Annotated in this window: 198 protein-coding genes, 6 tRNA genes and 5 pseudogenes; 108 read left to right on the top strand and 101 right to left on the bottom strand. The window is 67.6% G+C overall.

What is annotated here, in order from left to right; genetic code table 11:
- The coding region (locus GXW71_RS07325) for an NAD(P)/FAD-dependent oxidoreductase (protein WP_211851750.1) at window positions 1-329 on the top strand (329 nt) is incomplete at its 5' end.
- Window positions 330-345: 16 nt separating this feature from the next.
- Here the strand turns inward: GXW71_RS07325 and GXW71_RS07320 are convergent.
- From GXW71_RS07320 to GXW71_RS07310, 3 genes are all read right to left on the bottom strand, one after another.
- A complete protein-coding gene (locus GXW71_RS07320) occupies window positions 346-1,437 on the bottom strand; it encodes a DUF1513 domain-containing protein (RefSeq protein WP_211851749.1) in 1,092 nt (363 codons plus the stop codon).
- A complete protein-coding gene (locus GXW71_RS07315; RefSeq protein WP_211851748.1) occupies window positions 1,437-2,480 on the bottom strand; it encodes an imelysin family protein in 1,044 nt (347 codons plus the stop codon). The genes GXW71_RS07320 and GXW71_RS07315 overlap by 1 nt, the downstream gene beginning before the upstream one ends.
- A 141-nt stretch (window positions 2,481-2,621) precedes the next feature.
- Window positions 2,622-4,025 (bottom strand): MmgE/PrpD family protein, encoded by a 1,404-nt coding sequence (locus GXW71_RS07310; protein WP_211851747.1) that lies wholly within the window; start codon window positions 4,023-4,025, stop codon window positions 2,622-2,624.
- A 97-nt stretch (window positions 4,026-4,122) separates the two neighbouring features.
- Between GXW71_RS07310 and GXW71_RS07305 the strand changes: the two genes are divergently transcribed.
- The 36 genes from GXW71_RS07305 to GXW71_RS07130 all read left to right on the top strand — a co-directional run bounded on the left by GXW71_RS07305 (window position 4,123) and on the right by GXW71_RS07130 (window position 41,125).
- Window positions 4,123-5,160, top strand: coding sequence for a lytic murein transglycosylase (locus GXW71_RS07305; protein ID WP_211851746.1), 1,038 nt, complete (start codon window positions 4,123-4,125; stop codon window positions 5,158-5,160).
- Window positions 5,157-6,095, top strand: coding sequence for a septal ring lytic transglycosylase RlpA family protein (locus GXW71_RS07300; protein ID WP_211851745.1), 939 nt, complete (start codon window positions 5,157-5,159; stop codon window positions 6,093-6,095). Before GXW71_RS07305 ends, GXW71_RS07300 begins: the two co-directional genes overlap by 4 nt.
- A gap of 38 nt (window positions 6,096-6,133) precedes the next feature.
- Entirely contained in the window at window positions 6,134-7,369 is a 1,236-nt protein-coding gene (locus GXW71_RS07295; protein WP_246526358.1) for a D-alanyl-D-alanine carboxypeptidase family protein, read from the top strand.
- A complete protein-coding gene (gene tmk, locus GXW71_RS07290; protein WP_367615877.1) occupies window positions 7,362-8,006 on the top strand; it encodes a dTMP kinase in 645 nt (214 codons plus the stop codon). The genes GXW71_RS07295 and tmk overlap by 8 nt, the downstream gene beginning before the upstream one ends.
- Window positions 8,003-9,016 carry a DNA polymerase III subunit delta' gene (locus GXW71_RS07285; protein WP_211851743.1) on the top strand — a complete coding sequence of 338 codons (1,014 nt, stop codon included), beginning with the start codon at window positions 8,003-8,005 and terminating at the stop codon, window positions 9,014-9,016. The genes tmk and GXW71_RS07285 overlap by 4 nt, the downstream gene beginning before the upstream one ends.
- Before the next feature lie 10 nt (window positions 9,017-9,026).
- Window positions 9,027-10,556 carry a methionine--tRNA ligase gene (gene metG / locus GXW71_RS07280; RefSeq protein ID WP_211851742.1) on the top strand — a complete coding sequence of 510 codons (1,530 nt, stop codon included), beginning with the start codon at window positions 9,027-9,029 and terminating at the stop codon, window positions 10,554-10,556.
- Window positions 10,557-10,560: 4 nt separating this feature from the next.
- The gene (locus GXW71_RS07275; RefSeq protein WP_211851741.1) at window positions 10,561-11,334 is read left to right on the top strand and encodes a TatD family hydrolase; all 774 of its coding nucleotides are present in this window, start codon (window positions 10,561-10,563) and stop codon (window positions 11,332-11,334) included.
- 12 nt (window positions 11,335-11,346) lie between these two features.
- A complete protein-coding gene (locus GXW71_RS07270) occupies window positions 11,347-12,153 on the top strand; it encodes an MBL fold metallo-hydrolase (RefSeq protein ID WP_211851767.1) in 807 nt (268 codons plus the stop codon).
- Between the two features lie 121 nt (window positions 12,154-12,274).
- Window positions 12,275-12,919: an ATP-dependent Clp endopeptidase proteolytic subunit ClpP gene (gene clpP / locus GXW71_RS07265; RefSeq protein ID WP_211851740.1), complete on the top strand. Its 645-nt coding sequence runs from the start codon at window positions 12,275-12,277 to the stop codon at window positions 12,917-12,919.
- Between the two features lie 111 nt (window positions 12,920-13,030).
- Window positions 13,031-14,287: an ATP-dependent Clp protease ATP-binding subunit ClpX gene (gene clpX / locus GXW71_RS07260; RefSeq protein WP_211851739.1), complete on the top strand. Its 1,257-nt coding sequence runs from the start codon at window positions 13,031-13,033 to the stop codon at window positions 14,285-14,287.
- A 159-nt stretch (window positions 14,288-14,446) separates the two neighbouring features.
- Window positions 14,447-16,864 (top strand): endopeptidase La, encoded by a 2,418-nt coding sequence (lon, locus tag GXW71_RS07255; RefSeq protein ID WP_211851738.1) that lies wholly within the window; start codon window positions 14,447-14,449, stop codon window positions 16,862-16,864.
- A gap of 178 nt (window positions 16,865-17,042) precedes the next feature.
- Window positions 17,043-17,315, top strand: a complete 273-nt coding sequence (locus GXW71_RS07250; protein ID WP_211851769.1) for an HU family DNA-binding protein — start codon at window positions 17,043-17,045, stop codon at window positions 17,313-17,315.
- Between the two features lie 103 nt (window positions 17,316-17,418).
- Window positions 17,419-17,490: transfer RNA gene (locus GXW71_RS07245), tRNA-Val, on the top strand.
- Window positions 17,491-17,569: 79 nt separating this feature from the next.
- Window positions 17,570-17,646: transfer RNA gene (locus tag GXW71_RS07240), tRNA-Asp, on the top strand.
- Window positions 17,647-17,881: 235 nt separating this feature from the next.
- Window positions 17,882-18,250, top strand: coding sequence for an NADH-quinone oxidoreductase subunit A (locus tag GXW71_RS07235; protein WP_211851737.1), 369 nt, complete (start codon window positions 17,882-17,884; stop codon window positions 18,248-18,250).
- 31 nt (window positions 18,251-18,281) lie between these two features.
- Complete coding sequence (locus tag GXW71_RS07230) at window positions 18,282-18,836, top strand: NuoB/complex I 20 kDa subunit family protein (RefSeq protein WP_211851736.1); 555 nt, start codon at window positions 18,282-18,284, stop codon at window positions 18,834-18,836.
- Window positions 18,829-19,503, top strand: coding sequence for an NADH-quinone oxidoreductase subunit C (locus GXW71_RS07225; protein WP_367615878.1), 675 nt, complete (start codon window positions 18,829-18,831; stop codon window positions 19,501-19,503). The genes GXW71_RS07230 and GXW71_RS07225 overlap by 8 nt, the downstream gene beginning before the upstream one ends.
- A complete protein-coding gene (locus GXW71_RS07220) occupies window positions 19,500-20,765 on the top strand; it encodes an NADH-quinone oxidoreductase subunit D (RefSeq protein ID WP_211851735.1) in 1,266 nt (421 codons plus the stop codon). The genes GXW71_RS07225 and GXW71_RS07220 overlap by 4 nt, the downstream gene beginning before the upstream one ends.
- Window positions 20,762-21,379, top strand: coding sequence for a complex I 24 kDa subunit family protein (locus GXW71_RS07215; RefSeq protein WP_211851734.1), 618 nt, complete (start codon window positions 20,762-20,764; stop codon window positions 21,377-21,379). The genes GXW71_RS07220 and GXW71_RS07215 overlap by 4 nt, the downstream gene beginning before the upstream one ends.
- 4 nt (window positions 21,380-21,383) lie before the next feature.
- On the top strand, window positions 21,384-22,685 hold the full coding sequence (nuoF, locus tag GXW71_RS07210; RefSeq protein WP_211851733.1) for an NADH-quinone oxidoreductase subunit NuoF: 1,302 nt from the start codon (window positions 21,384-21,386) through the stop codon (window positions 22,683-22,685).
- A gap of 5 nt (window positions 22,686-22,690) precedes the next feature.
- Window positions 22,691-24,745 carry an NADH-quinone oxidoreductase subunit NuoG gene (gene nuoG, locus GXW71_RS07205; protein ID WP_211851732.1) on the top strand — a complete coding sequence of 685 codons (2,055 nt, stop codon included), beginning with the start codon at window positions 22,691-22,693 and terminating at the stop codon, window positions 24,743-24,745.
- Window positions 24,746-24,750: 5 nt separating this feature from the next.
- Window positions 24,751-25,761: an NADH-quinone oxidoreductase subunit NuoH gene (gene nuoH / locus GXW71_RS07200; RefSeq protein ID WP_211851731.1), complete on the top strand. Its 1,011-nt coding sequence runs from the start codon at window positions 24,751-24,753 to the stop codon at window positions 25,759-25,761.
- An 82-nt stretch (window positions 25,762-25,843) separates the two neighbouring features.
- Complete coding sequence (nuoI, locus tag GXW71_RS07195; protein ID WP_211851730.1) at window positions 25,844-26,326, top strand: NADH-quinone oxidoreductase subunit NuoI; 483 nt, start codon at window positions 25,844-25,846, stop codon at window positions 26,324-26,326.
- A gap of 7 nt (window positions 26,327-26,333) precedes the next feature.
- On the top strand, window positions 26,334-27,029 hold the full coding sequence (locus GXW71_RS07190; RefSeq protein ID WP_211851729.1) for an NADH-quinone oxidoreductase subunit J: 696 nt from the start codon (window positions 26,334-26,336) through the stop codon (window positions 27,027-27,029).
- A complete protein-coding gene (nuoK, locus tag GXW71_RS07185) occupies window positions 27,013-27,339 on the top strand; it encodes an NADH-quinone oxidoreductase subunit NuoK (RefSeq protein ID WP_456315904.1) in 327 nt (108 codons plus the stop codon). The genes GXW71_RS07190 and nuoK overlap by 17 nt, the downstream gene beginning before the upstream one ends.
- Before the next feature lie 5 nt (window positions 27,340-27,344).
- Window positions 27,345-29,261, top strand: coding sequence for an NADH-quinone oxidoreductase subunit L (gene nuoL / locus GXW71_RS07180; protein ID WP_211851728.1), 1,917 nt, complete (start codon window positions 27,345-27,347; stop codon window positions 29,259-29,261).
- Entirely contained in the window at window positions 29,258-30,769 is a 1,512-nt protein-coding gene (locus tag GXW71_RS07175; RefSeq protein WP_211851727.1) for an NADH-quinone oxidoreductase subunit M, read from the top strand. Before nuoL ends, GXW71_RS07175 begins: the two co-directional genes overlap by 4 nt.
- A 5-nt stretch (window positions 30,770-30,774) precedes the next feature.
- Window positions 30,775-32,196, top strand: coding sequence for an NADH-quinone oxidoreductase subunit NuoN (nuoN, locus tag GXW71_RS07170; RefSeq protein ID WP_211851726.1), 1,422 nt, complete (start codon window positions 30,775-30,777; stop codon window positions 32,194-32,196).
- Window positions 32,193-32,960, top strand: a complete 768-nt coding sequence (locus tag GXW71_RS07165; protein WP_367617263.1) for a biotin--[acetyl-CoA-carboxylase] ligase — start codon at window positions 32,193-32,195, stop codon at window positions 32,958-32,960. Before nuoN ends, GXW71_RS07165 begins: the two co-directional genes overlap by 4 nt.
- A 15-nt stretch (window positions 32,961-32,975) precedes the next feature.
- Window positions 32,976-33,773 carry a type III pantothenate kinase gene (locus GXW71_RS07160; protein WP_211851725.1) on the top strand — a complete coding sequence of 266 codons (798 nt, stop codon included), beginning with the start codon at window positions 32,976-32,978 and terminating at the stop codon, window positions 33,771-33,773.
- A 38-nt stretch (window positions 33,774-33,811) separates the two neighbouring features.
- On the top strand, window positions 33,812-35,476 hold the full coding sequence (locus tag GXW71_RS07155) for a ribonuclease J (protein ID WP_211851724.1): 1,665 nt from the start codon (window positions 33,812-33,814) through the stop codon (window positions 35,474-35,476).
- 54 nt (window positions 35,477-35,530) lie between these two features.
- A complete protein-coding gene (locus GXW71_RS07150) occupies window positions 35,531-35,794 on the top strand; it encodes a DUF1467 family protein (protein WP_211851723.1) in 264 nt (87 codons plus the stop codon).
- 663 nt (window positions 35,795-36,457) lie between these two features.
- The gene (proS, locus tag GXW71_RS07145; protein WP_211851722.1) at window positions 36,458-37,768 is read left to right on the top strand and encodes a proline--tRNA ligase; all 1,311 of its coding nucleotides are present in this window, start codon (window positions 36,458-36,460) and stop codon (window positions 37,766-37,768) included.
- Window positions 37,769-37,940: 172 nt separating this feature from the next.
- Window positions 37,941-39,191, top strand: coding sequence for a lipoprotein-releasing ABC transporter permease subunit (locus GXW71_RS07140; protein WP_211851721.1), 1,251 nt, complete (start codon window positions 37,941-37,943; stop codon window positions 39,189-39,191).
- Complete coding sequence (locus tag GXW71_RS07135) at window positions 39,184-40,449, top strand: lipoprotein-releasing ABC transporter permease subunit (protein ID WP_211851720.1); 1,266 nt, start codon at window positions 39,184-39,186, stop codon at window positions 40,447-40,449. Before GXW71_RS07140 ends, GXW71_RS07135 begins: the two co-directional genes overlap by 8 nt.
- A complete protein-coding gene (locus GXW71_RS07130; protein WP_211851719.1) occupies window positions 40,442-41,125 on the top strand; it encodes an ABC transporter ATP-binding protein in 684 nt (227 codons plus the stop codon). Before GXW71_RS07135 ends, GXW71_RS07130 begins: the two co-directional genes overlap by 8 nt.
- Window positions 41,126-41,341: 216 nt before the next feature.
- Here GXW71_RS07130 and GXW71_RS07125 read toward each other — a convergent pair whose 3' ends face one another.
- Window positions 41,342-41,923, bottom strand: a complete 582-nt coding sequence (locus tag GXW71_RS07125) for a HupE/UreJ family protein (protein WP_211851718.1) — start codon at window positions 41,921-41,923, stop codon at window positions 41,342-41,344.
- Window positions 41,924-42,066: 143 nt separating this feature from the next.
- Here GXW71_RS07125 and dnaE point away from each other — a divergent pair, with 143 nt between their 5' ends.
- The 3 genes from dnaE (at window position 42,067) to GXW71_RS07110 (ending at window position 47,440) form a co-directional block, all read left to right on the top strand.
- The gene (gene dnaE, locus GXW71_RS07120; RefSeq protein ID WP_211851717.1) at window positions 42,067-45,525 is read left to right on the top strand and encodes a DNA polymerase III subunit alpha; all 3,459 of its coding nucleotides are present in this window, start codon (window positions 42,067-42,069) and stop codon (window positions 45,523-45,525) included.
- A gap of 182 nt (window positions 45,526-45,707) precedes the next feature.
- Window positions 45,708-46,517 (top strand): nucleoside triphosphate pyrophosphohydrolase, encoded by an 810-nt coding sequence (gene mazG / locus GXW71_RS07115; protein WP_211851716.1) that lies wholly within the window; start codon window positions 45,708-45,710, stop codon window positions 46,515-46,517.
- Window positions 46,514-47,440 carry a hypothetical protein gene (locus GXW71_RS07110; protein WP_211851715.1) on the top strand — a complete coding sequence of 309 codons (927 nt, stop codon included), beginning with the start codon at window positions 46,514-46,516 and terminating at the stop codon, window positions 47,438-47,440. Before mazG ends, GXW71_RS07110 begins: the two co-directional genes overlap by 4 nt.
- Before the next feature lie 67 nt (window positions 47,441-47,507).
- On the opposite strand, the gene GXW71_RS07105 is transcribed toward GXW71_RS07110, so the two are convergent.
- From GXW71_RS07105 to dusB, 13 genes are all read right to left on the bottom strand, one after another.
- Window positions 47,508-48,440, bottom strand: coding sequence for a pirin family protein (locus GXW71_RS07105; RefSeq protein WP_211851714.1), 933 nt, complete (start codon window positions 48,438-48,440; stop codon window positions 47,508-47,510).
- A 31-nt stretch (window positions 48,441-48,471) separates the two neighbouring features.
- The gene (greB, locus tag GXW71_RS07100; protein WP_456315983.1) at window positions 48,472-48,960 is read right to left on the bottom strand and encodes a transcription elongation factor GreB; all 489 of its coding nucleotides are present in this window, start codon (window positions 48,958-48,960) and stop codon (window positions 48,472-48,474) included.
- A gap of 37 nt (window positions 48,961-48,997) precedes the next feature.
- A complete protein-coding gene (locus GXW71_RS07095; RefSeq protein ID WP_211851713.1) occupies window positions 48,998-49,819 on the bottom strand; it encodes an inositol monophosphatase family protein in 822 nt (273 codons plus the stop codon).
- On the bottom strand, window positions 49,816-51,150 hold the full coding sequence (hflX, locus tag GXW71_RS07090; protein WP_211851712.1) for a GTPase HflX: 1,335 nt from the start codon (window positions 51,148-51,150) through the stop codon (window positions 49,816-49,818). The genes GXW71_RS07095 and hflX overlap by 4 nt, the downstream gene beginning before the upstream one ends.
- Before the next feature lie 118 nt (window positions 51,151-51,268).
- Window positions 51,269-51,583 (bottom strand): RNA chaperone Hfq, encoded by a 315-nt coding sequence (gene hfq / locus GXW71_RS07085; protein WP_211851711.1) that lies wholly within the window; start codon window positions 51,581-51,583, stop codon window positions 51,269-51,271.
- A 136-nt stretch (window positions 51,584-51,719) separates the two neighbouring features.
- A complete protein-coding gene (locus GXW71_RS07080; protein WP_211851710.1) occupies window positions 51,720-52,373 on the bottom strand; it encodes an HAD family hydrolase in 654 nt (217 codons plus the stop codon).
- Window positions 52,370-53,170 (bottom strand): nucleotidyltransferase domain-containing protein, encoded by an 801-nt coding sequence (locus GXW71_RS07075; RefSeq protein WP_211851709.1) that lies wholly within the window; start codon window positions 53,168-53,170, stop codon window positions 52,370-52,372. The genes GXW71_RS07080 and GXW71_RS07075 overlap by 4 nt, the downstream gene beginning before the upstream one ends.
- On the bottom strand, window positions 53,167-54,039 hold the full coding sequence (locus tag GXW71_RS07070; protein WP_211851708.1) for a D-amino-acid transaminase: 873 nt from the start codon (window positions 54,037-54,039) through the stop codon (window positions 53,167-53,169). Before GXW71_RS07070 ends, GXW71_RS07075 begins: the two co-directional genes overlap by 4 nt.
- Window positions 54,040-54,175: 136 nt before the next feature.
- Window positions 54,176-55,576: a nitrogen assimilation response regulator NtrX gene (ntrX, locus tag GXW71_RS07065; protein WP_211851707.1), complete on the bottom strand. Its 1,401-nt coding sequence runs from the start codon at window positions 55,574-55,576 to the stop codon at window positions 54,176-54,178.
- Window positions 55,566-57,917 (bottom strand): sensor histidine kinase NtrY-like, encoded by a 2,352-nt coding sequence (locus tag GXW71_RS07060; protein WP_211851706.1) that lies wholly within the window; start codon window positions 57,915-57,917, stop codon window positions 55,566-55,568. Before GXW71_RS07060 ends, ntrX begins: the two co-directional genes overlap by 11 nt.
- On the bottom strand, window positions 57,917-59,368 hold the full coding sequence (gene ntrC / locus GXW71_RS07055; RefSeq protein WP_211851705.1) for a nitrogen regulation protein NR(I): 1,452 nt from the start codon (window positions 59,366-59,368) through the stop codon (window positions 57,917-57,919). The genes GXW71_RS07060 and ntrC overlap by 1 nt, the downstream gene beginning before the upstream one ends.
- Complete coding sequence (locus GXW71_RS07050) at window positions 59,365-60,525, bottom strand: two-component system sensor histidine kinase NtrB (RefSeq protein ID WP_211851704.1); 1,161 nt, start codon at window positions 60,523-60,525, stop codon at window positions 59,365-59,367. Before GXW71_RS07050 ends, ntrC begins: the two co-directional genes overlap by 4 nt.
- A complete protein-coding gene (gene dusB / locus GXW71_RS07045; RefSeq protein WP_246526356.1) occupies window positions 60,522-61,601 on the bottom strand; it encodes a tRNA dihydrouridine synthase DusB in 1,080 nt (359 codons plus the stop codon). The genes GXW71_RS07050 and dusB overlap by 4 nt, the downstream gene beginning before the upstream one ends.
- Window positions 61,602-61,821: 220 nt before the next feature.
- Here dusB and GXW71_RS07040 point away from each other — a divergent pair, with 220 nt between their 5' ends.
- Window positions 61,822-62,967: a bifunctional 2-C-methyl-D-erythritol 4-phosphate cytidylyltransferase/2-C-methyl-D-erythritol 2,4-cyclodiphosphate synthase gene (locus GXW71_RS07040; protein WP_211851702.1), complete on the top strand. Its 1,146-nt coding sequence runs from the start codon at window positions 61,822-61,824 to the stop codon at window positions 62,965-62,967.
- Between the two features lie 43 nt (window positions 62,968-63,010).
- On the opposite strand, the gene GXW71_RS07035 is transcribed toward GXW71_RS07040, so the two are convergent.
- Window positions 63,011-64,183, bottom strand: a complete 1,173-nt coding sequence (locus GXW71_RS07035) for an acetyl-CoA acetyltransferase (RefSeq protein ID WP_211851701.1) — start codon at window positions 64,181-64,183, stop codon at window positions 63,011-63,013.
- 74 nt (window positions 64,184-64,257) lie between these two features.
- On the opposite strand from GXW71_RS07035, the gene GXW71_RS07030 reads away from it, so the two are divergent.
- The 8 genes from GXW71_RS07030 (at window position 64,258) to GXW71_RS06995 (ending at window position 74,253) form a co-directional block, all read left to right on the top strand.
- Complete coding sequence (locus GXW71_RS07030) at window positions 64,258-65,487, top strand: FAD-dependent oxidoreductase (RefSeq protein ID WP_211851700.1); 1,230 nt, start codon at window positions 64,258-64,260, stop codon at window positions 65,485-65,487.
- Window positions 65,488-65,564: 77 nt separating this feature from the next.
- Window positions 65,565-67,214, top strand: a complete 1,650-nt coding sequence (locus GXW71_RS07025; RefSeq protein ID WP_367617262.1) for an SDR family oxidoreductase — start codon at window positions 65,565-65,567, stop codon at window positions 67,212-67,214.
- A gap of 90 nt (window positions 67,215-67,304) precedes the next feature.
- Entirely contained in the window at window positions 67,305-68,540 is a 1,236-nt protein-coding gene (locus GXW71_RS07020; RefSeq protein ID WP_211851698.1) for a hypothetical protein, read from the top strand.
- Window positions 68,541-68,675: 135 nt separating this feature from the next.
- Window positions 68,676-69,866: a hypothetical protein gene (locus GXW71_RS07015; RefSeq protein ID WP_211851697.1), complete on the top strand. Its 1,191-nt coding sequence runs from the start codon at window positions 68,676-68,678 to the stop codon at window positions 69,864-69,866.
- The gene (locus GXW71_RS07010; protein WP_211851696.1) at window positions 69,859-70,794 is read left to right on the top strand and encodes a DUF6384 family protein; all 936 of its coding nucleotides are present in this window, start codon (window positions 69,859-69,861) and stop codon (window positions 70,792-70,794) included. The genes GXW71_RS07015 and GXW71_RS07010 overlap by 8 nt, the downstream gene beginning before the upstream one ends.
- Window positions 70,788-72,329, top strand: a complete 1,542-nt coding sequence (locus tag GXW71_RS07005; RefSeq protein WP_211851695.1) for a hypothetical protein — start codon at window positions 70,788-70,790, stop codon at window positions 72,327-72,329. Before GXW71_RS07010 ends, GXW71_RS07005 begins: the two co-directional genes overlap by 7 nt.
- A gap of 323 nt (window positions 72,330-72,652) precedes the next feature.
- Complete coding sequence (locus tag GXW71_RS07000; RefSeq protein WP_211851694.1) at window positions 72,653-73,543, top strand: arginase family protein; 891 nt, start codon at window positions 72,653-72,655, stop codon at window positions 73,541-73,543.
- Between the two features lie 146 nt (window positions 73,544-73,689).
- Entirely contained in the window at window positions 73,690-74,253 is a 564-nt protein-coding gene (locus tag GXW71_RS06995; protein ID WP_211851693.1) for a putative glycolipid-binding domain-containing protein, read from the top strand.
- A gap of 103 nt (window positions 74,254-74,356) precedes the next feature.
- Here the strand turns inward: GXW71_RS06995 and GXW71_RS06990 are convergent, their stop codons facing one another.
- From GXW71_RS06990 to GXW71_RS06965, 6 genes are all read right to left on the bottom strand, one after another.
- Window positions 74,357-75,853: a hypothetical protein gene (locus tag GXW71_RS06990; RefSeq protein WP_211851692.1), complete on the bottom strand. Its 1,497-nt coding sequence runs from the start codon at window positions 75,851-75,853 to the stop codon at window positions 74,357-74,359.
- Window positions 75,854-75,868: 15 nt separating this feature from the next.
- Window positions 75,869-75,945, bottom strand: a tRNA-Arg gene (locus GXW71_RS06985).
- Window positions 75,946-75,990: 45 nt separating this feature from the next.
- Window positions 75,991-76,308: an ETC complex I subunit gene (locus tag GXW71_RS06980; protein WP_211851691.1), complete on the bottom strand. Its 318-nt coding sequence runs from the start codon at window positions 76,306-76,308 to the stop codon at window positions 75,991-75,993.
- 22 nt (window positions 76,309-76,330) lie between these two features.
- A tRNA-Pro gene (locus GXW71_RS06975) sits at window positions 76,331-76,404 on the bottom strand.
- 43 nt (window positions 76,405-76,447) lie between these two features.
- Window positions 76,448-76,921: a DUF192 domain-containing protein gene (locus tag GXW71_RS06970; RefSeq protein ID WP_211851690.1), complete on the bottom strand. Its 474-nt coding sequence runs from the start codon at window positions 76,919-76,921 to the stop codon at window positions 76,448-76,450.
- A gap of 38 nt (window positions 76,922-76,959) precedes the next feature.
- Window positions 76,960-78,099: an acetoin utilization protein AcuC gene (locus GXW71_RS06965; RefSeq protein WP_211851689.1), complete on the bottom strand. Its 1,140-nt coding sequence runs from the start codon at window positions 78,097-78,099 to the stop codon at window positions 76,960-76,962.
- Window positions 78,100-78,246: 147 nt separating this feature from the next.
- Between GXW71_RS06965 and GXW71_RS06960 the strand changes: the two genes are divergently transcribed.
- Together GXW71_RS06960 and GXW71_RS06955 are read left to right on the top strand one after the other, a co-directional pair.
- Window positions 78,247-79,236 (top strand): cyclase family protein, encoded by a 990-nt coding sequence (locus GXW71_RS06960; RefSeq protein WP_211851688.1) that lies wholly within the window; start codon window positions 78,247-78,249, stop codon window positions 79,234-79,236.
- A 90-nt stretch (window positions 79,237-79,326) separates the two neighbouring features.
- Entirely contained in the window at window positions 79,327-79,470 is a 144-nt protein-coding gene (locus GXW71_RS06955) for a hypothetical protein (protein WP_211851687.1), read from the top strand.
- Window positions 79,471-79,598: 128 nt separating this feature from the next.
- Here the strand turns inward: GXW71_RS06955 and prpB are convergent, their stop codons facing one another.
- Both prpB and GXW71_RS06945 read right to left on the bottom strand, forming a co-directional pair.
- Window positions 79,599-80,522, bottom strand: a complete 924-nt coding sequence (gene prpB, locus GXW71_RS06950) for a methylisocitrate lyase (RefSeq protein WP_211851686.1) — start codon at window positions 80,520-80,522, stop codon at window positions 79,599-79,601.
- Between the two features lie 51 nt (window positions 80,523-80,573).
- Window positions 80,574-81,950 carry a sodium:proton antiporter gene (locus GXW71_RS06945; RefSeq protein ID WP_211851685.1) on the bottom strand — a complete coding sequence of 459 codons (1,377 nt, stop codon included), beginning with the start codon at window positions 81,948-81,950 and terminating at the stop codon, window positions 80,574-80,576.
- Window positions 81,951-82,088: 138 nt separating this feature from the next.
- On the opposite strand from GXW71_RS06945, the gene GXW71_RS06940 reads away from it, so the two are divergent.
- The 6 genes from GXW71_RS06940 to GXW71_RS06915 are packed head-to-tail and all read left to right on the top strand — an operon-like array spanning window position 82,089 to window position 87,647.
- Window positions 82,089-82,847 carry an SRPBCC family protein gene (locus GXW71_RS06940; RefSeq protein ID WP_211851684.1) on the top strand — a complete coding sequence of 253 codons (759 nt, stop codon included), beginning with the start codon at window positions 82,089-82,091 and terminating at the stop codon, window positions 82,845-82,847.
- Window positions 82,844-83,731: an AAA family ATPase gene (locus tag GXW71_RS06935; protein ID WP_211851683.1), complete on the top strand. Its 888-nt coding sequence runs from the start codon at window positions 82,844-82,846 to the stop codon at window positions 83,729-83,731. Before GXW71_RS06940 ends, GXW71_RS06935 begins: the two co-directional genes overlap by 4 nt.
- A gap of 19 nt (window positions 83,732-83,750) precedes the next feature.
- Window positions 83,751-84,974 (top strand): vWA domain-containing protein, encoded by a 1,224-nt coding sequence (locus tag GXW71_RS06930; RefSeq protein WP_246526355.1) that lies wholly within the window; start codon window positions 83,751-83,753, stop codon window positions 84,972-84,974.
- The gene (locus tag GXW71_RS06925) at window positions 84,971-85,291 is read left to right on the top strand and encodes an XdhC family protein (protein WP_211851682.1); all 321 of its coding nucleotides are present in this window, start codon (window positions 84,971-84,973) and stop codon (window positions 85,289-85,291) included. Before GXW71_RS06930 ends, GXW71_RS06925 begins: the two co-directional genes overlap by 4 nt.
- Entirely contained in the window at window positions 85,288-85,998 is a 711-nt protein-coding gene (locus GXW71_RS06920) for an XdhC family protein (protein ID WP_211851681.1), read from the top strand. The genes GXW71_RS06925 and GXW71_RS06920 overlap by 4 nt, the downstream gene beginning before the upstream one ends.
- A complete protein-coding gene (locus tag GXW71_RS06915) occupies window positions 85,995-87,647 on the top strand; it encodes an NTP transferase domain-containing protein (RefSeq protein ID WP_211851680.1) in 1,653 nt (550 codons plus the stop codon). The genes GXW71_RS06920 and GXW71_RS06915 overlap by 4 nt, the downstream gene beginning before the upstream one ends.
- A gap of 136 nt (window positions 87,648-87,783) precedes the next feature.
- Here GXW71_RS06915 and GXW71_RS06910 read toward each other — a convergent pair whose 3' ends face one another.
- The gene (locus GXW71_RS06910; protein ID WP_211851679.1) at window positions 87,784-89,067 is read right to left on the bottom strand and encodes an amidase; all 1,284 of its coding nucleotides are present in this window, start codon (window positions 89,065-89,067) and stop codon (window positions 87,784-87,786) included.
- A gap of 268 nt (window positions 89,068-89,335) precedes the next feature.
- On the opposite strand from GXW71_RS06910, the gene GXW71_RS06905 reads away from it, so the two are divergent.
- The 7 genes from GXW71_RS06905 (at window position 89,336) to GXW71_RS06875 (ending at window position 95,182) form a co-directional block, all read left to right on the top strand.
- The gene (locus GXW71_RS06905; RefSeq protein WP_211851678.1) at window positions 89,336-89,989 is read left to right on the top strand and encodes a hypothetical protein; all 654 of its coding nucleotides are present in this window, start codon (window positions 89,336-89,338) and stop codon (window positions 89,987-89,989) included.
- On the top strand, window positions 89,986-90,480 hold the full coding sequence (locus tag GXW71_RS06900; RefSeq protein ID WP_367617261.1) for a hypothetical protein: 495 nt from the start codon (window positions 89,986-89,988) through the stop codon (window positions 90,478-90,480). Before GXW71_RS06905 ends, GXW71_RS06900 begins: the two co-directional genes overlap by 4 nt.
- 1 nt (window position 90,481) lies before the next feature.
- On the top strand, window positions 90,482-90,838 hold the full coding sequence (locus GXW71_RS06895) for a hypothetical protein (RefSeq protein WP_211851677.1): 357 nt from the start codon (window positions 90,482-90,484) through the stop codon (window positions 90,836-90,838).
- 115 nt (window positions 90,839-90,953) lie between these two features.
- Complete coding sequence (locus GXW71_RS06890) at window positions 90,954-92,186, top strand: MFS transporter (protein WP_211851676.1); 1,233 nt, start codon at window positions 90,954-90,956, stop codon at window positions 92,184-92,186.
- Window positions 92,187-92,376: 190 nt separating this feature from the next.
- Window positions 92,377-93,354 carry a Gfo/Idh/MocA family protein gene (locus GXW71_RS06885; RefSeq protein WP_211851675.1) on the top strand — a complete coding sequence of 326 codons (978 nt, stop codon included), beginning with the start codon at window positions 92,377-92,379 and terminating at the stop codon, window positions 93,352-93,354.
- 96 nt (window positions 93,355-93,450) lie between these two features.
- Window positions 93,451-93,801 carry a RidA family protein gene (locus GXW71_RS06880; protein ID WP_211851674.1) on the top strand — a complete coding sequence of 117 codons (351 nt, stop codon included), beginning with the start codon at window positions 93,451-93,453 and terminating at the stop codon, window positions 93,799-93,801.
- 508 nt (window positions 93,802-94,309) lie between these two features.
- Entirely contained in the window at window positions 94,310-95,182 is an 873-nt protein-coding gene (locus GXW71_RS06875; RefSeq protein ID WP_211851673.1) for a CHAP domain-containing protein, read from the top strand.
- A 78-nt stretch (window positions 95,183-95,260) separates the two neighbouring features.
- Here the strand turns inward: GXW71_RS06875 and GXW71_RS06870 are convergent, their stop codons facing one another.
- Both GXW71_RS06870 and GXW71_RS06865 read right to left on the bottom strand, forming a co-directional pair.
- Window positions 95,261-95,839 (bottom strand): cysteine dioxygenase family protein, encoded by a 579-nt coding sequence (locus GXW71_RS06870; protein ID WP_211851672.1) that lies wholly within the window; start codon window positions 95,837-95,839, stop codon window positions 95,261-95,263.
- 109 nt (window positions 95,840-95,948) lie between these two features.
- The gene (locus GXW71_RS06865; RefSeq protein WP_211851671.1) at window positions 95,949-97,010 is read right to left on the bottom strand and encodes an alcohol dehydrogenase; all 1,062 of its coding nucleotides are present in this window, start codon (window positions 97,008-97,010) and stop codon (window positions 95,949-95,951) included.
- A 180-nt stretch (window positions 97,011-97,190) separates the two neighbouring features.
- On the opposite strand from GXW71_RS06865, the gene GXW71_RS06860 reads away from it, so the two are divergent.
- Entirely contained in the window at window positions 97,191-97,832 is a 642-nt protein-coding gene (locus tag GXW71_RS06860; RefSeq protein WP_211851670.1) for a YidB family protein, read from the top strand.
- A gap of 48 nt (window positions 97,833-97,880) precedes the next feature.
- On the opposite strand, the gene GXW71_RS06855 is transcribed toward GXW71_RS06860, so the two are convergent.
- The 4 genes from GXW71_RS06855 to GXW71_RS06840 form a co-directional block, all read right to left on the bottom strand.
- A complete protein-coding gene (locus GXW71_RS06855; RefSeq protein WP_246526354.1) occupies window positions 97,881-99,197 on the bottom strand; it encodes an NtaA/DmoA family FMN-dependent monooxygenase in 1,317 nt (438 codons plus the stop codon).
- A gap of 69 nt (window positions 99,198-99,266) precedes the next feature.
- Window positions 99,267-100,895, bottom strand: a complete 1,629-nt coding sequence (locus GXW71_RS06850; RefSeq protein ID WP_211851669.1) for a GMC family oxidoreductase — start codon at window positions 100,893-100,895, stop codon at window positions 99,267-99,269.
- Between the two features lie 164 nt (window positions 100,896-101,059).
- Window positions 101,060-102,025, bottom strand: coding sequence for a tripartite tricarboxylate transporter substrate binding protein (locus tag GXW71_RS06845; RefSeq protein ID WP_211851668.1), 966 nt, complete (start codon window positions 102,023-102,025; stop codon window positions 101,060-101,062).
- A gap of 4 nt (window positions 102,026-102,029) precedes the next feature.
- Window positions 102,030-102,998, bottom strand: coding sequence for a tripartite tricarboxylate transporter substrate binding protein (locus GXW71_RS06840; RefSeq protein ID WP_211851667.1), 969 nt, complete (start codon window positions 102,996-102,998; stop codon window positions 102,030-102,032).
- Window positions 102,999-103,280: 282 nt separating this feature from the next.
- On the opposite strand from GXW71_RS06840, the gene GXW71_RS06835 reads away from it, so the two are divergent.
- The gene (locus tag GXW71_RS06835) at window positions 103,281-108,494 is read left to right on the top strand and encodes a matrixin family metalloprotease (protein WP_211851666.1); all 5,214 of its coding nucleotides are present in this window, start codon (window positions 103,281-103,283) and stop codon (window positions 108,492-108,494) included.
- Between the two features lie 168 nt (window positions 108,495-108,662).
- Here the strand turns inward: GXW71_RS06835 and GXW71_RS06830 are convergent, their stop codons facing one another.
- The 7 genes from GXW71_RS06830 to GXW71_RS06805 all read right to left on the bottom strand — a co-directional run bounded on the left by GXW71_RS06830 (window position 108,663) and on the right by GXW71_RS06805 (window position 114,693).
- Complete coding sequence (locus GXW71_RS06830; RefSeq protein ID WP_211851665.1) at window positions 108,663-109,733, bottom strand: toxic anion resistance protein; 1,071 nt, start codon at window positions 109,731-109,733, stop codon at window positions 108,663-108,665.
- Window positions 109,730-110,506, bottom strand: coding sequence for a hypothetical protein (locus tag GXW71_RS06825; protein WP_211851664.1), 777 nt, complete (start codon window positions 110,504-110,506; stop codon window positions 109,730-109,732). The genes GXW71_RS06830 and GXW71_RS06825 overlap by 4 nt, the downstream gene beginning before the upstream one ends.
- A gap of 5 nt (window positions 110,507-110,511) precedes the next feature.
- The gene (locus GXW71_RS35135) at window positions 110,512-110,634 is read right to left on the bottom strand and encodes a hypothetical protein (protein ID WP_281417301.1); all 123 of its coding nucleotides are present in this window, start codon (window positions 110,632-110,634) and stop codon (window positions 110,512-110,514) included.
- Window positions 110,635-110,720: 86 nt separating this feature from the next.
- Window positions 110,721-111,275: a GNAT family N-acetyltransferase gene (locus GXW71_RS06820; RefSeq protein ID WP_211851663.1), complete on the bottom strand. Its 555-nt coding sequence runs from the start codon at window positions 111,273-111,275 to the stop codon at window positions 110,721-110,723.
- Complete coding sequence (locus tag GXW71_RS06815) at window positions 111,272-111,853, bottom strand: helix-turn-helix domain-containing protein (RefSeq protein WP_211851662.1); 582 nt, start codon at window positions 111,851-111,853, stop codon at window positions 111,272-111,274. The genes GXW71_RS06820 and GXW71_RS06815 overlap by 4 nt, the downstream gene beginning before the upstream one ends.
- Before the next feature lie 110 nt (window positions 111,854-111,963).
- On the bottom strand, window positions 111,964-113,541 hold the full coding sequence (locus GXW71_RS06810; protein WP_211851661.1) for a DHA2 family efflux MFS transporter permease subunit: 1,578 nt from the start codon (window positions 113,539-113,541) through the stop codon (window positions 111,964-111,966).
- A 12-nt stretch (window positions 113,542-113,553) separates the two neighbouring features.
- Window positions 113,554-114,693 carry an HlyD family secretion protein gene (locus GXW71_RS06805; protein ID WP_211851660.1) on the bottom strand — a complete coding sequence of 380 codons (1,140 nt, stop codon included), beginning with the start codon at window positions 114,691-114,693 and terminating at the stop codon, window positions 113,554-113,556.
- 129 nt (window positions 114,694-114,822) lie between these two features.
- Between GXW71_RS06805 and GXW71_RS06800 the strand changes: the two genes are divergently transcribed.
- Complete coding sequence (locus tag GXW71_RS06800; protein WP_211851659.1) at window positions 114,823-115,479, top strand: TetR/AcrR family transcriptional regulator; 657 nt, start codon at window positions 114,823-114,825, stop codon at window positions 115,477-115,479.
- A 10-nt stretch (window positions 115,480-115,489) separates the two neighbouring features.
- On the opposite strand, the gene GXW71_RS06795 is transcribed toward GXW71_RS06800, so the two are convergent.
- From GXW71_RS06795 to GXW71_RS06710, 19 genes and pseudogenes are all read right to left on the bottom strand, one after another.
- Entirely contained in the window at window positions 115,490-116,188 is a 699-nt protein-coding gene (locus tag GXW71_RS06795; RefSeq protein ID WP_211851658.1) for a metallophosphoesterase, read from the bottom strand.
- Window positions 116,185-117,060, bottom strand: a complete 876-nt coding sequence (locus GXW71_RS06790) for an ABC transporter permease (protein ID WP_367615867.1) — start codon at window positions 117,058-117,060, stop codon at window positions 116,185-116,187. Before GXW71_RS06790 ends, GXW71_RS06795 begins: the two co-directional genes overlap by 4 nt.
- Window positions 117,061-117,128: 68 nt before the next feature.
- Window positions 117,129-118,076 (bottom strand): ABC transporter permease, encoded by a 948-nt coding sequence (locus GXW71_RS06785; RefSeq protein WP_211851656.1) that lies wholly within the window; start codon window positions 118,074-118,076, stop codon window positions 117,129-117,131.
- An 11-nt stretch (window positions 118,077-118,087) separates the two neighbouring features.
- Window positions 118,088-119,593, bottom strand: coding sequence for an ABC transporter substrate-binding protein (locus GXW71_RS06780; RefSeq protein WP_211851655.1), 1,506 nt, complete (start codon window positions 119,591-119,593; stop codon window positions 118,088-118,090).
- Complete coding sequence (locus GXW71_RS06775) at window positions 119,590-120,642, bottom strand: ABC transporter ATP-binding protein (RefSeq protein WP_211851654.1); 1,053 nt, start codon at window positions 120,640-120,642, stop codon at window positions 119,590-119,592. The genes GXW71_RS06780 and GXW71_RS06775 overlap by 4 nt, the downstream gene beginning before the upstream one ends.
- A complete protein-coding gene (locus GXW71_RS06770) occupies window positions 120,639-121,625 on the bottom strand; it encodes an ABC transporter ATP-binding protein (RefSeq protein WP_211851653.1) in 987 nt (328 codons plus the stop codon). Before GXW71_RS06770 ends, GXW71_RS06775 begins: the two co-directional genes overlap by 4 nt.
- A 125-nt stretch (window positions 121,626-121,750) precedes the next feature.
- A complete protein-coding gene (locus GXW71_RS06765) occupies window positions 121,751-122,749 on the bottom strand; it encodes a branched-chain amino acid ABC transporter permease (RefSeq protein ID WP_211851652.1) in 999 nt (332 codons plus the stop codon).
- 3 nt (window positions 122,750-122,752) lie between these two features.
- Entirely contained in the window at window positions 122,753-123,637 is an 885-nt protein-coding gene (locus GXW71_RS06760; protein WP_211851651.1) for a branched-chain amino acid ABC transporter permease, read from the bottom strand.
- Window positions 123,638-123,671: 34 nt separating this feature from the next.
- Window positions 123,672-124,904: an ABC transporter substrate-binding protein gene (locus tag GXW71_RS06755; RefSeq protein ID WP_211851650.1), complete on the bottom strand. Its 1,233-nt coding sequence runs from the start codon at window positions 124,902-124,904 to the stop codon at window positions 123,672-123,674.
- An 84-nt stretch (window positions 124,905-124,988) separates the two neighbouring features.
- Window positions 124,989-126,224, bottom strand: a complete 1,236-nt coding sequence (locus GXW71_RS06750) for an ABC transporter substrate-binding protein (protein ID WP_211851649.1) — start codon at window positions 126,222-126,224, stop codon at window positions 124,989-124,991.
- 33 nt (window positions 126,225-126,257) lie between these two features.
- Window positions 126,258-127,493 carry an ABC transporter substrate-binding protein gene (locus tag GXW71_RS06745; protein ID WP_211851648.1) on the bottom strand — a complete coding sequence of 412 codons (1,236 nt, stop codon included), beginning with the start codon at window positions 127,491-127,493 and terminating at the stop codon, window positions 126,258-126,260.
- Between the two features lie 29 nt (window positions 127,494-127,522).
- Window positions 127,523-128,263: an ABC transporter ATP-binding protein gene (locus GXW71_RS06740; protein ID WP_408901990.1), complete on the bottom strand. Its 741-nt coding sequence runs from the start codon at window positions 128,261-128,263 to the stop codon at window positions 127,523-127,525.
- Entirely contained in the window at window positions 128,256-129,032 is a 777-nt protein-coding gene (locus tag GXW71_RS06735) for an ABC transporter ATP-binding protein (protein WP_211851647.1), read from the bottom strand. Before GXW71_RS06735 ends, GXW71_RS06740 begins: the two co-directional genes overlap by 8 nt.
- Window positions 129,033-129,232: 200 nt before the next feature.
- A pseudogene (tig, locus tag GXW71_RS34715) lies at window positions 129,233-130,021 on the bottom strand (trigger factor); the annotation flags it as partial.
- A gap of 585 nt (window positions 130,022-130,606) precedes the next feature.
- Window positions 130,607-131,023: pseudogene (locus GXW71_RS34710) on the bottom strand (trigger factor); the annotation flags it as partial.
- Window positions 131,024-131,077: 54 nt separating this feature from the next.
- Window positions 131,078-131,162 (bottom strand) — tRNA-Leu (locus tag GXW71_RS06725).
- Window positions 131,163-131,332: 170 nt separating this feature from the next.
- Window positions 131,333-132,235, bottom strand: a complete 903-nt coding sequence (locus tag GXW71_RS06720) for a sigma-70 family RNA polymerase sigma factor (protein ID WP_367617260.1) — start codon at window positions 132,233-132,235, stop codon at window positions 131,333-131,335.
- Window positions 132,225-132,683: a carboxymuconolactone decarboxylase family protein gene (locus GXW71_RS06715; RefSeq protein ID WP_211851646.1), complete on the bottom strand. Its 459-nt coding sequence runs from the start codon at window positions 132,681-132,683 to the stop codon at window positions 132,225-132,227. The genes GXW71_RS06720 and GXW71_RS06715 overlap by 11 nt, the downstream gene beginning before the upstream one ends.
- A 90-nt stretch (window positions 132,684-132,773) precedes the next feature.
- Window positions 132,774-135,161, bottom strand: a complete 2,388-nt coding sequence (locus GXW71_RS06710) for a transketolase (RefSeq protein WP_456315982.1) — start codon at window positions 135,159-135,161, stop codon at window positions 132,774-132,776.
- Between the two features lie 237 nt (window positions 135,162-135,398).
- Between GXW71_RS06710 and GXW71_RS06705 the strand changes: the two genes are divergently transcribed.
- On the top strand, window positions 135,399-135,842 hold the full coding sequence (locus GXW71_RS06705; RefSeq protein WP_211851645.1) for a cupin domain-containing protein: 444 nt from the start codon (window positions 135,399-135,401) through the stop codon (window positions 135,840-135,842).
- A gap of 145 nt (window positions 135,843-135,987) precedes the next feature.
- On the opposite strand, the gene GXW71_RS06700 is transcribed toward GXW71_RS06705, so the two are convergent.
- Window positions 135,988-136,644: a glutathione S-transferase gene (locus tag GXW71_RS06700; RefSeq protein ID WP_211851644.1), complete on the bottom strand. Its 657-nt coding sequence runs from the start codon at window positions 136,642-136,644 to the stop codon at window positions 135,988-135,990.
- 95 nt (window positions 136,645-136,739) lie between these two features.
- Between GXW71_RS06700 and GXW71_RS06695 the strand changes: the two genes are divergently transcribed.
- On the top strand, window positions 136,740-137,957 hold the full coding sequence (locus tag GXW71_RS06695) for a polyhydroxyalkanoate depolymerase (protein WP_211851643.1): 1,218 nt from the start codon (window positions 136,740-136,742) through the stop codon (window positions 137,955-137,957).
- On the opposite strand, the gene GXW71_RS06690 is transcribed toward GXW71_RS06695, so the two are convergent.
- The gene (locus GXW71_RS06690) at window positions 137,954-139,255 is read right to left on the bottom strand and encodes a hemolysin family protein (RefSeq protein WP_211851642.1); all 1,302 of its coding nucleotides are present in this window, start codon (window positions 139,253-139,255) and stop codon (window positions 137,954-137,956) included. The two genes, GXW71_RS06695 and GXW71_RS06690, sit on opposite strands and share 4 nt — an antisense overlap.
- Window positions 139,256-139,572: 317 nt before the next feature.
- Between GXW71_RS06690 and GXW71_RS06685 the strand changes: the two genes are divergently transcribed.
- The 4 genes from GXW71_RS06685 (at window position 139,573) to GXW71_RS06670 (ending at window position 144,437) form a co-directional block, all read left to right on the top strand.
- Entirely contained in the window at window positions 139,573-142,293 is a 2,721-nt protein-coding gene (locus GXW71_RS06685; RefSeq protein ID WP_211851641.1) for a glycosyltransferase, read from the top strand.
- 116 nt (window positions 142,294-142,409) lie between these two features.
- Complete coding sequence (locus tag GXW71_RS06680) at window positions 142,410-142,703, top strand: hypothetical protein (protein ID WP_211851640.1); 294 nt, start codon at window positions 142,410-142,412, stop codon at window positions 142,701-142,703.
- A gap of 67 nt (window positions 142,704-142,770) precedes the next feature.
- Complete coding sequence (locus GXW71_RS06675) at window positions 142,771-143,421, top strand: bifunctional 4-hydroxy-2-oxoglutarate aldolase/2-dehydro-3-deoxy-phosphogluconate aldolase (RefSeq protein ID WP_211851639.1); 651 nt, start codon at window positions 142,771-142,773, stop codon at window positions 143,419-143,421.
- 59 nt (window positions 143,422-143,480) lie between these two features.
- Window positions 143,481-144,437 (top strand): sugar kinase, encoded by a 957-nt coding sequence (locus tag GXW71_RS06670; protein ID WP_211851638.1) that lies wholly within the window; start codon window positions 143,481-143,483, stop codon window positions 144,435-144,437.
- Window positions 144,438-144,460: 23 nt separating this feature from the next.
- Here the strand turns inward: GXW71_RS06670 and GXW71_RS06665 are convergent, their stop codons facing one another.
- A complete protein-coding gene (locus GXW71_RS06665) occupies window positions 144,461-145,162 on the bottom strand; it encodes a glutathione S-transferase (protein WP_246526352.1) in 702 nt (233 codons plus the stop codon).
- Window positions 145,163-145,272: 110 nt separating this feature from the next.
- Between GXW71_RS06665 and GXW71_RS06660 the strand changes: the two genes are divergently transcribed.
- The 4 genes from GXW71_RS06660 (at window position 145,273) to GXW71_RS06645 (ending at window position 149,732) form a co-directional block, all read left to right on the top strand.
- Window positions 145,273-145,836, top strand: coding sequence for a TetR/AcrR family transcriptional regulator (locus GXW71_RS06660; protein WP_211851637.1), 564 nt, complete (start codon window positions 145,273-145,275; stop codon window positions 145,834-145,836).
- A 139-nt stretch (window positions 145,837-145,975) separates the two neighbouring features.
- Window positions 145,976-146,482: a 2Fe-2S iron-sulfur cluster-binding protein gene (locus GXW71_RS06655; protein WP_211851636.1), complete on the top strand. Its 507-nt coding sequence runs from the start codon at window positions 145,976-145,978 to the stop codon at window positions 146,480-146,482.
- On the top strand, window positions 146,482-147,468 hold the full coding sequence (locus GXW71_RS06650; protein WP_211851635.1) for an FAD binding domain-containing protein: 987 nt from the start codon (window positions 146,482-146,484) through the stop codon (window positions 147,466-147,468). The genes GXW71_RS06655 and GXW71_RS06650 overlap by 1 nt, the downstream gene beginning before the upstream one ends.
- Window positions 147,465-149,732, top strand: a complete 2,268-nt coding sequence (locus tag GXW71_RS06645; protein ID WP_211851634.1) for a xanthine dehydrogenase family protein molybdopterin-binding subunit — start codon at window positions 147,465-147,467, stop codon at window positions 149,730-149,732. Before GXW71_RS06650 ends, GXW71_RS06645 begins: the two co-directional genes overlap by 4 nt.
- Window positions 149,733-149,815: 83 nt before the next feature.
- Here the strand turns inward: GXW71_RS06645 and GXW71_RS06640 are convergent, their stop codons facing one another.
- Window positions 149,816-150,424 (bottom strand): carbonic anhydrase, encoded by a 609-nt coding sequence (locus GXW71_RS06640; RefSeq protein WP_211851633.1) that lies wholly within the window; start codon window positions 150,422-150,424, stop codon window positions 149,816-149,818.
- Window positions 150,425-150,704: 280 nt separating this feature from the next.
- On the opposite strand from GXW71_RS06640, the gene GXW71_RS06635 reads away from it, so the two are divergent.
- Genes GXW71_RS06635 through GXW71_RS06620 form a run of 4 tightly spaced genes read left to right on the top strand, consistent with a single transcriptional unit; the run spans window position 150,705 to window position 154,746 of the window.
- Window positions 150,705-151,685 (top strand): ABC transporter substrate-binding protein, encoded by a 981-nt coding sequence (locus tag GXW71_RS06635; RefSeq protein WP_211851632.1) that lies wholly within the window; start codon window positions 150,705-150,707, stop codon window positions 151,683-151,685.
- Complete coding sequence (locus tag GXW71_RS06630) at window positions 151,682-152,455, top strand: ABC transporter ATP-binding protein (RefSeq protein ID WP_211851631.1); 774 nt, start codon at window positions 151,682-151,684, stop codon at window positions 152,453-152,455. Before GXW71_RS06635 ends, GXW71_RS06630 begins: the two co-directional genes overlap by 4 nt.
- Complete coding sequence (locus GXW71_RS06625) at window positions 152,455-153,219, top strand: ABC transporter permease (protein WP_246526351.1); 765 nt, start codon at window positions 152,455-152,457, stop codon at window positions 153,217-153,219. Before GXW71_RS06630 ends, GXW71_RS06625 begins: the two co-directional genes overlap by 1 nt.
- 18 nt (window positions 153,220-153,237) lie before the next feature.
- Window positions 153,238-154,746, top strand: coding sequence for an amidohydrolase family protein (locus tag GXW71_RS06620; protein ID WP_211851630.1), 1,509 nt, complete (start codon window positions 153,238-153,240; stop codon window positions 154,744-154,746).
- On the opposite strand, the gene GXW71_RS06615 is transcribed toward GXW71_RS06620, so the two are convergent.
- The 3 genes from GXW71_RS06615 to GXW71_RS06605 form a co-directional block, all read right to left on the bottom strand.
- Window positions 154,722-155,444 (bottom strand): aspartate/glutamate racemase family protein, encoded by a 723-nt coding sequence (locus GXW71_RS06615; protein ID WP_367617259.1) that lies wholly within the window; start codon window positions 155,442-155,444, stop codon window positions 154,722-154,724. The genes GXW71_RS06620 and GXW71_RS06615 overlap by 25 nt on opposite strands.
- Before the next feature lie 9 nt (window positions 155,445-155,453).
- Window positions 155,454-156,473, bottom strand: a complete 1,020-nt coding sequence (locus GXW71_RS06610) for a lipid A deacylase LpxR family protein (RefSeq protein WP_211851629.1) — start codon at window positions 156,471-156,473, stop codon at window positions 155,454-155,456.
- Window positions 156,474-156,635: 162 nt separating this feature from the next.
- Window positions 156,636-157,454, bottom strand: coding sequence for an AraC family transcriptional regulator (locus GXW71_RS06605; RefSeq protein ID WP_367617258.1), 819 nt, complete (start codon window positions 157,452-157,454; stop codon window positions 156,636-156,638).
- Window positions 157,455-157,527: 73 nt separating this feature from the next.
- Between GXW71_RS06605 and GXW71_RS06600 the strand changes: the two genes are divergently transcribed.
- Window positions 157,528-157,974, top strand: coding sequence for a DUF2000 family protein (locus GXW71_RS06600; RefSeq protein WP_246526350.1), 447 nt, complete (start codon window positions 157,528-157,530; stop codon window positions 157,972-157,974).
- A gap of 49 nt (window positions 157,975-158,023) precedes the next feature.
- Here the strand turns inward: GXW71_RS06600 and GXW71_RS06595 are convergent, their stop codons facing one another.
- Window positions 158,024-159,673: an isovaleryl-CoA dehydrogenase gene (locus GXW71_RS06595; RefSeq protein ID WP_246526349.1), complete on the bottom strand. Its 1,650-nt coding sequence runs from the start codon at window positions 159,671-159,673 to the stop codon at window positions 158,024-158,026.
- Window positions 159,674-159,825: 152 nt separating this feature from the next.
- Here GXW71_RS06595 and GXW71_RS06590 point away from each other — a divergent pair, with 152 nt between their 5' ends.
- A complete protein-coding gene (locus GXW71_RS06590; RefSeq protein WP_211851626.1) occupies window positions 159,826-160,461 on the top strand; it encodes a DUF2239 family protein in 636 nt (211 codons plus the stop codon).
- Between the two features lie 20 nt (window positions 160,462-160,481).
- Here GXW71_RS06590 and GXW71_RS06585 read toward each other — a convergent pair whose 3' ends face one another.
- Together GXW71_RS06585 and GXW71_RS06580 are read right to left on the bottom strand one after the other, a co-directional pair.
- Complete coding sequence (locus GXW71_RS06585) at window positions 160,482-160,895, bottom strand: CopD family protein (protein ID WP_211851625.1); 414 nt, start codon at window positions 160,893-160,895, stop codon at window positions 160,482-160,484.
- Entirely contained in the window at window positions 160,892-161,269 is a 378-nt protein-coding gene (locus GXW71_RS06580) for a DUF3817 domain-containing protein (RefSeq protein ID WP_211851624.1), read from the bottom strand. The genes GXW71_RS06585 and GXW71_RS06580 overlap by 4 nt, the downstream gene beginning before the upstream one ends.
- Before the next feature lie 148 nt (window positions 161,270-161,417).
- On the opposite strand from GXW71_RS06580, the gene GXW71_RS06575 reads away from it, so the two are divergent.
- Complete coding sequence (locus GXW71_RS06575; RefSeq protein WP_211851623.1) at window positions 161,418-162,356, top strand: GlxA family transcriptional regulator; 939 nt, start codon at window positions 161,418-161,420, stop codon at window positions 162,354-162,356.
- A gap of 16 nt (window positions 162,357-162,372) precedes the next feature.
- Here the strand turns inward: GXW71_RS06575 and GXW71_RS06570 are convergent, their stop codons facing one another.
- The 3 genes from GXW71_RS06570 to GXW71_RS06560 all read right to left on the bottom strand — a co-directional run bounded on the left by GXW71_RS06570 (window position 162,373) and on the right by GXW71_RS06560 (window position 165,102).
- Entirely contained in the window at window positions 162,373-163,278 is a 906-nt protein-coding gene (locus GXW71_RS06570) for an alpha/beta fold hydrolase (protein ID WP_211851622.1), read from the bottom strand.
- A gap of 59 nt (window positions 163,279-163,337) precedes the next feature.
- A complete protein-coding gene (locus tag GXW71_RS06565) occupies window positions 163,338-164,186 on the bottom strand; it encodes a class I SAM-dependent methyltransferase (protein ID WP_211851621.1) in 849 nt (282 codons plus the stop codon).
- Window positions 164,187-164,277: 91 nt separating this feature from the next.
- Entirely contained in the window at window positions 164,278-165,102 is an 825-nt protein-coding gene (locus tag GXW71_RS06560; RefSeq protein ID WP_211851620.1) for a helix-turn-helix transcriptional regulator, read from the bottom strand.
- Between the two features lie 92 nt (window positions 165,103-165,194).
- Here GXW71_RS06560 and GXW71_RS06555 point away from each other — a divergent pair, with 92 nt between their 5' ends.
- The 7 genes from GXW71_RS06555 (at window position 165,195) to GXW71_RS06525 (ending at window position 170,350) form a co-directional block, all read left to right on the top strand.
- Entirely contained in the window at window positions 165,195-166,088 is an 894-nt protein-coding gene (locus GXW71_RS06555) for an SDR family oxidoreductase (protein ID WP_211851619.1), read from the top strand.
- Between the two features lie 178 nt (window positions 166,089-166,266).
- Complete coding sequence (locus tag GXW71_RS06550; protein ID WP_211851618.1) at window positions 166,267-166,497, top strand: hypothetical protein; 231 nt, start codon at window positions 166,267-166,269, stop codon at window positions 166,495-166,497.
- A gap of 73 nt (window positions 166,498-166,570) precedes the next feature.
- Window positions 166,571-167,713 carry a fatty acid desaturase family protein gene (locus GXW71_RS06545; protein ID WP_246526348.1) on the top strand — a complete coding sequence of 381 codons (1,143 nt, stop codon included), beginning with the start codon at window positions 166,571-166,573 and terminating at the stop codon, window positions 167,711-167,713.
- Window positions 167,714-167,927: 214 nt separating this feature from the next.
- On the top strand, window positions 167,928-168,239 hold the full coding sequence (locus GXW71_RS06540) for a hypothetical protein (RefSeq protein ID WP_211851617.1): 312 nt from the start codon (window positions 167,928-167,930) through the stop codon (window positions 168,237-168,239).
- Between the two features lie 522 nt (window positions 168,240-168,761).
- Complete coding sequence (locus GXW71_RS06535; protein ID WP_211851616.1) at window positions 168,762-169,364, top strand: hypothetical protein; 603 nt, start codon at window positions 168,762-168,764, stop codon at window positions 169,362-169,364.
- Window positions 169,361-169,696 (top strand): DUF3768 domain-containing protein, encoded by a 336-nt coding sequence (locus GXW71_RS06530; protein WP_211851615.1) that lies wholly within the window; start codon window positions 169,361-169,363, stop codon window positions 169,694-169,696. Before GXW71_RS06535 ends, GXW71_RS06530 begins: the two co-directional genes overlap by 4 nt.
- Window positions 169,697-169,774: 78 nt before the next feature.
- Window positions 169,775-170,350 (top strand): tyrosine-type recombinase/integrase, encoded by a 576-nt coding sequence (locus tag GXW71_RS06525; protein ID WP_211851614.1) that lies wholly within the window; start codon window positions 169,775-169,777, stop codon window positions 170,348-170,350.
- Between the two features lie 829 nt (window positions 170,351-171,179).
- On the opposite strand, the gene GXW71_RS06515 is transcribed toward GXW71_RS06525, so the two are convergent.
- The 12 genes and pseudogenes from GXW71_RS06515 to GXW71_RS06460 form a co-directional block, all read right to left on the bottom strand.
- Window positions 171,180-172,388 (bottom strand): MFS transporter, encoded by a 1,209-nt coding sequence (locus GXW71_RS06515; protein WP_211851612.1) that lies wholly within the window; start codon window positions 172,386-172,388, stop codon window positions 171,180-171,182.
- A 175-nt stretch (window positions 172,389-172,563) separates the two neighbouring features.
- Window positions 172,564-173,199, bottom strand: a complete 636-nt coding sequence (locus tag GXW71_RS06510) for an HD domain-containing protein (protein WP_211851611.1) — start codon at window positions 173,197-173,199, stop codon at window positions 172,564-172,566.
- Between the two features lie 181 nt (window positions 173,200-173,380).
- Window positions 173,381-174,658, bottom strand: a complete 1,278-nt coding sequence (locus tag GXW71_RS06505; RefSeq protein ID WP_211851610.1) for a condensation domain-containing protein — start codon at window positions 174,656-174,658, stop codon at window positions 173,381-173,383.
- Between the two features lie 261 nt (window positions 174,659-174,919).
- On the bottom strand, window positions 174,920-175,798 hold the full coding sequence (locus GXW71_RS06500) for a Gfo/Idh/MocA family oxidoreductase (RefSeq protein WP_211851609.1): 879 nt from the start codon (window positions 175,796-175,798) through the stop codon (window positions 174,920-174,922).
- Between the two features lie 184 nt (window positions 175,799-175,982).
- Entirely contained in the window at window positions 175,983-177,047 is a 1,065-nt protein-coding gene (locus tag GXW71_RS06495; RefSeq protein WP_211851608.1) for an SPL family radical SAM protein, read from the bottom strand.
- A 32-nt stretch (window positions 177,048-177,079) separates the two neighbouring features.
- Entirely contained in the window at window positions 177,080-178,447 is a 1,368-nt protein-coding gene (locus tag GXW71_RS06490; protein WP_211851607.1) for a bis-aminopropyl spermidine synthase family protein, read from the bottom strand.
- 9 nt (window positions 178,448-178,456) lie between these two features.
- A complete protein-coding gene (gene speD / locus GXW71_RS06485; protein ID WP_211851606.1) occupies window positions 178,457-178,927 on the bottom strand; it encodes an adenosylmethionine decarboxylase in 471 nt (156 codons plus the stop codon).
- Window positions 178,917-179,972, bottom strand: a complete 1,056-nt coding sequence (gene truD / locus GXW71_RS06480; RefSeq protein ID WP_211851605.1) for a tRNA pseudouridine(13) synthase TruD — start codon at window positions 179,970-179,972, stop codon at window positions 178,917-178,919. Before truD ends, speD begins: the two co-directional genes overlap by 11 nt.
- Before the next feature lie 31 nt (window positions 179,973-180,003).
- Complete coding sequence (locus tag GXW71_RS06475; protein ID WP_211851604.1) at window positions 180,004-180,786, bottom strand: hypothetical protein; 783 nt, start codon at window positions 180,784-180,786, stop codon at window positions 180,004-180,006.
- Window positions 180,787-181,499: 713 nt separating this feature from the next.
- A pseudogene (locus tag GXW71_RS06470) lies at window positions 181,500-182,254 on the bottom strand (IS5 family transposase).
- A gap of 157 nt (window positions 182,255-182,411) precedes the next feature.
- Window positions 182,412-182,516, bottom strand: a complete 105-nt coding sequence (locus tag GXW71_RS34705) for a hypothetical protein (RefSeq protein ID WP_246526347.1) — start codon at window positions 182,514-182,516, stop codon at window positions 182,412-182,414.
- A gap of 200 nt (window positions 182,517-182,716) precedes the next feature.
- On the bottom strand, window positions 182,717-184,972 hold the full coding sequence (locus GXW71_RS06460; protein ID WP_211851603.1) for an AAA family ATPase: 2,256 nt from the start codon (window positions 184,970-184,972) through the stop codon (window positions 182,717-182,719).
- A 322-nt stretch (window positions 184,973-185,294) separates the two neighbouring features.
- On the opposite strand from GXW71_RS06460, the gene GXW71_RS06455 reads away from it, so the two are divergent.
- Window positions 185,295-185,645: an H-NS histone family protein gene (locus tag GXW71_RS06455; RefSeq protein ID WP_211851602.1), complete on the top strand. Its 351-nt coding sequence runs from the start codon at window positions 185,295-185,297 to the stop codon at window positions 185,643-185,645.
- Window positions 185,646-186,300: 655 nt separating this feature from the next.
- On the opposite strand, the gene GXW71_RS06450 is transcribed toward GXW71_RS06455, so the two are convergent.
- The 3 genes from GXW71_RS06450 to GXW71_RS06440 all read right to left on the bottom strand — a co-directional run bounded on the left by GXW71_RS06450 (window position 186,301) and on the right by GXW71_RS06440 (window position 190,757).
- Window positions 186,301-188,928 carry an AAA family ATPase gene (locus tag GXW71_RS06450; protein WP_211851601.1) on the bottom strand — a complete coding sequence of 876 codons (2,628 nt, stop codon included), beginning with the start codon at window positions 188,926-188,928 and terminating at the stop codon, window positions 186,301-186,303.
- Entirely contained in the window at window positions 188,925-190,052 is a 1,128-nt protein-coding gene (locus GXW71_RS06445) for a metallophosphoesterase family protein (protein WP_211851600.1), read from the bottom strand. The genes GXW71_RS06450 and GXW71_RS06445 overlap by 4 nt, the downstream gene beginning before the upstream one ends.
- A 180-nt stretch (window positions 190,053-190,232) precedes the next feature.
- Window positions 190,233-190,757 (bottom strand): SHOCT domain-containing protein, encoded by a 525-nt coding sequence (locus tag GXW71_RS06440; protein WP_211851599.1) that lies wholly within the window; start codon window positions 190,755-190,757, stop codon window positions 190,233-190,235.
- A gap of 832 nt (window positions 190,758-191,589) precedes the next feature.
- Between GXW71_RS06440 and GXW71_RS06435 the strand changes: the two genes are divergently transcribed.
- From GXW71_RS06435 to GXW71_RS06425, 3 genes are read left to right on the top strand one after another with little or no spacing between them, the layout of a single operon-like run.
- Window positions 191,590-191,880: a hypothetical protein gene (locus GXW71_RS06435; RefSeq protein ID WP_211851598.1), complete on the top strand. Its 291-nt coding sequence runs from the start codon at window positions 191,590-191,592 to the stop codon at window positions 191,878-191,880.
- Entirely contained in the window at window positions 191,877-192,110 is a 234-nt protein-coding gene (locus tag GXW71_RS06430) for a helix-turn-helix domain-containing protein (RefSeq protein WP_211851597.1), read from the top strand. Before GXW71_RS06435 ends, GXW71_RS06430 begins: the two co-directional genes overlap by 4 nt.
- Window positions 192,111-192,151: 41 nt before the next feature.
- Window positions 192,152-192,355 (top strand): hypothetical protein, encoded by a 204-nt coding sequence (locus GXW71_RS06425; RefSeq protein ID WP_211851596.1) that lies wholly within the window; start codon window positions 192,152-192,154, stop codon window positions 192,353-192,355.
- A 29-nt stretch (window positions 192,356-192,384) separates the two neighbouring features.
- Here GXW71_RS06425 and GXW71_RS35130 read toward each other — a convergent pair whose 3' ends face one another.
- Window positions 192,385-192,519, bottom strand: coding sequence for a hypothetical protein (locus GXW71_RS35130; protein WP_281417295.1), 135 nt, complete (start codon window positions 192,517-192,519; stop codon window positions 192,385-192,387).
- Between the two features lie 1,324 nt (window positions 192,520-193,843).
- Between GXW71_RS35130 and GXW71_RS06420 the strand changes: the two genes are divergently transcribed.
- From GXW71_RS06420 to arr, 5 genes are all read left to right on the top strand, one after another.
- Complete coding sequence (locus GXW71_RS06420; RefSeq protein WP_211851595.1) at window positions 193,844-194,467, top strand: hypothetical protein; 624 nt, start codon at window positions 193,844-193,846, stop codon at window positions 194,465-194,467.
- Window positions 194,468-194,500: 33 nt separating this feature from the next.
- Complete coding sequence (locus tag GXW71_RS06415) at window positions 194,501-194,938, top strand: MucR family transcriptional regulator (RefSeq protein WP_211851594.1); 438 nt, start codon at window positions 194,501-194,503, stop codon at window positions 194,936-194,938.
- 28 nt (window positions 194,939-194,966) lie between these two features.
- Entirely contained in the window at window positions 194,967-195,668 is a 702-nt protein-coding gene (locus GXW71_RS06410) for a hypothetical protein (protein ID WP_211851593.1), read from the top strand.
- Window positions 195,668-195,928, top strand: a complete 261-nt coding sequence (locus tag GXW71_RS06405; protein ID WP_211851592.1) for a hypothetical protein — start codon at window positions 195,668-195,670, stop codon at window positions 195,926-195,928. Before GXW71_RS06410 ends, GXW71_RS06405 begins: the two co-directional genes overlap by 1 nt.
- A 112-nt stretch (window positions 195,929-196,040) precedes the next feature.
- Window positions 196,041-196,454, top strand: a complete 414-nt coding sequence (gene arr, locus GXW71_RS06400) for an NAD(+)--rifampin ADP-ribosyltransferase (protein WP_211851591.1) — start codon at window positions 196,041-196,043, stop codon at window positions 196,452-196,454.
- Window positions 196,455-196,718: 264 nt separating this feature from the next.
- Here arr and ligD read toward each other — a convergent pair whose 3' ends face one another.
- Window positions 196,719-197,798 carry a non-homologous end-joining DNA ligase gene (ligD, locus tag GXW71_RS06395; RefSeq protein ID WP_211851590.1) on the bottom strand — a complete coding sequence of 360 codons (1,080 nt, stop codon included), beginning with the start codon at window positions 197,796-197,798 and terminating at the stop codon, window positions 196,719-196,721.
- A gap of 82 nt (window positions 197,799-197,880) precedes the next feature.
- On the opposite strand from ligD, the gene GXW71_RS06390 reads away from it, so the two are divergent.
- The 4 genes from GXW71_RS06390 (at window position 197,881) to GXW71_RS06375 (ending at window position 203,169) form a co-directional block, all read left to right on the top strand.
- Window positions 197,881-198,165: a hypothetical protein gene (locus GXW71_RS06390; protein ID WP_211851589.1), complete on the top strand. Its 285-nt coding sequence runs from the start codon at window positions 197,881-197,883 to the stop codon at window positions 198,163-198,165.
- A 415-nt stretch (window positions 198,166-198,580) separates the two neighbouring features.
- Window positions 198,581-198,742, top strand: coding sequence for a hypothetical protein (locus GXW71_RS06385; protein ID WP_211851588.1), 162 nt, complete (start codon window positions 198,581-198,583; stop codon window positions 198,740-198,742).
- A gap of 79 nt (window positions 198,743-198,821) precedes the next feature.
- A complete protein-coding gene (locus GXW71_RS06380; protein ID WP_211851587.1) occupies window positions 198,822-199,559 on the top strand; it encodes an SOS response-associated peptidase family protein in 738 nt (245 codons plus the stop codon).
- 298 nt (window positions 199,560-199,857) lie between these two features.
- A complete protein-coding gene (locus GXW71_RS06375; protein ID WP_211851586.1) occupies window positions 199,858-203,169 on the top strand; it encodes an error-prone DNA polymerase in 3,312 nt (1,103 codons plus the stop codon).
- Between the two features lie 817 nt (window positions 203,170-203,986).
- Here GXW71_RS06375 and GXW71_RS06370 read toward each other — a convergent pair.
- Complete coding sequence (locus GXW71_RS06370) at window positions 203,987-204,550, bottom strand: hypothetical protein (protein WP_211851585.1); 564 nt, start codon at window positions 204,548-204,550, stop codon at window positions 203,987-203,989.
- 272 nt (window positions 204,551-204,822) lie between these two features.
- Between GXW71_RS06370 and GXW71_RS06365 the strand changes: the two genes are divergently transcribed.
- Together GXW71_RS06365 and GXW71_RS06360 are read left to right on the top strand one after the other, a co-directional pair.
- Window positions 204,823-205,575: a PDDEXK family nuclease gene (locus GXW71_RS06365; RefSeq protein WP_211851584.1), complete on the top strand. Its 753-nt coding sequence runs from the start codon at window positions 204,823-204,825 to the stop codon at window positions 205,573-205,575.
- A gap of 215 nt (window positions 205,576-205,790) precedes the next feature.
- Window positions 205,791-206,077: pseudogene (locus GXW71_RS06360) on the top strand (transposase domain-containing protein); the annotation flags it as partial.
- Window positions 206,078-206,471: 394 nt separating this feature from the next.
- Here the strand turns inward: GXW71_RS06360 and GXW71_RS06355 are convergent.
- The 8 genes and pseudogenes from GXW71_RS06355 to GXW71_RS06320 form a co-directional block, all read right to left on the bottom strand.
- Window positions 206,472-209,015 (bottom strand): hypothetical protein, encoded by a 2,544-nt coding sequence (locus GXW71_RS06355; RefSeq protein ID WP_211851582.1) that lies wholly within the window; start codon window positions 209,013-209,015, stop codon window positions 206,472-206,474.
- 833 nt (window positions 209,016-209,848) lie between these two features.
- On the bottom strand, window positions 209,849-213,724 hold the full coding sequence (locus GXW71_RS06350) for an autotransporter outer membrane beta-barrel domain-containing protein (RefSeq protein WP_211851581.1): 3,876 nt from the start codon (window positions 213,722-213,724) through the stop codon (window positions 209,849-209,851).
- Window positions 213,725-214,146: 422 nt separating this feature from the next.
- Window positions 214,147-214,352, bottom strand: a pseudogene (locus tag GXW71_RS06345) (transposase domain-containing protein); the annotation flags it as partial.
- Window positions 214,353-214,678: 326 nt separating this feature from the next.
- Window positions 214,679-216,421: a DUF927 domain-containing protein gene (locus GXW71_RS06340; RefSeq protein WP_211851579.1), complete on the bottom strand. Its 1,743-nt coding sequence runs from the start codon at window positions 216,419-216,421 to the stop codon at window positions 214,679-214,681.
- Between the two features lie 252 nt (window positions 216,422-216,673).
- The gene (locus GXW71_RS06335) at window positions 216,674-217,234 is read right to left on the bottom strand and encodes a hypothetical protein (protein WP_211851578.1); all 561 of its coding nucleotides are present in this window, start codon (window positions 217,232-217,234) and stop codon (window positions 216,674-216,676) included.
- Between the two features lie 985 nt (window positions 217,235-218,219).
- Window positions 218,220-219,212 (bottom strand): hypothetical protein, encoded by a 993-nt coding sequence (locus GXW71_RS06330; RefSeq protein WP_211851577.1) that lies wholly within the window; start codon window positions 219,210-219,212, stop codon window positions 218,220-218,222.
- Window positions 219,213-219,249: 37 nt separating this feature from the next.
- Window positions 219,250-220,470 carry a tyrosine-type recombinase/integrase gene (locus tag GXW71_RS06325; protein WP_211851576.1) on the bottom strand — a complete coding sequence of 407 codons (1,221 nt, stop codon included), beginning with the start codon at window positions 220,468-220,470 and terminating at the stop codon, window positions 219,250-219,252.
- Window positions 220,471-220,641: 171 nt separating this feature from the next.
- Window positions 220,642-220,731: transfer RNA gene (locus GXW71_RS06320), tRNA-Ser, on the bottom strand.
- Window positions 220,732-221,015: 284 nt separating this feature from the next.
- On the opposite strand from GXW71_RS06320, the gene GXW71_RS06315 reads away from it, so the two are divergent.
- Window positions 221,016-221,282 carry a DUF3253 domain-containing protein gene (locus tag GXW71_RS06315; protein WP_211851575.1) on the top strand — a complete coding sequence of 89 codons (267 nt, stop codon included), beginning with the start codon at window positions 221,016-221,018 and terminating at the stop codon, window positions 221,280-221,282.
- 38 nt (window positions 221,283-221,320) lie between these two features.
- Window positions 221,321-223,054 carry an ABC transporter ATP-binding protein/permease gene (locus GXW71_RS06310; RefSeq protein ID WP_211851574.1) on the top strand — a complete coding sequence of 578 codons (1,734 nt, stop codon included), beginning with the start codon at window positions 221,321-221,323 and terminating at the stop codon, window positions 223,052-223,054.
- Window positions 223,055-223,060: 6 nt separating this feature from the next.
- Here the strand turns inward: GXW71_RS06310 and GXW71_RS06305 are convergent, their stop codons facing one another.
- From GXW71_RS06305 to GXW71_RS06295, 3 genes are all read right to left on the bottom strand, one after another.
- Window positions 223,061-224,038: a DUF2332 domain-containing protein gene (locus GXW71_RS06305; protein ID WP_211851573.1), complete on the bottom strand. Its 978-nt coding sequence runs from the start codon at window positions 224,036-224,038 to the stop codon at window positions 223,061-223,063.
- 17 nt (window positions 224,039-224,055) lie between these two features.
- Window positions 224,056-226,197, bottom strand: a complete 2,142-nt coding sequence (gene recQ, locus GXW71_RS06300; protein WP_211851572.1) for a DNA helicase RecQ — start codon at window positions 226,195-226,197, stop codon at window positions 224,056-224,058.
- Window positions 226,198-226,228: 31 nt separating this feature from the next.
- On the bottom strand, window positions 226,229-227,007 hold a 779-nt coding region (locus GXW71_RS06295; RefSeq protein ID WP_211851571.1), incomplete at its 5' end, for an ATP-binding cassette domain-containing protein.

Here is a 227,007-nt window from a genome sequence, read left to right as displayed (position 1 = left end):
AGCTGCTGCCGCAGCGCCTGGCCGCGGCGCTGGCCGAGGCGCATCTGCCGCCGCGCATCATGGCCGAGCAGCCCGACCGCGCGCTGCGGGCGCTGGCGGAGCGGCTCGCGCGCTGGCGCCTGACGCCTTCGGGGACGGAGGGCTATGCCAAGGCCGAGGTCACGCTCGGCGGCATCGACACCGATGCGCTGTCGCAGCGGGACATGCAGGCCAAGGCGGTGCCCGGCCTCTTCGTGGTGGGGGAGGCGGTGGACGTCACCGGCTGGCTCGGCGGCTACAATTTCCAATGGGCCTGGTCGAGCGGCTTCGTGGCGGGCCAGGCGCTCTGACCGCGCCGCCGCCGGGCTACAAGACGACCGGCGCCAGATGATTGTCCCAGCGCAGCCGCCGGACCCAGTCGCCCGGCAGCGGCGCCGCCGGCCCATCCGGCCGCAGCAGCACCGCCTGGCCGAGGCCGGAGGTGGCGACGAAGCCGCCGCCCGGCGCTGCCGCCAACCCGCAGCCATCGGGCAGCGCGAAACGCGCCGCGACCGCGCCGGTGGCGGCGTCCAGCAGTGCCACCTGGCCGCCGCGCGGGCTGCTCATCGCGACCAGCCTGCCGTCGAGGCTCGCCGCCGCGCTGCCGGTGTAGTGGTCCATGCCGCGCCACACGGTGATGTCGTCATCCAGAGTGGCGATGCCGCTGCCACGCTGCACGGCAGCCAGCGGCGGCTCCTCGTCGCGCGGCCCTTCGTGCTGCATGGCAACGAAGACGGCACCGTCGCCGGCCACTGCCAGATGCCGCAGCGAGAGCAGCTTGAGCTCCTCTTCCAGTTTCCAGCCGGTCAGGCGCTGCCCGCTCGCCGCATCGATCCGCACCAGGGAGCTGTCGATGGCATCGAGGTCGAAGCGCGCGCGTGGCAGGCTGGGATCCGCGCGGATGCCGCCATTGGCGACGACCAGCGTCCTGCCATCGGCCAGCAGGCGGATGTCATGCGGATCGGCGCCATGGGTTGGGAACTCGCCGATGCGCGTGAAACCACGCCCCGGCGCATAGACGCCGACCACGCCCTCGCCGGCCGCATCGAGCTCGGTCGCGTAGAGCAGACGCCCATCGGCGGCGAAGGCGCCGTGGCCGCAGAACCAACGCCCGGCCGCGCGCGGCAGGTTGCGCAGCGGCCGCCCGGCGCCGAGGTCGATCTCCTGGGCGAAGGTGCCGGGGCGGCGGCCGAAGACCACCGCAGTGCCGCCATCCGGCGCGACCGCGGCGCCATGGCCGCGTCCCGGGATCGGCAGGTCGAAATGCGCCGCACCATCGAGGCCGAAGCCCGCGACGCGGAAGCCGCCCTCCGCATTCGCCGCCGCCGAGACGAAGCCTGCCTCCCGCGCCAGGCCACGCCGCGTGATCAGCGCCGCCGCGCCGAGGCCGAGTGCCGTCCGCCGTCCGATGCTGCCCATCAGTCGCCGTCCATCGAATTGAAGCCAACCGGCAACCCGAGCGCGGGGGCGCCGCGTTCCGCCAGCAGCCGGCGCAGCGCGCCGAGGGCGCGGATGGTGTCCTCGACGGCGCTGCGTCCATCCGCCCTGGCGACCGACGCTTCCAGATCCGGCGCGATGCGCTGCGCCGCCGCCCGGGCATCGGCGAAGCCCTGATCCACCGCGCGCGCCAGGGCAGCGTCGTTGGCGCCGAGCATGCCCGCGAAGGCGACGCGGTGGAGCGACGCCAGAGCATCGATGGAAGCGCGGGCGAGGGCCAGCGACTGGCCGCTGCGCCAAGCTTCGGAGAGGCGCGGCCGCGCCTCCCGCTGCGAGGGGCCGAGGGCGCGGGCCAGCAGCCGATCGCCCACGAAGTCGAGCCCGCCATGCAGGCTCTTGAACAGCAGCAGCAGGGCATCCTCGGGATCGCCGCCGGCGCCGAAGGGATCCGCGGCCCAGCCGGTCGCGAGATCGGCCGCGATGGTCGCGATGTTGCGCGCGATCGCGGCCAGCAGCGCGCGGCGATAGGTCTCGGCCGGCTGCAGCAGCGGCGCTTCACCTTCCGCGAAGAGCAGGCGCTCGGCGGTCGGCAGGCCCTGCACCGGGATGCGCCCGCGCCCGGCGGCGATCGCCTCCAGCGCATCCGAGGAGGCTTCGCGCAACAGGGCCGTGAGGTCGCGCCCGGTGGCATTGCGGGGATCGGGGAAGAAGGAGAGGCGGAAGCCACGATCGAAGGCGTCCATCGGCCCGAAGCGCAGATGGCGCACGCCCTGGAAGGCGATGTTCGCCGCGATCCAGGCCTCGCGCCCTGCCGCTGCCGCGGCCGGGGAGGGAACATCGCGCAGCGCCGTGGCAGCGTCCAGGAAGCGCGTCGCGGCCTCGGCGAAGGCGCGGTGCGGCGCCAGCAGCGCCGCCTTGGCGGCATCCACTACGCGCTGCCGCGCTGGCCGGTCGCCGCGCTGCGCAAGGACGGGCCGGGCCAGGAGAAGCGGCAGGGCCGCGAGGATCAGGCGTCGCGTCGGCATGGATTCCCTCGAAGGGCGGCCAGGGGCCGCTCTGTGCGTGGAATCAGCCGCGCGGACCCGGACCGGTCCTATCGCCTCCTCCAGCCGGGGGCATAGAGAAACGTCGCCGGCGGATCTGGCAAGCCCTGGCCTTTACCGGCCTCAGTTGCCGGCGAGCCTGGCTGCCATCAGCGGCGCGCCGAGGCGCATCAGCCCGTTCACATCGGGCGCGCGGTCGAGCGAGAGCACGGCATCCGCGAGCTGGCGCGTGCGCTCCGCGCCCAGCACCGCGTCGCAAAGCGCCGCGAACTTGCTGCGCAGCTCCGCCTCGGTCAGGAAATTGGCCGGTTCGCCCTTCGGCACCACGACCTTGCGCGAAAAACTCTGCCCACGCGCGCGGATCGTGACCTTGCCCGACATGTTGGCGGGGAACTCGGCCTCGATCTCCGGATCCTGTTCGCAGACCACCTTCAGCATCATGGCGCGGATATCGGCGTCGTTCAGCCAAGCATAGCTGTCCCAGCCGAAATGCCCGCGCACCAGCGCGCAGGAGACGACGAAGGGGCCGCTGAACTGGCCGTCCACCACGTTCTGCGGGTTCTGCTTGTATTCCAGTGGCCGTCCGACCAACAGCATGCCCTTGTCGGGCAGCCCCATGGTGACGGCCTCGATCTCCTCCGGCGCGAGCCCGTGCTCGGCGCGCAGCATCAGCGCAGCATCGACGCTGGCATGGCCATAGCGGCAGGAAGGATAAGGCTTCACCGCGGTGTTCATCAGCTCCCACTCGGTGCCGAGATTTTGCAGCGCGCGCGCCGGCACCGGGTTCGGGGCATAGGCCGAGAGGAAGCCCGCCTTGCCCTCCAGCGCCTCGGCGGCGCCGCGGAAGCCCTCGCGCGCGAGCTGCGCGGCGACCAGCCCCGCCATCGCCGCCCACCCGACCTGGAAGCGCTTGGTCCAGGCGCCGTTCTTCAGGAATTGCAGGCTGCCGGCCGACTGGCTGAGCGCGATGCCGAGCGCATCCTCGATCTGCGCGGCGGTGAGGCCGAAGACGCGACCGGCGGCGGCCGCCGCGCCGAAGGCGCCGCAGGTCGCGGTCGGGTGGTAGCCGCGGTCGTAATGGTCGCCCGCCGGCAGCGCGACGGCGAGCCGGCAGGTCACCTCATAGCCGGCGACGATCGCCGCCAGGACCGTCTTGCCGTCGGCACCCGCCATCTCGGCCGCCGCGAGCGCCGCCGGGATCACCGGGGCGCCCGGATGCAGGCTGCCGGCGGCGTGGGTGTCGTCGAAATCGAGGCTATGGGCCAGCGCGCCGTTCAGCAGCGCCGCACCCGCCGGCGTGTAACGCGTCGCGTCGCCGAACACGGCGGCACCGCCGGCGGCGAGGCCGAGCGCCCGGACCGTGGCCAGCAGCGGCGCCGTGCTCTCGGCATCGTGACGCCCGCGCACGATGTTGCCGATCAGGTCGAGGACCAGGAAGCGGGTGCGGGTCCGGATTGCTTCTGGCAGCGCATCGTGCTCGATGGCGGCGCTGAAGGCGGCAAGGTCCCGGGTGACGGCGGCGGCCATGATGTTCCCTCCTGATCTGGCCACAGTCTTACGGTTCAAGGTCATTGTCGCCAAGTCCGGGTTGCCCGGTGGCGGCGCGCATGGCAGGGGGAGCCGCATGGGAACGCGACGCCATTTCATCATCGCCACGGGTGCCGCACTCGGTGGCTGCGCCACCAGCAACGGCGGGCAGACAGCGACGCCGACCGCGCCGCCGGCGGCGCCGGAGCCCACCGAACTCAGCGGGCCGCAGCCGGCTATTCCCTTCGACCGCTTCCTCGATCAGTTGCGCGCCGATGCGCGGCGCGGCGGCGTCCGCCAGACGACGCTGGACCGGGCGCTCGCCAATCTCCGGCCCAATGACCGGGTCGTCGCCCTCGACCGGCGCCAGGCGGAGACCGTCCTGAGCTGGGAGGAATACCGCGACCGCATCGTCTCCCCCACCCGCATCCAGGCCGGTCAGCGCCATTACGCCGAGAATCGCGATCTGCTGGCGCGCATCGGCGCCCGCTTCCGTGTCTCGCCGCGCGTGGTCGTCGCGATCTGGGGGATGGAGACGAATTACGGCGGCAACACCGGCGGCTTCGGCGTGATCGACGCGCTGGCGACGCTCGCCTGGGAGGGCCGCCGCGCCAGCTATTTCCGGGGCGAGCTGCTGTCGGCGCTGCGCATCCTCGATGCCGGCCACATCACGCCGGAGCGCATGCGCGGAAGCTGGGCGGGCGCCATGGGCCAGCCGCAGTTCATGCCGAGCAATTTCGAGCGCCTGGCGGTCGATTTCGACGGCGATGGCCGGCGCGACATCTGGGACAGCCGCGCCGACGCCCTGGCGTCGATCGCCAATTACTTCGCCCATCACGGCTGGCGGGAGAACGAGGCCTGGGGCCTTGCCGCGCAGCCACCGGCCGGCTTCGACGCGGAGCGGGCCGACACCAGCCAGCGCCGCAGCCTCCGCGACTGGTCGCGGGCCGGCTGGCGGCGGGCCGATGGCGGCGCCCTGCCGCAGACCGAGACCGAGGCGGGCATCGTGGTGCCGAACCGCAGCACCTCGGGCGTCGTCTATCTCGGGCAGCACAATTTCCGGGTGATCCGGCGCTACAACCCGCCGGTGAACTACGCGCTGGCGGTGGCGCTGCTTTCGGAGCGAGTTGCGTGAGCGCGTCCGATGACCGGAGGGTGAAGCCCGAAGGTCTGAATCGGCCGCGCCGCAACAGGCGCCTCGGCGCCGCGCTGCTGCTGGCGCCGCTGCTGCTGGCCGGCTGCTTCGGGCCGACCCCGCAGCCACGGTATCTGGTGGGCCAGCCTTATCGCCTCGGCGGCGTCTGGTCCTACCCGGCCGAGAACTTCGCCCTGGCCGAGACCGGCATCGCCCAGGCCCTCCGCGACACCAGCTCCCGGCTGACCGCCAATGGCGAGCGCTGGGAGGCCGGGCGCCCGATGGCGGCGCATCGCACCCTGCAGCTCCCCGCCGTCATCCGGGTGACCAACCTGGAGAATGGGCGGGAGATGCTGCTTCGGGTGAACGACCGCGGACCGGAGCGGATGGGGCGTATCCTCGGCCTGTCGCCCCGCGCGGCGGAGCTGCTGGGCGTGCCGGCGGGCGGCACCGCGCAGATCCGGATCGCGGTCGATAGCGAGTTCTCGCGCCGCCTCGCCAACCGCGTCGCCGGCCGGCAGGTGGAGGCGGTGCCCGTGGAAGCCGCGCCGCGCGCCGCCGTTTCCTCGGAAAGCCTGGCGCCGCCACCGGGGGCCCGCACCACCGGGCAGGACGTCGCGGTGCGCGCCGAGGGGCCGGCAGCCGAGGCCGCCGTGGCCTTGCCGGATGTCAGCATCCCCGATGCCGTCGCTCGGGGCGCCGCCCAGCCCGGGCTGTTGGTGATCGAAGCCGGCACCTTCTCGCTCCGCGGCGCCGCCGAGCAGCAGCGGGCACGGCTCGCGGCGCTCGGCGCTGAGATCGAGAGCCGCGGGCGCGGCACCGCGCAGACCTTCCGGGTGCGGATCGGCCCACTCCAGAGCCTCGGGCAGGCCGATCGGACGCTTGAGCGGGCGCTGGCTTCGGGCGTATCGGAAGCCGCGATCCGCGTGGAGTGAGGCGCAGGCGAGTCGCCGGGCGCCTTCAGGGGAGTTCCATGACCCGCTTCGTAATGCCGTCTGCCGTTTCCCGCCGCAACCTGCTGCTGGCCGGGGCGGGCGGGGTCGGCCTGCTGCCCGGCGCCGCCACTGCCCAACGCGCCGCGCCGCCACAGCGCCGCCCCGCGCCAGCGGCCGTGCCCTCCGGCAGCCCGGCGCAGACCCCGCTCGGCCCTTTCGACACCATCGCCCGCCAGGCGATCCTGGTCGATGCCGATACCGGCGCGGTGCTGCTCGAGAAGAATGCCGACGAGCGGATGCCGCCATCCTCCATGTCGAAGCTGATGACGGCCTATGTGGTCTTCGATCAGTTGAAGCAGGGCCGGCTGCAACTCACCCAGGAAATGCCGGTCAGCGAGCGCGCCTGGCGGATGGGCGGGTCGAAGATGTTCGTCCAGCTCGGCAGCATGATCCCGGTCGAGGCGCTGATCCGCGGCATGATCGTGCAATCCGGCAATGACGCCTGCGTCGTGCTGGCGGAAGGCATCGCCGGCTCCGAGCAGCAATTCGCGGAGCTGCTGAACACCACCGCGCGCCGCATCGGCCTCAGCAACTCCACTTTCCGGAATTCGACCGGCTGGCCCGATCCCGAGCACCGGATGACGGCGCGCGACCTCAGCATCCTGGCGCGGCGCATCATCACCGATTTTCCGGAGTACTACCGCTACTATAACGAGCGCAGCTTCACCTGGAACGGCATCAGCCAGGACAACCGCAACCCGCTGCTGGCGCGCGTCGCCGGCGCGGACGGGCTGAAGACCGGGCACACCGAGGAGGCTGGCTATGGCCTCACCGGCAGCGTCAGGCGCGGCGACCGGCGGTTGGTCCTGGTGTTCAACGGGGTGCCGTCGATGCGTGCCCGCTCGGAAGAGAGCGAGCGGCTGATGGAGTGGGCCTTCCGCGAGTTCGAGAATGTGGTGCTGTTCCGCGCCTCCGAGACCATCGAGGAGGTGCCGGTATGGCTCGGCGACCGGGCATCGGTGCCGCTGGTCGGCGGGCGGGACGTGGTGCTGTCGCTGCCGCGGGTCTGGCGCAACCGGCTGCAGGTGAAGCTGCGCTACGAGGCGCCGCTGCCGGCGCCGGTCGCCCGCGGCCAGGAGATCGGGCACATGGAAGTCGGCGGCCAGGGCGTGCCGGCAATGACGGTGCCGCTGATCGCCGGCGCGGATGTCGCGCGGCTCGGGCTGCTGCCGCGCATCCCGGCGGTCATTGGGCGCTGGGTGTTCGGTGCCTGACGCCGTCCGAGCCCCTCTGCCGCGCGGGCGCTTCATCACGCTCGAGGGCGGCGAGGGCGCGGGCAAGACCACCCAGGTTCGGCGCCTCGCGGCGGCACTGACCGAAGCCGGTCTGCCGGTGCTGCGTACGCGGGAGCCGGGCGGAGCACCCGGGGCGGAGCGCATCCGCAGCCTGCTGCTCAGCGGCGGCAACTGGGATCCGGTCGCCGAGGCGATGCTGCATTTCGCGGCCCGGCGCGAGCATCTGGCCCGCACCATCCAGCCGGCGCTGGCCGCCGGCATCACGGTCATCTCCGACCGCTTCGCGGACTCCACCCTGGCCTATCAGGGCGCCGGGCAGGGCCTGCCGCGCCCGGTCTGGGAGCAACTCTCGGCGGTGGCGCTGGAGGGCTTCGCGCCCGACCTGACGCTGATCCTGGACCTGCCGCCGGAGACCGGCATGGCGCGCGCCGCCGGCCGTGGCGAGCCGGACCGCTATGAGCGCCTCGGCCTCGGCTTCCATCAGCGCGTGCGCGAGGCCTTCCTGGCCATCGCCGCCGCCGAGCCCGCGCGTTGCCATGTGGTGAACGCGGCGCGCGGCGCGGATGCGGTGTTCGCCGATCTCCGCGCCATCGTCTTCGCGCGGCCCGCGCCGTGAGCCTGCCGCCGGAACCGCGCGCCAACCCGGCGCTGGTCGGGCAGGACGAAGCCGCCGCGGCACTCGACGCCGCTGCGCGCGCCGGGCGGCTACACCATGCTTGGCTGATCGCGGGGCCGGAGGGCGTGGGCAAGGCGACGCTCGCCTATCGCTTCGCGCGCTTCCTCCTCGCCGGCCGGCCACGCGCGCCGGAGGGTAAGGCACCGCTCTTCGTGCCCCCCGACAGCGCCGTGTTCCGCCGCATCGCCGCCGGCGCCCATGCCGACCTGCTGACCATCGAGCCGGGGACGTTGCAAGGCGACCGCAAGCGCAGCGATGTCATCAATGTGGAGGCGGCGCGGCTGATCCCGGGCTTCATGGCGCTCACCGCCGCCGAGGGCGGCTGGCGCGTGGTGGTGCTGGACGGGGCCGAGTTGATGAACCCCGCCGCCGCGAACGCCATCCTGAAGGTGCTGGAGGAGCCGCCGCCCCGCGCCGTGCTGCTGCTGGTGTCCTCGGCGCCGGGGCGGCTGCTGCCGACCATCCGCAGCCGCTGCCGCCGGCTCGATCTGCCGCCGCCGAACGATGCGGCGCTGCTGCCGCTGCTCGGCGCCTGGCTGCCGGGCATGGAGGCCGCGGAACGCGTCGCCCTGGCGCGGCTGGCGGGCAACGCGCCGGGCCGCGCGCTGCGGCTGGCGGAGGGCGGCGGCCTCGCGGTGCACGCGATGGTCGAGGAGGTGCTGGCGGCGCCGGAGGCGAAACGGGCGATGGCCACGGCCGACAAGCTGGCCGCCGATCGCCAGGGGACCTCCTTCGCGCTGTTCTTCACCCTGCTGCGACGGGCGATCGCGGAGGCGACGGCGCGGGCAGGGCGGGGGGAGGCGGCGCCGGGCTGGGTTGCGGCGCGTCCGCTTGCCGACTGGGCGGGGCTATGGGATAGGCTCGGCCGCCTCGCGGATGAGACGGAGCGGCTCAATCTGGACCGCAAGCAGGCAGCGCTGACCGCGCTTTCCTGGCTCGCCGCGGACTGAGCAGGACCTGATGACCCGCGCGCCGATCTACCTCACCACGCCGATCTACTACGTCAACGACAAGCCGCATGTCGGCCATGCCTATACCTCGCTCGCGACCGATATGACGGCGCGGTTCAAGCGTCTGGACGGGCATGAGGTCCACTTCCTGACCGGCACTGACGAGCATGGCCAGAAGGTCGAGAAGGCAGCGCGCGACGCCGGCGAGGATCCGCAGGCCTTCACCGACCGGGTCAGCACCTCCTTCCGCGAACTCGCGCGCGTGATGGGCTTCTCCAACGACGACTTCATCCGCACGACGGAGGACCGGCACAAGCGCGCCTGCACCGCGCTCTGGGAACGGCTGGTCGCGAAGGGCGAGATCTATCTCGGCCATTACGAGGGCTGGTACGCGGTGCGCGACGAGGCCTTCTACGGCCCGGACGAGCTCACCGAGCGCGACGGGGTGAAATACGCGCCCTCCGGCGCGCCGGTCGAATGGGTGCGGGAGCCGTCCTACTTCTTCCGCCTCGGCGCCTGGGGGGAGCGGCTGCTGTCGTTCTACGAGGCGAACCCGGATTTCATCGCGCCGCCGTCGCGCCGCAACGAGGTGCTGAGCTTCGTGAAGTCGGGGCTGCAGGACCTTTCGATCAGCCGCACCAGCTTCACCTGGGGCGTGAAGGTGCCGGGCGACCCCGCCCATGTCATGTATGTGTGGCTGGATGCGCTGACCAACTACATCACCGCGCTCGGCTACCCCGACGAGGGCGCGCCGCTCTGGCATTTCTGGCCGGCCGATGTGCATTTCGTCGGCAAGGACATCCTGCGCTTCCATGCCATCTACTGGCCTGCCTTCCTGATGGCCGCCGACCTGCCGCCGCCGAAGCGCGTCTTCGCGCATGGCTGGTGGACGATCGAGGGACAGAAGATGTCGAAGTCGCTCGGCAATGCCATCGACCCGGTCGCGCTGATCGAGGAGTTCGGCCTCGATCCGCTGCGCTATTTCCTGTTGCGCGAGGTGCCCTTCGGCAATGACGGCGACTTCGCGCGCGCGGCGCTGATCGCGCGGCTGAACGGGGAGCTGGCCGACCAGCTCGGCAACCTCGCCCAGCGGACGCTGACCTTGATGCAGCGCAACTGCGATGCGGTGCTGCCGGAGCCGGGCGCGCCCGGCGACGCCGAGGCGGCGCTGGTGGCGGCCGGGCAAGGACTGGTCGCGCAGGTGCGGTCGCTGATCGACGAGCAGAAATTCGATCAGGCGATCGCCGCGATCTTCGCCCTGGTGCGGGAGGCGAATGGCTACGTCACCCAGACCCAGCCCTGGGCACTGAAGAAGACCGACCCGGCGCGCGGCGTCGCGGTGCTGCGGCACCTGCACGACGCGCTGCGGCTGGCCGCGACCCTGCTGCAGCCCGTCATGCCCGAGACCATGGCGAAGCTGCTCTACCAGCTCGGCGTGCCGGCGGAGGCCCGCGCGATCGCGGCACTCGCGGTGCCGCTGCCCGGTGGGCTGCCGCTGCCGGCGCCGGCACCCCTCTTCGCGAAGATCCAGGCGGGCTGAGCCGATGCTCGTCGACAGCCATTGCCACCTCGACTACTTCACCGAGGCTGAGATCGAAGACGTGGTCGGCCGGGCCCGGGATGCAGGCGTCGGGCTGCTGGTGACCATCGGCACCCGCTTTCACCAGGCCGCGACGGTGAAGGCGCTGGCCGAGCGCTTCCCCGACGTCTGGGGCACCGTCGGCGTCCATCCGCACAATGCAGCCGACGGCGAGATGCCGACGGTCGAGCAGCTCGTGGCGCTCGCCGATCATCCGCGGGTTATCGGCATCGGCGAATCCGGCCTCGACTATTTCTACGACAAGGCGCCGCGCGACGTGCAGCAGGAGGGGTTCCGCCGGCACATCCGGGCCGCTCGGATCGCCGGGCTGCCGCTCGCGATCCATGCCCGGCAGGCCGATGACGACATCGCCGACATCCTGGAGCGGGAGCGGGCGGAGGGCGGGCCGTTCGACTTCCTGCTGCATTGCTTCTCCTCCGGCCGGCGGCTGGCTGAGCGGGCGGTGGCGATCGGGGGCTATGTCTCGCTCTCCGGCATCCTGACCTTTCCGAAAAGCCAGGAGATTCGCGACATCGTGGCCGATCTGCCGGCCGATCGGCTGCTGGTCGAAACCGACAGCCCCTACCTCGCGCCCGTGCCCTTCCGGGGCAAGCGCTGCGAGCCCGGCATGGTCGCCCATACCGCCCGCGTGCTGGCCGAGGTCCGGGGCCTTTCCATCGCCGAGACCGAGGCGCTGACCACCGCCAATTTCCGGCGCCTCTTTCCCAAGGCGGGCTGAGAGCCCATGCCGCTGCGCGTCACCCTGCTCGGCTGCGGCTCCTCGGCCGGGGTGCCGCAGATCGGTGGTGCGGACGGGCAGGGGGCCTGGGGCGCCTGCGACCCGACCGACCCGCGCAACCGCCGCACCCGCAGCGCCATCCTGGTCGAGGCGCCGGATGGCGAGCGCCTGCTGGTGGATGCCGGGCCCGACCTGCGCAACCAGTTGCTGGCCGCGGGCGTCGGCGGCGTCGATGCGCTGATCTTCACCCATGATCATGCCGACCACATCATGGGCGTGGACGAGCTCAGGATCGTCAACCGCAACATCGGCCGCGGCCTCGCGGCGCATGCCCTGCCGGCGACGCTGGATGCGTTGCAGAGGCGGTTCGATTACGCCTTCCTGCCCGCGACGCCGCCGGCCTTCTTCCGGCCCGCCCTGACGCCGGCGCCGGTCCGCCCCGGGCAGAGCGCGATCCTGGCCGGGATGCGGGTCGGCTTCCTGTCCCAGGACCACGCGGTGATGGAGACGCTCGGCCTGCGCATCGGCCGATTCGCCTATTCGACCGACCTGGTTCGCATGCCGGAGGCGACGCTGGCCGCCCTGCACGGGCTTGACACCTGGGTGGTCGCCTGCTTCCAGCGCGAGCCGCACCGGGTGCATGCGAATCTGGGGCAGGTGCTGGACTGGGTGGCCGAACTCCGGCCGCGGCGGACGGTGCTGACCCATATGGGCCCGGACATGGACTTCGCCTGGCTGGAACGGACCCTTCCCCCTGGAATCGAGCCCGGCCGGGATGGGATGGTGATCGAAGTGCCCGACGAAGAGGCTCTCGGTTAACGGGGTGTCGACGGGGGACTTTCCCCGCCCCGGCGCATGCACCACATTGCAGTGAGGCTCGGGGGGCCGGCGCAGCGCGTCCGGCGCGCGAAGCTCCTCTGCCGCAAGAAAGGATTTGACTATGCGGGACCGTGATCCGCTCGAAGTCTACAACAACACTCTCGTCCCCATGGTCGTCGAGCAGACGGCACGCGGCGAACGGGCCTTCGACATCTATTCGCGCCTTCTGAAGGAACGTATCATCTTCCTGACCGGGCCGGTCTTCGACCAGGTCTCGGCCCTGATCTGCGCGCAGTTGTTGTTCCTGGAGAGCGAGAACCCGAACAAGGACATCGCTTTCTATATCAATTCTCCGGGCGGCGTGGTGACTGCCGGCCTCGCGATGTATGACACCATGCAATACATCCGCGCCCCGGTCTCCACGGTCTGTATCGGCCAGGCTGCCTCCATGGGCTCCCTGCTGCTGACCGCCGGCGAGAAGGGCAAGCGCTATGGCCTGCCGAACAGCCGGATCATGGTCCATCAGCCTTCCGGCGGCGCCCAGGGCCAGGCGACGGACATCGAGATCCAGGCGCGCGAGATCCTGAAGGTGCGCGAGCGCCTGAACGAGATCTACCGGAAGCATACCGGCCAGACCCTGGAGGCGATCCAGGCCAAGCTGGAACGCGACAGCTACATGTCGTCCGAGGAGGCCCGCGATTGGGGCCTGATCGACCAAGTGGTGGAGCAGCGGCCGCTGCCGGCGGGCGATGGTGCCAAAGGGTGACACCGGGGGCGGCACGAAAGGCCGCGCCAGCCTTTATCTTCCCCCCCGGACGGCCGGGGGGCTACAGTCCGATGACGCCCCCGAGACTCTGAGAGGGGGCCGGGAGTGCCCATGACCAAATCCGGCGATTCGAAGAACACGCTCTACTGCTCGTTCTGCGGCAAGTCCCAGCACGAGGTCCGGAAGCTCATCGCCGGCCCGACCGTCTTCATCTGCGACGAATGCGTCGAACTCTGCATGGACATCATCCGTGAGGAGCACAAGACGCAGCTGGTGAAGACCCGGGACGGGGTCCCGACGCCGAAGGAGATCTGCAAGGTCCTCGATGATTACGTCATCGGACAGGACCATGCCAAGAAGGTCCTCTCGGTCGCGGTCCACAATCACTACAAACGCCTGGCGCATGGCGCCAAGGGCGGCGATGTGGAGATCGCGAAGTCCAACATCATGCTGATCGGGCCGACCGGCTCGGGCAAGACCCTGCTCGCGCAGACGCTGGCCCGAATCCTCGACGTGCCCTTCACCATGGCGGATGCGACCACGCTGACCGAGGCCGGCTATGTCGGCGAGGATGTGGAGAACATCATCCTCAAGCTGCTGCAATCCGCCGACTACAACGTGGAGCGGGCGCAGCGCGGCATCGTCTATATCGACGAGGTCGACAAGATCAGCCGCAAGTCCGACAACCCCTCGATCACCCGCGACGTGAGCGGCGAGGGCGTGCAGCAGGCGCTCCTGAAGATCATGGAGGGCACCGTCGCCTCGGTGCCGCCGCAGGGTGGGCGCAAGCACCCGCAGCAGGAATTCCTCCAGGTCGACACCTCGAACATCCTGTTCATCGTGGGTGGCGCCTTCTCGGGGCTCGAGAAGATCATCGGGGCGCGCGGCAAGGGCTCGGGCATCGGCTTCGGGGCCGAGGTCCGCGACCCGGACGAGCGCCGCACCGGCCAGATCCTGCGCGAGGTGGAGCCAGAGGATCTGCTGAAATTCGGCCTGATTCCGGAATTCATCGGCCGCCTGCCGGTGCTGGCGACGCTCGACGACCTCGACGAGAAGACCCTGGTCGAGATCCTCTCCAAGCCGAAGAACGCCCTGGTCAAGCAGTACCAGCGCCTGTTCGAGATGGAGGGGGCGAAGCTCACCTTCACCGAGGATGCGCTGCGCTCCGTCGCCACCCGCGCCATCCAGCGCAAGACCGGCGCGCGGGGCCTGCGTTCGATCATGGAGACCATCCTGCTCACCACCATGTTCGACCTTCCCGGCCTCGAGGATGTCGACGAGGTCGTGGTCAACAAGGAGGTGGCGGAAGGGCGCGGCAGTCCGCTCTTCATCTATGGTGAACGGGCGGCGGAGCAATCTAGCGCCTGATCAAGCCCAACCCGGCCCGGCCCAACGGCCGGGCCTTGCTGCGGGTCCCGCGCGGGGCCATCTGTCTCTTCTCCCGCGGCCCTGGCCCGCGCCGCTCCAAACCGGTGATACAACCCACCGGGGGCGGACCGGGTGCCGATCGTCCGATGTGAGGTCCCCATGGCGGATAAGCCTTCCGACACCCTGAAGGGTGAACTCCTTCCCGTCCTGCCGTTGCGGGACATCGTCGTCTTTCCCCACATGATCGTGCCGCTCTTCGTCGGCCGCGAAAAATCGGTCCGTGCGCTCGAAGCCGTGATGAAGGAGGACAAGCAGATCCTCCTGGTCGCGCAGAAGAACGCCGCCCAGGACGATCCCGGCCCCGACGATCTCTATGAAGTCGGCACCATCTCCACCGTGCTGCAGCTCCTGAAGCTGCCGGACGGCACCGTGAAGGTGCTGGTCGAAGGCGGCCGCCGCGCGCGCATCGCCGGCTACCGCGAGACCCAGACCCATTTCGAGGCCTTCGCCGAGGCGGTCGCCGACAGCCCCGTCGAGGGGCGGGAGGCCGAGGCGCTGGCCCGCAGCGTGGTCGGGCAGTTCGAGCAATATGTGAAGCTCAACAAGAAGATCGCGCCGGAGGTGCTGGTCTCGATCAACCAGATCGAAGACCCGAACAAGCTCGCCGACACGGTCGCGAGCCACCTCAGCCTCAAGATCAGCGAGAAGCAGGAACTCCTCGAGACGGTCGGCGTCGTCGGCCGGCTGGAGCGCGTCTTTGCCCATATGGAGGGCGAGATCGGCGTGCTGCAGGTCGAGAAGCGCATCCGGAACCGCGTGAAGCGGCAGATGGAGAAGACCCAGCGCGAGTACTACCTGAACGAGCAGCTCAAGGCGATCCAGAAGGAGCTGGGCGAGGGCGAGGACGGTAAGGACGAAACCGCCGAGCTCGAGGCCAAGATCAAGGCCACCAAGCTGTCCAAGGATGCGCGCGAGAAGGCACTGGCGGAGCTGAAGAAGCTGCGCAGCATGTCGCCGATGAGCGCCGAGGCGACGGTCGTCCGCAACTACCTCGACTGGATGCTCTCGATCCCCTGGAAGAAGCGCAGCAAGGTCAAGAACGACATCGTCGAGGCCGAGCGCGTGCTCGATGCCGACCACTACGGCCTCGAGAAGGTCAAGGAGCGGATCATCGAGTATCTGGCGGTGCAGAGCCGCAGCCCGAAGATCCGCGGGCCCATCCTCTGCCTGGTCGGCCCGCCCGGCGTCGGCAAGACCTCGCTCGGCAAGTCGATCGCCAAGGCGACGGGACGCAACTTCGTCCGCATGTCGTTGGGCGGCGTGCGCGACGAGGCGGAGGTGCGCGGCCACCGGCGCACCTATATCGGCTCCATGCCCGGCAAGGTTATCCAGGGCATGAAGAAGGCGAAGACGTCCAACCCGCTCTTCCTGCTCGACGAGATCGACAAGCTCGGCGCCGACTGGCGCGGCGACCCGTCGTCTGCGCTGCTGGAGGTGCTGGACCCCGAGCAGAACGCGACCTTCGCGGACCACTACCTGGAGGTGGATTACGACCTCTCGGACGTGATGTTCGTGACCACCGCGAACTCGCTCCGCATGCCGCAGCCGCTGCTGGACCGCATGGAGATCATCCGCATCCCCGGCTACACCGAGGATGAGAAGGTGCAGATCGCCAAGCGCCACCTGCTCAAGAAGCAGTCGGAGGCGAATGGGCTGAAGGAGGGCGAGTGGAGCCTCTCCGACGAGGCGCTGCTCGACCTGGTGCGCTACTACACGCGCGAAGCCGGCGTGCGCAGCCTGGAGCGTGAGATTGCGGGCCTGGCGCGCAAGGCCGTGAAGGAGATCGTCTCCAAAAAGGCGCGGAAGGTCGCGATCACCCGCAAGAACCTCGAGAAGTTCGCCGGCGTGCGGAAGTTCCGCTACGGCGAGGCGGAAGCCGAGGACATGGTGGGGGTGGTCACGGGCCTTGCCTGGACCGAGGTTGGTGGCGAGATCCTGACCATCGAATCCGTGCTGCTGCCGGGCAAGGGCAACGTGAAGACCACCGGCAAGCTCGGCGATGTGATGCAGGAAAGCGTCTCCGCGGCGCTGTCCTATGTCCGCAGCCGGAGTGCCACATTCGGCATCCGCCCGACGGTGTTCGAGAAGCGCGACATCCACGTGCACGTGCCGGAGGGCGCCACGCCCAAGGACGGGCCTTCGGCGGGTGTCGCGATGGCGACCAGCATCGTCTCGGTGCTGACCGGCATCCCCGTGCGCAAGGACATCGCCATGACCGGCGAGATCACGCTGCGCGGCCGCGTGCTGCCGATCGGCGGCCTCAAGGAGAAGCTGCTGGCGGCGCTCCGCGCCGGGATCACCACGGTCTTCATCCCGAAGGACAACGAGAAGGACCTGGCCGACATCCCGGACAACGTCACCAAGGCGTTGACGATCATCGCTGTCAGCCATGCCGATGAGGTCATCGGCAAGGCATTGGCGAAGAAACCTGAGGCCATTGCCTGGGAAGAGCCGGCCGAGGAGGCGCCCGCGGCCCGCGGTGCCGAGGACCCCGGCGGCGCCGTGCGCCCGCACTGACGCCACTTCCCGGCAGGCGTGTACAAGCCCGGCGCGGTTCCCGCGCCGGGCTTCGCTTATCCGCGACTGTGGCTCTCCCGCGATTGACGGCCGCGAATCGGCCCGCCTAGAGTCCCGGCCATCGTCAGGGAAGCGCGTGTCGGGACCCTGCCATCGGCGGGGCAGGGGAGCTTCGATCGTGAACAAGCAGGATCTCATCGCGGCCGTGGCCGAAGCAGGCGATCTGCCGAAGGCGAAAGCCGGCGAGCTGATCGACGTCGTCTTCGACGCCATCACCGCAGCGCTGAAGCAGAAGCAGGAGGTGCGCCTCGTCGGCTTCGGCAGCTTCGCCATCTCGAAGCGCAAGGGGGGCACCGGCCGCAATCCGCGCACCGGCGAGGAAATCGCGGTGCCGGAGACCACCACGGTGCGCTTCAAGGCCGGCAAGGGCCTCAAGGAAGCGGTGGGCTAGGGCCCTCGCTCGGGCAGGGCTGCGTGCCCGCCCAGGTCCGCGAAGCGCAGGCGGGGCATTGTCCGAAGGCGCAAACGGACGGACAACGAGGCTTCCCGCAGGGGGGCGCTTAGCTCAGCGGTAGAGCGCCTGTCTTACACACAGGATGTCGGCGGTTCGAACCCGTCAGCGCCCATTTCCTGTCGGCTCGATTTCCCGGCTGCCACGTGCTTGACACCGGAGGGCCCCGGCCGTATTCCGCCGCCACGCCGCAAGCGGGTGTAGCTCAGTTGGTTAGAGCGCCGGCCTGTCACGCCGGAGGTCGCGGGTTCGAGCCCCGTCACTCGCGCCACGCGACGCAGCGGATGCCGAACGGCGCCGGCCCCTCAGGGGCCGGCGCCGTTCGGCGTTTCAGGCCGCCGACATGACCATTTCGCCACGTGCAAAGCCTTGGATTCCATGCACGGCCCCTATGGCGAAGCGCGCGGGGCGAGGCTATGGTCCGCGCCATGCTGCGCTGCGGTCCCGCCGCCGCGCGGCAAGGCGTGGCCGGATGCTGGCTGCGCATCTAGAAGGCCGAACACAGCATGACGCAGCCGCTCCTTGCCGAGTACTTCCCGATCCTCGTCTTCCTCGGAATCGCTGCCGGCATCGCCATCGCCATGGTCGGCGGTTCCGTTCTGGCAGCGAAGCAGAAGCCGGATGCGGAGAAGCTCTCCACCTACGAATGCGGCTTCGAGCCCTTCGACGACACCCGCCGCCGCTTCGACGTGCGGTTCTACCTGGTGGCGATCCTCTTCATCATCTTCGACCTGGAGGTCGCCTTCCTCTTCCCCTGGGCGGTGGCGCTCGGGGATATCGGCTGGCTCGGCTTCGGCTCGATGATGGGCTTCCTCGGGGTGCTCACCGTCGGTTTCATCTACGAGTGGCGCAAAGGCGCCCTCGACTGGGAATGAGCGGCGCCCAATTGCCCGCAGGAGACACCCGATGAGCGGTTCCACCGACATCGCCTGGAACAAGGACCACCTGCCGCCGGGACCGGCGCAGGACGCGGTCGTGAAGGGCATCACCGGCGAGATCGAGGACAAGGGCTTCATCGTCGCCAATATCGACAAGGTGGTGAACTGGGCGCGCACCGGCAGCCTCTGGCCGATGACCTTCGGCCTCGCCTGCTGCGCCGTGCCGATGATCCATGCCTATATGGCGCGCTACGACCTCGACCGCTTCGGCGCGATCCCGCGCGGCTCGCCCCGGCAGTCGGACGTGATGATCGTGGCCGGCACGCTGACCAACAAGATGGCCCCCGCGCTGCGCAAGGTCTACGACCAGATGGCCGAGCCGCGCTGGGTCATCTCCATGGGTTCCTGCGCCAATGGCGGCGGCTATTACCACTACAGCTACAGCGTGGTGCGCGGCTGCGACCGGATCGTGCCGGTCGATGTCTATGTGCCGGGCTGCCCGCCGACCGCGGAGGCGCTGGTCTACGGCATTCTGCAGCTCCAGAAGAAGATCCGCCGTACCGGGAGCATCCTCCGTGGCTGACCCGACGACCGAAACCCCCGCGGCGGCGCCCAATCCGTTGCTGGTGCTCGGCGAGGAGATCGCGAAGGCCGCCGGCGCGGCCGTCTCCTCCGTCACCCTCGCGTGCGGCGGCGCGGAGCTGGTGCTGCGCGTGGCGCGCGCGCAATGGGCATCGCTGCACGCGATGCTGCGCGACGATCCGCGCTTCGCCTTCGAGCAGCTCATGGACATCTGCGGCGTCGACTGGCCGGAGCAGCCGGAGCGATTCGAGGTGGTGAGCAACCTGCTCAGCCTGTCGCTGAACCGGCGCGTCCGGGTCATCACCACGACCGATGGCGATCAGCCGGTGCCCTCGCTCTCCGGCCTTTGGCCGGTCGCCGTCTGGTACGAGCGCGAGTGCTGGGACATGTACGGCGTCGTCTTCGCCGGCCTCGCCGACATGCGCCGCATCCTGACGGATTACGGCTTCGAAGGGCATCCGCTGCGCAAGGACTTCCCGCTCACGGGCCATGTCGAGCTGCGCTACGACGAGAACCGCAAGCAGGTGGTCTACGAACCCGTCCAGCTCGCCCAGGACTTCCGCAACTTCGACTTCCTGAGCCCCTGGGAGGCGATGACCGCGCTTCCGGGCGACGAGAAAGTGCACCTGACGCGCGAGGATCGCGCCAAGATCGAGGGTCCGCGATGAGCGTCGCCTCTTCCGAACTGGCGAAGCGCGCCGCCGCCGGCGTCTCGCCCTTCACCGCCGCCGAGGAACCGACGCAGCTCAAGAGCGGCGAGGAGGCGACGCACACCATCAATTTCGGCCCCCAGCATCCGGCCGCCCATGGCGTGCTGCGCCTGATCCTGGAGCTGAAGGGGGAGTTGGTGGAGCGGGCCGATCCGCATATCGGCCTCCTGCATCGCGGCACCGAAAAGCTGATCGAATACAAAACCTATATCCAGGCGCTGCCCTACATGGACCGCCTGGACTACGTCTCGCCGATGTCGATGGAGCACAGCTTCGCGCTGGCGACGGAGCGCCTGCTCGGCATCGAGGGCGAGGTGCCGGAGCGCGCCAAATGGCTCCGCACTCTGTTCGCGGAACTGACGCGGATCCTGAACCACCTGCTGAACTGCACGACCTACGCGCTGGACGTCGGTGCCATCACGCCCTCGCTCTGGGGCTTCGAGCAGCGCGAGAAGCTGCTGGAGTTCTACGAGGCCGCGGGCGGCAGCCATTACCACGTCAATTACTTCCGCCCCGGCGGCGTCGCCAAGGACATCCCGCCCGAGGTGATCGACCGGATCGGCGCCTGGGCGCAGCAGTTCCCGGCCTTCCTCGACGATCTCGAAGGGCTGCTGAACGAGAACCGCATCTTCAAGCAGCGCACCGTCGATATCGGCGTGATGACCGCGGAGCAGGCGATCGCCTGGGGCTTCTCCGGCCCCTGCCTGCGCGCGTCCGGCTGCGCCTGGGACCTGCGCAAGGCGCAGCCCTACGACATGTACGACCGGGTCGAGTTCGACGTGCCGGTGGGTCGGCAGGGCGACTGCTACGACCGGTACCTGGTGCGCATGCTGGAGATGCGGCAGTCGCTGCGCATCATCGACCAGTGCCTGGCCGCGATGAAGCCGGGCCCGGTCAAGGTGCCGGACAGCAAGATCGTGCCGCCGAGCCGGGGCGACATGAAGCGCTCGATGGAGAGCCTGATCCATCACTTCAAGCTCTACACCGAAGGCTATCACGTGCCGGCGGGTGCGACCTACACGGCGACCGAGGCGCCGAAGGGCGAGTTCGGCCTGTACATGGTCTCCGACGGCACCAACCGGCCCTATCGCTGCAAGATCCGCGCGCCGGGCTATGCGCATCTCCAGGCGATGGAGGTGCTGTCCAAGGGCCATATGCTGGCTGATGCGGTGGCCGTCATCGGCTCGCTCGACATCGTCTTCGGGGAGATCGACCGGTGAGCCATCCGGAGCCCGACCACTTCGCCTTCGATGCGGACAGCAATGCGCAGATCGAGAAGATCGTCGCGCGCTATCCGGAAGGGAAGCAGGCGAGCGCGGTGATCCCGCTGCTCTACATCGCACAGAAGCAGATGGGCCGCGCGACGGGCAGCGCCTGGGTGCCGCGGGTTGCGATGGATGCGGTGGCCGAGCGGCTGTCGATGCCGCCGATCCGCGTCTATGAGGTCGCGACCTTCTACTTCATGTTCAATACCAAGCCGATCGGGCGCTTCCACCTGCAGGTCTGCGGCACCACGCCCTGCTGGCTGCGCGGCTCCGACGACGTGCTGCGCGCCTGCAAGGATGCCGGACACCTGAAAGGCTATGGCGATACCAGCCAGGATGGCCTGTTCACGCTGAGCGAGGTCGAATGCCTCGGTGCCTGCGTGAACGCGCCGATCCTGGCGGTCGACGATGATTTCTACGAAGACCTCGACTACGACCGTACCGTCGCGCTGATCGAGGCGCTGCGCCGCGGCGAACGTCCGCAGCCGGGCAGCACCATCGGGCGCCAGACCAGCGCGCCGGAGGGCGGGCCGCTTGTGCTCCACGACGTTCCGGCGGCAGGGGAATAGGACCATGGCGCTCGCCGACAAGGACCGCATCTTCACGAACCTCTACGGCGCGCAGCCGTGGAACCTGGAAGCGGCGCGCAGGCGCGGCAACTGGGACGGCACCGCGGCGATCATCGCCAAGGGGCGCGACTGGATCGTCGAGGAGATGAAGAATTCAGGGCTGCGCGGCCGCGGCGGCGCCGGCTTCCCGACCGGCATGAAGTGGTCCTTCATGCCGAAGCAGAGCGACGGCCGCCCCTCCTACCTCGTCGTCAATTGCGACGAGTCGGAGCCCGGCACCTGCAAGGACCGCGACATCGCGCGCCATGATCCGCACACGCTGATCGAAGGCTGCCTGCTCGCCTCCTTCGCCATGGGCGCGCATGCCGCCTACATCTACATCCGTGGCGAATTCTACAACGAGAGCGTCACCCTGCAGGCCGCGATCGACGAGGCCTACGACGCGGGACTGCTCGGCAAGAACGCGGCGGGCTCGGGCTGGGATTTCGACCTCTACCTGCACCGCGGCGCCGGCGCCTATATCTGCGGCGAGGAGACGGCGCTGATCGAGAGCCTCGAGGGCAAGAAGGGCATGCCGCGGCTGAAGCCGCCATTCCCGGCGGCCGTCGGCCTCTATGGCTGCCCGACCACGGTGAACAATGTCGAGACCATCGCCGTGGTGCCGACCATCCTCAGGCGCGGCGCCACCTGGTTCGCCTCCTTCGGGCGGCCGAAGAATTCCGGCACCAAGCTCTTCTGCATCCAGGGCCATGTGAACAAGCCCTGCAATGTCGAGGAGGAGATGAGCATCCCGATGCGGGAGCTCATCGAGCGTCACGCCGGCGGCGTGCGCGGTGGCTGGGACAACCTGCTCTGCGTGATCCCGGGCGGGTCCTCGACGCCGCTGCTGCCGAAGTCGATATGCGACGACGTGCTGATGGATTTCGACGCGCTGCGCGAGCACAAATCGGGTCTTGGCACCGCCGCCGTGATCGTGATGGACAAGTCCACTGACCTCATCAAGGCGATCGCGCGTCTCGCCGCCTTCTACAAGCATGAGAGCTGCGGCCAGTGCACGCCGTGCCGTGAGGGCATGGGCTGGCAGAAGCGCCTGATGGACCGGATGGTGGAGGGCAGGGCGGAGATCGAGGAGATCGACCTTCTCGAAAACGTCACGCGCCGCATCGAAGGCCATACCATCTGCGCGCTGGCCGATGGCGGCGTCTGGCCGGTGCAGGGGCTGATCCGTCACTTCCGCCCGTTGATGGAAGAACGGATCGCGCAGTACAAGGCGCGGCACACGACGATGCCGATGGCGGCGGAGTAGGGGCGATGGCCAAGGTCACAGTCGACGGCATCGAGGTCGAAGTCCCCAACGGCGCCACGGTGCTGCAGGCGTGCGAAGCGGCGGGGAAGGAAATTCCCCGCTTTTGCTATCACGAGCGCCTGTCGATCGCCGGCAATTGCCGCATGTGCTTGGTCGAGGTGGAGCGCGCGCCGAAGCCCGTCGCCTCCTGCGCCTATCCGGTCGCGGACGGCATGAAGGTCTTCACCGACACGCCCGTGGTGCGCAACGCGCGCCGCGGGGTGATGGAATTCCTGCTGATCAACCATCCGCTGGATTGCCCGATCTGCGACCAGGGCGGTGAATGCGACCTGCAGGACCAGGCCATGGGCTATGGCATGGACCATTCGCGCTATCGCGAAGAGAAGCGCGTGGTGAAGGACAAGTATGTCGGGCCACTGATCAAGACGATCATGACCCGCTGCATCCAGTGCACCCGCTGCGTGCGCTTCGCGGCCGAGGTCGCGGGCACGCCGGAGCTCGGCGGCACCAATCGCGGCGAGAACATGGAGATCGGTACCTATGTCGAGAAGGCTCTGACCAGCGAGCTCTCCGGCAATCTGATCGACATCTGCCCGGTGGGTGCGCTGACCAGCCGACCCTACGCTTTCGTCTCCCGCCCCTGGGAGCTGCGCAAGACCGACAGCATCGACGTCCAGGACGCGGTCGGCACCGCAATTCGCGTCGACAGCCGCGGCCCCGAGGTGATGCGCATCCTGCCGCGCGTGAACGAGGCCGTGAACGAGGAATGGATGGCCGATCGCGGCCGCTTCTCCTTCGACGGCCTCAAGCGCAAGCGTCTCGACCGCCCCTGGGTGCGGCGCGACGGCAAGCTGGCGCCGGCGACCTGGGCGGAAGCCTTCGCGGCCATCGCCAAGAAGCTGGAGGGACTCCCTGGGGACCGTATCGGCGCCATCGCCGGCGACCTGGTGGATGCCGAGAGCGTGCTGGCGCTGAAGGACCTCATGGCCGCCTATGGCAGCGCCAATCTCGACTGCCGGCAGGATGGCGCCGCGATCGACGCGTCGCGCGGCGACTGGTTCCGCTTCAATTCCGGCATCGCCGGCATCGACGAGGCGGATGCGCTTCTGATCATCGGCAGCGATGTGCGGCGCGAGGCCCCGGTGCTGAACGCACGCATCCGCAAGCGCTGGAGCCTTGGCAAACTCAAGGTCGGCGTGGTCGGACCGAAGACCGACTTCACCTATCCGGTAAAGGTCCTGGGCGAAGGGCCGGAGACGCTGACCGCGCTTCTCGCCGGCCAGGGCTTCGCCGAGGTGCTGAAGGACGCGCAGCGGCCGATGGTGATCCTCGGGCGCGGCGCCATTGCGCGGCCGGACGGCGCCGCGGTGCTGGCGACCGCCTGGCAGATCGCCGAGGCGGTCGGCGCGCTGAAGCCCGACTGGCACGGCTTCAACATGCTGCACCATTTCGGCGGCCAGGTCGGGGCGCTGGAGCTCGGCTTCGTGCCGGGGCAGGGCGGCAAGGCGCTCGGCGCCATGATGGGCGGCAATATCGACGCGCTCTGGCTGCTCGGCGCCGACGGCTTCGACCCGGCGCGGATCGGGGCCGAGACCTTCGTCATCTACCAGGGCCACCATGGCGACCGTGCCGCGGCGCGGGCCGACGTGATCCTGCCGGGTGCCGCCTATACCGAGAAAGACGCCACCTACGTGAACACCGAAGGCCGCGCGCAGCAGGCCTTCCTCGCGATCCATCCGCCCGGTGAGGCGCGGGAGGATTGGCGTATCCTCCGCGCCTACAGCGAGGGCGTCGGCAAGACGCTGCCCTATGACAGCCTGGCGCAGCTCCGCGCGCGCCTCGCTCAGGCGGCGCCCTGCTTCGCGACGCTGGATGCGATCCCGGCTTCCGGCTGCACGGACATGACGGCGCCGGCGAGCAATGTCGCCCTCGGCAGCGCGCCCTTCGTCGCGGCGCTGCCGAGCTATCACCTGGCGGACACCATCGCCCGCGCCTCCGAAGTGATGGCGGAATGCGCCAGCATCTATGGCGGCGCGGCACCCCGGCTGGCGGCGGAGTAAGCGGGATGGACGGCTTTCTCTCCTCTCCGATCGGGATCCTGGTCATCACCGTGGCCCAGGCGCTGGCGCTGCTGGTGCCGCTGCTCATCATGGTGGCCTATCTCACCTATGGCGAGCGCAAGGTCCTGGCGGCCATGCAGCTCCGCAAGGGGCCGAACGTGGTCGGGCCCTTCGGCCTGCTGCAGCCCTTCGCCGACGCGCTGAAGATGCTGATGAAGGAGACGGTGATCCCCTCCGGCGCCAGCCGCGCCCTCTTCGTGCTGGCGCCGATGCTCACCTTCGGTCTCGCGATGATCGCCTGGGCGGTGATCCCCGTGAATGACGGCTGGGCGATCGCCAACATCAATGTCGGCGTCCTCTACCTCTTCGCGATCAGCTCGCTCGGCGTCTATGGCGTGATCATCGCCGGCTGGGCGTCGAATTCGAAATACGCCTTCCTCGGCGCCATGCGCAGCGCAGCCCAGATGGTGAGCTACGAGGTCTCGATCGGCTTCGTCATCGTGACCGTGCTGCTCTGCGTGGGCTCGCTGAACCTGACCGAGGTGGTGCGGGCGCAGCAGAACGTCTGGTTCTTCATCCCGCTCTTCCCGATGTTCGTCATCTTCTTCATCTCGGCGCTGGCCGAGACGAACCGGGCGCCCTTCGACCTGCCGGAGGGTGAGAGCGAGCTGGTGGCGGGCTTCTTCGTCGAATACAGCAGCCTGTCCTTCGGGCTGTTCTTCCTCGGCGAATACGCGAACATGATCCTGATGTCGGCGCTGACCACCATCCTGTTCCTGGGTGGCTGGTACCCGCCGATGCATGTGGAGCCGCTGACCTGGATCCCCGGCCCGATCTGGTTCATCGCGAAGATCTGCCTCTGCCTCTTCGTCTTCATCTGGGTGCGCGCGACCTTCCCGCGCTACCGCTACGACCAGCTCATGCGCCTCGGCTGGAAGGTCTTCCTGCCCTTCAGCCTGTTCTGGCTGGTACTGACCGCGGCGGTGCTGAAGCTGACCGGCTGGCTGCCGGCATGAATCAGGCCCCCAAACGCGTCATTCGCGACCTCGGGCCGGCCGGCAAGCCGGCCCGCTGGCATGATACCAAGGGAGTTCCGTGATGCTCGACCGCGTCGCGCGCGCGATGCTGCTGCAGGAGCTGGTCTCCGGCATGGGCCTCACGCTGAAATACTTCTTCAAGCCCAAGGTGACGCTGAACTACCCCTACGAGCGCGGCAACCTCTCGCCCCGCTTCAAGGGCGAGCATGCGCTGCGCCGCTATCCGAACGGGGAGGAGCGCTGCATCGCCTGCAAGCTGTGCGAGGCGGTGTGCCCGGCCCAGGCCATCACCATCGAGGCCGAGCCGCGCGAGGACGGCAGCCGCCGCACCACGCGCTACGACATCGACATGACGAAGTGCATCTATTGCGGCCTCTGCGAGGAGGCCTGCCCGGTCGATGCCATCGTCGAAGGCCCGAACCTCGAATTCGCGGCCGAGACGCGCGAGGAGCTGATCTACCACAAGGAGAAGCTGCTCGATAACGGCGACCGCTGGGAGCCGATGCTGGCCGAGCGCCTCCGCCTCGATGCACCTTATCGGTGAGCCCGCGATGATCGCCTCCCTTGCCTTCTATGCCTTCGCCGCCGTCCTGATCGCCTCCGCGGTCATGGTGGTGAGCAGCCGCAACCCCGTGCACAGCGTGCTGTTCCTGATCCTCGCCTTCTTCAACGCCGCGGCGTTGATGCTGATCGCAGGGGCGGAGTTCCTGGCGATGATCCTGGTCATCGTCTATGTCGGCGCCGTCGCGGTGCTGTTCCTCTTCGTCGTGATGATGCTCGACATCGACTTCTCGCAGCTCCGCGAAGGCTTCCAGCGTTACGCGCCGATCGGCGCGGTGATCGGCGGCATCCTGTTCCTGGAGCTGATCTTCGTCCTCAGCACCTGGCGCTTCGCGCCGGATGCGGCCGATCTCAGGCTCAACCCGAACCCGGGTGGCGGCGTCTCCAACACGGCGGCGCTGGGGCGCATCCTCTATACGGACTACCTCTATCTCTTCCAGCTCGCCGGGCTGGTGCTGCTGGTCGCCATGATCGGCGCCATCGTGCTGACGCTCCGCGATCGCGTGGGTACGCGCCGGCAGAACATCGCGGCCCAGGTGGCGCGCAGCGGCAGCGTCGGGCTGGTCAAGGTGCCGACCGGCGCGGGTCTCCGCGAGCTCGGCATCCTGCGCCCGCCCGAGCCGGAGGCGCCCAAGGCGCTGCCGGAGCCGGCGGATCACGGGCACGGCCATGGGGGGCATCACTGAGATGGCGATCGGCCTCGGGCACTACCTCACGGTCGGTGCCATCCTCTTCGTGCTCGGCGTCTTCGGCATCTTCCTGAACCGGAAGAACGTGATCGTCATCCTGATGTCGGTCGAGCTGCTGCTGCTGGCCGTGAACATCAACCTGGTGGGCTTCAGCTCAGTGCTGAATGATCTGACAGGTCAGGTCTTCGCGATGTTCATCCTGACCGTCGCCGCCGCCGAGGCCGCGATCGGGCTGGCCATCGTCGTCGTCTACTTCCGCAACCGCGGCAGCATCGAGGTGGAGGACATCTCCACCTTGCGGGGTTAGAGCGCATGTTCGTCGGAGCCGTCTTCTTCCCCCTGCTGGGCTCGATCATCGCCGGCTTCTTCGGCCGCCTGATCGGCGACCGGGCCGCGCAATGGGTCACCGTGGGCTTCATGGCGCTGGCCGCGCTCTGCGGCGTGCTCGCCTTCGTGCAGGTGGCGCTCGGCCATGCGCCGACGGTGGTGGAGCTGCTGACCTTCGTCGATGTCGGCGGTTTCGAGGTGAGCTGGGCGCTGCGCTACGACACGCTGAGCGTCGTCATGGTCGCGATGGTCACCTTCATCTCGACCCTGATCCACCTCTACAGCGTCGGCTACATGTCGCATGACGCGACGATCCCGCGCTTCTTCAGCTACCTCTCGCTCTTTACCTTCATGATGCTGATGCTGGTGACGGCGGACAACCTGGTGCAGCTCTTCTTCGGCTGGGAAGGCGTCGGCCTCGCGAGCTACCTGCTGATCGGCTACTGGTACGAGAAGGAAAGCGCCAACCGCGCCGCGATGAAGGCCTTCATCGTGAACCGCGTCGGCGACCTCTTCTTCATGCTCGGCCTGGCGCTGACCTTCTGGACCTTCGGCACGGTCGAGTTCGCGGGCATCTTCTCGACCGTCGACCAGCACCTGACCGACACCTTCCTCGGCATGCGTTCGCTCGAGGTGATCGGTGTGCTGCTGTTCCTCGGCGCCTGCGGCAAGTCGGCGCAGCTCGGCCTGCACACCTGGCTGCCGGACGCGATGGAAGGCCCGACGCCGGTCTCCGCGCTGATCCATGCGGCGACCATGGTGACCGCCGGCGTCTTCCTGGTCGCGCGCATGTCGCCGATCTTCGAGCAGGCGCCGGTGGCGCTCGGCGTCGTCACCGTGGTCGGCGCCTCGACCGCGCTGTTTGCCGCGACGATCGGCTGCGTGCAGAACGACATCAAGCGCATCATCGCCTATTCGACCTGCTCGCAGCTCGGCTACATGTTCTTCGCGGCGGGCGTCGGCGCCTATCAGGGCGCGATCTTCCACCTCTTCACCCATGCCTTCTTCAAGGCGCTGCTGTTCCTGGGCGCCGGCTCCGTCATCCACGCGATGTCGGACGAGCAGGACATCCGGAAGATGGGCGGCATCTGGAAGAAGATCCCGATCACCTATGCGGTGATGTGGGTGGGCTCCCTGGCGCTGGCGGGCGTACCCCTCTTCGCGGGCTACTTCTCCAAGGACTTCGTGCTGGAGGCTGCCTTCGCCGCGCATAGCGCCACCGGCATGTATGCCTTCGCCTGCGGCATCATCGCTGCCTTCCTGACCGCCTTCTATTCCTGGCGGCTGATCATCCTGACCTTCCATGGCGCGCCGCGTGCCGACCACCACACCATGGAGCATGTGCACGAGAGCCCCTGGGTGATGCTGGTGCCGCTGCTGCTGCTGGCGGTGGGCGCTGTTGTCACCGGCTACATCTTCGCGCCGATGTTCATCGGCCATCACTGGGAAGAGTTCTGGAACGGCGCCATCGTCAACGGCGCGGGCAACGAGATCATGCATCACGTGCATGAGGTGCCGGCATGGGTGCCGCTGGCGCCGACCGTCGTCGGCCTGGTCGGCATCGCGCTGGCCTATGCGATCTACATGGGCGCGCCCGCGCTGCCGGCGAAGCTCGCGACGCAGTTCCGCGGCGTCTACCTGTTCCTCCTGAACAAATGGTACTTCGACGAGCTCTATGACCGCATCTTCGTGCGGCCGGCGCGCAAGCTCGCCTACATCCTCTGGAAGGTAGGCGATGCGCGGATCATCGACGGCATGCCGAACGGCGCGGCGTCGCTGGTGGTGGACGGCGCGCGCGGCGCGGTGCGGCTGCAGACCGGGCGCGTCGCCAACTACGCCTTCGCGATGATCATCGGACTTGTCGCCTTCGTCTCGATCTTCCTCTTCGGAGCCGTCCGATGAACGCCGCCGGCTTCCCGCTGCTCTCGCTCATCACCTTCCTGCCGCTCGCCGGCGTGCTGGTGATCCTCTCCGTGCGTGGGGAGGAGGCGGTGGTGGCGTCCAATGCGCGCTGGACCGCGCTCTGGACCAGCCTGATCACCTTCGCGCTGTCGCTGATCCTCTGGTTCCGCTTCGACCGGGACACCGCCGACTTCCAGTTCGTCGAGCACCTGTCCTGGCTGCCGGAATTCGGCGTGAACTACGCCATGGGCGTGGACGGCATCTCGGTGCTGTTCGTGCTGCTTTCCACCTTGCTCACGCCGCTCTGCATCCTCGCCTCCTGGGAGGCGATCGGGACGCGCGTGCGGGAATACATGATCGCCTTCCTCATCCTCGAGACGATGATGGTCGGCATGTTCTGCGCCCTCGACTTCGTCCTCTTCTACGTGTTCTTCGAGGGCGTGCTGATCCCGATGTTCCTGATCATCGGGGTCTGGGGTGGGGCGCGGCGGGTCTACGCCGCCTTCAAGTTCTTCCTCTATACGCTGCTCGGCTCCGTACTGATGCTGCTAGCGATCCTGCTGCTCTGGTACCGTGCCGGCACCACCGACATCCTGGCGTTGATGGGCACGCCGATCCCGCCGGCGATCCAGACCTGGGTGTTCCTCGCCTTCTTCGCCTCCTTCGCGGTGAAGGTGCCGATGTGGCCGGTGCATACCTGGCTGCCGGACGCGCACGTCGAAGCCCCGACCGCGGGCTCCGTCATCCTGGCCGGCGTGCTGCTGAAGATGGGGGCCTACGGCTTCCTGCGCTTCTCGCTGCCGCTGCTGCCGGATGCCTCCGCCGCCTTCGCGCCCTTCATCTTCGCGCTCTCGGTGGTGGCGGTCGTCTACACCTCCCTCGTCGCCCTGGCGCAGGAGGACATGAAGAAGCTGATCGCCTATTCCTCGGTCGCCCATATGGGCATCGTCACGATCGGCATCTTCACCTTCAACGCACAGGGCCTCTCCGGCGCGCTCTTCACCATGCTCGCGCATGGCGTGGTCTCCGGCGCGCTCTTCCTCTGCGTGGGCGTGCTCTACGACCGGGTGCACAGCCGTGAGATCGCGCGCTACGGCGGCGTCGCCAAGATCATGCCGGGTTATGCCGTGGTGTTCATGCTGTTCAGCATGGCCTCTGTCGGGCTGCCCGGCCTTGCGAACTTCCCGGGCGAGCTGCTGGTCATCGTCGGCGCCTGGCGGGCGAACCCCTGGGTCGCCCTCGGCGGCGCTCTCGGCATGATCCTGGGAGCCGCCTACATGCTCTACCTCTACCGGCGCGTCATCTTCGGGCGCATCGGACGCGACGACCTGAAGGTGCTGCTCGACCTGTCGCCACGCGAATACGCGATCTTCGCGCCGCTGGTCCTGCTGACTGTCTGGATGGGCATCCACCCGCAGAGCTTCCTCTCTTTCTTCGAGGCCTCGGTCGCGCAGCTCGTGGCGCGGCACGAAGCCGCCCTCGGCGCCGCGCGCCTGGCCGGGATGTGAGCCCCATGAACTGGACCCTCGCGCTGCCCGAACTGGTGCTCGCCATCGCCGGCCTCTGCTTGCTGGTCGCCGGCGTGGTGCCGAAGCGCCCGATGCACTTCGCCATCACCTTGGGCGCGCTCGGCAGCTTCCTGCTCGCGGCCGTGCTGGTGATGGGGCAGGGGGAGGGCGTGACCTTCGGCGGGCTCTATGTCGCCGATGCCTTCGCACGCTTTGCCAAGCTGCTGGTGCTGGCCGGCGCCGGGCTCGGGCTGATCCTGGCGCTCGACTTCAACGAGAAGTCGGGCATCGCGCGCTTCGAGTTCCCGGTGCTGCTGGTCTTCGCGACCGTCGGCATGATGGTCATGGTCTCGGCCAACGACCTGATGGCCCTCTATGTCGGGCTGGAGCTGATGTCACTCAGCCTCTACGTCGTCGCCGCCTTCGACCGCGACAATGAGCGGTCGTCCGAGGCGGGCCTCAAATACTTCGTGCTCGGCGCGTTGGCCTCCGGCCTGCTGCTCTATGGCGCCTCGCTGGTCTACGGCTTCGCCGGCACCACGAATTTTGACCGCATTGCCGATGCGCTCTCCTCGCCGGCCGGCGGTTCCCTGGGCCTCGTCGTCGGCGTCGTCTTCGTGGTGGCTGGGCTCGCCTTCAAGGTCTCGGCGGTGCCCTTCCACATGTGGACGCCCGACGTCTACGAAGGCGCGCCGACACCGGTGACCGCCTTCTTCGCCGCCGCCCCCAAGGTCGCCGCCATCGCGCTGCTGACCCGCGTGCTCGCCGGCCCCTTCGGCGACCTCGCGGCGCAGTGGCAGCAGGTGATCCTGCTGATCTCGGCACTCTCGATGATCCTCGGCGCCTTCGCCGCGATCGGGCAGAGCAATGTGAAGCGGCTGATGGCCTATTCCTCGATCGCCAATGTCGGCTACGCGTTGATGGGCCTCGCGGTCGCGACCGATGCCGGGCTGCGCGGGCTGCTGCTCTACATGGCGGTCTATATCGCGATGACGCTCGGCAGCTTCTCGGTGCTGGTCGCCATGCGCCGCGACGGACGCGCGGTGGAGCGCATCGATGATCTGGCAGGCCTCGGCCGCACCGATCCGGTGATGGCCTTCTGGATGGCGGTCTTCATGTTTTCGATGGCCGGCATCCCGCCGCTCGCGGGCTTCTTCTCGAAGCTCTACGTCTTCCTGCCGGCGGTGCAGGCGGGCTACTGGGCGCTGGCGGTGATCGGCGTGCTGACCAGCGTGGTCGGCGCCTACTATTATCTGCGCATCGTGAAGGTGATGTACTTCGATGCGCCGGCCGGCGCCTTCGACCCACGCCCCGCCGGGCTCTCGGTGGTGCTGACGGTGACCGGGCTCTTCACCATGCTGTTCATCCTGTTCCCGGCGCCGCTGATCGCGGCGGCGCAGGCCGCCATCACCTCGATCCTGGGGTGAGCGCGCAGAATGGCCGGCAGGGTGGTGGCCCCGAGCTCCTGAACCTGCCGGCCGGCTTCAGGCTCGAGATCCACGAAAGCCTGCCGAGCACCTCCGACCTGCTGCTGCAGCGCGCCCGGGCCGGGGAGCCCGAGGGCCTCGCCATCATGGCGCGCCGGCAGACGGCCGGCCGCGGCACCTCCGCACGCCGCTGGGAGAGCCCGGCGGGCAACCTCTATCTCAGCCTGCTGCTGCGCCCCGATGGCCCGATCCGGGAGGCGCCGCAATGGGCGCTCCTGGCCGCCGTGGCGTTGGCCGAGACCTTGGCGCCGCTGCTCCCCGACCCTCAGGCGCTGCGGCTGAAATGGCCGAACGACGCGCTGCTGCAGGGTGCCAAGCTCGCGGGCATCCTGGCCGAGGCCGCGGCCGATGTGGAGGGCGGGGTCGCCTGGCTGGTGCTCGGGATCGGTGTGAACCTCGCCCATGCGCCGCTGCTGCCGGACCGGCCGACCGCGGCGCTTCCGCCGCCCGCCCCGGTGCCGGAGCATGTCGCGGCGTCGCTCCTGCAGGCGATTGCCCGCTGGCGGGCGATCCATGCGCGGGATGGCCTGGCCCCGGTCCGCGCCGCCTGGACCGCGCTCGGCCCGGCGCCGGGCACGCCGCTGACGGTGCGCCAGGGGCAGGGGCTGCTGACGGGACGCTTCGCTGGGCTCGGGGAGGATGGCAGTCTGCTGCTGGCGACCGATGGCGGCCTCCGGACCATCGTCGCGGGCGAGATCGCCTGAAGGGAAACTGGCGCCATGCTGCTGGCGGTGGATGCGGGTAATACCAACGTCGTCTTCGCGGTGCATGACGGCATCGAGTGGCGCGGCCGCTGGCGCATCGCGACGCGCGCGGACCGGACTTCGGACGAATACGCCGTCTGGTTGCTGACGCTCTTCCAGCACACCGGGCTGAAAGCGACCGACATCACCCGATGCGCCATCGGCACCGTGGTGCCGGCCGCGCTCTACAACCTCCGCCGCCTGTCGCGCGAATGGTTCGACTGCGAGCCGCTGATCGCCCGCGCGCCCCTCGACTGGGGATTCCAGATCAAGGTGGATCAGCCGGAGGAGGTCGGCGCCGACCGCCTGCTCAATTCGCTCGCCGCCCATACCAAGTATCGCGGGCCGCTGGTGGTCATAGATTTCGGAACAGCAACGACATTCGATGTGGTGGACGGCGACGGCGCCTATCTCGGCGGCGTCATCGCCCCTGGCATCAACCTCTCGATCGAGGCGCTGCACCGCGCCGCCGCCAGGCTGCCGCGCATCGGCATCGGCCGACCGCAGGCGGTGATCGGGCGATCCACGGTCCCGGCCATGCAATCCGGCATCTACTGGGGCTATATCGGCATGATCGAGGGGATCGTTGCCCGCATCCGGGCCGAATACGATGCCCCGATGAAGGTGGTGGCGACCGGCGGGCTGGCGCCGCTCTTCGCTGAAGGCACGAATGTGATCGAGCTCAGCGACCCCGATATCACGCTGGAGGGGCTTCGCCTGTTGGCGGAACGCAACCGTGCCCCCATCCTGTCACGTGGCGTGAATCGCGACTGACAGGGGCGCACGCGCCCGAAACCGCGTAAGACAGGTGCATGCCTCCCTACGACATCGGCTCCGGCCAGAACGATCTGGCCTTCATTCCCCTCGGCGGTACCGGCGAGATCGGCCTCAACCTCAACGTCTATCGCTGCGACGGTGCCTTGCTCGCGATCGACTGCGGCATCGGCTTCGGCGGCCCGGCGCTGCCGGAGGTCGACGTCATGGTGCCCGACGCCGGCTGGCTCGCCGACCACCGACGGGACCTCGCGGGGCTCGTCATCACCCACGCGCATGAGGACCATATCGGCGCGGTCGCGCATCTCTGGCGCCAGCTCCGCTGCCCGGTCTATGCTAGCCCCTTCGCCGCCGCCGTGCTGCGCCGGAAGCTGGCCGAGGCGGGGTTGCTGGCCGAGGTGCCGCTCCACATCGTGCCGCTCGGCGGCCGCCTGACGCTTGGGCCCTTCGATCTGGAATTCCTGCCGGTCACCCATTCGGTGCCGGAGGCGCAGGCGGTGGCGATCCGCACCCATTACGGCCTGGTGCTGCATACCGGCGACTGGAAGCTGGACCCCGACCCGTTGATCGGCAAGCCCACGGACGAGGAGGCCTTCCGCCGCCTCGGCGACGAGGGCGTGCTGGCCATGGTCTGCGATTCGACCAATGCGATGGTTGAGGGCCATTCGGGCAGCGAAGGCGAGGTGCGGCGCAACCTGACGGCCATCATCCGCGGCCTGAAGGGGCGCATCGCGGTGACCTGCTTCGCGACCAACATCGCCCGCGTCGCCTCCATCGCCAAGGCGGCCGGGGCAGCGGGTCGGCAGGTCGCGCTGTTCGGCCGCTCGCTCCGCAATGCCGAGGCCGCGGCGCGCGAGGTCGGCTACCTCACCGACATCCCGCCCTTCCTGCCGGAGGAAGAGGCAGGCTACCTGCCCGACGATTCGCTGCTGATCATCTGCACCGGTTCCCAGGGGGAGGAGCGCAGCGCGATCGCCAAGATCGCCGCCGACACCCATCCGCAGATGGCGCTCGGGGAAGGGGATACGGTGATCTTCTCCTCCCGCCGCATCCCGGGGAACGAGAAGGCGATCCAGATCGTGCAGGATGGCCTGGTGCGGCGCGGCTGCCGGGTGATGACGGACGAGGATCACATGGTCCATGTCTCCGGCCATCCGGCCCGCGACGAGCTGAAGCGGCTCTATGGGCTGGTGCGGCCGCGCTACGCGGTGCCGGTGCATGGCGAGTGGCGGCATCTGTCGGAGCATGCGGCGCTGGCCCGCGCCTGCGGCGCCCATCCCGTGATCGTCGAGGACGGCGACGTGCTGCGCCTCGCACCCGGCAACCGGCCCGATGTGGTGGGCGGCGTCCCGGTCGGGCGGCTCGCGATCGACGGCGACCGGCTGCTGCCGTTGGATGGCGGCGTGCTCGGGGCACGACGGAAGATGCTGTTCAATGGCGTGGTGGTGGCGTCGCTTGCCGTCGATGCCGCGGGACGCGTGCTGGGCGAACCCAAGGTCTCGGCGCCGGGCCTCTTCGAGCAGGGCGACGCGGAACCCGGGCAACTCGCCGATGAGCTCGCCCGCAGCGTCGCCGAGCTGCCCGCCGCGCTGAAGCGCGAGGACGATACGCTGCGCGAGGCCGTACGTGGCGCGCTGCGCAAGGCGGTCGGCCGGCGGCTGCGCAAGCGCCCGGCGGTCGAGGTGCATCTGCTGCGCGTCTGATCGGGTCAGTCCGGGGGCTTTGCAACGTCCCCGGACAGGTGCACATGCCGGCGCATGACCTGGTTCACCGGCTTCGTCGTCTTTGCCCTGACCTGGTGGACGGTGCTCTTCGCCGTGCTGCCGATCGGCACCCGCCCGGATCCGGACGCCGATCCGGCCGCCGGCGGCTGGCGCGGCACGCCGGAGAAGCCGCATCTCCTGCGCAAGCTGATCGCGACGACCGTGATTTCAGTGCTGGTGTGGCTGGCCATCTGGTGGCTGGTGGAAAGCGACTGGATCAGCTTCCGCACCGGCTGGCTGGCGATGCCTGATCGTTGACGCCCGAGGCGTTTTGCTGCACCGCACAGAGGGCCGCACAAAATTTAGGCGGCTAACAGGGCGTTTACCCTGCGCCGCCTTCGTTGCGAGCATATCCGGTCTGGATGCCGAATTTTCACCCTATTGGGTTGGCTGTTTGTCGTTGAGCCGGATGCCGACCCGCGCCACCCTTTGCTTCAGGAAGAGGTTGTTCCTCTTTCTGCCGTGTGACTGGCGTTTCCTCCCTAAACTTGGGCCGCGATCCCTTGGGGTCGTGGCCCTTTTTTTGTCTAGCGATATCCGTTTCCAAAGCCAAGGTTTTTTGCCGGGCGAACGCGAATTTTTGTCTGATAGTTGCGGCTGTTTGCATACAAACATAAGATTATTGCGCCGCAGCAGAGCCGCCCTTGGTCCCCGATCTGCGAACAGATTCACGCCTCCGGGCGATTCCGCCCTTCGGCGATCTGCTCGCCTGCGTTCGCCGAGCAGATTCACGCCTCCGGGCGATTCCGCCCTTCGGCGATCTGCTCCCCTGCGTTCGCCGAGCAGATTCACGCCTCCGGGCGATTCCGCCCTCCGGCGATCTGTTCCCTGCGTTCGCCGAGCAGATTCACGCCTCCGGGCGATTCCGCCCTTCGGCGATCTGCTCTAAGGTCCGCGCCCGCTTCCCGCTCAAGGATTACCATGCGTCTCTCCCGCGCCTTCCTGCCGACATTGAAAGAGACGCCCGCCGAGGCGCAGATCGCGTCGCACCGGTTGATGCTGCGCGCCGGTCTGGTCCGCCAGACCAGCGCCGGCATCTACGCCTGGTTGCCGGCAGGGCTCCGGGTGCTGCGCAAGGTCGAGCAGATCGTGCGGGAGGAGCAGGATCGCGCCGGTGCCCAGGAAATCCTGATGCCGACCATCCAGCCGGCCGAACTCTGGCGCGAATCCGGCCGCTACGACGACTACGGCAAGGAGATGCTGCGCATCAAAGACCGGCATGAGCGCGACATGCTCTACGGCCCGACCAACGAGGAGATGGTCACCGACATCTTCAAGGGCTTCGCGAAGAGCTACCGCGACCTGCCGCGCAACCTCTACCACATCCAGTGGAAGTTCCGGGACGAGGTGCGGCCGCGTTTCGGCGTGATGCGCGGGCGCGAATTCCTGATGAAGGACGCCTATTCCTTCGACCTGACCAAGGAAGGCGCCGAGCACAGCTATCGCCAGATGTTCGTGGCCTATCTCCGCACCTTCGCCCGCATGGGGTTGAAAGCCATCCCGATGCGCGCCGACACCGGCCCGATCGGCGGCAATCTCAGCCACGAGTTCATCATCCTGGCCGAGACCGGCGAATCGCAGGTCTTCGTCAGCCAGGACCTGCTCGACTACGACGTGCTGGCCGACACACCCGACTACCTGGGCGACCTTTCGCCGATCGTGAACTTCTGGACCAGCCACTACGCCGCCACCGAGGAGATGCACGACGAAGCCGCCTGGGCGCAGGTGCCCGAAGCGAAGCGCGTCTCCGCCCGCGGCATCGAGGTCGGGCACATCTTCTTCTTCGGCACCAAGTACAGCGCGCCCTTGGGCCTCTCCGTCCAGGGCCCGGACGGCAAGCCGGTGGCGCCGGAGATGGGCAGCTACGGCATCGGCATCTCCCGCCTGGTCGGCGCCATCATCGAGGCGAGCCATGACGAGGCCGGCATCATCTGGCCGGACGCCGTCGCCCCCTTCAGCGCCGCCATCCTGAACCTGAAGCCGGGCGACGCCGGCTGCGACGCGCTCTGTGAGCAGCTCTATGCCGCGCTGTCGCCGGAAGCGGTCTATGACGACCGTGAGGAGCGGGCAGGGGTGAAGTTCAACGACGCCGACCTCTCCGGCCATCCTTGGCAGGCCGTGGTCGGGCCGCGCGGTGCCGCCGCCGGCCGCGTCGAGCTGAAGCGTCGCGCCACCGGCGAGCGCGCGGAACTCTCCCTCGAGGACGCGGTCGCGCGCATCAAGGGCGCTTGAGAGCCTGTCTCGGAATGGCGCGGCGGCGATCTGACGGTCCTTTTCCGCCCCTGCCGCGCCGGCTTCCTCGCCGATGCAACCAGCATCGGCTACGTCACCCGACACGGCAGGAACGAAAAATGCCTCGCCAGTTCACCGCTGTGCCATTCCGAGACAGGCTCTGATCCCCGCGATGTTCTCCCCCTTCGAGCGCGCCGTTGCGTTTCGCTATCTGCGCGCCCGCAAGGGCGAGCGCTTCATATCGGTCACCGCGCTCTTTTCCCTCATCGGCATCACCCTCGGCGTCGCGACGCTCATCATCGTCACCTCGGTGATGAATGGCTTCCGGCAGGATCTGATGGCCCGCATCATCGGGCTGAACGGCCACCTCACGGTACAGCCGGAGCGCGGTCGCGTGATCGAGGGGTATGAGGCGGTGCTGGCGCGCATCGGCGGCATCGCAGGGATCGTGCAGGCCGCACCGGCGGTGGATGGACAGGTGCTGGTCACGGGGCCAGGCGGTGCAGCCGGGGCGCAGCTCCGCGGCATCCCGCCGGAGGCGCTGCGTGCCCGAGCGGTGATCCGGGACAGGCTGCGCGACGGCGATCTCGAGGCCATGGAAGAAGAGGATACGGCCGTGGTCGGCGCCCGCCTGGCCGCGCGGCTCCGCCTGATGCCGGACGACAGCCTGACCTTGGTGCTGCCCCAGGCACGCGGCGGGGATTTCTCCGCCGCGCCGCGCCAGCGAAACCTGCGCGTGGTCGCGACCTTCGACATCGGCATGCCGGAATATGACGGGCGGACCATCTTCGTGCCGCTCGCCACCGCGCAATCGCTCTTCGGTCTCGGCGACGCGGTGAACCAGATCGAGATCCTGCTCGAAGACCCATCCCGCGTCGCGCCTGTCGCCGCGGAACTGCGCGCCGCCCTGGCAGGGCAGGGCCTCCGCGTGACCGACTGGCAGGCTTCCAACAGCGCCATCTACGCAGCGGTACTGATCGAGCGGCAGGTGATGTTCCTGATCCTCACCCTGATCGTGGTGGTGGCGACCTTCAACATCGTCTCCTCCCTCACCATGCTGGTGAAGGACAAGGGGAAGGACATCGCCATCCTGCGGACCATGGGTGCGAAACGCGGAGCGATCCTGCGCATCTTCATCCTCTGCGGTGCGAGCATCGGCTGCGGCGGCACGCTGGCGGGCTTCGCCCTCGGCCTTGGCATCGCAGCGAATTTCGACGCGCTGCGCCCCGGCGTCGTCTGGCTGGAACGCGCCGGCCTCTCCGGCGCCGGCCTGCAATTCCTGATGACTCTCCCTTCGGTGGTCGACACGCGGGATGTCGCGATCATCGTCGCGACCGGCTTCGGCCTGTCGCTGCTCGCGACCCTCTATCCAAGCTGGCGCGCCGCGCGGATCGATCCGGCCGAGGCGCTGCGCCATGGCTAGGACCGGCTATTTTTCGGCCTTCGAGCGTATGGTCGCGGCGCGCTACCTGCGCGCGCCGCGCGGCGAAGGCGCGGTCTCGCTCATCGCCGGCTTCTCGCTGCTCGGCATCGCACTCGGCGTCGGAACGCTGATTGTCGTGCTCGCTGTCATGGGCGGCTTCCGGCAAGAGCTCCTGGGGCGCATCCTGGCAGTGAACGGGCATCTCGGCGTGGCGTCGGCGGATGAGTCACTGCGGGATTATGCCGCAGTCGCCGAGCGCATCCGCGCGCTGCCCGAAGTCGCTCAGGCCACGCCCATACTGGAAGGCCAAGTGCTGCTGACGACCGATGCCGGCGCCTCCGCCGGCGGACTGCTGCGCGGCATCGCACCGGCGGACCTGCGCGCCCGCGCCATCATCGCCGGCAATATCCGCGCCGGAAGCCTGGCGGATTTCGAGGGCGAGGACGCCATCGTCATCGGCACCGTGCTGGCGCAGCGTCTCGATGTCGGGGTGGGCGACCGGATCACCGTCATATCCCCGGAAGGGCGGACGACGGTTTTCGGAACAGTGCCACGGCTCAAGCCCTATCGCGTCGCCGCGATCTTCGAGGTCGGGATGCAGGACTACGATGGCGGCTTCCTCTTCCTGCCGCTGCCGGCCGCGCAGCTCTTCCTGCAGCGGCCCGGCATGGTGAACCAGATCGAGGTCCATCTGCGCGACCCGGATGGCGCCCGCGCGGGCGCGGCGGCGATCCGTCAGGCTTTCGCCGGGCACCAACTCTCCATCGTGGATTGGCAGGCCGCCAATACCGGCTTCTTCCAGATCGTCGAAGTGCAGCGGAACGTGATGTTCCTGATCCTGGCGCTGATCATCCTGGTCGCGGCCTTCAACATCATCTCCTCCCTCATCATGCTGGTGAAGGACAAGGGGAAGGACATCGCCATCCTGCGGACCATGGGCGTGGGAAGCGGGGCGATCCTGCGCATCTTCCTGCTCTGCGGCGCCGCCGTGGGGGGCTTCGGCACGCTGGCCGGGCTCGGCCTCGGCCTCGCCATCTGCACCAATCTCGAAACCATCCGCCAGGCGCTGATGCGGGCGACCGGCACCACCATCTTCGATCCGCAGATCTACTTCCTCACGCGCATCCCGGCCGTGGTGGACCCATGGGACGTCGCGCAGGTGGTCGGGCTGGGGCTCGGGCTGTCGCTGCTCGCAACCCTCTATCCGAGCTGGCGCGCAGCGAGGACCGACCCGGTGGAAGCACTCCGCAATGAATGACCTGCCGCTTCGCCTCGCCGGCGTCGAGCGCCGCTACCGCAGCGGCGCCGGGGAGCTGCCCGTGCTGCGCGGCGCCGACCTGACGCTGGCCGCGGGGGAGATCGTGGCGCTCGTGGCGCCGTCCGGCACCGGCAAATCGACGCTGCTGCATCTTGCCGGTCTGCTGGAACGCCCGGACGGCGGCGAGGTCTTCGTCGATGGCAAGGCGGCCGGCACGCTGTCCGACGATGCCCGCACGGCGATCCGCCGCTCCACCATCGGCTTCGTCTATCAGTTCCACCACCTGCTGCCGGAATTCACGGCCGAGGAGAACATCGTCCTGCCGCAGATGGCCGCCGGCACGCCGCGCCACACGGCCAGGACACGGGCACGCGAACTCCTCGCCGCCTTCGGCCTGAGCGGGCGCGAGGGCCACCCCCCCGGCAAGCTCTCCGGCGGCGAGCAGCAGCGCGTCGCCATTGCCCGCGCCCTTGCCAACCGTCCCCGCATCCTCCTCGCCGACGAACCCACCGGCAACCTCGACGTCGGCACCAGCGCCCGCGTCTTCGGCGAACTCATGGAAGCCGTGCGCGGCCAAGGCGTCGCCGCCCTGGTTGCCACCCACAATCCCGACCTGGCCCAGCAGATGGACCGCATCGTGACGCTGGAGGCGGGAGTGGTGGTGCCGGTCGGGTGAGGGTGCGCCCTGGGGAAGGCTCCGCCTTCCCCAGCCCCCATCCGCCAGGAGCCTGGAGGCTCCTGGACCTGCTTCACTTGGCGCCCTGATTGCCAAGGGGGCTGCCCCGAAGTGGGCGGCCCCCTTGGCAATCAGGGCGCTAAAATGATCGGGCTGCAGGGGCCCTAGGCTCCTGCCGGGTGGGTCCGGGAGGGCAGAGCCCTCCCGTGATGCGCCTCACCCCATCAACATCACCACTCCCACCGCCGCGGCCACGGCGCCGCCGGCGCGGCAGAGGGTCAGGCCGGTGCCGTTGCGCATCGCGAGCCCGACGACGAAGCCGGCGGCATGCAGCAGCGCGGTGCCGAGCAGCATGCCAAGCGAGAAGCTGATGGGCGAGGCGGCGTCGGGCAGTTCCAGCCCGTGCGCCATGCCGTGGCAGAAGCCGAAAGCGGCGGTGGCGCCGATCGCCGCCAGCGTCGGGATCGGCATGGCGAGGGCGAGGGCCAGGCCGGCGGCGGCGACCGAGAGAGCGATGCCGTATTCGATGCCGGGCAGGGTGGTGCCTTCGAAGCCGGCGAGGGCGCCGAGAGCCATGGCGGTCATGAAGGCTGCAGGCATGCGCCAGGCGGTGGCGAGGCCGATGCGGGCGGCGATCAGGCCCACCGCGACCATGGCCAGCAGATGGTCGAGCCCACCGAAGGGATGCAGCAGGCCGCTGGTGAAGCTGTCCGTGCCGTGGCCGGGATGCGCCGCGGCCGGCAGGACAAGAGCGACGGCCAGGGTCAGGCCGAGGGCGGCGGGGCGCAGCAGGCGCATGGTGCGGATCCTCTGGGAATGCGTCGCGCAAGCTTCGGCCATGGGCGCAGGTGCAGCAAGCCCGCGCGTGCCAGAGCAGATCGCCGGAGGGCGGAAGCACCCGGAGGCGTGAATCTGCTCGCAAGGCGCTATAGGTTTGGCCCATGGCCGACTCGTTCATCCACCTGCACGCCCACTCCGCCTATTCCTTGAGCGAGGGCGCCATCAAGGCGGAGAAGCTGCCAGCGCTGGCACTGGCGGCGGGCATGCCGGCGGTGGCGCTGACCGACACCGCCAACCTGTTCGGCGCGCTCGAATTCGCGCAGGCCTGCACGGGGAAGGGGGTGCAGCCGATCATGGGCTGCCAGTTGGCACTCGCCCGTGTCAGCACCGACCCCGAGCGGCCGGATGCACATCAGCTGAACCCCGACCCGCTGGTGGCGCTGGCGCTGGATGCGGCGGGACTCGACAACCTCCAGCGGCTGTCTTCCAAGGGCTTCCTGCGCGACGACGCCTCCGGACGGGCGAGCATCACGCTGGAGCTGCTGGCCGAGCATGCGCAAGGCTTGTTCCTGCTGACCGGCGGCACCACCGGCCCGGTTGCGCGGCTGCTGGCGGAAGGACGGCGCGACGCGGCGGAGCGGTTGCTGGCGCAGCTCGCGGAAGCCTTCCCGGACCGAATCGCGGTGGAGCTGCACCGCCACGGGCTGCCGATCGAGCGCCTGGTGGAACCCGGCCTGCTGGCGCTGGCGGATGCGGCGCGGCTGCCGATCGTCGCCGCCAATGACGTCTACTTTGCCGAGGCCAAGATGCATGAGGCGCATGACGCGCTGCTCTGCATCGCCGAAAGCCGCACCATGGCGGAGCAGGAGCGCCGGCGTGTGACGCCGGAGCATTGGTTCAAGCCGGCAGAGGCGATGCGCGCGCTGTTCCACGACCTGCCGGAGGCCTGCGACAACACGCTGGCCATCGCCCGCATGTCGGCGGTGATGACCGAGGCGAAGAAGCCCGCGCTGCCGATCTGCCCCAAGGTCTCGCCCGGCAAGACCGAGGCGGAAACGGTCCGCGCCATGGCCGCCGAGGGGCTGGAGCGGCGGCTTGAGGCGCTCGGCGAAGCCGGGCTGTCCGCACCGCGCGAGACCTATCTGACGCGCCTCGACTATGAGCTCGGCGTCATCGAGGCGATGGGCTTCTCCGGCTACTTCCTGATCGTCGCCGACTTCATCCAATGGGCGAAGGCGCAGACGCCGCCGATCCCGGTGGGACCCGGCCGCGGCTCCGGCGCCGGTTCGGTCGCGGCCTGGGCGCTGGCGATCACCGATCTCGACCCGCTCCGCTTCGGGCTGCTGTTCGAGCGCTTCCTGAACCCCGAGCGGGTGTCGATGCCCGACTTCGATATCGATTTCTGCCAGGACCGGCGCGACGAGGTGATCCGCTACGTGGTGCGCGAATATGGCGACGACCGCGTGGCGCAGATCATCACCTTCGGCAAGCTGCAGGCGAAGGCGGCGGTGCGCGATGTCGGGCGCGTGCTCGGCATGCCCTATGGGCAGGTCGACAAGATCGCCTCGATCATTCCCTTCAATCCGGCCAAGCCCGTCACCCTGCAGCAGGCGATCGATGGCGAGCCGAAGCTGCAGGATATGCGCGACAATGACGAGCAGGTGGCGCGCCTGCTCGATATCGCGCTGCAGATCGAAGGCCTCTACCGCAACGCCTCCACCCATGCCGCCGGCGTGGTGATCGGGCGGGAGCCGCTGATCGGCATCTGCCCGCTCTACCGCGACCCGCGCTCCGAGATGCTCATCACCCAGTTCTCGATGAAGCATGTCGAGCAGGCCTCGCTGGTGAAGTTCGACTTCCTGGGCCTCAAGACGCTGACGGTGATCGAGCGGGCGGTCGATATCCTGAAGGGGCAGGGGATCGCGATCGACATCAGCGCGATTCCGCTCGACGACGCCAAGACCTTCGAGATGCTGCGCAAGGGCGACGCCGCCGGGGTGTTCCAGTTCGAAGGCCAGGGGATGCGCGACTGCCTTCGGCAGATGCGCGTCGACCGCTTCGAGGACCTGATCGCGGCAGTGGCGCTCTATCGCCCGGGCCCGATGGCGAACATCCCCGCCTATTGCCAGCGCAAGGCCGGCGAGGCCTGGGACAGCCCGCATCCGGCGATCCATCACATCCTCTCCGAGACCTACGGCATCATGGTCTACCAGGAGCAGGTGATGCAGATCGCGCAGGACCTGGCGGGCTATTCGCTCGGCGCCGCCGATCTGCTGCGCCGGGCGATGGGCAAGAAGATCCGCTCCGAGATGCAGGTGCAGCGGGAGATCTTCACCAAGGGCGCGACCGAGCGCGGGGTCGAGGCAGCCAAGGCCGGCGAGATCTTCGACCTGATGGAGCGCTTCGCCGACTACGGCTTCAACAAGTCCCACGCCGCCGCCTATGCGCTGGTCAGCTACCAGACCGCCTGGCTGAAGGCAAACCATACGGTGGCCTTCCTGGCCGCCTCGATGTCGCTCGACTTCTCCAACACCGACAAGCTGGCGGGCCATATGCAGGAGGCGGCGCGGCTCGGCATTCCCGTGCTGCCGCCGGACGTGAACCGCAGTGCGCACGACTTCATCGTCGAGCACCGGGAGGAGGATGGGAAGCCCGCCATCCGCTTCGCGCTCGCCGCGGTGAAGCGCGTGGGCGAGGCGGCGATGCGGGAGCTGGTGGCCGAACGTGCGAAGGGCGGCCGCTTCTCGTCGCTCTCGGACTTCGCCGGCCGGGTCGATCCGCGGCTCCTCAACAAGATGCAGATCGAGAACCTGGCCAAGGCCGGGGCCTTCGACACGCTGATGCCGAACCGGGCGCAGCTCGTCGCCGGGGCCGAGGTGGTGCTGCGGCGGGCGCAATCAGCGGCCGAGGAGCGCGAGAGTGGCCAGATCGGCCTTTTTGGCGCGGAATCGCAACGATCGGAACCGCTGCGGTTCCCGCCGACACAGGAATGGCCCTTGCTCGAGAAGCTCTCCTTCGAGGCCGAGGCGGTCGGCTTCCACCTCTCGGCGCATCCGCTCGACACCTACAAGGCGGCGCTGAAGCGGCTGGGCGTCGTCGGCTCGGCGATGATCGCGGATCGGGCGCGCTCAGGCGCAAGCAGGCTGAAGCTCGCCGGTACGGTGGTGAACAGCAAGGAGCGCACGACCAAGACCGGCAGCCGCATGGCCTGGGTGCGGCTCTCCGACGCCCAGGGGTCCTATGAGGTGACCTGCTTCTCGGAAGTGCTGAACCGGTCGCGGGAGCTGCTGGCCGAGGGCAATGCCGTGCTGGTGACCGCAGAGGCGCGGATGGAGGGCGAGGCGCTGCGCCTGACCGCCCAGGAGGTCGAAGGGCTGGAGAAGGCCGCGAGCGGCGTCGCCCAGGGCATCCGGCTCTGGCTCGACCAGACCGAGGCCGTCGACCACATCCGCGTGCTGCTGGACCGCGAGGGCCGCGGCAAGGGGCGCGTCGTGCTGGTGTCGGTGACCGGGCCGGGGCAGGAGGTCGAGATGGTCTTGCCCGGCGGCTTCAATGTCGGCCCGCGGCTGCTCCAGGCGATGAAGGTGCTGCCGGGGATCACCGGCGTGGAAGAGCTCTGAACTCGCCCACAGGCTTATCCACTTCAGTTTTTCTTTCCATAATATATCTTATGCGGCAACTACGCGCTGTGGACAAGCCTGTGGGCGGCGTGTTCCCTGCCGTCATTCCAAAGCCTTTCAAAGGCTTGGCCCTGTGTCTTGGCGCCCGGACGGCCTCCGGCGCCCAACCCTGAGAAGCATCGATGCCCCAATCTCCGGATCCGGCCGCCGCCCTTCAGCGCCTGCTCACCGTCATGGCCCGCCTGCGGTCGCCGGATGGCGGCTGCCCCTGGGACTTGATCCAGAACTTCGCGACCATCGCGCCCTACACCATCGAGGAAGCCTACGAGGTCGAGGACGCGATCCACCGCGACGATCGCCCAGCACTGCTGGATGAGCTCGGCGACCTGCTGTTCCAGGTCGTCTATCACGCGCAAATGGCTGAAGAATCAGGACATTTCGGCTTCTCTGATATAGCGGAAAAAATTACTAGGAAAATGATCCTCCGACACCCCCACGTCTTCGGGGAGACTGAATCAAGAACATCGGAGGAACAGACGCATGCCTGGGAGGCGCAGAAGGCCGTCGAGCGCGCCGCCCGCGCCGAGACCGGAACGCTGGCTGGCATCCCGCAGGGCCTCCCTGCCCTGACCCGCGCCGCGAAGCTGACGCGCCGCGCCGCCCGCGTCGGCTTCGATTGGCCGGAGGCCGCCGGCATCCTGGACAAGCTGGAGGAGGAAGCCGCTGAGTTGCGCGCCGAGCTCCCGGCCGCCGACCCGGCCCGCCTGGCGGACGAGGTCGGCGACCTGCTCTTCGTGCTCGCGAACCTCGCCCGGAAGCTCGACCTGGACCCGGAGACCTGCCTGCGTGGCGCCAACCGGAAGTTCGAGCGCCGCTTCGGCGCCGTCGAGGCGGCGCTCGCCGCCGAAGGCCTCGCGCCGGCCGATACGACGCTGGAAGTGATGGAAGCCCATTGGCAGGAAGTGAAGAAAGCGGAACGATCGGGCCCATGACCCGCATCCTCCTGCTTGCCGCCCTTCTCCTGGCGACCCCTGCCCTCTGCCAGGTCCTGCACGACGCCGGCCGGGCCGGCCGCATCGAGCAATATCGGCCGCAGAGCGGGGAAGACGACCGCGCGGCGCTCCGTCTGCGCCGCACCGGGCAGGTCGTCTGGCAGGCCCGCTCGCGCGGTTTCGAGGCCATGCCGGCGCTGCGCGGCGAGCCGCGGATCCACGCCTTCTCCGGCTGGTCGGGCGGTGCCTATTGCTGCTGGACGCTGGAAACCTTCATCCACACGCCACGCGGCATCGTGCATGCCGGCAGCATCGCCCTCGGCAAGCGCTCACCCGAACGCATCCGCCTGCAGCGGGATGGCGAGACGGTGATCCGCGTCGCCGATGCGGCGCATGACTTCTGGGATTACGTCGGCAGTCTCGGCGCCGATATTGGACCGCCGGTGCCCTATGTGCTGGACCGGCAACGCATGGCGCCGGACGCCGCCGCCATGCGCCAGACGCCCGATGCCGCCATCGGCCCGGGCTGCGCACCACTCTGGAACCCCGCGTCTTTCCCGCAAGAACCTCCCGCGACGCCCGGCTACGCCAGCCTGGCCGAAGCGGTCGCGAGCTTGCGTGCCGCTGACTGGTCACGCTTCGAGCCCGGACGGCCGCACCCGGCAACCGAGGCCGCGCGCCTCGCGCTCTGCCTCATCTATGCCGGGCAGGTCGCGGCCGTACCGCAGATCCTGGCGGGTTTTCCGGACGCCAAGGCGGCGCTCCGCAGCGCGACCGAGCGCCAGATCGCGGCCCGCATCGCCTGCTCTCCGCTGGCGCCGACCCTGCGGCGCCTGAACCCGGAAAACGCCCTGATCCTGGCGCCCTGCCAGCCCCGAAACCCCGACCAGACCGCAGTCTCAGCGGCGCTGGAGCGAGGCTGAGAGGTAGTTATGTCGCCCTCAAGCGCGTCGTGCCGAAGGCACGCGTGAAGTACGCGTGCCGTTGATATCAGCCCGCCTTCACCTTGATCTCCGGCAGCGGGATGAACTCCTTCTCATCGCCGGGCACCAGGCCGAAGCGCCCGGCCTTCCAGTCATCCTTGGCCTGCTGAATCCGGTCCCGGCTGGAAGAGACGAAGTTCCAGAACATGTAGCGCGGCCCGTCCATCGTGGCGCCGCCGAGCAGCAGCAGCCGCGCACCCTCGGGCCCCGCGGTCAGGGCCAGCGCGTCGCCGGCGCGGAAGACCAGCATGCGGCCAGCCTCGAACGCCGTCCCGGCGACGCTGACGCTGCCGGCCACCACATAGGCCGCCCGTTCCTCATGCTCCTCCGGCATCGGCACCCGACCACCCGGCATCAGCGTGACATCGGCGTAGAAGCAAGGCGAGGATACCGCGACCGGCGCCTTCAGCCCCCAGCCATCGCCCGCGATCAGTCGCAACGTCATGCCGCCATCCTCGGCGAAGGGCAGCGCCGATGCCGGATGATGCGTGAAGCTCGGCGCCGTCTCTTCGGCATGCTTCGGCAACGCGACCCAGCTCTGGATGCCAAAGAGCGGCTGCCGGCGATCGCGCCTGGTCTCGTCGCTGCGCTCGGAATGGGCGATGCCGCTTCCCGCGGTCATCCAGTTGAGCGCCCCGGGCGTGATCGCCTGGCGGCTGCCGAGCGTGTCCCGGTGCAGCACCTCGCCCTCGAAGAGATAGGTGACGGTAGAGAGGCCAATATGCGGATGCGGGCGCACATCCAGGCCCTGCCCGGTCAGGAACTCGCCCGGCCCCATCTGGTCGAAGAAGATGAAGGGCCCGACCATCTGCCGCTCCTTGGCCGGCAGGGCGCGGCGCACCTCGAAATTCCCGACATCATGGGCGCGCGGGATGATGACCAGGTCGATGCCGGGCGGCGGCGGCGGGCATGCGGGGTCTTCGGCGTCGAGGCGGCTCATGGCTGGGTGCTCCTGGCAGGCGGTCGCCGCATCATGCCCCGGGATAGGCGATGGCGACGACCTCGATCTCCTCCGCGCCAGCCGGGGTGCGCAGCTTCACCAGATCGCCCACGCGTTTGCCGAGCAGCGCCCGCGCGACCGGTGCCACCCAGGAGATGCTGCCGCGATCGGGATCGGCCTCATCCACGCCGACGATGGTGATGGTGACTTCGCTGTCGTCCCCCCGCGCATAGGTCACGGTGGCGCCGAAGAAGACCTGATCCCGCCGGGTCTGCGCCGTGGGGTCGACCACCTGCACCCGCTCCAGCCGCTTGGTGATGAAGCGCACGCGGCGGTCGATCTCGCGCAGGCGCCGCTTGCCATACTGGTAGTCGGCATTCTCCGATCGATCACCGAGGGAAGCCGCCCAGGACACCACCTCGACCACCTTCGGCCGCTCCTCGGTCCAGAGCCGCTTCATCTCCGCCTGCAGCGCGGTGGCGCCGGCAGGCGTCATGTAGAAGGGCGTGCCGGGCGGCAGGCCGGGCGGGCCCTCCTCCCCGTCATCTTCGTCCGCGTTAGCCAAGCAGCGCGGCCCTCGCTTCGGTCCAGCTCGCTTCGTCCGGGGCTGCGATCAGCCCGCCGGTATGCACGCGCGGCGAATAGGGGGCGCCGTCGAAGCGCGCCGAGAAGCCGCCGGCCTCGCGGTGGATGATGACGCCGGGCGCGTGATCCCAGGGCATCATCTTGTTGTAGAGCAGCAGATGCGCACCGCCGGAGGCGACCAGCCGGTATTCATGCGCCGAGCAGCGATAGCCGAGCCCCGCCGCCAGCTTCGGCATGTTGGCGCCGACCGTGCTGCGCAACGGCTCGGTCAGGTACCCCCAGGAAATGGCGCCGACCATTTGCCCGACCGGCCGGGGCGGCGCCACCTGCAGCGCCCGCTTCGCACCCGCAGGCGTTTGCATCCAGGCGCCCTGCCCGGCCAGTGCAATGGCGCAGTCATCGGCGAAGGGCTCGAAGATCCAGCCGCCGACCACCTCGCCCTTCACGATCGCCGCGGCCATGCAGCCGAACAGCGGCACGCCCGCCGCGAAGTTGGAGGTGCCGTCCACCGGATCGACCACGAAGGCGAGCCCATCCTCGACCAGCCTCTCCAGCACCGCCGGATCCTCGGCCACCCCCTCCTCGCCGACCACGAGGCAGCCGGGGAAGAGGCGCGCCAAGCCTTCGCGGATCACCCGCTCGGCGCTCTCATCGGCGTCGGTGACCAGATCGAGCGGGCCCGATTTGGTGCGGATCGCGCCAGGCGCGAGATTGCGGAAGCGGGGCAGGACCTCAGCCCTGACAGCGTCGCGCAGCAATGCCGCGACGCGGCTGGCATCCTGTGGGTCGATCATCCTGCCTCGGAAAGTTGCTCGAATCGCGCGCGATTGGCCGGCGAGAGGCGAACCGTCAGCCGTATGGCATCGTCGGCATCGCGTCGGTCCAGCACCTCGCCATGTTCGTAGAGCCAGGCGATGCGGGCGCCGTCGGCGGGCGCCAGCGCCGTCTCTAAGGTCACCATCCCCGCGGAGAGCTTGGCATCCAGCGTCGTGCGGAGGTCATCCAACCCCTCCCCGGTCAGCGCCGAGACGGCGATGGCGCCATGGGTCGCGGCGCGGCGCGCGGCCTCGCTGGCTTCGGTATCGCCGCCGAGCAGATCTTCCTTGTTCAGCACCTCGACCACGCGCTCGGCCCAGGCGGCGTCGATGCTCGGGTCGTCACCCGCTGCCATCGCAGTTAACACCCCGAGGACGTCGGCACGCTGCGCGGCGCTGTCCGGATGCGCGATGTCGCGGACATGCAGGATGATGTCGGCTGCCGCCACCTCCTCCAGCGTCGCACGGAAGGCCTCGACGAGCTGCGTCGGCAGGTCGGAGATGAAGCCGACGGTGTCGGAGAGGATCGCGACGCGCCCGGATGGCAGCCGGATCGCCCGCATGGTCGGGTCGAGCGTCGCGAAAAGCTGGTCCTGCGCGTAGACGCCGGCGCCGGTCAGCGCGTTGAACAGCGTGGATTTGCCGGCATTGGTGTAGCCGACCAGGGCGATCACCGGATAGGGCACCTTGGCGCGGGCGCTGCGGTGCAGGCCGCGGGTGCGGCGCACCTGCTGCAACTCCTTCTTCAGCTTCACGATGCGCTCGCCGATCAGGCGGCGGTCGATCTCGATCTGCGATTCGCCGGGGCCGCCGAGAAAGCCGAAGCCGCCGCGCTGCCGTTCGAGGTGGGTCCAGGACCGCACCAGCCGCGTGCGCTGGTACTCCAGATGCGCGAGCTCGACCTGCAGCGTGCCTTCACGGGTGCGCGCGCGCTCCCCGAAGATCTCCAGGATCAACCCGGTGCGGTCGATGACCTTGCAGCCCCAGGCCCGCTCCAGGTTGCGCTGCTGCACCGGGCTGAGCGCGGCATCCACCACCGTGACGGTGATCGCGTGCTGCTCGATGACGGTCTTCACCATCGCGACCTGCCCCTCACCCATCAGGGTCGAAGGCCGGCGCTCGCGCAATGGATGCACCGCGGCGTGCAGGATCGTGAGCCCGATCGAGGCCGCGAGGCCGACCGCTTCCGCAAGCTTCGCCTCCGCCGCGCGGGCGAGGTTGACCTCGGCGCCGCGCACGGTGCGCTCATAGGGAAGAATCACGGCCGCCCTCGTGGGGCCGGGTTCCCGGTTGTCGTTACTGGCCGTCATGCCGGCAATCTGCCCGCAGGCGCAGGAGACGCATAGTCCCCCGCGAAAGCGGCTGACCGCCGGGCGGAAGCGCGTGGCGCGCCGATCTGCCCGCCAGGCAACCGCTCTGAAGCCCGGCTCAGTCGCTGGTCGCCGGAGCGGCTTCGCGCGCCAGGGTCAGCCGGCTTTCCGAGGAAGGGGCCGCCGCGCCGGTGGTCGCCGGCGTGCCGTCGAAGAGTTGAATCGGTGCACCCGGCATCACCGTGCTGATCGCGTGCTTGTAAACGAGCTGGGTGTGCCCGTCCCGGCGCAGCAGCACCGAGAAGTTGTCAAACCAGGTGATGATCCCCTGCAGCTTCACGCCGTTCACCAGGAAGATGGTGACGGGCGTCTTGCTCTTGCGAACATGGTTCAGGAACACGTCCTGCACATTCTGGGACTTTTCGGCGGCCATAGGCTCGGTCCTTCTTTTTGTCTTGTCGACCGCCTCTTTCGGGCAGCCGAACGCCAGACGGGCGCCCCGTGGCGCCACACACGGCGGTACCATCCTTCAGGCGGCGGCTGGAGGCAAGGCTCTATGCTGCACCTGCTCAGTCGTGATCGTCGATCAGCCACGCCGCCAGCGCATGGCCGTCCGGGAAGGCCGCGTCGGGCGCGGCCGCGGCGATGCCGCCATCATGCGCCGCATCCCCCAGAAGCACCGCCGCGAAGCCGGCGCGGCGGGCCGCCTGCATGTCGAGCGCGGTATCGCCGACATACCAGACGCGGCCATCCGCCGGCACCCCGCAGGGACCGAGCGCCATGCGCATCGGCGCCGGGTCGGGCTTGTCCGCCGCGGCGTCGCCGGCGCCGACCAGCGCCCGGAAATGCTCCGCCCAGCCGAGATGCACCGCCTCCGCCCGCAGCAGCGGCCCCTGCTTGTTGGAGACGACCGCCACCGGCACCAGGCGCGCCGCCGCCGCGACCAGGGCGGCCGCGCCGGGCATCGGCCGCAGCACCTCCAGATGCCGGGCCCGCACGCCGGCGTAGAAGATGTCGCGCGCCCTCTTCCAATCCGGACCGAAGATCTCCGGAAAGCTTTCGCGGAGACTGCGGCGGACCCGCGCCTTCACCTCCTCCTCCGTCCAGACCGGCAGGCCGAAGGCGGTGAAGGCGGCTGCCAGGCCCTCGGCGATGGCCGCCCAGCCATCGACCAGGGTATTGTCCCAGTCAAAGAGGATCGCGGTCGGACGCGGCAGGCTCATGCCAGCACCGCATCGGCGTGGGCAGTGGCGCGGCGATAGAGCGCCAGCGCCGCCGCAGCAGCGCCGGGCGCGTCGCGCGGCTCGTCCGGCATGGCGGCCGCGGCCTCGATCTCGTCGGCGACCAGCGCGTCGAGCCGCGCCAGCCGCGCACCCTCACCGAGTTCGGCCGCTTCCGCCTTGCGCACCAGCAGCCCATCGAGATCGGCGCGCGCCGCGGCATCCAGCGTGACTTCGGCGAGCAGTGCCGGCATGTCCATCGGCGGCTCCCCCTCCGGATGTTCGCGCAACCAGCGCAGCGCCAGCGCGGGGCGCACCACATAGAGGTATTTCTTGAGGTTCACCACGGCCCTGCCATCGAGATAACGGCTGCTGATCTGCCGGATCACTGCCCTGTAGTGATGCCGCGCCGCAGCCCGCGCCGGCAGCGCATCGGCCAGCGCGCGGAACTCCGCCAACATCGCGGAATCGGCACAATAGAGGATCGGCGAGCGCAGCCATTCGCGCAGCGCCGCATTGCCGTTCAGCAGCAGGTTCAGCGCCTTGCGTGCATCCCAGCCGGCCAGGTCGATATCGCCCGGCAGGCTGCGCTCCAGCGTGTCGCGTCCGGGCGTCAGCGTGATGTGCCACGCAGTGGGGCGCGCATAGACGAAGCGCACATCCCAGTCGCTGTCCGGGCTCGGGAAGCCCCAGGCGCGGCTTCCACTCTCGACCGCGAAGAGGATCGCGACCTGCTCCTCACGGATGATGGCATCGAGTGCCGCGCCTATCGCCGCGCGCGCCGCCGCCGACACCCTCATGCCGCGTTGGGAAGGCCGCCTTTGACATGGCGCGCGAAGATGTCGAAGAGGCGCCGCACCACCGGTCCGACCTTGCCGTCATTCACCGGGGCGCCATCGACCGCGACGATCGGCTTCACGAAGGAGGTCGCGGAGGTGATGAACGCCTCCTTCGCATCCGTCACCTCCGACAGCGAGAACTCCCGCTCCTCGAAGGCGATGCCTTCCGCCGCCAGCTCTGCGAGCAGGGCGGCCCGCGTGCAGCCGGGCAGGATCTGGTGGCCGAGCTGGCGGGTGATGACGGTGCCCTTGGCGTCGACGATCCAGAAGCTCGTCGCGGCGCCCTCGGTCACCATCCCGGTCACCTCGTCATAGAGCACGGCCTCGATCGCGCCCTTCTCCCGCGCGGCCTGGCGGGCGAGGCAGTTGGGCAGCAGGTTCACGCTCTTGATGTCGCGCCGCGCCCAACGCAGGTCCGGCGCCGTGATGACCGTGCCGGTCCAGCGATCGACATCGGTCGGATAGGGCGGGATGCGCTTGATGGTGACGACCAGCGCCGGCGGGACCGGGATCTTCGGGAAGGCGTGGTCGCGCGGCGCGACGCCGCGGGTCACCTGCATGTAGAGCAGGCCTTCGGTCAGCCGGTTCCGATGCGCCACTTCCCGCAGCACCATGCGCAGCGCCGCCAGCGACATCGGCATCGGCAACTGGATCTCCCGCAGCGAGCGCTCGAGCCGCTGAAGATGCCGATCCTCGTCGATATAGCGGCCGCCATGCAGGTGGACCACCTCATAGATGCCGTCGCCGAACTGGTAGCCGCGATCCTCGATGTTCACCGCCGCCTCGCTCTGCGGCAGGTAGCGTCCATTCACATAGGCGATGCGCGACATCGGGGTGGCGGTCCTTGTTTAGAGGAGCATCCGATTCAGACCTGCGGGCCCTTCGGCCCTTCGGTCATCGGACGCTCAGGTCAGAGGAGCATTCGATTCAGACCTCCGCGCCTCCGGCCCTTCGGTCATCGGATGCTCAGGAAGTGGCAGCGCGGTCCTCGGCCTGCACGCCGAGGAACTTCAGCTTGCGATGGAGCGCACTGCGCTCCATGCCGACGAAATTCGCGGTGCGGCTGATATTGCCGCCGAAGCGCAGGAGCTGCGCTTCCAGATACTGCCGCTCGAACAGCTCGCGCGCCTCGCGCAACGGCAAGGTCATGATCTCGCTGCTGCGGTCGAGCTTGAGCACCGCCGGCGCGGCGGCGCCGACCTGGGGCGGCAGCATGTCGGCGCGGATAGAGTCACCCGCGCCGCCCGGCGCCATGATCAGCAGCCAATCGATCAGGTTGCGCAGCTCGCGCACATTGCCGGGCCATTCATAGGCCTGCATGGCGGCCAGCGCATCCTCCGCCACCTCCCGCGCCGGCATGCCGGAGGTCTCGGCGGAGCGGGCGACGAAATGACGCGCGAGGGTCGGCACATCCTCCCGCCGCTCGCGCAGCGCCGGCACCTTCAGCGGCACGACGGCAAGGCGGTAGAAGAGATCCTCGCGGAACCGTCCGGCGGCGATTTCGGTCTGCAGGTCGCGGTTGCTGGTGGCGATAACGCGCACATCCACCTTCACGCGGGTGGCACCGCCGATGCGCTCGAAGCCCTGCTCCTGCAGGGCCCGCACGATCTTGCCCTGGGTCTCGATCGGCATGTCGGCCACTTCGTCGAGCAATAGCGTGCCGTTATGCGCACGTTCCAGCACGCCGGCGCGGCGCGGTTGCGCGGCGGGATCCGTGCCGGCCTCGACGCCGAAAAGCTCCTCCTCGAAGCGAGCCGGATTCAGCGTCGCGCAATTGAGGGCGACGAAGGGTCCTTCGGCGCGGCGGGAACGGGCATGGATCATCCGTGCCGCGACTTCCTTGCCGGCGCCGGCAGGGCCGCTGATCAGCACGCGGCTGCCGGTCGGCGCCACCTTCTCGATCGCGCCGCGCAATTGCACCATGGCCTGGCTGATGCCGACGAGCTCGGTCTCGGCGCCGGCGCGCAGCCGCAGCTCCGAATTCTCCCGCTTCAGCCGCGCGGCTTCCAGCGCGCGGGAGGCAATGAGCAGCAGGCGGTCCGACTTGAAGGGCTTCTCGATGAAATCGTAGGCGCCGTTCTGGATCGCCTGCACCGCCGTTTCGATATTGCCGTGGCCGGAGATCATCACCACCGGTAGGTCACGATCCTCGCGCAGCAGCGCCTCCAGAATGCCGAGACCATCGAGGCGGGAATTCTGCAGCCAGACATCGAGGATCACGAGCGCCGGCCGCCGCGCCCGGAAGGCCGCGAGCGCGGTGTCCGAGTTCTGCGCCTGGCGCGTCTCGTAGCCCTCGTCCGTCAGGATGCCCTCGATGAGGGCGCGGATGTCGGGCTCGTCGTCGACGATCAGGATCTCATGCGCCATGCGCGAGTCTCGTCCCCTCCATCGTCTGCGCCTCGCCCTCGGCCGCGTCGGCCGGACGTAGCGGCAGGATCAGCACGGCCCTCGTCCCACGCTCCTCGCCACGGTCCTCGAGCGCCAGCCGTCCCCCATGGTCCTCCATGATCTTCTTCACGATGGCAAGGCCAAGACCCGTGCCCTTCGCCTTGTGGGTGACATACGGTTCCGTGAGCCGGTCTCGCTCCTCACCCTGCGGCAGGCCCGGTCCATCATCCTCGACCGCGATTCGCACCCAGCCGGCGTCCGGTTCGACGGTGAGGGTGATATGGCCCTGCACCCCTTCCCCGCCCGCGGCCTCCTGGCCCTGGATCGCATCCGCCGCGTTCTGCAGCAGGTTGGTCAGCGCCTGCCCGATCAGCCGCCGGTCGCAGGCGACGACGACGCGCGCCTCTGGCAGCCGAGTCGCATAGACGATGCCGGCATGGGCATTCTGCTGCAGCACCAGGGCGTCGCGGATGACCTGGTCGAGATTCTCCGGCCGCATCACCGGCTGCGGCATGCGCGCGAAGGCGCTGAACTCGTCCACCATGCGTCCGATATCGCCGACCTGGCGCACGATGGTGTCGGTGCAGGCCCGGAAGGTGTCCGGATCGGAGGTGATCTCCTTCAGGTATTTGCGCTTCAGCCGCTCCGCCGAAAGCTGGATTGGGGTCAGCGGATTCTTGATCTCATGGGCGATCCGGCGCGCCACATCGGCCCAGGCGGCCTTGCGCTGGGCAGAGAGAAGTTCGGTGATGTCATCGAATGTCACCACATGGCCCGCGACACGCCCGGCCTGCATCTCGGCGCCGAGCTGCGCCAACAGGGTCCGGCGCTTCGATGGCGGTCCGATGCGAAGCTCCGCCGTGTGCGGCCGCTCCGGCTGCGCCCGCGCCGCATCCAGCAGCGCCGCGAATTCCGGCACCACGTCCTGGAGCGGCCTGCCGATCGCGGCATCCAGATCGACGCCGAGCAGGCCGGAGGCGGAGCGGTTCGGCAGGTTGATCCGCCCTTCGGCATCGAGGCCGATCACCCCCGCCGAAACGCCGGACAATACCGTCTCGGTGAAGCGCCGCCGCTCGTCGATCTGGCGATAGGCCTCCATCAGCTCGCCGCGCTGGGCGGCGAGCTGGCTGGTCATGCGGTTGAAGGCGCGGCTGAGGCTGGCGACCTCGTCATCCGCGCGCCCTTCCTCGACCCGGGTGGTCAGGTCGCCGCTGCGCACCCGCTCCGCTGCCTGGATGAGGCGCGAGATCGGGCGCGCCAACTGATTGGCGAAGACGAGGCCGATCAGCACCGCCGCCAGCAGCAGCAGTAGGCTGGCGATCGCGAAGATCATCAGGAAGCTGATCTGCAGCCCCGACCGGTTGCGCTCCAGCGCCTCATAGCGGGCGACCGCGGTCTCAGTGCGTTCCATATGCGCGATCACCGCCGGATCCAGCGGCCGGCTGATCAACAGCATGTAGCCCCGCCCGATATCGAGCTGGACCAGGGCGCGCGCCCTGCCTTCCTGCTCGGTCGGCAGCAGCACGACACCGCCGCCGCGCGCGATCTCGATCGCCCAGGCCGGCGGCTGGTCGAACGGCAGCGCGCCCTGCTGTTCGGCGCGCGCAATCACCTGGCCATGCGTCGGCTCGAAGACATAGGCGTCGGTCAGGCGGCGGAGCTGGGTATGGATCGCGAGCTGCCGCGCGAAGGCGAGGCCATCCTCTTCCCTGGCGGAGCTGAGGTCATCCATCACGCCGTCCCGCATCAGATAGATGCGGGCGGCCCGGTTGAGGTCGGCCGCCATCTGCAGCGCATCACCCCGGATATTGCCGCGATGCTCCTCCAGATAGGCGCGGGACGCCGCCAGCGACGCTTCGAGCGCGGTGCGGACCGTGTCGCTGAACCAGGCCTGGATGCCATAGTTGAAGAACGCGGCCGCGAAGCCGGTGACCAGCATCGCTGGCACCACCGCGACGAGGCCGAACAGCGCCACCAGCCGGACATGCAGACGCGAGCCGGCCGAGCCGCGCCGCCGGTCCAGCCACATCCGCACCAGCCGCGCGATGAGGGAGGCGGCAAGGAGCAGCACGAAGGCGAGGTTGATGAGGACGAGCCCCGCCACCTGCCCAGGCCGCGCCGGCCCGAACGGCGTGCCGCCCGAAAGCTGCGCGAAGGTCAGCACGCCGAGCACCAAGGCGCCGACCGCGAGGCCGAGCGTGACGGCACGGCCCAGCAACAGGTCGGCAAGCCGCCGCGGCCAGCGCTGGTCTCCCTCGCCGCGTGGCGCGGGCGGTTCCGGCGCCGGCCGCGCCGCGGCCTGCGCGCGGTCCGCCGTCATCAGGGCAGGCCGCGCACCACGGGCAGTTCGAGCTCGCGGATCTTCTTGCGCAGCGTGTTGCGGTTCAGCCCTAGCATGGAAGCGGCCTTGATCTGGTTCCCGCGTGTCGCGGCCAGCGCCAAACGTAGCAGGGGCCGCTCAACCTCCGCCAGCACCCGCTCATAGAGGTCCCGGACCGGCATCCCGTCGCGATGCGCGGCCATGAAGCCGGAAAGATGCCGCTCCACCGCCTGCTCCAGGCTGGTGCCCTGGCCGCCCGCCTCCGCCTCGGTCGCAGGCGCCGCCTCCGCGAGTTCGGCCGTCACCGCGTCGGCGCCGATCACTTCCTGGGGATAGAGCGCGGCGAGGCGCCGCATCAGATTCTCCAGCTCGCGCGCATTGCCGGGCCAGGGATGCAGCTTCAGCCGCTCCAGCGCCTCCGGCGCCAATTGCTTGGACGGCAGGCCGGAGGCCCGGGCCCGATCCAGGAAGTGGCGCGCCAGCAGAGGGATGTCCTCGACCCGCTCGCGCAGCGGCGGCAGCCGGATCGGCACGACATTCAGGCGGTAGAACAGATCCTCGCGGAACAACCCTTGTCGGATGAGCTGGCGCAGGTCGCGATGGGTGGCGGCGACGATCCGCACATTGGCCTTGATCGGCTGACGGCCGCCCACCGTCGTGAACTCACCCTCCTGCAGCACCCGCAACAGGCGGGTCTGCGCCTCGGGCGGCATGTCGCCGATCTCGTCGAGGAAGAGCGTGCCGCCGGCCGCCTGCTCGAAGCGGCCGACGCCACGGTTGAGCGCGCCGGTGAAGGCGCCGCGCTCATGGCCGAAGAGCTCGCTCTCGATCAGCTCGCGCGGGATCGCCGCCATGTTGATGGCGACGAAAGGCCCGGTACGGCGGCGGCCGTAGTCGTGCAATGCGCGGGCGATCAGCTCCTTGCCGGTGCCGCTCTCGCCGGTGACCATAACCGTGAGGTCGGTGGTCGTGAGGCGGGCCACGGTGCGGTAGATCTCCTGCATCGCGGTCGAGCGGCCGACCAGCGGCAGCCTTTCGCCCTCGGCCGCCGCGCCCTCGCCCTCCTCGGCCGACGCCGTCGCCGGTGCGGCCAGCGCGCGTTCGCAGACGGCGAGCAGCTCCTTCAGGTCGAAGGGCTTGGGCAGGTATTCAAAGGCGCCGCGCTGGGTCGCCTTGATCGCCGTGGCGAAGGTCGATTGCGCGCTCATCACCACGACGCGCAGCTCCGGCCGAATCCGCTTGATCCGTGGCACGAGATCGAGCCCGTTCTCATCGGGCATCACGACATCGGTGATGACGAGGTCGCCCTCTCCGTCCTCGACCCAGCGCCAGAGCGTCGCCGCCGAGGAGGTGGCGCGGACCTGGTAGCCGGAACGCCCGAGCGCCTGGCTCAGCACGGTTCGGATGGCCCGGTCGTCATCGGCGATCAGGATGGTGCGGGGCTCGGTCATTGGGCGGCTCCGGCATCGGCGCCAGGCGGCGGCGCGGCGAGGGACATGCGAAAGACGGTGCGGCCGGGCCGGCTGTCGCATTCGATCAGCCCCCCCTGATCGGCGACCAGCTTGGCGACCAGCGCGAGGCCGAGCCCCTGCCCGCCCCGCTTCGTGGTCACGAAAGGCTCGAACAGCGTGGGGCGCACGCTCTCCTCGATCCCTGGCCCGTTGTCGCGGACCGCGACTTCCAAAGGCAGATGCACACGCTCCTGAGAGCCGGGCACGGCGATGCGGACGCCGTGGCGATAGGCGGTTGTCAACACGAGTTCCCCGTTCGTCGGATCCACCGCTTCCGCGGCGTTCTTCACGAGGTTCAGCAAGATCTGCACCAACTGGTCCCGGTTGCCCCAGACCATGGGCAGCGAGGGGTCGTATTCCTCGACGATGCGCAGATGCGCGCCGAAGCCGGTCGCCGCGATGCGCTTCACGTGGTCCAGCACCTGATGGATGTTCACCGCCGCCTTCTCGATCGGCCGGTCGGAGAACATGTCGAAGCGGTCGACCAGGCCGCGGATGCGATCGGCCTCATCCTGGATAAGCTGGCAGAGTTCCCGGTCCGGCTCCGAGGCTGCCTGCTCCAGAAGCTGCGCCGCGCCGCGGATGCCGGAGAGCGGGTTCTTCACCTCATGGGCCAGCATCGCCGCCATCGCCGAGGCGCCGCGGGCCGCGCCACGGAAATTGAGCTGGCGGTCGAGCATCTGGGCGGTCGAGCCATCCTCCAGCATCAGCACCACGCTGCCCGCCATCTCCGGCACCGGCGCCGCATGCGCGGTGACGCCGCGGCGATGCAGGCGCGGGCTCTCCAGCGTGAGATCATGGTCGGAGACCCGGGCGTCGAAGCGGCGCACCTGGTCGAGCAGCGAGAAGAGCCGGTTGTCGGGCGGCAGCATCTCGGCGAGCGACATGCCGGAGAGCGAGGAGAAGGACAGGCCGAAGAACTGCTCCGCGGCATTGTTGGCGCTGCGCACCCGGTTCTCGGCATCGAGCACCACGGTCGCGACCGGCAGCGCCGCGAGGATGGAGCCGGTATCGGGGACCGGCGATGGCGGCGTGGCGCGGGAGGGCAGGAAACGCGCGGCGAAACGGGGCTTGCGGGTCGTGGCGCTGCCGCTCATGCCGCGAGCCGCCCGGCGTCCTGGAAGGCGGTGCGCGCCGCGGCAATGCCATGCTCGATCAGCGGGTCGTAGAAGGCGTGGATCAGCGCCTCCACCGCCTCGGCATCCGGCACCTGGTTGACCTGCACGCGGAACTCCGCCGATCCCGGCAAGCCTTTGGAATACCAGGCAACATGCTTGCGCGCGAGGCGCACGCCGGTGTCGCGGCCATGATGCTCCATGATGTCCCGGTAGTGTGCGAGCAGCACTGTCTTCTGGGTGGCGAGGTCGGGCTCCTCCGGCAGCACGCCGGTCGCGAGGTATTCCGCGACCAGGCGCGGCAGCCAGGGGCGGCCATAGGCGCCGCGTCCGATCATCACCCCGTCGGCGCCGGACAGCCGCAGGGCCTCCGCCGCATCCGCCGCCGTCAGGATGTCGCCATTGGCGATCACCGGCAGCGAAACCGCTTCCTTCACCTGGCGGATGAAGGCCCAGTCGGCGGTGCCGGTATAGAATTGCTGCCGGGTCCGGCCATGCACCGTGACCATGCGGATGCCCGATTCCTCGGCGATCCGCGCCAGGCGCGGGGCGTTCAGGCTGGCGTGGTCCCAGCCCATGCGCATCTTCAGCGTCACCGGAACGTCGACCGCCCGGACCGTCGCCTCCAGGATGCGGGCAGCGGCGATCTCGTCACGCATCAGGGCCGAGCCGGCGCTCTGCCCGACCGCGACCTTCTTCACCGGGCAGCCGAAATTGATGTCGACGACCGCGGCGCCACGGTCCGCGACCAGCTTCGCCGCCTCCCCCATCGTGACGGGGTCGCAGCCGGCGAGCTGCACCGAAGCGGGGCCGCCGAAGCCATCCACCTCCGCCATCTTCAAGGTCTGGCGGTTCTCCCGCACCATGGCCTGGGAGGCGATCATCTCGCTGACCACCATCGGCGTGCCGAGACGCCGGGCAAGCCTCCGGAAAGGCAAGTCGGTGACACCCGACATCGGCGCCAGGATCACCGGCGTCTCGATCCGCGCGGCCCCCAGGCTGATGGGCTTCAGAACGGGAACCGCCGCGCAGTCGCGCGGCTGGATTTCGGTGTTCATGCTCATGATTTGTGCAGGATAGGTCGTTTATGACGCTTCGCCTAGGGGCAGCGCAGCAAATTGCAGCCAAATAGTGCAACGGCCTCACGCCTCGCCAGCGCGGCCCCCTCCACGGGACGGATTTCGCTTCGCGTTGCTCCGCGTCAACCGGTCCTGCCCGCGAGCAGATTCACGCCTCCGGGCGATTCCGCCCTCCGGCGATCTGCTCTAGAAGCCGTGCATGCACGTCATAGCTCTGCTGATGGCCGCCGGCCGGGGCAGCCGGTTCGGTGCCGGCACCCCCAAGCAATACCTCCCGCTCGCCGGCCGCGCCGTCCTGCGCCGCGCCGCCGAGGCGCTGCTCGCAGAGCCCGGCGTCGATGCCATCCTGCCGGTCTGCGCGCCCGGCGAAGCCGCGACGGTCGCTGCCCTGCTCGACGGGCTGCCGGTGCTGCCCCCGGTCGCCGGCGGCCGCACCCGCCAGGACAGCGTGCGCGCCGGGCTGGAAGCACTGGCCGGGGCGTCACCCGACATCGTGCTGGTCCACGACGCGGCGCGCCCCATGGTGCCGCGCGGCACTGTCGCGGCGCTGCTGGCCGCACTCGAGACCCATCCCGGCGCCATTCCCGCCCAGCCGGTCACTGATACGCTGAAGCGGGCCGAGGACGGCATGATCCGGGCGACCGTCGCCCGTGCCGGCCTGTTCCGCGCCCAGACCCCGCAGGGCTTCCGCTTCGCCCCACTCTTGGCCGCCCACCGCGCCGCGGCCGCCGAAGTCACCGACGACGCCGCGTTGCTGGAGGCGGCCGGTCTTGCCGTCGCGCTGGTTCCTGGATCGGAGAGCAATGTGAAGATCACCCACCCCGAGGATCTGATACGGGTCGAAGCGGCGCTCGGCGCCGCGCTGCTGCCGCGCATGGGCACCGGCTTCGACGTGCATCGCCTGGTCGAGGGGCGGCCGCTGATCCTCTGCGGCGTCACCATCCCCTTCCCGCTCGGCCTTTCCGGGCATTCCGACGCCGATGTCGGCATCCACGCCCTCTGCGATGCCATCTACGGCGCGCTGGCGGAAGGCGATATCGGCCGCCATTTCCCGCCTTCGGAGGCCACCTGGAAGGATGCCGACAGCGCCCGCTTCCTGCGCCACGCCGCGGCGCGCATCGCGGCGCGCGGCGGCCGGCTGGCGCATGCCGATGTGACCCTGATCTGCGAGCGCCCGAAGATCGCGCCGCATGCCGAGGCGATGCGCGCCCGCCTCGCCGAGTTGCTCGACGCGCCGATCGGCCGGGTCTCCGTGAAGGCGACCACGACGGAGCGCCTCGGCTTCACCGGCCGCGGCGAGGGCATCGCCGCCCAGGCGGCGGCGACGCTGCTACTGCCAGACTGAAGCGCCTGGCCAACATCAGCCTTTGGCCTTCCCGAAGCCTGCCTCAGAATCCGCCTTCGAGGATCGAGACGTAATTGGCCACTGCCGCGCCGCCCATGTTGAAGACCCCGGCCAGGTCCGCGCGCGGCAGTTGCATCGCCCCGGCATTGCCGGTGAGCTGCATGGCCGCCAGCACATGCATCGACACCCCGGTGGCGCCGATCGGGTGGCCCTTCGCCTTGAGTCCGCCGGAGCGGTTCACCGGCAGCCGGCCATCGGGCGCAGTCCAGCCTTCCAGCGCCGCGCGCGCGCCCTGCCCTTCCGGCGTCAGGCCCATCGCCTCGTATTCGATGAGCTCGGCGACGGTGAAGCAGTCATGCGTCTCGACGAAAGACAGGTCGGCGAGGCTGCTGCCCGCCTCGGCATGGGCGCGGCGCCAGGCCTCGCGCGCGCCCTCGAAGCGGATGATATCGCGGCCGGCGATCGGCAGCAGGTCGTTCACCTGCACCGCGGCGCGGAAGCGCACCGACTTCGCCATGGCGCGCGCCGTCTCCTCGTCGGTGATCACCAGCGCCGCGGCACCGTCGGAGACCAGGCTGCAATCGGTGCGCTTCAGCGGCCCCGCCACGAAGGGGTTCTTCTCGCTCTCGGCGCGGCAGAAGGCATAGCCCAGATCCTTGCGCATCTGCGCCCAGGGGTTGTCGACGCCGTTCCTGTGGTTCTTGGCCGCGATCGCCGCCAGCGCATCGGACTGGTCGCCATGGCGCTGGAAATAGGCCTCCGCGATGCGGCCGAAGACGCCGGCGAAGCCGCCCTGGATCTCCCCCTCCGTCCTGTTGTGGCTGGCGGTCAGCAGGATCTCGCCGACCCGCTGGCCGGAGACCGCGGTCATCTTCTCGGCGCCCACCACCAGCGCGAAGCGCCCGCGCCCGGCGCGGATGAAATCGCGCGCGCCATGGATCGCCGCCGAGCCAGTTGCACAGGCATTCTCGAAGCGGGTGATCGGGCGGAAGCGCATCTCCGGCACGTGCTGCAGCACGAGGGAGGATGGGAAGCCCTGGGGCGTGAAGCCTTCGCCATAGACGCCGACGAAACCGGCATCGACCTCCTCCGGCGTGATGCCGGCATCCTCGATCGCGGCGCGGGCGACGCGGCCGATCAGGGTCTCGATGTCCGGCGCGTCCTCAAGCTTGCCGAAGGGGCTGTGCGCCCAACCGATGATGCAGGCCTCGGTCATCGCGTCATTCTCCGTTTCGTTTCCCTCACGTCCATTCTAGGCCGCGCGCGCAGTCCCGGATATAGCACCGGACCATGGAACGGCGCCTCGACATCGCGGTGATCGGGGCGGGTGTCGCGGGCCTCGCGGCCGGCATGCGCCTGGCCCGCACCCGGCACCGCGTGACACTGTTCGAGCGCTTCCCGGAAAGCCGCCCGGTCGGCTCCGGCCTGATGCTGCAGCCGACCGGCCTCGCGGCCCTCGCGCGGCTCGGGCTCCGCGCCGAGATCGAGGCGCTCGGCGCCCGGATCGACCGGCTGCACGGGGTCACCGATCGCGGCGCCCAGGTCTTCGACCTCGGCTATGACGGGCTGGCGCCCGGGCTGCATGCGGTCGCCGTGCACCGCGCGGCGTTGCACGGGGTGCTGTGGCGCGGCTTCGCCGCCTCGGGCGCCGGGCTCGAGACCGGCCGCAGCATCGCCGGCATCGAGACGCTGGCCGATGGCCGGGCCGCGCTGCGCGACACGGAAGGCCTGATGACGCCGGGCTTCGACCTGGTGCTCGACGCCACCGGCGCCACCTCCGGCCTGCGCGCGGGCGCCTGCGACCGGCAAGCGCGCCCTTTCGCCTATGGCGCGGTCTGGGCGAGCGTGCCGGATATCGGGCTCGCGCCGGGCATGCTCGCGCAGCGCTATGTCGCGGCGCGGGTGATGCTGGGCTGGCTGCCGGTCGGCAGCGCCGTGCCCGGCGGCCCACCGCTTGCCGCCTTCTTCTGGAGCCTGAAGCCGGACGGCCACGCCGCCTGGGCCGCCGGCTTCGAGCCCTGGCGGGAAGCCGTGACGCGGCTTTGGCCCGAGATGGCGCCCGTGGTCGGCGCCATGCCGGGGCCGGAGGCGCTGGTGCTGGCGCGCTACATGCATTTCACGGCGCGCCGCCCGTTCCGCGGCCCGTTGGCGTTGCTCGGCGATGCCGCGCACGCGACCTCCCCGCAGCTCGGCCAGGGTGCCAACAGCACGCTGCTCGACGCCATGGCGCTGAGCGATGCGCTGGAGGAGGCGCCGGACATCGCGGCGGCGCTGACCGCCTATGCGGCGGCGCGGCGCGCGCATGTGCGCTTCTACCAGATGGCCAGCGCCCTCATGACGCCCTTCTTCCAGAGCGATTCCGGCATGCTGTCGGTGCTCCGGGACCTGGTCTTCGACCGGCTGAAGATCCTGCCGCCGCTGCGGCGGGAGATGGTGCGGACCCTGGCGGGGCTGAAGACCGGCCTCTTCTCCAGCGCCACGCCGGAGCGGCTCGCCGATCCCTTCGGTCGCGGCGGATGATACCCGGCGGAGGAACGGAGCCGGGTATCGGCGCGCGGGGTTGGTGTGGCGCCTGCGCGCCCAAAACGATTCAGGCCGTGCTGCTGGTGGGCGCCACCGGCGCTTTCGGCGCGCGCCTGGCGGCGCTGCTGGTCGGACATGGCTTCACCGTCCTGGCTGCGGCGCGCGACGCAGGCCGGCTGGCGGCGCTGGCGGCACGGCTCGGACCGCGCTGCATCGCCATGCCGGCGGAGCGCGATGGCCTGGATGCCGCGGCGTTGCTGGCACTCAGGGCATCGCATCCCGGCCTCTTCGCGCTGGTCGACGCCTCCGGTCCGTTCCAGGGCGCCGGATATGCGCTGCCGCGCGCCGCCATCGCTGCCGGGCTGCATGCGATCGACCTCGCGGATGCGCGGGACTATGTGGCCGGGATCGGCGCGCTCGATGCCGAGGCGAAGGCCGCTGGTGTCGCGGTGCTGGCGGGCGCCAGCTCCTCCCCCGCGCTCACCCAGGCGGTGGTCGACCTCCTGAACCCGGAAGGCCTGCCGGTCGTCACGGCGGAGGCCGCGATCAGCCCCGGCAACCGCGCCCCGCGCGGGCAGGCGGTGATGGTAGCGATCCTCTCCTATGCCGGCCGGCCGGTCAGGGTCTTCCGCGGCGGGCGCTGGGGCGAAGCGCCGGGCTGGGGCCTGCCCGAGACCCTGCGCTGGCCGGGGCTTGGCCGCCGGCGGCTGGCGCTGGTCGAGACGCCGGATCTCGACTTGCTGGTGGCGCGCTGCCGGCCGCGCGATGCGGCGCTCTTCAAGGCCGGGCTGGAGCTCGCGCTGCTGCACCAGGGCCTCGCTGTGCTGAGCCTTCTCGTGCGTGCCCGCCTGCTGCGCTCGCTCGCGCCCCTGACGTCGACACTGCACTGGATCGCCGAACGCTTCACGGCTCTCGGCAGCGACCGCGGCGGCATGCGGGTGCGGTTGCTACTTGAAGCCCCGGACGGCGCCTTGCTGCGGCGCGAATGGCGGCTGCTCGCCGAGGCCGGGGACGGGCCGAGCGTCCCGGTGCTGCCGGCGCTCGCCGCCCTGCGCCTGCTGGCGAGCGGCGGCTTGGCATTCCGGGGCGCTGCCGCCTGCGCCGGGCTGCTGCCCTATGCCGCGATCGCCGAGGGGTTTGCCCATCTCGCGATCACCACGGCGCGAGAGGAGCAGGCGCTGCCCTCCCCCCTGTTCCAGCGCCTGCTCGGCGCGCGTGCGGGGCTGCTGCCAGCACCGGTCCGCGCCGCGCATGCGGTGCCCGGCTTCCTGGCGCTGGAAGGCATCGGTGAAGCGGAAGGCGCCGCCACCCTGCCCGGCCGGCTGCTGGCCTGGCTGTTCCGCCTGCCGCGCGCCGGCCACGCCCTGCCGCTCCGCGTCGAGATGCGCATGACCGAGAATGGTGGCGAGGCATGGCACCGCATCTGGCCGGGCGTGACGATGCGCTCGGTGCTGGGTGCCGCCGATCCCGCTGATAGCACGCTCGACGAGGTCTTCGGCCCCTTCCGCGCCCGCTTGCACTGCGATGTCGATGCCCATGGCCTGACGCTGACCGTGGTGGGCGGGCGCTTCCTCGGCCTGCCGATCCCGCGCGCCCTGCTGCCGCGCAGCGTCGCGACCGAGGCGGTCGACGCCGAGGGGCGCTTCACCTTCGACGTGCCGATCGCGCTGCCGCTGATCGGGCGGCTGGCGCATTACCGCGGCTGGCTGCGACCGCTGCCGTGATCCGCCGCGCGCGGACGTGATGCACCGAGCGGTGGACTGCCGCCGCCATCCGCCGATCATTCCGGACGAGAACCACTGGCCGAGGCAGGCATGGCCGTCCGCAGGATCCATCGCGTTCTTCTTCTCCTCGCCGCAGCCGCGGCGACGCCGGTCCTGGCCCAGTCCGGGGCCAAGCCGCCGCCGGCGCCGCCAGCCCCCGCGGTTGCCGCCGCGCCATCCGGCCTGCGCGCCGTGAGCATCGCGCAGCTCTCCGCCCGCGCCCTCCTGGCCCGGGAGGCGGCGATGGGCCAAGCCACCGACCGCACGGCGCGCCGCGCCGGCGAGACCGCCGCGACCCAGGCGCTGGCGACGCTCGGCACCATCGTCGCCCGCGGCCGGGTCGAAGCGCGCGGCCGGGTGCGGGAATGGCGGGGCGACGAGCAGTCGGTCATGGCACTTCGCTGCCGCCGCTTCGCCGAGCGGGGCGGCCAGGACGCGCTGCAGGCGATGGAAGGCCAGGAGGTGGTGCTCGCCGGCACGGTGCTGGAGGTCTCGGACCGCCTCATCGCCATGAGCGACTGCCGCCTGCTGCCCGCGGCCACCGCCCTGCCGCCACTCGCTGCCCTGACGGAGGCCCGCGGCCTGGAGCCGCGGCCGCTCACCGCCGCCGAGGCCAATGCCGGGCCGGGACGCGGCATCGCGCCCGCCGATGTCGAGCGCGTGCTCTATACCGCCCGCTTCCAGACCATGCCGGATGGCCTCGGCAACATCTACACGGACCGGGACGAGCGTGTGCACGTGCTGCTGCGCGACGGCAGCGCCTATCGCCACAGCTGGTCCTTCCCGTTCAGCGACCTCGACCTCGGGCTGTCCCGCCGGCGGGAACCGGGACGGTGGCTGCGCTGGCACCGGGATGGCGAGGCAGTGCTGCTGGAGGATGCGGAGGGGCGGCACGTCGACCTGAACCGGGCGCGGCAACTGCTGCCCCTGACGCCCGGCACCCGATTCGATCACCACTACTACCTGCTGAACGTCGGCATGGGCGGCTTCCGGCGGGACCGCGCCTATACCTTCCGGTCGGACGGCACGGTGACGCTGAGCGCCTCGAACCTGGTGGCCGCCAATCTCGGTCCCAATGGCTACATCGCGGCGACCCGGCCGGGGACGCAGAGTACCGCCCGCTATGCCTTCGACGGCTACGTGCTGAGCCTGACCACCGCCGAGGGCAATGCCGAGCGCCGCTTCGTCGCGCAATTCGAAGCGCCGCAGAATGGCCTGCCGCCGGGCGATCTCGTCATCGGCGGCGAGGTCTATTGGACCCGGGATGAGGACCGCCGCCGCAAGTGAGTCCGACTGGTCCGCGCCCCGTGCCGTGACGGCATCTCCGCCCTGCTCACGATCACGTCGCACTCGCAATGACCGGCTGACACCCGCTGCCGCCCTGCGCTATGACAGCCGCCCCAGCGCCGGGAGAGCGAGGACATGAGTGAAATCGTAGCCGCCGTGCAGCCGATGAAGTACCTCGACAAGGCCCTCGGCGCGCTGCGCGACCTTGGGTTGCCCTTGCCGGAGGCCTCCGCCGAGGAAAGCCCCATCACCGGCCTGCTCTCCAAGATCACCGAGATCGACGCCGATCGCGTGACGCTCATCGCCCGCGTGCTCAACCAGGCCACCACCTTCAACGAGGTGGTGCGCGAACAGATCCGCGCCATGGAGATCGGCGAGCGCTACGAGACGATCACCAAGGCGTTCAACTCGATCCGCGACGATGCGCGCAGCATGGTCGCGCAGGTGGAGGACGGGAAGATCTCCACCATGGAGCGGCTGTCCAACGTCTGGCAGAAGGCGACGCGCGGCGACATCGCGACGCGCTTCGACAAGATCCGCGACACCTATATCGAGGTCTCCAAGGACACCAAGGAGAACATCGACCGCGAGCACGCCATCCTGGAAGCCTATCGCGACTTCCGCGGCGCGCTGAAGCAGGCGGAGGTGATGGCGCTCGAGGTGCTGAAGACCGCCGAAGGCCGGATCAGCGCCGCCAAGGCCAGGACGGAAGAGGCCGTGAAGGCGGCCGAGGCCGGCGCGAGCCTGGAGCCTGCCGAGCGCGCCAGGCTCGAGCTCGCCCGCGACGAGGCGCTCCGCGCCCTGCAATTGGAGGACGGCCGGTACCAGATCAGCAAGGACCTCGCCGACAACCTGACGGTTTCCTACAACACCTCCGAGGTCATCATGGCCCGGCTGGTGCAGACCACGACGGCGAAGGAGCGAGTCTATCAGCAGTCGGTCTCCTTCTTCTCGACGAACGAAGCGGTGCTGACCGCGCTGACTGCGTCCTTCGCCGGCCTGCACGGGCTGCACGAGAGCACGCGCACGCTGGAGAGCATGAAGGAAGGCGTGAACCAGTCGCTCGACGTGCTGGCCGAGATCGGCGGCAAGGTGCAGGAGGCGGCGCTGCGCGCGGGCTACGGCCCCACCATCCAGGCGGAATCGGTCAAGAAGCTGGTGGAGAGCGTGGTGAACTACCAGGAGCGCTCGCGCGAGATCATCGAGGAGATGCGCGTCGCCGCCACCAACAACAGCGACGAGATCCGCCGCTCGGTCGAGGAGGCGAAGCAGCGCATGGCGCGCCTGCAGCAGCGCGCCGCCACGGTTGCCGCCACGAATGCCTGACGCTCCCGCGGGCGCGCCCGCGCTGAACGAGACCATGCTGGCGATGGACGTGGTGGATACGATCCGCCATGCCGATCGCCTGGTCGAGCGTGAGCTCGCAGGCGACCAGCGCCAGGCCAGGCTGCGCGAGCGCCTGCGCGAGATCTACAGGAGCCAGGGCATCGACGTGCCGGACCGCGTGCTCGACCAGGGCATCGCGGCGCTGGAGGAGAAGCGCTTCGCCTATATGCGCAGCGGCGAGGGCTGGCGCCGCCGCCTGGCGACCCTCTGGGCCACCCGTGCGCGCTGGCGGCGCCCGGTCCTGGCGGCGCTGGGCGTGACCATCCTGTTCTGGGGTGCCTGGCACGTCACGGTCACCATGCCGCGCCAGCGCGAGGCCGCGGCGGTGACCCGCGAATTGACGGAGGAACTGCCCCGCGCGCTGCGCGCCGAGCATGACCGCGTCCTGGCCGGCACGCAGGAAGCGGCGCCGCGCGCCGATGCCGCGCGTCTGCTGGCAGAGGGCGAGGCCGCCGCGCGCGCCGGCAACCTGGCGGAAGCCCGCGCCAGGCGGACAGCACTCGCCGACCTCGCTGTCCGCCTCTCCACCGCCTACAGCGTGCGGATCGTCAACCGGCCGCGCGAGCCTTCCGCCATCTGGCGCGTGCCGGCCGCCAATCCGCGTGCGCGCAACTACTATCTGATCGTCGAAGCGGTGGACCGCGACGGCCGCACGGTCACCGTGCCCGTCACCAGTGAGGAGGACGGCAGCACCGCGCGCGTGTCGCGCTGGGGGCTGCGCGTGCCGGAAGCGGAATTTGAGCGGGTGCGCCGCGACAAGCTCGCCGACGGTATCCTGGACCAGCCCGTCATCGGCCAGAAACGGGCCGGCACGCTGGAGACGGCGTGGACGGTGCAGACCGCCGGAGGGGCGATCCTGTCATGGTGAGCGGCGTCGCCGTGTTGCAGGAGACCGATGCGCGCCTGGCCGAGGCGCAGCGCGAGGCCTCGGCCGCCCGGGCGGAGACAGACCAGCTCGCCGCACGGTGGGAGGGGCTGCGGCAGGAGGAAGCGGCGGCGCTCCGCGAGCTCGCCCGGCTCCACCTTGCGGAGATCAAGGACGGGACGACGGCGATCGACCGGCTGGATGCGGCGACGGCCCAGGTCCGCGACGGCCTGCGTCAGCGGGCCGCGGGGCTTGAACAGGCGCAGCAGGCCGTGGTCGCCGCCCGCGCGGCATTGACTGCCGCCGAGGCGCGCCGCGACGCCGAGGCGGAGAAGCGTCTCGCCGCAGAGCGGGAGCAGGCCGCCGCGCTGCGCGCCGCCGAGGCCAAGGCGGGCGAGGATGAGGAGTATCGCCACCTCACCGCCATCGCCGCGGATGCGGAGCGCGTCGCGCAGCATGCGGAGCAGAAGGCGTCCTTCGCCCAACGCGACCTGGAGGAGAAGGGCAGGCCCTATCGCGACGATCCGCTCTTCGCCTATCTCTGGGACCGCGGCTTCGGCACCGGGCGCTATCGCGCCTCTCCGCTGGTGCGCTGCATCGATAGCTGGGTGGCGCGGCTGGCGCGGTACGAGCCCGCGCGGCTGTCCTATGCTCTGCTCTCCGAACTGCCCGGGCATCTTGAGGCGCATGCGCGGCAGATGCGGGAAGCAGCGGATGCGGCGGTGCGGGCGATGGTGGACCGGCGCCGCGCCCTTGCCGGCCTGCCGGCGCCCGGTGATGGACCCAGCGCCACCGCCATGCAGGCACTGGAGGATGCGGTGACCGCCGCGCACACGGCGCTGGCGGAGGCGGAAGCGAAGCGCGGTGCGCTGGCCGCCGGAGAGGACGATGCCTCCCGCGCCGCGATGCGCCAGCTCGAGGCTGCGATCGGCGCGCAGCCGCTGCGCGCGCTGCGCGAGCTGGCGGCGCGCACGCCGACGCAGGAGGATGACGCCATCGTCGCGCGGCTGGAGGTCACGGCGACCGAACGCGCGCGGGTCGAGCGCGCGCTGCAGGACGCGCGGTCGCAGGCTGATTCGGCGCAGCGGCGGCTGGCCGACATCCAGTCCCTGCGGCACGACATGCAAGGCCGGGGCGTCGAGCACAGCGACTGGGGCTTTCAGACCGCTGCGCTGATTGGCGTCCTGGTGAGTGAGGTGCTGCGTGGCGGACTGTCCCGCGACGGCTTCTGGGACCGCATGGAGCGGCAACGTACCCCGGGCAACGACCCGTGGGGGCGCGGCGGCCTGCCAAGCCCCTGGAACAGGCCGCAGCCGGGCCCCTGGGGCCAGGCGCCGGATCCTTGGGGAAGTCACTCCTCCGGCCCCTGGGGCGCCGACACCGGATCGGTCTGGGGCCGCCCCTCCAAACCGCCTTCGAGCGGTGGCGGCGTCAAGGATGACAACGACTGGGGCGGCGGCGGCCGGAGCGATCCGGGCGGCTTCCGGACTGGCGACAGCGACTCCAGCGGCGGCTTCCGCACCGGCGGGTCGGTTTGAGCCCGCCACTGGGCCCGTGAAGCCTGCTATGCCCTGACGCCGGAGGCGGTGGACGCCGTGGCGCAGGGGTGGCGCGTGGTGATTATGCTGCCTTCCTTCACGCCGCGTCTGGCGACCCACACCGATGCGGAAGGCCGCGCCGAACGTCGCTTCGTCGCCCAGTTCGAAGCACCGCAGGTTGCCATTGCGCCCAACGACCTGATGCCGGCCGCGAGGTCTATTGGACCCGGGACGAAGAGCGCCGCCGCAAGTGAGCGGGCGATTTGCGGCACATCGGGTAGAAAGCCAGGCCGTACCGCTATTTGAGCACAGGAGTTGCGAAGATGACCCGCACCCTCTGCCTCGTTGGTGCCCCTTCGAGCGCCGGTGCCTATGCGCCGGGACAGGAAAAGGCCCCGGCTGCCTTCCGGCGCCATGGGCTGGTCCCGGCGCTGGCGGGATCCGGCCGGCGGGTGAATGACCATGGAGATGTACCAAGCTTCCGCTGGCGGCCGGACCCGCAACGTCCCAAGGCCATGAACCTTGACGCCGTCCGTCGCACGGCCGCGGCCGTGGCCGACAAGGTGGGGGAAGCGATGGCCGGCGGCGGGGCGGCGCTCGTGCTCGGCGGCGACTGCACGGTCGAGCTTGGAACCGTGGCCGGGGCGCTGCGCGACGAACACTCGGTCGGGCTGATCTACATCGATCTCGATGTCGATCTGAACACGCCCGAGACGAGCGACGGCGCGCTCGATTGGACCGGCGTCGCGCATCTGCTCGACCGTCCGGGCACGGAGGCGGCGCTGAGCGGTCTCGGCCCGCGCCGACCGATGCTCGCGCCGGCCGATATCCTGTACTTCGCTGCAGACAACATCACTCCCCCCGAGGCAGAGGCGATGCACGCGCTCGATCTCGGGCTGATCGCGCTCGCGGAGGTCAAGGCAGATCCGATCGCCGCGGCCCGACGCGCGGCGGCTTGGGGCGCGCGTTACGACCGGCTTCTCATTCACCTCGACGTCGATGTGCTGAGTTTCACCGACTTCCCGATCGCGGAGAATATTCGGCGCTGCGACGGCCTGAGCTTCGACGCACTTGCAGCGGCGCTTGCCCTGCTGGTCGCCGCCCCGAACTGGCGCGCACTGACGGTGACCGAAGTCAACCCTGACCACGCGCCCGATGAGCGCGCAGCATTCGATCGTTTGATCGCCATGCTGACCGAGGCCTTGCCGGCCTGACCTGCCTCACGTGCGAGTGCCGTGGAGATTGTGCTCCGGCGTAGATTTGGCGCCCCCAGAAGAGTGATCTGCGCCGATGCAGATGAAAGATGGGAACAGCTATCCCCGGAACAGCAGCCGTCAGACTAACGAAGGAGCCCCCGAGCATGAGCGCATCCGTCCTTTTTTGGCGCCGGACCGATGTCGAGGGCCTCGAACGCCTGGAACTTGCCATCGAACCCGGTGGCGTTACGGCCACGTCCACGGTGATCTGCCTCGGAGCCGGAGGATTTCGCCTCGAGCACCGCTGGCGGCTCGACCTCGAATGGCGCGCCCAGTCTGTCACTGTCGAACGCTGGAACTCGCAAGGCCATGGTGTCTTGCGCCTGGAGCGCGCCGGAACCGGTTGGCGGGTGGACGGCCTGCCCCGCCCGGACCTTGAAGGCGCCGAGGAGCCGGACCTGTCGGTCACGCCGTTCTGCAACACCTTCCCGATTCGCAGGACACCGGAGGGTATCGGAGAGAGCCTGCCCCTGGATATCGCCTTCATCGACGGGCCCGCGCTGACGGTTACGCGGTCGAGCCAACGCTACGACCGGCAGGGGCCTGGGCGGCTGCGCTACGTCGATCTCGGCCTGTCCCGCGGTTTCGAAGCCGATCTGGCGGTGGACGATGCTGGACTGGTGCTGCATTACGAACATCTGTTCGAACGCGTGGCGCCGCCCGCCTGACCTGTGCGGCGGCATGCCCAGCCGGTCAGCGGATCGGCGCGCTGCGTCAGTGCCCTCAGGCGCTCTTGACCATGCTGTACGATCAGACCCCGGGATCAGCCACCTAGTCCGCAACTTTCTGATTTCTCCGCATTCCATGCCAGATCTTGTGCAGCACGGCACATCCCAGCAGGCAGAGCAGCGGAATGATCGGCAACAGGTAGCGCGTCTCCAGGTGCACCGGCAGGTAGACCGCGAGGAAGGCCCCGGACGCCAGCCACATGGCAAGCAGCGGCCAATAACGGGCGTCGCGACGGCTGATCAGCAGGGGCGCAGCGAGGGCTGCGATGGTGACCGCCACGCCCACCATTCTTCCGAGGACCAGCGCCAGGAGCAGGAACCCGGCCAGCACCGAGCCCTGCCCGAGCCGCCGCAGGAGTTCCGCCTCCCGCCCGAACCAAGGCCGTGCGCTTCCCGAATACCGATGCAGGTCGGCGACCGTGTCCACCGGCGCGAAGGCGATCCAGAGCATCCTGGCCGGGAACCGCGTCATGATGCCTCGCATCATCTGAAGCGGATATTCCCGCCAGGCACGCATGTAGCGGGCCGAAGCGAGTGCCGCGATCTCGGGCGAACTCAGGCCGGCCTCGAACAGCCGCGAATTCAGGATATCGATGCCCTCATAGCCAAGCGGGACCACGGTCTCTCGCGCGGTGCGGTCATAGAGGTCATCGCCGTGATAGATGGCGACGCCGCGTTTCAGGGCAGGCAGGAGTGCCTGAACCATGACGATCTGCCGGGTGGTGGACAACACCGCATGGCCTGACCGTGCGTGGTGCGACAGCATTATCCAGCCCGTGGCCAGTACGATCGGCCCGGCCAGGAGCCCCATTCCGACTAGGCGCCTCCGCGGGCCGGCTGCGATCGCTGCCGCCGGGAGGAATAGCAGCGCAAGAAATGGGGTCACCTCCCGCACCGTCGTGGCGGCCGCGAGCAGGAGCCCCGCCGCCAGCACCGGAAGGATGCGCCCACCCGCCAGCCCGGCCCTCAGCAGCAGGAGCAGCGCGAGCGTGACCAGCGCCGCATAGACCGCGTCGGTCAGCACCATGATCTGCGCAATGGCCGCGAAGCCGGTGGCCGGCATCAGCGCCGCGGCCAGCGCAAGCCGGCGACCGAGGCGCAACGCCAACCCGGCGCGATGAGCGGCGGCCGCGACCGCAGCCTGCGCGGCGATCTGGATGGTGATGAGGATCGCCATCCAGTGGGATGGATCAAGATACTGAACCGCCGCAATGAGGCCCGGATACCCGGGCGTGCGGAAAAGTGCCGTGGGCTGAAAGCCGGAGCGCAGCAAATCCTCCCCGGACGGAAGAGGACCACCCCGCAGGAGCTCGGCGTAGTGGAGATAGGCCGGCGTATCCGGCGTCGCGACGACACCGAAGGTCGTCACCGCAAGAACCGCCAGAAGGCTCGACGCCGCGGCGACCGCAAAGGTGTCGGGCCAGCGGCCTGAGCCGGACGTGGCGCCTTCTGCTGTCATACCGGACGGGGCCTCCGAGCCTGTTGCGGGCCGGTACGGCCCTATCGGGACGTCCGAAGGCCTGAATTTGGCAGCGTTCACGCTTGAGGCGGGATATGGCGCGCCCTGAGGGACTCGAACCCCCAACCATCCGGGTAGAAGCCGGATGCTCTATCCAGTTGAGCTAAGGGCGCTTGTTTCGTTGCCGGGCGGCACCCACCCGGCAGCGCAAAACCGCCTCAGTGGGACCAGTTCTCGGTCCGGCCGAAACGGAAATTATCGGCATAGGCCTTCGGCTTGATCGTGGCCGCGACCGGCTTCGGCGCTTCGACCAGATAGGGAATCCCCCGCGCCTCAGCATAGGCGACCGCGGCCTCCTGGGACGGGAACCGCAGCCGGACCTGGCTGCGCGTGTCACCCGAGCCGGCCCAGCCGGTCAGCGGATCGGCGCGCTGCGCCTCGCCGGGCTCCCAGTCCAGCACCCACTCCGCGCTGTTGGCGCGGCCGGACTGCATGGCGGATTTCGCCACCTGATGGATGCGCGCGGTCTGCGCCATAGCCGTGATCCTCGTCGTTCGATCGGGGTGGCGGGATTCGAACCCACGACCTTCTGTACCCAAAACAGACGCGCTGCCAGGCTGCGCCACACCCCGGAACCGGGCGCACCCTATGGGCGGGCGCCCATTCCGTCCAGCATCAGGGTGCGGTGCCGAACAGGCGATGCCGCACCCGGTCGCCGACCCGGATGTTCAGCCGCTCCGCCGTGCCGGCCGCCAGTTCCAGCGTGGCCCGCACCGGACCGCGGCTTTCCACGGTCGCGAGGCTCCGCGGCACGGTACGTTCCGCGATGCGGTGGATGCGGCCATCGGCGGCGATGAACACCATGTCGAGGGAGGCCAGCGTGTTGCGCATCCACATCGCGGATTCGCGGGGCTGCCCCCAGTCGAACAGCATGCCCTCGTCCGGCTTCACCTCCGGGCGGAACATCAGCCCGATCGTCTGCTGCTCCGGGGCCAGCGCCATCTCGACGGTGAATTCGAGCCGCCGGTCGTCGCGGGTCACGATGACCAGCGCCTCGGTCGGCAGGCGGGGCTGCGGCTCGGTCACCCCGGGCTGGGCGGCGGCGGCCATGGGCAAAAGGGTAGCAAGAAGAAGGGCGCGACGCCGCATGGGCTGTTCCTCGGGGATCGGTCGACCGGCGGGCGCCTCTATGCCACGGATTCCATGGCCTCGGGAGGTTCGGGCAGGTCGCGCAATGCGGTGGCGCAGAGCGCCCGGATCTCCGGACGCACCGGGACCGGCGGCTGCGGCGGATCGGCCAAGGTGGTGAACCAATGCTCCGGCGGATTGCGCCCGGCAGCCCGCGCCCAGGTGAGGCCGCGCAGCACCGCCTCCGCCGCCGGCGGCAGCCGGGCCGGCGGCGCGAAGCCGTTCAGCACGCCCCAGAGCCCGGCCCAGCAGCGCGCCACCGACCAGGGATTGTAGCCGCCGCCGCCCAGCAGGATCAGCCGCGGCGCCAGCCCCATCACAGCGGCGAGCGTCGCGCGATAGGCATTGTTGGAGAGCGCCAGGCGGGACAGCGGATCTTCCGCCACCGCATCGGCCCCGGCCTGGATCATGATCGCCTGGGGGCGGAGATGCTGGATGATGGGCAGGATGGCGTGGTGCAGCACCCAGCCCGCCTCGCTGTCATTGTAGCCTTCCGGCACCGGGATGTTGCGCGCATGCCCGCCGGCCACGTCCCCGGCCTCGCCGGTGAAGGGCCAGCGCGCGCCCTCATGCACCGAGAGGGTGAAGACGCTGGAATCCCCGTGGAAGGCGTCCTGCACGCCATCGCCGTGATGCGCATCCAGATCGAGATAGAGGATGTTGGTCAGCCCCTGCCCGAGCCAGCCCATCAGCCCCAGCACCGCATCGTTCAGGTAGCAGAAGCCGGAGGCACGGTCGGGCCGTCCGTGATGGGTGCCGCCGCCCGGCACGTGCACGATGCCGCCCTGCCGCGTCAGCTCCGCGGCCAGCATGGTGCCCCCCGCCCCGGTCGCCGGCCGGCGGAACACCTCCGGGTAGACCGGGTTGCCATGGGCGCCGATGTGGAAGCGCGCCCGATCCGCCTCGGGCACAAGCTGCGTCGCCTCCGCCCGCATCAGGGCGGCGATGTAGTCCGGCGCATGGAAGCGGGTGAGCTGCTCCGGCGTCGCGCGCGGGCTGTCGCGGTACCGCGCCGGCTCGACCCAGCCGAGCGCCCGGATCAGGTCGAGCGCCGTCGAGACCCGTGGGATCGCCAGCGGATGCTTCGGGCCGTAGGTGGACCCTCGGTAAATCTCGGAACCGATCAGGATGGGCGGCATGCAACTGCCAAGCATGGCGTGCCGCCGCATGGATAGTAAGACCCGCGCGCCTTCGCGCGACGGCAAGAGCCGGAATAGTATTACGCGCGCGTCATCCACCAGCATCCGCGTGCGGCGCCACCGCCGCCCACGATATGGAGGAAAACGATGCCAAACCTCTCTCGCCGGGGCTTCTTCGGCGCGGCCTGCCTTGGCTGCGGCGGCGCGCATCTGGGCCTGTCCGCGACGCCGGTGCAGGCCCAGACGACGCCCGGATGGTCGCCGCCGCCAGCCTCCCAGCGCTGCCCCTCCCGCTTCGGCCCCAACGACCGGCGCGGCTACATGAACCTGCTGAACGACGAGAAGCGCCAGGGGGCCGCGCGGCTGATCCGCAACGGCCAGGTGATCGAGCTCGGCCGCCGGCTGGAGCCGAGCATGCCCTTCTTCGGCACCCGCCGCTTCGACCAGCACCTCAAGCGCACCTTCATGAACCCGGAGCCCAACCGCCGCGGCTCCAACGAGGAGATCGTGATCGCGGAGATCGGCCAGGTCGGCACCCAGCTCGACGCCTTCCCGCACCAGACGATCGGCGACGAGGTCTACAATTGCGTCCGCTACGACGACATCGCGACCCGCACCGGCTTCCGGGAGATGGGGGTCGACACCATCGGCACGGTCCTCACCCGCGGCGTGCTGATCGATGTCGCTGGGTTGAAGGGCCAACGCACCCTGCCGATCGGCTATGAGATCACCGTCGCCGACCTGGAGCAGGCGATCGCGCGGCAGAACCTGCGGCTGGAACGCGCCGACGCCTTCTTCATCAACACCGGCTGGGGCCATCACTGGGGCACCAACAACACCGAATACGTGCGCGGCTGCCCCGGCATCGGCATCGCCGCCGCCGAATGGCTGATCCAGCGGGAGCCGATCATCCTCGGCTCCGACAACTGGCCGGTCGAGGTGGCGCCGAACCCCGACCGCAACGCCTCCCTCCCCGTGCATCAGATCGCGCTGGTGGTGCACGGGGTGCACCTGCTGGAGAACATGAAGCTCGACGAGCTCGCGGAACGCCAGGTCGGCGAATTCGCCTTCCTGATGCAGCCGCTGAAGATCGCAGGCGGTACCGGATCGACGGTCGCGCCTTCCGCGCTGCTGTGAGGCTGGCAGGGGCCGGCGCGCGCCGGCCCCTGCCTGGTTCAGGCGGCCGGGACGCCGAAACTTCAAGGCGGCGAAACCCGTTGCATCACCATGACCGAGCCCGAACCCACCCCGCCGCCGCGCAGCGCGACCGCCGTCCGTCAGGGCAGGACCACCGGCCATGTCCGGTGGATCCTCGGCATCTCCCTCACCCTGGTGATCGTCGCCTTCGTGATCGCCTATCTGGTGAGCTGACGCATGGTCTTGCGAACAGATCCACGCCTCAGGGCGATTCCGCCCTGCGGCGATCTGCTTCGCCCAGGTAGTTTTGCGAACAGATTCACGCCTTCGGGCGATTCCGCCCTGCGGCGATCTGCTTCGCCCTAGCTCCGCTGCGGCATCGCCTCCGGTACCACCGTCGCGATCAGGCTGGCGTCCAGCGCCTCATAGGTGTGATAGCCGATGGTCTCGTAGAGCTGCGCGCGGGTCTGCATGCGATCGACCAGCTTGTGGGTGCCACCATCGCGGGCGATCGCAGCGTAGAGCTCCTCCATCGCGCGGGCCGCGACCCGCAGATGAGACACCGGCCAGATGACCATGGCGTAGCCCATGGCCTGGAATTCCTCGGCCGTGAAAAAGGGCGTGCGGCCGAATTCGGTCATGTTCGCCAGCAGCTTCACGCCCGGCATGCGCCGCGCGAATTCGCGGAACATCTCGGCGGTGTTCAGCGCCTCCGGGAAGATTGCGTCGGCCCCCGCGTCCAGGTAGCGCTTCGCCCGATCGACCGCCGCATCCATCCCCTCGCTCGCCACCGCATCGGTGCGGGCGATGATCGTCAGGTGCCGCCGCGCTTTCCGCGCCGCAGCGACCTTCGCGCCCATCTCATCGGCGGGGGCCAGCTTCTTGTCGTTCAGGTGCCCGCATTTCTTGGGCAGCAACTGGTCCTCCAGATGGACGGCGCCGGCCCCCGCCTCCTCGAAGCTGCGGACCATGTGCATGACGTTGAGCGCCTCGCCATAGCCGGTATCGCCATCGACCAGCACCGGCAGCGCCGAGGCGCGCACCACCTGGCGGATATGCCAGGCGACGTCGTCGACCGTGATCATGCCGAGGTCGGGCAGGCCCATGGTGGCGCTCATCGCCGCACCCGACATGTAGAGCGCCTCGAAGCCCTGCTTCTTCGCGAGCAGGGCCGCGATGCCGAGATGGGCGCCCGGCATCTGCAGGATCTGCGGCCGTTCCAGCAGCTTGCGGAAGCGGATGCCCGCGGGCTCCTCCGGCAGGTCGTCGGCGATGATGTAGGGCATGGGACCCAACTCCCTTGTAAGTGCGCGCATCCGATTCAGACCATCGAACGCTCAGAAGAACACGAATGTGACCAGGATGAAGAGCGGCACGAGAAAGACCAGCGCCCAGGCGCAATAGCCGAAGAAGGAGGGCATGCGAACGCCCTGCTCCTCCACGATCGCCTTCACCATGAAGTTCGGCGCATTCCCGATATAGGAGTTGGCGCCCATGAACACCGCCCCGCAGGAGATGGCCGCGAGGATCAGGGCGCCTTCCCCCATCAGCCGCAGGGGATCCCCGCCGGCGAGGTTGAAGAACACCAGATAGGTCGGCGCATTGTCGAGGAAGGAGGACAATGCGCCGGAGAGCCAGAAATACACCCAAGGGACCGGCTGCCCGGCGGCATCCGAGGTCAGGGCGACGAGGCCCGCCGCCGCGCCGGCGCCGCCCGCCTTCAGGATCGCGAGCACCGGCGCCATGGTCACGAAGATCGCCGCGAAGAGTTTTGCCACTTCCAGGATCGCCCCCCAGGCGAAGCCGTTGGCTTCCCGCAGCGAGGCCGGCGTCAGCGCTACCGACGCCAGTGCGATGGCGATGAAGGCGGCCATGCCGGCAATCCGTTCGATGCCGATGGCTTGGCCGAGGATCACGACCTCCCCCGGCTGCCAGACGCCCTGGGCCAGCACCACCACGACGATCGCCCCGATCAGCGCCACATTCGCCCAGCCTTCGATGCGCAGCGGATCGCGGCCCCCAGCGGGCGGCGGCACCGGCTTCTCCCGCGCCCAGGCGATGCTGTCGATCAGCCAGTATACCGCGAGCAGCAGCACCACGCAGAACAGGAACTCGGCGAAGAGGTGGGTCGTGGTCCAGAAGAAGGCCACCCCCCGGAGAAAGCCCAGATAGAGCGGCGGATCGCCGAGCGGCGTCAGGCTGCCGCCGATATTCGCCACCAGGAAGATGAAGAAGACGAAGCTGTGCGTCTTGCGCCGGCGGAAGGCGTTGGCCCGGATCAATGGCCGGATCAGCACCATCGCGGCGCCCGTGGTGCCCATCACGCTCGCGACCACGGTGCCCACCGCCAACAGCGCGGTGTTGGTCGCGGGCGTTCCGACCAGCCGGCCACGCAGCAGCACGCCGCCGCCCGCGGTGTAGAGCGCCAGCAGCAGCGCGATGAAGGGCAGGTATTCCAGCAGCAGCACATGCCAGACCTCAGCGGCGGCGGCTTCCGGTCCGAAGGCGACGGCCAGCGGCAGCACCAGTAGAGCCGCCCACCCCGCCGCGATCTTCCCGTAGTGATGATGCCAGAGATGGCCGGCGATCAACGGCAGCAGCGCGATCGAGAGCAGCATGCCGAGGAAGGGCAGCGCCCAGCCAAGCGACAGGGCATCACCGGAAATCCCCGCCGCCTCTGCCGGCACCGCCAGCAACAGGCCCGCGAGCGTCATTGACCTCACCTGGTGATCCCCTCCGGCCCCGCGACCTGCCCGTTTCCTATAGCAGCGCCGCCCGGCCCGCGAAGGCCCCCCCTCTTTCGCGGGGGGGCCCCGCGCCCTACTCTCGGGCCAGCAAACCGGAGATGCTCCATGGAAATGACCGGGGAGCGGCAGATCGCCGCGCCGCGCCAGACCGTTTGGGAAGGGCTCAATGAGCCCGAGGTGCTGCGCGCCTCCATCCCCGGCTGCGAGTCGATCGAGCGCACCGAGGATGGCGGCTTCTCGGCCCGCGTCGCGGTGAAGATCGGTCCGATGGCCGCGAAATTCACCGGCAAGGTGCGGCTCGAGAACCTCAACCCGCCCGCCGGCTACACCATTTCCGGTGAGGGCAATGGCGGCGCCATGGGCTTCGCCAAGGGCGGCGCCGACGTGCAACTGGCGGAAGCCGGCGCCGGCACCCTACTGTCCTACCAGGTGAAGGCGCAGGTCGGCGGCAAGATGGCACAGCTCGGCGCCCGGCTGATCGATGCGACGGCGAAGCAGATGGCCGATCAGTTCTTCGACCGCTTCGCCGCGCAGATGACCGCCTCGGCGGCGACCGCGGCGTCTCCCACGGCGCCGGCCGATGCCATCGAGGCCGCCCGCGCCGGCGCCCCGGTCGCCGGCACCGACACCGAGTACCTGGCGAATCCCGGCGCTCCCGCGCCGATCACCCACCACGGCGCCGAAGGCATCAGCGCCTCGGGTGATCCGGTGGCGCGGCCCGGGCCGCGACCGACGGAGGACGCGCTGGTCATCAGCCCGCTCCGCACCCTGCTGATGATCGAGCCCTTCGGCCTGCCGCTCACCTTCTGGGGTGGCTCGGTGATCATGCTGATTATCATCCTGCTGATGTTCGCCTTCGGATGACGCTCCCCGCCACCGTCGAGGACACGCGGCGGCTGTTGGCGGAGGGTGGCTATGTCGCCGACATGGCGCTGGCGACCACCATCCACCTAGCGCTCAAGATGGGCCGCCCGCTGTTCCTCGAGGGCGAGCCCGGCACCGGCAAGACCGAGATCGCCAAGGTCCTGGCCGCCAAGCTGCCGCGCCGGCTGGTGCGGCTGCAATGCTATGACGGCCTCGACCTCTCGGCCGCCGCTTATGAGTGGAATCACGCCCGGCAGCTCATGGCGATCCGCCTCGCGGAGGCCGCCGGCGAGACCGACCGCGCGGTGCTGGAGCGCGGCATCTATGCCCGCGAATACCTCCAGGAGCGCCCGCTGCTCTCGGCCATCACCGGCGACCCGGCGGTGCTGCTGATCGACGAGCTGGACCGCGCGGACGAACCCTTCGAGGCCTTCCTGCTCGAGGTTCTCGGGGATTTCCAGCTCTCGATCCCGGAGCTCGGCACGGTGAAGGCCACGGTGCCGCCGGTCGTCATCATCACGTCGAACCGCACGCGGGAGGTCCATGACGCCATCCGGCGCCGCTGCCTCTACCACTGGGTGGACTATCCGGATGCCGCCCGGGAACGCGCGATCCTGAAGCTGCGGGCGCCCCATCTGCCGGAACGGCTGAGCGCGCAGGTGGTGGAGTTCGTCCAGAAGGTCCGGGCGGGCGATTACTTCAAGCTGCCGGGCGTCGCCGAGACCATCGACTGGGCGGCCGCCCTCTCCGCCCTCGACGCCAAGGAACTCGAGCCTGTCCAGGTCGACGAGACGCTCGGCGTGCTGCTGAAGTACCAGGACGACATCGCGAAGCTGCGCGGCGCGGAGGCGGCGCGGCTGGTGGCGGAGGCCCGGGGGGAATGACATTGCCCCCGGCCTTCTGATGCTGCCCCCCGGCGCCACCATCGGCATGCGCGAGGGCAGCGGCGCCCTCGCCGCCAATCTCGCCGCCTTCGGCCGGCTGCTCCGCCGCATGGGCCTGCCGATCGGCCCCACCGAGACGCTCGCCGCCATGGAGGCGTTGACCATCACCGGCCTCGACGACCGGCGCCGCTTCCATGCCGCGCTGCGCGCCGTGATGGTCCGCCGGCGCGAGCATTTCGAGCTCTTCGACCAGGCCTTCCGGCTGTTCTGGCGCGACCCCGAGGCCGGGCGCCATGCCGCCATGCTGGCCGCGCTGGAGGGCCAGAAGCCCCCGCCCGAGAAGCCGCCGCCGGCCTCCCGCCGCCTCGCGGAGGCGATGCAGGCGGAGCGTCCGAAGCAGAACCAGAAGCCCCCCGAGGAGCAGCCGCCCGAGATCGACATGACGGCGACGGTCAGTGCCGTCGAGCGGCTGCAGAGCATGGATTTCGAGGCGATGTCGGCGGCCGAGATCGCCGCCGCCAAGCGGGAGATCAGGAAGCTCGTGCTGCCGCTCGATGCGCGCCGCACCCGCCGCTTCCGCCCCGATCCGGCAGGCCCCGCGGTCGATCTGCGGGCGACGCTGCGGGAGAGCCTGCGCAGCGGCGGGGAGATCCTGGAACTGTCGCGCCGGCGCCGGGTCACGCGGCCGCCGCCGCTGGTGGCACTCTGCGACATCTCCGGCTCGATGGCGCGCTACGCCCAGATTCTGCTGCATTTCCTGCACGCCGTCGCCAATGACCGGGACCGGGTGAGCACCTTCCTGTTCGGCACGAGGCTGTCCAACGTCACCCGCCAGCTCCGCCACCGCGACCCGGAAATGGCCTTCGAGCAGGTGGCGAAGGCGGTGCCGGACTGGTCCGGGGGCACCCGGATCGGGGAGAGCCTGACCCTCTTCAACCGGCTCTGGTCGCGCCGGGTGCTCGGCCAGGGCGCGGTGGTGCTGCTGATCACCGACGGGCTGGACCGCGACGGGGCGGAGGGGCTGGCGGAAGCGACCGATCGGCTGCGCCATTCCTGCCGGCGGCTGGTCTGGCTCAACCCGCTGTTGCGCTATGCCGGCTTCCAACCCAAATCTCAGGGCATCCGGGCGATGCTGCCCCATGTGGACGAGTTCCGTCCGGTCCATAACCTCGACAGCCTGCGCGCGCTGGTGGCGAGCCTCTCCTCGTCCCAAGCCGCCCCCCGCGGGAGGATCGCTGCATGAACGACAATGAGGACATCCTGGCCACCGCCGGCGCCTGGGCGGCGGCAGGTGAGCAGGTCGCCATCGCGACCGTGGTGGAGACCTGGGGCAGCAGCCCCCGCCCCGCCGGATCGCAACTGGCGGTGACGATGAGCGGCCGCATGGCCGGCAGCGTCTCCGGCGGCTGCATCGAAGGGGCGGTCGCCGATGCCGCGAAGGACGCCATGCGGAGCGGCACCCCGAAGCTGCTCGATTTCGGCATCAGCGATGAGACCGCTTGGCAGGTGGGCCTCTCCTGCGGCGGCAAGCTGACGGTCTTCGTGGAGCCGCTGGCGTGAAGGCGGAGCTCCTCGCCCGCCTGCAGGCGGCGCGGGCGGCCAAGCGCCAGGTCGCGCTGCTGACCCGGCTCTCGGACGGTGCCCAGCGGCTCTGGCCGGACGAGGATGCCCCCGCCCCGCTGGCCGAGGCGGCGCGCGGTGCGCTTGCCGCCGACGAGGCCGCGAACCTGACGCTCGATGGCGAGGCCTGGTTCATCCACCCGCACAACCCGCCGCTGCGCCTGATCGTGGTCGGCGCCGCGCATATCACCCAAGCGCTGGCGCCGATGACCGCACCGCTCGGCTTCGCGCTGATCGTCATCGACCCGCGCCGCGCCTTCGCGACCGAGGAACGCTTCCCGGGCGTCACCCTGATCGATGATTGGCCGGACGAGGCGATGGCCAGGCTGGCGCCGGATGCGCGCAGCGCCGTCGTGACCCTGACCCATGACCCGAAGCTCGACGACCCCGCGCTCGACATCGCGTTGAAGAGCGAGGCCTTCTACATCGGCGCCCTCGGCTCCCGCCGGACGCATGCCAAGCGCGTCGCGCGGCTCGCCGAGCTCGGCCATGGCGAGGCGGCGCTGGCGCGCATCCATGCTCCGGTCGGCCTCGACATCGAAGCGGTGACGGCGCCCGAGATCGCGCTGTCGATTATGGCGGAGCTCGTCGCCGCCCGGCGCGGCGCGGCGCTCGGCGCGGTGCGGGCACCGAGGGTCGCGGCGTGATCTTCGGCCCCACCCCGCTCGCCGAAGCGGATGGCGCGATCCTGGCGCATACCGTCCGGCTGAAGGGCCGGGTGATCAAGAAGGGCTCGGTGCTCGACGGCGATGCCATCGCGGCGCTCGCCGCCGAGGGCCACCACAGCATCATCACTGCGCGGCTGGAGCGCGGCGACGTGCCGGAGGACGAGGCCGCCGATCGGCTGGCCGAGGCGCTGCGCGGCAACCTGCTGGCTCGCACCCGCGCCGCGACCGGACGCGTGAACCTGACCGCGGAGTCCGCCGGGCTACTGGTGCTCGACACCATGCGTATCGACCGGATCAACGGCATCGACGAAAGCCTGACCGTCGCCACGCTGCCGAACCACACCATCGTCACGGCGAAGGAAATGGTCGCGACGATCAAGGTGATCCCCTTCGCTGCTCCCGGTGCGGTGCTGCATCTAGCCGAGAGCATGGCGCGCAGCGGTCGCCCACCTGTGGCCGTGCACCCGTTCCGCCCGCTGAAGGTCGGGCTGATCCTGACCGAGCTGCCCGGCATCAAGGAAAGCGTGATGGAGGGCACCGTCGAGGCGACGCGCGTCCGGGTGGAGGCGCTGCATGGCAGCCTGCTGCCCGTCCGCCGCGCCGCGCATGAGGAAGGGGCGACGGCGGCGGCGTTGCGCGCGCTGCTGAAGGACGGCGCCGAGATGCTGCTGATCGCCGGCGCTTCCGCGGTGGTCGATCGGCGCGATGTCGGGCCAGCGGCGATCGTGCGTGCCGGCGGCGTGATCGAGCATTTCGGCATGCCGGTCGATCCCGGCAACCTGATCTGCCTCGGCCGCGTGGGCGAGGTGCCGGCGATGGTGCTGCCCGGCTGCGCCCGCAGCCCGAAGCTGAACGGCTTCGACTGGGTGCTGCAGCGCCTCTTCGCCGGGCTCGTGGTCACCGCGCGCGATGTCATGGGCATGGGGGTCGGCGGCCTCCTGAAGGAGATCGAGGTCCGCCCCTTGCCGAGGGGCGAGGCGCCCAAGGCGGCCCCCGCCGGCCGCGCCCCACGCCGGCCGCGCAAGATCGCGGCGCTGGTGCTGGCCGCCGGCCGCTCCCGCCGCATGGCCCCGCTCAACAAGCTCCTGGTCAACGACGCCACCGGCCGCCCCATGGTCGTGCGCGTCGTCGAGCAGGTGCTGGAGAGCCAGGCGCATCCCGTGATCGTCGTCACCGGGCATGAGCGGGACGCAGTCCAGGACGCGCTCGCCGGCCGGCCGGTATGGTTCGTGCACGCCGAGGACTATGCCGAGGGCCTCTCCGCCAGCCTCAAGGCCGGGCTGGCGGCGCTGCCGGCGGATGCGGAGGGGGTGATGATCTGCCTCGGCGACATGCCGCTGGTGAGCACCGCCATGCTCGACCGGCTGCTGGCGGGGTTCGATCCCGAGGAAGGCAGGGCGATCGTGATGCCGACCTACCGAGGCAAACAGGGCAATCCGATGGTCTGGGGTCGGGAATTCCTGCCGGCGATGCTGGCGATCACCGGCGATGTCGGCGCCCGCCATCTGGCCGGCAAGCATGCCGACCGGGTCGCCGAGATCGAGATGCCGGACGACGCTGTGCTGCGTGACTTCGACACGGCGGAGGCACTGGCCGGCGCCCCGGGGATCTTCCCGGCGCGCGGCTGATACCTAGCGGCATTGATCGTTGATCAATGCCCCCTCAAACGCCGGGCGGCCGGCATCCGCCGGCCTTGGCTTCGCCGGACGACCGGCGGCGCCCATTCGGGCGCTCGGCACGAGCAAGTGCTCGTGCCGTTGATTCTTACCCGGCGACCGCCTGGCGCACCCATTCGGCCCAGGCGAGTGTCTCCCGGTCCTCGCCGATGCGCCCCACGATCTGCAGGCCGAGCGGCAGGCGCTTCGGACCGGTGCCGGCAGGCACCGTGACGCAGGGGCCGTGCAGCAGCGTCCAGAGCCAGTTGAAGGCGGGGTCGCCGGTCCAGCCCAGGCCTTCCGGTGCCTCACCGGGGGCGCTGGCAGTCAGCACCGCGTCATAGCCTTCGATCGCCGCCGGGAAGGCGGCGCGGGCGGCGGCGAAGGCCCGCCGGCCGGCTATCAGGGCGGCGGCAGGCTGCGCCCGCCCTTCATCCATGCGGTCCCGCAAGGTGGGCGAGATCTGCGCCCGGGCATGTGCGAGTTCCCAGCCGAGCGCCTCGGCGCTCTCCCCGTTCATGACAGCCGGATGCGCGGCGTAGCCGGCGAGGACGACCTCGGGCAGGCGCACCGCCTCCACCACGGCGCCGGCCCGGCGGCAGGAATTGGCCGCGCGGTCGATCAGCGCCAGGGTCTCGGGCGCGGCATCTGCCGCGGCGGGTTCCAGGATCAGGGCCAAGCGCGGGGCGCGGCCAGGCTTCGCCGTCGGGTCGCCGTGGTCGAGCCCGGTGAGGGCCGCCATGGCCAGGGCGCAGTCCGCGACATCGCGGGCCATGACACCGATGGTGTCCAGGCTCTCGCTCATCACCTTCATCCCCGCCCGATGAAGGGTGCCGTAGCTCGGCTTGAAGCCGGTGACGCCGCAGAAGGCGGCGGGGCGGATGATGCTGCCCGAGGTCTGGGTGCCGAAGGCAAGCGGGAAGAAGCCCGCGGCGACGCCGGCCGCCGAGCCGGAGGAAGAGCCGCCCGGCGTATGCGCCGTGTTGTGCGGGTTCGCGGTCGGCCCCGGGTGGCGGGTCGCGAATTCGGTGGTCACCGTCTTGCCGATGATGACCGCGCCGGCCTTCCGCGCGGCGGCGACGGCAGCGGCGTCAGAGCGCGGCCGCCAGCCTGCCCAGATCGGTGACCCATACTGAGATGGCTGATCAGCCGTGTCGATCACATCCTTGATTGCAAAGGGAATACCGGCAAGCGCGCCGAGCTTGGTGCCAGCGTCGATCGCGGTCGCCTGCCGCCGCACCAGGGCGGGATCGAGCCAGGCGAAGGCCCGAATGCGCGGCTCGTCCGCGGCGATCCGGTCGAGATAGGCCTCGGCGAGCGCCGTGGCGGTCAGGGTGCCTGCGCGAACACGGCGAACGGCTTCGGCGACGGAGAGCGATGTCGGGCTTGTCATAAGCAAAGCCTGCGCTTCTCAGACACGACGTCAACGGTGGATCGCACGGCGAGGATGCCCCATTCGATTCTCATGCTTTACTGGAACTTTGATATTTTCGTTCAATAGATTGATTTTGAATCAAATCTCTCTGTAGCGTATCGACGGAGGCCACCACGCCCAGCACCCGTTCACATGGGATCTGAGAATCGATCGCAATTGCCGGGCCGCCCCGGCCTGATATCCTTATCGGCGCACCCGTGCCGGGCGGGCGCGCAAAGGACCGGCCATGCCAATTCCCTTCCCCAGCCAGGCCGCCGGCTTCCTCTGCCTGGCCCTGGCCGCCTGCGCCCCGCCGGCGCCGCCGGGTGCCGCGGACATCGCCGCCTTGTCCCCGGACGCCGCGCTCGATGCCCGCGCCCTGCCGCGGGGCGCCGCCGCGGCCCGCCCGGCCACCGTCAATGTCCAGGCCGACCCGGCTTCGGGTGCTGTGCTCTATACGGTCTCACCGCGGCTCCGCAGCGGCTCGCCGTCCAATCCGCCCGTGATCGACGCGAGCCTCGGCGCCTCCCGCCCGGGCGGGTCGGGGGCTGCGACTTATCAGGTGCTGGTCAGCATCGCCGTGCCGCGCGCCTGGCGCGACTTCTCCCGGGCGACGGGCCGTGACATGCCACCGATCGCCATGCGCCGCCTCGGCCGCAGCACCGATTGCCGGGCCGGCGCCGGCACCTGCCTCTATCAGGAAACGCTGCTGCTCGATCTGCCGGAGGCCGGCCTGCGCTCCCTGGCGGAAGCCGGCCGGGGTCTGCGGCTGCGGATCGAGGGCAATGCCGCCTTCATCGAGACCGGCCTGCCGGCCGGTCATCTCCGCGCCATCTTCGAAGCCATGGACCGCACGGCGTCTGGCGCCGCGCCGCCGGGCACCCCATCTCCGGCGCCGTGACCTCAGCCTCGCCGATCCGCATCGCCCGCACCCCGGACGGGGTGCTCACCTACGCCGTCGCCCTGCCGCCGCCCGCCCTGCCCGCGGTGCGGCCCCGGGACCTCCTGGCCGCCTGGGACATGGCGCGGGAAGCGGCCGCGGCCGAGCTCTGGGGCCCGCCCCGGCTGCTCCGCTTCGAGGGCAGGGACGGCGAAGCCACCACGCTGGCCATCGCCGACCGCGATGCCGCCGCCTGGGCGGAGGCGATCGATGCCCGTGCCGGGCTCGCGACCCTGCCCGGCCTCGCGCTCTGCCTCAGGCTGCTGGCCCTGGTCGAACTGCTGGCCCGCGCGCCGGCGCTCGCCGGCCTTTATCGGATCGGTCCTGAAGGCGCCGAATTCCACCCGGCGCTGATCGCCGCCGCCGCCGCAATTCCACTTGATGCCGCCGCGCGGTTCGACGCGGAACGTCTTCAGGGGCTAATATCGCGGTCAATTCCCGCCGAGGCCTGAGATGTACCGAGTCGCCCTGCCCCTGCTGCTGCTTGCCGCCTGTTCCTTCTCGGACCCGCCGGCGCCGCCGCCCACGGCGACGACCTCCAATGACGCGCCGACGATCGAGGCCGCCTGCCGGCGTCAGGCCGAACGCGTGGTGCTGTTCCGGGACCGCGGCCAGCAGATGCGCATCGACGAAGGCGAGAACCGCCTGGGCACCCAGGGCTCCACCCCTTCGTCGCTGCGTGCGCAGACCGACACCTATGGGCAGCAGGTCGAACGCGACCGACTGGCCAGGGAATGCGTGCAGGCCTCCCGCGTCGGGCCAAGCCCGACGCCCGGCGACCAGGCCCCGTCGCCTCGGCGCGCGCGCTAGACCGGCCTTGCTCCGCTTCGGCCGGCCTAGCCCTTTATTTCGACGAGCATCTTCACCCGTTCAGATGGAGCCATCTGAACGGGATCTGCTCTAGCGGGCCGCGGCGCCTCGCGCCGTGGCCTCGCTTTCCACGCTCAGCCGCGCGCTGTCGCATCGTGACGCGCGCATCTTCTTCGGTGCCTCCCTCACCGCCTGGACCGGGCTCTGGATGCATCGCATCGCGGTGTCCTGGTTCGCCTGGGAGCTGACGGGCAGCGCGTTCTGGGTCGGCATGGTCGCCTTCAGCGATCTGGCACCGGCGGTGATTGTGAGCCCGATCGCGGGCGCCATCGCCGACCGGGTGGACCGGGTGCGGCTGGCCATGATCACCCAGGCGGCGATCGGCACCGTCGTGCTCATCACCGGCACGCTGGTGGTCACGGGACAGATGACCATTGGCCTGCTGCTGCTGCTGGAATTCTGCTCCGGCACGGCGCAGAGCTTCGCCCAGCCGGCGCGGCAGACGCTGATGCCAGGCATCGTGCCGCGCGCCGACCTGCCGGCGGCGGTCGGGCTCAACTCGCTCTGCTTCAACGTCGCACGCTTCACCGGCCCGGCGCTCGCCGGCCCGCTGATCGCCTGGGCCGGCCCCGGCGTCGCGATCTACTGCAACGCGATCGCCTACTGGATCGCCACCCTGACCATGCCGATGCTGCGCATCGATCCGGCGCAGCGCCGCGGCCACCCTGCCACCGCCAGCCTCTTCGGCGAGATGATCGACGGTGTGCGCTATGCGGCACGGCATCCCGGGCTGGGTCCGCTGCTCGCCTTCGCGGCCATCTCCGCGATCCTGCTGCGTGGCGTGCAGGAGATCATGCCGCCCTTCGTCGACCATGTCTTCGGCCGCGGCGCCGAAGCGCTGGCGCTGCTCACCGCCAGCTTCGGCGTCGGCGCCCTGGTTGCGGGCGTGCTGGTCACGTCGCGCGGCAGGCTGGAGGGCGCGACGCGCATCGCGATCATCGCGGTGGCGGCGCAGGCGATCGCGACGGCGGCTTTCGTGGCGACCGGTTGGTTCCCGCTCGGCCTCATCGCGGGCGCGGCGATTGGCGCGGCAGCAAGCGTGCACGGCATCTCCGTGCAGACCCTGGCGCAGAGCGCCGCCGATCCCGCGATGCGCGGCCGGGTGCTGAGCCTCTGGGGCCTCATCACCCGCGCCTGCCCGGCCGCCGGCGCACTCTGCCTGGGTGCGAGCGGCGAGCTCTTCGGCCTGCGCGGACCGACCTTGGCGGCGGCGGCGCTCTCGGTGCTGGTCTTCGCCTGGGGCATGATGCGGCTGCCGCGCATGGCGGCAGCACTGGAAAAGAGCTAATTTTGCCCTCAAACACGTCGTGCCTGAGGTACGCCTTCGGCGTGACGCGGGGCGCATCCGCGCCCCTTGGCTTCCGCCCGGTCGTGCCGTAAGGCGCGCTTTGCAGCGCGACCGGCGGGCCGCATTCGCGGCCTCGGGCCGGTCAAGCGACCGACCCGTTTACGTGCCCGCTTACATGAAGGACGACACGATGCTCGACGCCGCCATCATCGGAATGGGCCGGTGGGGCCAGACACTGGTCGCCAGCGTGCAGGGCAAGAACGACGCGGGCATCCGCTTCGTCTCCGGCGCCACCGGCCGGCCGGAGCGCGCCCGCGACTGGGCCGCGCAGAACCGCATCAAGCTGGAGGACAGCTACGAAGCGGTGCTCGCCGATCCCGCGGTGAAGGCGGTGGTGCTGGCAACCCCACACCAGAGCCATGCCGAGCAGATCATCGCCGCCGCGCGCGCCGGCAAGCAGATCTTCGTGGAAAAGCCCTTCACGATGAGCAAGGCGAGCGCCGAAGCCGCCGTCGCCGCCTGCCGGGAGGCCGGCGTGGTGCTGGCGCTCGGCCACAACCGCCGCTTTCTGCCCGCGGTCGCGGAGATGCAGCGCCTGCTCGCCGATGGCAGCCTCGGCACCTTGCTGCATGTCGAGGGCCAGTTCAGCGGCCCGGGTGCCGCTGCCTACACCGCCGGCATGTGGCGCGCCGACCGCAGCGAAAGCCCGCTCGGCGGCATGGGCGGCATGGGCATCCACATGATCGACATGTTCATCCACCTGGCCGGCCCGATCAGCCAGGTCACCGTGCAGTCGCATGCGCGCGTGCTGGACAACGGCCTCGACGACACGACCGCGGGCCTGTTCCGCTTCGCCTCGGGCGCCACCGGCCTCTTTGCGACGCTCGCGCTGGCGCCGCGCTACTGGCGCGTCGCGTTGTTCGGCGACAAGGGCCTGGTCGAACTGAACGGGCATGAGCGCCTGGGCTTCACCCCGCGCGAGGGCGAAGGCTGGGTGCGCGAGTTCCCGAAGACCGACATCGAGCATGCCGAGCTCAAGGCCTTCGCCGCCGCGGTCGCCGGCGGCCCGGCCTATCCGCTGCCGGTCGCCGAGGCGATCCATGGTGCCAGCGTCTATGAGACGATGGTCCTGGCCGCGGAAGCCGGCAGCACCTACGCGGTGGCCTGAAACGCCCTCGCACCGGGCGTCCCGCGCCGAACCTTCCGGGTCCCGCGGTTCTGCTTTAGGAAAGCGCTGTCCTTCCCAAGGCCAGGAGCAACGCCGATGAGCAAGATCAACCGCCACGGCTCGAACAAGATTCTCTCGAGCGCGGTCGAGTACCACAACTTCGTCTTCCTCGCCGGCATGACCGCCGACGATCTCTCGCAGGACATCACCGGCCAGACCCGCCAGGTGCTGGCGAAGATCGACGCCGCGCTGGAAGGCCACGGCACCGACAATACCCGGCTGCTGACCGCCCAGATCTGGCTGAAGGACATCCGCGACCGCGACGCGATGAACAAGCTGTGGATCGAGTGGCTGCCGGAGGGCGGCGCCCCCGCCCGCGCCTGCGTCCAGGCCAACATGGCCGACGCACGCCACCTGGTGGAGATCATGGTCACCGCTTGCCGCTAGGGCGGATCGCTTGAGGCGAAATCGCCGAAAAGCGTAAAAAGCGTAAGTCGCATCAAGCGACGTGCTGGAGCATGAGCTGAGCGTCAGCGAGTGCATCATGCTCCAGACCTGGCGGCGGGAGCAGATCGCCATGGGAGAAACCGCCCGAAGACGTGAAGAAGACGTGAATCTGCTCCTGCAAACGACAGTCATCGCGAATCATTGCGGCGGGCGGCCCCAAAAGGGCCGCCCGCTTGTGACTCCGGTCACTGGACATACTGTGGCTTTTCAGCCGCAACACTGTGGCATCGGTCGCATGTCAGCCATGCGATAGGACTGAGGTCCCCTCTCCCGCTCTGCGAGCAGGGTCGATCCGACAAATCACCCCAGGTTACGCCAGGTAACGCTTCAGCGGGTTGTGTGGTTGCACCGCACCCTCTACCGAAAATGCCAACGCGGCCGTCACGCAGCCGTGAGGGGTAGGCGAGTAGTTCCGTGCCACTGGCACGGCTTGTGGGGATAGGGGTGCATGAGGGCGATACCGGCGGCGCTGGCGGCGGCAATCCTTTTCGCGACGTTCGGCCCGGCAGAGGCTGAGGCGCGGGCGACGGAAGGCCGACAGTCCCGACAAAGCGCCCAGGTGGTCACCCGTAGCGCCCATGCCGCCCGTCCCCCTGCTGCCGCCGCGCGCCAGCAGGCACAGCGCGGCCCGCAGGCCACCCGGCAGCAAGCGACCCGCCAGAATACGGTGCGCCAGGCGAGCATGCGCCGTGTCGCGATGCGCGGCGGTGCCGGCGCCAGCGGCGGCGGTGGCGGCATCTCCTGCGTTCCCTATGCGCGGCAGGTCACCGGCATGGCGATCAGCGGCAATGGCCGCGACTGGTGGCACAATGCCGCCGGACTCTATGCCCGCGGCAGCCGTCCAGAGCCGGGCTCGGTGATGGCGATGCCGGGCACCGGCGCCATGCGCATGGGCCATGTCGCGGTCGTCGAGCGGGTCGTCGGCGCGCGCGAGATCGAAATCCAGCACGCGAATTGGGGTGGCCCCGGCATCCGCCGCGGCAGCGTCATGCACGGCGTCTCCGTGGTCGATGTCTCCGCCAACAACGACTGGTCCGCGGTGCGGGTGCAGGTCGGTCACAGCGACAACGCCTTCGGCCGCGTCTACCCAGTCTATGGCTTCATCCACAACCGGCCCGACCCGACGGGTGGCAGCATGCTGGCGGGCACCTCCACCGGCCGCCGCCCGGTGGCCATCGCCCAGGGCGGCGATTCGCCCTCCCTCAGCGGGCTGCGCAGCAGCACTGAACTGGCGCAGGCGCCGGCCGCTCCGGCCCGCAACACCACCAGCGGCAGCGGCTGGCGTTCCCTGGTGCTGCCGGCCAACGTCAGCTACCGCTGATACAAGCCATCCTCGCGAAAAGCGCCCCGGTCCCTGCGGACCGGGGCGCTTTTCGTTTGGCCGCGCGGTCGCCGGGGTTCAGACCCAGGGATTCGGCAGGGTGGGATTGTCGTAGCCGGTCTTGACCAGCGACGCAGCCGAGGTCGCCGGATCGAACATCTGCCGATCAATGGCGCCGATATTGCCGCCATAGAGATGGATCGCCACCCCCGCTACTCCGGGCCGCGCATTCTCCACCTTGTGGATGTCGTAGGCATCGAGGCCGAGCAGCATCACCTCCCCGGCTCCCAGCCGGTCGCGCCGGCCTTCCCGCATCGGGCCGCCGGCCGCATCAGGCACCATCTCGACCGAGACCTCTTCGCCTTCCAGCACGCCGACGGCACCCCAGACGCCGTGATCATGGACCGGCGTGACGCTCTCCTCGGTTCCCCAGACGAAGCCGATCAGGCTGAACCGCTCCAGGGGATCGCCGTAGAGGATCTGCTGGCGGAAGCCCGGCCCAAAGGACCGGAAGCCCGGCGACAGCCAGCCGGATGTCGCCACCAGGGTCCGCAGCAACTCGGCGCCCGCCGCCTGCTGGCGCCGGGCATCCGTCTCCTCGGTGACCAGCAGGGTCATGGCACGCAGGAACGCGCGCAGCGGTTGGGCGGCGCTCATCGATGGTGCCTCATCTGCCTTCGGGGTACGCGAACCTAACCGTCTCCGTGCCTGGGACGCAACGGAGCTTCCGCTGCTACCAGGCGCCTCCGGCGCCGTCCCTGCTCCGTCAAGCGGCAGTCAGCACGATGCGGCCGACCACTTTCCCGTCCTTCAGGCGGTTCAGCGCCGCGTCCGCCTGATCGAGCGGCATGCGGGTGATCGGAATGCCCGGCAGCTTACCCTGCTGGGCGATGTCCACCAGCGCCCGCAGCTCCTTGGGATTGCCGACATAGCTGCCCTGGATGGTCAGGGCGCGGATCGGCACCAGCGGCAGCGGCACCGAAAGCTCGCCGCCGAACAGGCCCACCATCACCAGCTTGCCGCCCTTGCGCAACGCGTCGAAGGCGAAGCGCGCCGTCTCGGTGCCGTTCACCAGATCGATCACCGCCGCGAGCTGCCCGCCCGCCGCCTCCACGATGCGCTTCGTGGTGTCGGTGCCGCCGGCGAGCACGGTGTCGGTGGCGCCCGCCTGCTTCGCTGCCTCCAGCTTCTCGGCCGAGACGTCGACGACCAGGATGCGCTTGTGCCCGAGTGCCTTCAGCACCGCGATCGCATTGAGCCCAAGCCCGCCGGCGCCGACCACCGCGATCGCCTCCTGCGGCGGCAAGGGCAGCACCTTATTGATCGCCGAATAGACGGTGATGCCGGAGCAGGCATAGGTCGCCGCCAGCGCGGGATCGAGGTTGCCGACCGGCACCAGGTGGCGCGGCTCCGGCGCCACGACATGGGTGGCATAGCCGCCATTCTGGTAGACGCCGAGGCTGCGCGGCTGGAGGCACATGTTGTCCTCCTCGGCGACGCAGCTCGCGCACTTGCCGCAGCCGACCCAGGGGAAGACGATCATGTGGTCACCGGGCTTGAGACCGGCGCCATTGGCCTCCGGCCCCCATTTCACCACCTTGCCGACGATCTCATGGCCCATCGCCAGCGGCAGCACGACGCCGCGGTCGGCCAGCTTCATCTTGCCCCGGCTGCCGAGGTCGTATTCCCCCTCCCAGATATGCAGGTCGGAGTGGCAGACGCCGGCATGGGTAATCTCGAGCAGCACCTGCTTGCCGGTGGGCTCCGGCGTCGGCAGGTCGAGCGCCTGCAAGGGTTTGCCGGTTTCGACGACGGACCAAGCGCGCATGGTATCCTCCCGATGAAGCTTGTTCCCGGCGATGGCAGCAAGGCGAGGGCGCGCGGTCAATGCGCTACACTATAACCTTCATCGCGAAGCGCTCCTGCCGGGCACATGCACGCGCTTGTCGCTGGACGCCGCCGCTCCGTTGGGGCTCTCGTGGCGGCCCGGCAACGAGGAGATCGGTCGATGGGCCAGAGCGGGATGTCTGGGCTGGAAGGGCTGCTGAGCCAGCTCTCCAGCGGGAATGGCGGTGGCGCCAACGGGCTGGACGGGCTGCTTGGCACGCTGCGCCAGGCCGGCCTCGGCGAGCAGGTCGACAGTTGGGTCAATGCCGGCGCCAACCGCCCGGTCGAGCCGGAGGCCCTCACCCAGGCCTTCGGGGCCGAGCGCTTGGAAGGCGCGGCCCAGGGGCTCGGCCTGCAGGGCGGCGCCCTGGCCGGGATCCTGGCGCAGCTCCTGCCGGTTCTGATCGACCGGCTGACGCCGCAGGGCCAGATGCCCTCGGCGCCCCAAGATGGCGGCGAAGGCAATTGGGGCTCCATCCTGGGCGGGCTGCTCGGCGGCGGCCAGAGCGGCGGCGCTCAGGGCGGCGCCCTCGGCGGTGGGCTCGGGAGCATCCTTGGGGGATTGCTCGGGGGTGCCGGCGGCGCCCAGGGCGGCGGTGGCCTCGGCGATATCCTGGGCGGGTTGCTGGGTGGCGCCGGTGGCGGCCAACTGCCGCAAGCGCCGCAGGATCCTCGCCCGGCCGCCGCCGGCCCTGCCGCGACGACCGGCGGCGATGGCGATCCTTTCGGCGCCCTGCTGCGCGGCATCAACCGCGGGAGCTGACCATGCGAACCGGCCCCTTCGGGCAAGCCGCCCGAACGGGCCGGTGCTTCAGAATTCGAGCAGGTTGTCGCGGAACTGCGCGTGGCCATAGGCGCGTCGCGTCAGCCCACGCGCCTGCAGCGCCGGCACCAGCCCGTCCGCAATCTCGGCCACGGCACGGCGGCTGACATCGGGCAGCGACATCAGGAAGCCGTCGCCGCCGACCTCCTCCATCGCCTCCGCCATCTGGCCGGCCACCTCGTCCGGCGTACCGAGCAGATCGACCGAGCCCGGGATGCCGCGATAGGCCATCATCGCCTGGCGCAGGCTGCGCTTGCCGGCGACGCGCTTGAAATCGTCCAGCGACTGCTGGTGGCCATTGGTGTGCAGATCGAGCTGATCGACCGGGGTGTCGAGGTCGTACTTCGAAAAATCGATATTCGTGGTCTTGCCGAAATGCGCCAGCAGCCGCGGCACATGCGCTTCGGCCCGGGCCAGCTTCTGGCGCTTCCTGAGCTCCGCCTCCTCCCTGGTGTCACCGAGGATCGGGTTGACCAGGAACAGCACCTTGATGCTGTCGGGATCGCGCCCCTGCGCCGCGGCGCGGGCGCGGACATCCTCGCGATAGGCACGCATCGCGGCGGTGCCCTTCACGCTGGCCACGATGGTGTCGGCATGGAGTGAAGCAAACTGCCTGCCGCGCGGGCTGCCGCCGGCCTGCGCGATCACCGGTCGGCCCTGCGGGCAGGGCCCGGAATTCAGCGGTCCGCGCGTCTTGTACCAGCGCCCTTCGAAGGGTGCGGGATGGACCTTGGTATGGTCGACCAGCATGCCGCTCTCGGTGTCGGCCTGGATCGCCCCCGGCTCCCAACTGTCCCAGAGCCCGTTCACCGCGGCCATGTACTCATCGGCCATGTCGTAGCGCAGGTCGTGCTCCGGCATGCCGGGCAGGCCGTAATTCATGGCCGCGACATCGGAGGAACCGGTGACCATGTTCCAGCCGATCCGCCCCGAGGAGATCTGGTCGAGCGTCGCCACCAGCCGCGCCAGCAGATAGGGCGGATAGGCGAAGGTCGACAGCGTCGGCACGATGCCGATGCGCTTCGTCTGCGCCGCCATCAGCGTCGCGATCACGCTCGGGTCCTGGCGCGGCACCGACAGCCCGTTGCGCAGGTAGATCTCGCGGGAGCCGCCATAGCTCTCGCCCACATAGGAGCTGTCCTCGATCAGGATGTAGTCGAAGCAGGCCCGTTCCAGCGCGCGCGCCATGTCGCAGAACAGCTCCGGCACCATCCAGTCGCGCCCGATCGCGCCGGTCCAGGGCTCGCCCCAGGCCTGCACCGAGGAGCCCTGCAGGAACCAGCCGAGATGAAAGGGACGCGCCATCAGTCGTATCTCCAAACGAGGAACCGATGCCTGTCCATGCAGGCTTCATGCCGCGGCGATGAGCCAGCTTCACGCCGCGGCGGCGAGGCTCCGTCCGCGGATCAGATCCGCCGCTTTCTCCGCGATCATCAGCGTCGTCGCATAGGTGTTGGAAGAGGTGATGTGCGGCATGATCGAGGCATCCGCCACGCGCAGCCCCTCCAGCCCATGCACCAGCAGCTCGTCGCTGACGACCGCGGTCGGATCGGTGCGCGGTCCCATGCGGGAGGTGCCGACGAGATGGTAGGTCGTGCTGCCGTTGCGCCGCGCAAAATCCAGCAGCTCGTCGTCGGTCTGCACATCCTTTCCCGGCAGGGTCTCAGTCTCCAGGAAGGGCGCGAGCTCCGGCGTGTTCAGGAAGCGCCGCAGCAGCCGCATGCCCGCGAGGTGCACGCGCTGGTCGTCCGGATGGGTCAGGTAGTTGGGCTGGATCTCCGGATCCTCGAAGACGTCGGCGCTGCGCGCGCGCACCCAGCCCGAGCTCTCCGGCCGGTGCTGCCAGGCGCCGGCGGTGACGCCGGGATAGTCGTCCAGCACATAGACCTTGCCCTCGGCATAGCTGCCGGGGGTGAAGACGCATTGCAGGTCGGGCTGATCGAGGCCTTCGAAGGATTTCCAGAACACATGCACATGCGAGACGCAGGTCGCGAGGATGCTCGGCCGCCGCGCCGCCCAGCGCAGGATCTGCCCGCCGAGCCTCAGCCCCTTCGACAGCTCGTTCAGCGTCTCGACACCCGGCCGCGCCCGCATCACGAAGCGGGAGGCGTAGTGGTCGCGGAAATTCTCCCCGACGCCCGGCAGCTCGTGCAGCACCGGCACGCCGATGCGCTGCAGCAGCGCCGCCGGCCCGATGCCTGACACCTGCAGCAGCCGCGCCGTGTTCGCCGTGCCGGAGGAGAGGATCACCTCCCGCCGCGCGCGCACCACCCTGCCCTCGCCGCCGCGCCTCTGGATGTAGCGCACGCCGACAGCGCGCCTGCCCTCCAGCAGCACCGCTTCGGCACGCGCGTTGGTCCGTACCTCGAGGTTCGGGCGTTTCATCGCGGGGTGCAGGTAGCCGCGCGCCGCGCTGATGCGGCGGCCATTGCGGATGACACGCTGATAGTAGCCGACGCCTTCCTGGTGCCCGCTGTTGTAATCCGGGTTGCGCGGGATCCCGAGGCCCATCACCCCCTTGATGAAGGCTTCCGACACCGGGTTGAACCAGTCCATGTCGGTGACCGGGATATTGCCCTCTCGCCCGCGCGCCTCGCCGCCGAAGCCGATCCGGCCTTCGCTGCGTCGGAAATAGGGCAGCACGTCGTCATAGCCCCAGCCGCGATTGCCGCGCTGCGCCCAGTTGTTGAAATCTCCCGGCTGGCCGCGGTTGTAGATCAGCCCGTTGATGGAGGAGCCGCCGCCGAGCGTCCGCCCCTGGGTGGTGGCAATCGCGCGGCCGCCGGTGTTCGGGCCCGGCTCGGTCTTGAACTGCCAGGTCACGCCCGGGTCGAAGAGCGTCTTGATGAAGCCGGCGGGGATATGGATGTACGGGTTGCGGTCGGGGGGGCCTGCTTCCAGCACGCAGACCGTGACACCGAGGTCCTCGCTCAGCCGGTTCGCGAGCACCGAGCCGGCGGCGCCGGCACCCACGATCACGTAGTCGAAGACATCCACCGCCACCTTGCGCCCTCCCGTCGATTCCTCCCAATGGTGGCGTGTGCTTTGTTTTGCCTCAAGCGCCGGCGCTCGCATTCGCGGCCTCGGGGCATCGCTTCGCTCGCCGCCGCAGGAACGGGTGGCGGCCTGCGGCCGCTTTTTGCTGGACCCTTTTGGCAGTGCCTGGATCATTCCGCGCGGATGTTGTTCTCCCGTACGACGCGCAGCCAGGTGGCCATCTGTTCGTCAAGGAAGCGGCCGAAGGCCTCCGGCGTCGAGCCGACGATATCGACCCCCTGCCCCTCGATCAGCCGCTGGCGCAACGTAGGGTCAGTGAGGCTCTCGGCCAGCGCGGCATGGAAGCGCGCGAGGATCGCATCGGGAATCCGGGCCGGGCCGAGCATGCCCCAGAAGGCTTCCGCCGCCACATGCGGGAAGCCCTGTTCGGCGATCGTCGGCAGGTCGGGGAGCGCGGACGAACGGCGATGCCCGCTCTGCGCCAGCGGCCGGATCGTGTTGCCCACCTGGCCGCCGAGCCCGACGCGTGATGCGATCACGAGGTCGATCTCGCCGGCAGCAGCGGCCGTCGACATCGGGCCGCCGCCACGATAGGGCACGTGCACCATCGATATCCCGGCCTCCCGCGACAGCAGCGTCATGGTCAGATGCGACAGGCTGCCATTGCCGACAGTGCCGTAGGTGATGGTGTCGGGCTGCGCGCGGGCCGCCGCGATCACCTCGGCTAGCGTCCGCCAGGGCTTGGCGTTCGGCGTGCAGAGCAGCATAGGCGAGGTCGCGACCAGCATCACCGGCGTGAAGTCGCGCCGCCCGTCATAGCCGAGTTGCGGCTGCAGGGCGCCGTTCACCGCATGGGTGTCGAAGACCAGGACCCAGGAATTGCCGTCCGGCCGGTCGCGCGCCACGACGGCGGTGCCGACCGCGCCCGAGGCACCGGAGCGATTCTCCACCACGACAGGCACGCCAAGGCGCTGCTGCAGCCCGGGGAGCAGCAGGCGGGCGATGGTGTCGACGCTGCCGCCCGGCGGAAAGGGCACCATGATGCGGATGCTGCCGCTCGGCCACGGCGCCTGGGCATGGGCGATCGCCGGGGCAGCAATCGCGGCGGCAAGGGCGGCGCGGCGGGTGATCGGCATGGTCTCAATCCGGTCGGATGTTGTTCTCACGCACCACCCTGCCCCAGGTCGCGATCTGCGACGAGAGGAAGCGCGTGAAATACGCGCCGCCCTGCGGATCGAGATCGATGCCGAGGCCGGCCACCCGGTCGCGGAGCTCCGGCACCGCCAATGCCGAGCGCAGCGCCGCCTCCATGCGCCGCGCGACCGGTTCCGGCAGCCGCGCCGGACCGAGGAAGCCCCAGAAGGCGCGGGCATCGATCTCCGGTGCGCCGGACTCAGCGAGCGTCGGCGTATCCGGCATGGTGGCGCTGCGCGTGGCACCGGTCTGCGCGAGCGGCAGTAGCGCGCCACTGTCGATATGCGGCCCGATCGCCGGCCGCGTCGCGATCGGCAGGTCGACCTCGCCGGCCGCGGCTGCCACCGCGAGCGGCCCGCCGCCGCGATAGGGCACGTGCACGAGCTTCACGCCGGTCGCCTTCTCGAACAGCGCCATGGTCAGATGCGCCAGGCTGCCATTGCCGATGGTGCCGAAGGTCACACTCTCAGGCCGCGCCCGCGCCGCCGCCAGAACGTCGGCGACGCTGCGGTAGGGCCGGGTGCGATGCGCGGTCAGCACCATGGGTGCGGTGCCGAACAGCAGCACCGGCGTCAGGTCACGTTCGGTGTCGAAGCCCATGTTCGGGATCAGCGCCGGGTTCACGGCATGGGTGTCGAAGACCAGCACCCAGGTATTGCCATCGGGCGCCGCCCGCGCCGTCGCCGCGGTGCCGAGCGAACCGGAAGCGCCTGTGCGGTTCTCAACCACCACCGGCACGCCGAATTCCGCCGAGAGCCTGGGCTGCAGCAGCCGCGACAGCGCGTCCGTGCTGCCGCCCGGCGGGAAAGGTACGATGATGCGGATGGGGCCATTCGGCCAGGCGGCGGTCTGGGCGAGCGCCGGCGCGGCAAGCGCGACCGCGCCCGCGGCCAGCATGTGGCGACGGGTCAGCATTGATTGGTTCCTCCCTGCCCCAATCTCGCGGGGCACGGCAGGCAGCGTCAATCACCGGTTGATCGACCACTCCAATGATGAAGCAGGGTGCCGTGACTAGGAAAACGCGCCTGCGTTCTCCTAAGCCTTTGTTGAGCTTTCCGATTTTAGGATCTGCTCAATTGGCGACCCGCTTCGACGACACGCGAGAACTGGTGCCTCGCCATACGGCAACTGCCCGCCGTACTCTCTCGCCCCGTTTGGCCACGCCGCCCACGCATCCGCGACAAGGACAAGAAGAAGATGCGCATCAAGCCCGATCAGATCGTCAACGGCTTCGACAGCGTCTTTTATCTGTTGGCCTATCCGGATGCGGCCGCTTCTGGCGTCGATCCCCTCACGCACTTCAATACCGTCGGCTGGAAGGAGGGGCGGCTGCCGAACGGCTTGTTCGACACCGCGTATTACCTTTCCCTGTTCGCGGATATCGCGGCGGCAAATGGCAACCCGCTTCAGCATTACCTTGCGTTCGGCTGGAGGGAAGGACGCGATCCGTCCCCGTTTTTCGACACCAGCGCCTACCTCGCCGCCAATCCTGACGTCGCCGCTGCGGGCGTAAACCCCCTGCTGCATTTCCTCGACACCGGCATGTTCGAGGGCCGGGCGATCTCCGGCTCTCCGTCGCCTACGACCGGCAGCGACTACCTCATCGGGACAGCAGGTTCCGACACGATCAATGCCGGCGACGGCAACGACATCATTGCCGCGCTCAAGGGAGACGACACGGTAGACGGCGCAGCCGGCACGGATACGGCGCGCTTCTCCGGCAAGTTTGCCGACTACGTGATTACGTTTGACGGCGCTCAGGTGATCGTCAACGGCCCCGAAGGCTCCGACAGGTTCAGCAGCATCGAACGCTTTGCGTTCAGCGACGTGACCTTCGACCGCACCATCCCCGGCACCAATCCGTTGATCGACGATTTCTATTATTATGCATTGAACACGGACGTTTGGGCGGTAGGCGTGGACGCAGGCGCACATTTCGCCGCGTCCGGCTGGAAGGAGGGCCGTAACCCCAATCCGATATTCGATAGCAGCTACTACCTGCAGAACAATCCGGACGTCGCGGCCGCGGGTGTGAACCCGCTTGAGCACTATCTGGCTTTTGGCTTCAAGGAAGCCCGGGACCCTTCGGCGGCATTCGACACCTCCGCCTACCTGGCCAGTAATCCCGATGTTGCAGCCGCCGGCATCAATCCGCTGCTCCACTATCTCACCTTTGGCAAGGCCGAAGGCCGTTCGCCGGAGGGCAGCGTGCAAACCAGCGTGGCAACGCTGGAGGACGGCGACCACGTCTTTTCGTTGAACGACTTTGACTTCGGGAATCTCGCTTCCGTTACGAGTGTCACCATCGATGCGTCCGGCGTCGCCAATGGCACCCTGTTTCTGGATGCCAACGGCGACGGCAGCATCGAGAGCGGCGAGGCGCTCAGCGGCAGCGGCAATGTGGTCTCGGCCGCGGACATCGCGGCGGGCAAGCTGATCTTCCGCCCGGCGAACGGCGCCAACGGCGACGCCTCCGCGAGCTTCGGTTACAAGGGCTCCGACGGCGCCAGCGAGTCCGCCCAGGGCAGGATGGCCGTGAACGTGACGCCGGTGAACGACGCGCCCGGCTTTGCGCTGTCGACCTCCGTCACGGGTTCGAATGAGGACGCAGGCACCCAGACCGTCTCGAATTTCCTGACATCGATTTCGACAGGACCCGCGAACGAAAGCGGTCAAGCGATCTCGTTCGTGGTGAATGCCTCGAACCCCAGCCTGTTCGCCATCGGACCAACGATCGACGCGAGCGGCACGCTGCGTTACACGGCGGCAGCCAACGCCAGTGGCACGACGACCGTGACGGTCTTCGCGCAAGACAATGGCGGCGGCGCCAATGGCGGCCACGACGCATCGCCGTCACAGGTCTTCACGATCGAGATCCTTGCGGTGAACGACGCGCCGGTGCTCGATGCCTCGAAGGCTCCGAGCCTTGCCGCCGTGACCGAGGATGCAGCCGCGCCGTCCGGCGCGGTCGGGACGCTGGTGTCGAGCCTGGTCGATCTCGCATCGTCCTCGGGTGGATTGGACAATGTCACCGATCCCGACGGAGCATCTTTCGGCATTGCGTTGACGGCGACCGACGCGGCTGATGGCACTTGGTACTATTCGCTGAACGGCGGCGCGAGCTGGTCCGCTGTGGGAGCCGTGAGCGACGCCTCCGCATTGCTCTTGGAAGCGAACAGCAACACACGGCTCTATTTCCATCCGAACGCGGATTTCGACGGCACGGTTTCGAACGCCATCACGTTCCGCGCCTGGGACGGAACTTCCGGTGCCGCTGGCTCGAAGGTCGCGACGGCGGCCAATGGCGGCTCGTCCGCATTCTCCACCGAGACCGACACGGCGAGCATCACCGTGACAGCCGTCGGCGACGCGCCGGTGGTCGTGGCAGGAGGATCGCTGGCCTACACCGAAAACCAGGCCGCCACCGCGATCAACGCCACGCTGACTGTAGCGGACATCGACTCGGCCACGCTGACCGGTGCTACCGTGTCGATCAGCACCGGGTTCGTGTCCGGCGAGGACGTTCTTGGCTACGTCAACCAGCCCAGCATCACCGGCACATACGACGCATCGAGCGGCGTTCTGACCCTGACCGGCACGGCGAGCGTTGCCGACTACCAGGCGGCACTGCAGTCGGTGACCTACAGAAATTCGAGCGACGCACCCACCGAAGCTGCGCGGACGATCTCTTTTCAGGTCAATGACGGCTCTGCCAGCAGCACGGCGGCGACGACGACCATCAATGTCACGGCTGTGAACGACGCACCGACGGTGACGACGACGGGCGGGAGCACGGCGTACATCGAAGAGCAGGCCGCGGTTGTGGTGGATGGCAGTATCGTCATCGGCGATAGCGACAGCGCGAGCCTCAGCGGCGCTCATGTCACTATCAGCGGTAACTGGAACACCGACGACGTCTTGTCCTTCACGCCTGTCGGCAACGTCACGGGCAGCTACGATCCCCTCTCCGGCGTGCTGACGCTCACTGGCGTCGACACCGTCGCGAACTACCAGTTGGCGCTGCGTTCGGTGACGTTCGCCAATACGGTCACGGGCGACATCGACACGGCCCCGCGGGGTGTCGATTTCGATGTGACCGACACCGATCTCGCGACCAGCAGCCTCGGCTTCAAGCAGATCGACGTCGTTCAGGTGAACGATGCTCCGACCCTGGCGGCCGCCGCTGATGACCCGCCTTACACCGGCGTAGCGGTCGACCTGTTCGGCTCTCCGACGATCGCAACTGTCGAGGCCGGCCAGACCCTCATCAAGCTCGTGATCACCGTGAGCGCAGTCACGGGGACGGACGAGAGCCTGTCGATCGACGGATCGACCGTGAACCTGACCGATGGCTTCGGCTTGACGACGGCGGGCCATGGCTTGACGGCGCTTGTCGCGGTCGACGTGAATGGCCTTGCGACTGTCACGCTTGTCCACGCGCCCGGCATCTTGCCGGCCGACCTTCAAGGCATCATCGACGGCATCACCTATTCGAAGACGGCGCCGGCAGGCAATGAGGCTGCGCGCACCATCACCATCGCCGAATTGCAGGACAGCGGCGGCACGGGGAATGGCGGCGACGACTCGTCGTCCCCGAACCTCGTTTCGACGGTCGGCTTCAACCAGCCGCCGACGATCAGTGTCGACGGCGCCATCGCCTACACGGAAAACGATGCGGCCACTGTGGTCGATGCTTCGATCACGATGACCGACCCAAACCCTGGCGACAACATCGAGGGTGCGGTGGTCAAGATCGCCGCCGGCTTCGCTGCGGGTGAGGACGAACTTGCCTTCGATACCGGATTGGCGACGGGCTTCGGCATCACCGGAAGCTTTGTCGGCGACACGCTGACGCTGAGCGGTTCCGCCACCGCGGCCCAATACGAGCAGGTGCTCGAGACCGTCACCTATTTCAACAACAGCCAGTATCCCACCGACGGAACGCGCACGATCAGCTTCTTGGTCAATGACGGCTCGGTGGACAGCCTCCCCGATACCGCCACCGTGACTGTCGCGTCGGTGAACGATGCGCCGGTGAATCTGGTGCCAGCCGAGGTGCAGACGGTTCTCGCAGGGGGCACGCTTGCCTTCAGTCAATTGAATGGAAACCGGATCTCGATTTCCGACCTCGATGCCCTGAGCGAGGATGGCACCGTCACGCTCGCCGTAACCTCCGGAACTCTCACACTTGGTGTGACAACGAATGTTTCGGTGGCCGGCAACGGCACCAGCTCCCTCGAGGTTACCGGTTCGGCCGCGGATATCGCCGCTGTGCTCGACTCCTTAAGCTACAATGCGGGGGCGAGCGGCATTCACACCCTCACGATCACCGCCAATGACAACGGCAATTCAGGCACCGGTGGATCTCAGCAGGATACGGACACGATCCAGATCGTGGTGATGAATCCGGCAGGTGGCGGAGGACCGCAACTCGATCTCGACTTCAACGGTAATCACCCTGGAGTAGAGGCCACAGGCTACGGGACAGCCTTCCTCGAAGGAACGTCGCCAATCCCGGTGGTTGACACCGACGTTACCGTAACTGGCTCACCCGAGTCGGCAATTGTGACCTTGGTGAACAGGAAATTAGGTGACGTTCTGAGGGTTGATGGTCAATCAAACAGTGGAATTCTGGAATATAACTCCGGAGATGACGTCATTGGTTTTTCGATCGACACGTCAGCTCCGGGCAGGATCACGATCACATTCGTCAGCATACTTGGTTTCCCAAGCCCCAGCGATTATGAGGACGCGCTGACGAAGATCTCGTTCAGCAACGCGAGGACTGACCTGGACACCACCGACCGTGTACTGACCTTTGTGCTGAACGATGGGGCGAGTGACAGTAACACTGCGATATCAACCGTCGAGATCACTGCGGTCAGCAACCTTCACGCAGCGAATGCCGAGGAGAACTCAGGCGCGACCGCGCCTGGTGATCTTGATGTTGCTGAATTGGGTGCGGTCTTTGATGCCGCCGTTGCGCGCTGGCACGCCGTCGGACTGTCGCAAAACCAGCTGGCGGAACTGGATGACCTTGATTTTGCGATCGCGAATCTCGCGGGATCGACCCTCGGCGAGTACAGCCAGGGCAGGATCAAGATTGACGTCAATGGGGCGGGACACGGCTGGTTTGTCGACGCAACGCCCCTCGACGACATCGAGTTCGCCCATGTGCTATCGGCGGGAGGTTTGCGGGCCACTGCCGGTGAAGACATCGCAAGTCATTTTGATCTGCTCACTGTCGTCATGCACGAGATCGGCCACGCACTGGGTTTCGGTCACACCGAAGGCGGGGATGGATTGATGTCGTCCGAACTTGGCGCCGGCGAGCGCTGGTTGCCGGACGTCGCGGCCGCGCCGCATGGCCCGGCGTTGGTATCCCATGAGGACACGTTGCTGGTTGGCTAGAGCATTTTCGTTCGCTTGGGCTCACTTCAAATGCTCTAGCCCTTTGTTTTGGCGAGCAGATTCACGCCTCCGGGCGATTCCGCCCTTCGGCGATCTGCTCTAGGTGATGGGGTCCAGGGCATGCCTCCATGCCCCGGCGGTGGTTTCAGAGGGCGGCGCGCCCTGACCTCAGGCCGTCGGGCGCGCGCCTGGCTTGGTCGCCTTCGCCGCGACCAGCGCGCGGCGGATCTCCGCCTCGGCCGCCTCCAGCTCCTTCGCGGCGGTCGCGCGGCCGGCTTGCGCTTCCTCGGCGATGCGCAGGCTGTCTTCGATGGTCGCGACCAGCGCCGCATTCGCCTGCTTCACCGCGGCGATGTCGAAGACCCCGCGCTCGAGCTGGGTGCGCGCCTCGGCATTGCCCTGGCGCAGCCGTTCGGCATTCGCGGTCAGCAACTCGTTGGTCAGGTCCGTCGCCTCCTTCAGCGTCCGCCCCGCTTCCCGCATGCGCCCGATCGCCAGCGCCTGAGCGAGCTGCTGGCGCCAGAGCGGCACGGTATTGGCGATCACGCTCTGGATCTTGGCGGCCAGCGCCTTATCGTTCTCCTGGATCAGGCGGATCGAGGGCAGCGCCTGCATCGCCACCTGCCGGGTCAGGCGCAGGTCGTGGATGCGCCGGTCCAGCTCGTCGCGGGCGGCGCGCAGGTCGCGCAGCTTCTGGGCGGCCACGGCGTCGCCCCCCTCGACCTGCTTCACCATCGCCGGCACGCCTTCGGCATCGACGCGGGTCAGCACCACCTCGCCGGCGGCGATATGATCGCCGAGGGCGTGGAACCATTCGAGCGTCGCGCCATAGAGGCGCTCCAGCTTCTCGACATCCTCGAGCAGCCGGGTGCGGTGGGTGTCGAGCCGGTCTCCGACCTGCTCCACCTGGCCGCGGATATCCTCGTAGCGGGCGACCACCGCATGGGTCTCGCTGGCGGCGCGCTGGAAGATGCGAGCGAAGAGGCCGGGCTTCTCGCCGAGCGAGCCGACATCGAAGCCGCGCAGCGTGCCGAGCAGGGATGCGAGCGTCGTCCCCGCCTCCCCGGCTTCCCGGTTCCGCGCGCCTTCCAGCATGGCGTCGGCGGCGGAAGTGGCGCGGTTCTGCGCCTCCTGCCCGAAACGCAGGATGGAGCCGGGATCGGCGATGTCGAGCTGCTGCGCCAGACGCTCCACCTCGGCGCGGCGTTCGGCGGTGTCGGTGGTGACGACGTCGCTCATCGATAGCCTTCCTCACGCAGACGGTCGGACAGCACTTTAACCTGAACCTCGAGCGCCGCGCTCTCCTCGGCGCGCAGATGGGCACGGAGCTCGCCAGCCTGCCGCTCCAGTTCCTCGAAGAGCGGGCCAAGCGCCGCCGGCGGCTCGGCGCCCGCGACCAGCCGCTCCTGGATGCGGTCGAGCCCGTCCAGATGCACATTGAGGAAGCGCCGCGCCAGCGGCAGCCGGTCCGGCCGCGCACGCAGATCGTCGAGCACGCCGCCCATGGCATCAGCGACGCGGGCCAGCCGCGGCTCGGGCAGGCGCGCCGCGGCATCCCGCAACCGCGTGAGGCGCGCCGCGGCATCGGCGATGAGGAGTTGCTCGGGCGGTGGCGCCGGGGGTGGTGGCTCTGGCTCGGGCGGCGGCGCGGGTGGCGCCACTTCCTGGAAACTGCCGTCGTAGAGCAGCCGCATGCCGGCCCAGGCACCGAAGCCGAAGATGATGCCGGCAGGGCCGAGCCCTGCCGCCATCCCGGCGGTGAGCCCGGCCGCGACGCCGGCCAGCACGGCAGCACGGCGGATATCGCCCGCCCGACCGCGGCGCAGCCGCATCACGGCGAGGAAGACCAGGCCGATCCCGAGCGCCGCGCCGGTGATCCTGTGCGGTCGCCCCCGGAAGATCTCGATCACCAGGTCGAGCCAGAGCGGCGCCACGAAGATGGGCAGCCCGAGGCCGCGCACGCCGTCGCGCCAGCGCTGCAGGGTGCCGCCCCAGCCCTCGCTGCGGGACATCTCCATCAGCGGAACAGCGCCACGACCGCCGGCACCCCGAGGCAGAGGCCGAGCAGCCAGAGACCAAGCAGCCGGCGGAAGGGCGCGGGCAGCGCAGCCAGGAAGGGGCGATCGTTGCGGGCGTTCATCACAGGAAGCTAGATCGGAAAGCCGGGGCGCACGATCAAGTGCGCCGCGATGACAAGGCTGGAATCCGATGCCGGCGGGGCGGGAATCAGCCGGCGCAGCGGGACCAGGCGCCATGCGGCGCCAACACTTTCCGGAACAGGGTGGTCTCGGCCAGGCGGCCATCCGGCCTGAAGGCATGGTCCGGGACCCGGCCGACCTCGATCCAGCCGCAGCTCCGGTACAGCCTGTCGCCGGCGCTGCCGGTCTCGGTGTCGAGCATCAGCAAGGTGCGGCCGGCAGCGCGGGCCGCGTCCTCCGCTGCGGCGAGCAGGCGGCGGCCGAGGCCCTGCCGGCGCGCCGAGGAGAAGACCAGCATCTTGCCGATCTCGGCACGGTGGGGCGCATTGGGCTGCTGCGCGTGGATCAGCATGACCGTCGCCACCAGGCGGCGGCCATCGTCGCCGACGAGGAGCCGCTTGCTGCCATCAGCGATGCCGGGCAGTTGGCCACGCCAGTAGGCATCCGCCTCCCCCCACGAGAACCCCGCCATGAAGTTGACCGAGGCGCCGTGGGCCACCGCATCCACGAGGATGTCGGCCAATTCGCCGAGCCGCGCCTCCGCTTCGATGGCGTCGAGGGCACGGATGGTCAGCGCCGTCATGGCCGCGCGGCTCCATGGCTGATGATGACCGCATAACGGGTCGGCTGCGCGGTCGGGTTCCGGAACAGGACCGGGCTGCCAAAGCGCATCACGAGGCAGTCGCCCCGCCCGAGACGGAAGGGCTCCTCCCCGAGCACCAGCTCCAGCGTGCCGTCCAGCACCCAGACGTGCTGGTCGGTGCCGGCCACGCGCTGGTTGTCGAAGGCGACGCTGCCCCCCGGCGGAAACTCCACCTCCACGATATCGACCGCCGAGCCGCTTCCGGATGGAGAGACATTGCGGCGCAGGTAGCCGCTGGCGGGGTCGCACCAGATGGGCTGCTCGGCCCGGCGGGCCAGCGGGCTGGCCGGCCGCTCCGCGCCCTCGAAGAGTGCCGACAGCGTGATGCCGAGCCCGCCGCAGATCTTGTTCAGGAGCTGCGCGGTCGGGCTCGATTCACCGCGCTCGATCCGCGACAGCATGGCGCGGCTGACATCGGCCTGATGCGCGAGGCCATCCAGCGTCAGGCCCCTCTCCGTGCGCAGCTCGCGGACGCGCGTGCCGATACGGTCATCGATGTCAGCGTCGGCGATGCTCATATAGGCACCATACATTCCATTATAATGGAATCAAGCCGAAGAAGCGGCTCCGGCGGGACGGCCACTCGGCCCGTCCCGCCGGAGCCCTCCAGGGCGGCCGGCGGCGGCCTTCAATGGGCGCCGCCGCCGGCCCCCGCCTTCGGCTGCCGCAACAGGAAGACCAGCGGCATGGCAAGGAAGAACAGGATGCTCATGACGATCAGCACGTCGTTGTAGGCCAGTACCAGCGCCTGCTGGTCCACCAGTGCCTGCAGGCGCTTGAGCGCCGCGCCCTGCGCCTGTGCTGCGCCGAGTTGCGGGGTCAGCGCGGCGGTCGCGTTCTGCAGCCATTGCGTCGCGGCGAGACGCCCGGAGCTCACCGCTTCCGCCAGGTGCAGCGAATGCGCGGCCCCGCGCTCCGTCACCAATTGGTTGATCATCGCGAGCCCGACGGCGCCGCCGAGGTTGCGCATGAGGTTGTAGAGGCCGGAGGCGTTCTTGAGCCGCGCCGGCGGCAGGGTGCCGAGTGCGACCTGGTTGACCGGCACCATCACCATCATGGTGCCGACGCCGCGCAGCGCGAGCGGCCAGGCCATCTGCGGAAAGCCCGACTGCGAGGTGAGTTCGGCCGTCATCCAGAGCGCGATGCCCATGATGCCGAGGCCGAGCAGCAGCACGATCCGCACATTCATCCGCTGCGCCATCTGGCCGACGATGGGTGCCGCCAGGAACATCGCGAGACCGGTCACGAACATGGTCTCGCCGATCTGCAGGCTGTTGAAGCCGCGGATACGCCCGAGGAAGAGCGGGATCAGGTAGACCGAGCCATAGAGCCCGATGCCGACCAGGAAGGCGAAGAGGCTGCCGATCGCGAAGTTCCGATCGGCATAAGCGCGCAGCTCCACGATCGGCTCGCGGCTGGTGAAGGCGCGCCAGAAGAACAGGATGCCGGCGACGCTGCCGATCACCGAGAACAGCAGGACCGTCTCATCCTCCAGCCACTCCCAGCGCGGCCCTTCCTCCATCACGTATTCCAGGCTGCCGAGGAAGACCGCCATGAAGCCGAGGCCCCACCAGTCGAAGCGGTCGAGCAGGCTGCGGTCGCCGCGGTCGATGTCCATGATCGTCCAGACCACGGAGGCGACCAGCAGCCCGAAGGGCACGTTGATCAGGAACAGCCAGTGCCAGGAGAAGGTCTCGGTCAGCAGCCCGCCGAGCGTCGGCCCGATGGTCGGCGCCAGCGTCGCAGTCAGGCCGATCAGCACCGAGATCCGGATGCGCTGCCGGCCGGGGAAGAGGATGAAGGCAGTCGCGAAGACCGTCGGGATCATCGCGCCGCCGAGGAAGCCCTGCATGGCGCGGAAGGCGATCATCGCCTCGAGCGAATTGGCCATGGCGCAGGCCAGCGAGAAGACCGTGAAGCCGAGCGCCGAGATGGTGAACAGCACGCGCGTCGACAGCAGGCGCGACAGGAAACCCGACAGCGGGATCATGACGATCTCCGCGATCAGATAGGAGGTCTGGATCCAGGAAGCCTCGTCGGGGCTCGCCGCGAGGCCGGCCTGGATGTCAGAGATGCTCGCCGAGACGATCTGGATGTCCAGGATCGCCATGAACATCCCGAGCACCATGACCATGAAGCCCAGGAACTTCTTGCCAGAGACGGCGGGCGGGTCGGCGGCGGCCGCGCCCATGGTGGTGGCGGACATCGCCCGCCTCCCCTATCGGCCGAGGCCGATGGCCGCGGCGGCGGCGGCGAGGAAGCCGGTCGGCGCGTTCGGATCGTCGCGCGTGTCGACGCGCGCCTCCACCGACAGGCCGGGGCGCAGGACGGAGGGGTCCTGGCCGGGCGCCAGCGCGATGCGGACCGGCACGCGCTGCACGATCTTGGTGAAGTTGCCGGTGGCATTCTCGGGCGGCAGCAGGCTGAACAGCGCGCCGGTGGCCGGCGCCAGGCTCAGCACCGTGCCGCGCAGCTCATGCCCGCCGGCATCGAGCGTCAGCGTCACCGGCTGGCCGGGATGCATGCGCACGAGCTGGGTTTCCTTGAAATTCGCCGTCACCCATTGGCGGGAGGGCGGCTGCGCCACCGCGATCAGGTTCTGCCCCGGCATCACATGGGCGCCGATCTGCGCGGTGCGGTTGCCGGCGACACCAGCGAAAGGCGCACGGATCAGCGTATAGGACAGGTTGTTCTCGGCGAGCGAAAGCTGCGCCGCCGCCTCGGCCCGACGCCCCTCGGCGGTGGCGAGCTGCGCTTCCAGCACCGGAAGCTGGGCGCGGGCAGCGTCCGCGGCCGCACGCGCGGCCGCTTCCGAGGCTTCCGCCTTGCGGCGGTCGGCGAGCGTGCGCTCCGCATTCTCACGGCTGCCGAAGCCCGATTGCGCCAGGCTGCCATAGCGCGTGGCATCGGCGATGGCGCGGATGCGCTCAGCCTCGGCCTGCGTCACCTGCGCATCGGCGGAGGCGATCTGCGCGCGCTGCTGGCCGATCTGGGCGCGGGTCGTGGCGATCCCGGCTTCGGCCTGCGCGAGCGCGGCGGCGGCGGAATCGCGCCGCGCGCGCCAGTCACGCTCCTCCAGCCGGATCAGCGGCTGGCCGGCCTCGACGGTCTGGTTGTCGGCAACCAGCAGCTCCGCGACATCGCCCTCGATACGCGCGCTGAGCTGGGCGATGTCGCCCTGCACGTAAGCGTTGTCGGTCGATTCCATGTAGCGCCCGACGCGGAACCACCAGTTCCCGCCGAACGCCAGGATCAGCACCACGGCCAGCAGGATGGCAATGCGCAGGAACCGCCGCCGAGGAGGCGCGGTTGTGGAACCCAGCGTCTCCGCCGGGGAATTGGGGGTGGGTGCATTCATCGGACTGAACCGTTCAGTTCAATATCGTTGAAACCGCAACATGGTCTTCGTGGTGCACCGCGTCAAGCCAAAACTAAACGGTTCAGTTTTTCCCTTGCATGGCTGGTATCCAATGCCCATCCTAGCGTCATGTCCGCTCTTCTCTCCCTGCCGGAAGCCGCCACCCCTGCCCCCAACGCCCGCAAGCCGGGCAAGCTGCACGCCATTCTGCGCGCCGCCGGTGAGCTGTTCCTGGCGGAGGGCTATGCCGCGGTGTCCATGGATGCCGTCGCCAAGCGCGCCGGGATCTCCAAGGCCACGCTCTATGCCCATGTGCCCAGCAAGGAGGCCCTGTTCGGCGAAGTCGTCGCCCGCCGTTGCGCCGATATGGCGGAAGGCATGGACCGCGTCGCCGTCCACGACCTGCCGCTGCCGCAAGCGATGCGCGCGCTGGCGCGGTTCTGGCTGAAATTCGTGCTCAGCCCGGAATCGCTCAGCGTCTACCGCACAGTGATCGCCGAGGGTGTCCGCTTCCCCGACCTGGCGCGTTCCTTCTTCGAGGCCGGCCCGGCCCGGGGCCAGGTGCATATGCGGAACTGGATGGCCGAGGAGCAGCGGCGCGGCCGCCTGCGTGCCGACCTCGATCCGCGGCGCGCCGCCGTGCAGTTGGCCTCGCTCGTGCGGGGCGAGCTGTTCACCCGGGTGGTGCTCGGCATCACCCCCGAGCCCACGGATGCCGAGCTCGACGAAGCCGTCGATCCCGCGGTGGACACGCTGCTGCGGGCCTGGGCAGCGCCCGAAGCCTGACCTCCGCGCGTCAACGCGCGCCCATCAGCCCGAAGCGTTCGCCTTCGAATACCGCGCAGGTCAGCGGCCCGCCGCTCCAGGCCGCGGTGTCGAGGGCGATGCGGTTCGCCTTCACCACCGGCGCGAAGCCCGCGGTATGGCCATGGACCACCACGAAGCCATGGTCCTGCTCGCTGTTCAGGAATTCGTGGCGGATGCCCATCAGGTCCAGCGGGTCCTGCGCTTCCAGCGCCACCCCCGGCCGGATGCCGGCATGGACGAAGAGATAGCCGCCGGCACGGTGGTGCAGCGTCGTGCCCTCCAGGAAGGCGCGCTCGGCCGGCATCGGCACCCAGCCCTGCGGCGCCTCCGCATCCCAGCCCCAGCTCGCGACCGTGTGACGCCCCCCGCACCAGAGCCATTCCGCGACCGCACCCGCATCGCCGGTCAGGGCGGCCAGCATCATATCCTCATGATTGCCGCGGAGATGCAGCGCCGGGCATGGCGAGCCCGCCATGAGGTGCCGGACCACGCCGCGCGGATCGGCGCCCTTGTCGACGTAATCGCCGAGATGCACGAGCAGCGGTGCCGCGCAGGGGCGCGCCTCCAGGTCCGCCGCGATCATCCCGTGCAGCGCCCGCAGCTTGCCGAGCGCGCCATGAATGTCGCCGATCGCGTAGATGCGGCTCCCTTCCGGCACGGCAGCGGGAGCGTCCTTCCAGTCGATCATCGCTTGTCGCTGCGCGGGTCCAGCGCATCGCGGAGCCCATCGCCCACCAGGTTGAAGGCCAGCACCACCAGGAAGATCGCAAGTCCGGGGAAAACCGCAAGCCAGGGCGCCTGGGTGAGGAAGCGCTGCGCGCTGTTCAGCATCGACCCCCAGGAAGGCTCCGGCGGCTGCTGCCCGAGGCCGAGGAAGGAGAGCGAGGCCTCCGCGATGATCGCCTCGGCGATCGCCAGCGTCGCCTGCACCAGCAGTGGCGGCACGATGTTCGGCAGCACATGCAGCAGCCCGATCCGCCAGGGCGGATTGCCGAGCGCGCGGGCCGCCTCCACCCAGTCGGTCGCCCGGGCATCGAGCGCCATGCCGCGCGCCAGGCGCACGAAGACCGGGGAGGCGCTGATCGCGATGGCGATCATCGCATTCTCGAGCGCCGGCCCCAGGAAGGCCGCGAGCGCGATCGCCAGGATCAGGAAGGGCACCGACAGCATCGCATCCGCGACGCGGCTGATCAGTGCATCCACCCAGCCACCGACGAGCCCCGCGAGCAGGCCGATCGGAACCCCGGCCAGCAGCGCGACCACGACCGAGATGGTGCCGGCCATCATGCTGGCACGCGCGCCCCAGACGACGCGGGAGAAGACGTCGCGCCCATTCTCGTCGGTGCCGAACCAGTATTGCAGCGACGGCGCGCGGCGGATCGCGGACCAGGACGTGGCATTGGGATCGGCGGTCGCGACCAGCGGCGCCAGCAAGGCGACCGCGGCGAAGACCAGGACCACCACCGCACCGAAGACCGCGAGCCGGTGGCGCAGGAAGCGGCGCAGCGCCCGCCGGCCAGGACTTTCGGCAGCGGGTGCGACGGCCGGGCTTTCGATCACGGCGCTCATTGGCTGGCGCGGCCGATTCAGATCTGCGCGCCCTCCGGCGCTCCGATCATCGGACGCGCTCATGCCTGCCGCAGCCTCGGGTTGATCGCCATGTAGAGCAGGTCGGCGACCAGGCTCAGCCCCACAAAGATCAGCGCGGTCGCCAGCACCACGCCCTGCACCACCGGATAGTCGCGGTTGAAGACGGCATCCACGATCAGCTTGCCGAAGCCCGGGATGGTGAAGATCTGCTCGGTCAGCACCGCGCCGGCCAGCAGCCGCCCGAACTCGATGGTGCCGAGCGTCACCACAGGGATCAGCGCGTTGCGCAGCGCATGCTTCCAGACCACCACCCTCTCCGTCAGCCCCTTGGCGCGCGCGGTGCGCACATAGTCCTGGCTGAGCGCGGTCAGCATCGCCGCCCTTGTGTGTCGCATCAGCACGCCGGCGATCCCGCTGCCGAGCACGAAAGCCGGCATGATGGTGGTCGAGACCGACTGCCAGAAATCCTCGGTCAGCGGGACGTAGCCGGACGGCGGCAGCCAGCCGAGCTGCACCGAGAAGAGCAGGATCATCATGATGCCGAGCCAGAAATTCGGCATCGAAATCCCGAACAGCGCGATGCCATTGGCCAGCCAATCCGCGGGACGGTCGCGATGGGTGGCCGAGAGGATGCCCATCGGTACCCCGATCAGCACCGCGATCAGGAAGGCCATGGAGGCGAGCTGGAAGGTCACCGGCAGCTTCTGGAGGATGAGCCGCGCCACCGGCTCCCGGATGCGCCAGGAGAAACCGAAATCGCCGGTCACCACATTGCCGACCCAATGGAGGTACTGCACATGGAGCGGCCGATCGAGCCAGAGCTCGGCGCGGATCTGGGCCAGCACCTGCGGATCGCCGCGCTCCTCGCCCGCCAGGATCAGCGCGGGGTCGCCGGGCATGAGCTGCTGCAGGCCGAAGATCATCACCGACAGCAGGATCAGCGTCGGGACGACCTGCGCCAGCCGTCGTGCAAGCCAGACGAGCACTGCCGCGCGCCCTATTGCAGCCGCATGTCCTGCAGCCGCACCAGCCCATCCGGCACCGGCAGATAGCCGATCAGGCGCGTACTGTGGATCATGATGTTCTTGCGGTGCCAGAGATAGATCCGCGACACGTCCTCGGCGACCGCGATGCGCATGATGTCGGCATAGAGCGCACGGCGCCGCTCGACATCGAGCTCGGTGCGGGCAGCGTCCAGCAGCCGATCGGCCTCCGGGTTGGAATAGCGTCCCTCGTTCTGGCCGGCGCCGGTCCGCATGAACTGATAGGTGTTGCCATCCGGATCCGTGCGCCCCGACCAACCCGTCAGGAAGGTCTGGTATTCCCCGCGCACCGAGGATTGCAGGGCCGAGGCATATTCGGTCGCCCGCAGCCGCAGCTCGAAGCCGGCTTCCCGCACCATCGCCTGGATCACCTCGCCGACCTGCCGCAGGTCGGGGTTGTTCGGGACGGTCATCTCGATGGCGACAGGGGACGTCACCCCGGCCTCGCGCAGCAGCGCCCGCGCGCGCGCCACATCACGCGCAGGGGGCGCGAAATCGCGCACGTGGTAAGGATTGGCCGGCGGCAGCGGCTGGCGCGTCGGCGTGTACATGCCTTCGTAGACCACCTGATTGATCGCAGCGCGGTCGATCGCCAGATCGAAGGCGCGACGGACGCGGGCATCGCGGAACGCCGGATTGGCGCCGCTGCCATTGGCGATATTGATGGTGATGCCCTGATAGCCGAGCTCCTCGACCGGCACGACGCGGAGGTTGCGGCTGCGCTGCGCAGTGCGCACGTCGTCCGGCTCCATCCGCTCGCCGAATTCGATGGCGTTGGATTGCAGATTGGCCAGGCGGACATTGTTGTCCGGGATCGGCGTGTAGGTGACGCGCTGGAAATGGATGCGGGCGCGGTCCCAGTATTGCTCGAAGCGCTCGGTCACGATCCGCTCCTGCGCGATGCGCTCGACGAAGCGGAAGGGGCCGGCGCAGACCGGGTTGGCGCCGAAATTGCGCCCCGCCGCTTCCGCCGCGCGCGGGCTCACGATCATGCCGGCGCGATCCGTCAGCGTGGCGAGGAAGGCGGCGGAGGGGTTCTTCAGCCGGATCCGGACGGTCAGCGGATCCACGATCTCGATCGCCTCGATCTCGCTGATCTCGCTGCGGCGGAAGCTGCCCTGCATGGTCAGGTGCCGGTTCAGCGAGTAGACGACCGCCTCGGCATTCATGCGCTCGCCGTCATGGAACTGCACGCCGTCGCGCAGCGTGATGCGCAGCGTCTTCGGGTCCTCCCAGACGTAGCCGGTGGCGAGCTGCGGCACGACATCCAGCCGTTCGTTGATGTCGAACAGCTTGTCGCACAGCGCCATGTAGACGATGCGCCCGACATAGGTGCGCGACAGCGTCGGGTCGAGGATGTCAGGATCCTCGCGCAGCCCGATGCGCAGGTTCTGCGCCGCGGCTCCCTGCGCGGCGAGCAGGGCGGCGAGGACGAAGGCGGCTTTCCAGCGGCGCATCATGGCATGGCTCCCGTTTGGGCAGGCGGCGGACGGAAGAAGGCTTGCAGGCGGCGCAGCCGCTCGCCGCCGGGATCGGCCTCGCGCAGCGGCGCCGCCGGCGGCAAGGTATCGGCGAAATGGCACGCGGCGCGGTGCCCGGCGCCCAACAGCAGCGGGACCTCCGCGCTGCAGCGCGCCGCCGCATGGGGGCAGCGGGTATGGAAGCGGCAGCCCGGCGGCGGCGAGATCGGGCTCGGCACATCGCCTTCGAGCGGCGGCGCCGCCGTCCCCTGCCCCGGCACCGCGGCCAGCAGCGCGCGGGTATAGGGGTGGCGCGGGTTCGCGAAGACCTCGGGCGCCGGGCCCTCCTCGACGATGCGGCCGAGATACATCACCGCGACCCGGTCCGCGATGTGGCGCACCACGCCGAGGTCGTGGCTGATCAGGATGAAGGTCAGGCCGAGGTCGCGGATCAGGTCCTGCAGCAGGTTCACCACCTGCGCCTGCACCGAGACATCGAGCGCGCTGACGGGCTCGTCCCCGATCACCAGCTTCGGCCCGGAGGCGAGTGCGCGGGCGATGGCGATGCGCTGGCGCTGCCCGCCGCTGAACTCGTGCGGCCAGCGCCGCGCCAGCTCCGGCCGCAGTCCCACGCGGACCAGCATCTCGGCCACCCGGTCGCGGATGCGCGCGCGGGGCACGGTGCCGTGCAGGATCAGCGGCTCCGCCACCGCGTCCTCGACCGTCATGCGCGGGTCGAGGCTGGCGAAAGGATCCTGGAAGATGATCTGCATGTCGCGCCGGCGGGCGCGCAGCGCCGCGCCCGACAGCCGCCGCAGATCCTCTCCCTGGAAGCGGATGGCGCCGCGATCGGGCTCGATCAGCCGGAGCGCCACCCGGCCGAGCGTCGACTTGCCGCAGCCGGATTCGCCGACGATCGCCAACACGCCACCCTCCGGCACGCTGAGCGAGACGCCATCCACCGCCCGCACCGCCCCGCGCGAGCGGCCGAGCGCATCCCGCACCGGGAAGTGCTTCTCCACATCATCGAGTTCAAGCAAGGGGGTCACGCCGCCCCCAGCACCTGCGCGAGCGGCGCACGCCAGCAGGCGGTCATGTGCCCGGGCGCCACCTCCGCGAGCGGCGGCGGCTCCGCCACGCAGCGCGTGATCGCAAAAGGGCAGCGCGGCGCAAAACGGCAGCCGGGCGGCGGATTGCGCATGTCGGGCACCGTGCCCTCGATGGAGGCAAGCCGTCCCTCCCCGCCCGTGAGCCGCGGCGCCGCGCCGAGCAGGCCGACGGTGTAGGGATGCTCAGGGCGGGCGAAGAGCGTCGCGGCCGAAGCGCGTTCCACGACGCGGCCGGCATACATCACCGCCACATCCTCGGCATGGTCTGCGACCACGCCGAGGTCGTGGGTGATCAGCACCACCGCGGTTCCGGTCTCCCGCTTCAACTGCCCGAGCAGCGCCAGGATCTGCGCCTGCACCGTGACGTCGAGCGCGGTCGTCGGCTCATCGGCCAGCAGCAGACGCGGACGGCAGGCCAGCGCAATCGCGATCATCACCCGCTGCCGCATGCCGCCCGAAAGCTGATGCGGATATTGCCGGGCGCGCCGGGCTGCATCCGGGATGCGCACCCGCTCCAGCATCGCGACCGCTTCCGCGAAGGCCGCCGCCGGGGCCAGGCCACGATGCACGCGCAGCGCCTCGGCCACCTGTTCGCCGGCGGTGAAGGCCGGGTTGAGGCTGGTCATCGGTTCCTGGAAGATCATCGCCATGGCGCCGCCGCGCCGCGCGCGCAGCGCCTCCGGCGGCAACGCCAGCAGGTCCTCGCCGTCCAATGCGATATGCCCACCGACCCGTGCGGAACCCGGCAGCAAGCCCATCACCGCCAGCGCGCTGACCGACTTTCCCGACCCGCTTTCACCGACCACCGCGAGCGTCCGCCCCGGAGCGACCGAGAGCGAGACGCCGTCCACGGCGCGCAGGCTGCCGCGGTCGGTCGCGAATTCGACCGACAGGTTCTCGATGGTCAATGCCGGCACTGTCATGGGGCGCCACCATCCCACCAACGCTGGAAACCGCAAGGCCTGGAAGGCTGCTCACCGGGCACCGCCCGCCCGGTTCCGCCCAGGATCACGGCAGGGCTGCCCGCGGAACGATCAGCCCCGGGAGGTCAGAGCTTCACCCGCAGCCGCGCCGCGATCTCGCCCAGGATGCCGCGCCGGAAGGCCAGCACGCAGGCCACGAAGATGCCGCCCTGGATCACCGTCACCCAGGCGCCCATCTCGGCCAGGTAGTTCTGCATGGTGACGATCACGGCCGCCCCCACCACGGGGCCAAAGACGGTGCCGAGGCCGCCCACCAGCGTCATTAGGACGACCTCCCCCGACATCGCCCAGTGCACGTCGGTGAGCGTCGCGATGCCGAAGACCAGCGACTTGGTGGCGCCGGCGACGCCGGCCAGCGCCGACGACAGGATGAAGGCCACCAGCTTGTAGTCGTCCGTGCGATAGCCGAGGGAGGTGGCGCGCGGCTCATTCTCCCGGATCGCCTTCATCACCTGGCCGAAGGGCGAATGCACGATGCGGTGGATCAGCAGGAAGCCGATCAGGAAGACGGCGGCGACCACCCAGTACATGGAGAGGTCCGGCGACAGGTCGATCAGCCCAAACAGCTTGCCGCGCGGGATCGCCTGGATGCCGTCCTCGCCGCCGGTGAAGGGCGCCTGCACACAGAAGAAATAGACCATCTGGGCGAGCGCCAGGGTGATCATCGCGAAGTAGATGCCCTGGCGGCGGATCGCGATCCAGCCGAACACCGCGCCCAGGCCCGCCGCCACCGCGCCACCCGCGAGGATCGCGAGTTCCGGCGACAGGCCCACCACCTTCGCCATATGGCCGGCGATATAGCCGCCCATGCCGAAATAGGCCGCATGACCGAAGCTCAGCAGGCCGACATAGCCGATCAGCAGGTTGAAGGCGCAGGCGAAGAGGCCGAAGCAGAGCAGCTTCATCAGGAAGACGGGGTAGAGCCCGGCGAAGGGTGCGCCCACCAGGAAAGCCAGCAGCAGCAGGAAGGTCAGGAATTGGGGCTTGGTGAAGCCGAAGGCGCCCTGGGCCGCCGTCCGCTCCTCGGGCAGCGTCGGCACGGCGGCGGTGTTCTGCGAGGCCATGGGTCAGGCCCTCCCGAAAAGGCCGGCGGGGCGCGCCAGCAGCACGATCGCCATGATGACGAAGATGACGGTGGCCGATGCTTCCGGCCAGAAGACCTTGGTCAGCCCCTCGACGACGCCGAGGCCGAAGCCGGTGATGACCGAGCCGAGGATCGAGCCCATGCCGCCGATCACCACCACCGCGAAGACCACGATAATGAGGTTCGACCCCATCTGCGGGTTCACCGAATAGATCGGCGCCGCCAGCACCCCGGCCAGCGCCGCCAGCCCGACGCCCGCGCCATAGGTCAGCGTCACCATGCGCGGCACGTTGATGCCGAAGGCCTGGACCAGGGAGGCGTTCTCGGTCGCCGCCCGCAGATAGGCGCCGAGCCGCGTCTTCTCGATCACGATCCAGGTCGCGAGGCAGATCACCAGGGCGAAGGCGACCACCCAGCCGCGATAGACCGGCAGGAACATGAAGCCGAGATCCCAGGCGCCGGAAAGCTGCGGCGGGATCTGGTAGGGCAGCCCGGAGGAGCCGAACTCGTTGCGGAACAGGCCCTCCACGATCAGCCCGATGCCGAAGGTCAGCAGCAGGCCGTAGAGGTGATCCAGCTTGTACAATCGCCGGATCATCAGCCATTCCATGAGCACGCCGGTGGCACCGATGATGATCGGCACCAGGATCAGCGCCACCCAGTAGTTCAGCCCGACCCAGTTGAGCAGCATCCAGGCCGCGAAGGCGCCCATCATGAACTGGGCGCCATGGGTGAAGTTGATGATGTTGAGCAGGCCGAAGATGACCGCGAGGCCGAGCGAGAGCATGGCGTAGAAGGCGCCGTTGATCAGGCCGAGCAGCAACTGCCCGAAAAGCAGCGGCGCGGGTATGCCGAAAATCTCGTCCATCGCGATCTACCGTCTCCGTTCAGGAAGGCACGAGTTAGGAACGCACAAGCGGGCAATTGCCCTCGGCGAGCGGACGGAACGCCTCCTCGGCCGGGGTGGTCTGCAGCAGCTTCATGTAATCCCAGGGGCCGCTCGACTCACCCGGGGATTTCACCTCGAAGAGGTAGGAGGGGATCAGCACCCGCCCGTCCTGGCGGAGCGTGCCGCGGCCGAAGGCTTCATCCTCGATCGGCATCGCCTTCATGCGGTTCAGAACCTCGATGCCCGAAGCCTTGGACGCCGGCACGCCCATGTCCGCCACCGCCTTCAGGTAGTGCAGCGTGGCCGAGTAATTCCCCGCCGTCACCATGTTCGGCATGTGCCGGTTGTTGAGCCGCGGCTGCACGCGGCGCGAGAAGGCGCGGCTGCGGTCATTGAGATCCCAGTAGAAGCTCTCCGTCATCACCAGCCCCTGCCCGGTCTCGAGCCCGAGGCCATGGACATCGGCGATGAACATCAGCAGCGCCGCGATCTTCACGCCGCCGCGCCGGGTCAGCCCGAATTCCGCGATCTGCTTGATGCTGTTGATGGTGTCGGCGCCGGCATTGGCCAGCCCGATGACCTTCGCCCGGCTCGCCTGCGCCTGCAGGATGAAGGAGGAGAAGTCACTGGTCGCCGGGAAGGGATAGCGCACCTGCCCCATCACCCGGCCGCCGGCGGCGCGCACGAAATTCCCGGTGTCGCGTTCCAGCGCGTGGCCGAAAGCGTAGTCGGCGGTGATGAAGAACCAACTGTCGCCACCCGCGCGTACCATGGCGCCGCCGGTCGACTTCGCGAGCATGTAGGTGTCATAGACCCAATGCGCCGTGTTCGGGCTGCATTGCGGGCCGGTGAGGTCGGAGGTCGCGGCGCCCACATTGATGTAGGCCTTGTTCTTCTCCCGCGCGACATTGTTCACCGCGAGCCCGACCGAGGAGGTCGGCACGTCGAGGATCATGTCGACGCCCTGGTCGTACCATTGCCGCGCCAGGTTGACGCCGACATCCGGCCGGTTCTGATGGTCGGCGCCGATCACCTCCACCGTGAAGCCGCGATTGCCGAATTCCTGCGCCGCGATCTGCGCCATGATGACGCCGTTAGGCCCGGCGATGTCGCGATAGGGCCCGGACTGGTCGTTCATCACGCCGATGCGGATGGTGTTGGCCTGCGCGCGGGCGCGCGAGAGCGGCACCGGCAGCATGGCCGCCGCTGCACCCGTCGCCAGAAGACCGCGTCGTGTGGTCGTCATATCGTCTCGTCTCCCTGTATTTCATGGCCGGCCGGCTGGCGCCGGGCGGGATGTGTCCCCCGCTCCGGCGCAGCGGCGGTCGGGTCAGCCGCGCACGATCGGGCAGGCGCCGTCCGCGAGCGGCCGGAAGGCCTCCTCCGCGGTCACCGTCTGCAGCAGCTTGTAGTAGTCCCAGGCGCCGCGGCTCTCAGAGGGCTGCTTCACCTCGAACAGATAGGCCGGATGCAACTTGCGCCCGTCGGGGCGGATGGCGCCGGCGCCGAAGGCGTCGTCATCGGTCGGCATCGCCTTCATGCGCGTCACGGCGTCGGCGCCGGAGGCCTTGGCGGCCGCGACGCCCATCTCCTTCACCGCCTTCAGGTAGTGCAGCGCCGCCGAGTAGCAGCCCGCCTGCACCATCGTCGGCGGCTGGTTGCCCGGCATGTTCGCACGCACCCGCTGGGTCAGGGCGCGGGTGCGGTCATTGAGATCCCAATAGAAGGTCTCGGTCAGCACGAGCCCCTGCGCGGTCTGCAACCCGAGCGAGTGCACGTCGGTGATGAAGACCAGCAGGCCGGCGAGCTTCACGCCGCGCCGGGTCAGCCCGAATTCGGCCGCCTGCTTGATGCTGTTGATGGTGTCGGCGCCGGCATTCGCGAGGCCGATCACCTTGGCGCGGCTCGACTGCGCCTGCACCAGGTAGCTGCTGAAATCGGTGGTGCCCGGGAAGGGCGTGCGCACGGATCCGAGCACGCGGCCGCCGGCGGCGCGCACGAAATTCGCGGTGTCACGCTCCAGCGCATGCCCGAAAGCATAATCGGCGGTGATGAAGAACCAGCTGTCGCCGCCCGCCCGCACCATCGCGCCACCGGTGCCCTTGGCGAGCATCCAGGTGTCGTAGGTCCAGTGGACGGTGTTCGGCGAGCAGGCTGGCCCGGTGAGGTCCGAGGAGGCCGCGCCGGAGTTCAGGTAGACCTTGTTCTTCTCACGCGCGATGCCGGCGACCGCGAGTGCCACCGAGCTGGTCGGCACGTCGAGGATGGCGTCCACGCCGTCACGGTCGAACCAGGTGCGGGCGATGGTCGAGCCGACATCCGGCCGGTTCTGGTGGTCGGCCTGCACCACCTCGACATTGAAGCCGAGGCTGCCGAGTTCGGCGATGGCCTGGCGCACGCAGATGGTGGAGCCCGGGCCGGACAGGTCGCGATAGGTGCCCGACTGGTCGTTCAGCACGCCGATCTTGATGGTGTTCGCCGCCTGGGCACGGGCACCGGAGAAGGATGCGGGCCATGCGGCAGCGGCGGCGCCGGCGACCACAAGGCCACGTCGGGTCAGGTTCATCGGACAACTTCCCTCTTCGGTTCGCGAATGCGATCAGGCACGGATCAGCGGGCAGCCACCCTGCGCGACGGGGCGGAACGCCTCCTCGGCGGCGGTGGTCTGCAGCAGCTTGTAGTAATCCCAGGGACCGCGGCTCTCGCCCGGGGCCTTCACCTCGAACAGATAGGCGGGGTGAATCTTGCGGCCATCGGCGCGGATGCTGCCGGGACCGAAGGCGTCATCGTCGGTCGGCATCGCCTTCATGCGGTTCACGGCCTCGACGCCGGACGCCTTGGCCGCGGCGACGCCCATGTCCTGCACCGCCTTGAGGTAATGCAGCACCCCGGCATAGCAGCCGGCCTGGGTCATCGCCGGGCGGAGCCCGCCCATGTTCGGCAGCACGCGCTGGGTGAAGGCGCGGGTGCGGTCATTGAGGTCCCAGTAGAAGGTCTCGCTGCACACCAGCCCCTGCGCGGTCTGCAGCCCGAGCGCATGCACATCGGTGATGAACATGAGCAGTGAGGCCAGCTTCACGCCCCGTCGCGTCAATCCGAATTCGGCCGCCTGCTTGATGCAGTTCGTCGTATCGGCACCCGCATTGGCGAAGCCGATGACCTTGGCGCGGCTGGCCTGCGCCTGCACCAGATAGCTGCTGAAGTCGGTGGTCCCGGGAAATGGCGTCCGCACATTGCCGAGGACGCGGCCGCCGGCCTGGCGGACGAATTCGCCGGTATCGCGCTCCAGCGCATGGCCGAAGGCATAATCGGCGGTGATGAAGTACCAACTGTCGCCACCCGCCCGCACCATCGCGCCACCGGTCGACCTCGCCAGCATGTAGGTGTCGTAGGTCCAGTGCACCGTGGTCGGCGCGCAGCGCGCCCCGGTGAGGTCGGAGGTCGCGGCGGTGCTGTTCAGGTGCACCTTGTTCTTCTCGCGGCAGATGTCGTTCACCGCGAGCGCGACGGAGGAGGTGGTGACGTCGAGGATCAGGTCGACGCCATCGCGGTCGATCCATTGCCGCGCGATGTTCGACCCGACATCCGGCCGGTTCTGGTGATCGGCGGAGAGGATCTCGACGGTGAAGCCCTGGGCGCCGAAATCCGCCACCGCCTGGCGTGCGCAGGCGACGGCGGTCTGGCCGGAGATGTCGCGGTACATGCCGGACTGGTCGTTCAGCACGCCGATCCTGATCGTAGCAGCGGCCTGGGCCCGGGCATGGCGCCATGGCAGCGCACCCAGGGCGGGCAGCGCCGTGGCAGCCTTCAGCAAGGTCCGGCGATTGGTCGCCATCTTGGTTGTCCTCCCGATGACGGCGCCCGTCAGACGCCGAGATACTGGTGCAACCGGTCGAGCGAGCTCGCCAGCTCGGCATTGGCCACCATGTCCACGATGCGCCCGTGTTCCATGACATAGTGCCGGTCGGCGACCGTCTGGGCGAAGCGGAAATTCTGCTCCACCAGTAGCACGGTGAAGCCGCGCGCCTTGATCTCCCGGATCATGCGGCCGATCTGCTGCACGATCACCGGCGCCAGCCCTTCCGAGGGCTCGTCGAGCAGCAGCAGCTTGGCCCCGGTACGCAGGATGCGGGCGATCGCCAGCATCTGCTGCTCGCCGCCCGAGAGCTTGGTGCCCTGGCTGCCCGCACGCTCCTTGAGGTTCGGGAACAGGTCGTGGATCTCCGCGATCGACAGCCCGCCGGGCCGCACCACGGGGGGCAGCATCAGGTTCTCGGTCACGTCGAGGGAGGCGAAGATCCCCCGCTCCTCCGGGCAATAGCCGATGCCGGCGCGGGCAATGACGTCGGGCCGCACGCCGATCAGCTCCCGCCCCGCATAGCGGATTGAGCCCGCGCGCCGGCCGACCAGGCCCATGACGGCGCGGAGCGTCGTCGTCTTGCCGGCGCCGTTGCGGCCGAGCAGCGTCACCACCTCGCCGGGCCGGATGTCGAGGTCGACGCCGTGCAGCACATGGCTCTCGCCATACCAGGCCTCGAGCCGGCGCACCGCGAGCAGCTCCCCCGTGACATCGGCGCCAGGTGCCCGAACCATGCCGTCAGCCATGCGTCGGCGCTCCCACGCTTTCGGCATCGGTGCCGAGATAGGCCGCCACCACCTCCGGATTGCGGGAGACGCTGGCGTAGTCGCCCTCCGCCAGGATGCGCCCGCGGGTCAGGACGGTGATCCGGTCGCAGAGGCCCGCCACCACCTTCAGATTGTGCTCGACCAGCAGCACGGTGCGCCCGGCGGCGACCCGCCGCACCAGGGCGACGATGCGGTCCACATCCTCGTGCGTCATGCCCGCCGTCGGCTCGTCGAGCAACATCATCACGGGGTCGAGCGCCAGCGTCGTCGCGATCTCCAGCGCCCGCTTGCGGCCATAGGGCAATTCCCCGGCGGTGATCGTCGCCCAGGGGGTGAGCCCGACATCCTCCAGCAACTCCCGCGCCCGGTCGTCATACCGGTGCAGCAGGCCGTCCGTGCGCCAGAAATCGAAATTGCCGCCGCGCTGGCGCTGTAAGGCCACGCGGACATTCTCGAGCACCGTCAGATGCGGGAAGACCGCTGAGATCTGAAAGCTGCGCACCAGGCCGAGCCGCGCCACCTCTGCCGGCTTCATCCCGGTGATGTCGCGGCCATCGTAGCGGATGCTGCCGCGCGTCGGTGGGAGGAATTTCGTCAACAGATTGAAACAAGTGGTCTTGCCGGCCCCGTTCGGACCGATCAGGCCGTGGATGGTGCCGCGCTTCACCCGCAGGTTCACGTCGCTGACCGCGACGAAACCCCGGAATTCCTTGGTCAGGCCTTCGGTTTCGAGAATGCTGTCCGACACGTACCCCCCTCTCCCAATGCGCTGACGTCTGCGCGCCAAGTGCTTACTCTTTCAGGATTTATGGAGGCGCGGCGCGCCGCGCGCAAGGCAGCCATGCATGTAAATCGCCGGAAAATCCCCTGTCACGTCCACAACAAAACAATGGCGCGGCCCGGGCTTCCCCAGGCCGCGCCATGAGCGCCCTCGATGTATACTGAAGGTCAGGCGGAAGCGGCCGCCGAGAGCTCGTCCGGCGTCACCTGGCGATCCTCGACCTTCGCGAGCTCGAGCATGAAATCGACGACCTTCTCCTCGAAGATCGGCGCGCGCAGGTTCTCGGCCGCCTGCGGGTTCTTGCGGAAGAACTCCAGCACCTGCTGTTCCTGGCCCGGGTAGCGCCCGGCCTCCTGGCGCATGGCGCGCTGCATTTCGTCGGCGGTCACCTGCACGTTGTTGGTGCGGCCGATCTCCGAGAGCAGCAGGCCGAGCCGGATGCGCCGCTCGGCGATCGCGCGGTACTCGGCCTTCAAAGCCGCCTCGTCCTTGCCGGCATCCTCGGCATCGAGCCGTCCGGCCTTGAGATCGGCCTCGACCCGCTCCCAGATCTGCTGGAACTCGGCGTCCACCATGCCCTCCGGCACCGTGAACTCCGCCTTCTCGGCCAGCTTGTCGAGCAGGGCGCGCTTCACCTTCATGCGGGAAAGCTGGTCGTATTCGCGCTGGAGCTGCTCGCGGATCACGTCCTTCAGCGGCTCCAACCCCTCGAAGCCGATGCCCTTGGCAAGCTCGTCGTCGATCGGCTTGGCCACGGCCCGCTTCAGACCCTTGGCGGTGATGGCGAAGATCGCCTCCTTCCCCGCCAGCGCGGCCGAGCCGTAATTGCCCGGGAAGGCGACGCTGATGTCGCGCTGCTCGCCCGGCATGATGCCTTCGAGCTGCTCGGCGAAGCCCGGGATGAAGTTGCCGCCGCCGATCTCGACCGGCGCATCGGTCGCGGTGCCGCCCGGGAAGGGCTCCGGCAGCACGGCGTCGGCCGCCGCATAGCGCGGCAGCGACAGGCGGAGCGTGATGTCGATCCCCTCGCCGCTCACCGCCAGGATCGGCCGGGTCGCCGCAGCGTCACCGGTGAGCTGGAAGCGCGCCTCGGCGCGGCCGGCGCCAAGCTGCGCAAGCTGGATGGTCAGCGCGCGCAGGACGGCGTCGTCCTTGATCTCCTCGACATGGAAGGCGATCGCGCCGGCGCTGCCGGACTGGATCGTGAGGCCGGCGGAGAGCACCGCCTCACCCTTGGTGAGGTCCACCGGCGCCCCGAGGGCGATGGCGCCGCCCTGGCCGGTGAAGCGCAGGTCGACATAGGCGATGCCGTTGTCGCGGCCGGCGCCAACCACGGCGAAGGCGGCGCCTGGCAGGGCCTCGAAGCCGGTCGGCAGGGTGCCCGGCTCGCCGGCGACAGCGCCTTCGACACCCGGGTTGGAGAGCAGGTTCGGCACCACGCGGCCAACGAAATCGGCCGAGACGATGTCGCCGGTCACGGCCGGGCGCACCTCGGGGACGTCCTCGAAGGCGCGGTTGCGGTCGGCGATGCTCTGCAGCGCCTTCTGGAGGCTCTCCTCGGAGGGCTCGGCCTTCAGCCGCTCGACGGTGATCGCGGCGAAATCGGGCATGGGTATCTCGGGCAGGATCTCGAAATCCATGCGGAACTCGAGGTCGGCGCCATCGGCGAAGTTCACCACCTCGATCTTCGGCTGCTGCGCCGGGCGCAGGCCGCGATCGCTGACGACCTGCTGCGTCGCCTCCTGCACCGACTGCTCCAGCACCTCGCCGAGGACGGCCGAGCCGTAGCGCTGCTTCACCAGATGCGCCGGCACCTTGCCGGGGCGGAAGCCGGGCAGGTTGATGTCCTTGGCGAGCGCCTTCAGGCGCTTGTCGCGGTTGGCGGCAATGGCGCTGGCCGGCACCGTGATGGTGAAGGCCCGCTTCAGCCCGTCATTCGCGACCTCGGTCACCTGCATAGACTTAATTCACCTGCTCTGGACGTGGACATGCGTTTCGGCCGCGCGGGCTCCTGGTGCGGGCGGAGGGATTTGAACCCCCACGGCTTGCGCCACTGGAACCTAAATCCAGCGTGTCTGCCAGTTCCACCACGCCCGCGGGATTCCCGAGGCGGCCGAGAAGCGGGGCGTGTAGCGCAGAAGGGTGAATGTTCCAAGGCGGGAAGCGCACCCCCTTGATTCCGGCCGTCCGTCCCCTGACCCTGCGTCCTGGAGTGGGCGGGGCGAACGGCCGGTTCGTTTCGGGTGCCGTGCAAAATCGCAGTGACCTTACGCCCCAGCCCCCATCAGCCGCAGGGCGACGCTGCCCAGCTTATCGGGGTTGCGCATGGTGTAGATCGCGACGATCCGCCCGTCTTCGATCGCGAGCGCGGTGGTCTGCGGCACCCCATCCTTCTCCAGGGTGACGTAGCCGGGCAGCCCATCGACCAACCCACGATGGAGCGGCGGCACGCCCAGGTTGTAGAGCCCCTTCTTCGCCAGCCCCTCAAAGAAGTGCGCCACCTTCTCCAGGCCTTCCAGGACGTGGAGCAGAGCCGGGCGCTTGCCGCCGCCATCGGCATGCAGGATCACGCCGTCGGCCAGCAAGGTCCGCAGGGTCGCGAGGTCGCCGTTCCGGGAGGCATGAAAGAAGGCGTCGGCGATCGCCTGCCCCTCCGCCTCGGCCACGGGGTGGCGCGGCCGCGCTTCCCGCACATGCCCTCGCGCCCGACTGGCGAGCTGGCGGCAGGCGGCCGGGTCACGGTCGATGGTGCGCGCCACCTCCTCGAAGCCCAGACCGAAGACGTCGTGCAGCAGGAAGGCCGCACGCTCCAGCGGCGTCAGCCGCTCCAGCGCCAGCAAGAGCGTGGTGGTCAGATCCTCAGCTTCCTCCTCCACCGGTTCCAGCACCGGCTCGGGCAGCCAGGGACCGATATAGGTCTCCCGCCGCGCCCTGGCCGATTTGAGCTGATCGAGGCAGAGCCGCGTCACCACCCGGGTCAGGAAGGCGGCCGGCTCCCGCACCGTGGCGGGATCCGTGCGGTCCCAGCGCAGCCAGGCCTCCTGCACCGCATCCTCGGCCTCCGCGGCCGAGCCCAGCATGCGGTGCGCAAGGCGCTGCAGCCGCGGCCGCAGCGCCTGGAAGGCGGCAAGCGCCGCCTCCTCCATCGGCGGGACGGGTTCAGGCGGCACGGGCCACCGTCACCGGATGGATGGCCCGGAAGCCCACCGCCAAGCGGTTCCAGCCATTGATCGTGACGATCATCATGGTGAGCACCACCTGTTCCTTCTCCGTGAACTGCGCCTTGAGCGCCTGGTAGTCGGCATCCGGCGCATGGGTATCGGCGAGGCGGGTCAAGGCCTCGGTCCAGCCCAGCGCTGCGCGTTCCCGATCACTGTAGAGCGGTGATTCGCGCCAGGCGGCCAGCAGGTGCAACCGGTCCTCGGTCTCGCCCAGCCTGCGCGCGTCGTTGGTGTGCATGTGCAGGCAGAAGGCGCAGCCATTGATCTGCGAGGCGCGGGTCTTCACCAGCTCATAGAGGCTGCGTTCGATGCCGGCCTCCGCCACCGCGTTCTCCAGCGCCAGCATGGCGCGGATCATCTCGGGAGCAGCGGCCTGGGGGTTCAGTCTCGGGGTCATCATCGTCTCCATCTGCGGGCGCAGAGCCGCGCCTTCGCATCCAGGACGAGGCAGGCCCGGCTGGTGTGACATCCGCCCCCGGATTTTTTCTCAGATCGCCAGCAGCGCCTCGGCGCAGGCATCCAGGATCGCGCTCTCGTCGAGCCCGTATTCCGCATAGAGCGCCGGGATGTCGCCGGCCTGGCCGAAGTGGTCAACGCCAAGCGGCACCAGGCGTTGCCCACGCACCGCGCCGAGCCAGGCATGCGCCGCCGGATGCCCGTCCAGCACCGTCACCAGCGCCGATCCGAGTGCCATCGGCGCCAGGATGCGCTCGACATGCGAGAGCTGCGCCGCGCCGGCGCGCCCGGCCCGGCGTGCCGCCAGCCAATCGGCATGCAGCCGGTCGGGGCTGGTGATGGCGAGCAGCCCCGCCCCCGGTTCCTCGGTGCGCAGTTCCGCAAAAGCGGCCTCGGCCTCGGTCGCGACCGGCCCTTGATAGGCGATGGCGATGCGCGCACCCGGCGCCGGCGGCACCGCCCAGTGCGCACCGGCGATCACCGCCGCCGGGTCCGGCACGCGCTCCGGCTGCACCAGGCCGCGGGTCGAGAGCCTCAGCCAGGCGGCGCTGCCGTCCGGCTTCTGCATATGCTCGAAGCAATGGCGCAGCAGGATCGCCAGCTCGTCGGCATGCGCCGGCTCGAAGCTCGCCAGCCGGTCCTGCGCCATGCCGATCAGCGGCGTGTTGATCGACTGATGCTGCCCGCCCTCCGGCGCCAGGGTCAGGCCGGAGGGCGTCGAGACCAGCAGGAAGCGCGCATCCTGGTAGCAGCCATAGATCAGCGCATCGAGGCCGCGATTGACGAAGGGATCGTAGACCGTCCCGATCGGCAGCAGCCGCGCGCCGTAGAGGCTATGCGCCAGCCCGAGCCCGCCGAGCAGCAGGAACAGGTTCTGCTCGGCGATGCCGAGCTCGACATGCTGGCCCTCGGGCGACATGCCCCAGCGCTGTGCAGAGGCGAGCTTGGCGTCGCGGAAGACGTCGTTCTTCTTGTGCCGGTCGAAGATGCCGCGCCGGTTCACCCAGGGGCCGAGATTGGTCGAGACGGTGACGTCCGGGCTGGTCGTCACGATACGGCTCGCGAGCTCCGCGAACCCGCCCTGCCCGCGCCCGATCTCGGCCAGGATCTCGCCGAAGGCGGTCTGGGTCGCGAGCTTGCGGCCCGGCGGCAGCTTCGGCAGCGGCAGCACCGGCGGCACGGCGACGATCGGACTGCTCAGCGCCCGGCCTTCGGGCGCCACCGGCGTCGCGAAGGGCACCCCGTCGATGAAGGCACGAAGCTCCGGCTCCGGGATGCCGAGGCCCTCGAAGGGATCCCATTCATGCCCGTCGCGGATCTCCATCACCCGCTTGAATTCCTCCATCTGCTCGCGGGTCATCAGCCCGGCATGGTTGTCCTTGTGCCCCGCGAAGGGCAGGCCCATGCCCTTGATGGTGTAGGCGATGAAGCAGGTCGGCTGGTCGCCCTCGGCATCCTGGGCGCGGAAGGCCTCGGTCAGCGTCTCGATGTCGTGGCCGCCGAGATTGGTCATCAGCGCCGACAGCTCGTCATCCGACAGCGGGTCGATGATGGCGCGCACGCCGGCACTGCGCCCGAGATCGGCCAGCACCGCGTTGCGCCAGGCGCCGCCGCCCTGGAAGGTCAGCGCCGAATAGAGGCTGTTCGGGCAGTCGTCGATCCAGCGGCGCAGCGCCTCCCCATCCTCCCGCGCGAAGGCGGCCTGCAGCTTGCGCCCGTATTTGAGGGTGACGACGTTCCAGCCCATGTCGCGGAACAGGCCCTCGATGCGGCCGAAGAGGCGGTCCGGCACCACGCTGTCCAGGCTCTGGCGGTTGTAGTCGACGATCCACCAGATATTGCGGATATCGTGCTTCCAGCCTTCCAGCAGGGCCTCATAGATATTGCCTTCATCAAGCTCGGCATCGCCCACCAGCGCGATGTGCCGACCGGCCGGCACGTCCGGACGCGCCAGCCCATGCAGGTGCACATAGTCCTGCACCAGGGATCCGAAGGTCGCGAGCGCGACGCCGAGCCCGACGGACCCGGTCGAGAAATCGACCTCCGCCCCGTCCTTCACGCGCGACGGATAGGGCTGGATGCCGCCAAAGGCGCGCAAGGTCGCCAGCTTCTCCCGGCTCTGGCGGCCGAACAGGTAGTTGATGGCGTGGAAGACCGGCCCCGCATGCGGCTTCACCGCAACCCGGTCGGACGGCTTCAGGATGTTGAAGTAGAGCGCCGTCATGATCGAGATGATCGAGGCGCAGGATGCCTGGTGCCCGCCCACCTTCAGCCCGTCGCGGTTTGGCCGGATGTGGTTCGCGGTGTGGATCATCCAGGAGGAGAGCCAGAGCAGCTTGCGTTCGATCGCATGCAGGACACGGGTGCGCTGCGCCTCGTCCAGCGCCTCCCGCCGCGCGCCCATGCCCTGCACCGTCATGCCCGTTCCCCCGGATAAGCCCACGAAGATAGGCGCGGCGGCGACGGCACGGAAAGGCTGGGGCACCGCTGCGCCGGCGTTCCGTCTTGCTGCGGCGCAGCGAATTCATTTGCACCGCAGCATCGGGTGGAGCGAGGATGCAATGTCCGAGGACGACGCCCGCACGGAAAACCCGAGGACTGAGCGCGCGGCATGGGCGCGATCCTGCCGGCTGCCGCGCCAGAGGAGGCCCAAGCCATGCTCGATCAGCCGCAGGTCAATCTCTTCGCGCACGTAAAGCCCGCCGATACGCCCTGGCGCCTCGATGGGCTACGCGCCTTCTTCGAATACAAGGATCTCGGCGTCGCCGCCGCCACCGGCGGGCGCGTGATCGCCCAGCTCGTCCGCGCCAACGAGGCGCCGGAGAAGGGCACTGGCTGGCACACCCACCAGGCCCAGTTCCATATCGTGCTCATGCTCAAGGGCTGGGCGAAGTTCATGTACGAGGACAAGGACACGCTGGTCGAAGCGGGCGACTGCGTCCACCAGCGGCCGGGCATCCGGCACTATCTCTATGACTACTCGCCCGACATGGAATATCTGGAGGTGGTGGGCCCGGCCGATTTCGGCACGGAGGACGCGGAAGGTCCCGCCCCGGTGCCTGCCCCCGGCACCTGGACCAGCGCGCCGCCCCGGCCGTGAGGCTGGCGCCTTTTAGGTGGAGCGGCCGATTCAGACCTCCGGGCCCGTCCGACGCATGCGTCGGACCCCTCCGGTCATCGGGACCTTGTCAGTGGAGCGTCCGATTCAGACCTCCGGGCCCTTCGGCCCTCCGGTCATCGGACGCTCAGAACTCGATGTCGAGCTCGGCGATCTCCTCGGGCTCAGCCAAGGCATCGCGGATCCAGTCCTGCATCGCGTCCCAGCCGAGCACCGCGTCGGCGAAGACGCGGCAGGCACCCGCCATCGCGACGTCATAGGTGAGGTAGCGGCTGACCACGGGCGCGTACATCGCGTCCGCGATGCTCGGACGCGCGCCGAACAGGAAGGGCCCGCCGGAGCGGGCGATGCAATCCTCCCAGATCGCATTCACCGCGGCGATGTCGGCCCGCGGCCCGGACCAGATGCGGAAGCCCGGCCGCCGCGCCCGGATGTTCATCGGCAGCGAGGAGCGCAGCGCGGAGAAGCCCGAATGCATCTCCCCGGAGATCGACCGGCAGAGTGCCCGCGCCTGCCGGCCCTCGGGCAACAGGTTCGAATCCGGGAAAGCGTCGGCGAGGTATTCGGCGATGCCGAGCGTGTCCCACACCTTCACACCGTCATGCACCAGTGCCGGGTAGCGGATCGAGGAGGCGCGCATCAGCAGCTCCTCCTTCACCCTGGGATCGTCGGGCGAGATCGCCTCGGCATGGAAGGGCAGCCCGGCGATGCGGCAGAGCAGCCAGCCGCGCAGCGACCAGGAGGAGTAGTTCCGGCTGGTGATGAACAGCGTCGCTTCCGCCATGCCCCGATCCCCGTATTCGCGCGTGATGAAGGATATCAACGCCGCGGGCCGCACGATACCATGAACCCTGCCGCGCGGCGTGGTATGCGTTCCTGATGCTCTACAGCCTGGCCACTTTGCAGGACGACATCGCGACGCCGCTGCGCTCAGCCGCGCGCTCGGCCGCCCGCCTCCTGCTCGCCGGCGCCGGCCAGGCGCCGGAGGGCTTCGCGCTCCGCCAGCTCGCCGCCGCGCTCGATGTCCTGGGCGGCTTGGCGGTGACGCATCGCCGCCCGCCCTTCGGCTTCACCACCACACGCCATGGCAATGCCGACGTCGCCGTGCGCGAGGAGGTGGTGATGCGGACCCCCTTCGCGTCGCTGCTGCGCTTCGCGAAGGACGGCGTCACGGAGCAGCCGAAGGTGCTGGTCGTGGCCCCGATGTCCGGCCACTTCGCGACGCTGCTGCGCGGCACGGTCGAGACGATGCTGCCCGACTTCGACGTCCACATCACCGACTGGCACAACCCGCGCGACATCCCGCTCAGCGCCGGCGAATTCGGCTTCGACGACTACGTCGCGCACGTCATGGAATTCCTGCGCGCCATGGGTCAGGGTTCGCATGTGCTGGCGGTCTGCCAGCCATCGGTCCCGGTGCTCGCCGCCGCTGCCATCATGGCCGAGGATCGCGACCGCTGCGGGCCGCGCAGCATGACGCTGATGGCAGGTCCCATCGACACCCGCGTCTCGCCGACCAAGGTCAACAAGCTGGCCAACGAGCATCCGATCACCTGGTTCGAGAAGAACCTGATCGCGACCGTGCCCTGGCGTTTCGCCGGCGGCGGCCGCCGGGTCTATCCCGGGCACACCCAGTTGACCGCCTTCGTGAGCATGAACCTGGGACGGCACATCGCGGCGCATATCGGCCAGATGCGCAGCATCTTCAACAGCGACGCCGTCGCCGCCGCGACCCACACCGAGTTCTACGAGGAATACTTCGCGGTGATGGACCTGCCCGCCGCCTTCTTCCTGGAGACCGTCTCGCGCATCTTCCAGCAGCACCAGTTGGCGACCGGCACGCTCGAATGGCGCGGCCGCCCGGTGCGGCCGGAATCGATCCGTCGCGCCGCGCTGATGGTGGTGGAGGGCGAGCGCGACGACATCTGCTCGGTCGGCCAGACCATGGCGGCACTCGACCTCTGCCGCTCGATCCCCGTCAACATGCGCCACTACCACCTGCAGACCGGCGTCGGCCATTACGGCGTCTTCAACGGCCGCCGCTGGCAGACCGAGATCTATCCCAAAGTAAGAGAGATGATCGAAAGCATGAGTTAGATGGGCGGGGTCTCGTCCCTGATGGCCAGCACCTTGTCGACGCGGCGGCCGTCCATGTCCACGATCTCGAAGCGCCAGCCGGCCCAGGCGATGCGGTCGCCCTCCTTCGGTACCCGCTTCAGCAGCGCCAGCATCAGCCCCGCGACCGTGTGATAGGTGCCGGCCGCCGGCAGTTGCGGCAGATCCAGCCGGGCGCGCAGCTCGTCCGAGGGCAGCATGCCGTCCAGCAGCAGACTGCCGTCATGGCGCGTCACCGCCCCGGCCGCACCCGGCGGCGGCGACGGCTCCAGCTCACCGATGATCGCTTCCAGCAGGTCGGAGGCGGTGACCACCCCCTCGAAGCTGCCGTATTCGTCCATCACCAGCGCGAGCCCCAGCCGATCGCCCTTCAGCCGCTCCATGGCATCGAGGGCGGAGAGCGTGTCCGGCAGCACCATCGGCTGCCGCAGCGCGGCGGCGAGCGACATCGTCTCCCCGCGCAGCAACTGGTCGAGCAGGTCCTTCGCGATGACGACGCCGACCACATTGTCGACCCGCCCGTCGGCGACCACGAAGCGGGTCACCGTCTCGGCGCGCAGGCGCTCGGACAGCATCTCCGGCGTGTCGGCCTGGTCGATCCAGGCGACTTCCGGGCGCGGCGTCATCAGCGCACGCACCGGCTTGTCGGCCAGGCGCAGCACGCGCTCGATCATGTGCCGCTCCTCGGTCTCGAGCGCGCCGGCCTGGGCGCCCTCCGCGACCACCGCCTTCACCTCCTCTTCCGTCACCCCCTGGTTCACCGACCGGGTGGCGCCGAACGCCCGCAGCACCAGCGAGGAGGAGCGGCCGAGCAGCCAGACCACCGGCCCCGAGACCCGCGCCAGCCCCGAGAGCGGCCGCGCCATGAGGCTCGCGATCCGCTCCGGATGCCGGAGCGCCAACTGCTTCGGCACCAGCTCGCCCAGGATCAGCGACAGGTAGGTGATCAGCAGCACCACCACCGCGAAGGCGACCTCATGGGCATAGGGCGCTATGCCCGGGATGGTGGCCAGCACCTCGCCGAGCTTGGCGCCGAGCCGGGCGCCACCGAAGGCGCCGGCCAGCACGCCAACCATGGTGATGCCGACCTGCACGGTGGGCAGGAAGCGCTGCGGATCCTCGGCGAGCGCCAGCGCCGCCGCGGCGCCCTCGCTGCCCCGCCGCTGCTCGGCCTGCAGGCGGGAGCGGCGCGCGGAGACGATGGCGAGCTCGCTCATCGCGAAGACGCCATTCACCAGGACCAGCAGGAGGATGATGAGGATTTCGAGCGCGACAGCCATGCGGGGCTTCTAGAGCAGATCGCCGGAGGGCGGAATCGCTCGGAGGTGTGAATCCGCCCGCCAGGCGAGTCACCCGCCATAGTTGCATTTCCGCACGGAAAGCACCGAGGACTGCGAATTTGAGACGCGATCGCCGGTGGCAACCCCACCTCACGACCTGTTGCGCCGCAAAATCGCCACGATCCGGTCCGGTCGGCGCCGCACTGATCGGGTTTTATCCTCCGCAAGGCACGACGCATCGCCCCGTCTCGCCCGGCCAGACGCGCCGGGGGCAGCCCGGGGAGGAGCCCACCCGTGTCACCGGAGAGACCGCGTCCATGAACGCACCCGTCCGACCGCTTTCACTCGCCAAGGCCGGCAAGGGTCGCACCCGTTCGCTGTTCCACCCGGCGACCCTGGCGATCCTCGCCCTGGTCGCGCTGGCGCATCTCGGCGCCTGGTGGGCGCTGAACCGGCCGGCCGCCCTGCCCGATTTCAACGGCCAGGTCGCGGGCCTCGCCTTCGCCCCCTACCAGCGCGGCCAGTCCGCCGAGGGCAATAACTGGCCGTCGGCCGAGGAGATCGCCGGCGACCTGCGCACCGTCGCGCCGATGACCCGCAACATCCGCACCTACGCCGTGCATGGCGGGCTGGAACGGATCCCGGAACTCGCCGCTTCCCAGGGCCTCGACCTGCGCGTCACCCTCGGCTCCTGGCTCGATCGCCGGCTCGACCGCAACGCGACCGAGATCCGCAGCCTGATCGACACCGCGCGCGCCAACCGCAATGTCGACCGCGTGCTGGTCGGCAACGAGGCGGTGCTGCGCGGCGACCTGACGCCGCAGCAACTCATCGGCTACATGGACCAGGTGCGCCGCCAGGTGCGCCAGCCGGTCTCGACCGCCGAGCCCTGGCATGTCTGGCTCGACCATCCCGAGCTCGCGCAGTCGGTCGACTTCATCACCATCCACCTGCTGCCCTACTGGGAAGGGCTGCCGGTCGACGGTGCGCTGCGCTTCATCATGGAGAAGCTCGACCAGATCGCCGCCCGCTTCCCGGGCAAGCCGATCGTGATCGGCGAGGTCGGCTGGCCGTCCGCCGGCCGCGATATCGGCGCCGCCCGCGCGACCCGCGTCAACCAGGCCGAGTTCATGCGCCGCTTCTTCATCGAGGCGCAGCGCCGGGGCCTGAACTACTTCGTCATGGAAGCCTTCGACCAGCCCTGGAAGGTGAGCTTCGAGGGCCGTGCTGCCGGCCATTGGGGTATGCTGGACCTCGACCGCCAGCCGAAGTGGAGCCTGACCGGCCCGGTGCAGGAAACGCCCGCCTGGCCGCTCTGGGCCGGTGGCGCGACGCTCTTCGCCTTCGCCGCCAGCTTCTTCTTCCTGAAGCGCCGGCCCGACATCCGCTGGCAGGGCAAGCTGATGCTCGCGGGTCTCGCCCAGCTCTTCGTGGTCGGCACCACCCTGACCCTGCTGGCGATGAGCGAGACCTATCTCTCGGCCTCGGCCGCCGCGGTCTGGGGCGTGCTGGTGGCGGGCCAGGTGATGCTGCTGGCGCTGCTGCTCTCCGACAGCTTCGAACTGGCGGAGACCATCTTCGGCCGCATCTGGAAGCGCCGCTGGCCGGCGCTGCCGGCGCCCGAGGGCATGGTGCTGCCCAAGGTCTCGATCCACATCCCGATCTGCAACGAGCCGCCGCACATGGTGCGCCAGACGCTCGATGCGCTGGCCGAGCTCGACTACCCGGACTACGAGGTCCTGGTCATCGACAACAACACCAAGGACCCGGCCCTTTGGGAGCCCGTCGCCGAGCATTGCGCGCGGCTCGGCCCGAAGTTCCGCTTCTTCCACCTCGGCAAGTGGCCTGGCTTCAAGGCGGGCGCGCTGAACTTCGGCCTGCGCCAGACCGCAGATGATGCCGAGGTCGTCGGCGTGATCGATAGCGACTACGTCGTGAACCCCGACTGGCTGCGCCGCATGGTGCCCTTCTTCAACGACCCGAAGGTGGGCTTCACCCAGTCCCCGCAGGATTACCGCGACGCCAAGGAGAGCCTGTTCAAGCGGATGATGTTCTGGGAATACGCCGGCTTCTTCAGGGCGGGCATGGTCACCCGGAACGAGCGCAACGCGATCATCCAGCACGGCACCATGACGCTGGTCCGCAAGGCCGCGATGGTCGATGCCGGCGGCTGGGCGGAGTGGTGCATCTGCGAGGACAGCGAACTCGGCCTCAAGCTGATGCGCCAGGGCTGGGAGGCGGTCTACGTGCCCGACAGCATGGGCCGCGGCGTGATGCCGGATGACTTCGCCGCCTACCGCAAGCAGCGCCACCGCTGGGCCTATGGCGCGGTGCAGATCATGAAGGGGCATCTCGGCGCCCTGCTGAACCCCTTCCGCCGCGACCTGACCTGGGGCCAGCGCTGGCACTTCGTGATGGGCTGGATGCCCTGGTTCGGCGATGCGCTCGGCCTGGTCTTCGTCCTCGGCGGCATCGCCTGGTCGATGGGCCTGATCTTCGCCCCGGTGCGGACGGAGTTCCCGATCCTGCTCTTCATGCTGCCGAGCATCGGTCTCTTCCTCTTCAAGCTGGTGCAGATCATGGCGCTCTACGCGGCGCGGGTGCCCTGCGGCTGGCGCGACCGGGTGGGGGCGGCCTTCGCCGGCCTGGCGCTCACCCACACCATCGGCAAGGCGATGCTCGCCGGCATCTTCACCAAGCGCGCGCCCTTCCTGCGCACGCCGAAGATGAAGGACGCTCCGGCCCTGGTGCAGGGCCTGGTGATGGCGCGGGAGGAGTTGGCGCTGCTGGTGCTGCTCTGGGGCTCGGCGATCGGTGTCACGATCGTGCACAAGGCCGGCACCTGGGAGGCGATCCTCTGGACCGCCGTGCTGCTGGTGCAGTCCGTGCCCTATCTGGCGGCGGTCGCCGTCAGCCTGATCGCCGCCATGCCGACCCGGCGAGCCCTGGTCCTGCCGGCGACCGGCGGTAACGCACCGATCCCGCAGCAGGCCGGCCATGCCGGCACCGCCCTCGCCCGCACCGGCGACGGCCTCTGACATAGCGCGGGCGGCGGGGCACGGCCTCGCCGCCCGGCTCATTTCCCGATTGCGTTCGTCCCAAGCCGCGTATCATGATGGGCACGAAGCGATGATTATCGGAAAATGAGACGAACATGGCCGGTTTCAGCAGCGACAGCGCCTCGGTCCTTCCTTTTCCCGGCCGGGACGCGAACCGCCTACGCCTCGCAATCCGGGGGCTGGAAGCAGCGCTCGAGGAACAGGCCCGGGCGATGGCCGGCTTCCGCGCCAGCATGTCGGAGCTGAGCGGCGCCGTAGCCGGGCTAAAGCGCGGCACCGAGGCCTATCATCACCAGCTCGGCAAGCTCGGCAGCCGCGTCGGCGAGGCGCATGCCGCAGCCCGGCGGCTGGAAGACACGGCGACCCTCTGGCTTCGCACGCAGGGCTGAAGCACCGCCCCCTTGCATCCGGGCGCCCATCGCGCTGCCATCCCCGGCCCAGAACCGGGAGGATCCCATGGCGACCACCAATGGCGGCAACGCGCATCCGCTGATCGCGCAGTTCCGCGCCGCCCGGCTGATCCCGGTGATCCGCACCTCGACCGCCGCCCGCGCCGCGACCGCCGTCGCCTGGCTCCAGGACGCGGGGCTCAGCATCTTCGAGATCACCATGACCGTGCCGGATGCGCCGGCCCTGATCCGCGGCTTGGCGAGCGACCCGCGCCTCCTGGTCGGCGCCGGCACGGTGCCGGATGCGGCCGGCGCCTATGCCTGCCTCGATGCCGGGGCGCGCTTCCTGGTCAGCCCCTGGGTCGAGCCCACGATCGTGGAGCCTGCGCATGAGGCCGGCGCCTGCGCCATGCTCGGCGCCCTGACCCCCACGGAAGTGCGGGCGGCACTCGCGGCCGGGGCCGATGTGGTGAAGATCTTCCCCGCCGCCTCGGTCGGCGGGCCCCAGCATGTGAAGGCGCTACGCTCGGTCTTCCCGGAGGTCGTCTTCTGCCCGACCGGCGGCGTCGATGCCCGCAACCTGCCCGACTACCTCGATGCGGGCGCCGCCTTCGTCGGCATCGGCGGCAAGCTGGTGGACGAGAAGCTCATCGCCGCCGGCGACCGCGGCGCGGTCATCGCCGCCGCCCACGCCGCGATGGGCACCGCAACGACATGAGCGCGTCCGATGGCCGGAAGGGCGAAGGCCCTGGAGGGCTGAATCGGCCGCGCCGCGATATGAGTACGCCCACGGCGACGGCACCGGAGCTCCTCTGCATGGGCGAGCCCATGCTGGAGTTCAACCAGCGGCCGCCGGAGCCCGATGGACGCCCGCTCTATCTCCAGGGCCATGGCGGCGACACCTCCAACGCCGCCATCGCCGCGGCGCGCAGCGGCGCCCGCGCCGGCTACATCAGCGCGATCGGCGACGACGCCCCCGGCCGCGCCTTCCTCCGCCTCTGGGAGCAGGAGGGCGTGGATGCCAGCACGGTGAAGCGCGACCCCGCCGCGCCGACCGGCATCTATTTCGTCACCCATGACGAGGCCGGCCACCATTTCACCTTCTACCGCAGCAACAGCGCCGCCGCCCGCATGATGCCGGCCGATGTGCCGGAGGCGGCGATCCGGCGCGCCCGCATCCTGCACGTCTCGGGCATCAGCCAGGCGATCTCCACGAGCGCCTGCGACGCTGTGTTCCATGCGATCACGGTCGCGAAGCAGGCGGGCGTCGCCGTCTCCTACGACACCAACCTGCGCAAGAGTCTCTGGCCGGTTTCGCGCGCCGCCGCGGTGATGCATGCCGCGGTGGCGATGGCCGATATCGCCCTGCCCTCGCTCGAGGATGCCCAGGCGCTGACCGGCCTCGATGCCCCCGACGCCATTGCCGATTTCTACCTGAAGCTGGCGCCGCTGGTGCTGCTGAAGCTCGGTGCCGAGGGCGCCATGGTCGCGACCCCGCAGGGTCGGCGCACCATCCCCGGGCGCCGCGTGAAGGCGGTGGATGCGACCGGCGCCGGCGACACCTTCGCCGGCGCCTTCCTGGCCCGTCACCTCGCGGGCGATGCGCCGGAACAGGCGGCGCTCTATGCCAATACCGCGGCGGCGCTCGCCACCACCGGCTATGGCGCGGTGGCGCCGATCCCGCGCGCGGACGCCGTGCGCGCCGCGATGGCCAGCGCAGCGCGGCTAGGATGAAGACCCTTGCGACCCCAGCGATTTCAAACCGGCGTCTCGGTCGGTTCTGACATCGTCACTCTGTTCTTGACGCTGGGACGTTCCTGCATCCTTGCGTACCAAGCCTGAAGAGCCCCGCACTCCGCAGGCACCGGCAGCTTCACAAGTCCAGCAAAGATCAAACCGCCGATGACCGTGATATCGGCCATAGAGAAGACCTCGCCGGCGACGAACGGCTGCCTTTTTAGAATGGCATCGAGGTAGCGCATGCCCTTCAAGGCTTTGTCGCGCTGACGGAACCCCCACTCGGCGTTCTGATAAGTCTCGACGTCGGGACCAAGCCCCGGCGTGGCGTGGTGGAAATAAACGCTGATGGCGTCGAGCAGCTCCAGCTCGGCGCGCTTGCTCATCATGTGGATCAAGCCCTTTTCGCGCGGTGTCCTGCCGGTGAGAGTGGGAGCGCCATCGAGCGCGTCGAGGTATTCGGTGATGGCCGTACACTCGGCAATGAAGGTGCCGTCATCGAGTTCGAGCACCGGCAAGGTGCCTGAGTAGTTCTTGGCGAGGAACTCGGGTTTCTTGTGCTCGCCCTTCCAAAGATCGACCGTCCCGAACCGGACGCGCGACTGCAGCGTCTTCTCGGCCAAAGCTATGCGGACGCGAGCCGGATAAGGGCCGGTGGGCCAATCGTAAATCGTCATCATGGCCGGCTTGGTTGCGCCAAAATCGATGTTGTCGGAATTCATGCCGCACCTCTACCTGCCAGTTGGTAGATAGCATCTATGGCTTCAAACCCGTGCCGTCAACGCCTATCTGTCACTTGGTAGGTCAGCGGAGACGAAGCGGTGGGAATGCGATGAGTTCAAGTTCCAAGGAGGCCATTCTGGCGGCGGCCAGACGGACCGCGCAGGCGCATGGCTATAGCGGCTTGAATTTCCGCGATCTCGCGGAGGAAGTCGGCATCAAGGCCGCGAGCATCTACTATCACTTCCCGAGCAAGGCCGATCTCGGCGCCGCGGTAGTAAGGCGTTATTGGGAGGACACCGCGGCTGGTCTCGAGTCCATGTTGGCCGAAACCTCGGATCCGATCCGCTGCCTGCGTCGATACCCTGATGTGTTTCGCAAATCGCTCGAGGCTGGCAATCGCATGTGCCTCTGCAGCTTCATGGCTGCCGAATATGACGACCTGCCGGAAGCGGTGAAGCAGGAGGTCCAGGCCTTTGCCGATGTCAACGTGGCGTGGCTGAGCAGGGTCCTGTCCGCTGCGGTCGTGGTCGGTGCCGAGGAAAGCGAACCGAGGGCCCGCGCCATCTTCGCCGCCATCGCCGGCGCTCAGCTCATTGCGCGGAGCCGCTCGGATATCTCCCTCTACGACGCCTTGATCGACAGTTATCGCGCGGCAGGCCTCCTACCCACTTAGAGGCGCAATCTCCGGACAAAGGGGACAGGCAGCTTTCTTCCGCAGTGGCCCGTCTGATCGTTCCCGCTTCGGCTGAAACCTACCGGGCCCGCCGCCGTTCAACGGGCTTCCCTGCCGCAGCCGAAACCGGAGCAGCCATATGCGCTTTTCCATCAACGGCGCCGATCATGAGATCGACTTCGACATACGGACATCGCTGCTCGACCTGCTGCGCGAGCACCTGCAACTGACGGGCACCAAGAAGGGCTGCGATCAGGGCGCCTGCGGCGCCTGCACCGTGCTGGTCGATGGCGAGCGGATCAATGCCTGCCTCGCCCTGGCCGTGCAGTACCAGGGGCGCGCGATCACCACCATCGAGGGCCTCGGCACGCCCGGGCATCTCCATGCGCTGCAGGCCGCCTTCGTGGAACATGACGGCTTCCAATGCGGCTATTGCACGCCGGGACAGATCTGCTCGGCAGTCGGCATGGCGGCGGAAGCACGGCGGGGCGTACCGAGCGTCGTCACCGCGGATCTCGCAGCCACGCAGATCGCGCTCGATCACGACGAGCTGCGCGAGCGGATGAGCGGCAATCTCTGCCGCTGCGGCGCCCATAACGGGATCATCGATGCGGTCCGGCAGGTCCTGGCAAGGGAGGCCGCGTGATGCAGCGCTTCGAGTATCACCGCGCCGCGGACACCGCCGCCGCGATCGCCCTCGCCGCCCGCGCGCCGGAGCCCCACTACCTCGGCGGCGGCACCAATCTCGTCGACCTGATGCGGGAGAACATCGAACGGCCGCGCACCATCATCGACGTGACGGCGCTGTCGTCGGCGATCGAAGCGCGCCCCGATGGCGGTATCCTGATCGGGGCCGGGGCGAAGAACACGGCGGTCGCCGAGCATCGCGCGATCCGCGAGCGGTTTCCGATGCTGGCCCGCGCCATCCTCGCCGGCGCCAGTGCGCAGATCCGCAACATGGCGACCGTCGGCGGCAATCTGCTGCAGCGGACGCGCTGCTACTACTTCTATGATGACGCTGCGCACTGCAACAAGCGCAAGCCCGGCACGGGCTGCGATGCGGTCGAAGGCTTCAATCGCATCCACGCGATCCTCGGCGCCTCGCCGAGCTGCGTCGCGACGCACCCCTCCGACATGTGCGTGGCGCTCGCCGCCCTCGATGCCATCGTCCATGTCGAGGGTCCGGGCGGCAGGCGCTCCCTCCCCTTCGGCGCGTTCCACCGGCTTCCGGGCGATCGGCCCGACCTCGAGACCGCGCTCGGTCCCGCGGAGCTGATCACCGCCGTCGAGCTGCCGGCCGGCGCGGCCGGGCTGCGCTCGACCTATCGCAAGGTGCGGGACCGCGCGAGCTACGCCTTCGCGCTGGTCTCCGTCGCGGCGGCGCTCAGGATCGAGGACGGCAAACTCGCGGAGGTCCGCCTGGCCCTCGGCGGCGTCGCCCACAAGCCGTGGCGTGCTGCCACGGCGGAAGCCGCGCTGCGCGGCAAGCCAGCCGGCGCCGATGCCTTCCGCGCAGCCGCGGAGGCGGAGCTGGCGGCAGCGAGGCCCCTCAGCGGCAACGCCTTCAAGATCGAGCTGGCGAAGCGCACGATCGCCGCGACGCTCAGCGAGCTGGCGGGCGCGCGGCCATGAGCGCCCTGGCCCAAACCTCCTGGCGGCCGGACGGCGCGTCCGATCCGCTCGCCACCCGGCACGGGCTGATCGGCGCCCCGGTATCGCGCATCGACGGGCCGCTCAAGGTCGCGGGCCAGGCGCGTTTCGCGGCCGAGGTGTCAATGCCCGGCCTGCTGCATGCCGGCTTCGTCTACAGCTCCGTGGCCCGCGGCCGTATCAAGGCGATCGACACCGCGGCGGCGGAAGCCCTGCCCGGCGTGGCGCTGGTGATGACCCACCGCAATGCGCCGCGGATGAAGCCGCCGGCCCTGTTCGGCACGACGCCGGAGGCGGCCGGGGCGAGCGACTTGCCGATCATGCAGGATGCGGAGATCCACTGGAACGGGCAGACGGTCGCCGTCGTCCTCGCCGAAACGCGGGAGCAGGCGGAGGAAGCGGCGGCGCTGGTCGCCGTGGAGTATGAGAGCCTGCCGGCAGTGACCGCCTTCGCGGCGGCGAAGGCGCATGCGCATCCGCCGGAAAGCGTGCTGGGCGAGCCGGCAGTGCTGGAGATCGGCGACGCCGAGGCGGCCCTCGCCGCAGCCGCGGTGAAGGTCGACCTGACCTTCACCACCCCGCGCCAGAACCACAACGCCATCGAGCTGCATGCCGCGACCATCGCCTGGGAGGGCGATCGGCTGACGATCCATGACGCGAGCCAGCTCGTCACCATGACCGCCGCGACCATCGCCCAGGTATTCGACCTGGATCCCAAGCAGGTCCGGGTGCTGTCGCCCTATGTCGGCGGCGGCTTTGGGGGCAAATGCCTCTGGGACCACCAGATCCTCGGCGCCGCAGCGGCGCGGCTGGCCGGCCGCCCGGTGCGGGTGGTGCTGTCGCGCGAGGGTGTCTTCCGCCTGGTCGGCGGGCGCACCCAGACCGAGCAGCGCGTGGCGCTGGCCGCGACCGCGGATGGCAAGCTGGACGCGCTGATCCATACCGGCGTCGCCGCGATGACGGCGCACAATGCCTGCCCCGAGCAATTCACCTTCCCGGCCCGACACCTCTATGCGGCGCGCACCTTCAAGCTGGTGCAGCAGGTGGCGGAGATGGACATGCTCGCCAATACCTTCATGCGCGCGCCGGGGGAATCCATCGGCACCTTCGCACTCGAATGCGCGATCGACGAGCTGGCGGAGAAGCTCGGCGCCGACCCGGTCGCCTTCCGCCGCGGCATCGAGCCCGAGAAGGATCCGACATCGAGCCACGAATTCTCCACCCGCCATCTGAACGAGGCCTATGCCGCGGGCGCGGAGCGCTTCGGCTGGGCGAAGCGCAGCGCCACGCCCCGTGCCAGGCGCGACGGCGAATGGCTGATCGGCATGGGATGCGCGACCGGCACCTATCCCTACTACCGCATGCCCGGCGGGGCGGCACGGATCACGCTCACCGCCGATGGTCGGGCGCGGGTCGCGGCGGCGGCGCATGAGATGGGCATGGGCACCGCGACCGTGCAGAGCCAGGTCGCGGCTGAGCGGCTCGGCCTGCCGCTCGACCGGGTCAGCTTCGCCCTTGGCGATACCGAGCTGCCGCCGAGCCCGGTGGCGGGCGGTTCCAACCAGACCGCGGCGATCGGCGCCGCGGTGATCGCCGCGCACACCGAGCTGGTGAAGGCGTTGCTGAAGCTCGCCGGCAATGCGTCACCGCTCGCCGGACTTTCCACCGACGAGGTGGAAGGGCGCGACGCCGGGCTCGGCAAGCGCGGGGACGCAGCGCGCTTCGAAAGCTATGCCTCCATCCTGCGTCGGGCGGGACGCGATGAGGTCACGGTGCAGGCCGAGGCGCCGATGCCGCTCGAGCTGCAGAAATGGTCGATGCATTCCACCGCCGCGCAGTTCTGCGAGGTGCGCGTGAGCGAGAGCACCGGCGAGGTGCGCGTGGCGCGCTTCCTCGGCTCCTTCGATTGCGGCCGCATCCTCAACGCCAAGACGGCGCGCAGCCAGTTCCGCGGCGGCATCGTGATGGGGCTCGGCCTGGCGCTAACCGAAGAGACACTGTTCGACGAGCGCAGCGGGCGCATCGTGAATGCCACCATGGCGGAGTATCATGTGCCCGTGCATCTCGACGTGCCGGAGATCGAGGTCATCTGGACCGACATCCCTGATCCGCGCACGCCGATGGGCGCGCGGGGCATCGGCGAGATCGGTATCACCGGCGTCGGCGCCGCGGTCGCCAATGCCGTCTACAACGCCACCGGCAAGCGCATCCGGGACCTGCCGATCACGCTCGACAAGCTGCTGTGAACGCCGCCTGAGGCAAGCGGAGCCCGATCCCCCCCGCGGCGTCCGGCAGATCTTCTCCGGGCCAGCGGCAAGGGCGGGCCCGTTCAGGCGACCGGCACGAAACGGTCGCCCTCGAGCCGCTCCAGGACGCCGGTATGGATCGCGAAGCGGAAACCGTGCAGCGTCAGCCGGCCTTCGGCCACCGCCTCCGCGATCCAGGGGAAGGTCATCAGATTGGCAAGCGACAGGCGCACCACCTCGTTCTCGCAATGGTGCAGCAGCGCGTCGCCCGTGAGGCCGACCGGCACGCATTCCAGCACCGGCGCCGCCAACGCCATCCAGGGCGCCACGAAGTCCCGCGCCTCCCGCGGCGCGCCTTCCACCATGGCGCGCACGCCGCCACATTGGGCGTGGCCGAGCACGACGATGCGGGCGACCTTCAGCACCCGCACGCCGTATTCCAGCGCCGCGCTGGTGCCGTGGTGGCCGGCATCGGGCGTGAAGGGCGGCACCAGCCCGGCGACGTTGCGCACCGCGAAGAGCTCGCCGGGGCCGGCGCCGAACACCGTCGCAGGGTCGACCCGCGAATCGGAGCAGGCGATCACCATGGTCTCCGGGCTCTGCCCCCGCCGGGAAAGCTCCTCGTAGCGGGCGCGCTCGGTGGACCAGATCTCAGTCCGGAAGCGGCGATAGCCGTCGAGCAGGCGGTTCATCAATCCCTCAGAACTCTCGCGCGAACACGTCCTCCGCGCCGGGGCCCGGACGCACTTGTTCGCAGGCTTATGGCCCTGACGCCGTGGCTGCGAAACCCCCGGCATCGACTTCGCCCCGTGTCGCCGATCCAGGTTCTTGTTTTGCCACGCAGTTTCGCCAATCGGCGAGGCCCGCTCGAACCGGATTCTCATCAATGATGCTTGCGCAACCCGACGCCATGCCCTTGCATGCCGCCCGGGAGAACGCCCCACCGCGGCCGCGCCAAGGGAAGGGGACTGTATGAAGCCGAGGATTCTCGCCGCGATCGCCGGCGTGCTGCTGTCCATCGCGACGCCGGTCGCCGCGCAGGACCGCGCGCTGCTCCAGCTCGACTGGATCCCGACCGGTGAGCACGCGGCCTATTTCGCCGGCGCCGCCCGCGGCTTCTGGCGGGAGCAGGGGATCGAGCTTTCGCTCGCGCGCGGCTACGGCTCCGGCGATACGGTCACCAAGGTCGCCTCCGGCGCCGCGGTATTCGGTGTCGCCGATGTCGGCGCCGTGCTCGCCGCGCGGGCGCAGCAGAACGTGCCGGTGCGCTCGATCTCCGCCGTCTACACGCATTCGCCGCATTCGCTCTTCGTGCTGCGCTCCTCCGGCGTCACGAATTTCCGGGGCCTCGAGGGCCGCCGCATCGCGGTGACGCCTGGCAACAGCCACCGCCTCTATTTCCCCGAAGTCGCGCGCCGCGCCGGCACCGATCCGGACCGCATCACCTGGGTGAATACCGATGCCTCCGCCATGGCGGCGCTGCTGATCGGCCGCCGCGTCGATGCCGCGCCCTTCTATTCCATCCACTGGTACTACCAGAACAAGGCAGCCCAGCGCGCCGGGCAGGAGATCGTGGTGCTGCCCTTCGTCGAGACGGGTTTCGCGATCTACGCCGCCAGCCTCATCGCCGCCGACGACACCATCCAGCGCAACCCAGACCTGGTGCGCCGCTTCCTGCTGGGCGCGCAGCGCAGCTTCGAATGGGCCAATGCCAACCAGGCCGAGGCCTGCCGGCTGCATGTCGCCCGCAACCCCGAGGTCGAGCAGGACGACTGTGAAGGCAGCATCCGCGCCACCATGGGCTTCGTCTTCAACGACCACCAGCGCGCGACCGGCCTCGGCCGCTTCGAGCCGGAGCGCCTTGCCTTCACCTGGCGCGTGGTCGCCGAGAGCCTGCAGCTCAACGCGGGCTGGGACCCGACCCAGGCGGTGACCACGGCGCTGCTGCCGTGATCGCGATCGAGGGCGTGGGCAAGCGCTTCTCCGGCCGCGATGGCGGCGCGGTGCAGGCGCTGGAGGACGTCTCGCTCACCGTGGCGCCGGGGGAGTTCGTGGCGGTCGTCGGCGCCTCCGGCTGCGGCAAGTCGACCTTGCTGCGCTTGATCGCCGGCCTCGTCGCACCCAGCGCCGGACGCGTCGCGATCGATGGCGCCCAGGTCACGGGCGCTCGCACCGACACCGCGATGGTGTTCCAGGCGCCGACCCTGCTGCCCTGGGCCGATGTGCTGAAGAACGTCACCTTCCCGATGCGGCTGATGCGCCGCGCGGGGCCGGGAACGGAGGACGCCGCCCGCGCCCTGCTGGCCCGCGCCGGGCTCGCGGGCTTCGAAGGGCGGCTGCCGCGCGAGCTCTCGGGCGGCATGCAGCAGCGCGTCGCGATCTGCCGCGCGCTGCTCCAACAGCCCCGCATCCTGCTGATGGACGAACCCTTCGGCGCGCTCGACGCCCTGACGCGGGAGGAGATGAGCCTGGAGCTGCTCCGCCTCTGGACCGAGAGCCCGATGGCCGTCGTCTTCGTCACCCATTCGATCAGCGAGGCGGTGCTGCTCGCCGACCGCGTCATCGTCATGTCGCCGCGCCCGGGCCGGGTGGTGGACGATGTCGCGATCCCCCTGCCCCGCCCGCGCAGCTTCGACCAGGAAGGCCTGCCCGCCTTCCAGGCCGCGGCGCGGCGCATCCGCGACCACATCTTCCGCGGCCAGGCCGCGCGGGCCGCCGCCTGATGGCCCGCGCCCTGCCCGCCACCATCGCGCTGATCGTCTTCTTCGCGCTCTGGGAGGCCGCCTGCCGCGGCTTCGCGATCCCGGAATTCCTGCTGCCGGCGCCGAGCGTCATTGCGCGCGCCATCGCCGCGGCCTGGCCCATGGTGCTGAACCACACCCTGGCGACGCTCGGCACCGTGCTGCTCGGCTTCGCCGCCTCCATCGCCGTCAGCCTGCCGCTGGCGATGGCGATCGCCTCCTCCACAACCATAGCCGCCGCGCTCTATCCCCTGCTGGTGGTGACCCAGTCGATCCCCAAGGTCGCCCTGGCACCGATCCTGATCGTCGCCCTCGGCGCCAATGAGGCGCCGCGCATCATCGTCACCTTCCTGGTCGCCTTCTTCCCGCTGGTCGTCGCCTCCGTGGCCGGCCTGCTGGCAGCACCGCCCGAGCTGATCGAGCTCGGCCGTTCCTGTCGCGCCGGGCGCCTGCAGGAGCTGCTGCGCATCCGCCTGCCCTTCGCGGTGCCCTTCGTCTTCGGCGGGCTCAAGGTGGCGGCGGCGCTCTCGGTCGTGGGCGCCGTGGTCGCCGAATTCGTCGGTGCCGATGCGGGTCTCGGCTATCTGATCCAGACCTCCATGGCCTTCTTCCGCACGCCGCTCGCCTTCGGCGCGGTGGTGATCCTGGCGATCCTCGGCATCCTGCTCTTCCAGGCAGTCGCCCTGGCGGAGCGGCTGCTCTTTCCCTGGTCGAGCGGCGCGGAACGCCCCGCCCTCGCCGCCTGAACGCAAGGAGGCCCGAGCATGGCCAAGAACGAACCGGGCATCACGCTTATCCGCGGCGCACGCATCGCCGATGCCGGGCTGCGCCGCGCCGAAGCCGGCGACGTGCTGATCGAGAACGGCGTGATCCGTACCGTCGGCACCGATCTCACCGCGCCGGCGCATGCGACGATCGTCGACGCGGCGGGCATGCTGATCCATCCCGGCCTGATCAACGGCCATACCCATGGCCATGGCGGCCTCGCGCGTGGCCAGGGCGACAAGTGGACGCTGGAGCTGCTGCTCGCCGCGGCGCCTTGGATCGGCGGCAACCGCGCACTCGCCGACAAGAAGCTCGCCACCCAGATCGTCGCCGCCGAGATGGTGTTGAAGGGTTGCACCGCCGCCTATGACCTCTATTCCGAGCTGCCGCTGCCGACCGTCGAGGGCATGGATGCGGTGGCCGAAGCCTATGCCGGCATCGGCATGCGCGCGGTCATCGCGCCCATGGTCGCCGACCGCACGGTGTATGAGGCGATCCCCGGCTTGCACGATGCCTTGCCGGAGGGCCTTCAGAAGGATGTCGCGCGGCTCCGCCTGCCGGCCTGGCAGCAGACGCTCTCGGCCATGGAGACGGTGCTGAAGGGCTGGTCCTGGGCGTCGCACGACATCCGCTACGCGATCGCGCCGACCATCCCGCACCACTGCTCCGACGACTTCCTCTGCGGCTGCGCCAAGATGGCGAAGACGCATGGCCTCGCGGTGCATAGCCATGTCGGCGAGAGCAAGGTGCAGGCGATCACCGGCATCAAGCGCTACGGCAAGACGCTGCTCGCGCATATGGATGTGATGGGCCTGGTCGGGCCGCGCTTCACGGCGGCCCATGCCGTGTGGCTCGACGATGACGACATGCGCCTCGCCGCCGATCGCGGCGCGTCGCTGGTGCACAACCCCGGCAGCAACATGCGGCTTGGCAACGGCATGTTCCCGCTGCGCCGCGCGCTCGACCTCGGGGTCAATGTCGGGCTCGGCACCGACGGCGCCAATTGCTCCGACAACCAGAACATGTACGAGGCCATGCGTTACGCCTCCATGCTCTCCAAGGTGCAGACGCCGGACCCGCGCGGCTGGGCGAGCGTCGAGGAATGCTATCGCGCCGCGACCGCCGGCTCCGCCCGCGCCCTCGGCTTCGAGGATATCGGCGCGATCGCGCCGGGCATGAAGGCGGACATCGTCTTCCTCTCGCTCCGGCACGTGAACTGGATTCCGCATAACGGCACGGTCAACCAGATCGTCCATGCCGAGGACGGGAACGCGGTGCGCCACGTCATGATCGGCGGCCGCTTCGTGGTGCGCGACGGGGAGCTGCTGACCCTCGACCTCACGAAGCTCGCCGAGGAGGCGGAGGCGGCGCGGGAGCGGCTGGAGGCGCTGAACGCCGGCTACCTCGATCTCTACAACCGGCTGGAGCCGATCGTCGCGAGCTTCTGCCCGGGCATGGCGGCCGGGCCCTACCAGGTCCGCCGCTACCTCTGCGACGCGGTCGGCTGATCTCCAGTCGCGAAGTCCACCGCGGCCTCCGCATGGATGGCCGTCGTGTCGAAGAGCGGCACGGCGCTGTCCTCCGGGCGGACCAGCAGCATGATCTCGGTGCAGCCGAGGATCACCGCCTCGGCGCCGCGCTCCACCAGCCGCGCGATGACAGCGCGATAGGCGTCGCGGGAGGCAGGCTCGACCCGGCCCTGCACCAGCTCCTCATAGATGATCCGGTGCACCAGGGCGCGGTCGGCGTGGTCCGGCACGAGCACGTCCAGCCCATGCTTCGCCTCCAGCCGGCCGCGGTAGAAATCCTGCTCCATGGTGAAGGCGGTGCCGAGCAGTCCGACTCGGCTTATGCCGGCGGCCCGGATGCGCGCGGCGGTCGGATCGGCGATGTGCAGCAGCGGCACCTCGACCGCCGCCTGCACGGCGTCCGCCATGCGGTGCATCGTGTTGGTGCAGATCACCAGGCATTCGGCGCCGCCACGCTCCAGCCGCTCTGCGGCCTCGACCAGCAGCGCCGCCGCGTCGTCCCAGCGTCCGGCATGCTGCAGCGCCTCGATCTCCGCGAAGTCGAAGGACCACATCAGGATGCGGGCGGAGCGCAGCCCGCCCAGCCGGTCGCGCACCCCTGCATTGATCAGGCGGTAGTATTCGGCCGAGCTCTCCCAGCTCATGCCGCCGATCAGGCCGAGGACGCGCTGCCGCACGCGGCGCCCTCAGAACCGGAAGGTCACGCTGACCGAGCCGAATTGCTGGGCGCCGCCGCGCTGGCCGTAGAACTCCTCCGAGCGCCAGACCTGGGTATAGGCGAAGCGGACGCCGCCCCACATGATCGCCGCGCCGACCTGGAGATCGCCGACGAAGGGCCGGTGATCCACCCGGCGGCTCTCGCGCCAGGTATTGCCGTCAAGGAAGATATCGTTGGCGATGGCGCGCCCCTCGACACCGCCGAAGACATACCAGCCGAAATCGCCGGAGCGCGGCTGGAAGAAGCTGGACCCCGCCAGGGCCGGGCGGATCCGCGCCGGCCCGTAATCCGCCTCCAGCCCCTGCCCGATGCGCAGCACGGCGCCGGCGCCGGCGAGGCTGGTGATCGTACCGGCGGCGAGCGTCGCGGAGGGCAGCAGCTCCGTCTCCATGCCGAGGAAGCGCACCAGCGGTACCCGCCAGGTGCGGCTCATCACCGCGCCGAACACGAATTCGTCCTTGAGCTGATAATCCCAGCCGCGCGACCGGCCGTCGCCGATCAGGTCGTGGAAATTGTTCTGCACCTGCTCGCCAAGGGCGCTGGGGCCGACGAGGCCGGCCTGGAGTTCGAACAGGGTGAAGCTGGTGCCGGCATCGCGCGCCAGCGAGATGGTGCCGTAGAGGAAGCCGGCATAGGGCCGGTCCCGCGGATCAGGGTTGCGGCGCTCAGTATCCTCGGGCGTGTAGATCGACTGCCCGATCGCGGCACCCCAGCGGAGCTGTCCCGGCCCCATCACCGGATCGAGCTGCCGGTTCAGCCAGGCCAGCGGCGACGGCAGATCGGCGGAGGCCGAGGTCCAGGAGAGCTGCAGGCCGTTGCTGTAATAGCGATCGGTGCCGGTGAAGACGTCATTCTCGATCGAGAGCGACAGGGTGGCCCGCAGATCCGGCGGCGGCGGCGTCGGCGCGGACGGGATCGTCGGCACGATCTGGGCCTCCGCCATGACGGGCATGAGCGCCATGGCAATGGCGGCGAGGCGATATCTCATGGCGTAAATTCCCGATCAGCAATGAACCGCGAGACAACGTGACGCTTCGGCGATGGTTGCGAATCCGCCATCAGCGCAGCGGAGAATAGCCGCCGGCACCGGCATCGCCACCCACCTTCGCGCCATTTCGCATACCGTACCGTTGCGAAAACGGTACGGTGGTCATGCGCGCTGGCGGCCGGCACCCAGCAGCGCCGCCCAGCGTCCGGGTGTCAGGCCGAAGGCTTTCTTGAAGTGCCGGTTCAGATGGCTCTGGTCCGCGAAGCCGGTCGCCGCGGCGATGTCGGCGAGCGATTCGCCCGCCCGGATCATGCGGCGCGCCCGCTGCAGCCGGCGCATCAGCAGGAAGCGGTGCGGGCTGGTCCCGAGCAGGGCCCGGAAATGGCGCGACAGCGCATAGCGGTCGAGCCCGGTCACGCCTTCCAGCTCCGCCGCCCCAACCGCCCGTGTCGCATGCGCTTCGAGATGGTCGCGCGCCAGCAGCACCTGGCGGCGCGCGAGCAGGACCTGCCGCGGTGCCAGCCGGCCCGACGGCTTCAGCGGCCGCCCGGCATGCCGCGCCAGCCCGCGCGCCACCGCGGCCACAACATCGGCGACGAGGATCTCGTCGAGCCCTTCCTCCAACGGCGTCAGCGCCGCGAGCAAGGCGGCGCGGAGCGATGGGTCGGTCAGCACCGGCTGCCGGACGAAGGGCAGCGGTGCCTGGTCGCCGAGTGCCCGCAGCAGCAGGGAAGGTTCCAGGTAGAGCATGCGATAGCGCAGCCCGTCCTCGGTACCCGCGCCGCCGTCATGCAGCTCATCCGGATGCAGCGCGATGACCTGGCCGGGCAGGCTGTGCCGCTCCTCGCCGCGGTAGCGGAAGCGCTGCACGCCGTCGAGCGTGACCCCGAGCGCATAGGTGTCGTGGCGATGCGGCGTGAAGGCATCGCCGAAGAAGCGCGCCTCGATCCGCTCGATGCCCGGGGATGGCGGCGCGGGCACGATGCTGCCGCCGCCCGGGGTTTCGCACGAACGTCCAAGACCCTGGAATGCCCGAGGCGTCAGATCAGTCCCCATGACCCAGCCGCCGCCATCGCCCGCCGAGGCACGCCCGATCTTCGAGACGAAATTCGCGATCGTCCTGCGTGACGACCTCGCGTCCTGGCAGGCGCTGAACGTCACCGCCTTCCTCACCAGCGGCGTCGTCGCGCAATCGCCAGGGGTGATCGGCGAACCCTATCGCGACCGCGCGGGCCATCTCTACAACGCCCTCTCCGTGCAGCCGATCATCGTGCTGGCAGCCGATGCGGCCACCATGGCGGCGATCCACCGGCGTGCCCTGGAACGCGGCGTGACCGCCTCGCTCTATATCGAGGAGATGTTCTCGACCGGCCATGACGCCGCCAACCGTGCCGCATTCGCGGGCTTCGGGCCAGAGGACGCCAGGGTCGTCGGCATCGGGCTGCGCGCCGAGAAGCGGATCGTGGACAGGATCACCAAGGGCGCCAGCATGCACCCCTGATACGCATCAGGCGGACCACCCGACGATGCCGGGCGGCAGCCATGCCCGGTCAGCCCGGCCGCGCCCGCGCCAGGATCTCCCCGGTCGCCAGGCCAGCGGGCAGGGTTCCGAAGGCGCCCTGGGTGCCGCCCTCCCGCAGGCGCGACGCGCAGAAGGCGTCCGACACGGCGGCCGGTGCGAAGCGCAGCAGCAGCGATGCCTGCAGCACCTGCACCAGCACCTGTACGACGGACCGCGCTTCCTCCTCCGCGACGCCGGCGGCGAGACGCGCCTCCAATTGCCGCAGGCAGGCGTCGAATAGCGGGTTGGCCCCGGCGGCGGGCCGCAGCTCCGCCATCACCACCTCCAGCGCGGCGGGCGCGCGGGCGATCGCGCGCAGCACGTCGAGGCACATGATATTGCCCGATCCCTCCCAGATCGAGTTCACCGGCATCTCCCGATAGAGGCGTCCGAGCGGCGCTTCCTCGACATAGCCGCTGCCGCCGAGCACCTCCATCGCCTCCGCTGCGAAGGCAGGGCCGCGCTTGCACACCCAATATTTCGCGGCCGGCGTCATCAACCGACGGAAGGTGGCCTCGGCCGGATCCTCTCCGGCGTCGAATGCCCGGGCCAAGCGCATGGCGAGCGCCACCGCCGCTTCGTATTCCAGCGCCAGGTCGGCGAGCACGTTGCGCATCAGCGGGTGATCGGCCAGGTGCCGCCCGAAGCTGCTGCGATGCTCCGCGTGATGGATGGCTTCGGCGAGTGCGCGCCGCATCAGCCCGGCGGTGCCGAGCGCGCAGTCGAGCCGCGTATGCGTCGCCATCTCGATGATGGTCGGCACGCCGCGCCCTTCCTCGCCGAGCGGCCAGGCGAGAGCGTCCTGGAACTCGACTTCGGAGGAGGCGTTGGAGCGGTTGCCGACCTTGTCCTTCAGGCGCTGTAGGCGCAGCGCGTTCGGATCGCCGTCCGGCGTCCAGCGCGGCAGGAAGAAGCAGGTCAGCCCGCCCGGCGCCTGCGCGAGCACCAGGAAGGCGTCGCACATCGGGGCCGAGAGGAACCATTTATGCCCGACCAGGCGATAGGCGCCCTCCCCTACCGGCTCGGCGCGCGTCGCATTGGCGCGCACGTCCGAGCCGCCCTGCTTCTCCGTCATGCCCATGCCGATCAGCGCGCCGGCCTTCTCCGCGACCGGCCGGAAGCCAGGGTCGTAGGCGCGGGAGAACAGCTTCGGCAGCCAGCCGGCGGCGAGCCTCGGCGCGGCCGCACGCAGCACGGGGATCGCGCCATGGGTCATGACGATCGGGCAGGCCGCGCCCGCCTCGACCTCGCAGGCGAGCAGCAGCCCCGCTGCGCGCGCCACATGCGCGCCTGGGCGCGGATCCGACCAGGGGCTCGCATGCAGGCCCTGCCCGACATAGAGCGCCATCGTGGCGTGCCAGGCCGGGTGGAACTCGACTTCGTCGCGCCGATGCCCGTAGCGGTCGAAGGCGCGCAGGATCGGCGGGCTGGCATTGGCGAGGCGGCCGAGCTCCAGCGTCTCCGCGGTGCCGAGGCGGCGGCCGAACTCCGCGAGATCCGGCTGCGCCCAGCCCGCCCCCTCACGCGCCACCGCCTCGGTCAGCGCGCGGTCGGTGGTGAAGAGGTCGAGTTCGGCGAGCGGTGGCGGCTGGTTGCCGACCACGTGCGTCGCGAAGCGCGATGGCAGGGGATTGTCCATGGTTCGCCCTCCCGCCGGCATCGGGAGTGCCGGCCGGGCCATCATAGAGACGAACAGGAGGCGCGGCCGCCACTGCGAGCAATATAACCCGGGTCATATTGACGCGATCAATTTGATCCGGGTAATTATCACTCTCTGAAAGGGAGAGCCCCATGCCCGATCCTCTGTCCAGGCCATGCACGGCCTTCGACGGCGTCCGCCGCATCGCGAGCGGCGCCCTGGTCGATGTGGCCTTGGCCGCGAAGGCCGCCCTGGCCAGGAACCCGACCGGGCCGCTCCTCACCTTCGACGACGCGACGGGTGCCGTGATCGATCTGGACCTGCGGGGCGGCACGGCGGAGATCGTGTCGCGCCTTCTCGAAGAGGCGAAGGGCGCGCAGCGGCCGGCCGGCCCATCCGGTCAGGATGACGCGGAGGAGAATGCGCCATCCCGGGGCCGAGGCCGGCCCAGGCTCGGCGTCGTCGCGCGTGAAGTGACCCTGCTGCCCCGTCATTGGGAATGGCTCGCGACGCAGCGCGGCGGCGCCTCGCATGCGCTCCGCCGATTGGTGGACGAGGCGCGGCGCGCCGATGGCGGACGCAGCCAGTCGCGCGCCGCCCAGGAGGCGGCCTATCGCTTCATGTCGGCGATGGCGGGCGATCTTCCCGGCTTCGAGGAAGCGTCGCGGGCGCTCTTCGCCGGCGATCGCGAGCGCTTCGCGGAGCACAGCGCTGCCTGGCCGGCCGATATCCAGACCCATGCGCGAAAGCTCGCCTGGGAGCGGGCGGCCGAGACACCAAGGCCGTGAAACCGCGCTCGGCGCCGCCCTTACGGCTTGGCGACCGCGAGCACGGCGATCGCCAGGATCCCCAGCAGGATGAAGGGCGCCGGACGCCAGGATGGAACCGCGGCGCCGCCGGCGAGCCGCCGCAGGTACCCGGACTGCACGCCGTGGAGGCCGGACAGGACGACCACGATCGCCAGCTTGGCCTGCAACCAAGTCTCACCAAACCAGTGCCCGGACAGAGCCAGAGCAAGGCCGAAGGCCCAGACCAGCAGCATCGCCGGCGTCGTTACGGCCCGGTCCCAGCGGCGCATGACGCGCGCCGCGCCCGGCACGCTTCCGGGGATGGCCGCGGCGGCGGCGAGAAACACGGATAGGGCGAGAAGGCCGCCGGCGAAAGCGATGGCGGCGGCGACATGCAGCGCCTTGAGCCAGGGATACAGCGCGGCGACGCTCATGGTCCGACATTCCCGGGCTGCAGCGCGGCCGCCTTGCGCGACAGCAGTCCGAGATTGAGGAAGCCGCCGAAGGGCAGGAAGGCGAGCGCGAAGAGGCGCGCCACCTCGGCGCGGCTCCATCCCCCTCCTGCCACGGTCTGCATCGCCGTCCATGCGAAGGCGACGAAGGCCAGGCCATGGATCGGTCCCATCGCTTTCACGCCCGGCTCCCAACCAGCGAGGTGCTTGAGCGGCACGGCGAGACCGATCAGCAGGAGGAGCGTCGCCGCTTCGATGACAGAGGCGATCTCCAGCCGGCGGAGTTGCGCGCGTTCGGCCGCTTGATCTGCCACTGCGGTCGCGGCGCCTCGCCCGGCAATCTTCTCCCTCTGCATTCCGGTTCCTCATGTCTGGGGAAGGCCCTGTACGCGCCGCATGCTGCAGGCGTGAGTGGCCGGAATGACAAACACCGATCATTTACGGCCAGGATCGGCGCCATAGAATGTATCGGACGGAATCCGCCGCTGTTCCCTGGAGCGCCCGATGCATCGCGTCGCAATCCTGGCCATGCATGGCTTCGTGCCATCCGACCTCGCCATTCCCTGCGATGTGTTCGGGCGCCTGCAGGCGCCGGACGGAGCGCCCGCCTATCGCGTGACCGTCTGCGGGGAAGCGGAGGAGGTGCGCACCGGCGCCTTCGCGCTCAGGGCCGCGTCCGGGCTCGATCGGTTCGACGAGGCCGAGACCGTGATCATCCCTGGCATCGAGGATCCGTCGCGGCCGATCCCGCCCACCGTGCTCGCGGCCATCCGATCCGCCTGGGCGAAGGGGGCAAGGGTGGCCTCGATCTGCTCGGGCGCGTTCGTCCTAGCCGCGACCGGGCTGCTCGACGGCCGCCGCGCCACGACGCATTGGATCGGCGCCGCCGAGCTCGCCCGTCGCTTCCCCGCGATCACGGTCGATCCCGGGGTGCTGTTCGTGGACGAAGGCCGCATCGTCACATCCGCCGGCGCCTCGGCAGGCCTCGACATGTGCCTCCATCTCATCCGCCGCGATCATGGGCAGGCTGTCGCGGCGCAGGCGGCGCGGCTTGCGGTCGCGCCGCTCGATCGCGAGGGCGGCCAGGCGCAATACATCCGGCATGAGCCGCCGGGCTCGGCGGCAAGCCTCGCACCTCTCCTCGATTGGATGCGCGAGAATGCGCATCGGCCCCTGGACGTGGAGACGCTCGCGGCGCGCGCCGGCGTCAGCAGGCGGAGCTTCGCGCGCCGCTTCCGCGAGCAGACCGGCACGACGCCGCTGCAATGGCTGCTGAGGATGCGCGTCCTGCTGGCGCAGGCGCTGCTCGAGACCACCCCGAACTCCATCGACGACATCGCGATGGCGACGGGGTTCGAGGCCGCCGTCACCTTTCGCGCCAGATTCCGCCGCTTCGTCGGCGTGAGCCCCAGCGCCTATCGGCGGCGCTTCCGCGCGGGCTGAGCGCGGCTGCCGCTTGTCACGCCGTCGCGGCGAAGAAGCGGCGCAGCTCTTCCGCGGTCTGTTCCGGGATCTCCTCCGGGAAGAAATGGCCCGCGTCGAGCGGGCCGCCGCGGACGTCATCCGCCCAGGCCCGCCACAGCGCCAGCGGGCCGCCGGCTTCCGCATACCAGGATTCCAAGGCGCCGCGGCCGCTCCAGAGCGCGAGGACGGGACAGGCGATGCGCCGCCCGACCTCGCGGTCCGCCAGATCATGCACGCGGTCGAGGGTCGCCGCCGCGCGATACTCCTCGCAGATCGCATGCACGCGATCGGGATCACGCAGCGCTTCGATATAGGCCGCGCGCACCTCGGGGCTGAACGCCTCGGCGGGAGAGCCCCAGCCACCGAGCGCATCGTCGATGGCGGCCTCGGGCGCGGCTGACAGGAGGCGCTCCGGGAGCGGCTCGGGCTGCGCCAGCAGCGACCAGGGCCAGAAGCCCGTCGCCAGCCTGGCATCGGCCCGTTCCCAGACATCGGCAGTGGTCAGGATGTCGAGCACCGCAAGGCGCTCCACGCGCTCGGGGTGATCGAGCGCCAGGCGATAGGCGACGCGGCCGCCGCGATCATGCCCGGCCACCGAGAAGCGCTGGAACCCAAGCGTCTCCATGACGGCCACCATGTCCTTCGCCATCGCCCGCTTCGCATAGGGCGCATGATCGGGCCGCGAAGCAGGGCAGCCGCTGCGGCCATAGCCGCGCAGATCGGGGCAGATCACCGTGAAGCGGTCAGCGAGCAAGGGCGCCACCTGCCGCCACATCAGATGCGTCTGGGGAAACCCGTGCAGCAGGAGGATGGCGGGGCCAGATCCCGCCCGGCGCAGGAAGATGCTCGCCTCCCCCGCCTCCACATCGATAGCGTCGAAATCCTCGAAGACCGGGCTCATATCCGAATCCTCCGCATCGCTGCGACGGCCCACCATGTGCGCAGCCTCGCAACCCCGTATCAGGACGGCGCCCGGGCCCCGACCATCCAGCAGGCGGCGGTGAAGCGAACCTCCGCGCCGTGCACATAGGGGGCGAAGGCGGCGCGCACCACCTCGATGACCTCGGCACGGGTCCGGTCGTCCGCCGCGTGCAGGATCAGGCCGACGGGGCCGAGCCGGGTCAGGTACCGGACCAGCTCCGTCTCGGGCAGGGTGCAGGCGATATCGATCGGCCGGATGTCGATCCCGGCCCAGCCGCTCTCCTGCAGGATGCGGCGGACCCGGCGTTGGTCCGCGAAGGCGAACTGCCCCGGCGCGTCGGGCCGGCGCGCCGGGATATTCGGCAGGAGCGGCGCCGCGGCACGCTCGGCCGTCGTCATGAACGGATTCTCCGCCGCACTCCGCCAGGCGATGAACCGGAGCTGCGCGCCCTCCGTGGCGGCATGCCGCAGGTTTGCGAAGGCCCGGACGAAATCGGCGAAGAACATCACGCCGAGACGCGAGATGATCATGTCGAAGCGCGCGGGCGCGAAAGCGTGGCTCTGCGCGTCGGCGCGGATGAAGCTTGCGGGCGTGCCTTCCCGTTCGGCGCGGGCGCGGGCGGCGGTGATCATCGGATCCGAGATGTCGATGCCGGTGCAGCTTCCCTTGGCACCGAGCCGCCGTGCGACGGCGAGCGTCGTGCCGCCGGTACCGCAGCCGACGTCGAGCACCCGGCTTCCCGCGCCGGTGGCGACCGCTGCGACGAGCAGGTCTTCGAGCGGCTCGAACATCTGGTCGAGCACCGGCTGCACCTCGACCCAGGCGCGCCCGGCGGGGCCATTCCAGAGCTTGGTCTGCTCGTCATCGGTCCGCTGTCCCAGATCCATGATCATCTCCTCGCGCTTGCCGTCAGGCATCGAAAGGCCGACCGTGCCAGTTCAAGTCGAGTTGAGGTCAAGGGGTGCAGATCCGTAGGCGCTAGGTGAGGAGCGACCTGACGCGGCTGGCATCCGCCGCCGTCGCGGGATTGTAGACCACCATGCCGAGATCGGGCCGGCCGTCGATGGCGAAGGCCGAATATTCGAAGGCGATCGGCCCGGCGATCGGATGCCGCAAACGCTTGACGCCCTCGCCGTAGTTGCGGACGTCGTTGTCGCGCCACATCGCTTCGAACTCCGGGCTCAACCGGCAGAGTTCGTCGACGAGGGCTCCCACCCTGGCAGCGGCCCCGGCGCGCGCCGCATCCGCCCTGAACGCCGCCACCACGAACCGCGCGACGCTGTCCCAATCGAACTGCGCGGCGCGGACGCGCGCATCGCAGAAGATGAGGCGCAGGATGTTGCGTTCCTCGGGCGGGAGCGATCCGTAGTCGGTCAGCACCGCGGCCGCGGCACGGTTCCAGGCGATGACATCCCATGTGGCGGTCTTCACCAGGGCCGGGCTGAGCTCCAGCGCGTCGAGCACGCGCTGCAGACGTGGCGTGACACCTTCGGCCGTCTGGTACCGCACCTCCGGCGGCCGGCCGAGGCCGAGCAGAAAGAGATGCTCGCGCTCGACATCGGTCAGCATCAGGGCGCGGGAGATCCGATCGAGCACCTCGGCCGAGGGCGCGCCGCCTCGCCCCTGTTCGAGCCATGTGTACCAGGTCGCGCTGATATTGGCGCGCTGGGCCACCTCCTCCCGGCGCAGGCCGGGGGTCCGCCTGCGCGCGCCGGAAAAGCCGAAGGCCGCCGGATCGAGCTTCGTCCGGCGATCCCTGAGGTACATCCCAAGCGGATTGTCGCTGGCGACCGACGTGCTCATCCTGTTGGTCATCATACCCCGATAACGTCACTACTTTACCAGGATATCCCTGTGGGGGCACTGGCGTCCGACCACGACCGGAGACTGTCCCCATGCGTGTCTTTGTCACCGGCGCGACCGGCTTCGTCGGCTCCGCCGTCGTCCAGGACCTGATCGCCGCAGGCCATCAGGTGCTCGGCCTCGTCCGGTCGGAGGCGGGGGCGGCGGCCCTCGCCGCGGCGGGTGCCGAGGTCCATCGCGGTTCGCTCGAGGATCCCGAATGCCTGCGCCGCGGCGCGGCCGTGGCGGATGGCGTGATCCACACCGCCTTCAACCACGACTTCTCGCAATTCGCGGAGAACTGCGCGATGGACCGTCGCGCCATCGAGGCGCTCGGGGCCGGGCTTGCCGGCTCCGATCGCCCGCTGCTGGTGACCTCGGGGGTTGCGCATCTGGCGCCGGGCCGCATCGCGACGGAGGAGGATCGGGGCCCTTCCCCATCCGCCGCCTATCCCCGCGCTTCGGAAGCGGCGGCCGACGCGCTGGCGGCGTTCGGGGTGCGCGCCTCGGTGGTCCGCCTCCCCCCCTCGGTCCATGGCGATGGCGATCATGGCTTCATCCCACACCTCATCGGCGTCGCGCGCGAGGCCGGCGCCGCGGCCCATCTGGGCGACGGGCGCAATCGCTGGCCCGCGGTGCACCGCCTCGACGCCGCCCGCGTCTACCGGCTGGCGCTCGAGCAGCGCGCCGCCGGGGGCCGGTATCACGCGATCGCCGAGGAGGGCGTGCCGTTCAAGGACATCGCCGGTGTGATCGGGCGTCGCCTGAACCTTCCGGTCGTCGCCAAATCCCCTGAGGAGGCAGCCGGCCATTTCGGCTGGTTCGCGCTGTTTGCGGGGATGGACGCCCCGACGTCCAGCGCGCGGACCCGGGCATTGCTGGGCTGGCAGCCGACCCAGCCTGGCCTCATCGCCGACATCGACCGGCCGCGCTATTTCGAACGCTGAGCTGCCGCGCTGGAGCATGATGCGCTCGCAAGCGATCGCGCATCATGCTCCAGCCCATTGTTTCATCGCATGATTCAGACTTTTCGGCGATTCCACCTCAAGTCATCACGCTCTGGAATACTTCGCGACCATAAGTGTGCGATAGTACAGGGCCTGACTGGCTTGGTGGAGGCGGGCCATGACAACGCGCGACGTGATCAGGCGGTTGAAGAGCGCCCCGGTCAGCCGACGGACGGCGGACGCGGCGATCGTTCTCATCGAGAAGCTCCAGGCTGAGGTCGCCAGGCTGAAGGCTCAGGTGGAGGTGCGCGACAGGCCGCCGGAAGATCCGCCCCAGAAGCCGGATGATGCCGTCATCAGCGCGGAGGATGCGATCGTCAAGGCGGACAGGCGCCACCAGACGAAGTGAAGCAGGCGTATCGCAGGTCTGCCGGCGGGAAGGTTGTCGGAAGCGATTTGAACAACAGGAGCAGGACACGTCCATGGCTCACGCGGCGAATGGCGCTTCCAACGCAGCCGCAGGAGACTTGCGCGCGGCCGCGCTTCAATTTCAGCAGGCGATGCCTGGCGCCGCGATCGGTCAGCTCGGATCGACCCTGGTACCGCTCGTAGCGCTTCTGGTCGCGATGCATTACGGCCTCGCCGTCGGCTGGTGGTGGCTGGTGCCCCTACTGGCGTTGCCGGCGGCAGGCATGACGGTGCGGACCTTCATCATCCAACACGATTGCGGCCACGGGTCCTTCCTGCCGTCGAGGCGGGCCAATGATGCGCTCGGGCGGCTGTGCTCGCTCTTCACTCTCACGCCCTATGCCCATTGGCGGCGCCAGCATGCGCAGCATCACGGCACCTGGAACGACCTCGACCGCCGGGAGGGTCGCGGGAGCGACATCTACTCGACCTGCCTGACCGTCGCCGAGTACAGCGCTCTTGGCGCTTGGCAGCGGCGGTGGCACCGCCTGCTGAACCACCCCGCCATCGCGTTGCTTGTGTTGCCACCCATTGTCTTCTTCATTGTCTATCGGCTGCCGTTCGACACCCCTGCGGCATGGGTGAACGAGCGCCGCAATGTGCATATGACCAACCTCGCCATCCTCGTACTCTATGGCGGCCTCGGCTTTTTCCTGGGCTTCTGGCCCGTCGCCCTGGTGCTGCTGGCCGTCATGGTACCGGCGAGTATCGCCGGCGTGTGGCTGTTCTCGCTCCAGCATCGGTTCGACGGCGCATCCTGGGCCCGCCATGATGACTGGGACGCGGTGACGGCCGCCATCGAGGGCAGCTCGCTGCTTCGCCTGCCACGGCTGCTGCAGTGGTTCACGGGCAGCATCGGCTTCCACCACATCCACCACCTCGCACCCCGGGTGCCGAACTATCGCCTCGAGGAGTGCCATCTGGCGCACCCGGCATTCGCCTCCGTGCACGTGCTCACGCTGAAGGACGGCCTGCGGGCCTTCCGCTACGCCCTTTGGGATGAGGAGGCGGATCGAATGGTGACGTTCAAGGAGGCGGATGCCCGCCTTGCTGTGTTGTCGCCGGCGTCTGGCAGGTTAAGCCTCGATCCCCCGGACGCGCATGCGCGCGCCGCGACAGCCTCGTCGGCTCCCGCCGTGCACGGGGAGCACGGGTAAGCGCTCGCTTGCCGAATACCCGGAAAGCGACGCACGGAGCGCTTCCGGACAGCCGAGGCCGCATGGGACCTGCCCGGGAATCAGACCTGCGCAGCACCGTGAAGCGGCGCCGAAGGCTGGCTTGAAGTCCTATGTCCGCTTGTTGGGGCGCCTGCTAGATTCGGCATGAAATCAGAAAGCTGACCCCTATTCACAAAAGTAATCTTCTCGCCACATGGGGATCTTTGAAATTATCGGCAGCCGAAGACTAGGACTTTGTAGTTACGAGTTTAATGTCGTTCTGCAGAGCGGCGACGTTTTCGCGGCAGAGATTTTCCCCGTCGAAGAAAATGGATCACTGTGGGAATACATAATTATTTCGATTGAACCTGGAACGGATTTCATCACGCTCGGCTGCGTGACCTGGCTTCCCGCCAGCGGCGCCTTTGTCGGTCTGAGGGGGAGCACTCGCGTCATGAACGCCACTGACCGAAAGCGCTATGCCAAGGCACTGCCCGAGCACCTTCGAAGGCCCCAAGCGGACTGACTGAGCCCGTTCAACACGCCGGTGCCTAGCAACGCAGGATGATCTGGGCGGTGGCGCCGAGGTCGTCGAGCGACGCGTTGCGAAAAGCGGATTGCCTATCGAACCTCGTCATCCCCTCTCAATAGGAAGACCGTCCATGCCTCCATAGCGGCCAATGGCGGATGGGGTGTCAGCCCTCAAAAAGCCTGTAACAGACTGATATTGCTTAAACATTTCAGTGCGCCGGGGCGGTAAATACCCGGCCAAGTACCCGGTTGCCGAGCTGCCAACGGTGGCAGTCGACATCACCGCAAACGCCGAGCACCGCGCGGCGTGAACGGCGGCAGCGCCGCCTTCCTTCGAGAAGACGTCGAACCAGACCCGTCGGTTGGTCTCGGCCGCGCCGCACAGATGTGCCGGCGCGTCCGCTCTGATTCGATACAGCGAAACCCTCACGAAAAATAACTGTTGACGCATCGCAAATATTATGAAATAATAGCAGCGGCACTGCCGCGCCAAACACCACTTTTCGAGGAGGTTTTTATGAAGCAGAAGCCAGAGAAGCCGCCTGCTCTCGTTCCAGTGCTCGCTGTATTTGGTATCCTTAAGAAAGGCAAGAGCGCTGTGGGAGCGCGCTTTGCGATCGGAGAGATCCGCATCGCCCGATGGGTGAAAGAAAACTTGCACACATCGATTCTGATTGCCTCATCTGAAGCGGCCATCTCAGTGGTCACTCAGCTTCGTCCGTGGACACTGAAAGCTGACGGGATGCCTGCTCTCCATATCATCAGCACCACGCTCTGGGAGAGCCTTCGCGAAGCCGCGCAGAAGGAGGTGGTCGACGACACCCGGCTCGACCCGAGCGATGCCGGCGGCAAGGACACCATCACTCTGTCCAGAAAGCGCCAGCTACTCGAAGAGCTGTCTGGCTTGACCCGGGAAGGCGACGAGGTCCTCGCTCCCGACCTTGATAGCAACGGGTTTGTCGCGGGCTGGTGGCCAGCGACCCTGCTGCACATCGCGAGCGGTATCGCGACATTGTACTGGACCGATGAGCCCGAAGAGGGCCTGCGGCAACGTCGCCTCGACGAACTCGTCGCCTTCGTACGCACAGTGAAGCCCGCTTCCGAGGGGCCCAGCAGATGAGTCAGGCCGACCAAGCGGCGAGAATAAGGGAGCTGAACGATCAGCTGCGCATAAACGGAATCGGCGGAACCATTCTACTAACAGCGGGCGTCCAGGCACTCAGCGCGCGCCTCCGCGATGAAGTCCTCGCTCAGGTGCAGCAGTTTGCCGCCTTCGGTCGAGGGAATGATCCCCATGGAGAGCATGATTTTGCGATCATCGAGGTGTTGGGCGAGCGGGTGATCTTCAAAATCGATTACTATGACCGCTCCCTCACCGCGCATTCGATTGATCCGGCGGATCCGACGGTCACGCACCGGGTGCTCACGATCATGATGGCCGGAGAGTGCTAGCCTTTTCCGCGCCGAGATGATCCCGGCACACGGGCCTCTGCCGCACTTCCCTTCTTCTAAATCACGAGAGAACCGAACATGCCTGGTCGGCAAGCCAAGGTGCTGGATGAGGCGTGCCTGAAGCGCCTGCTGCGCTACGCTAGCTCGACGAGCTCTCCCGAGAGGGACGTCGCGATGGTGCTGCTATCTTTCAAAGCTGGCCTTCGGGCATCCGAAATCGCAAAGCTTGAGTGGAGCATGGTGCTCGACCCAAGAGGTCGTCTCTCGGACACCATCTCCGTCCGTGATGCGATCGCGAAGAAGCGTGGCGGGCGATATATCCCGATGCATGCCGACATTAGGATCGCGCTGCGTCGCCTCCAGGCGCTGGGGTCCGATGCTGGATCCGTCATTTGCTCTGCTCGCGGCGGCGCACTACGGGCAAACTCGGTGGTGAACTGGTTCGTGGCGGCATTCCGGGCTTTGGGTCTGGAAGGCTGCTCCTCCCATTCAGGCCGCCGCACATTCATTACTGCGGCCGCCCAGAATGCATGGCGCGTCGGCTGCAGCTTGCGCGATGTGCAGCGCTTAGCGGGACATCGATCGATCGAGACCACGCAGGGATACATGGAAGCAGACCCTCGCAGACAGAAACGCCTAATCAGCTCGATCTGACTTGCGCGAGGGCGCTCTGTCCACAAACGCAAAGCAGCCCAGAACCGCCGGAAAATCCGGGACGCCTGGGCTGTTGAAGCGGCGGATGCGGGGAGAGGCGAACTGAGCGCCGTTTCATTCACTGAGCCTGGGACATCGGGCCGAAACCGGCCGGACTCTAAGCCTCGCCGGCATTCGGCGTGCCCTTCCCCTGCCGGTTGCCTGGTCCGGTTCCCTCTGCGGGAATTGGAATGCCGACATACAAACCGGAGCCAACGCCCTTTTCGATCAGGCTAACAGACCAGGAGAGCGCGGACCTTGAGGTGTGGGCCGGCCGCCGCTCGCTGAGCGACTGCATCAGGGAGAAGCGGTTCGGCCAGGCCGCTCGGCAGGGTCACGTCCCAGCTCCGTCGGCTGGCGCTCGCGACCCCGCTCACGTCCTGGCGCAGCTCGGACGTTCGAACCTCGGCCAAAGCCTTCGCGATCTAGCCAAGGCGGCGAGACAACCGCCTGCACACCACGCCAGGTGCCAACGTCTCCCGCACAATCCGTAGCTTATCCTCGTCCCGCCACGGCCGCCGACGCCCGGCCCGAACACGAACCTCCACCGCAGCACCAGCATTGCCAGGACCACCACTCTTACGACCGTCGTATGAGCGGTCCTTAGCCTCAGTGGCAGGCGCCATCGTATCCGTCATGCTCACCACATCGGCGAGCATCGCCTATCAGAGCAAGGCGGGCGTCAGCTGACGCTTACGTTGAAATTTGCGCCGGCTAAACTGAGGCGGCTGCAGAAAAGGTCCCCGCCCCCACGACAGGCAGAGAACTCCGGCGCCACCGACGTTCCTACTCACCGAACAAGCCCCATTCGCGCTACAAAGAATATGCCGGCGAATATCGCCGATATAAGGACAAATGGCAAATTTGCATTTACCTGATAAAGAGCAGTCCCGAGTATGGGTCCGGTCATAAGGCCAATAACTTGCGCAGAATTCCACAATCCCGCTGCGCGCCCCTGAGATTCCTTGCCTGCTGAAAAAGTAACGAGGGCGGCCGCGCCCGGACCAACAAAACCCAGACCAGCTCCGAGTATAAGCAGGCACACAAGTTCGAGTGGAAAGAGAGCATTATGCGGCAGCGAGGACAGGAAGCCGCAGGCCGTGTACATGACACTACCAAGACAAGCCATCCACCCTCCAATTCGAATGAGCTCTAGCGGCTTCCTATCCACGATCTTAAATCCAATCAGGATCTGGCCAATGATCATCGTAACCGCAAGGGCCGCTAGCATAATTCCGGCCATGTGCGCCGCTTCCTCGTAAGGAAGCGCGAACTCGTCCTGAACGCGGAAGGCGATCATCTGCTGAAGTGTTCGAGTTCCTAGAATCGACAAAAAACCAACCAGCAACAGGGGCCAAATCCGCCACAGCAATCCTGCGTCGCCCCTCTTGGTCGCCTTCGCCCCTCGGTCAGATGCTCTCGCCCCGTCGGAGAGGAAAACGACGACGAGCAGGAAGGTCAAAAACGACAGTAAGGCGACACCAAGAAAGGGGGCGAGCGGGCTTAGCGCGGCGAGCCCCAAGGCGACCATTGGCCCGGCCGCCGCTCCCACACCGTGCGCGGCGCTGTTCATAGCGATAACCGCACCGCGCTTCTCATCCGTCGTCTTATCAGCCGTGTAGGCCTGCACTGCGGGAAACATACCGCTCCAACTGACATTTAGAAATAAGCGCGAAAAAACCAAACACAGGTAAACAGAAAAAACACTCATCAAACCAGACAAGCCAGCTCCAATAGCCACATAGAAAACCAAATTGACCAGCGCGCCGGCGAGCATTCCAAATGCCAAAAACGGCACTCTACCGAACCGCTCACTTAACCCGCCGAGGATCGGCGCGCCAATAATAAACCCTATTGTAGAGAAGGCACTTATAGCTCCAATCTGAATGTCTGATAAGCCGAGTGCGCGACCGTTAGATGGCAGAACCGCATATATGAAAGACTGACTCACGGACGTGACGAGCAGCACAAAGAGGATGATAATTTGCGGGCGCGGCACGATGAAACTCCATTGATTTCGTTGTGGAAACAATCGCGCACCTCGGGACTGTTCCAGCGTCAACGGCACCGGCGCGAACGGGAAATCACGTGCTGGCGAGTTTGAAACCTGCGGGCCTTACATTTGAGATCGCCACGCAATCGGACGATGTCGGCTCTAAGGAATAGCGTACCCATCACCTCGATTCCGCGATCCTAGATTTTACCGCCTCAACATCGATCCCGGCCAATTTCATCTTTCGCTCTGCACCACCACGCACATGCAAGAGAAGTTTCTGAAGAAACTCGTCGTGAGCACAACGGTCGTCCATTTTGGTGTAGACAAGTTCGTGCTCAATAGGTTCCCAGGTATTCAGATCGGCAAGATTGTGCTGCGCCTGCACCTCAAGATGATCGAGCGCCCGAACAAACTTTGCCTCTATCGTCTGCCCCTTCTCGAATTCAAGCCAAAGCTCCCTAACGAAAGCCCCCTCCGGATCCGGAAGCAGAGAAGAAATTCGGTCCATTGCCGCCAGCTCGAGTGCCGCCTTCCGAGTTTTCCGCTCGCTTTGCTCGAAAAACGGTATATCACCAACTTCAGCCTCAGCTATATCGTGCACGATTGCCATTGCCAGCACGCGCTCCAGTGCGACTGGCTCCTGCAGCCGTCGATACGTTAGCAGCGCCAATAGCGCAATAAACCAAGTATGCTCGGCGACACTTTCACGCCGCCCATCTGACAGCCAAGAGTGGCGAAGTTCGCGTTTGATGCGCTCCGCTATCGAGAGAAACCCTATTGCCTTTTCGGCGGCTGCAGCATCTGAATCCATCATCAATCTCCAAAGGGCTCAAAAACAACACGAGGAACCGAGCCAACTGCCGTCATTCACGGGAATGGCAACCGTTCGATGCCCACCGCGGCGTAAGAAAAACGATCTCAATTGCCGCTCGCAGGGTACTCTCCGCGCGCTTTAATCCTGACAGCCTCCCCATGGCGCCGCGCAGTCACACCGTTTAGTCCGGGGTAAACGCGGCAGCCGCGGCTAGATCTTCCAGGACTTTTAGGATTGCAGCTATCTGCGCCTCGGCCTCAGCGGGTTCAATCACGCACGTATTATAAAGGAGGAAGAGCGATCCCTCCCCATCTCTGGTCGGCCGGACTTGCAAGCATCGGCTATACTGAGCCCATGTACTCGTATTTTGGACGGCCCCGTCAATCCTAGTCAAGCTAATAGCATTACTATCAACCCATTTATTGCCTTCCGCAATCAACATACTAAATTCGCAATCTATTATCCCGTAGGGATGCGTATAGTAACATGGAAAATGCCTTTCGCACAATGGCCAGTACATCGCTTTACTCTCACCAGCGGCATTTACAACCTTATTTACGTCCAGCAAGTACGCTTCGAAAGCCACATTGTTAATTGCGCGGAAATCCAGGATAGATAAATCGATAAAGTTATCGACCAGGCCCGAGTCAGACAATCTCCCTCTTTCCGCTCTAACTGTTTTAACAAGAACATCTTTGCGTCCCATATCCCACTCCGACTGAAGGAATGCCGCCAGATAGGGAACGCTCGACCTTACGCCGATCCGCTTGGATATCTGCGACAGCTGGCGCCATAGCGTATCATCCAAGGGGCACCTCGCCCTCGCCGTTGGAGAGAATCCAATGTCCTTAATGTTTGTCCTGCTGGAAATGATAGGACTAAGGCTCTGTGCCAGAGTTTCCATGGGCCGTTCAGCGTTTGTAATCTGGTGACGCTCTTGCGCCACCATATCAGAGTGGCTTGCGCGCGTATCCTGAAGATAAAGTTGAGTTTTATTTACAATCGATTCGTAGATCAAGCAGAATTCCTTCAACACGATCCGAACACTGACGCCGTCCATAATAATATGGGACGCGCATACGATTAAAACCCATTCGGTTTCACCGCCCTCTAGCACAAAAAACCGTATAAGGTTTCTGCCCGGACGACTCTCTTCTGAGAGATGAGTTTGCGTTGTTATCATAGCTGCTGCAGCTTCCAGGCCTGCCGGACTAAATCCTTCCACAAATCGAATCTCTAGTGCATCTTCGTTTTGATCAAGTAGGGTAAACATATCGTCGCCGCAACTCGAAATCTGCGCTCTAAGCAATTCGTGTCTGTCTGTCAGGCGCCTTATCGATTCACGAACGGCGCTACGCCGGTAGCGAGCTTGCACCAAAAAAGCTAAGGACATATTGTTGATGCGCGATAACGCATGCTCTCGGAATAAGCGAGTATACCTACGCTGGTTGGCGTTCATCGGAAGGCTTTTGCTTCCTCGGCGCATGGACGGGTTTCCTTCCCTATACGATGTTTCTGCATCGGGAAATGCCGTGCATAATAAAGCTTTGCACCTCGATAACGCGTTGGCCTTGCTTTTCGAGCGCTTGACGATTAATGTGAGTGGCCGTCGATTTCGTTCCGAAGGCTGCCAAACGATATCCTTCGCTAATCCCTCCAGGCGGACTGGTCAAATCTCGAGGCTAGTCCGGACGTGTTGTTACGCCGCCTCTGATCGGCATCACAGTTCGGACAAATCAAACGGCCGGTTGTACAGGTAGGAGTGCCTGATCGCCTCGACTTTCTGCATAATCCTCAAGGCCTCTTCAAAAGGCCGCAGTGATAACCCATCCCTTGGCGTTGCTTTCCTCGTAATGATGTCAAAAAATTCCTGCGCGGGGTCAATCTCCTGGGGGTCCCTAGTCAGAATATCATCGCCCATCGCCACGAAATCCTCACCGGCTTCGGCAAAGAACGCTCTATGATTTCCGAAATGATATCTAAAAGTCCCGAGACTACCGTATACCGTCAGAAGATCATGGTTATTCTTTAATCTGGATATGCCGCCATGGTACTCTACGGCGATGGCACCATTCGCCAGCACACCAGATATCATTAATATTTGTGGCGCAACGTCGCTTCTTCGCAAGCCGGCATCATATTTTTGATCGCCAAGAGGCGCCGCTCCTACCGCATACAATGATTCATACGGCGAGAGCCACGCGTTTAAAGTATCGGCGTACTCCCAAATGTTAAGAGCGTTCCCCCCGATATATTTCACCAGCTCGAATGGCCTAAAAGAGCCGCCGTGGACGTTCGCAGGAGAAGTTTGTATCACGTCCATCACAGTTATACGCCCCAGCCTACCAGAGCGCAAAAACTTCTGGATGGCCCGATCGTAAGGTCCCCTCATCATCGGCTTAGCGACACACGACACTGCGCCCGGCCTAGCGGCGGCGGTCGCCATGTCCCTTGCGTCGGAGAGTGACGAAGCAAAGGCTCCGTAGCAAAGGACGTGGATTCCCGCATTGAGAGAACGCACCACGTCAATTGTTCGCCCCGTAGGAAAATCGAAAAATACTATAGCCGTGATATCGCTGGATGCCGTCATCTCCGCCACGGAGGGATATTCTTTTAAGCCACTTAACCGCACATCATAAAAGTCGGACGGGCAGGAGGGCCGTCGCACCCATCCACAAAGCAAATTTGAGGATAGAAACGCGGATTGCCTATAAGCATTTGCATACAGGTCGGTATCGCCTATCACGATCCCAAATTTTACGCTCATTGGCCGACCTCCGGTTTCATGGATTCATTTGATCTTCATTCAGAAGATCCAGAATCGGTTTTTCTTCAACGCTCCACCATATTGGCGATCTTATGCCAACCCGCCTGAGCTGGATTCTCATCCACCGGTAGATTTCCAACCGGTCGTCCTTCCTGATTGTTCCGTTCTTGCGGTCAGGCCGGTACTGAATCCATTCCCCGGCAGCGATCTCCTCGGCATATTGCTTAGCGAAAATCTTGGTATCGGATAATGGGCCGCTCCATCTCAGGCATCCGACGCTGACATGATCTATCGGCGCGATATCGACGCTTCCAACAATCGCCTCAAGTAACTCCGCATAAAGGATCTTCCAATCGCTCTCGATCAGAATAGGTTCAAATTTGAATGCCAATCTGTATCCCAGTTTCTGCACTTCCCGGGCTGCCTCGAGCCTCTCCTGGAGAGAGGCTGTGCCGGGTTCGTGCCGTTTTATATATTGCTGAGGGGCAAGGGAAAAGGCGACCGTGGTTAGGCCGCCATGGTCGCAATCAACCAGCGACTGCACGCAGTTGCTTTTAGTCCGGAGTTCCAGTTGCGCGACCCGCCTTCGCCCAATGTGCCGAATGAGCTCTGCCGCAATGGGGAAGAGATCCGCATCTCCAAGGCTGTCTGCTAACTCGCCAGTACAGAACAACAAGGGTTGATGATCCGCAGTGGCAATTTCTCTATCAATCGAACTTAGAAGATCTTGAAGGTCTACATGGAAGCGAAGAGGCCGTAGGCCCACCTCCATTCCCCGGAGGTAGCAATACGCGCACGCAGATTGACAACCCATAATGGGATGCAAATGCCTTTCACCTGGCCGGCTGGCCAGGGAGCCGTAATCGGCCTTTGTCACCCAGCCTTTCGAGGGCGTACGGAGGACGAGTAGCGTTCCAGGCCGCTGCGCGGCCTCGTGCGCGAGGGCAGCGCTGTCGGAAGGCAATTCAGTTACCGGCAAGGATGCGCCTCTAAAAGCTGCCATTTGTCTCGACCCTAGCTCCGTGGCGAGAGCTGGCTCAGAGATCAATAGCCTGCGGAAGCGATCGAGGCCTGAAGCCATAACGGCGCTCCTTAGTTGTGTTCCACGCGGGGCTAATCCAGCCTCTTCCGATCCCACGATTCCATGGCCCTAACGGCTAGCCCGAGCTCAGCCAACGGGCCATCGTCATAGATCGATGAGGAGCATTGCAGGCGCCCCAGCTCGGCAATTTCCTCTTCGGTGTAGGGAGCCTCCGCACTGCGGAGTCCGGCTTCCAATGAGGCACGATCGTAGGTCGCCGCGACCGGTGACGTATTGCCGCCTCCTCCGCTATCAGTAGAGAGGAGGTTGAATAATGCCCCGACATTAAAGCCCTCCCGAGGGGGCGCAGATTCGTCGAACGGCGCGTCGCCGATCACTCCTCGCTCTGCTGCAAGCCGGCGCTGTTCGGAAGCCCCCGCCTGCCGTGTGAGGTAGTGGTTCGCGGTGGCCGCAGACCACCTATCGAAATCGAATGGCGTCCCAGGAGCCATAGCGATGGGCTCGCGTATCTTCCTCGCGGCCATCAGGGACTTGGTTTGGGAAATGCTGCTCGTGAGTCGTCTCTCCTTCATGAAGCTCATCTCCCAAGAAGAGAACTCGAAGGAGAAAGTCTCGTAACGACCGAAACTCTCGCGCAGGTCCAGCAGAGCTAAGCCGAGCGCCTCCTGGCCGCGGAGAGCTGCGCTGTCGTAGCCGACAGGCTTATGCGACGCGCCGATCGTTGACACTGATATCCCGCCACGTTTGAGCAGCGTGGAGACTTGGCCCCAAAACATGACCTCGAAGGAGCCATCTCCCGTCGGGAACGGATCGCTGACAACGACATCGATTTCCCCAGCGAGCTTCAGCGCAGCTTTGGAGAGATCAGCGTGCTCAGCCAGCAGCGAAGCGCCCAGTATCTCTGCCGTATCTTGAGCCTTCGAGAGCACTGCGGCATCAATATCGTACACATAGACCTGCCAATCGGGCAGAGATGCGGCGACCAGAGGACTTACTAGATCGTCATCGCCGAGGAATGCGATTTTCCCTCGTAGACCACGGCACCATTTTACAATATATGCAGCTCTCTCGACGGCTGAGTCCGGGTTGAGCCTGCGCTGGCTCCAAAGGAGGGAAGGATCTTCTCGATCTTTCGCAAGGCCCTGATAACGCTCCGCCACATTAGCGTCAACCGCAGAGCGATCGAACTTTTCCCTTGGTGGTCGCCTCGCGGTCCTATTACCAGGGTTGTTGAGCCTCACCGTACCGTCATCCGCCGAAAGTTGCTTCGATAGTTCCAGCGCTCGAATTCCGAGAAGAACACTTCGCACCGGTCGCCGGGATGCACAAACAAGTCCATCCAAATTTGTGCATTCCTGGTCTTCCAAGACCGAAAGTATGTCCTTCTTCATCTCTCTGAAGAATGGATGCGCGGCATATAGCCAATTTATAAGTTTCATGGCTTCCTCCTATTTATGTAAGTCGCTTGGCAGCGCGATTTTTTGGAGATCAATTCCCGGTCTCCTCCTGACGTTCTCCGCAACTGGTTCGTATAGTGAGCGGCGGTGGATCTCCGCATAACGAGGTTCCTTGGAACCAAGAGCCTGAGCAAGCGCGGCCAAGGCGGGCCAGGAATCCAGTTCACCGCAGGTATATAGATCGACAGCTGCATATCTTGCCGACGGCCAGGTGTGGATCGATAGATGCGACTCGGCTATTAGGACAATGCCGCTAATGCCTTCTGGCGAGAAGGCGTGGAAATGACTCGCGACGATCGTAGCTTCTGCTAGTCGTGCCGCTCTAAGGAGGAGATCCTCTACGGTATCCCGACTTCGCAGAATTTCTGGGGAGCATTTGTCGAAATCGCACAGAATGTGACTCCCATTGGTCCTCACAATCTTCGGCTCAATCTTTTCTCTTCCATCTCCGCTACGAAACATCTCTTATGTCTCCAAAATTTAGAATCTGCTTCAAACACATTGTCGCGTAAGTACCAGATGGGAGGAAGAATGATACTGAAATTTTATAAAATCCAACATGAACTTCATCTTCTTCTATTTGGTCGAAATGTATCTGAGTTTGTATGGCCGTTGGACGCTCACTTATAGCCATGTCTCCGTAATATTTTTTCATCGGCATAGACTTCATCGAGGCCATCATACCAGACACACATGCCGACTTTTTCGAGAAGGTATATTCTATTCCTTCGTAGTTTTTCTCTATGAATTCATGTGCGGATTTCCTTACTTCTTTTGCAAGCCTGCTGTTCCATTCGAAAGACGCAAATGAGCTCTTGTAAAATGAAATTATCCTGGGCTCAAGGCATTCAAAGAACTTCTCTGCGTCGTTCATTTGGGCCTCCACGGCGATTTTGCCTTCCGGAGTACCGGACTCGCGTACTAAGACTAAGGCTCTCCTGAAATCCCCGTTCAGTATGGCTTCGCCTATACGGTGCGTGTTTTTTCTGTTGTTTGGTATCCCGAATCTTTGAGTATCGTAATAATTGAGGAAAGATATCAACATTTTCCCACGACCAGGCAGTGTATCGGCGAATTTTTGACTGATCTTTCTGATAGTTATCCTGAATCCATTTCCATTCAATTTTCCAATTTCTATTTTATTGCTCCCATATCCCAATAGGTATATTCTTACGAATTTTCCGGCTGACGTGCGATTTGTTGAGTTAAATAATGTTGCGGACTTTTGAGTTATACGGGCAGCTATGCACACTGTCTGTTCGGTTATACCATCCTCGTCTTTCAAACCTGCATAGGTAACCGATTCCGTTGGTAGACAGAAAAATCTGGAGAGGAGTCCCATGAGCTCAAACGTGGTGTATCCGGATTTCTGCGCACGGAGATAAGTGAATGGAGCTTCATCTCCGGTGTCATAATGTCCTGCCGCGGGGAACGTGAATTCCGGAAGGACAAGATTCTCGACTACCAGGAAATCAGACGGTGAATATTTTACGATGGGCTCATCCATGTTCTGAACTCCCTCGCTTTTTTTGCTGCCTTCAGGCAGGCATTTTGATGACATCAGGCCCAAGTGCGACGCCCATTGCACCCGAGGCCCGAACTACCTTCCGACGCCGAGATTCCGTGCTACGCCGACGCTTCGCCAGCACAAACACAGGTTTAGCGCGAGCGTTATCGAACGCTCGAAGCTCAAGTCCTGTATCAAAAGCGCGGTTTAGCCCGGCGAAATCCGTAGCTATAACCTCAGTCTCATCCATCCACGATGGGTTTTCACCATCCACGTGATTACGAACAACTATTAGCCGCTCATATCCACCGGAAAGCCTGACAAACTTCCGTCCGGTCATTCCATATGCTAGGAAATTTCGGAGGCTATGGAAGTTTTCGGGTGAAACGCGCGCGGCTGTTATGAGCCGGCCCCGAAGTATCGCCTTCGCCGCACGCGCTTTCGTAAGAACATCCTGTAGACCATTTCCTCTATATTTTGGTAATACCGCAACACCTTCGAATTCCGCGACAAGCTGTGCTTCGTATTGGTCAAAGCCCAAAATGATCCCGAGATTTTCCGTGCCGGATTCCGGAAAGCGAACGGCTGAATACGCTACTAGGGCTTTTCCGTCGAATATGCCGAAGCACGAGGAGTCGTCTCCGATCAGGCTCCTAATCGACTCGACTCCGCGTGCTCGAAATAGACTTGGAGACGGAAGTGCCTCAACAATTTTCTGATGAACGTTTATCAGTGAATCTAGGTCATGAATATCGAGTTCTCGAATTGAGAGTTCATTGTCCTCGATACACGCGTTATGATCGCTTGCATACATGGGTCCCTCCCATATCTGTAACTAGTCATTTATTATTTTTTCTGTTTGCCGAGCACGTTAAAGATTAATGGCACCATTGATGCGACACCTTGTGTACGACGCACACACGGATCTGTAATCGCATCTAATTGATCTATCTATGCCCACGAGCAGAGGCTCTGTGGTTCAGACCTTAATGTGTACGGCGTGAAGTCGTCCGCACAGCGTAGCGCCGGGGGCGGCGAAACGCCGCACTGGCTATTTGAGATCAGCCACCCCGCAAGGCTATCAGGCGAGCCTGATGCATTCGGGAAACGCGGTGCCTCGGTATATATCCATGAGCGCTTGGCTAGGCACTAACATTGCCGTGACCATCGATTCGTATACTGTATGCAAGAGCTAGATTCTTGAGGCTATTTGCCAATTCGTCCGAGAATTTCATTGATACTCAATATGATCAGGCTCCGCGAGGTTCCATCAGCGGCCGTGAGCGTGCTGCGGACCGATGTCTATGCGGTTTCGGTGAGTTTCACCGGACCTCCGGAGCAATCGAGGGACGAGGAGTTTCATTGTCCAAACTGCTGCACAGACTTCGCGATGGAAGGAGTACGTGACCTGGGCTGATCGAGCGCTCGGCCGGGCGGAGGGGAGAAGGGCAGGCTGAACGGCCGGCTCTCGACAGGCAACTCAGGTACATTCACCCGACATCATTACACACCAGCTAGGGTCCGGACTCACAACCAGTAGCTGACGGTTGCAGCGACGTAGACGGCGCTAAGGAAGTTGGTGGCGAGCTTGTCGTAGCGAGTGGCGATGCGGCGAAAGTCCTTGAGGCGGCAGAACATGCGCTCGATGGCGTTGCGGCCGCGGTAGAGCACCGGGCTGAAGCAGTGCTTCCAGCGCCTCGTGCGCTTGGGCGGGATGTTCGGCACCGCGCCCTGCTGCTCGATCTGCTGGCGGATGGCGTTGGTGTCGTAGGCACGATCGGCCATGACCAGGGTCGATGGCGCAAGCCGCTGTAGCAGCGCTTCGGCTGTGCGGCAGTCGGCGGCCTGTCCGCCGGTCAGCACGAAGGCGAGCGGCCGGCCTTAGCCATCGCTCAGGGCGTGGATCTTGGTGGTGCGTCCGCCGCGGCTGATGCCGAGCGCCTGGGCGCGACCGCCCCTTTTCCACCCGTCGCGCAGCGGTGCGCCTTCACATGGGTGCTGTCGAGCAGGACCTCCGCCGGAGGGCCGCCGACCGCAGCCAACGCCTCGAAGATCTCGCGCCAGACGCCTTTCGCCGACCAGCGCACGAACCGGTTGTAGAGCGTTTTGCGCGGCCCATACGCCGCCGGCACGTCGATCCAGCGACCGCCCGACTGCAATGCCACCACGATACCGCTGATCACCCGACGGTCATCCACCCGCGGCACGCCACGCGGCTTGTTCGGCAGCAGCGGCCGCAGCCGATCCCATTGCGCGTCGCTCAGCCAGAAGCTCTCCGCCATCGACCGTTTCCCCTCAACGGGAACGGTGAATCACAGCACGCCGCGGCGCGCCAAACGCTTTATGGGTCCGGACCCTAGGCGGAAGCCATAGCGGAAGTCGCCGCTCGCTGCGCATGGCTGTGCCGATAACACGAACCGCTTGTCTCCCTTCAGCACCTCAAGCCAGGACGCGATACGTGCCGTGATATTCTCGCACCTCCTGCGCCCTACCGAGGTCTGCGCAGAGGAACGCGGCGCCGAGCTCCGCGACGAGTTCTCCCATCGCGTAGCCTTCATCGCCCAGCGCTTGCGCCCGAAGTTGCGATCGAGCCGAGGCGGGTGAAGCGTCCACAAGCGGCCCGCCGGCGCCGCACACGAGGGGAGGCTTGTCGTGAAGTTCCAGGAATATCGAACGAGATCTGTGCGCTTCTTATGCCAGAGCAATTCCTTTAGTGCGGCGTTTAAAATCTGCATGCACTTATGCTATGCAGCAGCTGCTGCATTTCTGCTTGCGGCAGAAGCATCTCTAGCCTCCGCCGCGGGAATCGGCCCCATCATCATTTCATAATGCTTGATATGCCCGGTCTGGACGAATATATCACGAAACACGGCGAGGTATCGCTCGACAAGGCCGTCATCAGCCGAAACAAAAATGTCGTCGTGGTGACTATGCGATCCGTCGTTTACCCACGAAAACAACGAGGCGCAAATCGTCTTATCACGACCGGTGAATTTCGCGATGATATCGTCCTTATCGAGATTACCGAGGATCTTGAAATAGTTTTCGACGATTCTGCGAAGTGTATTCTGGATTGTGACTTTAGACCGATTTGGATCGCGCACCTCAGCCCACAAAAGCTCATAAGACGTTTTAATCGGATTATGGCCATAACCAATAATCTTGGAATGCTTGCCGAGCTTTCGAATGATCCAGAACGTCTCATGCGCGCGGCATACATCTTGCCGCTTCGGATCGAATGTCACCTCCTTGTGGAAGTAGACGTTATGGGTGAGCACGAAGACCTGCTTTACGCTTCCCGCCCCCAGGCAGGCCTCGTCCAAAACCCGCTTAATCAGCGCACTGACGATAAACAGAACGTCGCTATCGAGGCTCGACACAGGGTCGTCGAATACCACGACCCGATCTGTCGCCACACCGGAGGCGCTAATGCTTCCGCGGACCAGATGGTAGAAGTAAAGAAATGTGATGAATCCTCGCTCGCCTTCGCTGAGAGTGCGGATTGCGTCGGAGCCGTCGAGGCGGACGACCTTATAGTCTCCGTCATTCTCGCCGGCTGTCGCCAACTTAAAATTCATGAAGCCAAAGGAGCTGAGCGTCGCATTGATCTCCGTTACCGTAGGCAGAACGCTGGTAACGCTCCGCTCGAGCATGCTCAGCTCAGACCTGGCGGCGGCAAGTTCACCTTCCTTCGCGGTGCGTGAACCATTCATCCCGTTGATCGCGCGTTCGGAGGCAGTTTTCGTAGCGGTGTAGGCGACAATGTCGGCTGCGCCGTCATGCAGCAAGCGTTTCCAGATTTCTGATGTGAGAGTTGTCCTCTCGGTCGCGAGGTTGGTAACCATGCGGTTATGCTCGTCAACGGCCGCGTTCGCAGACGTTATTGTGCCAGTAATCTCCGCCTCAATTTCTCCGAGTGAATCGAGCGTGATGGGGGCGCTTGGCTCCTTCGACTTTTGGTCGAGGAGACGTTTGTTAAGGGTTACACGGTCCTCAAATCGCTCCAGCTCGAGCTTCATTTTCTCGCCGTCCAATGACGGATGAGCAGATGAGACTAGCTCTCCAAGCCGCTTAATCGCCGCTGATGCAAACGTGTCGTAAGCTTCATCGACGCGCTTTAATTCTGCCATGTCGGCGAGATAAGCCTCATCGAAATAGGCATTCAGCTCCTGCTCAAGTGAGTGGGGCGTCGGCTGCTGGCAGAAGGGGCAAGGCGATCCCGGTTCACCCAGGAAGTCCAATCCTCGCTTTACCCAATCACTGTTACCAAGGCGCTTTATAAGAGCAGCGATATCCAGATCCTGCTTTCCGATGACGCGTTTAGCGAGAATTCCTTCACCCTCGAGATCCCGAAGGTCCTTCAAGGAGATCGTTGGCACGCGAGGCAACGGCTCGATCCCGCGGCGATAGACCGTTCCTGCTCTCGCCTTCAAGACATCAAGCGGATGAAGCGCAGCCGTGTTTCCGGCATTTTCCGTCAGCATCTTTTCGGCGAAGCGGCTTTTCTGGTTGCGATAACCTTCGAACGCGGCAGAAAAATAGGTATCGTGCGTTGTCTTATGGCGCCAGCACTTTTCGTCGAACTCATCACGGGCCTTTTTGAGCTCGCCAACCTTACCGCCTTTACCATCGGCGCCTTCAATGTTAAGCGTCAACCTAGAGATTTCTCGCTCCAGGTCATCCACCTTCTTTTTCGTGGCGTCAATCTTAGCGCGCGTTTCTGCGTTTTCCTCGCCCAACGTGAAGATACCCGGCGCCGTCGCCTCGGCGAAATTCTTTGCCACGAAGTCTGAATTATAAACGCGGCTATCCAATCGCCTGCCGTTCTGCCAACTGAGATTGCATTTTGGATGGCCCGCCGGATCGGCGACTACGCGAGAGATCGTCGTCTTTCCAGAACCATTGGCTCCGAAAACGAAGTTTAGCGCCTTGAGAGAGCTCAGGCGCTCGCCGGCTTCTGGATAGCTTCCCTCCCCGGCAATGACGATCTCGTCAAGCATGTCCGCCCCAATGAGGTTATATTCGTTATAGGCACGTAACTTACGGCAGGATCTTGGAAGCCGCAATCGCGAACGCGGGAGGATCTACTGCTTCAGTACGTTCTTACCGGCCGAATGCCGGGGGGATGCAACGGGGGCGCGCAGCAGGCCCCCTTGCCGATGCACTGAAGGTCACCGCTCTACCGTGCTCCTTTTCCCTTACTTTTGTCACCGCGGCTCGGTAAACGTGGCCCGCGTCAGTCCGAAGGGTTTACGTGCTTTTCCCCCAGGTGGCTTAGATCGCTGTCCGCCAAATCGGCGATCGCTTTCAGGGACACAGTTCATGGCAGACAAAGGTAGCATCAATCTTGACGGAATGACCGTCCCAGAGCTCGAGGAGCTGATTGCCGCGGCCCGAGGTAAGATCGGGGAAATCCAGGCTGAAGCTCGGGTCACGATGCGCGCAAAACTGGAAGAGATGGCCGCAAGCGCTGGCCTCACTCTAGAGGAGATTGTGGGCGCCGGTGCCGCGGCGAGGTCGAGCCGAAAGCCGCCGCAGAAGCCCATCGGAAAATCAGTTCCTGTGAAATACCGCAGTCCGAACGGCGACACATGGAGCGGGCGCGGTCGTCCTCCGCGCTGGCTGGCGGTGCTGGAGGCTGAGGGAAAGAACCGCGAGGATTATCGCGTCTAGGACCGCTTGGGTGCGGCATTAGAGGCCGCCGCGCGACGGGCCTGATCGTGCACGCCCGCCCGCCAATCTATCGCGGCTTGTAGCGGGTCAGTCCTGACCGCCCACACTCCCGATCTCGCGCATTACGAGACGCCCGCCCGTTGGCAGAGCATCAAGCGCCAGGCAGAGGCCTTTGCCGTCCTGACTGGGCCAAGCCGCCTTCCGGTGGCCGCCGATCATGGCCGGCGCCACGCTGCCTATCTCGCGCGCCCGCCGCGCCAGCATAATGGCGGCCGACGCACTCACCCAAAGCGCCGCGCCGGTCCCCGGCCGAACTGCCCGCCTCAACGCCCGAACCACCGACGCCGCAGGTCCGGTGACACCAGTGCTGTCATGGTTATGTCGTCCCTCATCCAGCAGCGTCGAACCAGAACCCGCAGTCCGTGGAACCTCTAAATGCTCTAGCCTGCTAAGGGATATTAGGAGGCTGGGGCCTATTGAGTTATTCGCCCTGTAGACACCATCACCGTCTGAGTTGACGCTCGACGCTCTGAAAATCGGACCTACGTAACCTTCAATATAAATGTCCGCTTCCGCAATCTGCCTCGACGGCTGCCGGGCAGCTGTCGGCCGCATGCTGCTGTTGGTGAATAGGCGCGCCGCATCGATGAGCCAGTCAAAGCACGATGCGGTTCGCATCGAGATGGCGAAATGCCTTGGACCGGCAGGTGAGCAGCAGCACCTGCATGCGCTCCGATGCCTCCAGGACGATATCTGTCATCGCCTCTAGGCGGACGTCGTCGGAATAAACGAGCGGATCGTCGAGAATGAGCGACACGGGCGCGCCATCCTCCAGCAGCAAATCAGCGAACGCCAGACGTGTCAGAATAGCGAGTTGCTCTTGCGTGCCGCGGCTCAGCCCGCCGCATGCCTCGTCTGTGCCCGCCCGCCCAATCGACGTCAGGCCGAGCTCGTCATCGAAGGTCAGCGCGCAACCTGGCAGCAACCGCTCCACATACCGCGCTGCACGCTTGCTCACCGGTGCAAGAAAGGTGCGCGAGGCCTGCGCGGCCGCGTCGTTGAGTGCGCCGCGCAGCATTCCCAGGACGTCAGCCTCACGCCGGAGCCGCTCGTGAGCATCTCGCGCTGCTGCCTCCTCTTCGATCGCCTCTTTAGCCACACCGGCCGGACCAATCGCTCCCTCCCGTGAAACCGTGGCCTCCAGCGAGCCAATCTGCCGGACGAGCTCCAGGCGCTCCTCCGCGGCCTTATCAGCTGCACGCTTTAAATTGGTGAGCCGCCTCTGAATTGCCTCGACCTGGAGGTTCTTTGCGGCATCCCGTGCAGCTCCGAGCGCTTCGAATTTCTTCGTCCGACTACTCTGGGCCTCGGCCAAGACCTCTTCGAGCTTCGCCTTCTCCCCCGCCGACCGCACCGCCCGCAGATTGAAGACGGCAGTCTGCTCTTCCTTGACTGACGATGCGTGGTCGGCCGCAGCTGCTGCGAGCTTTGCCTCGGCTTTCGACAGTGCGCCACGGCTCTCGTCCTGCCGCCCCATTGCGGCGGCCTCCTCAGCGCGTGCCGAGCTGACGCCAGCTTCAAGGGCGCCGATATCGTCATCTGGCATCAGGGGGACGGCGTCGTCATCCGCCAAGGCCGCCGTGAACGCCCTGAGCGCCTCAGCGCCCGGCGCGAGTCCAATGGTCGGATCTCCAGGGCACGCCGCGGCGATTTGGCGGCGCACCGCCTGCAACTGTCGCGCCGCCGCTCGCGCGCGCTCCGAGCGTGTCAGCGCCTGAGCATGCGATGAGACCGCAAGCTCGCGAAGTTTGGCCGCGAGTTGCGTCTCGGCCGCCGCTAGTTCCGCTTCAATCGATCGACCCACGCCTGCCGGCGGCCGTACCACAAAACTACCGGCGTCGCCGATGGCGAAGCGGGTGACCGATAGTGCATCAAAGCGACGCACTTCGCTAAGTTCGCCGTCAACGCGAAGGGAGACACCGTCCGCAAGCTCAACATCGATCCTGACCGCACCGGCCTCAAACCGAGCGCGAGCCTCAACCACCGCTTTTTCGCGTGCAGCCAGGCCGTCCAGATCGCCCTGCTGAATTTGGCCATCGGCCTCGATACGAAGCTCCCTCTCCTGCTTCTCGAGCTCGGTTAGGGCTGTGCGCGAGTCACGCGCACGACACGTGCTGATGGAGCGAGCGAATGCTGTTGCACGTGCTCTGGCCGCAGCAACTGCCACCTCCCGCGTCTCGCGATCCGCGCTTCTGGCGTCCAGCGCGGCACGCAACGTGCGCTCCTCCTTGGACGCGCCATCGGCAGCTGCCTTTGCAGACTCGTACGCCGCCCGCTTCTCTCGTTCTTGCTCAGCGGCCGCCGCGGCTCGGCTTTCAGCCTGCTGGAGGGCCTCTACGCGCCCAGCAGCGGCCTTCTCGATTTCGACCGCACGCCCATGCTCCGCTTCGGCGATAGAGAGCCGAAGCTGAACCGCTTGCCCGGCCTTAACGTCCTCTTCCAGCTTGCGACGCAGCTCAGCTGCCTCCGGATCTGCGAGATCGCGCTCGATGATTCGCAGGCGCGCCCTCGCCTGCTCCAACTCCGTCAGAGAGTGCTCATAGCCGCGGAGGGTCGTCTCTGCGGCCTGGCGGGCATCGCTTGCCGCCGCGAGGCGGGCTTCCGCCGCAGCAAGCTCGCCTCTCGATTGCCCGGTCCTCGCGGTGCGAAGATTGGCGTACGAAGTCTCGACGGAGTTTCTTATCGCGTCGAAGCGCTTGCCGCCCGTCACTGCGCCGACCTCGGCCTCAAGGATGGACCTGACGCTATCGCGAACGATGCGGTTGGGCGTTTCAACAGCAAGTGCCGACGCCTGTTCGACCCAAAGCATGCCCAGGGGCCCGCGCGTTTCAGGGTCGGTGCCGCGGTTGTTGCCGCGCTCAAACCCAAGCAGCTCCTGCAGGGCTTCTTCGGCCGCTTCGCTTTCGCGGCGACCATCCGGCCCCGTAAGCCGGACAAACGGCGCGCGCAGAAACTGCTTCTGCAGCATCCAGCTCTTGCCGCCAGCTGCAAACTCGACCGCAATGCGCGGCGCCACATCGTCCCCATGCGGCATGAACGAACGGACCAGCTCATGCTTTGCGGAATACCGGATGAAGAAGGCGGCGCGCAGTGCTTCAAGCAGGGTCGACTTACCCCGCTCATTAGGCTCTACGATGACGTTCAAGCCTGGCGAGAAGTCGGAGAGCTTCAGAGGATCACGGAACTTTCGGAAGTTTGCGACCTCAAGGGAATTCAGAATCACTGCGCCGCTCCCCGATCGAACCGCAGCGCCTCGACATAGAGACGCTCCAAAGCTGCGGCGGCCATCTCGCCGTCAGGGCCTCCCGCCCCTGCACGCTCGCGCAGCACCGCTGCTGCACCTGCCAGGGCGCCCTGCACATCGATCTCGGCGAGTTCCTCTGCCGTTGGCCGTGCGATCAGCCCAGCGGCATCCACTTCCAGGTGACGGACGGCAAGGGAAAGCTGTTCTTCCAGGGATGCAGTGATGCCCACACGGTTGGCAAGGCTGACCGTGCCCGAAAGCTTCAGCGCTAACAGGACATCGGCGAGCGCCCCCTCCCCGCGCAGCGCCTCGATAGCTGCCGCCAGATCATCTGCCTCGACGAAGTCCCAGCGTCTCTCCAGCCATCGGTACCGACCTGTAGATCGGCGGGTCAGCACGGGCGAATCGGTGGTGCGGACAATCGCCTCTATGCAAGCGCCGGCGTCCTCACGTCCGAAGCGATCGATCTCCGGCGTCCCGCTGTAGGCGGTGCGATCCCCGACAGCCAGAAAGCCGTGCCAGTCTCCGAGGGCGAGATAATCTAGACCGGCTGTGCGTGCGCGGTCCGGTGGAATCTGATTCGGGCTCTCGCCACTGGCGCCAAAGTCGGTAATGGAGCCATGGGCAAGCCCGATGCGGAGAGCACCTGGCGGCGTCGCCATGCCGACCATTAGCGCCGTCGGATCTTCACGCGTTCTCCGATGCTCGAGAGGGGCCGGTAGCAACCATGCGCCTTCATCGAGCTCCATAGGTTCTGAACGATCGATGACGCGGACGTTCGGCGGTGCGAGGCCGCGCACCCGGCTCCATAGTCCGCCCGCTCGCAAGTGGTCGTGGTTGCCCGGCATCAGCCACCAGGTCACCGGCGCGTGCCCCATCCGCGACATTGCCTGCACGACAACGCGGTTGCCTGGTTCGACATTATCGAAGACATCGCCCGCGACTAGGACCTGGCCAGCGCCAGTGTCGCGCGCCGCGGAAGCGATCCGGTCGATCGCGTCGAGACGAGCTTCGGATAGCGCTGACCGGACTTCCTGCGGAAATCGGCCGTATGGCTTCCCAAGTTGCCAGTCAGCCGTGTGGATGATCTTGATGGTCGCCATCTCGCCCTCTGGCGTCTTGCACGCGTTTGCAATGGTGGTGCGTACAGGGGCGGAGAACCACCTGTGTTTCGGTGACCGCCCGCTGTACCAAACGGCCCGCCTCTCCCGCGAGGAGATTGGATATTCCTGAGCCGGGTGCGTTGCCCATGGGCGCGAACTGGCGCCGATGCGGCTACTATATCATTGGTTGAAAGTCACTTGGACCAGCCAGATCCGCGCCTCCGTATTCGGATAGAACATCCGGTACTGGATTGGGGTGTTTCCGGAGTTGAGGTAAGCTGTCGCGTTGCAGGTACGCTCGGGAAGGCCAGCATCGAAGCGAACTTCCCTCGTGTTCGCCCAGTCGAGCATGCGCAACGTATCTATATTCGCATTGGCGTTCGTCGCAATCGCGTTGGCCACAGCGGCTTTCGCGCTCCGGTCGTCGCACATTGGGACCGTCCGGCTGGCGGTTGATGCATTTGGCGCATTAGCAGGCGCCGAGAGTCGCTGCTCTCGAAAGCGGTTTCCCGAGCTGATCGCATTCAGAGCGGTAACCAAGGCCAGCAGCCCTCCGACGAAGAGGACGGGGACCTTCCACCACAGCCCCCGGACTTTTTGAGATTTTTCGAGTATCTCAGCCTTCTTCTTCGCAAATTCCTCCTCGGTGATTGCGTTGGCGTTCCGAAGAGCTGCGAGCTTCTCCAGATCAGCGATGTCCGACATTTAAGGTTGACCTCTGTTCCACCCAGCGACGGGCGTGTTTTGCCAACCGGCGCTCACTGGCGCCGGGCGGTTCGCTGCGTGGAAGTTTAGGCAACACACGCCCTGCCTATTCCCACGGCGAACGTCTCCGTTCACCGCTGGCACTAAAGCCGGGTGTTTTATTCGGCAGGCCACCCGACAGAGTGGCTGCCTAAACTTCAGTGCGCAGCGACGCGCGCCATGAATTTAGCACTAAACTCAATGGCCGGCTAGCCTGTATATACCGTTGATTTCGCTCAAATTTATCGAAAATTGCCGCCGAAATCGGCCTCAGCGGTCACAGCCAACGCTAATCACCAAAGCACCGCTAAAGTACATTTTTAAGCAAATCGTATATTCCATCGAATCCCACTGTTGAGCTCGACGCCATGCGGGACACAGACCGCACTATTTCTTGGCGGTAGGCCATCTATATTGGCGGACGCGAGTTTGTCTTATGTTTCACCCCAGGGATATATGAATCGCTGCTATATTACCCACGCGGCGACGTGACGCTTCGCGGCCACTCGATCGGTCGCGCAGCTCAGTGCCGGAATCGATTTCTCCACTGACCCGGAACGCAAGACCCAATGGAATCGCCTGACATCTTCAACCTTGGGCTTCCGCTGCCCCGAGGTGCAGCCGGATCTCCGACGTGAGCGACCTGGCGCTTCAGCGTAGAAGCCTTGTCTGAGTTCGGGAGCAGAGCTCTAGACCGGGCGCACCGGGGAGAAATTCCGGGGTTTCCCTTGTACAGTCGGAATCGAGATGCTGGAGGGCAATGGGGCCGTCCGGAGCTGATGAGGGCCTGACCATGGCCGAGGACACCATGCCGGCGGCGACCAGCCGCAAGGCGCCTACGGGCACGCCGGAGAGCGCCGTCCTCTTTACCTTGCAACTCACCGAGCTGGGTATGTCGATCGCTGATCTGGCGCGAACCATGCAACGCCACGGCGACGACCGCCCGCGCGAGAACATTGAGACCACCTTGCGCCGTGTGGCGAAGGGCGAGGCCCGCTTCAGCGGGGAGTTGAAGGCGCTATTGGGTATGATGCTGCGCAGCCAGCGGCGCCGGATGGCGAAGGCTGCCGAGAAGGCTGCATGACGCCAGACCGCCTGCGCGAGATCAGGGAAATGATGGGGCTGAGCAGCCGCGCGCTGGCAGCCGTGTTCGGCTATGCGCCAACGGCTGGCTATGAGTGGGAGAGCGGCCGCAACGCGATTCCTGAGCCGGTCGCGGCATGGCTGGAGAACGTGGCGCGGTTCTGGAAGGCGAACCCGCCACCGCAGCGAAGCGCTCGCGCTGAGGCGCCGCTGCAGGCCGGGCGCGCGTAGGCGAGATGCGCGTCTATGCTTGGCGAGGCCTCGGCGATGCTGTGGCGCTGACCCGGACCAATGCGGATAGCGCCATCCTGCCGGCCGAGCACGCCCCCTGGTCGCCGTGGAAGTCGATCGACCTGGACCCCGATCTGCCGGTGATCGGCTTCGATGCCGAAGCCGCGCGCCGAGCAATCTTGGATCAGGGCCTCTTCCTGACCCAGTTGCCCCCGAAGGCGCCGCTGAAGCGCGTGTGGCCGTGAAGTTCCTGGCCGCCGATCCCCCCTTTGGCTCAGGGGATGGCTTTGATCACGCCGGCGATGAACATCAGTACCGCGCTGATCGTGAAGACCACCCCCATGACCTCGCGGTGCTTGAGCCACAAAATCAAGAGGCCGATCCCGACCAAGATGCCCAAGATTTCCATAGTGACGTGCCCTCAACCTCCGCGAATGCAGCGCGGGTAGCACCGGCCTAGGTGCCGAGGGAGCGACCTTTGTCACGGCGGGGGCGGCTGTAGCGGCACCGGCATCGACGTGATGCACCAAGCCAGAGCTTAGCTTTAAATGAAGCAGCAAATGTAGGCGGTCGCTGCGCTACGTATAATCACTTCGAGCGTTGAATTTCGGCAGGTCGCGCGCATGTTCCTGGACTCCCCCTTCCAGTGGCGCATAGTAAGCACTATCCTCAGGAGCCGCGCCGTGTCCCGCCTTACTACGCATGCGGCGCGGCCCTCCGGGGACAGCTCCATCCATGACTTGTACCAGCGCGCCGCGAAGGCAATCGAGGATGCGCGAGAGTGCACGCTGACATTGTGCGCCAGCAGGGTGGAAGCTCGCGCTCTTGCGGATCAGCTCTCCCGGTCCGTCCGCTGACTCCAGTGGTTCGAGTCCACGGTGGCGGGAACGAGGAAAGTTAGCGCCGAGCGCAGCTTGCTTTGGACCACCCTTCTCGATCCATGGCCTGCCCGACGTTGACGCCGGCGACCAGCACATCCGCCACCACGCGCTCCCAGCTCCGGTGATGCGGCCGCACCTCGATCTCTCGGCCCTCAGTCCTGCGGCGCAGTTCCGCGCCGGCCTCACGATACCGCCGCTCGCCACGCTCAGGCGTGTCCAGGCCACGCAGGCGCACGCTGACGGGCTGGGATAGGCCGGCGCATCGCGCGGTCAGCGTGTCACCATCTGCCCAGCGGATGGCCTCACAGCGCCACGCCTGCCCGGCTGGGAAGGTGCGGCCCGGCTCCCGCCAGTGGCATTGGGCTGAGGCGGCAGCTGGCATCAGCAGGGCGCACGCGAGCGCCATAAGGAGGATTTGCATGCCCGCGCGATGCCCCAATCGGCATGCGGCACGCAAGGACGATCGCGTCACCGAAATACTGACTTGCCTGCACCAGTCCGGCTCTGGATAGGCGCACCGAGTCGAGCCCGGAGCGCGCGACACCGACGCTTTTCACCGACGGTCAAGCCGCGATGAACCGCGCCGACCGTTCGACCACGCCCACCACGCAACAAATACCAACTCAATTGGGAGACGCTGACGCGAGGGTTGCTGGATGCTGAGCCCGATCCGGACGACGCCGACCGCAACCCGTTCAATAGAGACCTGCTGCTGATGCGGCTGCTGGGCGGCGGGGCGGGCGGTCTGCCGCCGCCATTGGGCAGCGACGGCCATAGCGGTGCCGCTGGTTAATATCGAAGCAGCAGTTTGATCAGTATAGATGCTTCCGACTCAAGCGAGAGGTCGCTTCTATGGCTGCGTTTCCCTTCACCACCTGTCTTCGCTTCGTTGCACTGGCAACCGCGCTGTTCGCTGTAACTGCCTGCGGCTTCGGCGTGATGGAGAGGGCGACAATGCCGCTCGCCTATACTCCCCAATCAGCAGCAACGCCTGGTGGGAGAGCGGTCGTCGGTATGGGCGAAGTCAGAGTAACTCGCGACATTGGCTCGGAGGATGCGGCTTGGATCGGCTCGATCCGGGGTTCCTTCGGACAGCCGATCAAGAAGCTGTACTCGGAAACCCCTGTCGACCAAGCGGTGGGTCGCGCCTTGAGTGAAGGGTTGCGGGTCCGCGGCTTGCTTGCGCCGGAAGGGCTCCCGCCGCAGCGGAGACTTGTCGTCGATGTGGCGCAACTCGCGGCCAACCAGTACGCCCGTTCAGAAGCTATGGTTGCGCTCCGACTGACCCTTGTGGATGGGCCGAGCGGTCGGCAGGTTTGGTCGGATACGGTTCAAGCGAACAGGATCGAGGGGTCGACCATGGGCGGGTTCGCCAACTTCCATCGCCTGGAGGATCTGCACTCGCTGCTGGTCCGAGTGCTTGGCGAAGCCGTCGACCAAGCTCTGGACAATCCCGGCTTCCGGGCTGCTTTGTAAGCAGTCACATCACCGTTCACGCGCGGGAGCAGCATGCCCGACGACATCGCCATCCCTGACCTCCTCGCCCTAACCGCCGAGATCGTGGCGGCGCACGTCGCAAATAACTCCGCCACTCAGGCGGATCTCCCTGCCCTCATCCAGAACGTGCATCGCACGCTAGCTGGCCTTGGCGAACCTTCGGCCCCGCCAGAGGAGAAGCGGCAGCCCGCAGTGCCGATCAAGCGTTCGATCACACCCGACTACCTGATCTGCCTTGAGGACGGCCGGAAGCTGAAGTCGATGAAGCGCCACCTCATGACTGCTTTCGGCCTGACGCCGGAGCAGTACCGGGAGCGCTGGGGGCTGCCGAAGGACTATCCCATGGTGGCGCCGGCCTATTCGGCCAAACGCTCCGAGATGGCGAAGCAGATCGGCCTGGGCACCGGCGCCAAGGCGAAGCCGCGTGGTCGGCGAAAGGCTAGTCGCTGATCGGCGCGCAAGGGTGGAGACGACATTCGTGCCCAATAGCCCCGTGCGCATCGCACGCCGCGCTGCCCTCTTAGCCGGCAGCGGCTTCTTGGGTGCCCTGCTCCCCGGCTGCGCCACAGAGCGAACCGGCGCGCCCTCGATCGCCGCGGCTCCGCGGACGGACCTGCGCCTTTCACGGCCGATGATCGGCGCGGTCTTCGACGGCAGGCCGGTGCCCGGCGACGCATCGGTCGCGCCAACGCTGCAGCGCGACCTGGCGCGGATCTACGGGCCGAGCATCACCTGGCGGGAGTACTTCGTCCCTGTGCCGCCCGGGGAGGTCGCCATGCGCTTCCGGATCGTCGCCCTCGGCTCGGTCTTCGGCTCGCGCATTATCTCCGCAGGAGCGGTATCAACGGCGAACACACGGGCGCAGGGAAGCGCCACCGGTTCGTGGGGAACGGTGGTCGCGCAGGCCACAGCTCAGCAAACGGTGTTTTCCGGAGCGATGGCGGCCGAAGGCTGGTGGAACAGCGCCGCCTGGGTGGATGTGGAAATTGAGGACAACCGGCCTGGCAGGCGGGCCCGGCTGACGATCCCGCTTGTGGCTGAGCACCGCGAGAGTAACACGTGGGGCTATGGCTCCGGTGATCGGGCTGCGCGGGTGGCGTGGGAGCGCGTCTCTGCTCAGTTGATCCGGATGGTCGATAACTCCCTGCGGATGCTACGCGACGAACAGGACCGTGCCTGATGAGCGCCCCACCCGACGCGGCTCTCCACGACATGCTGGCCTTGCTCGCGCAGAGCCAGGCGATGCTCATCGCGAACTTGTCGCTCGCGCTGAGCCAAGCAGCCGGCATACCGCCGGAGACGCTGGCGAGCCTGATGGAGCACACGGACATGCAGCACCGCGATGAGCGCGTGTCGGTGCTCGCCGATGGTATGCGCCGGGCGGTACTGGAGACGCTGAGGGCTACGCGCCCCGGCAGCGGTGGCGCGCAGCCTCAGTGATGCGCCCCGGACACGAGCTTCGGCGCGCGACCCATGGCAAGCCGGCCAAGCCATCAAAGGAGGGCGGGCGGGATGCCGGGCTATTTATCCCGTTTGGACGAGGAGTTTCGAAGTGCGTGCGCATGAAGTTCCACCAGGAACCACCTTTTACCACGGCACCAAAGCCAATCTGAAGATCGGTGACCTGCTTGTGCCCGGCTACAGCAGCAACTTCGTTCAGCGCGAGTTGAAGCACATCTATTTTTCGGCGTCGCTGGAGGCGGCGACTTGGGGCGCGGAGCTCGCACGTGGAGAAGGACGCGGCCGCATCTATATCGTCGAGCCGACGGGCCGGTTTGAAGACGACCCTAACCTGACGGACAAAAAATTCCCTGGGAACGTGACCGCGTCCTACCGATCCCTCGCACCGTTGCGCATCACAGGCGAGATCGAGGACTGGGAGGGCCATACGTCCGAAGAACTGCAAGCGATGAAAGAAGGGCTTGCTCGGCTCAAGGCAGACGGGAATGACGCCATCGAGGATTAGGCAACTGCGCTGTGATGATCCTGCATCCGCGAGGTCGTCGTATCCGTCGGTGGAACGCTTTGTGCCCTTCCCGATCGAATGCGAATGCGGCGAGCACTTCCGAGATGGCTGCGTGCACCTCGCGCGTCCTGCTGGAGCACGCAACCTCGCTGAGCGCCTTCCGGAAGCACGCTTGGCGCACCTCGGCAGGCGTCGCACTGTCGGGAAGCTGCCACCACCAGACCTGATCGGTGTCGACGATGTTGCCAGACGGGTCGATTGCTCTCATCGCGATCCGCCGCGTTGCGCGGCCGGCTCTGTCGCCGCTGGCATCTGCGGTCTCTCAATCACCACCTCTGCCGCCACCTTATCCTCGCGCAGCCCACGGTATGACGCATGTCGCAGCAGGCCGTCCCGGCTCCAGCCGCGGAATTCGATCTCCGCGACGAGTTCGGGGCGCACGAAGCGAGCATCTTTGGCGGCCGCGCTGTCCAGCTTCTTCGCAAACGGACTTCGGTCAATCCGCCGCGCCTCAAGCGCCTGGTAGAGTTCTCGAGCAATGCGCGCGGTGTAGCCGGTGCCGACACGGCCGACATGCTGCAACTCGCCATTCTCATATGCGCCCAGCACCAGCGATCCAATGGCTGTGCTTGAGGCGGTCGAAGGGACATAACCGCACACCACCAGCTCTTGCCGGCTGCTGCACTTCGATTTGAGCCAGATGCCGACGCGGCCACTGCGGTACGGCTCATCGATAGCCTTGGAGACGATGCCCTCCAGGCTCAGGCGGCAGGCGTGCCGCAGCACTATTTCGCCTGGATCGTCGAACGCCTCCGAAAAGCGAACCGGCCCGCGGATTTGCCCGAGCAGTTCCTGCAGGCGGGCCTGCCTCGCCGACAGCGGCGCCGCGCGCAGATCCCGGCCATCGAGATACAGGAGATCGAAGACGTAGAGCCGCAGAGGGCCACTGTCGCCCGCCTTCAAAGCGCCTTGCAGGAGGCCAAAGTCGGAGCGCCCAGCCAGATCCTCCACGACGAGTTCGCCATCCATGATCGCCTCCGCCGCCGGAATCTCCCGCACCGCATCCGCGAGCGCCCGGCCGAAGCGGGCCGTCCAGTCGAGGCCGCTGCGGGTAAGGAAGCTTACCTTTCCCGAGCGCAGCCGCGCCTGGAGCCGGTAGCCGTCGAACTTGATCTCGTGCCGCCAACGTGGGCCGACAGGGGGCGCAGAGACAAGGGTGGCGAGAGCAGGTTCGATGAAGCCGGGATATCGCGACGGCGCACCGATAACGGACGATGCCGAGGCAACCGACGGCGCCAGGCGGCGCGCAGTGCGTTTCGGAGCGGCTGGCGGCGGCTTGCCCATGACGCGCCTCTCTGGAAGGCGGACTCAACGCACGGGTAAACGTGGGGTTGTCGACTATCGGGGGCCGCGGCGATAAAGGTCGATGTCCTCAGGCCCGACATCATCGCCAATCACCCGCCCCTGGCACGAGCCGCGCGGCGAGCTGCTGCGCACCGCTGAGGTCGGCGAGTGGGGCGGCCCCAATTACGAGTACCGAGGCGCGAAGATCCGCTGCAATCCGGGGGGGCACGTCTGCGCCTTTGTGCTGGAAGGGCATCCGCTCTCGGCGAAGGCGACGCACGGCGTTCCAGGCACGATCACGCCGATCATCGACGCCTGGCTAGATGAGGGCCGGCTGCTGTCCTGGTACAGGGTGCCAAAGGGGTAGGGCAGCCACGCTTCCACCCGGCCGCCGAACGCAAGCCCGGCTTCGGCGGCGGTTCCCTCTGCCCGCAACCCCGCCGGCCGCCGTGCGCTTTGCCCTTCAATGACGAAGGGAGGCCGTTATGACCCAAGCCTAGCGCGGGCTGCTGTTGCTAGTGGCCGAGCATATGACCGCCTTGCTCGACGCTGATGCCGCGTCTCTGGATGCGGCGAGCAGCCAGGCCGAGCAAATCCGGGCTCTGATGGCCAAGGCGCTGAGCGAAGAGAAGGGCCCCGGTTCATGAGGCACTGGATCGCTTGGAAGCCTGATGCGGTGACTGCCTGCCTCGGCGACCGTGACGCGGCCGCGGGGGCCAGCCGGTGCCGCGAGGTAGGTCCAGCTCGCGCCCTGGCCGCGCGCTGATCCGGCGGAGGCATCCATGACCGACAATCTATGTGAGCTGGTGATCGCCACGGCCAAGGCCGTCGCGCATCTACTCGAAGAAGGCGCGCCCGAGGTGGACGGGGAGCTGCGGCGGCGGCTGCTCGAGCTCCTTTCCATGGTGGAGGGCGAGGCATCGCCTGAGACCAAGTCGCCCTGAACCGCGAGGGCCATAGCGCGAAGACGTTGCCCAAGATCGGACCCACAGGCACGCTGACGCCAATGGTGGAGGCGGTCTGATGTGCAACTTGTATTCCGAGATGTCGAACGTCGAGGCCATCCGCAACTTCGTGCAGGGCTTCGACAACGCCGGCACCAACCTCCAGCCCTATCCCGGAATCTTTCCCGACTACACGGCCCCTATAATCCGCAACAACGCCGGGCGGCGGGAACTGGTGACGCATTGCCGCTGGGGGATGCCGTCCTCGAGCCAGGCTCTTTTCAAGGCAGCCACGGTCCGCGCCGATAAGCTGCGGGCGAAGGGAAAGGAGGTGGATTTCCCAGCGCTGTTGAAGGCGGAACCGGACGGCGGCACCACAAACGTCCGGAACACCTCGTCCAAGCACTGGAAGCGATGGCTTGGCGTGGAGAACCGCTGCATCGTGCCGTTCACATCATTCAGCGAGTTCAACCGCGAAGCCGGCGGCGACATTTGGTTTGCGCTTAGTGAGGAACGGCCGCTGGCCTTCTTTGCCGGAATCTGGGTGCCGCAGTGGACCAGCGTTCGCAAGATCAAGAATGGCGTGGAGACAATCGACCTCTTTGGCTTCCTGACGACCGACCCCAGTGCCGAGGTGAAGGCGGTTCACCCCAAAGCCATGCCTGTGATCCTCACGTCGTCTGCGGAGGTTGAGACCTGGCTGACCGCGCCCTGGGACGAGAAGATGCAGCGCCCGCTGCCTGACGGAAGCCTTCGGATCGTCGCGCGGGGGACGAAGCAGGATGGGCCGCCCGGCGCGCCGGCTGTTCCTTTGTAACGGCTGGGGATGATCCGCGGTCGGGACTCGACTCACGAACATAGAGAGAACATCTTCCGAGGTATGAGCCAGCAGCCGCCAGCCTCCAGCGCCGATGAAGTCCTTGTTTCTGATGAAGAATTGGCCTCGGCGCTGGCCTATGGGCTGAGGTACGGCCCTCGGGGAAAGCCCAACCGGACCGCGGCGGAGATAACGGCCGGGGTCGCCAGTGAACGGCTCGTGGAATACCTGCGCCTCTGCGGATACAGGATCACCCGCCCGCGCAACGGCGCGCCGCCGCACACAGCCGGGTGACGCCATGGAAGCCGCCTATGCGGAGCTGGGAGCTCAGTCGAACTTCTCGTTCCTCGACGGCGCCTCGCACCCTCATGAGCTGGTTCAAACGGCGAAGCGCCTTGGCCTCGCCGGCCTCGGCATCTGTGACACCAATTCCCTCGCGGGCGTGGTGCGCGGGCATGTCGCGGCGAAGGAAGCCGGGTTGCCCTTCCGCGTGGGTGCCCGGCTGGAGCTGCTAGACGGCTCCCGCTACCTCGCCTGGCCGACCGATCGCGCCTCCTACGGGCGCCTGACCCGCCTGCTCTCGCATGGCCGAATGACGGCACCGAAGGGCGAGTGCTGGATCACCCGCGAGGATCTGATCGCGCATCGCCATGGCCTGGTCCTGGCGGCGCTGCCGCCGGACGATGAAGCCGAGGATGACGCGTTCCTGGATCGGCTGCGCGCCGATGTCGTCGACCTGAATCGCAACCCCGGGCCGATGCCGCTGCTCTGCGCCGTCTCGGACAACCTGTCGGAGAAATTCCACCACGCACGCGCATTTACGCTTGTGGATTGGGCCTTCCATATCGGCGTGCCGCCGCTGGCCATCAACAACGTCCGCTTTCACCATCGCTCCCGGCGTCGCCTGGCCGATGTGCTGTCGGCCATCCGCCTCGGCGTCACGGTCGATCGGCTGGGCCATACGGCGGAGAGCAATGAGGAACGGTGCCTGAAATCGCCGACCGAGATGGCGAAGCTCTTCCCGCTGCGGGAGGAGTATGGGTATCCCCTCGAACTCACGCTGACGGTGCTGGAGGCGACCGAAGGCTTCAGCCTCGACCAGCTCCGCTACGAATACCCGGACGAGATCCTGGAACCCGGCCGCACGCCGCAGCAGACGCTGGAAGCCCGCGTCGCCGAGGCCGCGGCGGAGCGCTGGCCGGAGGGCGTCTCCCCCGATATCGCCAAGCGCCTGGCACACGAACTGCGCATGATCGCGCAACTCGACTACGCGCCGTACTTCCTGACGGTGCATGAGATCGTCCGCTTCGCGCGGTCGAAGGGCATCCTCTGCCAGGGACGCGGCTCGGCGGCCAATTCCGCGGTCTGCTACGTGCTCGGCGTCACCGCCGTCGATCCCGCCAAGCATGATCTGCTGTTCGAGCGCTTCGTCTCCGCCAGCCGCGGCGAGCCGCCGGACATCGACATCGATTTCGAGCATGAGCGGCGGGAGGAGGTGATCCAGCACCTCTACGAGAAATACGGCCGCGAGCGCGCCGCCATCTGCGCGACCGTCATCCGCTACCGCAGCCGCAGCGCGATCCGCGAGGTCGGCAAGGCCATGGGCCTGTCGGAGGACGCGACCAGCAAGCTCGCCAAGGGCTCCTGGGGACCCGGCCGCGACGATGGCGACCTCGGCGACCTCGCGCGGCAGGAAGGCATGGACCCGCGCGACCAGCGCCTTTCGATGGCGCTGGAGCTGGCCGACGAGATCCGTGACTTCCCGCGCCACGTCGCGACCCATGTCGGCGGCTTCGTCATCACGCGCGGGCCGCTGACGGAACTGGCGGTGGTCACCAATGCCGCGATGCAGGACCGCACCACGCTGGAATGGGACAAGGATGACGTGGACGCGCTGCGCATCCTGAAGGTCGATGTGCTCGGCCTCGGCATGCTCTCCTGCATCCGCCGCGCCTTCGGGTTGCTGCGCATGCACAAGCGGTTGACGCTCGATCTTGCCGGCATCCCCAAGGATGATCCGGCTACCTATGAAATGCTGCGCCGCGCCGACAGCCTCGGCGTCTTCCAGGTCGAGAGCCGCGCGCAGATGAACATGCTGCCGCGCCTGCGCCCGAAGAACTTCTATGACCTGGTGATCCAGGTTGCGATCGTGCGGCCGGGTCCGATCCAGGGCGACATGGTGCACCCCTTCATCCGCCGACGCTGGGGACTAGAGGAACCGGAATATGCCGGCCCCTCCCCCGAGCATGGCGACCCGGACGAGCTGAAGCGCGTGCTGGGCAAGACGCTCGGTGTGCCGCTGTTCCAGGAACAGGCGATGCAGGTCGCGATCGTCGCCGCAGGCTTCTCGCCGGACGAGGCGGACCAGCTTCGGCGCGCCATGGCGACCTTCAAGCACACGGGCGGCGTCGGCGCCTATCGCGACCGCATGGTCACCGGCATGACCCGCCGCGGGTACCCGCAGGATTTCGCAGAGCGCGCCTTCCGGATGATCGAAGGCTTCGGCAGCTACGGCTTCCCGGAGAGCCATGCCGCGAGCTTCGCGCACCTCGTCTATGCCTCCTCCTGGATCAAATGCCACCACCCCGGCGTCTTCGCCTGCGCGCTGCTGAACAGCCAACCCATGGGCTTCTACGCGCCTGCGCAGATCATCCGCGATGCGCGCAAGCATGGCGTTGCGGTGCGGCCGATCGACGTGAACGTCAGCGAATGGGACAGCACGCTGGAACCCGACGAGGCCAGCACGGATGGCCTCGCCATCCGGCTCGGGCTGCGCGTGACCTCCGGCCTCTCGGAGGAGGAAGGCCGGGCGCTGATCAAGGTGCGCGCCGCCGGCAATGCGCGCCCCTTCGCCAGCGTCGAGGAAGCGGCAATGCGCGCCGGCCTGTCTCGCAAGGCGGTAGCGGCGTTAGTGGAGGCGGATAGCTTCGCTGGGCTGGCGCCTTCGCGGCCGGCCGCGCATTGGGCGGCGCTCGGTACGGATGCCAAGGCGCCGCGCGAGCTGCCGCTTTTTGCCGCCGCCGCGAGCGAAGGGCCGCTCTTCGAGGAGCCGGCACCGGCGCTGCCGGAGGAGACGCCGGGCCAGGCCGTGGTGCATGACTATCAGTCGATGGGGTTAACCCTGCGCCAGCACCCGCTGGCGCTGCTGCGGCCGCAGCTCGACGGCCTCGGCCTCGCCGACACGCGAAAGGTCCGCGCGGCGCGGCAGGGCCAAACGATGCGTCTGCCCGGTCTGGTGCTGATGCGCCAGCGCCCAGCGACAGCGAAGGGCGTGGTCTTCGTGACCGTGGAGGACGAGTTCGGCGATGCCAACCTGGTCGTCTACGCCAAGATCGGTTCACGCGATCGGCGTGAGCTGCTGACCTCGCGGCTGCTGGTCGCGGAAGGCCGCATCGAGCGCGTGGAAGAGCATGCGGAGGTGCCGCTGGTGCATCTCATCGTGCGGCGCCTGGTCGACCGGTCCGACTTGCTGGATAGCCTGAAAGAGGCGGAGGGGCTGGACCGGCTGGGCTGGGCGGATCGCGCGCTCGGCCGCGCCGATGAGGTGCGCCGGCCCGATCCGGGCTTGCGCAGCGAGAAGGTCAGGATGAAGAGCCGGGATTTCCGGTAGGCTGCACCGGCAACGGAGCAGGGACGAATACTTCATGCGCTATGTGGCTATTCCCGCTCGGGTGCTGCGACTGATTACCGGGGCAATGCTCGCGTGCGGTCTAGCAGCCGGGTGCACCTACCGGCCAACTCCAGAAGTCCGGCAACTACTGTCTCGACTCCGGGAGATCGCAAACCTGCTGGACGGGGATGCGGTTTACGCCACACTCCAAACGCTGCATCTCACCGCAATACGGCATGCGCCAGAACGCTTCGATGCCCGCGTCACGGGCCGCCTTGTAGCTGACCGCTCCGACTATCGACTAAGCGAAAGCAGCCCCCGCTACCGAATTCCCCCAAATGCAATGCTGTTCCTTGTAGTCGATCGCTCACACGCGTGCATAACGGAAGAAGACCTCGTCAGCACCTTAGGTGCCCCCGATGAGCGGGGCTATGCGGCCCCCGCAACGGACGGCGGCGGCTCGGATTACGGAGCGCTTCTCGTGTACCGGCCGCTCACAGCAACCGGCCCGGAAATGAACGTCTACTTCTCTCGGGCCGTCACTAAGTGCGTCGGGGCGATAGCCATGGAATCCCCCCCTCGGAGGACGCTCATCCCGCAGTATAGTCCTTCTCGGTAATACATGAACGGCGGGGCAGACGACGCCGCTGTGCCCGGCTTTTTAGGCACTGCCGGCGGCACATACGGCACCATCTGGTAGGTCTGCGCCGGTCGCGGCCGCCCGTCCATGTTCGCTGCCATTGCCCAGGCCCAGGGAATATCGCCGGCAGAGAGCGGCGCTACACGGTCGCCCCGAGGCAGAGAGACGCCAGGCCGATCAGCAGCGTCCGACTGTCTCGACGGAGAGCAGGTTGAGCATGCTCGCCTGCCGGTCCATCAGCTCAAGGCTGTGCTCCTCGCCGTTGTAGAGGCAAGTAACCTCGGCCCGCTGAAAGTAGCTGACCATGCTGCTGCCTACGGCTCCTTCCTCGACCATCAGCTCGGCCAGGCGCTTGAGGGTGCTGGCGCCGCAGGCCTCGTGGAGCTGGAACCAGTTGACACTCTCCGGTGGAGTGCCGGGAACCGAGTAGGTTCCGTCGCTGACGACTTGCATTTCGGTCGTCTGGTAGCGACGCACGGCGATGAGGGGGACGGTCTCGCCGTCTTCAATTGGCTCCGAGAGTTCGACGCCCTCAGGCACCTCGTCGGCGGCAGCGAAGAGCACCGGATTGCCGTCTGCGTCTCTGTGGAGCCAATCGTTGGGATCGGCTTTGGGCTGGAGCGGATGCTCGCGGGTGACGAACGTCCTCGGGACGTATTCGAATGGGGCCTCCTCCAGGATCGAACCAAGCGCCGCATGGTGGCGTCGCGCCGGGGCAAGCAGTGACGATCTCGCTGCCATCCTGCATCGGCGTCTACGGTCTGCGCGCAACCTTCGCCAGCGGTCGCGCCGTCGATCACCCAAACCTCGACGCCCGGACAATCCGAAGCCTCGCCCTGCGATGACGATCGCCCCAGGGTGCAGCATTGCGGGCTCCAGGATATTCTGCCGTGCTAGCGCCCCGTGCGCTGCGGCCTAGCTCGACTGCGAGGACGGGAATGAGCCATCGTTCTGCATAGGCGCATGAATCGCCATCAGAGCGCGCGCCAGCGCCATAGCGGGAGAACGCACGCGTGGATCTTTTGCCGTCGACCCTGGAGCGCTTCAACCGAAAGGAGCGCAATCTGCTCGTGCGAGACGCACTTGGGCACCGCGGTGTGCCGCTGCGTCTAAGTGACAATTTTCGCGCGCGCCTCGCCTGCACACTCGATCAGCCTTCAGCGCCAGTTCCACAGGATGCTTGGTGGGCGACCGACTTTCACATCTCGTGGATCGCTGGGGCGCTGGCCATTTTCGCCAGAGGTGATGCTGCCGTGAGCAACCAATTTCCGAACCCGTCGCGGTCGGCCGAGGACTCAACCAAACGCCGCTATCTGATCGAGCAAAATCAGGAAGACGTCGATCTCATCGTCTCCTGGGGCCGCGAGCTGGTGTTTGTGGAGGCGAAGGCGTACGGCAGTTTCACGAACACGCAGTGGAAGAGCAAACTTACACGGCTCGAGCTGCTACATAATTTTTATCTAAGCCTGGAGATTCCGGCTGATCGCGCGATCCGGTTCCATGTTGTCTTGGCCTCGCCGACGAAGCCAAAGCTGCTGAAGGGGAGCTTGCCTCACTGGCTGTGCCGGCGACCGCCAGACGATCTGCCCTGGCTCGAACTCGACCTTGGCTTGACCGGAACGGCAGAAACTCCGTCAACCGTGCTGTCGGTCAATCGCATTAACAACCAAGAGAAATCCGATTGGGGAATCACAGCTAAGCGGCCGCCACGCAGCGGGGTCGGAAGCGGACCGCACCAAAGTGGACCAGGCGCCGCCGAGCCATAGTGCATTTGTCACGATCCACATGAACGTTCAGCGTCGGCGCTGCCGGGGGACGGAGCGGCGCTGGGCGCCGGCTTAGACGCTTAAGCTAGCGCTGCATGCGCATGTGAACATGTGCACCACGCGGTGGGCGGTCCGGATATGCTACGGGCTTCGATGGGCTGCCGGCACCTGATTTCGAAGCTTCGAGGGCCAAGCCGCTTGTACCACCAGCGCGCGTGCGGCCCGTGGCGCTCGGGCGCAAGAACGCGCTGTGCGCCGGCTCCGACGAGGGCGTGGAGGCCTGGGCCGCCATCGCCTCGCTGATCGAGACCGCGAAGCGCAACGGCGTCTATCCGCAGCGCTACCTCACCGACCTGCTCACCCGCCTCGTCGAAGATGGCCGCAGAGCCGCATCGACGAACTCATGCCGTGGTGCTGCGCAAACACAGGTCAGGCTCGAACCGCCCCCGCCAAAGGGCGCAAAGCAACGCTTGCCTGCCGACTGTCCACGTACCCCGACTAACCCCGCCTTGGATCACCATAACCGCATATTTAGAAACCATTGATACCGCCATCAAGTCGTTAGCGGGGACCACATTACAGAGAGTGGAGCTCTCTATTTTTTTCTAATAAAACTAATTCTATCCGCACGAACACCAGTAGTGCTCACTGTTGCCTGACATGTCGCTCTTTAAATCGCATTCCTCCGAACAATTAATATTTTCGCAGAAAGGCTCGCCGATGTTACCCTCTTCATCGACTATCACGGAGACTTTGCATCCGGATCGATTACTAGCGCCTGGGTGTCGAGCACCCTGATCAGTCTTTTCAGCGTGAACTATCCTGGCGCCTTGACGACGAATAATGATCCGATCCGCTGTGATGGTATGCGCCTTCATTTCTTATTCCTCCATGCCTCACTCTGTTGATAGGGAAGATGCATGAATCCCAAACAGCGGAACCTGTATGCTTCCGCGGCCTGGACTCAGGATTACAAGAGGGACATCGGCTAGGCCAGCCGGCCCCTCTCCCTGAGAAAAGCGAATTACGCGAGAGCGAGGGCCGCGCCTCAACAGGGCACAGCCACCTTGAATTAGTTCCAGAATCTGACCGACTTGCTGAGTTCCGCGCCTTCCTCCGTCATCAGAGGTACAGGTATCAATTGGAGCACGAACAGATACACTCGGCCGCTCTCGCCGATAGTCGCTTACGAAAATGGCAAGGGCGCTCAAGTTTCTATGCACTACTGGAAAACGATTCGAGGGGTCATTCACGTAGGACAGCAAAGTCAATTTCAACAGATCGTCGAAACCTATGAGCCTATCTCTTAAATGATTTGCGTGCCTATTTCTACTATAAACGGTGTTGACCAAATATCTGGCCTGATCGCTTAATATTTGCTGTCGCGTATTCGAGGCCCAGGACATGAATTGCGAGTACGCCGCCTGGGCTTCGCGTATCTCCCGGCGCAGTTCAGTGAGTTGCTGTTGAGTGCCTTGGAATCCTGCCGTAGCATTTGGCGCAAAGAATGGCGCCACCCCTGCCCAAGCGCTCAACAGACCACTGCCTGCCTTTCCGAACGCCTCCGCCTCCTGCAGGTTATCTGCAGTCGTGGCAGGACGGGTCTCGCCAGGCTTGCCGGTCGGATGTGTGTCGTTGGTGAGCTCCATGAAAGCGCCGTAAAAAGCACCTGTACCGGTTCCGAGCGCAGCAGCAGCGGATACAAGGCGAAAAAACTGCTGATTTCCATTGTTTTGTGATCTCAATACATCGAGGCGCGCATTCAGCGCACCAGCCGCAGCGCGTAGATTACGTAGCTCATTTTCCTGCCGCACCCTCTCAACGCTCACATAAAGCTGCAACACCCGTTCATTTATTTGATTTAGGGTGTCCAGCATATCGTTCCAAGTTTCCGCACTATCAAAAATCGCCAGCGCAATTCGGTCGATTCTGACATTTGCCGAAGCGGATAAGTCGTTAATCGCTAAGAGCCCTCCATTTATAGAGATATACCCCGTAATGCTGACTTGACCCGGATCTCTCTCACATGTCGACCTATAGAGATTTAGCGGCACGCGAAGTTGTGGCGGCATAAGCTCATCTGCATTTTGCGGTACAAAGCAGGAGAATAGGAAATGATCGGATTCTACCGAAGCGCGCCTTCCTGTCCGAATTTGTCGCTCAGCCGATGATACCACCGCAGTATACCTGCTCGCGACCTCCTGATAGAGACGACTTGCCAGAAAATCAGTGAAAGAAATGGACTCAATTGAACTGTTTTCACGTATCCTCCGACCTAACTCCACCAAATCGTAGCTTTGTAACCCATCTAGCCCCCTTATCAAGTCATAGAACAATGGAAGGAGGTTCATCGGCTCTATGGACTCGACCGAGATAGCACCTTCGTTGCCATCTGCAGCTTGCGCGAACACACCTACCTGGCGAAAATCCGCAGCCGTTCCGGTAAGCGGGGAAGTCACCTCCGAAGGGGAAACAAGCCGAGCGTTTGAAGCTGCTGGTCCGCCAACATACCGCAACCACGACGCAGCGCCGACGGTCATCTCGCGCCTTAAGCGCTCAGATACCTCCGGGTCCGTGAAAAAGAAGCTTACGGATCCCGCGTGTCCACCCCTGCCTCCGGCACCACTTTCTCCGACCTCACGCCAGCCATTCGTACAGTTCCAATCCTGCGCGACTTCCCACTTCCTGCCACTACATGACGGTGGTTGCCCTGCCCCGCCAATCCCGCCGGCAATTCCCGAAACAATTATTCTCCCATTCGTTTCTACGTTGAGCTCACGGGAAAACAGAAACACTGACCCGCTCTGAAAAACCGACATGTCCAACGCAGATTCGGGAGCATCTGTTCCATTCGTTATCCGCTGGCCAACATCAATACCAGCGGGACTTAATGAATTATTTACCATCGGCAAAGTTACGCCATCTGGCATTCTCGGGATTAAGGCGGCACCACCCTCGGCACGGCAATCAATGCATCTATAATAATCTGCAAAAGCATTACGTATTGTTTGTGTCAGCGGCCGCTCCCCCGACGCCAATATACCCCACGCATTTTCGTAATTATATCCCACGAGATTGCTCGGATAACCCGGACCTGGATTAGCGAAATTTCCTGAAAGTGAATATGGCCTGTATACACGAGCATCCAATGCTGCTCTTAAGGTTATTCTATCTCCAACAAGTATTATATTTCCCCCATTAGAGAATATCGATGCGTCGATCACCAGGTGCCCACCGACGCATACTATATCGCGCTTAGTTATTACTTCACTTGAGCGATAATTCGCGCGCTGCGGTTCTGGAATCATGCCCAAATTGATCGCGGCTTCCGGGCGCCGCGTTAAGATGTGGCATGCGCCATCCGTCAGTGTTTGTGCCGAAAGAGATCCAACCTGGGCCGCCGCGAGCAGCACGGCCGTCAGAGCTACGAAGAGCCGCATGTGAGGCCTCCAGCTTGAAGAAGCGGATTCACCTTTAAAAAAAAGGATGCGCGAAACGACTATGAGTGTCTATCGAAATGACGGCGCCTTTACGCGGAATCGTACCCAGAAGTTACCGCTATAGCTTGATTCGCAGGCACACAGCCGGTCATCAATCTTTAAGCACGCAGTCGTAGGCGCGTCGGTCCACCGGGATAACGGCCATCGAGATGCCATCAAGTGGCAACGGCGCGGTAGCACTTTAGCATGTCTGAGCACCCGAACAGACCGTTAGATGGCGGCCTTGTGGCGATGAGCGATTGTTTGCCGATGTGGTGAGCATGACGGAGGTGACGATCTCGTCTGTGTGTTCTGAGGATGCCTCGTACGAGACGCATAAGAGAGCTCGAAGGAGCGGTGCGAGGCCAACGGTGGATGTTTGAGTCCGCCCGGCAGCCGCGCAGGTCAGCCGACCAGCACTACGCGCCGCGAGGCTGTCGATGGAGACGCTTATCAAGCTGACGCCGCATGAGTGGCTTCCGCAGCCAAATTCGACCGTACCGACATCCGGACGGGGGTCCAGGCGATAGTGCACATCCAGGAAAATGCACTAAGGGCTGGCAGCTTCCGATCCAATCCGCAGCGTTTTCCGAGCAGGTCCGCCTCTCTCATCGCCGCCGGTACCCAGCGGCTGAAAGAACGGCAGGGCCCGAGGTGAAACCACACGATGATGAGCGGGTGCCATGCTTGATCGCGGTTGGTCCATCCGTTGCAGCGGCCGCTCCAGATCCGTATCGCGGCGCTCCGGGTTGGCTGCTGCCCGGCCCTCCCGGAGGGCCGGGCGGGCGCGGACGCTACCAGTTGAAGCGAATGCCGATGCTGCCTTGCGTCGCGGTCTGGCGGCTGTCGCCGCCGAGCGACCAGCGGTAATCGGCATGCGCGTAGAAGCTGGTCGTCTGGTTCACCCGCGCGGTGATCCCCGCGCCGACCTCCAGCGCCGTCTCGCCGAAGCTGCTCTCGATCGGCGCGCTGCTGCCGAAGCGGATCCGGTCGCTGCCCGAGAAGGCATGCCACAGGTTCACCTTGGCATAGGGCTGCCACAGGGTGCGCTCATCGCGGCCGGTGTATTGCAGCCGCGCGCCCAGGCGCCCCGTCACCGCGTCATCCTCGTCCCAGTCGACGCTCGAGAACTGGTCGCGCGCGCGGTCGACCGAGACGCTCTGCCAGATCACCTGCGCCTGCGGCTCGATCTGCCAGCGCCCGGCCTGGCCGAAGCGGATCGGGTAGCCCGCCTCCAGCGACGCCGCATAGCCGGTGCCGTTGGTGCTGATGCCGGCGCCGAAATCCGAGCTCGCCTTCACGTCGAACCAGTTGGCCTGGAACACCGCATCGACATACCAGCCGCTCGGTCCGAAATGCGTCCAATAGGCGCCGACCGAGGGGCCGCTCATCAGGAGCCGGCCCACGCGCTGCTGCCGGCCGACCGCGAAGCCGGAGACGTTGGGCGCGTTGTAGTCGGTGTAGGCGACGTAGATGCCGGCATGGTCGCGGTGGCCGCCGGCATAGGGGTTGGTGCGCAGGATGTCGAAGCCGGCCTGCAGCCCGACCAGGTTGCCGGTGGCGCGCGACGCGGCCGGGCCATCCCAGCGGCTGCGCGCCCGCTCCCCGAAGGCGCGCGCCCAGGCGCCATTGGCGTAGGGGCTGGCGCCGGCGAGGTCGCGGATGTTCTCCTGCTCGCCGACCCGCTCATGCAGGCTGCCGATCGAGGCGAGCGTCGCCAGGCCCATCTGCCGTCCGAGTGCTGCGACCGGCGCATAGAGCGGCACCTCCGGCCGGTAGAGCGGAATGCCGGGCGAGCCCGGCAGCGCCGGCGTGCCCGGCGAGACCGGCGTGTCCGTCAGGAAGGAGCGGAGATACCAGTCATCGGCGCTGGCATTGCCGCCGCGGAAGAGCTGGTACTCGAAGGCGCCGGCCGCGACGCGGGTGTCGAGCCGGAAGGCGCCCGCCGCGGTGCTGCCGCCATTCGCCACCTGCACGACCTGGATGCCCTCGGTGGTCAGCGCGCCGGGGCCGCCGATATTGGTGACGCGGACGCGCGTGTCGCCGGTCGCGGTGCCACCCTGGATCACCAGCCGGTCGGTGGCGGAGCTGTCGCCGCCGAGGACGGTGTTCAGCGCCAGGATGCCGCCCTGCCCCACATAGTTGCCGGCGACGGTCAGCCGCGTCCCCGGCGCGCCGCCGAGCGTGACCAGCCCGGCATTGGTCAGCCCCGCGACGGTCTGGTCGAAGCCGGCCAGCGCCAGCGTGCCGGTCGATGCGACCGTCACCGCGGAGGCCGGGCTGAAGGTGTTCGTAGCGCCGGCCTGGAGGGTGCCGGCGTTGACGGAGGTCGGGCCGGAATAGGTGTTGGCGCCGGTGAGCACGGTGGTGCCGGTGCCTTCCTGCCGGACGGCGCCGGTGCCGGAGATCACGCCAGGGAAGACCAGCGTGTTGCTGCGATTGAAGACCAGGCTGTGCAGGCTGTTATTGACGACATTGCCGAGGATGCTGCCGGAGGTGCCGCCATTGCCGAGCTGCAGCGTGCCCTGGGTGATGGTGGTGCCGCCGGTATAGGTGTTCTCGCCGGTCAGGATGGTGGTGCCGGTGCCGTCCTGGCGCACCGCGCCGGTGCCGGAGATGGCGCCGGCAAAGATCACGCCGTCACTGCGGTTGAAGGTCAGCGTGCCGTTGTTCAGCACGTTGCCGGTGATGCTGCCGCTGGTGCCGCCGGCGCCGAGCTGGAGCGTGCCGGCAGCGATGGTGGTGCCGCCGGTGTAGCTGCTCGCGCCGGTCAGGATCACGGTGCCGCCGCCGGTGATGGTCAGCCCGCCGGGGCCGGCGATGGCCCCGGCCACGGTGGCGGTCTGGCCATTGCTGTCGACGGTGCCGCCAGCGGCGGTGATGCCGACGGCGCGAGAAGCCGCGACGGTGAAGCCGGCATCGAAGCGCAGCGTGCCGCCATTGAAGGTGAGCGGGCCGGTCGCGGCGCCGAGCGCCGCATCCTGGGCGATCGCCAGCGTCCCCCGGGTGAGGATGGTGCCGCCGGCATGGGTGTTGGCGCCGGTCAGGATCAGCGTGCCGCCGCCGGCGACGGTCAGTGCGCCGGTGCCGGTGATGACCTGCGCGATCGTCGTGGTGAAGCCGTTGGTGTCGATGGTGCCACCGCCCGTGGCGATGCTGATCGCGCGCGTGGCCGAGAGATCGAAGCCGGCATCGAAGCGCAGCGCGCCGCCATTGAAGGCGAGCGCGCCGGCCGCCGCACCGAGCGCCGCATCCTGGGCGATGGCGAGCGTGCCGGCATTGATCGTGGTGCCGCCGGTATAGGTGTTCGCGCCGCTCAGGATGGTGGTGCCGGTGCCGCTCTGCTGCACGGCGCCGGTGCCGGAGATGAGGCCCGTATGGGTCAGCGTGTCGCTGCGGTTGAAGACGAGCGTACCGGCATTGGCGATGGCGCCGGCCAGGTTGCCGCTGGTGCCGCCATTGCCAATCTGCAGCGTGCCGTCCTGGAGCTGGAAGGCGCTGGTGACGGTGCTGTCCCCGGTCAGGATCCAGGTGCCGGCGCCGGTCTTCTGGACGATGTCGAAGCCGCGATACTGCCCGCCGTCGCCGATGGCGCCGTCGAGGATGGCGGCCCCGGTCCCGGCGAGACGGAGCGTGTCATTGACCCCGGATCCCGCGACCACATTGCCGACGATCACCGACCCCGGTTGCAGTTCCAGCGTGCCGGTGCCGGTGCTTCCGAACTGAATAGCGTCGGCCTGGCCGGCGCCAGCCCGGATCGCGCCACTGTTGATCACAGCTAAGTTGACACCAGGCGCGCTTGCGAAGATCGCCACGGCGCCGGCCCCGCCTTCGATCCTGCCGGTGTTGGTGATGAGGTTGGTGACCGTGTTGAGCGCGGTGACCCTGATCGCGGCGGCGCCGACCGTGCCGGTCACGTCCGAACCGCCGAGAATGGTGCCGGCGTTGAGGAGCGTGGCCGGTCTGGAGGTCCCAGCCAACACGACACCCTGGCCGCCGGCCGTCTGGCCGATCCCGCCCCGGATCGTCCCGTTGTTGACGAGCGTACCGGCATTGCCGATCTGCGCGCCGACGCCTCCGCCTGTTGTACTCGAAACGCCGCCGGTGATCGTGCCATTGTTGACCAGGGCGACGCCGTTCGTGGTTGCTGCGCCCGTGCCGCCGGTGCCGCCGCTGCTGGCACCGCCGGTGATCGTGCCGTTGTTGACGATGGTGCCGGTCGCGGTCAGGCTCCCGGAATTCACGGACAGGCCGGTCCCGCCGTTCCCCCCAGTCCCGGCGCCGCCGACGAGCGTGCCGAAAATCGTCAGGGTGCCGCTTGGGAACGTACTGCCGAACGCGATGCTGCCGCCCGCGCCAGCCGCATTGTCGAGCCCCGACAGGGTGAAGCCTTGCGCGACGATGGTGATTTGCCTGCCTGGCGGGGTGAGCTGCGACAGCACGGCGAAGCTGCCGGTCAGGGTGATGGTCGAGCTCGCGTCGGGGCTGCCATTCGCCGCGGTGATGGCGGCGCGCAGCGTCGCGTCGCTGTCCGCCGTGTAGTCCGCGGCCGCTACCGGCGGCGCGAGCCAGCAGGCGATGGCCAGCGCGGCGCCGGAGGCGCCGGCGAGCAGCCTTGCCCTTCGGGTGACCCACGGACCCGCAGAACCGGCATCGACACTCGCGTCCATGAGTCTTCCCTAACAAGCTGCGCTTCCGAGTTGCCGATCATGCAGGGATGCAACCGCGCAACAAGCCGGCCGGCATGATTGCAAGCCGAGATATCCGGGAAGGTGTCCTGGTGTTGCGGCGCAGCAACACACCACTGCGGTAGGAGGCGATTTGATACGCGCCGTGAAGGCCCACAGCAGACCTGTGGGGCGGGCGAAGCGTTGCCACGCTAGGGTGATAGCCTTACCCACCCGCACAGGCCCGTACGCCGAGCTTTTCGGCCTTCCTGAGCGGAAAGCTTATGCGGCGCCAGCCGAACCCCGCGGGACGACATCGGTACTGCGCCCCTTGGTGCGACGACTGCAGCTACCGCCCCGACCGCGATCCGGGGAATCAGCGCAAGCGTGCACCGACGGCTACGGTCGCGGCGGCTTGCCGCGGCTCAGGTGCTGTTGGGCCGTAGGCTCCAAGGGGCGAGTTGCCGATGCGGTTGATCGGGTGGTCGGCGATGCGGTCGAGGAGCACGCGGAAATAGGTCTGCGGATCCCAACCGTTGAGTTCCGCTGTGCCGACCAGGGTGTAGATGATAGCGGCTCGCCTGCCGCCATCCAGCGAGCCCGCAAAGAAGTAGCTTTTCCGGCCGAGTGCCGGAGCCTGCGGCCGCGGCGGCGGATCCTCGACAACGCGAACCGGCGCCAGGCTGGGCGGGACCTCTGGCTCCGTCCGGACGACGCCGGGCGTCGTCCCCTCCCAGCCTGGCGCCGCCACTCGAGCAGCAGGCTGGCTCGTCGGTGGCGGGCGTCTAGTGAAGTCTGCTGGGGCGCAAGCCTGATTTCCGCATCCCGTTCAGGCTGACAATTCGGCGCGAGTCTTGCATGCGGATTCGAGAGTGGGTGGCCGGAAATGCGGGGGCAGCGTGCCCCCGCATCAGCAACGCACACAGGTCCCGGGCGGAGGGTCACATGACCATGACCTCAGCCTCCAACGCCTTCCAACGCCGACCGGCGGATCGCCAGCACGTGGAGCCGCAGGCGCTCGCCATCGCGCTTTTTGCCGACCGGCCTGCGCACAGAGAAGCGATGCTCACCAGCGGTGGCGAGCGCCCCGAGCTTGTCGAGCGCTCGCCTCACCCTGGTCAAGTTCGTCTCCCCACCGACAATCTCCGCGGCCCGTGCTTCAGTGATCAGCACTTCGTCGCCGCGCTTCCCGTGCCGAAAGAGGAAGCCCAAGCAGGCCAGTGCCTCGCCCCGAGACGCGTAGCGCTCCGGCTCCTTACCAAGGTCGACGAACTCACCGTGGTGCTCGCGAAAATAGGCCCGCAGCCGCGCCAGCGGATCGCGCTGCCGTAGCTCGGCTTCCGCGCATAGCTGAGCATGAGCTAGCGCGCATTTCAGCAGGTCCTTGCGCAGGAGTCCGGGGTGCCACTTCACAAGGCCCGTGCTCGTCGCGAACCGACCCGCGGCAAACAGAGTTGCGAAGCGCTGGTGAACTCGCTCCAAACCCCCTGCCGGTCCAGGGAGATCGCGGGCCGCCCTCAGATACTCCTCACGCCACTTCTGCAGCTGCTTCGTCAAACCGTCCTTGTCCGCGTCCACCCGCTCAACCAACTGCTCGACCAGGTGGTGCGAGGCAACGCCAAAGTTCTTCCGCGCTAGAGCCCGGAGGTCAGCGAGGAGCTCCTTCTCATCATCACGCCCGTGAAGATCCTCGAACACCCTGCCCTTCTCGTCGAGGAAGGGTACCCCGATCAGCCGGTCGTGGTGAGCGCGATCGACCTTCTCCCCAGCCGGGGCGAGCTCATCCAGGGCCTTGTTTGACGTGATGACTACCGGCACCACCGCGGCCTGCCGCGTCCGACCTGATCCCTGGCGACCTTTCTCGAAGCCGCTGTCGACGCGCATGACGAACTCAACCACTGAAGCAGCAGCTCCAGCGCGCGTCTCGTCGAGCGGCAGGAAGGTATGCCGTGCGGCGATCAGCTCGTCCTCCAGGTCGTTCACCGTGGCGTTGAGCGGCATCACCGCACCGAGCCGGTCAGCGATCGTCTCGTCGGAATGCTGCCCATAGACCGAGCTGACCACGATGAGCAGGGTCGACTTACCGGTTCCGGGAGGCCCCACAATCAGCACCATAACGGGCTCAACCCCGAGGAGGCCGATGATCGGACCAGCAAACGCGACGCACAATTGAAGACGTAACCGGCTGTTGTTTTGCGCCAGCTTCGCTATCTTTCTGAAGCCTTTCAATGTGCCGCCGACACGGTACCGGCTGAATCGTTCTTCCCGTCCGCCAGCATCCAGCGCAATCCGCACGCCGGCCGCCTTGCCAAAAACCTGGCCAGGGAGGACGAAGCGATCCTTGATCCATCCCAGCCGTGTTGCGACCTCGAACGTGCTCGGCGCTGCCTCGGCAGCCGAGTTAATGACATCCCGCAGCCGAGCAAGGTCTTGCTGCCGAAGCCCGGGCGCGCGCATATCGGCTAGCTTCTTCTGAATGTCTCCACCGGCAAAAACCTGGCTGAGTGGAGCGAGAAGCTCCCTCCGGCGCTTGCCGTCGCGTGGATCGACCCACGATAATAGGACATAGGCTCTTCCGTCCTCGCTATCGCCGAAGCCGCGCACCGTGATCGCAGTACTGTTGTCCGCCGCAACTTGGTCATCCGTCGTGGAGAAGGGTAGGCGAGCGATCTTCGCTCGACGTTCACGGTTCGAGGTCACGGTGGTGAAATCCCTTGAGCAAAAGGAAAGCGTTCGCGCACATCGAGCGAAGCCGAGCTGTGCACGTCGCGCAGTCGGAAAATGGCGATTTGAAACGTCAAAATGGCTGCGGAGGCCCTCGGGGAGGCGATCTAGGCCATCCAAACACAGGCCTGATCGCAACACTGCAAAGGATGTTGGCGCAGCGCGTGGGCGGTCTTGTGAGTCGTGTCGACATGTCGACACGTCGACGGCGCGGAGGTTCCCGGGCTCTCATCGGCACGCGGTCTCGCAGGCTGTGCGAAGCGACCGCGCAGGACCGCGCGGCACGCCCATGTGCAGCCGGAACTCCGCGGCGCTGAGATGCGCACGCCAGAGAAGCTCCTCCGCATGGAGAGGCTCGCTAAGGCGGAATGGCCGGCTACGCCTCGGGCGCCCCTTCTCTCCCGTGTATGAGCGTATCTCGCGAATGTAGCCCTTCGCGGTGTAGGTCACGGCGCTGGCACGATCTTCAACTGTAGGGCCGATCTCCTTCACCAGAACCTGGCGATAGACGCGTCGGGGCACACTGGGGCTAGCACGGGAGCGTCGCTGATATGACTTTCGAATCGCATCCGTGAGGCCGCCGCGGTCGCCAGCTATTATGGCGTGGATATGTGGTTGCAACAGGCGGGTGGTGGCGTCGAAGTCGAGGTCGACACCACCGATCAGGAGGCCATTTAGGCGCCCCGTGCGCGCGATCACTGCGCGGACTGAGTTGCGGAATCTGCGCGGCTCGAAAGACCTCAGCGCACATTCGCCGAAGGCCGCACCTTCCGGCACGATGTGGAGCATCTCCAGATCCTCGTAGGGGGCCAGCAGATCTAGGGTGTGAGCAGCAAGCTCTCGGCGTGCCTCCCTCCAGCAAAGCGGGCAGATCGAGAGTCCGCAGCGTCCATTGCGCATGCAGCGCTTCAGGTCTCGCGCGAGAGATCGTGCTTCATTGGTGCCATGTCGGAGGAGTGACGCTGAACGAACGTCGGACTCCGCCGCAGCCTCATCGATCGTTTCAAAGTTCTCGCAGATAACCGCCGGGTCTAGGTGGTCGAGCAGCGTAGCGTACTGCGGACTACAGTTTGGCTTCATCGTGTCTCTCGTGGGAATTTGGATGGGTGGACCCGGCCGCGTCTCGGGGGCGCCAGGAGACGCTGACCGCTTCGACGGCTTTACCGTTTGCTGCTTCGCCGGCTTGTGGGACTTCGGCTTCAGTGCGCGGACGCTCTCAGCCTTCGCCATTTCGGCGGTGCGCCGCGAGCCACGCCTCGATCGCGGGTATCTCGTAGCGGACTGCGCCACGGCCCCGCGGGTCACCCAGCTTGATGAACGCTGGCCCCACGCGACGCCAGCGCCAATTGGCTAGCGTCTTGGGGGACACACCTATGCGTTCAGCTGCACTGCTAGGGCATACGAGCCGTTCGCCTAGTTGGCCTAGGGTACTGGCTTGCATATTCCGCTGTGAATCCACCCGCGGAGGCGCATCTTGTGGCGGGCCGCAATGGCTCTGATTGCTTCGCTGTCTGATGCGCATGTCGCTCCTCGCCGTGATCAGGAGCCGCAGTATTTTCCAAGGCAGGCGATATCGATGCTGCGCTGCTTAGAGTCGCAGAAGAATCACGCTATTGTGTCTTGATCTTTGAACCGTCAACGGAAGTTTGCGGGCGCAGTGAACGGATTTGGCGCTGCCGGCTCCAGTGGGAACGGCATGGAGGTCAGCGACCGCATCTCACAAGCCAAACTCCCTATGATCAGCATATGACGCCGCTACCGCCCAGAATCATGATCAACTTCCCTTTCTGGAAAATGCCGATCTCAGTAATCCGGCCTCTTTCTTTTCGAACTCCCTGAGTGCCTCCACTCTCCGTTCATTATATAGCTTCTTTTTTTCTCGGGCGGCTTTGCGGCTTTCTTTTTCCATATTAGCGATCTCGTACCAATCATCCGCCAACGCTATAGGAATGAGGAACGTACCATCCGGCTCTACACGTTCCCCCGGCGGGTTGACTTTCGCTAGCTTGTCGCGGAAACCTTCCACAGGATGGAGTTTGCGATACGCGTGCGCATAGCAAAAAAGCGCACTGCGAAGATAGTCACTATCAAGGCGATAAAGGAGCGCACGAGCGAACCCTTTTTGTGTAGGTAATTCCGGGCGCACAGGCCAGCGGTGACGGTAATTGCACCAGAACCATAAGCCGCTATGGCCTCGTTTTGCCCAACGTGCCCAGCCTTCGCGAGTTCCGACATGTATTTTGTATTCCTGAAGATAAGTAGCATTTTCAATGGCTTCCGAAATAGTTCCCGAGCCGGCGTAGCCGTCATGACAAATCCTGCGGAGTGCAAAATCCAAGTACTTGGCGACACTGAAAGCCTCGATACGGGACGCCTTTACGTCTCTCTCGAATTTGGAAATTTTCTGGATTGTTGCCCATCCGTCGGCATCAAGAAATTTTCTCAATAGTCCCACATACCCGCGGAGTCCAAACCGTTCGATGTAGCTCCTACTGCCATTTAGGCTGCGATCCTCTTCCTCAATGTGCCCTAATAGGCGAGCTGCCGAGACGGCGCGGGCTAGGCGCATGTATTTCTCGTCCACCAAAAGCAAGTCAGAGTTGGAATTCTCTACCCTCTCAATCCCCTCGCACAAAAATATGGCAACAGAAAACTCATACAGTCTCACTGCACGAATATATCTCGGCTTCTTTTTGTTGCATATGAAATCTATTAAGGAGTCCAAATTTACTGTAATTATCCGTTTTTCCTCACCGGCATTTGGCATTCAGGGACTCCTTCGGTAGATCCTCGGCTGGCTCTTTTTAGGATTTTCGAGCGACATCAATCATATTTATGGCAGAACTTGACTTTTCGAGTAACAGTCCTGCCCAGATTTCCGCCAGCTCTTTTCGCCGATCCAAATATAGTGCTCTATTGTAAGCGCTTTCGACTTCATCGTCCGAGCTATGCGCCAACATCAGGTCGAGGATGCCGCGGTCCATCCGGAATCGCTCGTTCATGATTGTGGAAAATGTTGCGCGCCAGCCATGAGGAACATGTCGCCCGTGGTACCCGGCCCGGTTGAGCAGGTAACCAATTGCGTTCTCTGACATTGGGCGGTGAAGCTGCCGCACGCTCGGAAACACGAGTTCACTCCGCGCCGCAAATCTGCGCACGCAGTCAAGCACTTCGACCGCTGCCGGGCTCAAAGGCACCAAATGCTCTCTGCGCATTTTCATGCGTTGAGCCGGAATGCGCCATATCGGCGCGGCGCCACTCAAGTCTTCGAACTCGCTCCACTTTGCCCCTCGGATCTCGCCGGGACGGACAACCGTGAGCGCGAGAAAGCGGTGCGCGAGCTTGGTCACTGGGTGAGCAGGTATCCCCTCGACGCTCTGCAGCATCTCCCGCGCCCCATCCAGATCCAGAACGGCAGGTTGGCGGCCTTTCACGAGGGGTGCCAGAGCGCCTTTCACCATCGCCGCCGGATCGTTCTCACCGATGCCTGATGCGACCGCAAAGACAAACACGGCCGAGATCCGCTGCCTGACACGGCGCGCCGTTTCAATGGCTGGCCGCGCCTCTATCGGCCGCAGCAGGCCGAGCACCATCGCGGGCGTGATGTCGCGCAATTGGAGGCTGCCGAACGCAGGGAAGACATCACGCTCGAGGCTATTAAGGACATCGTCAGAATGTCGCCTCGTCCAGCCTGGAGACCGGCGTGCATGCCAGTCTCGAGCGACCGCTTCAAACACCAATCGCTTATCGGTCGCGGCTAGGCGGGCCTTCTTCCGCTCGACAGCGGGATCCACTGACGCGCGGAGATGTGCCCGCGCCTTCGTGCGCTCCTCCCGCGCCTGCGCCAGCGTTACCTCCGGATAGGGCCCGATGGTCAGAAGCTTTTCGCGCCCTGCAATCTCGTAGCGATACCGCCAAATCCGGCTGCCGGCTGGCGTGACGTATAGATGCAATCCGGCGCCATCACTCAGCTTGTAAGGAGCACCGCGCGGCTTCGCGGCTCGCACTTCAGCGTCGGTCAGCATCGTTCAGTCGCCGCTCTATACCCGGTTGCCGAGATCCGGTACCCGGTGGGGTACCCGACTTTTGTGATGATACTGGCAGTTTTCGCGGGACGCTAAGGGAAATGAGTGCGCCAGAACGCCTTTAAAAATCTGCATTTCCGGGATGCCGGGGGATAGGTGAGGATATATCAATGGCGGATGGGGTGGGATTCGAACCCACGGCAGGGTTGCCCCTGCGGCGGTTTTCAAGACCGCTGCCTTAAACCACTCGGCCACCCATCCAGGCTGGAAACACTGGGATTCCTGACCGTCTCCCATGATGCCGCGCACCACGGATGGCACCAGGGGGCTTCGGGAGTGGGTCCGCCATGGCGCCAGCGCCGGCGTAACCCGGGGGCGGCATCAGCCGCAAGCCCGCGCTGGGCATAGCCGCCGGTTGGTGCCGTCACCAGCCGCGCCGTCCCTGCCCATCGCCGTCGCCGCTTGCGGCGGGGCATTGCATCCTGTCCAGCCTGCCTGCTTCCCGCGCGACAGCGGCCCCCGCTTTCGCGCAGAGTGCGGCCGCCATGAACTCCCGACCCGACGATTCCGCCATCGAGGCCGAGATCCTCGCCCGCGTCACCGCTGCCGGCCCTGGCAGCAGCATCTCCCCCAGCGATGTCGCCCAGGCGCTGGCGCCGGTTGACTGGCGCCCGCTGCTGGGCCCGGTGCGGCGCCTCGCCCTGAAGCTGCAGGCCGAAGACCGCATTGTGATCCTGCGCAAGGGCAAGGCGGTGCCGGCCGCCGAGGTGCGCGGCGTCATCCGCCTGGCGCTGCCGGGCGGCCGGGCCTGATGCCTGCCAGCCATTCCTGACCATACGGAACCCCCGCGATGATCCGTCGCCTGCTGCCCTTCCTGCGCGATGTCTGGGCGATCGCCGGCCCCTTCTGGCGGAGCGAGGAGCGCTGGCGGGCGCGGATGCTGCTGGCCGTCGTCGTCGCGCTGAACCTGGCGCTGGTCGGCATGAGCGTGCTGCTCACCTATTGGCAGAACACCTTCTACAACGTGCTGGAGGCCAGGAATTCCGACGCCTTCCTCGATCTCCTGTTCCGCTGGCATGAGGATCCGCAAAGCGGCCGCACCCTGCCCGGCTTCGTCTATATCGCCACCGCCTACGTCCTGACCGCGGTCTATGCGCTCTATCTCCGCCAGGCGTTGCAGATCCGCTGGCGGCGCTGGATCACCGAGAACCTGATCGCCGGCTGGCTGAACGACCGCGCGCATTACCGCATCGGGCTGACCGAGGCCGGCACCGACAACCCTGACCAGCGCATCGCCGATGATGCGCGTCTCTTCGTCGACGATACGCTGATCCTCGGCCTCGGGCTGATGAACGCGGTGGTCACGCTCGGAAGCTTCGTGATCGTGCTCTGGACGCTCTCGGGGCCGGTCACGCTCTTCGGCGCCTCGATCCCCGGCTACATGGTCTGGGTGGCGCTGCTCTATTCGCTGATCGGCACCGGGCTCGCGCATTGGATCGGGCGGCCGCTGATCCGGCTGAACTTCCTCCAGCAGCGGGTCGAGGCGGATTTCCGCTTCGCCCTGGTGCGGCTCCGCGAGAATGGCGAGGGCATCGCCCTGCATGCGGGCGAAGCGGATGAGCACCGCGCCCTCTCCGGCCGCTTCCGCGCCCTGGTCGAGAACTGGTGGTCGATCATGGTGGCGACCAAGCGCCTCACTTTCTTCACCGCCGGTTTCAACCAGGTGGCGATCATCTTCCCGATCGCGGTCGCCGCCCCCGCCTATTTCGCGGGCCGCATGTCGCTTGGTGGGCTGATCCAGACCTCCTCCGCTTTCGAAAGCGTGCAGGGCTCGCTCTCCTGGTTCGTCTCCAACTATTCCAACGTCACTGAATGGCGCGCCACGGTCGATCGCCTCACCGGCTTCCGCGCCGCCATCGACCGTGCCGCGGCAACGGGAGGCGGGCTGGCGCGCAGCGAGGCGGCGAATGACGCCCTGGCGCTGGACGGCGCCACGCTGTCGCTGCCGGATGGCCGCGTGCTGGCCCGCGATGCCGCGCTGACCCTGGCACCCGGCGAACGCGTGCTGGTGCAGGGCCCCTCCGGCGCCGGCAAATCGACGCTGTTCCGCGCCATCGCCGGCATCTGGCCCTTCGCCGAAGGACGCCTGGCGCTGCCGCCGGGCAAGCGACTGCTGTTCCTGCCGCAACGCCCCTATATCCCGCTCGGCAGCCTGCGCCGCGCCGTCTGCTACCCGGAGGATGCGGCGCGCTTCACCGATGCCGAGGTCGCGGAGGTTCTCTCCGATGCCGGGCTTGCCGCGCTCATCCCCCGCCTCGATGAGGAGGACAATTGGGCCAAGCGCCTCTCCGGCGGCGAGCAGCAGCGGCTGGCCCTCGCGCGCGCTTTGCTGGTGAAGCCCGACTTCCTGTTCCTCGACGAGGCGACCGCGAGCCTGGATCCTGCCTCGGAGGCCGCGCTGCACCAGGTGCTGAAGGAGCGGCTGCCACAGACCGCGATCCTCTCGATCGCGCACCGCGAGAGCGTGGCGCGCTTCCACGACCGCACCCTGCGCTTCGCGGAAGGCAGGCTGGCGCCCGCCTGACGGCTCTCAGGACGCGCCGTCGATCCAGTCGAGGGCGGCGCCGTGCGGGTCAGTCCAGGCCAGCGGCGCGCCGTTCACCGAGAGCAGGAAGCGCCCGGTGGGCGCTTCGCCGGCGCGTGCCGCGATCGCCGGCAACACGGATGGCGCCTCGTTCGCGATCCAGTACCGGCAGAGCCCGCCGACATCAGCCGCGAAGCCCTCCCGCTCCGCCAGCGATGGCAGGTAGCTCAGCACCGCGGTGTGGAAGATGACGAGCGTGGCCTCTCTGGGCGCTTCCGCCGCCAGCCGCGCCAGATCTCGCCGCAGGTCGCCCCGCACCACCCGCGGCCGCTCCCTGGCCGCGGTCGCCATCGCCGCGCGCAGCCGCGCCAGGCGGTCCGACTGCTCCGGCCAGACCAGCGTCTCCAGCCAGGCCCGCTCCCCGGGATCGGTGATGTCGAGCGGGTTGAGGTCGAGCCCCGCACGCCAGACCACTTGCGGCACGGCAGCCGGCAGCGGCACGGCGGCATCGACCGCGCAGGGGAAGACCGGCGCACCATCCGGCGCCGGCAGCGCGGCCCGCCCGTAGTCGTAGCCATAGCGGTCCGGCAGCAGGCAGAGGCCGGCGGAGGCGCCGACCTCGATCAGCGCCAGCGGCTGCGGCAGCCGCGCCAGCACCGGCAGCAAGGTGGCGCAGCGCGCCGGCTCATTGGTCTGGGTCGCGCGCACCAGCATCAGCGCGCGCAGGTCTTCGGGCCGGTCCAGGATGTCGCGGCGGAATTCCTCCCACCCCGCCGGCGTGCCGAAGAGGTGCCGCGCCGCGGCCAGCAGCAGGTTCGGCTGCCGCTTCGCCTCCGGCAGGGTCAGCAGGAAATCGAGGATCTCCGGATCGCCGGCGACGCCGAGCCCCAGGGCCTCATAAAGCGGCGAGCGGCCGCGCGCCTCCTGCTCCGCGAAACGGCGATAGCGCCGGGCGGTCTCAGCGGCAGAAGCGGGATCTTTCATCACCAGCCTCCATCCCGTCAGGCCCGCGCGCCGAGCCCCGCGACCAGCCGCAGCAGCGAGGCGCCGTAGCGCGTGCGCTTCGAAGGACCGATGCCGGGAAGCGTCTCCAGCGCATCCTCCGCCGCCGGCCGCGCTTCCTCGAGCGCCGCCAACGTCTTGTCGGCCAGCACCACATAGGGCGGCACGCCGAGCCCGCTCGCGATGCGCCGGCGCCAGGCACGCATCGCCTCCATCGCATCGGCGCCGGCGGCCAGCGTGGCGCGCGCCATGCGCTCCGCATCATCGAGCAGCGCCTCGTCCGGCCCTTCGCCCGCGGCGCGCGGCGGCGGCGCCGTTCCGGCCTCCGGCGGCGGCGCGCCGTTCAGCACGGCGAGGATCGCTTCGCCATAGCGGTCGACGCGCGATCGCCCGACACCCGGCACCTCCAGCAGCGCTTCCAAACTCGCCGGGCGCCGCGCCGCGATGTCGGCGAGCGTGCGGTCGATGAACACCACATAGGCCGGCACGCCCTGCGCCTGCGCGACGCCCCGCCGCCAGGCACGCAGCGCCTCGAACAGCGGATCGTCGGAGATGCGGGTCGGCGTGGCGGTCTCCGCCCGGCGCGGCGTCGGCGCATCGGCGGCACGCAGGAACAGCTTCTCCTCCCCGCGCAGCACCGGGCGCGCCGCCTCGGTCATTGCCGGCGCGGTGCCGTGCTGCCCGACCTCCGCAAGGTCGAGCAGCCCGCGCGCCACCATCTGCCGGATGATCCCCTGCCACTCCGCATCGGCGATGTCCTTGCCGACGCCGAAGGTCGGCAACTGGTCATGCCCGAATTGCAGCACTTTCTCCGTCGCGCGCCCGCGCAGCACGTCCAGGATATGCTTGGCACCGAAGCGCTGCCCGGTGCGCAGGATCGCCGACAGCAGCTTCTGCGCCGCGACGGAGGCATCGAAGACCCGGGGCGGCGAGGCGCAATTGTCGCAGTGACCGCAGCGTTCCGCCGCCTCTTCCCCGAAGCAGCGCAGCAGCAGGCGGGTGCGGCATTCCGCCGTCTCCGCGATCGCGACCATCGCGTCGAGCCGCTGGCGCTCGATGCGCTTCTGCTCCGGCTCGGCGCTGCTGTCCTCGATGTGGTGGCGGGAGAGCGCGATATCGGCCGCCGAATAGAGCAGCAAAGCGCGGGCCGGCAGCCCGTCGCGCCCGGCGCGGCCGATCTCCTGGTACCAGCTCTCGGGGCTGCGCGGCATATTGAGATGCACGACCCAGCGCACATCCGGCCGGTCGATGCCCATGCCGAAGGCGACGGTCGCGGCCATCACCACCTGCTCGCCGCGCGCGAAGCGGCGATGCGCCTCCCGCTTCGCCTCCGCCTCCATGCCGGCGTGGAAGGAGAGTGCCTCGATCCCCTCTCCGCGCAGCCGGTCGGCGACCATCTCGGTCCGCGCCCGGGTCGCGCAATAGACGATGCCGGTCCCGCCCACCTCCCGCACGAAGGAGAGGAGCTGGCGGAACTCCTGCTCGCGCGGCATGCCCTCGATGGCGATGTTCGGGCGTTCGAAGCTGGCACGGAAGACCGGCGCCTCGGTCAGGTCGAGCTGGGCGCGGATATCCTCGGCGGTGCGCGGGTCGGCGGTCGCGGTCAGCGCCAGGCGCGGCACGTCCGGGAACATGCGCCCGAGCACCGAAAGCCCGCGATATTCCGGGCGGAAGTGATGGCCCCAATTGCTGACACAATGCGCCTCGTCCACCGCGAACAACGCCAGCGGCATCTCGGAGAGGCGCTGCAAGGTGCCGTCGAGCAGCAGCCGCTCCGGCGAGACATAGAGCAGCTTCAGCCGCCCCTGATGCAGGTCGCGCAGCACGCCGCGCGCCTCCTCGGGCGGCAGGTCGGAATGCAGGGCCGCGGCGGCGACGCCCTGCTGGCGCATCGCCGCGACCTGGTCCTCCATCAGCGCGATCAGCGGCGAGACGACGATGCCGATGCCGCGCCGGCACAGCGCCGGCACCTGGTAACACAAGCTCTTGCCGCCGCCGGTCGGCATCAGCACCAGGGCCGATCCGCCGCCCGTCACATGCCGCACCACCGCTTCCTGCTGGCCGAGGAAGCCAGCGTGGCCGAAGACGCGGTGCAGGACATCCGCCGGATCAGCGGACTCGGGCGTCAGGCTATCGGGCATCTGTCCGGTTTGGCAGATGGCGCGGCCCCTGTCAGCCCATCGCCGGGATGGCGCGGCCGCCGACCAGGCGGAGGATGCGGGTCGGCCGCTCCACCCCCATCAGGCGATGCGCGATCAGGATCACGCTGCGGCCGGCGGTCGCGCTATCCAGCGTCTCCAGGAAAGCCCGCTCGGTCGCCGCGTCCAGCCCGGCCGCCGGCTCGTCCAGGATCAGCACCGGCGCCGGCGACAGGAGCGCGCGCGCGAGCGCCAGCCGCCGCGCCTGGCCGCCTGAGAACCGCGCCCCGGCCTCGCCGACCCGCGTCTCCAGCCCCTCCGGCAGGGTGCGCACCAGATCCCCGACGCGGGCGCGGTCGAGCGCCTGCCAGAGTGCGGCGTCATCGGCCTCCGGCGCGGCGAGGCGCAGGTTGGCGGCGATGCTGTCATCGAAGAGCCGCGCATCCTGGGTCAGGCAGGCGATGCGCGACCGCAGGGCGGCGGCCGGCAGACCGGCGATATCGACGCCGCCCAAGGTGATGCGCCCGGCCTCCGGCGCCGCCAGCTTGAGCATCAGGGCCGCGAGGGTCGACTTCCCGGAACCGGAGGGGCCGAGCAACGCGATGCGGCCCCCTTCCGGCAGGTCGAGTTCGAGCCCGTCGAAGACCGGCGGCCGGTCCGGCGCCCAGGCGAAGCGCAGCCCCTCGATCCGCAGCGCGTGCCCTGCGGGCATGGCCGCGGGGATCGCGGGATCGGGTACCGGCACCGGCGTGTCGGCCGCCTCGAACAGCCGGCGCGCGGCGGCGCCGGCGGCGGCGAGTGCCGCGCCGGCAC

Source organism: Plastoroseomonas hellenica (assembly GCF_018129085.1).
GTDB classification, from domain to species: domain Bacteria; phylum Pseudomonadota; class Alphaproteobacteria; order Acetobacterales; family Acetobacteraceae; genus Plastoroseomonas; species Plastoroseomonas hellenica.
Note: the sequence above shows the minus strand (reverse complement) of the source record. Positions and strands in the feature narration are given on the sequence as shown.

Bases quoted from the DNA above. Each gene is read 5' to 3' on its own strand.
- GXW71_RS07320 (WP_211851749.1), bottom strand. From the start codon at position 1,437: ATGGGCAGCATCGGACGGCGGACGGCACTCGGCCTCGGCGCGGCGGCG.
- GXW71_RS07315 (WP_211851748.1), bottom strand. From the start codon at position 2,480: ATGCCGACGCGACGCCTGATCCTCGCGGCCCTGCCGCTTCTCCTGGCC.
- GXW71_RS07310 (WP_211851747.1), bottom strand. From the start codon at position 4,025: ATGGCCGCCGCCGTCACCCGGGACCTTGCCGCCTTCAGCGCCGCCATC.
- GXW71_RS07305 (WP_211851746.1), top strand. From the start codon at position 4,123: ATGGGAACGCGACGCCATTTCATCATCGCCACGGGTGCCGCACTCGGT.
- GXW71_RS07295 (WP_246526358.1), top strand. From the start codon at position 6,134: ATGACCCGCTTCGTAATGCCGTCTGCCGTTTCCCGCCGCAACCTGCTG.
- metG (WP_211851742.1), top strand. From the start codon at position 9,027: ATGACCCGCGCGCCGATCTACCTCACCACGCCGATCTACTACGTCAAC.
- GXW71_RS07275 (WP_211851741.1), top strand. From the start codon at position 10,561: ATGCTCGTCGACAGCCATTGCCACCTCGACTACTTCACCGAGGCTGAG.
- clpP (WP_211851740.1), top strand. From the start codon at position 12,275: ATGCGGGACCGTGATCCGCTCGAAGTCTACAACAACACTCTCGTCCCC.
- clpX (WP_211851739.1), top strand. From the start codon at position 13,031: ATGACCAAATCCGGCGATTCGAAGAACACGCTCTACTGCTCGTTCTGC.
- lon (WP_211851738.1), top strand. From the start codon at position 14,447: ATGGCGGATAAGCCTTCCGACACCCTGAAGGGTGAACTCCTTCCCGTC.
- GXW71_RS07235 (WP_211851737.1), top strand. From the start codon at position 17,882: ATGACGCAGCCGCTCCTTGCCGAGTACTTCCCGATCCTCGTCTTCCTC.
- GXW71_RS07230 (WP_211851736.1), top strand. From the start codon at position 18,282: ATGAGCGGTTCCACCGACATCGCCTGGAACAAGGACCACCTGCCGCCG.
- GXW71_RS07220 (WP_211851735.1), top strand. From the start codon at position 19,500: ATGAGCGTCGCCTCTTCCGAACTGGCGAAGCGCGCCGCCGCCGGCGTC.
- nuoF (WP_211851733.1), top strand. From the start codon at position 21,384: ATGGCGCTCGCCGACAAGGACCGCATCTTCACGAACCTCTACGGCGCG.
- nuoG (WP_211851732.1), top strand. From the start codon at position 22,691: ATGGCCAAGGTCACAGTCGACGGCATCGAGGTCGAAGTCCCCAACGGC.
- nuoH (WP_211851731.1), top strand. From the start codon at position 24,751: ATGGACGGCTTTCTCTCCTCTCCGATCGGGATCCTGGTCATCACCGTG.
- nuoI (WP_211851730.1), top strand. From the start codon at position 25,844: ATGCTCGACCGCGTCGCGCGCGCGATGCTGCTGCAGGAGCTGGTCTCC.
- GXW71_RS07190 (WP_211851729.1), top strand. From the start codon at position 26,334: ATGATCGCCTCCCTTGCCTTCTATGCCTTCGCCGCCGTCCTGATCGCC.
- nuoK (WP_456315904.1), top strand. From the start codon at position 27,013: ATGGGGGGCATCACTGAGATGGCGATCGGCCTCGGGCACTACCTCACG.
- nuoL (WP_211851728.1), top strand. From the start codon at position 27,345: ATGTTCGTCGGAGCCGTCTTCTTCCCCCTGCTGGGCTCGATCATCGCC.
- GXW71_RS07175 (WP_211851727.1), top strand. From the start codon at position 29,258: ATGAACGCCGCCGGCTTCCCGCTGCTCTCGCTCATCACCTTCCTGCCG.
- nuoN (WP_211851726.1), top strand. From the start codon at position 30,775: ATGAACTGGACCCTCGCGCTGCCCGAACTGGTGCTCGCCATCGCCGGC.
- GXW71_RS07160 (WP_211851725.1), top strand. From the start codon at position 32,976: ATGCTGCTGGCGGTGGATGCGGGTAATACCAACGTCGTCTTCGCGGTG.
- GXW71_RS07155 (WP_211851724.1), top strand. From the start codon at position 33,812: ATGCCTCCCTACGACATCGGCTCCGGCCAGAACGATCTGGCCTTCATT.
- GXW71_RS07150 (WP_211851723.1), top strand. From the start codon at position 35,531: ATGACCTGGTTCACCGGCTTCGTCGTCTTTGCCCTGACCTGGTGGACG.
- proS (WP_211851722.1), top strand. From the start codon at position 36,458: ATGCGTCTCTCCCGCGCCTTCCTGCCGACATTGAAAGAGACGCCCGCC.
- GXW71_RS07140 (WP_211851721.1), top strand. From the start codon at position 37,941: ATGTTCTCCCCCTTCGAGCGCGCCGTTGCGTTTCGCTATCTGCGCGCC.
- GXW71_RS07135 (WP_211851720.1), top strand. From the start codon at position 39,184: ATGGCTAGGACCGGCTATTTTTCGGCCTTCGAGCGTATGGTCGCGGCG.
- GXW71_RS07130 (WP_211851719.1), top strand. From the start codon at position 40,442: ATGAATGACCTGCCGCTTCGCCTCGCCGGCGTCGAGCGCCGCTACCGC.
- GXW71_RS07125 (WP_211851718.1), bottom strand. From the start codon at position 41,923: ATGCGCCTGCTGCGCCCCGCCGCCCTCGGCCTGACCCTGGCCGTCGCT.
- dnaE (WP_211851717.1), top strand. From the start codon at position 42,067: ATGGCCGACTCGTTCATCCACCTGCACGCCCACTCCGCCTATTCCTTG.
- mazG (WP_211851716.1), top strand. From the start codon at position 45,708: ATGCCCCAATCTCCGGATCCGGCCGCCGCCCTTCAGCGCCTGCTCACC.
- GXW71_RS07110 (WP_211851715.1), top strand. From the start codon at position 46,514: ATGACCCGCATCCTCCTGCTTGCCGCCCTTCTCCTGGCGACCCCTGCC.
- GXW71_RS07105 (WP_211851714.1), bottom strand. From the start codon at position 48,440: ATGAGCCGCCTCGACGCCGAAGACCCCGCATGCCCGCCGCCGCCGCCC.
- GXW71_RS07095 (WP_211851713.1), bottom strand. From the start codon at position 49,819: ATGATCGACCCACAGGATGCCAGCCGCGTCGCGGCATTGCTGCGCGAC.
- hflX (WP_211851712.1), bottom strand. From the start codon at position 51,150: ATGACGGCCAGTAACGACAACCGGGAACCCGGCCCCACGAGGGCGGCC.
- hfq (WP_211851711.1), bottom strand. From the start codon at position 51,583: ATGGCCGCCGAAAAGTCCCAGAATGTGCAGGACGTGTTCCTGAACCAT.
- GXW71_RS07080 (WP_211851710.1), bottom strand. From the start codon at position 52,373: ATGAGCCTGCCGCGTCCGACCGCGATCCTCTTTGACTGGGACAATACC.
- GXW71_RS07075 (WP_211851709.1), bottom strand. From the start codon at position 53,170: ATGAGGGTGTCGGCGGCGGCGCGCGCGGCGATAGGCGCGGCACTCGAT.
- GXW71_RS07070 (WP_211851708.1), bottom strand. From the start codon at position 54,039: ATGTCGCGCATCGCCTATGTGAATGGACGCTACCTGCCGCAGAGCGAG.
- ntrX (WP_211851707.1), bottom strand. From the start codon at position 55,576: ATGGCGCATGAGATCCTGATCGTCGACGACGAGCCCGACATCCGCGCC.
- GXW71_RS07060 (WP_211851706.1), bottom strand. From the start codon at position 57,917: ATGACGGCGGACCGCGCGCAGGCCGCGGCGCGGCCGGCGCCGGAACCG.
- ntrC (WP_211851705.1), bottom strand. From the start codon at position 59,368: ATGACCGAGCCCCGCACCATCCTGATCGCCGATGACGACCGGGCCATC.
- GXW71_RS07050 (WP_211851704.1), bottom strand. From the start codon at position 60,525: ATGAGCGGCAGCGCCACGACCCGCAAGCCCCGTTTCGCCGCGCGTTTC.
- dusB (WP_246526356.1), bottom strand. From the start codon at position 61,601: ATGAACACCGAAATCCAGCCGCGCGACTGCGCGGCGGTTCCCGTTCTG.
- GXW71_RS07040 (WP_211851702.1), top strand. From the start codon at position 61,822: ATGCACGTCATAGCTCTGCTGATGGCCGCCGGCCGGGGCAGCCGGTTC.
- GXW71_RS07035 (WP_211851701.1), bottom strand. From the start codon at position 64,183: ATGACCGAGGCCTGCATCATCGGTTGGGCGCACAGCCCCTTCGGCAAG.
- GXW71_RS07030 (WP_211851700.1), top strand. From the start codon at position 64,258: ATGGAACGGCGCCTCGACATCGCGGTGATCGGGGCGGGTGTCGCGGGC.
- GXW71_RS07020 (WP_211851698.1), top strand. From the start codon at position 67,305: ATGGCCGTCCGCAGGATCCATCGCGTTCTTCTTCTCCTCGCCGCAGCC.
- GXW71_RS07015 (WP_211851697.1), top strand. From the start codon at position 68,676: ATGAGTGAAATCGTAGCCGCCGTGCAGCCGATGAAGTACCTCGACAAG.
- GXW71_RS07010 (WP_211851696.1), top strand. From the start codon at position 69,859: ATGCCTGACGCTCCCGCGGGCGCGCCCGCGCTGAACGAGACCATGCTG.
- GXW71_RS07005 (WP_211851695.1), top strand. From the start codon at position 70,788: ATGGTGAGCGGCGTCGCCGTGTTGCAGGAGACCGATGCGCGCCTGGCC.
- GXW71_RS07000 (WP_211851694.1), top strand. From the start codon at position 72,653: ATGACCCGCACCCTCTGCCTCGTTGGTGCCCCTTCGAGCGCCGGTGCC.
- GXW71_RS06995 (WP_211851693.1), top strand. From the start codon at position 73,690: ATGAGCGCATCCGTCCTTTTTTGGCGCCGGACCGATGTCGAGGGCCTC.
- GXW71_RS06980 (WP_211851691.1), bottom strand. From the start codon at position 76,308: ATGGCGCAGACCGCGCGCATCCATCAGGTGGCGAAATCCGCCATGCAG.
- GXW71_RS06970 (WP_211851690.1), bottom strand. From the start codon at position 76,921: ATGCGGCGTCGCGCCCTTCTTCTTGCTACCCTTTTGCCCATGGCCGCC.
- GXW71_RS06965 (WP_211851689.1), bottom strand. From the start codon at position 78,099: ATGCCGCCCATCCTGATCGGTTCCGAGATTTACCGAGGGTCCACCTAC.
- GXW71_RS06960 (WP_211851688.1), top strand. From the start codon at position 78,247: ATGCCAAACCTCTCTCGCCGGGGCTTCTTCGGCGCGGCCTGCCTTGGC.
- GXW71_RS06955 (WP_211851687.1), top strand. From the start codon at position 79,327: ATGACCGAGCCCGAACCCACCCCGCCGCCGCGCAGCGCGACCGCCGTC.
- prpB (WP_211851686.1), bottom strand. From the start codon at position 80,522: ATGCCCTACATCATCGCCGACGACCTGCCGGAGGAGCCCGCGGGCATC.
- GXW71_RS06945 (WP_211851685.1), bottom strand. From the start codon at position 81,950: ATGACGCTCGCGGGCCTGTTGCTGGCGGTGCCGGCAGAGGCGGCGGGG.
- GXW71_RS06940 (WP_211851684.1), top strand. From the start codon at position 82,089: ATGGAAATGACCGGGGAGCGGCAGATCGCCGCGCCGCGCCAGACCGTT.
- GXW71_RS06935 (WP_211851683.1), top strand. From the start codon at position 82,844: ATGACGCTCCCCGCCACCGTCGAGGACACGCGGCGGCTGTTGGCGGAG.
- GXW71_RS06930 (WP_246526355.1), top strand. From the start codon at position 83,751: ATGCTGCCCCCCGGCGCCACCATCGGCATGCGCGAGGGCAGCGGCGCC.
- GXW71_RS06925 (WP_211851682.1), top strand. From the start codon at position 84,971: ATGAACGACAATGAGGACATCCTGGCCACCGCCGGCGCCTGGGCGGCG.
- GXW71_RS06910 (WP_211851679.1), bottom strand. From the start codon at position 89,067: ATGACAAGCCCGACATCGCTCTCCGTCGCCGAAGCCGTTCGCCGTGTT.
- GXW71_RS06905 (WP_211851678.1), top strand. From the start codon at position 89,336: ATGCCAATTCCCTTCCCCAGCCAGGCCGCCGGCTTCCTCTGCCTGGCC.
- GXW71_RS06895 (WP_211851677.1), top strand. From the start codon at position 90,482: ATGTACCGAGTCGCCCTGCCCCTGCTGCTGCTTGCCGCCTGTTCCTTC.
- GXW71_RS06885 (WP_211851675.1), top strand. From the start codon at position 92,377: ATGCTCGACGCCGCCATCATCGGAATGGGCCGGTGGGGCCAGACACTG.
- GXW71_RS06880 (WP_211851674.1), top strand. From the start codon at position 93,451: ATGAGCAAGATCAACCGCCACGGCTCGAACAAGATTCTCTCGAGCGCG.
- GXW71_RS06875 (WP_211851673.1), top strand. From the start codon at position 94,310: ATGAGGGCGATACCGGCGGCGCTGGCGGCGGCAATCCTTTTCGCGACG.
- GXW71_RS06870 (WP_211851672.1), bottom strand. From the start codon at position 95,839: ATGAGCGCCGCCCAACCGCTGCGCGCGTTCCTGCGTGCCATGACCCTG.
- GXW71_RS06865 (WP_211851671.1), bottom strand. From the start codon at position 97,010: ATGCGCGCTTGGTCCGTCGTCGAAACCGGCAAACCCTTGCAGGCGCTC.
- GXW71_RS06860 (WP_211851670.1), top strand. From the start codon at position 97,191: ATGGGCCAGAGCGGGATGTCTGGGCTGGAAGGGCTGCTGAGCCAGCTC.
- GXW71_RS06855 (WP_246526354.1), bottom strand. From the start codon at position 99,197: ATGGCGCGTCCCTTTCATCTCGGCTGGTTCCTGCAGGGCTCCTCGGTG.
- GXW71_RS06845 (WP_211851668.1), bottom strand. From the start codon at position 102,025: ATGCCGATCACCCGCCGCGCCGCCCTTGCCGCCGCGATTGCTGCCCCG.
- GXW71_RS06840 (WP_211851667.1), bottom strand. From the start codon at position 102,998: ATGCTGACCCGTCGCCACATGCTGGCCGCGGGCGCGGTCGCGCTTGCC.
- GXW71_RS06835 (WP_211851666.1), top strand. From the start codon at position 103,281: ATGCGCATCAAGCCCGATCAGATCGTCAACGGCTTCGACAGCGTCTTT.
- GXW71_RS06830 (WP_211851665.1), bottom strand. From the start codon at position 109,733: ATGAGCGACGTCGTCACCACCGACACCGCCGAACGCCGCGCCGAGGTG.
- GXW71_RS06825 (WP_211851664.1), bottom strand. From the start codon at position 110,506: ATGTCCCGCAGCGAGGGCTGGGGCGGCACCCTGCAGCGCTGGCGCGAC.
- GXW71_RS35135 (WP_281417301.1), bottom strand. From the start codon at position 110,634: ATGAACGCCCGCAACGATCGCCCCTTCCTGGCTGCGCTGCCCGCGCCC.
- GXW71_RS06820 (WP_211851663.1), bottom strand. From the start codon at position 111,275: ATGACGGCGCTGACCATCCGTGCCCTCGACGCCATCGAAGCGGAGGCG.
- GXW71_RS06815 (WP_211851662.1), bottom strand. From the start codon at position 111,853: ATGAGCATCGCCGACGCTGACATCGATGACCGTATCGGCACGCGCGTC.
- GXW71_RS06810 (WP_211851661.1), bottom strand. From the start codon at position 113,541: ATGTCCGCCACCACCATGGGCGCGGCCGCCGCCGACCCGCCCGCCGTC.
- GXW71_RS06805 (WP_211851660.1), bottom strand. From the start codon at position 114,693: ATGAATGCACCCACCCCCAATTCCCCGGCGGAGACGCTGGGTTCCACA.
- GXW71_RS06800 (WP_211851659.1), top strand. From the start codon at position 114,823: ATGTCCGCTCTTCTCTCCCTGCCGGAAGCCGCCACCCCTGCCCCCAAC.
- GXW71_RS06795 (WP_211851658.1), bottom strand. From the start codon at position 116,188: ATGATCGACTGGAAGGACGCTCCCGCTGCCGTGCCGGAAGGGAGCCGC.
- GXW71_RS06780 (WP_211851655.1), bottom strand. From the start codon at position 119,593: ATGATGCGCCGCTGGAAAGCCGCCTTCGTCCTCGCCGCCCTGCTCGCC.
- GXW71_RS06770 (WP_211851653.1), bottom strand. From the start codon at position 121,625: ATGACAGTGCCGGCATTGACCATCGAGAACCTGTCGGTCGAATTCGCG.
- GXW71_RS06765 (WP_211851652.1), bottom strand. From the start codon at position 122,749: ATGGCCTCGCAGAACACCGCCGCCGTGCCGACGCTGCCCGAGGAGCGG.
- GXW71_RS06760 (WP_211851651.1), bottom strand. From the start codon at position 123,637: ATGGACGAGATTTTCGGCATACCCGCGCCGCTGCTTTTCGGGCAGTTG.
- GXW71_RS06755 (WP_211851650.1), bottom strand. From the start codon at position 124,904: ATGACGACCACACGACGCGGTCTTCTGGCGACGGGTGCAGCGGCGGCC.
- GXW71_RS06750 (WP_211851649.1), bottom strand. From the start codon at position 126,224: ATGAACCTGACCCGACGTGGCCTTGTGGTCGCCGGCGCCGCCGCTGCC.
- GXW71_RS06745 (WP_211851648.1), bottom strand. From the start codon at position 127,493: ATGGCGACCAATCGCCGGACCTTGCTGAAGGCTGCCACGGCGCTGCCC.
- GXW71_RS06740 (WP_408901990.1), bottom strand. From the start codon at position 128,263: ATGGCTGACGGCATGGTTCGGGCACCTGGCGCCGATGTCACGGGGGAG.
- GXW71_RS06715 (WP_211851646.1), bottom strand. From the start codon at position 132,683: ATGACCCCGAGACTGAACCCCCAGGCCGCTGCTCCCGAGATGATCCGC.
- GXW71_RS06710 (WP_456315982.1), bottom strand. From the start codon at position 135,161: ATGACGGTGCAGGGCATGGGCGCGCGGCGGGAGGCGCTGGACGAGGCG.
- GXW71_RS06705 (WP_211851645.1), top strand. From the start codon at position 135,399: ATGCTCGATCAGCCGCAGGTCAATCTCTTCGCGCACGTAAAGCCCGCC.
- GXW71_RS06700 (WP_211851644.1), bottom strand. From the start codon at position 136,644: ATGGCGGAAGCGACGCTGTTCATCACCAGCCGGAACTACTCCTCCTGG.
- GXW71_RS06695 (WP_211851643.1), top strand. From the start codon at position 136,740: ATGCTCTACAGCCTGGCCACTTTGCAGGACGACATCGCGACGCCGCTG.
- GXW71_RS06690 (WP_211851642.1), bottom strand. From the start codon at position 139,255: ATGGCTGTCGCGCTCGAAATCCTCATCATCCTCCTGCTGGTCCTGGTG.
- GXW71_RS06685 (WP_211851641.1), top strand. From the start codon at position 139,573: ATGAACGCACCCGTCCGACCGCTTTCACTCGCCAAGGCCGGCAAGGGT.
- GXW71_RS06680 (WP_211851640.1), top strand. From the start codon at position 142,410: ATGGCCGGTTTCAGCAGCGACAGCGCCTCGGTCCTTCCTTTTCCCGGC.
- GXW71_RS06675 (WP_211851639.1), top strand. From the start codon at position 142,771: ATGGCGACCACCAATGGCGGCAACGCGCATCCGCTGATCGCGCAGTTC.
- GXW71_RS06670 (WP_211851638.1), top strand. From the start codon at position 143,481: ATGAGTACGCCCACGGCGACGGCACCGGAGCTCCTCTGCATGGGCGAG.
- GXW71_RS06665 (WP_246526352.1), bottom strand. From the start codon at position 145,162: ATGAATTCCGACAACATCGATTTTGGCGCAACCAAGCCGGCCATGATG.
- GXW71_RS06660 (WP_211851637.1), top strand. From the start codon at position 145,273: ATGAGTTCAAGTTCCAAGGAGGCCATTCTGGCGGCGGCCAGACGGACC.
- GXW71_RS06655 (WP_211851636.1), top strand. From the start codon at position 145,976: ATGCGCTTTTCCATCAACGGCGCCGATCATGAGATCGACTTCGACATA.
- GXW71_RS06650 (WP_211851635.1), top strand. From the start codon at position 146,482: ATGCAGCGCTTCGAGTATCACCGCGCCGCGGACACCGCCGCCGCGATC.
- GXW71_RS06645 (WP_211851634.1), top strand. From the start codon at position 147,465: ATGAGCGCCCTGGCCCAAACCTCCTGGCGGCCGGACGGCGCGTCCGAT.
- GXW71_RS06640 (WP_211851633.1), bottom strand. From the start codon at position 150,424: ATGAACCGCCTGCTCGACGGCTATCGCCGCTTCCGGACTGAGATCTGG.
- GXW71_RS06635 (WP_211851632.1), top strand. From the start codon at position 150,705: ATGAAGCCGAGGATTCTCGCCGCGATCGCCGGCGTGCTGCTGTCCATC.
- GXW71_RS06625 (WP_246526351.1), top strand. From the start codon at position 152,455: ATGGCCCGCGCCCTGCCCGCCACCATCGCGCTGATCGTCTTCTTCGCG.
- GXW71_RS06620 (WP_211851630.1), top strand. From the start codon at position 153,238: ATGGCCAAGAACGAACCGGGCATCACGCTTATCCGCGGCGCACGCATC.
- GXW71_RS06610 (WP_211851629.1), bottom strand. From the start codon at position 156,473: ATGAGATATCGCCTCGCCGCCATTGCCATGGCGCTCATGCCCGTCATG.
- GXW71_RS06600 (WP_246526350.1), top strand. From the start codon at position 157,528: ATGACCCAGCCGCCGCCATCGCCCGCCGAGGCACGCCCGATCTTCGAG.
- GXW71_RS06595 (WP_246526349.1), bottom strand. From the start codon at position 159,673: ATGGACAATCCCCTGCCATCGCGCTTCGCGACGCACGTGGTCGGCAAC.
- GXW71_RS06590 (WP_211851626.1), top strand. From the start codon at position 159,826: ATGCCCGATCCTCTGTCCAGGCCATGCACGGCCTTCGACGGCGTCCGC.
- GXW71_RS06585 (WP_211851625.1), bottom strand. From the start codon at position 160,895: ATGAGCGTCGCCGCGCTGTATCCCTGGCTCAAGGCGCTGCATGTCGCC.
- GXW71_RS06580 (WP_211851624.1), bottom strand. From the start codon at position 161,269: ATGCAGAGGGAGAAGATTGCCGGGCGAGGCGCCGCGACCGCAGTGGCA.
- GXW71_RS06575 (WP_211851623.1), top strand. From the start codon at position 161,418: ATGCATCGCGTCGCAATCCTGGCCATGCATGGCTTCGTGCCATCCGAC.
- GXW71_RS06570 (WP_211851622.1), bottom strand. From the start codon at position 163,278: ATGAGCCCGGTCTTCGAGGATTTCGACGCTATCGATGTGGAGGCGGGG.
- GXW71_RS06565 (WP_211851621.1), bottom strand. From the start codon at position 164,186: ATGGATCTGGGACAGCGGACCGATGACGAGCAGACCAAGCTCTGGAAT.
- GXW71_RS06560 (WP_211851620.1), bottom strand. From the start codon at position 165,102: ATGAGCACGTCGGTCGCCAGCGACAATCCGCTTGGGATGTACCTCAGG.
- GXW71_RS06555 (WP_211851619.1), top strand. From the start codon at position 165,195: ATGCGTGTCTTTGTCACCGGCGCGACCGGCTTCGTCGGCTCCGCCGTC.
- GXW71_RS06550 (WP_211851618.1), top strand. From the start codon at position 166,267: ATGACAACGCGCGACGTGATCAGGCGGTTGAAGAGCGCCCCGGTCAGC.
- GXW71_RS06545 (WP_246526348.1), top strand. From the start codon at position 166,571: ATGGCTCACGCGGCGAATGGCGCTTCCAACGCAGCCGCAGGAGACTTG.
- GXW71_RS06540 (WP_211851617.1), top strand. From the start codon at position 167,928: ATGGGGATCTTTGAAATTATCGGCAGCCGAAGACTAGGACTTTGTAGT.
- GXW71_RS06535 (WP_211851616.1), top strand. From the start codon at position 168,762: ATGAAGCAGAAGCCAGAGAAGCCGCCTGCTCTCGTTCCAGTGCTCGCT.
- GXW71_RS06530 (WP_211851615.1), top strand. From the start codon at position 169,361: ATGAGTCAGGCCGACCAAGCGGCGAGAATAAGGGAGCTGAACGATCAG.
- GXW71_RS06525 (WP_211851614.1), top strand. From the start codon at position 169,775: ATGCCTGGTCGGCAAGCCAAGGTGCTGGATGAGGCGTGCCTGAAGCGC.
- GXW71_RS06510 (WP_211851611.1), bottom strand. From the start codon at position 173,199: ATGATGGATTCAGATGCTGCAGCCGCCGAAAAGGCAATAGGGTTTCTC.
- GXW71_RS06505 (WP_211851610.1), bottom strand. From the start codon at position 174,658: ATGAACGCCAACCAGCGTAGGTATACTCGCTTATTCCGAGAGCATGCG.
- GXW71_RS06495 (WP_211851608.1), bottom strand. From the start codon at position 177,047: ATGGCTTCAGGCCTCGATCGCTTCCGCAGGCTATTGATCTCTGAGCCA.
- GXW71_RS06490 (WP_211851607.1), bottom strand. From the start codon at position 178,447: ATGAAACTTATAAATTGGCTATATGCCGCGCATCCATTCTTCAGAGAG.
- speD (WP_211851606.1), bottom strand. From the start codon at position 178,927: ATGTTTCGTAGCGGAGATGGAAGAGAAAAGATTGAGCCGAAGATTGTG.
- truD (WP_211851605.1), bottom strand. From the start codon at position 179,972: ATGGATGAGCCCATCGTAAAATATTCACCGTCTGATTTCCTGGTAGTC.
- GXW71_RS06475 (WP_211851604.1), bottom strand. From the start codon at position 180,786: ATGTATGCAAGCGATCATAACGCGTGTATCGAGGACAATGAACTCTCA.
- GXW71_RS34705 (WP_246526347.1), bottom strand. From the start codon at position 182,516: ATGGGAGAACTCGTCGCGGAGCTCGGCGCCGCGTTCCTCTGCGCAGAC.
- GXW71_RS06460 (WP_211851603.1), bottom strand. From the start codon at position 184,972: ATGCTTGACGAGATCGTCATTGCCGGGGAGGGAAGCTATCCAGAAGCC.
- GXW71_RS06455 (WP_211851602.1), top strand. From the start codon at position 185,295: ATGGCAGACAAAGGTAGCATCAATCTTGACGGAATGACCGTCCCAGAG.
- GXW71_RS06445 (WP_211851600.1), bottom strand. From the start codon at position 190,052: ATGGCGACCATCAAGATCATCCACACGGCTGACTGGCAACTTGGGAAG.
- GXW71_RS06440 (WP_211851599.1), bottom strand. From the start codon at position 190,757: ATGTCGGACATCGCTGATCTGGAGAAGCTCGCAGCTCTTCGGAACGCC.
- GXW71_RS06435 (WP_211851598.1), top strand. From the start codon at position 191,590: ATGGCCGAGGACACCATGCCGGCGGCGACCAGCCGCAAGGCGCCTACG.
- GXW71_RS06430 (WP_211851597.1), top strand. From the start codon at position 191,877: ATGACGCCAGACCGCCTGCGCGAGATCAGGGAAATGATGGGGCTGAGC.
- GXW71_RS35130 (WP_281417295.1), bottom strand. From the start codon at position 192,519: ATGGAAATCTTGGGCATCTTGGTCGGGATCGGCCTCTTGATTTTGTGG.
- GXW71_RS06420 (WP_211851595.1), top strand. From the start codon at position 193,844: ATGGCTGCGTTTCCCTTCACCACCTGTCTTCGCTTCGTTGCACTGGCA.
- GXW71_RS06415 (WP_211851594.1), top strand. From the start codon at position 194,501: ATGCCCGACGACATCGCCATCCCTGACCTCCTCGCCCTAACCGCCGAG.
- GXW71_RS06405 (WP_211851592.1), top strand. From the start codon at position 195,668: ATGAGCGCCCCACCCGACGCGGCTCTCCACGACATGCTGGCCTTGCTC.
- ligD (WP_211851590.1), bottom strand. From the start codon at position 197,798: ATGGGCAAGCCGCCGCCAGCCGCTCCGAAACGCACTGCGCGCCGCCTG.
- GXW71_RS06390 (WP_211851589.1), top strand. From the start codon at position 197,881: ATGTCCTCAGGCCCGACATCATCGCCAATCACCCGCCCCTGGCACGAG.
- GXW71_RS06385 (WP_211851588.1), top strand. From the start codon at position 198,581: ATGACCGACAATCTATGTGAGCTGGTGATCGCCACGGCCAAGGCCGTC.
- GXW71_RS06380 (WP_211851587.1), top strand. From the start codon at position 198,822: ATGTGCAACTTGTATTCCGAGATGTCGAACGTCGAGGCCATCCGCAAC.
- GXW71_RS06375 (WP_211851586.1), top strand. From the start codon at position 199,858: ATGGAAGCCGCCTATGCGGAGCTGGGAGCTCAGTCGAACTTCTCGTTC.
- GXW71_RS06370 (WP_211851585.1), bottom strand. From the start codon at position 204,550: ATGGCAGCGAGATCGTCACTGCTTGCCCCGGCGCGACGCCACCATGCG.
- GXW71_RS06355 (WP_211851582.1), bottom strand. From the start codon at position 209,015: ATGCGGCTCTTCGTAGCTCTGACGGCCGTGCTGCTCGCGGCGGCCCAG.
- GXW71_RS06350 (WP_211851581.1), bottom strand. From the start codon at position 213,724: ATGGACGCGAGTGTCGATGCCGGTTCTGCGGGTCCGTGGGTCACCCGA.
- GXW71_RS06335 (WP_211851578.1), bottom strand. From the start codon at position 217,234: ATGCTCCACATCGTGCCGGAAGGTGCGGCCTTCGGCGAATGTGCGCTG.
- GXW71_RS06330 (WP_211851577.1), bottom strand. From the start codon at position 219,212: ATGCCAAATGCCGGTGAGGAAAAACGGATAATTACAGTAAATTTGGAC.
- GXW71_RS06325 (WP_211851576.1), bottom strand. From the start codon at position 220,470: ATGCTGACCGACGCTGAAGTGCGAGCCGCGAAGCCGCGCGGTGCTCCT.
- GXW71_RS06315 (WP_211851575.1), top strand. From the start codon at position 221,016: ATGAACTCCCGACCCGACGATTCCGCCATCGAGGCCGAGATCCTCGCC.
- GXW71_RS06310 (WP_211851574.1), top strand. From the start codon at position 221,321: ATGATCCGTCGCCTGCTGCCCTTCCTGCGCGATGTCTGGGCGATCGCC.
- GXW71_RS06305 (WP_211851573.1), bottom strand. From the start codon at position 224,038: ATGAAAGATCCCGCTTCTGCCGCTGAGACCGCCCGGCGCTATCGCCGT.
- recQ (WP_211851572.1), bottom strand. From the start codon at position 226,197: ATGCCCGATAGCCTGACGCCCGAGTCCGCTGATCCGGCGGATGTCCTG.